We start from the raw sequence: 223,295 nt of genomic DNA, 5'->3' as shown, positions 1-223,295 counted from the left end.
CGGGTCTGCTTAGCTTATTGACGTCATTAAGGTATAGGCGAAATCTTGCAAGACTCGCTTGTTGCATCCCATTATCCGTACTGGCAACCGCGGCGGCGGGAGAGCCTCTCTCCACGGCGAAGCAGGCGTCGAGAATCATCCATATCGCTGATTACCGTGGATATCTCCAGGCGGACCACCCGGTGCGCCGTGGCATGAACAAGTTCTCCGAACTGGTGGCCACCCGAAGTGGTGGCCGCATACTCGTGCAAGCCCCCTCAGAAACCATACCGGGATCTCCATCAAGCCAGATCGCATCCTTGCAGGCGGGAGATGGCAGAACGCCAGAGTTGATGCTGCAAGCTACGATCGGGCTGGCTGACGTCGAGAAGGGCTTTGGTCTGATTGATCTTCCGTTCACGCTCGGCAATGAAAAACAGGCCAATGCGTTGCTCGATGGCCCTTTCGGCGCCACCCTGCTGGATCGTCTGGCAAGCCGTAATCTGATCGGACTCGCATGGTGGGAGAACGGTTTTCGACATATGACGACTTCTACCGGCCCCATCCTTCATGCGGACAGCTTCAATGGCTTAAGGATTCGTGTCATCCCTGCGCCAATCTTCGTTGAGAGCTTCAAGGAAATTGGGGCAGATCCCGTTCCATTGCCATTTTCTGAACTGCATGCGGCGTTGAAATCCAGGAGCGTCGCAGCGCAGGACAATTTCTATTCCCAGATAGTGACGGGCAAACTATATGAAGTCCAGACCTATCTGAGTGTCACCCACCACTCCTACGGTGCTATGACATTGATCGCGAGCAAGCGCTTCTGGGACACGCTGGCGCCGGCTGACCAAGCACTGTTGCGCGACGCCGCGGGAGCGGCCGGCCAGTACCAGCGGCGCCTGATTCGCGATGAGAATGCCAGGATGCGTGCGGACCTTGAAGCCCGAGGGATGCGTATCAATGAGCTGAATCCAGCCGAGTTCATAAAGTTGAGCGAGCGAGTGCGGCCGGTGCTGGCCCGCATTGCCAGGGACTATGACTCTTCCCTGCTTGACTTGTATCAGGCCGAACTAGATAAGATTCGTATGCTCCACTGAGCAAGAAGGTGTTCTTGGTTCTCGATAACCTGAGGGCGCATCACAGCCAGCCGCTGAAGGCCCGGGTCGCCCGCGTCTGATAGAGGATTTCCCTAATCGGGATGCCGCGCTCAGCGCGTAGAATGCTGAGCGAGCCAATGCTCACACAATTTCGGCCAGCAGGCTTCCTGCTCCGAAGTTTCAAAAAAAATTGTGACTTGAGGAGAGCGACATGACCGTACGCAAATTGCCCGCAATTGGTTTTGCATTCCTGATGGCACTTACTTCTCTGGCAGTGAATGCGCAGTCGGCACCAGCACCCCAACAGGGAGCGGCGCCAGGCGAGATCCCGAAAGCACCACCGACTACGGCACAGGCAAAAGCCTTGATTGCGGAGCGATTCAAGGCCGCCGACGCCAATCATGACGGCAAGCTGAGTCGCGACGAAGCGCAGGCAGGCATGCCGCAGGTGTACGAGAATTTTGACAAGATCGACGTCAAAAAGTCGGGAGTCGTCACGGAACGCCAGATCGGTTCTTATTGGATGAAGAAGACCAAGGACCAGATGCAGAAGGAAGCTCCGATCTGGAACTAATGCGCTGAGGCGCCCCTACCTACCCCAAAGGACGGCATCCGGTGCCCTTCGAGGCGACGCCGTCCTGGCCCGGTGTTCGAGTTCGATTTGGAACGGTGTATCGGGAAGAAATGAACGATTGCACCGCCTGCTTTGGCGTCCAGCGGGCGGCGCCGGGCAGTCGCGCCACGAGCTGGCCGATGGGTTCATACCTGCTCTACGGGCAAGTCGCGTTCGTCAGTTCGAGGCGCGGCTGCCAGCTTTTTGTGGGCAAGCAACAGCAGCGGGGTTGCGGCCATCGATAGTGCGACCACCGCCGTCACGACGGACAGTTGCTCGTCGTTCAGCAAGCGTGCGTCCTGGGCCGCCGCCATTACGACAAAAGCAAATTCTCCGCCTTGAGATAGCAAGATGGCGAAGTAGGCGCGCTGCCCCCTTGGCAATCCGAACCGGCGCGCCAGAAACCAGAGCGCTCCCCATTTGGCGCCGACCAGCGCGACCACCAGTACGGCGACCATCACCGGCTTGTGCAGCAGCACGCCGAAATCGATTGACATGCCGACGGCCATGAAGAAGAGGCCGAGCAGCACTCCCTTGAAGGGCGCCATGTCGGATTCGATTTCATGGCGGCCTTCGGAACCGGCTAGCAGCACGCCGGCGATGAAGGCGCCGAGCGACATCGACAGCTGCACACTATGCATCAGCAAGGCGATACCAATCACCCAGAACAGCGCGAACACCGTGAACATATCGCGCGCGCCGGTGCGTCGAATCGCAGGGAGGACCATTCTCAGCAGGAAGCGTCCGCCTACGACGACGGCTGCAAGCATGCCCAGCGCCTTGAGTGCCAGCGCCCAGCCGGCCGCTGACGTCGTCTCGACCACCGGCGTTGGGGCGAGCAGAGGCAGCAGGGCAATCATCGGGATTGCTGCGATATCCTGGAAAAGCAGGATGCCGAAGCTGGTGCGCCCGACTGGCGAATCGATCTGCCCGCTCTGTTCCAGGATGGAGATCACCATCGCCGTGGACGAGAGCGAAAGTGCCAGGCCGGCAGCCACGCCAACGCGCCAGTCCACGCCGAAGGCGATGAAGATTCCTGCCAGCAGCACGCCACATAGCGTGACCTGGATGCCGCCATAGCCGAAGATCGACTGGCGCATGTCCCACAGCTTCCCGACGTCCATCTCAATGCCGATGACAAACATCATCAGCATGATGCCCATTTCCGATATGTGGAAAACAGGGTCGACAGCGACCACAAGCCCCAACACCGAGGGACCGATGAGGACCCCGGCTACCAGGTAGCCGAGCACGGAGCCGAAGCCCAGGCGCACCGACAACGGCACCATGATCAGGGCTGCCGCGAGGAATACGACCGAATCAAGAAACAGGTCGATGATCATTCGTTGTCATCCTGTGGAGAAGCGGGTTCATTCTAGGGGCAAAAGCATTTTCCGGGTACGGCAAGGTTCCAGGGATGGATCCAGATAAAACCGATAATCCGTGATCCTGCCGCAATTGGAACCGGCACGACACCCGGGGTTGTGCTCGAGCTTTCTGGATGAAGCTTCCGACGCATGTCGGAGTTTCCTTGCCCGCAACCCGGATTCACCGTTGTCTTTTTTTCCGCCTTTCAATCCAAGGTGATGTCAAGGACGTCCATCCTTCCGCGTTATGAATGTTTTAGAGGCGAGACTTCCCAAATGGGCCATGAACCAAGGGTGCCCGAGCATAAATCACTGGTCTTGAGTGTCGCATGAGGCTCAATCAGGCGATTCAAGGCCCATCGATATGAAAGTTTTCGTTCACATCGGCAAGCCAAAACCGAAGCCCTTAAGATCGGCTGTGGTCTTCTATGCTCCTGCGCATCGTGGGGTAGCTGCAGATGCACGTATTTGAGTAAGTCACGAACCAAGAAATAGATTGAGGAGACCATCGATGTCGCAAACGCCTTTGTCCGGGCGCGTGCTGTCCCGGGGCATGCTTGACGTCCTGATCCGCGCCGGGCTGATCGCGGTTCTCGTTATGTTTTGTTTTCGCATATTCCGCCCGTTCCTCGACCTGATGGTTTGGGCCATGATTCTGGCGGTTACGCTTTACCCGCTGCAAACGTGGCTTACGGCGCGATTGCTTCGCAGTGACGGGAAGGCGGCCACCCTGATCGTCGTGGTGGTAATCACCATCATCATGGTGCCCACGTACCTGCTGGGCGCCGCCATTGCCGATTCTGCGGAGAACGTCCTGGCAATAGCCAGGACCGGCGAATTCAACATTCCAGCACCGGCAGATTCGGTGGCCGCGTGGCCAGTGATCGGCCAACGCGTCTACGACCTGTGGTTGCAGGCCTCGACCGATCTGACCGGGCTGCTGCAGAAAGTTGCGCCTGGATTCAAGGATGCCGGCATCGCCCTGCTTGGCACCGCGGGCCGCTTCGGCGCAGCGCTGCTGGTCTTCTTCGGCGCGCTGATTGTTGCCGGCATCTTCATGGCTTATGGCGAGCAAGGCAGCCACAGTGCGGTGCAGATCGCCTCGCGCATTTCCGGCCCGGACAGGGGGCCGCGTATCACTGCTCTGTGCACGGCAACGATTCGAGCCGTGGCGCAAGGCGTGGTCGGCATCGCGTTCATCCAGATGCTGCTGATCGGCGTGGCGTTCGTGGTCAAGGGCGTGCCAGGTGCCGGTCTGCTGGCCCTGGCCGTGCTGTTGCTGGGGATCATGCAGTTGCCGGCCACGTTGGTCACGATTCCGGTCATTGTCTACGTGTTTGCTGCCGACGGCGCCACCATCGCCAGTATCGTCTTTGCCGTGTATACGTTCGTCGCAGGACTCGCCGACAACGTGCTCAAGCCACTGATGCTCGGTCGTGGCGTAGACGTGCCGATGCCGGTGGTGCTGATCGGCGCCATTGGCGGGATGGTGTCGGGCGGCGTGATCGGCCTGTTCATCGGACCGGTGATGCTCGCCGTCGGCTACCAACTGTTCTGGCAGTGGGTCAAGGACGTGCCGCCGGAAATTGCCTCAGGTGGTCAAGCGCAGATGTGATGGCCGGGAACTGAGGCATGTCGTACTTGTCCAGCCCGCGCCGGCTGCTATCGGTCGGTGCGCTGCTTCTTGCCGGCTGCATAAGACTGGGACCTGACTTCAAGGCGCAGCAAGAGCCCTGGAGCGAAGCCTGGAGCAGCGCGTCCGTGGCGCAGGCCAGCGAGCAGCGCGAGCAACCGGGCATGCGCGAATGGTGGCAGGTCTTTGCGGATCCCATTCTTGAGCGATTGATCGAAGCGGCCGATGCCAACAATGCCGGCGTCCGAATCGCCGGCTTGCGCGTGGTCGAAGCGCGCGCCCAGCTTGGTATCGCGCTGGCGGGTCGTTATCCGCAACTGCAGCAGGCCGGCGCCGACGCCCTGTACGTGCACAGCAAGCAGACGCCTGCTCCAGGACAGGGCGGTCGTGTGTGGCAATACAGTGCGGGCTTTGATATTGGTTGGGAGCTGGATTTCTGGGGTCGTTTCAGCCGCGCCATCGAATCGGCCGATGCCGCCTATTTTGCGGCAAAGGCGAACCACGAAGACGTGCTGGTGCTGCTGCACGCGCAGATGGCACAGACCTACTTTGCCTTGCGCACGGCCGAGGCCCGCCTGCAGATCGCGCGCGAAAATGCCCGGTTACAGAAGCGCAGCTTCGAGATCACCGAACGGCTTTTCAAGGGCGGCGAAAGCGACGAGCTGGACCTGCAGCAGGCCAGGACCCAATATCTGGGCACGTTGAGCAGCATCCCGGAGCTCGAAAGTCAGATCCTGCGCACCCGCAATGCACTGGCGATCCTGGTCGGGCAGCCTCCCGGTGCGTTGCCCGAGCTTGCCAACCCGACCGGCAGGGAAGGCGTGATTCCGCTGATCGACCGCGCAGTGTTGCAGGACGTGCCCGCCAACCTGCTGCTGCGCCGCCCGGACGTGCGCGCGGCCGAACTGCAGATGGCCGCGCAGTCGGCGCTGATCGGCGTGGCCAAGGCCGACCTCTATCCGTCCGTGTCGCTGCTGGGCAGTATCGGCTGGTCAGCGACGTCACTGCCAGGAACGCCGAATGGCTGGGTGTTGGTCGGTGGCCCGAGCATGCGCTGGAACGTTCTGGACTACGGCCGCATCCGCAACAACGTTCGGGTGCAGGATGCCCGGCTGCAGCAACTGATCGTCGTGTACCAGGACAGCGTGCGGCAGGCAGCGCGCGAGGCCGACGACGCGGCCAGCGGACTGATCAAGTCGCTGGAGCGCGAAAAGATCCTGCGCGAGGCCTCACAAGCCGCGAACCGCTCGTTGACGCTCGCTAACGCCTTGTTCCGCGAAGGGTACTCGGATTTCCAACGCGTACTCGACGCGCAGCGGGCGCTGTTCGCGCAGCAGGATGCCTACCTGGTCAACCGCAGCAACGCGGTGAGCAACCTCATTGCCCTGTACAAGGCCCTCGGTGGCGGCTGGCATACCGGACAGCCGCTGGTCGATTCCGCTACCCGAGCGCAGATGCAGCAGCGCACGGACTGGAGTGACCTGCTCGACGAATCCGTCCGCCAGCACCCTGACCGCAAGCTGTCAACACCGCAAGTGAATACCAATGAGTGATACGCCGCAGCCTCCCGCACCGCCACCGGCGGACAACCCGGCGCCCGGCGCCGATTCGTCGAAGAAAGGTATCAGGTGGGTAGTTGGCCTGATCGTCCTGAGCCTCGCCTGGTACCTGCTGGCCGATCGCTTCACCCCCTACACGCAACAGGCGCGGGTCCAGGCGCTGGTTGTCGCGGTCGCCTCGGAGGTGCCGGGGCGCGTGACGCGGGTGCACGTGCGCAACAACGAGCGCGTCCAGGCGGGAGCCGTACTGTTCGAGGTCGATCCGCAGCATTACCGCATTGCGCTGGAGCGGGCACGGGCCGACCTGGAATCGATGCGCCGGCAGATCGGAGCCAGCACTGCCGGCATCGCTTCTGCGCAGGCTGGCCTGCGCGCGGCGCAGGCCAACGCGCTCAAGGCGCGCCAGGACAGCGAGCGCCTGGAACGCCTGTATAGCGAGGACCAGGGCACGGTGTCGCTGCGCCGCCTGGAAGTCGCTCGCGCGACGCACGCGCAGGCAGTCAGCCAGGTCGACGCCGCCCGAGCCGAGGTGGAGCGTGCGCGTGAGACGCAAGGCGGCAGCGAAGACAACAACGCCAAGCTGCAAAGTGCTGCCGCCGCGGTGGACAAGGCCGAGCTGGACCTGGCCAATTCGCAGGTGCGCGCTCGCACGGCCGGATTGATCACGGACTTGCGCACCGAAGTCGGCCAGTATGCGTCGGCGGGCAGTCCCGTCATGACGTTGATTGCGATTCAGGATGTCTGGATCAGCACGGACATGACGGAGAACAACCTCGGTCACGTCAAGCCCGGCGCGCCGGTCGCCATCGTGCTGGACGCATATCCGGGCAAAGTCCTGGAGGGACGCGTGCGCAGCATCGGATATGGCGTCAGCGTGGGCCAGAGTCCGCCACCGGGGACACTGCCGACGATCCAGAACAGCCGCGACTGGCTGCGCCCGGCCCAGCGGTTTCCGGTGATCGTCGAATTCGCACAAGGCGAGCTGGACCAACTGCAGGGCGTCCGGGCTGGTGGGCAAGCTGAAGTCATGGCTTTCCCCACAGAAGGCAATCCGCTCAACCCGCTCGGGCGCCTCTTTCTGCGCGTCATGAGCTGGCTGTCCTATGTCTACTGAACCGAGCCATGCCGAATGACCGCACGACCCGCTCAAGGCGTGCGCTACGCCTGGCGCTCGGCACGGCCATGTGCCTGGCAATCAGCTTCGGCCTGGGCTGGGCGATCCCGATGGTGGCCCCGGTGCTGGGCCTGTTTGTCCTGGCTTCGATGAACCGACCGGTGCCGCTGAAAGCTGGTGTCGGACTGGCACTCGTGCTGCTGCTGACCACTGGCAGCGGGCTGCTGCTGATCCCTTTCCTGCGCTATTACTGGCTTGGTGGCGTGATGCTGACAGGCTTGCTGCTATTCCTGGCGTTCCGCTACGGCTTGGGCGGAGGTAACAACCTGGTCTCAACCTTCCTGGCTGCCGGCCTGACCATGATCTCGGCGGCAGGCACGGCGGATTTCACGCTGGCGGTTACGGTAATCGGCGCACTGGTCAAGGGACTGTTGCTTGCTGTGGCGGTGCTGGCACTGGTCCACTCGGTATTCCCGGACCCGCCCGGGACCGCGCCGCCGCCCGTCGCGCCGCGGCCGCCGGCAAGCGAGGCAGCCTGGATGGCGCTGCGGGCGACGCTGGTGGTCCTGCCCGCCTACCTTCTGGCACTCAGCGACCCGGCCGGCTACATGCCGATCATCATGAAAGCCGTCGGCCTTGGCAGACAAAGCTGCACCACCGCGCGCGGCGCGGCACGGGAGTTGATCGGCTCCACGCTGCTCGGTGGGCTGTTGGCGATCCTGCTGTGGTCGGCGCTCAGCCTGTTCGTGCATTTGTGGATGTTCTTCCTGTGGACGCTGCTGTGTGTCATGCTCGCGGGGCGCCGGCTCTACGGGCTCAGGCCAACACGCCATCCGCCAAGTTTCTGGCTGAATGCCCTGGTCACCATGGTGATCCTCCTGGGGCAGTCGGTCGAAGACAGCGCGGCCGGCAAGGACGTCTACACGGCTTTCGCCGTACGGCTAGGGCTCTTCCTCGCCGTGACACTGTATGCCTGCCTGATGCTTCGCCTGCTCGACGACCGCGGCCGCGTGTCGCCGCGCGTAACCTGACCACAGAGGCCACCATGCTGCTTCCACTTCTCGCGGCTGCACCTGTCATGTTCCTGTGCCTCGCACTACAGGCGGTAGTCGTGGCCGCCTGCCTGCGCCGCTATGCCCGCTTTCGTCAGCGCTGGCTGCGCAGCGAGCCTTTGTGGGTGGACATCCTGCTGCTGTCTGCAGTGATGCTCCTGACTTTGCTCTGCAACTTCGCCCAGATGGCAATCTGGGCGGTGCTGTTCTTGCTGCTTGGAGAATTCCCGGATTTCGCCGGGGCGCTCTATCACTCCGCGGTCAATTTCGCCACGCTCGGCTACGGCGACATTGTCATGTCCGGAGACTGGCGCGTGCTCGGGCCCATCGAGGCGGCCAACGGTATCCTGATGTTCGGGGTGTCGACCGCGGTGATGACCGCGGCGGTGCTGGACGTCGTCAAGTACAACAAGGCCCACCAGGAAGCATGACTGGCAGACGATGGCACCCCGGGCAGCATCATGCGTCTTGCCGGCAGTCAGAAACTAGCGGCCAGTCCGAGGGAGGCACCTGATACGTTGTTGCCAAAGACATATCTAAGCACGGCGCGCACGCGCGTGACAAATACCTCATGCGCACTTGTGTCAAGTTCCAGGCCGGTCCCGAGGGTTGTCAGTCGATTGAAACCTAGGATGCCTGCCTGGCTGCCCAAATACTGGGAATGGGACAGTTCGAGGACATAGCGAAGAGGGCGATCCAGTGCCCGCAGTCCGGTCGGAGCACGCCAGCGTGCCCACAGACTGGCGGTCTGAGCGCTGGCCATGCCTTTTACCGCGTCGGAACTGCCGCCAAAGCTCTGCAAATGAATGTTGGTGTAGCGCAGTTCGACATCTATTTCGTAGTTGTCTCGGTAATGCTCGAGATCCAGCATCACTGAACCGCCCAGTCCATAGGCGTTCAGGGTGCCATTGTCGAGAAAGCTGATCTGCTGATCGGTAACGTGCTCGGCGATTGCCTTGCCGACCGCGAGGTCGCTGGCCACATGGCCCAACGTAAAATTGAATATCGGGCGAATCACCAGTTCGCGATTCGCCAGCAACGGAAAGTCCCAGCCAATACCGCCGGTGCCGGTGACGGTATTCCACCTGGTAGGAATATTGCGAGACTCGCTGCCGTTGGACGCGACGAAGGTTGGATCGTAGCGAGAGTAGGCGATAGCGCCTTCCAGATAGAGCGGCACCGATTTGCTGATGGTGGCACCGCCTCCAAGCTGGGTCATCGTCACGCCTGGATCTCCGGAGGTGGCGTTGTCGATGGAGAGCGAACTGGAGGCGAGATCCGGCACGGCAGAATAGGCCATCAGCGCGAGCACGGCGTTGGCACGCTTCTGAACATTGGCGCCGGGAATGAACAGACCTGAACCTGCCTGGGCATGCGCGCCAGCCGCTGCGAGACTCCACCAGACCGCTATCACCCAGGTGCCCGCCGAACCGGCGCGGCGTGGGCCACGACGCGGCCCGGGATATCGTCCGGCCGCATCGGTAACCGTCTTGTCTGAAAAACACGACATCTTTGCCCGGCTGGCGAAAAAGGTTCGGATCCCAAGCATCGACAGTGAAATCAAATCGTGACTTCCCATGACGCGGGCTGAAACGCGTCGCGATAAAAGCACCTTTTCGGGCGATCAAGCGAGATCTGTGCAGCTACCCGGTCCTAGTAGGCTGCGCGGTGCAATTTAAAAATACGAAAAATCGCCAGCCATCCACCTCTTTGTTTAAACATGATTAGAGGATCTCTTTGCGGCGACCAGCCGAAAACTGCATTTTCAGTGTATCACTGCAACCGGCTCGCTGGTAAGCATCGACACACTAAAACTTTAAGATCAAGCTACGAAACATTTCATGTGAAGTTGCCAAATTTAGTCGGATAAAGTTTGGCGCGAGTGCTCGCGACGCTTCCGCCGGAATAACGTGAGCTCATATGCGGCCGACACTGGCCGAAAATGAAAAGGGAGAAGTCATGATTAGGAAAACTCTGCTGGCGGTGGCAGTGGCCATTGCCGCCGCCGGTTCCGTGAACGCTCAACCCGAGGCGAAGGTGGAGGTCAAGCGGGCGCCGGGGCAAGCCACCGCGACAGGTACGGCAAAGGTGACGGCAAAGATCGTCAGCATCGACCCGGCCACGCGCTCCGTTTCGCTGAAGGCCAGCAACGGAAAGACCATCGCGTTGGTGATCGGTGAAGAAGCCAGGAACTTTGAGCAGCTCAAGGTCGGCGATGCCGTTACGGTGGAATACAAGGAAGCGCTGACGCTCAGCCTGAAGAAGGGCAGTGGGCCGCTTTCTATCCAGGAGCGGGAAATCTCGGATCGTTCTGCCCCAGGTGCCAAGCCCGGTGGGACGGTCGGGCGTGAAGTCAAGGCCGTCGCAGATGTCGTTGCGGTCAATACCAAGGCCAATACCGTCACCTTGAAGGGGCCTAAGGGGAATACCATGGATCTGGTCGTCGATGACCCCGCCCAGCTCAAGGGCGTCAAGAAGGGGGATCGTGTCGAAGCGACCTATACGGAGGCCATGGCGGTATCCGTGCAGCCTGCGACGGCCAAGTAAAAGCACCCAGGGCGGAGAGGGCCGCGATCATACGAGAACGGCTCTCTTCTGGATCGCTCGCGTGTTCTTCGAGCTTTCACTCGTTCGGCAATGCGGCCATCGACAAGCTGAAGCACGGATCCATGGCAGGTCGCGGAAGGTAAATAGGTCCGTGTGAGCGCCAGGCACCCGGCAAGACTCACACCTCAGCGGCGGGCCGTCGGGACCTTTGTATGACAACGTATCCGCCCAACCCGCCGATACAAGCGAATACATGGAGTGCCGGCCTTTGCTATCGCCGGGATACATCCGCATCGTTCAATGCTGCTTATGCAATGCGTATCCGCCGCGATGGCTGGATGGCTTGCAGACCATCCGAACAGAAGGACACTCCAACATGCATTTCGAAAAGTTTGCAACAGCCGCCATGGCCGTCGTCTGCCTTGCCGCGACCATTCACAGCGCTCAGGCACAAACACCGGCGGTCCATCGGGCCGACCTTGTCAGCCATGACCTCAGCGTCGCGGGCAAGGAAGGCATACAGGTGCGCGTGGATTTTGATGCGGGGGCCTTCGCGCCCAAGCACACGCACCCGGGTGAGGAAATCGCTTACGTGCTGCAAGGCAGCCTGGAGTATCAGCTTGGCGAGCAGCCGCCGGTGCGGCTGAAGGCAGGCGAGGCGCTGTTCATTCCGGCAGGCACGCCGCACTCGGCCCGGAATGTTGGTAGCGGGCAGGCGTCGGAACTGGCGACCTATATCGTCACGAAAGGCGCCAAGCTGGTCGTGCCCGCGAAATAAGGAACACGGCCGCACTCCTGCCGGACAAGCCCCGGGGGATTCACCGGTACCTTGGCCATCCCCATCCCCATCCCCATCCCCACCCCCTAACGCACAGCACCAATTCCATGCAGTGGAATTGTGGGGCTGTGCGTCGGCCCGCCGGGGCCTAAGCTGCCTGTAACAAAGAAACGCGCCCGGTGCATGCAATCTGGTGGCCGCGGCGTTCCGACTTGTTCCAGGAGACACAGCATGCATCTGTTCCGTACCGGGCGCTTCCGCTGGCTTGCCTCGGCCGCCATCCCATGCCTGATGGCAGCGCCCTTGCCCGCGCTCGCAGCCTTTCCCGACAAGCCAATTCGCATGGTGGTGCCTTTCGCTGCCGGCGGCGGCACGGATCTGGTGGCGCGTGCGATGGGCATCACCATGGGCGAGGACCTGGGCCAGCCCGTCGTCGTCGAGAACAAGCCCGGTGGGGGCACCATCATCGGCACCGATGCGGTGGCCAAGAGCGCGCCAGACGGGTACACGCTGGTGATGGCGACCATGGCTCACGCGGTCAACCCGAGCCTGCACAAGAAGCTGCCGTTCGATACGGAGAAGGCCTTCGCGCCGGTGATGCTGGTGGGCCGCTCTCCCAACGTGCTGGTGGTGAAGCCGGACAGCGCCATCAAGACCGTGCAGGACCTGATCGCCGCCGCCAGGGCGAAACCGGGCAAGCTCAACTACGCCTCGCAAGGCCCCGGGACCTCGGCGCACCTGGCCGGCGAGCTGTTCAAGAAGATGGCCAGGGTCGACATGAACCACATTCCCTACCGTGGCGCCGGCCCGGCGATCACGGACCTGCTTGGCGGGCAGGTCGATGTGATGTTCGCCACGGCGGCCGCGGTCGCGCCGCACCTGGAGAGCGGCAAGCTGCGCGCGGTGGCGGTCACGACCGCGCAGCGCTCGCAGGCGCCGGCGCTGAGCAAGGTGCCGACGATCGCCGAAAGCGGCGTGCCCAATTACGCGGCGGATAGCTGGTATGGCCTGTTCGTGCCGGCGGGCACGCCACCGGCGGTGATCACGCGGCTGAATGCCGCGGCGAAGAAGGCGGTGCACAGCGATGCCTTCCGCAAGCGCGCCGAGCAGGAAGGCCTCGCCGTCAGTGGCGGCACGCCAGACGAGTTCGGCCGCTACGTCAAGGCCGAGAGCCAGCGCTGGAGCAAGGTGATCCGGGACGCCAACATCACGGCCGACTGAGCGCCACCGCATACACGACCGATCGCACCGAACGCAAAAGAATCGAACCGGACAAGACCATGGACAACTATTCCCTGATCGAACTGAAGCTTGAAGCTGGCATTGCGCTGCTTGCCTTCAACCGCCCCGACAAGCGCAATGCCATGAGCGACGACATGCGCTCGGAATTCATCGATGCCCTGGAACGGGTGGCGGCGGACAAGGCGATCCGCGCGCTGGTGCTCACCGGCAACGGCAAGGGCTTCTGCGCCGGCGGCGACGTCGCCGGCATGCAGCGCCGCATGGATGCGCCGCAAGGCGAGGTCGGCTTCAACGGCTGGAGCCGCCAGCAGCGCGTCCATCACACCGTCAAGCTGCTGCACACCATGCCCAAGCCCACCATTGCCGCGGTCAACGGTGCCGCGGCAGGGCTGGGTGCCGATACCGCGCTGTGCTGCGATTTCGTGCTGGCGTCCGCAGCGGCGTCGTTCTCGTGGTCCTATATCAACCGGGGCCTGATCCCGGACGGTGGCGGCATGTATTTCCTGCCGCGCCGGGTGGGGCTGGCGGCGGCAAAGGAACTGGTCTTCACGGGCCGCAAGGTCGAGGCGCAGGAAGCGAAGGCGCTTGGCATCGCCGACCGCCTGAGCCAGCCCGAGGCGCTGATCGACGATGCGCTGGGCTGGGCGGCGGAACTGAGCCGGGGCTCGGCTACGGCGATCGCGCTGGGCAAGAGCATCATGAACCAGTCCTTTGAACTGCCCGCCGACCAGGTCTTCGCCCAGGGCAGCCAGGCACAGGGCATCTGCTATACCAGCAGCGAGCACCGCGAGTCCGTGCTGGCCTTCCTCAACAAGACCGCAGCCAGGGCCTGACACCATGAACGCGATCCAACGACTTGTCACGCCGCGCAGCGTTGCCGTGATCGGCGCTTCCGCCGATCCGGCCAAGACCGCAGGCCGTCCGGTTTCCTACCTGCGCAAGCATGGCTTCGGCGGGGCGATCTATCCGGTCAATCCCAGGGTCGAGTCGATCGACGGGCTGCGCTGCTATCCCGATATTGCCTCGCTGCCCGAAGTGCCGGATGTCGGCATCGTGCTGCTGGGCGCCGAGCGCGCGCACCTGGCGGTGCGCGAGCTGGCGGCGCGCGGCGCGGGCGCGGCGATCGTGCTGGCGAGCGGCTACACCGAGACCGGCGCCGAGGGCGCGCGGCGCCAGGCCGAGCTGATCGAGGCGGCCGGCGGCATGCGCCTGCTGGGGCCCAATACCATCGGCCTGGTCAACCTGACCGACAACATCCCGCTGTCGGCCAGCGGCGCGCTGGAGATGGACCAGTTTCCGGCTGGCAGCATCGGCGTGGTGTCGCAAAGCGGCGGCATCCTCGGGGCGTTGCTGTCGCGCGCCGCGGCGCGCGGCATCGGCCTGTCCAAGCTGGTGTCGACCAGCAATGAAGTCGACCTGGACCTCGCTGACTTTATCGATTACCTGGCCGATGACGAGGCCACCCGCGTGATCGCGTTGTATGTCGAGAGCGTGCGCAATCCGGAAGCGTTCCGGCGCGCGGCGCTGAAGGCGGCGCGTGCCGGCAAGCCGGTGGTGGCGTTCAAGATCGGCCGCTCCGAGAGCGGCGCGCGCGCCGCGGTGTCGCATACCGGCGCGCTGGCCGGCGCGGACCGCATGTACGACGCGCTGTTCGAGCAGGTCGGCGTGATGCGCGCGCAGACCTTCGCGGACCTGCTCGACATGCCCGCCGCGCTGGCGACCGGGCGCAAGCTGGGCGGCAAGCGCGTTGCGATCCTGACCTCGACCGGCGGCGCCGGCACGCTGGTCTCCGACAGCCTGGGCGTAGCGGGCTTCGAGACGCCGGCGCCGGACGCAGCCACCGCGGCGAAGCTGCGCGCGCTGCAGCAGGGCGACCACGCCGCGCTCGACCGCAATCCGATCGATGTGACGCTCGCCGGCTTGCAGCCAGATCTGCTGCGCGCCGCGATCCGCATCCTGCTCGACAGCCCGAGCTATGACGCGGTCGCGGTGATCGTGGGCTCGTCCAGCCTGGCCATGCCGGACCTGATGGCCAATGCCATCCGCGACTGCCTGCCGGGCAGCGACAAGCCGGTGATTGCCTACGTGAGCCCGCATGCGCCCGAAGTCGCGTCGCTGCTGAATCGTCGTGGCGTGCCGGCGTTTGCCGCGCCGGAAGCCTGCACGGTGGCGATCGACGCGATGCTGCGCGCCGGCAGGCTGGGCGAGGTCGACGAGGCGGGGACGCCCACGCTGCCGTTGCCGGATCTCGCGGCCTATGGCTCGGGCTCGCTCGACGAAGCCGCGGCCAAGCGCCTGTTCGCCGGCTTCGGCGTACCGGTCGCAAAGGAGGTGGTGGTTGCAACTGGCGACGAGGCCACGGCGGCAGCGCAGGCCTTCCGCGGCAATGTCGTGCTGAAGATCCTGTCCGCCGAGATCACCCACAAGAGCGATGTCGGTGGCGTCGCCGTCGATGTCCCGCCGGCCGAGGTGGCGCGCCGGCTGACGCGCATGGCAAGCGACGTGCAAGCTGCCACGGGCAGCGCGCCGCGGCGCTTCCTGCTGCAGGAAATGGTCAAGGGCGGCGTCGAAGTCATGGTCGGCATGCACCGCGATGCGCTCGGTACCGCGATCCTGCTCGGCATGGGTGGCGTGACCGCGGAATTGTTCGGCGATACCACGCTGCGGCTGCTGCCAGGGGCGCGCGGACTGACGCGCGAGGCCGCGCTGGAGATGATCGCGCGCCTGAAGACCGCGCCTTTGCTGCGGGGCTTCCGCGGCCGCCCGCGGGCAGATGTGGACGCGTTGGCCGATGCCATCGTCGCGTTTTCGCGCATGGTCGCCACGCTTGGCGACCGGCTCGTCGAGGCGGAGATCAATCCCTTGTTCGTGCTGCCCGAAGGGCAGGGCGTAGTGGCGGCCGACGGGGTGGCGGTGCTGGCCGGCAATGACAAGCGTTGACGGGATCCCGCCATGGGCAACGGGCGCGAGGATGTGCTGGTGACTTCGATCGATGGCTGCGACGTCGTCTGGCGCAGCCTCGGCGACGGTCCGGCAACGGTGCTGCTGCATGGCGGCCATGGCAACTGGCAGCACTGGGCCCGCAATATCGGGCCGTGGTCGCGCCACCGGCGGCTGCTGGTGCCGGACCTGCCGGGCTTTGGCGAGTCGGGTGCGGCGCCGCGCGCCGACCTGCCGGGGCTGACCGATGTCCTGGCCCGGTCCCTGGCGCAGTTGATGCCCGGCCGTATCGACGTGGTGGGATTTTCCTTCGGCGCGCTGGTGGCGGCACATCTCGCCATCCATGATGGCCCTGACGCTATCGAAGTCGGCCGCCTGGCATTGCTCGGGCCGGCGGGCCACGGCGGTCCGCGCCGGATGACGGCGGCGCTGGCCGACTGGCGCCGCTGCGCGGACCCGCTTGCGCTTGCCGAGGCCATGCGCCACAACCTGGCGGCCTTCATGATCGCCGATCCGGCCGCGATCGACAGTGAAGCGGTGGCTATCCACACTCGTGCCTGTCGCGCGACGCGCTTCCACAGCAAGTCGCTCTCGCGCGGCGGCGGACTGCAGCAGGCGCTGGCGCGGTTTGCGGGGCCGGTATGGATGATCTGGGGCGAAGCCGATGTCACCATGTCGCCCGCATCGATTGCCGCAATCGCGCGCGACTCGCGCGGCGCCTCGGCCGATGCGCCGCCAGTCCGGGTCAGCGTGGTGCCCGGCGCCGGGCACTGGGTCCAGTACGAGGCCCACGAGCCAATCAACGCACTGTTGCAGGACTGGCTGCAGCAGTCCCCCGGCACGCCGGCGCAAGCCGGCTGAGGAGACCATCTTGCATGCAACCGAGGCCTTCGGGCCCTTCTTCGGCATGATCCAGGCCGGGCCGCTGCCCGCCGAGGTGATGCATCATGCGAAGCGCGCCCTCGTCGACTGGCACGCGGCGCTGTACCCCGGCGTCGGCACCGACGCGGTCCAGCGCCTGCAGCGCGTGCTGGCGGAAGAGCTGGGCCGCGGCAACGCCATGCTGCCGATGGGACAACGTGCCACCGCGCGCGCCGCGGCGCTGCTCAATGGCGCCGCCGCCCACGCTGCCGAGATCGACGACAGCTTCCGCGACGCGATGTACCACCCTGGCGCCGCGACCATTGCGGCCGCCATGGCGGCCGCACAGGACGCGGGTGCCAGCGGCGAGATGCTGCTCAAGGCCATCGTGGTTGGCTATGAAGTGTCGACGCGCATCGGCGTGGTGCTGGGCCGGGCGCACTATCGCTTCTGGCACAGCACCGCCACCGTCGGCACCTTCGGCGCGGCGGCAGCCGCGGCGTTCGTCCATGGCGCGAGCGAGGCGCAGCTTGCCCATGCGCTGGCGACCGCGGCGACGTTTGCCGCGGGATTGCAGCAGGCGTTCCGCATGGACTCGATGTCCAAGCCGCTGCATGCGGGCCGCGCCGCGGAGGGCGGGCTGCTCGCCGCGCGCGCCGCCATGGCCGGCATCACCGGTTCGCTCGATGTGCTCGATGGCGCGACCGGCATGGGTCGCGCGATGTCGGATGGCCCCGACTGGAGCGGGCTGGCGTCGACGCTCGGGCAAGACTTCCATGTTTGCCGGCTCACCTTCAAGAACCACATCGGCTGCGGCCATACCTTCGCGGCCATCGACGGCGCGCTGGCGCTGAAAGCGCAGCTCGGCATCGAGGCCGCCCAGATCCGCCGCATCCGCGTCGCCACCTATCGTCCGGCGCTGGATATCGCCTGCTATCCCGATCCCAGGAGCGAGAACGAAGCCAAGTTCAGCCTCAGGTTCATCGTCGCCGCGGCGCTGGTGCACGGCAGCGTGCGCCTGTCGGCCTACACGCCGGAACGGCTGCGGGATGGCGAGACGCGGCGGCTGATGGACTGCATGACGGTGGCGGTCGACCCCGAACTCGATGCCTGGTTTCCCGGCAGGCGCGCAGCGAGGGTGGAGATCGAAACCATGGACGGAGCCACGGCGCACTACCTGCAGCCGAATCGCAAGGGCGATCCGGAGGAGCCGCTGACCGACGCGGACCTCGACGGCAAGCTGATCGAACTGGCGTCGCCGGTGATCGGCGCCGATGGCGCGCGCCGGCTGGCGCAGAAGATCTGGCGCGTCGAGACGGCGCCGGCGGCCGTGCTGCCTGGCTGATGCTGTCTGGCCCAGTCCCGGCGGCCCGATTCGCTGCCGAGGTATGGTACGGTGTCCCAAGGCGGCTGGCCGCGGGACCGTTGGCCGGATGCCGCCGTCCGACCCAATGGTGGCAGGCAGCGCTTACGCGTCATGGCAAACAGCATCGTCAACGCCGAACGGATCAAGCCCGGCCAGGGCAAGGCCACGCCTAACCGCTCGCTCGAACGTGGCATTGCCGTGCTGCGTGCCTTCCGTGCCGGCTCGCCCGTGCTCGGCAACAGCGAGATCGCCGAGCGTACCGGCCTGTCGCGCTCCACGGTCAGCCGCCTGACGCAATCGCTGGTCGAGACCGGCATGCTCGAGTACATCCCGAAAGCGCGGGCCTACCGCCTGGGTGTTCCGGTCCTCTGCATGGCGCATGCGATGCGCGACAGCTCGCAGGTGCTCAAGATCGCGACGCCGATGATGGTCGAGGTCGCGATGCAGCACCGCATCAATGTCGGACTGGCGGTGGCCGAGGCCGACGAGATGGTCTACCTCGAGTCGTTCCGCTACAACCGGCGCCAGTCGCTGCGCACGGTGGTGAGCGGGCAGCGCATCCCGATGGCGCTGACCTCCCTTGGCCGCGCGCACCTTGCAACGCTGTCCCCCGCTGCTTTCAGCGCGATGATGCGAGCCCTGGCCGACAAGAACCGCGGCCGGGGCTGGGAAGCGCTGCGCCGGCAAATCGAGGCCGCGGTGGCCTCGGTGCATGCGAAAGGCTACTGCGTCGCGTCATGGCAGCCTCAGGTCGTGGCCATCGCGGCACCGATGCGCTTCGAGGGCTATGCCGTCCATGTGCTGAACGTAAGCGTCGCCACGCCGCTGGATCCCGCCGCGGTCGAGGCGGCCCTCGCGGGGCCCCTGATGAAGCTTGCAGCCGCAATACAGGAGCGGGTGGCGCGGGAAGCATAGGCGTCGATCCATCGATGCAGCCGGATGCGGCTCCGCTGGCGCCGGACGGTGTTTGTATGTAATATACAAAATATCACCATATTGGTGCGGCCGCCAAGCCGCCCGCCGGAGACGCCCATGCTCGACCCGTCCTTGTTCGGCCGCATGTCCTTTGCCGCCGCGGCGCCGCACGCCGGACCGCTGCCCGCCGGGCGCCACCGGCTCGGCGTGGCCGATGAACGCGATGCCGTGCTGTTCGTACCGGACCGGCTGGCATCCCAGGCTCCCGTGCCCCTCATGGTCATGTTCCACGGCGCCGGCGGCTTCCCCGAAAAAGTCCTGCCGCATCTCGAAGCCCATGCGCAGCGGCATCGCTTCCTGGTGCTGGCGCCGCATTCGCTCTATCCCACCTGGGACATCGTCATCGGCGGCAATGGGCCGGACCTGCAGCGGCTGCAGCAGGCGCTGGCCGCGGTGACGTCGCGCTACCGCATCGATCCCCGGCGGCTGGCCTTTGCCGGATTTTCGGATGGCGCCAGCTACGCGCTGTCGCTCGGCATTACCAATGGCGATATCGCCAGCCATGTGATCGCGTTCTCCGGCGGCTTCATGTCGGTGTTCATGCAGACCGGCGTTCCCAGGGTATTTGTCGCGCATGGTCTGGCTGATGAGCAATTGCCCATTGCCAGCGGGCGCGCGCATGCGGCCAGGCTGCGCGCCGCGGGCTATGACGTGGAATACGTCGAGTTCGACGGGCCGCATCTCATCCATGGGCCGGTGGTCGAGCGCGCGATCGATTTCTTCCTGCAGTGAAACCCAGGCGCGCTGGCCGGCGCGGCCACGCCATTGAACGGGAGTGCGGTACATGGATTTCGAGATTCCGGAGGCGCTGATCCACCCCTTGCTGGCGCTGATCGAGAACGGGTCGCCGCTGGCCCGCCAACTGCAGCAGCATGGCGTGTGCCACGGCAATATGCTGGTATCGAGCAAGCTGTTCGACGCGCACGCGCTCAGTTCGCTCTATACGCTCAGCAAGACGCAGAACGAGCGCGCGCTGATGTTTCAGATGCTGGCGCTGGACAATATCTACAACGCGCCGCAGGCGCGCGTAATTCCGGCGCTGGACCAGCTGGTGGCGGGGCTGGCCGCGTACCTGTCGCGCGATGCCATCGACGGCTGGCTGTACCAGCGCAACCGCGACGGCGTGCTGCTGCCCTGGCTGGTGCGCCGCATGCGTTATGTGTTGCCCGAGCAGGGCATGCCCTACGTGGTGGTGGACCTGCTCGCCAATACGATGCAGTCGGCCAACTCGGCGCTGACCGACCACCACCTGCGCCGCTCGGGCATGACCACGTCGATGGTGATCAACCGCGACGATATTGCCAACCGCACCATCCCGGAGCTGCTGGCGGAGTTCGGCTTCTACAAGGAGTGCGCGGAGTTCCGCCAGGAATATGAGTTGCACGCGCAGCGCTTCGTGCGCTGCCAGCGCGGCTTTGGCGCGCAGTTCGTGGCGACGCGCGCGGCGTTCTCGCTCGATGCCAAGGGCGCGGCCGAGCTGATCCCGATCGCCGACGCCGCGGGCGCGCGCTGCGTGAACGACGAAGAGCGGCTGGAGCGCCGTTTCGAGATGACCTGCGACCCGTCGTTCTGGCGCGACGCGGGCATCATGGAGGGCTTCGAGCGCGTGCCGCTGCATGGCTACGTCCACCTGTTCCACCTGGACTGGCACCGCAATATCTGGGTCCATGTGCAGCACCTGGCCGAGTACCGCTACCAGCCCGCACTGCGCGACAAGCTGGTGCTGCCCGCGCACCACCGCGACCTGATCGACATCCTGACCTCGCACATGGACATGCTGGCGCCGGACTTCGTGCCGGGCAAGTCCGGCGGCACCACCATCCTGTGCCAGGGCGCGCCCGGGCTGGGCAAGACGCTCACCGCCGAGGTCTATGCCGAGGTGGTCGGCAAGCCGCTGTACCGCGTGCACTCCGGCCAGCTGGGCACCACCGCGGCGTCGGTGGGGGCCACGCTGATGGCGATCCTGCGCCGCGCCATGCGCTGGAACGCGATCCTGCTGCTGGACGAGGCCGACGTCTATATCCGCCGCCGCGACAACGACCTCGAGCACAACGCCATCGTCGCCGAGTTCCTGCGCACGCTGGAGTACTTCAGCGGCCTGCTGTTCATGACCACCAACCGCATCGGCGACGTCGACGATGCCATTTTGTCGCGCTGCATCGCCACCATCCACTACACCACGCCGTGCCGCGAGGATGCCGTGCGGCTGTGGCGGCTGCAGGCGGCGCAGTTCGGCGCGGCCCTGGACGATGCGCTGATCGACGCGCTGACCGACGCCTACCCCGCCGCGAGCGGGCGCGACATCAAGGAGCTGCTGAAGCTGGCCACGCGCTACGGCAAGGCCAAGGGGATCCCGCTGTCGATGGACGTGTTCCGCCTGTGCGGGCAGTTCCGCGGCATTGGCTGACCGCTGTGGCATACCGGCGAAGGACAGGGCGCGGGTATGATGGCGCATCCGTCCAGGCAACCGCCCGCTACCCGATGAGCCTCGACCCCGCCGAACTCCAGGCGCTACGCCCCTATCTGCTGCGCTTTGCGCGCCTGCAACTGCGCGACCAGGCGGTGGCCGAGGATGCCGTCTCGGACACGCTGCTGGCGGCGCTCGAGCACCCGGAGCGCTTTGCCGGCCAGTCCGCGCTGCGCACCTATCTGGTCGGCATCCTCAAGCACAAGATCATCGACGCGCTGCGCAGCGGCAGGCGCGAGCTCAGGCTGGCGCTGGCCAGCGACGGCGATGGCCAGCCGCAGTCCGACGACGACGCCTTCGATGCCCTGTTCACGCGCAACGGCCACTACCAGGACCCGCCGTCCGACTGGGGCGACCCGGAGCGCGCGTTCGAGCGCCGCGAGTTTTTCGAAATCCTGCAGCTATGCGTGGACCGCCTGCCGGCGCGCACCGGGCGCATCTTCATGATGCGGGAATGGCTGGAGCTGGACACCGAGGAAATCTGTCAGCATTTGCAGATCAGCGCGACCAATGCCTGGGCGATGCTCTACCGGGCCCGCATGCGTCTGCGCGAATGCCTGGAACTGCACTGGTTCGGCCAGCGTGGCCGGCCCGGCAAGGCGGGTTGAGCCCGACGCCGCGCCCACGCCACCGAACCGCCGCCGAGCCGCCACCGACCAACATGCCGGAAACGCCACCTTCCCGCCCGCCGCGCCGGCTGCTGCCGGACTGCGAAGAGGTCCATCACCTGACCATGAAGAGCCTGGACCTGCCGCTGTCCTGGGCGGAGCGGCTGCGCATGCGCTCGCATCTGGCGATCTGCGATGCCTGCACCCGCTTCAGCGCGCAGATGCGCACGCTGCGCGAAGCCATGCACAGGCTGGGGCGAGACGAATGACAAAAGGCCAGCGCTGGCGCTGGCCTTCCTGCTGGTGGTCTCGCTGGCGCCAGGCGTTGGCCGCTCAGGCGCGGGCGCCTTCGCCGTAGGGGTCGAACTTGCCGGCACGGCTGCCTTCGGTAAAGGGGTCGAAGCTGCGCGCGGGCGATGCCGACACGCCGCTGCGGTCCAGCCCTGCCAGGGTGCGGGCGCCGTCGGTGAAGGGATCCGCCTTGCCAGTGCGGGCACCGTCGGTGAAGGGATCGGCCTTGCCGGCGCGGGCGCCGTCGGTAAAGGCGTCGTGGCTGCGGAATTCATAACCATACTTGTCGCCCGGCACGGTGCTGCGGAAGTTGTAGCCGTACTTGTCGCCGGGCAGCGCTTCGCCGGCGGTGGCAGCCTGGGCGGCGCCCAGCGCGGCCAGGGTCAGGAGCAGGGCGGAAGCGAGGCGGGCGGTCTTGGTCATGGTGGTTCTCCGTTAGTTTGTTGAATTTGTCAGAAGGCTTTGCTTTGTGTGCGTGCCGTTCATGTACGGAACTATAGGAGTCAACGGCCCGGCAATGCGGGGATATTGCCGGATGATTTATTCAAAAATACTGAACAAAAGACCAAGGCAGTGGGCGCCGATGCCATGACGCAAATGTAATGACCGCATTGCCGGAATGCCCGCCGCGCCTCGGTTAAACTTGCGGCTCGCTGCCGCGCCCCTGTCGTCATCGCGGCAGCGCCGCTCTCACGATTCATGCAACGGCTCCTCCTCGTCCTCCTTGTGCTCGTCCTGCCGCTCCAGTTCGCCTGGGCGGGAGCCGCCGCGTATTGCGGGCACGAGGTCGCGCTGTCGGCCAAGGCGCATTTCGGCCACCATGAGCACCGGCACCAGGCCGGCAGCAGCAAGCAGGACCAGCCTGCCGACCCTGCGCAGGAGAAGGCCAAGCTCAATCTGGCCGATCCCGACTGCGGCGTCTGCCATATCGCCTCGCTGCCCTTCGCGCCGGCGGATGCGCAGGACGTGTCCGCCCTGCACCGCGTGGAACTGGCGCCGCCGCTGCCGCAGCCCCGCTTCTCCTCGCACAGCGCAAGGGCGCCCGACCGTCCGCAGTGGCCAAGTCTCGCTTAGCCGGCGAGACGACGCTTCCCCCGCTTTCCCGATCGAGTTCCGATCGCCTGCTGGTGCGTCATGAGCGCATGACGCCGGGCGTCTCGCCGAATTTCCCCGGTTTTCTTCTGGTGCAATTCGATGCGAAGACTTTTGCTGCCGCTCGGGCTGGCAGCCGTGCTATCCAGCCCTTTCCCCGGCGTCGCGCAGACGCCGGCCCCCGCCGTGGCGTTGCCCTCGGCTCCCGTGCCGGCCGGCCCAACGCAGCCGGCCGGGATCCTGACTCTCGATGCCGCGCTGGCGCTGGCTGAGGCCGGCAGCTTCACGCTGTCCGCCGCCGGCAAGGAACTCGACGCCACCGAAGGCGACCTGATCCAGTCGCGCGTGCTGCCCAATCCGGAGCTGGCGGTGTCGATGGAAGACACGCGCAAGGCGTCGCGCTCGACCACCGGCCAGGTCAACCTGCCGCTCGAGCTCGGCGGCAAGCGCGCCGCGCGCATCGGCCTGGCCGAGCGCGGGCGCGAACTGGCGCAGGCCGAGCTGGGCAGCACCCGGGCCGAGCTGCGCGCCGCGGTGATCGCGCGCTTCTTCGGCGTGCTGGTGGCGCAGGAGCGCGTGCGGCTGGCCGAAGGCTCGCTCGGCATCGCCGGCCAGGCCGCCGACGCCGCCGGCCGGCGCGTGGCCGCCGGCAAGGTGGCGCCGCTCGAAGCCACGCGCGCCAGGGTGGAGCAGGCTAACGCCGAGCTGGAGCTGGCCGAGGCCACCGGCGCGCTGCAGACCGCGCGGCAGTCGCTGGCGGCGCTGTGGGGCGAAAGCGTGCCGCGCTTTGCGCAGGCGCAGGGCGATCTTGATGCGCTGCCGTCGCGGCCCGCGCCGGCGGCGTTGCAGGCCGCGCTGGCGGACTCGCCGCTGCTCGAGGCCAGCCGCCTGACGGCGGAGCGCAGCCGTGCCGAAGTGGCGGTGCAGCGCAGCCGCCAGTATCCCGACGTGACCGTGAGCCTGGGCGCCAAGCGCGACAACGAGGCCAACCGCAACATGGCGGTGCTGGGCGTGGCGATTCCGCTGCCGCTGTTCGACCGCAACCAGGGCAACCTGTACGCGGCGCTGCGCCGTGCCGACCGCGCGCAGGACGCGCACGCCGCCACGCGCGTGCGCCTGCAGGGCGAACTGCAGCAGGCTTCGACGCAGCTGTCGGTGTCGCGCGCCGCGGCGCAGACGCTGCAGGCCTCGGTGCTGCCGGCGGCGGAACAGGCCTACGCCGCCGCGTCGCGCGGGTTCGAGGCCGGCAAGTTCAATTTCCTCGACGTGCTGGACGCCCAGCGCACGCTGTTCCAGGCGCGCATCCGCTACCTGGACGTGCTGGCCCGCACCTATGACGCGGCGGCCAGCATCGACCGCATCCTCGGACACTGATACGGAAGCTGCAGACATGGCAATGAGCAAGCAACAACGGGCCGCCGTGGTGGCCATCCTGGTCGCGGGGCTGCTGGGCGGCGCCGCGATCCTGCTTACCGGCAAGGGCGGCGGCGCCGGCGGCGAGGCCGCGCACGGGCATGCCGGACACGGCGACGAGCACGGGCACGAGCACGGCGAGGAAGGAGGCAAGGCGGAGACCAAGGCGGGCGCGCATGCCGACGCCAGCGCGCCGGCGGTGCGACCGCAAGCCGAAGGCAAGCCGCACGTGATCGCGCTGACGCCCGCGCAGATCGAACAGGCGGGCATTGGCATGGCCACCGCCGCCGCCGCGGCGCTGCGCAGCAGCGTCGACTTCCCCGGCGAGATCCGCTTCAACGACGACCGCACCGCGCACGTGGTGCCGCGCGTCGCGGGGGTGGCGCAGGCGGTGCCGGCCAACCTTGGCCAGCCGGTGCGCAAGGGCGAGGTGCTGGCGCTGATTGCCAGCACCTCGGTGGCGGAGCAGCGCAGCGAACTGCTGGCCGCGCAGAAGCGCGAGGCGCTGGCGCGGGCCACCTATGCGCGCGAGAAGACGCTGTGGCAGGAGAAGATCTCCGCCGAGCAGGACTACCAGCAGGCGCGCACCGCGCTGGAGGAGGCGCAGATCGCGGTGCAGAACGCGCGCCAGAAGCTCACCGCGATCGGCGCCGCCGAGCGCGGCGGCGCCGGCGGCGCGCTGAACCAGTTCGCGCTGCGCGCGCCGTTCGACGGCATCGTGGTCGAGAAGCACCTGGCGCTGGGCGAAGCGGTCAAGGAAGATGCCAGCGTCTTCACGGTCTCGGATTTGAGTTCGGTATGGGCCGAGTTCGTGGTGTCCGCGCGCGACCTGGACCGCGTGCGCGTGGGCGAAGCGGTCACGGTGCGCTCCAGCGCTTCCGCAACCCAGTCCGAAGGCAAGGTGTCCTACGTCGGCGCCTTGCTGGGCGAGCAGACCCGCACCGCCAAGGCGCGCGTGACGCTGGCCAATCCGGGCATGGCGTGGCGGCCGGGGCTGTTCGTCACGGTCAGCGTGCGCGGCGCGCCGGAGCAGGTGCCGGTGACGGTGGCGGCCGACGCGGTGCAGCAGGTCGACGGCCAGAGCGTGGTGTTTGTCGCGGTGCCGGACGGGTTTGCGGTGCAGCCGGTCCAGACCGGGCGCAGCGACGGCAAACTGGTCGAGGTGGCCCGCGGCCTGCAGGCCGGCGCGCGCTACGCCGCGGCCAACAGCTTCATCCTCAAGTCCGAGCTGGGCAAAGCCAGCGCCGGGCATGAGCACTGAGCGGGAGGCGCGCATGTTCGAACGCCTGATCCGCTTTGCCATCGCGCAACGCTGGCTGGTGCTGCTGGCGGTGCTGGGCATGGCCGCGCTGGGTCTGTACAGCTACACCCGGCTGCCGATCGACGCGGTGCCCGATATCACCAACGTGCAGGTGCAGATCAACACCGCCGCGCCCGGCTATTCGCCGCTGGAGACCGAGCAGCGCATCACCTACCCGGTCGAGACCGTGATGGCGGGCCTGCCCGGCCTGGAGCAGACCCGCTCGCTGTCGCGCTACGGGCTGTCGCAGGTGACGGTGATCTTCCGCGACGGCACCGATATCCACTTTGCGCGCCAGCTGGTCAACCAGCGCATCCAGGAGGCGCGCGACCAGCTGCCGCCCGGCATCACGCCCGCGATGGGCCCGATCTCGACCGGGCTGGGCGAGATCTACCTGTGGACGGTCGAGGCCGAGCCCGGCGCGCGCAAGCCCGATGGCGCCGCCTACACGCTGTCCGACCTGCGCGAGATCCAGGACTGGGTGATCAGGCCCCAGCTGCGCAACGTGCCGGGGGTGACCGAGGTCAACGCCATCGGCGGCCATGCGCGCGCCTACGTGGTGGCGCCGGACCTGGAACGCATGGCGTCGTACGGGCTGGCGCTGGCCGATGTGGTCGGCGCGCTGGAGAAGAACAACGACAACGTCGGCGCGGGCTATATCGAGCGTCGCGGCGAGCAATACCTGGTGCGCGTGCCGGGCCAGGTGCGCTCGCTCGAAGAGATCGGCGAGGTGATCGTCGGCAACGCGCAGGGCCAGCCGATCCGCGTGCGCGACGTGGCCACGGTGCAGACCGGCGGCGAGCTGCGCACCGGCGCGGCCACCGAGAACGGCCGCGAGGTGGTGCTGGGCACCGTGTTCATGCTGATCGGCGAGAACAGCCGCGCGGTGTCGCAGGCGGTGGACCGCAAGATGGCCGAGATCAACCGCACCCTGCCGACGGGGGTGAAGGCCGTCACCGTGTACGACCGCACCACGCTGGTCGACAAGGCCATCGCCACGGTCAAGCAGAACCTGCTGGAAGGCGCGGTGCTGGTGATCGCCATCCTGTTCCTGTTCCTGGGCAACCTGCGCGCGGCGCTGATCACCGCGCTGGTGATCCCGCTGTCGATGCTGTTCACCTTCACCGGCATGGTTCACTACCGCATCAGCGCCAACCTGATGAGCCTGGGCGCGCTGGACTTCGGCATCATCGTCGACGGCGCGGTGGTGATCGTCGAGAACTGCGTGCGCCGGCTGGCGCATGCGCAGGCCAGCCAGGGGCGCGCGCTCACGCGCGCCGAACGCCTGCAGGAAGTCTTTGCCGCCGCGCGCGAGGCGCGCCGCCCGCTGCTGTACGGCCAGCTGATCATCATGGTGGTGTACCTGCCGATCTTTGCGCTCACCGGGGTCGAGGGCAAGATGTTCCATCCGATGGCCTTTACCGTGGTGCTGGCGCTGCTGGGGGCGATGGTGCTGTCGGTGACCTTCGTGCCCGCGGCGGTGGCGCTGTTTATCGGCAACCGCGTGGCCGAGCGCGAGAACCGGCTGATGGCGTGGGCGCGCCGCCGCTACGCGGTGCTGCTGGAGCGCGCGCTGGCTGCGACGCCGGTGGTGCTGGCCGGTGCCGGAGTGGCCGTGGTGCTGTGCCTGGCGATCGCCACGCGCCTGGGCAGCGAATTCGTGCCCAGCCTCAACGAAGGCGACCTTGCGGTGCAGGCGCTGCGCATACCCGGCACCAGCCTGACGCAATCGGTGGCGATGCAGCAGCAGGTCGAAACCGCGCTGAAAGCCAGGTTCCCCGAGATCGAGCGCATCTTTGCCCGCACCGGCACCGCGGAGATTGCCTCGGACCCGATGCCGCCGAACATCTCGGACGGCTACATCATGCTCAAGCCCGAGTCGCAATGGCCCGAGCCGCGTCGCACGCGCGACGCGCTGATCGCCGCGATCCGGGCTGAAGTCGGCAAACTGCCGGGCAACAACTACGAGTTCTCGCAACCGATCCAGCTGCGCTTCAACGAGCTGATCTCGGGGGTGCGCTCGGACGTGGCGGTCAAGGTGTTCGGCGACGACAACGCCGTGCTGGAGCAGACCGCCGGGCGCATCGCCGCGGTGCTGCAGGGCATTCCCGGTGCGGCCGAGGTCAAGGTCGAGCAGACCACCGGGCTGCCGATGCTGACGGTGCAGATCGACCGCAACCAGGCCGCACGCTACGGGCTGAACCTGAGCGATATCCAGGACGCGGTGTCGATCGGCATCGGCGGCAAGGTGTCCGGCACCTTCTTCAGCGGCGACCGGCGCTTCGATATCGTGGTGCGCCTGCCCGAGGCCGTGCGCGCCGACGTGGACGCACTGCGGCGCCTGCCAGTGGCGCTGCCCAGGGAAGCCGGGGCGCGCACCAGCTATATCCCGCTGAGCGAGGTCGCCAGCGTGGAGATGGCGCCGGGCCCCAACCAGGTCTCGCGCGAGAACGGCAAGCGCCGCATCGTGGTCAGTGCCAATGTGCGCGGGCGCGATATCGGCAGCTTCGTGCCCGAGGCCGAGGCCGCCATCCGCGCGCGCGTGGCCATCCCCGCCGGCTACTGGACCAGCTGGGGCGGGACCTTCGAGCAGTTGCAGTCCGCCACCGCGCGGCTGCGCGTGGTGGTGCCGCTGGCGCTGGGACTGGTGTTCGTGCTGCTGTTCGCCATGTTCGGCAACGTCAAGGACGGGCTGCTGGTCTTCACCGGCATTCCGTTCGCGCTGACCGGCGGCATCCTGGCGCTGTGGCTGCGCGGCATCCCGCTGTCGATCTCGGCGGCGGTGGGCTTTATCGCGCTGTGCGGGGTCGCGGTGCTCAACGGGCTGGTGATGCTGTCGTTCATCCGCTCGCTGCGCGAAGCCGGCCATGGCCTGGACCACGCCATCCGCGAGGGCGCGCTGACGCGCCTGCGCCCGGTGCTGATGACGGCGCTGGTGGCCTCGCTCGGCTTCGTCCCGATGGCGCTGGCCACCGGCACCGGCGCCGAGGTGCAGCGCCCGCTGGCGACGGTGGTGATCGGCGGCATCCTGTCGTCGACGGCGCTGACGCTGCTGGTGCTGCCGGTGCTGTACCGGCTGGCGCATCGCAACGATGCGCCGGCGGCGGCGCGCGCCGATGGGCAGGTGGCGGCGATGGAGAGGTGACGAGCGCGCCCGGCGGCTATTGCGGCGTGCCGGGCAGCGCGCCGGGCGTCAGCACGCTCCATCCCGAGACTCCGCTCGAGGAGGTGCGGCGCTGGCTGGTGAGGACTCCGTTCGGGTCGAACTCGAACAGCACCGTCGAAGCGCGGATCGCGCCGCCCGCAAACAACGGCCCGATGATGGGGATGAAGCTCTCGGGGTGGGGATGCGAGGTGGCGAACGAGTAGACCAGGATGGTCGAGCCGTCGCGCAACGTTGCCTGCGACGAAGGCGGGCCGAGCTGCGAGGTGACGTCGCCAAGCGTGGAGAAGCCGGGCAGGAAGTTCGACATGTGCTCGGGCTTCACGTCGACGCCGGTGGAGACGCACGCCGTCAACATGAGGCCGGCCACAACCACTGCGTGAACACGCTTCATGTCGTCACCCGCCGTACCTGGTAGGGCGTGGCCGCGCAAGGCGCCCGGCACGCCATGCTCAAAGCATATACAACCAGGCGCCGGCCCGCAGCGTGGCTGCCTGCATTCGACCCTTCACGCCACCGTGAAGCTTCCGGCCCGGCCGCGGCGGCATGATGCCGATGTGCGCCCGAGCTTGCGGCGCAGCCCGCCAACACATGCGATTCGCGCCGCCATGCCAGAGACCATCACCGCTAACTTCACCGGGATCGACCCGCTCAGCGCCGTCACGCATCCCGACCCCTATCCCTACTACCGTGAACTGGCCGCCACCCGGCCTTTCTTCCAGGAGCCGCGCCTGGGCTTGTGGGTGGCCGCCGGGCCGCGCGAAGTGGCGGCGCTGCTGGCCCATCCCGACTGCCGCGTGCGTCCGCCCGCGCAGCCGGTGCCGCCGGCGCTGGCCGGCACCGCCGCCGGAGCCCTGTTCGGCCGGCTGATCCGGATGAACGAGGGCGCCGCGCATGCGCCGCTCAAGGCGCTGCTGATGCCGATGCTGGCGGCGGTGGATCCGGGCGTCGCGGCGCAACGGGCCGGTGCGATGGCCCGGGTGCTGGATGCAGGCGAGGCAGCGCACGCGGCCATGCCGGCCGCGTCGGTCAATCGCTGGCTGTTCGCCTTGCCGGTTGTCAGCTTGGCAGCGGTGCTCGGCCTGCCGCTCGCGCGCGACTGCGGCATGGCGCTCGAGGGCGCGCGGCAGGTGGCGGCCTTCGCCGCCGCCCAATCGCCACTGGCGGACGCGGACACCGTGCGCGCCGGCACCGGGGCGGCGCGGTGGCTGGGCACGTGGCTGGCCTCGTCGCTCGCCGGCAGCGTAGCGGCTGATGGCCCGCTGCCGGCGCTGCAACATGCGGCACAGGCCGCCGGCATCGAGGCGCGGGCGGTCGCCGCCAATATCATCGGCTTGCTGGTCCAGGCCTGCGAAGCGACTGCGGGGCTTGCGGGCAATACTCTGCTGTGGCTGGGCCGCAATCCATCGGCCGGCGGGATGCCGTTGCAAGGCGTGGTGGCGCGCGTCGCGCAGGACGACCCGCCGGTGCAGAATACGCGCCGATTTCTTGCTGCGGATAGCGAGCTTTGCGGCCACGCCGCCAAGGCCGGCGACACAGTACTGGTGCTGCTGGCCGCGGCTTCGTGCAGCGGCCTTGCCGACGATGCGCGGGCGTGGACTTTCGGCCACGGCCGCCATGCTTGCCCCGGTGACCGGCTGGCGCAGGCGCTGGCTGCGGCGACGGTGTCGGCGCTGCGCGCGCGGGGCGCCGAGCCGGCTGCGCTGGCGCGCGCCTTCCGCTATCGTCCGTCGCTGAGCGCGCGCATCCCCCATTTCCTTTGATCCCACGGAGGCAACCATGATCGCCGTCATTTTCGAAGTCGAGCCCGCGCCGGGCCGGCAGGACACCTACCTCGACATCGCCGCGCAGCTGCGCCCGCAACTCGAGGCCATCGATGGCTTTGTCTCGGTCGAGCGCTTCCAGAGCCTGACCAATCCCGGCAAGCTGCTGTCGCTGTCGTTCTTCCGCGACGAGGCCGCGGTGATCGCCTGGCGCAACACGCTGGCGCATCGCCAGGCGCAGGCCGCCGGGCGCGGCGGCGTGTTTGCCGGCTACCGGCTGCGCGTGGCGCAGGTGCTGCGCGACTACGGCCTCGATGCGCGCGCCGAAGCGCCGGCGGACAGCCGTGCGGTGCACGACCGCGACGCTGGCTGAAGGTGCGGCGATGACGATGGAATCGATCAGCGCGCAGGCCGCGTTTATCGGCCTGACCTTCCTGCTGGCGGGGTTCGTCAAGGGCGTGGTCGGGCTGGGTTTGCCCACGGTCGCGGTGGGCATGCTGGGGCTGGTGATGCCGCCCGCGCAGGCGGCGGCGCTGCTGGTAGCGCCGTCGATGGTGACCAACGTGGTGCAGCTGTTCAGCGGACCGCGCTTCGGCCTGCTGGTGCTGCGCCTGTGGCCGATGCTGGCGGCGATCTGCGCCGGCACCTGGCTGTGCGCGGCACTGGTGCCGGCCGGCCTGATGACGCACGCGACTTCGGCCCTGGGTGTCGCGCTGGTGCTGTACGCAGTGGTGGGTCTGGCCGCGGTAAAGCTGACGGTGCCGGCCGGCGCCGAACGCTGGCTTGGGCCGCTGGTCGGGCTGGTCACGGGCGGCATCACCGCGGTCACGGGCGTGTTCGTGATTCCGGCGGTGCCCTATCTGCAGGGGCTGGGGCTGGACAAGGAAAGCCTGGTGCAGGCGCTGGGCTTGTCGTTCACGGTGTCGACCGTGGCGCTGGCGGTCAGCCTGGCGCTGGGCGGGGCGCTGCTGCATATGCCGGTGCTGGGCGCGTCGGCGCTGGCGCTGGTGCCCGCGCTTGGTGGGATGTTTCTGGGGCAATGGCTGCGCCAGCGCATCAGTGCCGAACGCTTTCGCAAGTTGTTTTTCTGCGGGTTGCTGGTGTTGGGTGGGGAACTGGCGATGCGTGCAGTGTCGTGAAGAGTTGCAACAGGTGTTGGTAAGCCTCCAGTACTTCGCCATGCCGCTGGTTTTCTTCCCTCTCCCGCGAGCGGGAGAGGGAGTACCCAAGCGGCGTTGAAGACTTGCTAGCAGGCCGCGGTCTCTCAGCGGCTGACCTGCACCGTCCGGCCATTCAGCGGCTGCACCGGCCGCGCGTTCATCGGATAAAGCCGGCGGAATGCCGCCAGCTGCGCCGGCGAGACTTCCACGGGGGTCTTGAGCACCTGCCAGCGCACGTCCTCGCTGCACGGCGGCGTCGTCAGTGAACCGGTGAAGGCCCAGTAGGCCTGCTGCGCCGGCAGCAGCGCTGCCACGTCCAGCGGCGCGGCGAGTTCGCGCGACTCTCCGGCGTGGGCCGGCAGGCTGGCGAAGACCGGCTTGAGCGCGGCGTTCTCGCGGCCCGACTTGAACAGCACGGCCACCACCGCCAGCTTGCCTTCGGCATTCTGGTGCACCAGGTGCGCCACCAGCGGATAGGTCTTGCCATTGACCTTCTCTTCGCTGGGCGTGTGGAAGTGGAACTGCAACAGCTTGTACGCCACGCCGTCCAGCTCGATCTGTCCCGCCGCCGGCAGGTTGACCTGCACGGTATGGCCGTTGTTGACCACGGTGCCGGGCGCCGCGGCGTAGCCGAAGCCGATCGGCTTCAGGTCTGCGGCGCGCGCCTTGCCGGTGCGGATGTCGATCGGCGACTGGTGCTTGCCCAGCGCGCAGGTCTGGTAGGCCTGGTCCAGCTCGGCCCAGTGGCTGGTGCCGGTGGGTCCGGTGTAGCTCCAGTGCGTCTCGTTGCCGGCCCATGCGGACGAAGCCAGCAAGGCGGCGCAAACCGTGAAAAGCGGCAGCTTGGTGTTCATGTATCGATGCGTCCTCGTGTTGACAAACCCCTTGTTTTCCGACGTGGTGTTATCGATCTGTCCCAGTCTTGAGTGCCGGGTCGTACCCCGGCCGGAAATCATGCAGCAAAACTGCCGGCCGGCGAACAAGGCATTGCTGAATTCCGGTCTGCACTGCGCTTAACGCGAGTAAGGGCCGCATGCGTGGGCGCGATTGATGCGTGTCGCTCATGCTGTCACGCAAGCGACATCAAGCCGACATATCGGCCCACCACCATGGCGCATTGCCCAACTCCAGGAACCCTGCAATGCGCCTGAGCGTCTTCCCTTCGCGCCGGACCCGCGCGGCACTGGCCAGCGCCGCGGTGGCGGCATCGCTGCTGGCGGCATGCGGCGGCGATGACAGCGACAACGGCAGCGACAGCGGCACGCCCGCAGTCAGCGCGCCCACGCTGGTGGGCCGCGCCGTGCTGCCCGCCGCCACGTTTGCCAGCGGCCCGCAGTCGGGGCGCTATGTGACCGGCGACCTCAACGGGCAGGCCGCGCCGTTCGCTTCGCAGCCGGTGCAGGGTTTCTCGGCGGTGCTGCGCAATCCGGACGGCAGCTTCATGGTGATGGCCGACAACGGCTATGGGTCGCTGGAGAACTCGGCTGACTTCAACCTGCGCGTCTACACGGTGGCGCCCATGTTCAGGACCGCGGCCGGCGGCGCGGGCAGCGTGGCGGTGCGCAGCTTTATCGAGCTGAAGGACCCGAACCGGCATGTGAAGTTCGCGATCACGAACCAGTTCACCAGCGAGCGCGTGCTGACCGGGGCCGACTTCGATATCGAGAGCATGCAGCGCGCCAGCGACGGCACGCTGTGGTTCGGCGATGAGTTCGGCCCGTTCCTGCTGCATACCGATGCCAACGGCGTACTGCTGGAAGCGCCGATCCCGCTGCCGGATTTCGAGAACCCCGGCAAGGATATCCTTTCGCCGCAAAACCCGTTCAACGAAGAGGCCACGCCGGTGCGCGTCATGAACGCGGTGCGCGCGCATGCCTTCGCGCATGGCGGCACCCGCGCGCCGGTGTTCGCGCCTTATTACGTACAGCTCAAGTACGACCTCAACGGTGTCAGGTCGAGCCCCGACGCGCACTACGCGCGCGGCAGCAATCCGCAGCCGGGGCTGGCGCCGGCGGTGTCCGACACGCTCGACCTGGCCTCGGTCAAGGCCGCCGGCTACAGCGTGGTGACCTGGACCGTCAACGACAGCGCAAAGATGGCCGAGCTGCTGAAGGCCGGCGTCAACGGCATCATCTCGGACCGGCCTGACCTGCTCTACGCGGCCGTCGCCGCGTACGATGCCAACGGCGACGGCAAGCCTGGCGATTACCTGAGCGCCGACGGCCTGATCGATGCCGCCAAGTTCGACGCGCAGGGCCACCGCGGCGCGCGCGACCTGCGTCCGGAGAACACCCTGCCGGCGATGGAAGCCGCGCTGGACAACCTGATGACCACGCTGGAGACCGATGTCGGCATCACCGCCGACGGTGTCGCGGTGCTCAAGCACGATCCCTATATCGAATCGGTCAAGTGCCGCCGCGCCGACGGCGCGCCCTACGGCGCCGCCGACGAAGTGCTGATCAAGAACCTGACCGTGGCACAGATCCAGTCCACCTACATCTGCGACAAGCTGTTCCGCGGTCCGAGCCAGCGCAACGATGTGGGGCTGTCGCCGGTGTCGGCGGCGGTGGCGGCGGGCAAGGGCTACGCCAGCCCCTACGTGGTGCCGCGCGCGCAGGACGTGTTCGACCTGGTCAGCGCCTATGTCGCGTACTACAGCACCGGCGCCGGCCAGGGCCATGCGCAGGCGGCGCGACGGGTAAAGAACGCGCAGGCGGTGCGCTTCAATCTCGAGACCAAGCTCAACCCCCGCAGCGACAGGGACGGCAAGGGCAACGTCTACAAGGACCGCACCGTCGGCGCCGAGCAGATGGCCGACACGCTGGCGGGCGTGATCAGTGCCGCCGGCATGGCGCAGCGCGTTGATATCCAGAGCTTCGACTTCCGCACGCTGCTGCGCGTGCAGGAGAAGTTCCCGGGGATCCGCACGGTGTACCTGTTCGGCGACTTCCCCATCTACGGCGACCCGGTCAACAGCGACGACGGCACCAACATGCAGGACGAGGCCGGCGCCAACACGCCGTGGATGGCGGGACTGTACTGGCCGTACCGCGCCACCGCGACGTCGAACCCGCCGCGCGCGAAGCGCTCGGGCGGCTTCGAGGGCATGGCGATCAGCCCGGACGGCAAGAAGCTCTATCCGCTGCTGGAACTGCCGCTGGCCGGCCACGACGGCAAGACGCTGCTGATCTCGGAGTTCGACATCGCCACGCGCCGGTACACCGGAGTGCAATACAAGTACCGGCTCGACGAGCGGGGCACCAATATCGGCGATTTCATCCTGTTCAACGCCGGCGAGGGCCTTGTCATCGAGCGCGACGGCTCGCAGGGCGACCTGAACGGCTTCAAGAAGCTGTTCCAGGTGACGCTGGGCAAGCCGGGCGACTATGTCGCCAAGTCAGAACTGGCCAACCTGATGGCGCTGCGCGACCCGTCGGGCATCAGCGCCGGCGGCGCCCCGGGCGACGTGGCGCTGGGCGATCCATTCGGCATGCCGTTCAACACCATCGAGGACGTGCTGGTGCTGGACGCGACCACGCTGCTGGTGATCGACGACAACAACTTCCCGTTCAGCGTGGGGCGGCATGTCGGCAGCAGGATGCCGGATGACAGCGAATTCATCCAGATCCGGCTGCCCAGGGCGCTCAACCTCGGCGGCTAGGACGCCAGGCTGCGCAAGCTGCTGCGGGCTGGCATCCCCGCCAGGTTGGGGATGTCAGCCGGAGCGGGCGCCCGCGTGCTGCTGTTCCAGCTGTGCGCGCACCGCCGAGATATGATCGCCGGCCTGGTCGACAGCATTTTCCAGGTCGCTGGTGCTGCAGCCGAGCTCCTGGCACCAGTACTGCACTTCGAGCGGATCCATCAGGTTGATGCGGCCCGGATCCAGGGGCCTGAACTCGCTGGTCACATCGCTCATGCTTGCCTCCGGTTCGTGTCTGGGGGCGACACGGTCCTTGCATTGTAGCCAGACATCCCGCGCGCGTTGCATGCAAGTTGCACCGGCGGCAGCGCATATCATGTGGCGGTGATCCCTTGCACAGGAAGCCGCATGCCCCGCTCCCCCGGCGCGAAGCTCTGGTCCGCGCTGAACAAGACCGCATCCCGCCACGCACGCCAGATGCAGCGCGCCGTCAACAAGAACCTCACCAAGCCGATGACCGAGGCCATCGTGCGCAACGCGGTGAAGCAATCGGCTGCAGTCACGGCCGCCACGCAGCGCGCCTTGTCCGGCGTGGTCTCGCCGGTGGCGGCGCCGCAAAGCCGCGGCAGCGGGCGCTGGGAAGAGGGCGCGTGGGGTGCGCCGCTGGCGCCGCGCCGCTACCGCATCTTCGTGCCGGCGGGCGCCACCGCGTCGCGCCCCGCGCCGATGCTGGTGCTGCTGCACGGCTGCGGCCAGGACGCCGCCAGCTTTGCCGCGGTCACGCGCGCCGCCGCGGTAGCGCGCGAATCGGGCTGGGTGGTGCTGCTGCCCGAGCAGAGCTCGCAGGCCAATGGGCAGCGTTGCTGGAACTGGTTCCGGCCCGCCGCGCAGGGCACCCTCGAGGCCGGGCTGCTGATGACGCTGGTCGAGCAGGCCTGCCGCCGCCATCCGGTCGCGGCGGACCGCGTCAGCGTGCTGGGCCTGTCCGCCGGCGGCGCGATGGCGCTGATGCTGGGGCTGCGCTACCCGTCGCGCTTTGCCGCGGTGGGCTCGCATTCCGGCGCCGTGCCGTGGAGCGCCGGCAATGCGGCACAGGCCACGCGCGCCATGCGCGGACAGCGCGGGCCCGACGCCAAGGCCATGCAGGCACTGCGCCTCGGCCTGGCGGGACGGCGCCCGCCGCCGTTGCTGCTGCTGCATGGCGATGCCGACCACGTGGTCGACTTCAGCAACGCCACCGCCGCGGCCGGCATGTGGATGCACCTGCAGCCCGAAGGCACACCGCCGCTGGCCGGCGTGCCGGCGCGGCGCATCCAGCGCGGCCAGCGCCGTGCCATCGATGTGTTCGACTGGTACGAGGGCAGGTCGCCCTACCTGCGGCTGGTGCGGGTGGAAGGCCTGGGCCACGCGTGGAGCGGCGGGACCGGCGGGCATGCGTTTTCGGATCCGGCGGGGCCGGATGGGTTGAAGCTGGCGTTGCGGTTTTTTCTGGCGGTTGAAGTCTAGGGGAAACGGCGACTGCAGCGGGCGCATGGATAGTTGGCTTGCTGGATAACGGCTACATTGAACTGGCCATCCGCAGCGATCATCGGTAGCGATCGATTGCCTTCCCCCGGTTCACAAGGATCCGGTTGACCGGCTTCTCGTTGCCCAGGGGACCGTGGAAGGCCTGACGCTGCTGACTTCGGATCCGCTCGTTGCCCAATAGCCGGGGCCCATTCGGCTAGTCTGATCGCAGCTATCCCAGCCGGACCGGCTCAAACACCACATCACTCGCCGGACAAGCCACGCAGGGCAATATCAGCCCCTCGTCCTTCTCGTCCGGACTCAGCCCCGGCCATTCGATCCGGTAGCGGACCGTCCCCGCGTGCAGCCGGCTGGCGCAGGCGCGGCAAGTGCCGTTGCGGCATGAATTGGGCAGCGCCACGCCTTCGAGCAGCGCCGCTTCCAGCAGGCTTAGCGCTGCCGGCGCCGCGAAGCGGGCAGATCCCGGCAGCACCTGTGCGGTGAATTCGGCGCTTTCGTCCGGGGCGGCGAGGTCAGCCATGGGCGTCATCCTCGGCCTGGGGAAACTGCGCGCGCCCATGGGTGGCGTCCCGCAGCGCGTCGCGCGCGGTGTCGAGCTGCGTGGCGGGCATGCGCAGCACCAGTGTGGCCAGCGCGCCATAGCCGGTTTCGGCCAGCGTGCAGCCCGCGGGCGCCTCGTAGTCCAGCCAGCGGCGCACGCGCGGCTCGTCGGCATAGTCGACCGCGACCGCCAGCGTGCCGAAGGTGATGCGCTCGACCCTTTCGGCGCCTTTCAGGGCCGCGGCGATGGCATCGGTGTAAGCGCGCACCAACCCGCCGGCTCCCAGCTTGACACCACCGTAGTAGCGCACCACCGCCGCCAGCACGCCGTCGAGGTCGTGGTGGCGCAGCACTTCCAGAATCGGCCGCCCGGCCGTGCCGGACGGTTCGCCGTCGTCGGACATGCCGGAGGCGCCGCCGGCCAGCAGCGCCCAGCACACGTGGGTGGCGGTGGGGTGCTCGGCGCGCAGCGCCTGCAGCGCGGCCATGGCGGCGTCGCGGTCGGCAACCGGCAGCGCCAGCGCCAGGAAGCGGCTCTTGCGGATCTCGATCTCGGCGTGGACGGGAGTGGCTAGCGTGTAGGTGGGCAAGGGCGGGCAGCGCGGAACTGGTACGGGAATCCGCGCCGGCCGGGCCGCGGAAGCAAGGCCGCAGTGTACCGCAGCGGCCCGGCTCGCCCCAGGCTCGCAGCGCTTTGTGTTGCATCGTCAACCTGGTGTCACAAACGGCGCCTACGATCCGCCCCGGACGTGCGCGATGACGCCCGCCGCCGCCTGTGCAACAGGTGCCTGGTTCCACCCCCCGGGACTGGCGCAAACATGCAGTGAACCATTCCTTTCCTTTCCCCGGATCGAAAACATGCTTGAACAACCCAATGCTGGCCGTCGCAAGACCCTGAAGCTATTGGCCGGCGCGCCCATGTTGCCGCTCGGCTTCGCCTCCACCAGCCTGCTGGCAGGCTGTGGCGGCGGCGATGACGCCGCCGTCGCGCCGGCACCCGCCCCGGCACCCGCGCCGGGCCCGGCCGCCACCTTCACCACTGCCGAGTTCGTGCCGATGAGCGCTCCGACGCTGGCCACGCCCGAGGCCATGGCGACCACCACGGTCGGCTCCAGCCTCACGGTGTCCTTCAGCGACGGCAGCAGCCAGACCTACAAGCTGGCCTACCAGCCCTTCTTCGTCACCGGCGACAACCTGCCCGACGGCAAGGGTGGCACCATCCTGGCGGGCGGCTACTACGACATCAACAACCAGCCGATCATCGATACCTCGGTGCCCGGCAAGGAGCGCCAGTTCTTCTCCGACGCGCCGGACGGCAGCTCGCTGCTGACGCTGGCCAACCCGACCGTGCCGGGCGTCAAGGGCAACACGGTGTTCGCGGTGGTGCAGTTCGAATACACCACGCGCAACCAGGGCAATGCCAGCATGTACGGGCTGCTGCCGTCGCCGATCGCGGTGCTGACGCTGGACCAGGACCCGGGCAGCGGCAAGCTGACCCCGGTCAAGTACCACAACGTCGACACCTCCGGCGTCAACGGCCTGTGGATCACCTGCGGCGCCAGCCTGTCGCCGTGGAATACCCACCTGTCGAGCGAGGAGTACGAGACCGACCTGATGGATGCCAACGCGGTCACGCAGCTGCAGGGCTACAGCCGCAACCTCTACGGCGACCCGGCCCGCGCCAACGCCTACAACTACGGCCACCTGCCCGAAGTCACGGTGAATCCGGACGGCACCGGCACCATCAAGAAGCACTACTGCCTGGGCCGCATCTCGCACGAGCTGGTGCAGGTCATGCCGGACGAGCGCACCGTGCTGATGGGCGACGACGCCACCAACGGCGGCCTGTTCCTGTTTATCGCCGACCAGGCGCGCGACCTGTCCGCCGGCACGCTGTACGTGGCCAGGTGGCACCAGACCTCGGGCACGGGCCCGGGCAGCGCCACGCTGTCGTGGCTCCGCCTGGGCAGCGCCACCAGCGCCGAGATCCGCGCGCTGGTCGACGGCGGCATCCGGCTGGCCGACATCATGGACGTCAAGACCGCCGACCCGGCCGATGCCAGCTACGCCCGCATACTCTACAACGGCAAGCCGAACTGGGTGAAGCTGATGCCCGGCATGGAAAAGGCCGCGGCGTTCCTGGAAACGCACCGCTATGCCGCGCTGGTCGGCGGCAGCCTGGGCTTTACCAAGATGGAAGGCACCACCGTCAACATCAAGGACAAGAAGGCCTATTCGGCGATGTCGCGCATCGAGTCGAGCATGCTGGCGGGCAACGCCGCCAATGCCGTCGACATCCAGGTGGAAGGCCCGTACTCGGGCGCGGTCTATGAGCTCAACCTGAAGGGCGGCCAGGCCGACAAGACCGGCACGGCGATCGCGAGCGAATGGGTACCGGTCGACATGGCGGCGGTGCCGGCGCTGGTCAGCGAAGACCTCGGCGGCGGCAAGATGAAGCAGCAGGACGCGCTGGGCAACTTTGCCAACCCCGACAAGGTGGCCACGCCGGACAACCTGAAGTTCTCGGAAAAGCTGCGCACGCTGTTCGTCGGCGAGGACAGCAACACCCACGTCAACAACTTCCTGTGGGCCTACAACGTCGACACCAAGGTGCTGAGCCGCGTGCTGTCGTGCCCGGCCGGCGCCGAGTCTACCGGCCTGCATGCGGTGGACGAGATCAACGGCTGGACCTACGTGATGAGCAACTTCCAGCATGTCGGCGACTGGGAGTCGCCGCTGCACGACAAGGTGAAGGCGCAGCTCGATCCGCTGGTGCGCGCCAACTACAAGGACCGCTTCGGCGCGGCGGTTGGCTACCTGACCGGCGACCCCACCGGCGTCAGGCTGGCCAGGGCCTGACGCGCGGCTGCGTGCGGCGATGAGGACGGCGGGCTTCGGCCCGCCGTTTGCATTGGGGCGTCGCTGTCTGTAATCGCCCGCGGATCCGCTAGCACGCACGATCGGTTCAGGCGAGCCGGGGCTAACCCGCATCCGTTGCAACGGCCCCAGCGCGTCGAGGATGGCCTCCATGCGGCTTGCGCCACCGTGTCCTACAGTGGTGGGGGCGCCCGCCACGGCACTTCGCCGGCGCGCCATCCGCCCAGGACAACAAGATCCGCATCACAAAGGAGACCAGGCATGAAACGAGCTGTCGGGAAAGCCGCGATGCTGTGCCTCGCCGCCACGCTGCTGTACGGCTGCGGCGGCGATGACGACGAGCCGGCGCAGACCCCGCCGCCCCAGGCCGAAGCAAAGCGCCCGCAGGACGACCGCACCTTCACCATGGATGCGGCCACGCTGCCGTTCGCGGCGCTGGCAGGCGCGCCCGAGGCCGACCGCTGGTGGGGCGTGCAGGATGGCGCCGGCTACCGCATCGAGGTGCCGAAGAACTGGAACGGCCGGCTGGTGATGTATGCCCACGGCTATGCCGGCACCGGCGCGACACTGTCGGTGACCCTTCCCAGCATCCGGCGGCACCTGCTGGCCAATGGCTACGCCTGGGCTGCGTCCAGCTATGCCAAGAACTACTATGACGTGCGCGCCGGCCTGGAAGACACCAATGCCCTGGCGCTGGCTTTCACGCGCATTGCCGCGCAGAACGGGCGCACGCTGGCGGCGCCGGCGCGCACCTATATCGTCGGCCATTCGATGGGCGGCCATATCTCCGCCGCGGCGGTCGACGAGGAGAACATCCAGGCCGCCAACCACAAGGTGCGCTACCACGGCGCGGTGCCGATGTGCGGCGTGCTGGGCGATACCGAGCTGTTCAACTACTTCGGCGCCTACCAGACCGCCGCGCAGCAGCTGGCCGGCTATCCGGTAACGGCGTGGCCGGTCGCCAACTGGGCGCAGATCGCGCCGGCGGTGCGCGCGGCGCTGTTCACCACCTATCCCGGCCAGACCACGGCGCAGGGCGACACCCTCAAGGCGATCGTGCGCAACCTGACCGGCGGGCAACGGCCGCTGTTCGACTGGGGCTTCGGCGGCCCGGGCGCGCAGGCGCTGCAGGACGCGGTGTGGAGCACCTTCGGCCAGGACGGCTCGGTCAATGGCATCCTGACGCAGAACGTGGTCAATACCACCGGCATCAGCTTCCAGTTCGACAACGACCCGGCGCAGTCGCCGGCGGAGCAGTCGTTCAACACGGGCATCTTCCGCGTCACCGGCAGCGCCGAGGCCAACCGCGCGCGCAGCGACGGCCTGCGCTGGATTCCCGGGACCAATGCGCGCATCGGTGTGCCGGTGGTGACGCTGCATACGCTGGGCGACATGTACGTGCCGTTCAGCATGGAGCAGATCTACAAGCGCCGCGCCGATGCCAACGGCACCGCGCAATGGCTGGTGCAGCGCGCGATCCGCGGCGTCAGCCATTGCGACTTCACCGTGGCCGAACAGGCCCGGGCCTTCGACGACATGGTCAACTGGGAGCAGAATGGCGTGAAGCCGGCCGGCGACGAGGTGCTGGACGCCGCCACCGTGGCCAGCCCGGCCTACGGCTGCAAGTTTACCGACAACACGCTGGCAAGCGGCGACGAAAGCCCGACCACGGCGGCGCTGCGGCCGTCGGTGGCGCAGGCGTTCCCGTGCGCGCCGGGCTGATCTGCTGATCGGCGGAGCGGCAGCCTGACGGCGTGGCGCGCGGCGCGGTCCGCGCGCCGATTCTGCTACGCTAGGCCCGTTTCCTTGCTTGCGCCTGCACCTGCCATCATGACCGCTCCGACCCACGACCCCGACGCGCGCCGCATGGCGCCCGCCACCGAGCGCAACCGCGAGCCCATCCTCGCGGTGCTGCGCCAGGTGCTTCCCGCCAGCGGCACCGTGCTGGAAATCGCCAGCGGCACCGGCCAGCACGCGGTGCACTTTGCGGCGGCGCTGCCGGGCATCACCTGGCAGCCGAGCGATCCGGACCCCGCCGCGCGCGCGTCGATCGCGGCCTGGACCGCGCACACCGGCCTGGCCAATGTGCGCGCGCCGCTGGCGCTGGATGTCTGCCGCCAGCCGTGGGGCATCGACGCCGCCGATGCGGTGGTCTGCATCAACATGATCCATATCGCGCCGTGGGCCGCGGCCGAGGCGCTGTTCGCGGGCGCCGGCAGGCTGCTGGGGCCTGCTGGCGTGCTGTTCCTGTACGGCCCCTATCGCCGCGGCGGTGCGCATACCGCGCCCAGCAACGCCGCCTTCGACGCGCAGCTGCGCGCCACCGACCCCGACTGGGGCGTGCGCGACATGGAGGCCGTGATCGCGCTGGGCGCGACGCAGGGCCTGCGCTGCGACGAGCCGGTGCCGATGCCGGCCAACAACTTTTGCCTGGTGCTGCGCAAGTAAGACGCCGCGCGCGGATTAGCGGGGTGCCCCGGCCTTCAGCCGCGCACCAGCATCACCACCGCGGTGGCGATCAGGCACACCGCAAACAGGGCCCGCAGGCGGCGCTCTGGCATCCGGTACGCCAGCGCCACGCCCCAGGAGATGGTCAGCATGCCCCCCAGCGACAGCGGAATGCCGCTGGCCCAGTCGACCTGGCCGGCATGGGCATAGGTGGCCAGTGCCACCACCGCGCCGGGCGTTACCAGCGCCAGCGCCAGGCCCTGTGCCGCCGCCTGGCGCAGCCCGAACAGGCCGACCAGCGCCGGCGCGGCCACCACGCCGCCGCCCACGCTGAAGAAGCCCGAGAACAGGCCGCCGACCACGCCCACCAGCGGCATCCAGCGCGGCGAGACGCGCGCCTGCGACGCCGTTACCGCGCGTCCCGGCAGCAGCCGCCACAGGAAGTACAGCGCCATGCCGATCATGAACAGCGCGAAGATCCGCCGCAGCAGCTGCGCATCCATCGCGGTGGCCGCGCGCGCCGAGAGCCACGTCGCCAGCACTGCGGACAAGCCCAGCACCACCGCCGTGCGCAGCGCAATGTCGGCGCGCTTGCGGTATTGCCAGAAGCCGATCAGCACGTTGGGCGCGATCATTACCAGCGCGGTGCCCTGCGCCAGCTGCTGGTCCATGCCGAACAGCAGTCCCAGCGCCGGAATCGCGATCAGCCCGCCGCCGATGCCGAACAGCCCGCCCACCGCGCCGAGCAAACCACCAAGTCCGAAGATCAGCAGGGAGGACAGCAGCAGGTGGTCAGGCATCGGTGCAAGGGGGCAATGCGGGGGGATTACAGGCCGGATTCCGGAGCAAGCGGGGCACGGCGCGGTGGCCTCAATCATACGCGCGCGGCCCCGCCCGGCGCTTTGCACTAAAATCGGCGGGGTCATTCGACCCTGCGCTGCGCGGCCTGCCAGGCTCGCCCGGCACGCACCCGCTACGCACCCGCTACGCACCCGCTACGCACCCGCCCGCCACGGAGAACACGATGAAGGTCCAGAACATCCTGCAGACGATCGGCAACACCCCGCATATCCGCATCAACCGGCTGTTCGGCAACGGCCACGAGGTCTGGATCAAGTCCGAACGCAGCAACCCGGGGGCCTCGATCAAGGACCGCATCGCGCTGGCGATGGTGGAAGACGCCGAACGCCGCGGCGTGCTCAAGCCTGGCGGCACCATCATCGAGCCGACCTCGGGCAACACCGGCATCGGCCTGGCCATGGTGGCCGCGGTCAAGGGCTACAAGCTGGTGCTGGTGATGCCGGACAGCATGTCGGTGGAGCGCCGCCGCCTGATGCTGGCGTATGGCGCCACCTTCGACCTGACCCCGCGCGAGAAAGGCATGAAGGGCGCGATCGCGCGCGCCGAGGAACTGGTGGCCGCCACCCCGGGCGCATGGATGCCGCAGCAGTTCGAGAACCCGGCCAATGCCGACGTGCATGCGCGCACCACCGCGCAGGAAATCCTGAACGACTTCCCCGAGGGGCTCGACGCGCTCGTCACCGGCGTCGGCACCGGCGGCCACCTGACCGGTTGCGCGCGGGTGCTCAAGGAGAAATGGCCGCGGCTGAAGGTGTTCGGGGTCGAGCCGGTGGCCTCGCCGGTGATCTCCGGCGGCGCGCCGGCGCCGCACCCGATCCAGGGCATCGGCGCAGGCTTTATCCCGAAGAACCTTGATACCGCCTTGCTCGACGGCGTGATCCAGGTCGACGCCGAGCCCGCGCGCGACATGGCGCGTCGCTGCGCGCGCGAGGAGGGTATCCTGGTCGGGATCTCGTCGGGCGCCACGCTGGCGGCGATCGCGCAGAAGCTGCCGGAACTGCCGGCGAACGCGCGCGTGCTGGGCTTCAACTACGACACCGGCGAGCGCTACCTGACGGTCGAAGGCTTCCTGCCCGCCTGAGCGGCGATCGCGGGCCGGCCGCGTTCCGAGCGCGCGCTCAGAACGCTTCGTTGATCTGGAAGTAGACGCCGCGCGTGCTGCGGCCGAAGCCGGCATCGAGCCGCACGTTGACGCGCGGCTTGAACTCGAAGCGGTAGCCGATGCCGGCGTTCGGCAGCCAGTGCGCCGAGGCCAGGTCGCCGGGCTTGGGCGCGATCGCGCCGGTGCCGGCCCACAACACCATGCCCTGTCGGCCGGCGATATGCAGCCGGTATTCCACCTGCGCCATGACCACGTTGCGGTCGCGGTACTGCCCCAGGAAATAGCCGCGCATGCGCTTGTTATCGCCCAGTTGCGACAGCATGTTCCACGGCACGTCGCCCCAGCTGAAGCGGCCGTAGAGGTCGAACGCCAGCACGTCGCGCGCGCGCAGGCGATGGTAGCGGTCATAGGACCATTCCAGCGTCTCGAAATCGGTATTGCTGCCCAGCGCGCGCCGGTACACCGCGGCATTGGCGATCAGCGCCTGGCCGGCATAGGGGTTGGGCAGGAAGTCGCGCGTGTCGTACGAGAAATGCGCGGTCACGCCGGCGCTGAACACATGCGGCCCGTTGGCATCGGTGGCCAGCGCGCTGGCCGCGCCGCGCTGCAGGCTGGTGGCATCGTCGTTCTGCACCGAGAAGCCGGCGCCGACATAGATGTTGGGCCGCACCCGCATCAGCAGGCGCGGCTGCAGGAAGAACTCGCGCCGGGTATAGCCTTCCTTGTTGGCATCGTCGCTGGCGCGGTCGTAGCCGATGCCCCAATAGAAGGTCGGCATGTTGAGCACCGCGCCGGTGACCACGAAGCGGTAGCTGTCGTCGGCAAAGAAGGTGGTGTTGTCCACGCCCAGGCCGATGGCGCCGCGCGTGGTGACGAAGCCGTGCAGGGACGCGCCCAGCCGCGTCAGCAGCCGATCGTCCCGCCGCAGCCCACGTCGATGCCGAAGAAGCGCTCCAGCTCAGTCAGCGACGAGAAGCTGATGCCGATATCGCCGCTGCCGCGCACCGAGCCGAGCATGCCATAGACGTTCATGAACGGGAACAGCCAGGCGCCGACCTGCACCTGGTTCGAGGTATTGCGGATGCGCGACTGGTCGAAGCGCACGAAGTCCGCGCTGCGCAGCGGCGCGCTGCCCGCCGAAACGCTCAGCCCGGTGAGCTGGTAGCGCTGCTGGCCATCGAAATACGAATAGCCGATGTCATAGGGATTGGGCAGGTCATAGCCCTTGTCGATCACGCGCTGGGCAAAGAACGGCAAGGCCCGGTCCCATTGGCGCGGGGTCGCGGCGGCCTCGCCGGTGCCCGGCTGCGCGGGCGGACCGACATAGCCGCGGTAGGGCCCGGCCGAGGCGCTGCTGCCTGGCACGGCGCTGGTGGTCGCCGCCACCTCGCCGCCGTGGCCGGCCACCCAGGCTCATGCGGCCATTGGCATGCACGCCAGCGCCGCCAGCAGGACCGCCGTGCCCGCGGTACGCGGCCAGCGTGCGGCGCACCCGGTGCGGCGTTGCGTGGCGGCCGCGGCGGCACCTGGCGGCATGGCTCTCCCTGGCTGTTCTGCATGGTGGTCGCCAGAAGATACCGGTGCGCGCCGCGCGAGGCAATGCGCGCGGCGGCCAATCCGTGGCAATGGCCGCGTCGGCAAGAAAGAATAAGATCTCCCGCCGAAAACGTTCAGATCGCGCGGGCCCGGTTCAGCGCGACAGCAGGCCGTGCCGCCTGTGCCAGTCGGCCAGCGAGTCCTCCGGCCATGTATCGCAGTGCAAATGGCCCTTGCCGCGCGGCACGTCGACCCACGGCGCCACGGATTCCAGCGAGGCCTCCACCACCTCCGGCGGGCGCGGCAGCGGCGTATCGATGGCCGAGGCATGGGGATACAGCAGCTCGGGCCAGCGCGGGTCCCACAGCCACAGCGCGCTGCCGCACTTCACGCAGAAATGCCGCTGCGCCGGCGAGCGCCGCGCGCGCTTGCCGGGCTCGCGCAGCACCGCATGGTAGACGCCCAGGTGCTTGCGCCCGCGCACGCGCAGCGTGGCGGCGTCACCGCCGATGTTGATGGCATAGCCGCCGCCGCCCGCGGTCTTGCGGCAGATCGAGCAATGGCAATGCATGTAAGGGCAGGGCGAATCGGATTCGAGCGAGAAGTGGACCGCGCCGCAATGGCAGGAGCCGTCGAGATGCATGGGAGGAACCTTGGCAGGGTGGCGTCCGGGACAGTCCATTGACTGTAGAAAACCGCCGGCAAAGTGCCAAGGCCGGGCTGGCGCCTAGCGCGCCTTGCGGAACGTCAGGTTGATGCGCAGCGGCCCCAGCAGCGGATGATCGCCGTCGGCGAGCGGCGCCACGCCGTGGAACGCCAGGCGCGATGGCCCGCCCCATACCACCACGTCGCCGTGCGCCAGCCGTACCCGCTGCGGCTTGTCGGCACGGCGCATGCCGCCGAACAGAAACACCGCGGGCAGCCCCAGCGACACCGAAACGATGGGCGCGGTGAAATCGCGCTCGTCGCGGTCCTGGTGCAGCGACAAGCGGGTGCCGGGCACATAGCGGTTGATCAGGCAGGCATCCGGCGCAAAGCCGGCAAAGCCCGCCTGCGCCGCCGCGCTGGCGGCCAGGTGACGGAAACTCGCCGGCATTCCGGGCCACGCTTGTCCGCTCAGCGGATCGAGCGGGTCATAGCGATAGCCGCGCGCGTCGGAGACCCAGCCGAGCGCGCCGCAGTTGGTCATCGCCACCGACATCTTCAGGCCGCCGGGGGTGACCATGTTCCGCCAGGGGGCCACGGCCACGATGGCCTGCACGTCGGCGAGCAGGGCTGCGGCATTGGCCCGTGCCGCGCCGCGCAGTACCATGGCGCCGTCGGCGGCGAGAGGCTCGATGGCGGGGCTGGTGGCGCGGTCTTCGGGCAGGTCGTCGAACAGGTCGAACGTCATGGTGGGGGAATGCTGCGGTGGCCTGGCGCGCTCAGGCGACCTTCAGTTCCAGCCGCTTTCCCAGCGCCCGGAACGCGGTTTCGATCGTGTCGATCTTGGTCGCATGACCAAGGTTGACAATGCGCTGCACTTCTTGCTTGCGGGTATGCAGCCGGCGTGCCAGCTCCGCCTGCGTCACACCCTGCGCGATCATCTCGTTGAGCAGCAGCACCTTTGCCGACATGCTTGCCGGCAGCTCGACCAGATGCTGGCCGCGCGCGACCTTCGAGGGCAGCGGCACCGGGCGGCCGTCCTCGAAATAAAACTCCATGGCCGTGGCCAGCGCATCAGCGGCCATCTCCTGGGCCTGCTCGATGGTAGCGCCACCGGTCAGGGCTTCCGGGATATCGGGAAACGAGACCGCAAAGCCGTCGCCGTCGGGGACGATGTTGGCGGGAAAACGCAGCATATTGGAACTTCTCCCACGTCAACGGAGCCTTGTATGGTAATCAATAATGCTTACCACTGCCAGCAGCCATCCTCAACGCTGCACTGCGTGCCGCCGGCTGTGCGCAGCGTCGGTGTACTCCCTCTCCCGCTTGTGGGAGAGGGTTCGGGTGAGGGCCAATGCTTCGACGAAGTGACGTGCGATGGTATGCCAGCGCCCGCCCTCACCCCCCTCTCCCGCAAGCGGGAGAGGAGAGAAAACCATCGGCGTGGCAAGCGTTGCCTTTGCAAGGCGCTCTCACGCAAACGTATCAATCTCCCCCAGCCCCAGCACACGCGCTGACCGTACCGCTGCACTGGCCGTTGGCACCGGCTCTGCCGCCGCCACCGCAGCGCCACCAAAGCTGGCTTGTGTGCGCCCGTGCCCAGTCCCCTGCTGTTGCTGCCCGTTGCCGTTGCCGGCCTGGCTGGCAAAGCCATCGGCGCCGACCGAGGTGTGGCCCAGCTGGATGCCGTTTTCCGACAGCGCGGTGCGCAGGTGCGGCAGCGCGGCTTCGACCGCGGCGCGCACGGCCTGATGGGGCGAGACGAATTGCGCCTGGGCCTGGTCGTTGACCACGTTGAGCACCACCTTGAGCGGGCCGAGGTCGGGCGGGTTCAGTTGCAGTTCGGCGCTTTGCTGGCCTTGCGTGCCCAGGCGGACCATCTGCTGGCCCAGGGCCTGCGGCCACTGGCTGTCGTGCAGCGGCGGGGCGACCATGGGCCGGCTGGCGGCAGCGGCGGCAGAGGCCGGAGTGGGTTGGCCGGCCATCGTGGCGGCCATGGCAGGGGCGCTGTCGGGGCTGGTCGCGGCGGTCTCGCCTGCGCGCGCGGCGGCGAACTGGCCGGCAGCGGTGCGGAAATCCTGCGCGGCAGGATTGGCGGCGAGCGGATCGGCGCGATGCTGGCCGAGACCGCTGTCGGGCCGATGCCCCGATCCGCCCGCGGAGGCGCCGGTGTCCTGGCCCGGCATCTCCCCTTGACGCACCGCCAGTGCGTCGCCCGCAACGGCCGGCGTGGCGCCGGCTGTGGCATCGGCGCTGGCGCCCGGCTGCAGCGCCGCGCGCTGCGAGGCGATGGTGGCCAGCGTGTCGGCGACCGACGGCGGCGCCGGCCGGGACCCGGCGGCGACCGCCTGCAACGGGTCGGGCAACGCGGTGCCGTCAGCCGGGCCTGCCGGGGTGCCGGCGTCGACCCGGGTTGGCGTGGTGGTATTGGTCGCGCTGGTGCCGCTGAGCGCTGCCTGCAGCGCCGCGGCACTGCCGGCGTCGGCCATGCCGGCGACAGCGGCGCCTGCCCCGCCGGCTGGCACGGTCGTGGGGTTTGCTGGCGCTGCGGCGGGGAGCATCAGCGCCAATGCGGCCGCTGCGGCGGCGGCATCCGTCGGCGTTGCCGTCGCCACGTCTTCCTTGTCCTGCTCCTGCTCGGCGGCAGCGGCCTTCTTGCCGCTGGCTGCGGCATGCTGTGGCTTGCCGGCGTCTGCCTGCGCGACAGCAGGCCGCGCCGCGGGTTTGTCGCGCGCCACCGTTTCTTTTGTGGCGGGCGCCGGTGCGGCCGCCTTGTGGCTGTCGCGGGCCTGCGACAGCGCGTCGCGGAAGCCGCTGGCGGTGTCGGCGCTGGCGCGCCGGGCGCCTTCCACCGCGTTGGCGGCGCTGCTGACAATCTGGCTGATATCGATCATGGGGATTCGCTACGGTGTGGCCTGGCGGGTGGTTGCCGCCCGGGCGTCGTTCAGGCTTCGCTCAGGCGGCTGGCTGCGGTGCGGGCCAGGCGCGCGGCGTATTCGTCGTTGGCGCGCTGCTCGCGGCGCGCGGCCACCTGTTCCTGCTTCGCTTCCGCGCGCGCGATCAGCGTGTCGAACGAGTTCAGGCGGCGCTTCTGGTGCTGCCAGCGGTTGCGGCCGGCCAGCAGGTCGGCCTCGGCCTTGGCCAGGGCCGCGCCCTGCTGGCGGATGGCCTGGTCCAGCGAATCGAGGAAGCGCGAGAAATCCTGCCAGCGGCTGGAGGTGATGCCCTGCGCCGCCACCACCTGCATGCGCTCGCGGTATTCCTGGCGGTACTGCGTGAGCTGGTCGAGCTGCAGCTGCGCCTGCGTGCGCAGGCCCTGCAGCCGCCCGAGCTCGCGCGCGGCGGCGTCGGTGTCGGTCTGGGCCAGGTCAGCCAGCGTGTTGAGCGGTGAATGCTTGAGCATGTTCACTCCTGTCGAAGAGGCTGTGCAGCGCGGCGATGGCGTCGGCGTAGCCGGCGCGCTCGTGGATGTCCTGCTGCAGGAAGGCTTCCATGCGCGGATGCAGCTGGATTGCCAGGTCCAGTTCCGGGTCGTTGCCGGGCACGTAGGCACCCACGCTGATCAGGTCGCGGTTGCGCTGGTAGCGCGACATCAGTTGCTTGAAGCGGCGCACCGAGCAGAACTGTTCATGCGGGATCAGCGCGGTCATGGCGCGGCTGATCGAGGCCTCGACGTCGATGGCCGGATAGTGGCCGGCTTCGGCCAGGCTGCGCGACAGCACGATATGGCCGTCGAGGATGGCGCGCGCTGAATCGGCGATCGGGTCCTGCTGGTCGTCGCCCTCGGTCAGCACGGTGTAGAACGCGGTGATCGAGCCGCCGCCCTCGGGGCCGTTGCCGGTGCGCTCGACCAGCGTCGGCAGCCTGGCGAAGACCGACGGCGGATAGCCCTTGGTGGCGGGCGGCTCGCCGATCGCCAGCGCGATCTCGCGCTGGGCCATGGCGTAGCGCGTCAGCGAATCCATGATCAGCAGCACGTGCTGGCCCTGGTCGCGGAAATACTCGGCCAGCCGCGTTGCATAGGCGGCGCCCTGCATGCGCAGCAGCGGCGAGCAGTCGGCCGGCGCGGCCACCACCACGGAGCGGCGGCGGCCCTCCGGCCCCAGGATGTTCTCGATGAACTCCTTCACCTCGCGGCCGCGTTCGCCGATCAGGCCGACCACGATCACGTCGGCGCTGGTGTAGCGCGCCATCATGCCCAGCAGCACGCTCTTGCCCACGCCGGAGCCCGCGAACAGCCCCATGCGCTGGCCGCGGCCGACGGTCAGCATGCCGTTGATGGCGCGCACGCCGGTGTCGAGCACGGTTTCGATCGGCGCGCGCATCAGCGGGTTGATCTGCTCGCCCGCCAGCGGCACTTCCATCGCCGCGTCCAGCGGGCCGAGCCCGTCCAGCGGGCGGCCCGCCGCATCCAGCACGCGGCCCAAAAGGCCGGCGCCGACCGGCAGGCGCTTGGAGCCGGGCTCGCGCGGCGCGCTGGTGCCGGCCGGTTGCGGCGACGGCTCCAGCGGGTAGACGCGCGCGCCCGGCAACAGCCCGACCACGTCGGACTGCGGCATCAGGTAGAGGCGGTCGGCACCGAAGCCGACCACCTCGGCTTCGGCGGTGCGCGGGCCGTTGCTGTCGGTGGTGAACTGCCCGGCGGGCAGCTCGATCAGGCAATCGCTGCCCACCGGCAGGCGCAGGCCCACGGCTTCCAGCACCAGTCCGGCGGCGCGCGTGAGGCGGCCGCAGCTGCGCTTGCTGTCGATCCCGGCGATGCCGGCGGCGGCGCCGTTGAGCGCGCCGATCCAGCGTTGCGTGTGGGCGTGCGCGGCGTCGCGGGTGTCCTGCGCGGTATCAGCCATGCGGCGGCTCCCATGGGTCGTCGCGGCCCAGCGCCCGCACCACGCGGGTCCAGCGCGTGGGCAGCGTGGCATCGCGCTCGCCGCTGGCGGCGCTGGCGATGCAGCCGCCGCGCGCCACCGACGGATCGGCGCGCACGGTCCAGCCCGCGGCGGCGAGTTCGCCGTGCAGGTGGGTCTCCACCAGCACCACGTCGTCGGGGTGCAGCAGCAGGCTGGGCGATCCGGACAGCGCCGGTTCGCTGGTCAGCAGCTCGCGCACCGCCGGCAGCAGGGCCGCGGGGTCCTGCGCCAGCGTCGCGCGCACCAGCTGGCGCGCGACGTCGAGCGCCAGCGACACCAGCGCATGCGCGACCGCGTCGTCGACCTTGCCCAGCGCGCTGCGGAAATTGCCGGCCAGCGCGTGCAGCTGCGCGGCCTCATTGCGGGCGGCTTCCAGGCCGCGCGCATAGCCTTCGCGATGGCCGTCGCCGTAGCCCTGGGTCTGGCCCTGGGTGTAGCCCTGGGCATAGCCTTCCTTGCGCGCGCCTTCGCGCATCGCGTCGAGGGCGGCAAAGTCGATCGGCGGCGGCGCGGGTTCGGCCGGTACGGCGGCCAGCGTCTCCAGCGGCCCGGCATGCCGGGGATCGAGCGAGCCCATCTGCCAGCGCTGCCAGCCGGCCGCACCGCCACGCGCGCGGCGCGGTGGCTCGAACGGCGCGAAGCCGCCGGCAGCGGCGGCCGTGCCGTTGCCCGCCAGGGAGGAGAGCGGATCCGCGCCCAGCGCGCGGCGCGCGTTCCCGCGCTCGGGGTCTGCCTCAGACATAGGCATCGTCGCCTCCGCCGATCTGCACTTCGCCCGCATCCGCCAGGCGCCTTACCACCTGCAGGATGGCCTTCTGCTCGGCCTCGACCTGCGACACGCGCACCGGGCCCAGCGCTTCCAGGTCCTCGCGCAGCATCTCGCCGGCGCGGGTCGACATGTTGCGGATGAACTTGTCGCGCAGCTCCTGCGGCGCGCCCTTGAGCGCGACGATGAGCGATTCGGTGGCGATTTCCTTGAGCACGCGCTGGATGCCGCGGTCGTCGACCTCGAGCAGGTTCTCGAACAGGAACATCTCGTCGATGATCTTCTGCGCCAGGTCGCCGTCGTGCAGCCGCACGCCGTCGATCACCGCCTCTTCGTGCGCCGTGCTCATCAGGTTGATGATCTCGGCCGCGGTGCGCACGCCGCCCATGCGGCTGCGCTTCAGGCTCTGGCCCGCCAGCAGCTTGGTCAGCACGTCGGTCAGTTCCTGCAGCGCCCCCGGCTGCACGCCGCCGAAGGTGGCGATGCGCAGGATCACGTCGTTGCGCAGGCGGTCGGTGAACAGCCCCAGCACCTCGGACGACTTCTGGCGGTCCAGGTGGATCAGGATGGTGGCGATGATCTGCGGGTGTTCGTCGCGGATCAGCTCGGCGATGGCGGTGGCATCCATCCAGTTCAGCGAGTCGATGCCGCCGCCCGGATCGCGCGACTCCAGGATGTCCTCGATCACCGACTGCGCGCGCTCCTCGCCCAGCGCCTTGTTCAGTACGCTGCGGATAAACGCACTGGAATCGACGTTCAGCGCCAGGTACTGCTCGGTCTCCGCGCGGAACTCGCCCAGCACCTCGGCCATTTCCTCGCGCGTGACCGAGCTGAGCGTGGCCATGGCCGAGCCCAGCTCCTGCACTTCGCGCTGCGACAGGTGCTTGAACACCTCGGCCGCGGCATCTTCGCCGATCGCCATCATCAGCACCGCGCTCTTCTGCAGGCCCGATTCAGAGATGCCCTTAGCGGTTGTCATTGCTAATCCAGTTCTTGATCACGCTGGCGACCAGGCGGGGGTCGCGCTGGGCGGCGTCGCGCACCAGCGCGAGGTCGCTTTCATACTTGGCGGCAAGCCGCAGGATTTCCGGATTGGCCGGCTCTTCCGGCGGCAGCAGCACCGCCTCGGTCTCGTCCCTGGGTTCCGGCGCCGGCAGCGGCGGCGCGGTGTAGCGGCGCAGGATCGGGCGCGCCACCTTGAACCACGCGAACAGCGCCAGCAATGCCAGCAGCAGGTAGCCGGCCAGGCTCTTGCCCAGCGCAATCATGTCGGGCTGCTTCCACAGCGGCAGTTCGGGCTCGGCCTTCTCGCGCTCGGCGGTGAAGGGGCTGTTGACCACGTTGATCGAGTCGCCGCGCTCGGCCGAGAACCCCATCGCTTCCCTGGTCAGGTTCTGGATCTGCGCCAGCAGCGCCGGCGGCAGCGGTTCGGCGACGAGCTTGCCCTTGGCATCGGCCTGCTGGCGGTAGTTGACCACCACCGCCACCGACAGCCGGCGCACGCCGCCCGGGGCCTGCTGCACGTGGCGCACCGAGCGGTCCAGCTCATAGTTGACGGTGGAGTCGCGGCGGTTGCTGCTCGGGCCGCTGGATGCGGTGGCGGTGGCGCCCTGCGCGGCCTGGCCAGGCTGGCCAGGTTGCCCCGCGGCGGGTGCGCCGGCCTGGCCCGGCGCCTGGCCCGCGCGCGGTGTCTGCGGCGTGGTCACGGGCGCGGCGGCGGCGGCGGGGGGCTGGTTCGACAGCGCGCCGGGCACGCCGCCCGGCGGGGTTGCGCCCTGCTGGGTCGATTCGCTGGTCTGCTGGCTGCGGATCGCGGTACGGCTCGGGTCCTGGTTGGGCTTGTAGCTCTCGTCGGTGTGCTCGACGATGGAGAAATCGACGTCGGCGGTGACTTGCGCGCGCACGTTGTCCTTGCCGACGATCGGCGTCAGGATCGTCTCGATGCGCTTCAGGTAGTTCTGCTCCAGCGCCTGCACGTACTTGAGCTGGGTGGCGTCGAGCATGCGCTCGTTGCCGGTGTTCGACAGCAGGTTGCCGTGCTGGTCGACGATCGAGATCGACTTGGGCGTCAGCTCCGGCACGCTCGACGACACCAGGTGACTGATCGCCGCCACCTGGCCTTCATCGATGGCGCGGCCCGGGTACAGCTGCAGCACGATCGACGCGGTCGGCTTCTGGCGCTCGCGCACGAACAGCGTCGGCTTGGGCATCGCCAGGTGCACGCGCGCGGACTGCACCGCGGCGATCGATTCGATCGAGCGCGCCAGCTCGCCCTCCAGCCCGCGCTGGTAGTTGACCTGCTCGGCAAACTGGCTGATGCCGAACTTCTGGTTGTCCATCAGCTCCATGCCGGCGGTGCCGCTCTTGGGCAGGCCCTGCGAGGCCAGCCGCAGGCGCGTCTCGTGCACCTTCTCGGCCGGCACCATCACGGCGCCGCCGCCTTCGGCGAACTTGTACGGCACGTTCATCTGCTGCAGCGACTGCAGCACCGCGCCGCCGTCGCGCTCGGACAGGTTGCTGTACAGCACCTTGTAGTCCGGGCCGCGCGACCACAGCACGCCCACCGCGATCGCGGCGGCCAGGGCTGCGCCGCCCAGCATCAGCGGCAGCTTCGGGTTGGCCTTGAGGCGCTCCAGCATTTCGGCCGGACGCCCGGGCATTGCCACTGCCGCGGTCATGCGCGTGCTCCGCATCCGGCACCGCGACGCTCGCGGCGGCACGGGCGATGCTGACCGCCTTGGTCGTCGGCGCGGCACACGGCACGGCTCACATTACGCTGCAGAGAAAACACGCGTACTCCCGAATCGATGGTTGTCTGGTCAATGCCGGCGGGCGGCGCGGGTCGAAGGCCCGCGCTCCTCCGGCACGGTGGCAATGATCGGCCAGACTTGAGCGGCACAATCCGGTGAATAGACCGGGTTTTCCGGCGGATTTCGGTCCATGGGCCGGCGCCGGCGGCGGGTACTCTGCGGGGGCTGAAACTGGCTGTGGAGCGCCTGCCGCAGCCCGGCAACCGCGCCAGCGGCGCGCCACACCATCCACCGAGCCGGCCCGCCGGCGCATGATCACCCACATGACCACACTCTCTTCCATCGAGGGCATGCTGCAGCAACTGCGCGGGATGTCCCAGGTTGCCCCGGGCAACCCTGCCAGCCAGTCGGCACCGGTTGCCGGCGGCGGCTTTGCCGGCGAACTGCAGCGCTCGCTCGGCCGCATCAACGCCGCGCAGGAGCGCGCCTACGGCCAGGCCGAGGCGTTCGAGCTGGGCAAGCCCGGCGTGGCGCTCAATGACGTGATGATCGACCTGCAGAAGGCCAATGTGTCATTCCAGACCGGCGTACAGGTGCGCAACCGGCTGGTGGCGGCTTATCAGGAGATGATGAATATGCCGGTGTAAGGCGAGTGCCTTGGCTGGAATAGGAAGCCCCCGGGGCGCGTAAGCGGCCGGGGGCTTTTTTGGGGGCGGGGTACCGAGGTTGATTTGTTTGTCGTGCTTGGCGGGCGTGGCTGTTTCGCCGGCGTAGCCGGCGACCTACTTCTTGTCCGAGCTACCTGGAGGCGCCTGGCGTTCGGGGGCGGATGGACGAACCCGACTTTAGGTCGGTGGCCGCCTGCTTATCACGCTATTGGTGGGACGCCTTCGGCTGCGCTGCGTGCGCTCCCTATCTCAGGTCAACTGCTCTGGCACGGAGTGCGTCGCTGCGCTCGCACGCGTTGTCGCGGGCGATCCCAAAGGATTTTCCCTTCCGCTTGTTTTCTCCCCTCTCCCGCTTGCGGGAGAGGGGCGGGGGTGAGGGCCGGCGCATCAACCGCATCAATCCCTGCGCATCCACATCATCCCCGGCATTCGACGATGAACAATTTTTTTGGGCCGGCGCTCAGGCCAGGCCCGGCGCGTCGGGATCCAGGCCGGATTCCAGTTGATAGATCCACGCCAGCAGTTCGGCCACCGCCACATAGAGCTGCGGCGGCACGTGGCGGTCGAGGTCGACCTGCATCAGCAGGTTCACCAGCGTTGGCGAGTCGTGGACGTAGACGCCGGCCTCGCGTGCGCGGGCGATGATGGCTTCGGCAACCACGCCGTAGCCCTTGGCGACCACGCGAGGTGCTTTGTCGCTGTGCTGGTACGACAGCGCGATCGCTGCGCCGCGTTGGTGTGCTGCGTCGCTCATGGCATTGCGCCTTGCGCCAGGCTGTCCCAGGTCTGCACGCTCAGGCGCTGCACGGCAATGCCATGCGCCTCGAGCTGGCTGCGCAGCTGCGGCCGCGCCGCGATCAAGCGCGCGGCCACGTCGGTTTCGGGCGTGGCCACGCGAGCGTCAAGACCGCCAGGGCCGAGGGTCAGCACCGCTTCGACCACGCCGAGGTTGGGCAGCTGCAGGCGCAGGCGGCTCGACCACGGCCGCGCGGCTTCGCCATGCCCGGCCGTGGCGTCCGGCTCCGCGCGCAGCAGTTCCCATTCCATCGGTACCCCGGGCCAGGCTTCGCCGGCAAGGCGGAACTGCTGCGTGGCGAGCAACTCCAGCTGCTGGCGGACCACACCTTCGGTGGCGGGATGGATGGCCGGGCCGGCGGCGGCCGGAGCGGATGGCGTACCGACATCCGATGCGCGCGCCGGCTGGCTGGCCAGGCTGTCCGGCGCGGCCAGGCGCCCGCCGGCTTCGGCTGTCGATTGGTAGGCCTGCGTGGCCAGCATGGCGGCCGAGGGGCGCGGCGCGGCCGGTTCGGCGGCGTCACCGCGGCGGTAGGCGGCCGTGGTCGCGGTGCCTTGCCGCAACGCCTGCTCGGCCGCCGCATGGCTGTGGGCCACGCGCGGATTGCCGGCCGAGGCCAGCGCTTCGGCCAGCACCTGCGAGGCCGGCAGCAGCGGCGGCATGGACGGCCGCGCCGGTTCCGCCCCTGCGCCGCTGCCGGCATAGGCCAGCTGCAGCGACGGCGGCGCGGCAGCGGCGCCCTGGCTGGCACTGGCCGGGACAGCGGGGCGGCCCGGTACCGGAACCTGCGCCTGCGGCTCCTGCCGCAGGCTCGCCAGCCCGCGCGCGCCGGCCACCCACTGCGCCAGGTGCGATTCATAGAACAGGCCGCTCTGGCCGACCGCATTGGCCAGGGCCGCGGCGGTGGCCTGCGCCGACGCCGCCGTGGGCGCCGCCGGCAGCAATGAGCCCTTGCTGCGCACCAGCTGGGCTTCGGCACCGTCCATCACAGCCAGGATGGCCCGCGCCGCCGCACTCAGCGATTCCTGCGTCGACGCGCCCGGCAGCAGGGCGCCCTGGCCGGGCATGGCATTGGGGCCGCTTGCCAGCGCGCTGTGGCGGATGGCCTGGCCGGTGGTGTTCTGGACATTGGACTCGGTCGCCTCGGCCACTGGCTGCAACGCCGCGACCTGGTCGACGGCGATGGCGGTGCGCAGGGCCTGGGGGTCCGGGGCCTGACCGGGTGCCAGGCCTGGCGGCAGGTGGATGCCGGTCATACGGGTCGCATGAATCAGGGATGGCGGGCGCTGTGGTCCGCCGGAACGAGGAAGCGGCGCTCAGTCTGCCTCAGGTGGTGGCGCCGGTCGTGGTGCCCGCCGTCGCACCATAGGCGGCGCTCAGCTCGAACTGCCGGCGCGAGCTGGTCAGCATGTCGCCGAGCCGCTTGAGCTGCGGCAGCGCCAGGTCGCGGATGCGGGCGTCGTAGGTCAGGATGCGGTCCAGCAGCTGGTAGCGCCGCATGCGCTCGGCATCGGAGAAGGGGGCGTCGTGGTCGAGCCCGCGCAGGCGCTCCACCTGGGCCAGGTAGGCTTGCTGCAAGGTGGTGACCGTGTCCCAGTCGGCGCCCTGCGCCGCCTCATGCATGCGCGCGGCCAGGGCGAGAATTTCCTCGTAGCAGGCCACGATCGGCGAAAACACTGGAGGGAAGGCCATTTTAGTTGTCCTGTAAGGCGGGTTGCCGCTCGGCCCCGGCGGCCGCGTCATCGATCTGCGCCCAGGCCGAGGCCAGGTTTTCCAGCAGCGCATCGACCTCGGTCAGCAGCGCTGCGTCGCTGCGCAGGTTGGCCAGCATCAGCCGGCGCACCATGTATTCGTACAGCGCTTCGAGGTTGGCCGAGATCTCGCCGCCGGCGTCGTGGTCGAGCACGGCGCGCAGGCCGTTGTCGATGATGTCGATGGCCTTGGAGATGGCATTGCCGCGCTCGGCGACGTTGCCGCCTTCCAGGTGGAACCTGGCCCGCGCGATCGCGGCGCGCGCGCCGTCGTACAGCATGGCGATCAGCTTGTGCGGGCTGGCGCTCATGGCACCGGTCTGGACGCCGACCTGGGCGTAGGCGTTGGCGGATGCGCGGGCGAACATGGCTGGGTTCCTTGTGGCGGTGGATGCGGCGGGTTATTTCTTGATGCTGTTGTTGAGCGCGTTGAACTGCTGCGTCAGGTAGCTGCTGGTGCGGTTCATCTGCGCCACCATCAGGTCCAGCTGCGTGAACTGGGCCTTGTAGCGGTCGACGGTGGCGGTGACGCGGTCCTGGACGCGGTCATAGTCGTCTTCCAGGTCCTTCAGGGTCTTGGTGATACCGTCCTGCGCTACCTTGAGCGCGCCGTCGGTCTTGCTCAGGCCTTCGATATAGGTGGTGGCGCGCTTGCCGATGCCGCCGTCGCCGGTGGTGCTGGAGAACAGCGAGGTGACCCCGCCGAGGTTGTCGTTCAGCGCCTTGGTCAGCCTGGCATCGTCCAGCTTCATGGTGCCGTCTTTCTGGAACGTGATGCCGACGTCGATCAGCGTGATGGTGCCGCCGTTGCCATCGTCCATCGCGCCGCCCAGCATCGAGCGCAGGCTCGACTGGATCGAGCGCAGCGTGCCGTCGCCGGTCAGCGCGGCCGACGTGCCGGCCTTGGTATCGAACGCCGTCAGCGACTTGGCGGTGCTCTGGATATTGTTGTACGCAGTGACGAAGGCCTGGATCGAGGCCTTGATCGCGTCGTTGTCGCGCGTCACTACCAGCGAGGAGGTGCCGGTCCTGGACAGGTTCATGGTCACGCCCTGCGCGGCGTCCACCACCGCATTGCTCTGGCTGACCACGTCGATGCCGTTGATCTTCAGCGTCGCGTTGGCCGGCGGCACCTTCTGTTCCATCTTGTTGGCGGCGGGCGCGGCGGCCGGGTCGAAGGCGACCACATTGTTCAGCGCCGGGTCCGTCGACGACACCCGCATGGTGGCCTGGGTGCCGGTCTTGTCCGAGGTCAGCACCAGGCGATACGGGCTGGCGCTGCCGTCATTGACGATGCTGGCGGTCACGCCGATGCCAGCCTTGTTGATGGCATCGCGCATGCCTTCGAGCGACGAGCCCGCAGGGATGGTGACTTTCTTGGTGCTGGTGGGGGCGCCGCCGGTGGCCAGTGCCTCGCCGAAGTCGAACACCAGCTCGCCGCCGCCGATCGCAGCCTTCTGATCGGCGACGTTGCCGCTGACCAGCGACTGTGCGGTTGCCAGCGTGTTGACGGTGATGGTGTAGTTGCCCGGCACGGCATTGGCCGCGGTGGTCACTGACAGCACGTCCGGCGTGCCGACCGTGGCCTTGACCGCGCCAAAGGTGGCGGCGCTGGACAGCTTGCCGGCGGCGGCCTTGTAGGCGTCCAGCACGCTCTGCACCTGGCTGTAGGCGGACAGCCTGGTCTGGTAGCTCTTGGCCTGCGTGTTGATGGCCTCGAGCGGCACCTGCTCGGCCTTCTGCAGCTGGTCCAGCAAGGTGCTCAGGTCCAGGTTGGAGCCGATGCCGATGGAGGAGATCGTTGCCATTCTTATTGTCTCGTCTTCAACTGTTGATCAGGTCTCAGGCCGCCTGGCTGACGAACAGCCCCTGCAGCTTGTCGATGGCGCGGGCGATGCGCAGCACTTCTTCGGTGGGCATCTGCCGGATCAGGTCGCCGGTTTCCTTGTCGATCACCTTGGTGACGACGCGGTGCGTGGCCTCGTCGATCTCGAAGCGCAGGCCGATCGAGGTGGTCCTGAACGCTTCGACCAGCTCGCCGATCGCGGCGGAGGCGGCCCCGGCCTGTGCCGGGCCATTGAGGGCGTCTTCTTCCGGCGCGCGCAGGCCGGCGCGTGCGGGGCTTGCCGTCGTGCCGTGGGCCGGCGCGTCGGACGGCAGGCGCACTGCGGTCGGGTTCACGGTGGGAAGAAGCGCCATGCTGTGCTCCGTGGACGAGTGGCGGGTTCAGGTTGAAACGCTTGGCAGGCAGTGGTCTGCCTGCGAAACGCTCCAGCGCGTTGCTGGCGCTGGCAAAAAGGCCGGGCCTTGCGGCCCAGCCTCGTATGCCAGTCTGCGGATGCGATTAACGCAGCAGCGACAGCACGTTCTGCGTGGTCTGGTTGGCTTGCGCCAGGACCGAGGTGCCAGCCTGTTGCAGGATCTGCGCGCGGGTCATGTTCGACACTTCCGTGGCATAGTCGGCGTCCTGGATGCGCGAGCGCGACGAGGACAGGTTGGTCACGGTGGTGCCCAGGTTGGCGATGGTCGAGTCGAAGCGGTTCTGCACGGCACCCAGCGAGCTGCGCAGGTCGTCAACGATCTTCAGGGCCGCGTCGATCTTCTTCAGCGGGTTGACCGTCGAAGCGCCGGCGAACTCGGGCGTAGCGCCGACGCCGCTCAGGACGATGTTGGCCGTGGCGGCGTCGTCAACCGGGGCAGCGCCCTCGTTGGTCTTCGCGCTTGCCGCAAGAGTGAAGTTACGACCCTGGACAGTAGCGTAGGCGGTCACAGCACCAGTGCTGCTCACACCGACCTTGACCAGTTGGTCGGCAAGGTTGGTGGGAGCCGTCACGCCGTTGGTCGGGTCAGTGAAGGTGAGGTCGGCCTTGTTCAGAACGACGGCACCAGTGGTGTCATCAACGGAGGCGGAGTAATAATCGTCGCCGGACTTGACGACGAAGTCGGCGGTGGCTACGCCATTTGCATCCAGCACATTGTGCAGGCTAAGGCTGCTAGCAGCGACGCCCAGATCCGTTGCGGCTGCGGACAGATTCGCTGCCTTCGGCGTGCCACCGAGGTTGGTCTGGGTGATCGCTTCGCCAACGTTCAGGGCGTTGCTGCTCAGGCTGAAGCCCTTCAGGCCCAGCGTTGACGAATCGATCTGCTTCAGGTCGATGGTGATGGTTTCGCCGTCGTTGGCGCCAACCTGGATGGTCAGCGGCTTGGCGTTGCCCGACAGGACCTTCACGCCGTTGAAGTCGGTCTGCTGCGAGGTGCGGTCGATTTCCGACAGGCGCTGCGAGATTTCGTCCTGGATCGACTTCAGGTCCGAAGCCGAGTTCGAGCCGTTGGCGGCCTGCACGCTCAGTTCACGGATACGCTGCAGGTTGTTGTTGACTTCGGTCAGCGCGCCTTCGGTGGTCTGCGCCAGCGAGATGCCGTCGTTGGCGTTGCGCTGGGCTTGCGTCAGGCCGCGGATGTTGGCGGTGAAGCGGTTCGCAATCGCCTGGCCGGCGGCGTCGTCCTTGGCGCTGTTGATGCGCAGGCCCGACGACAGGCGCTGGATCGCCGTGTTCAGCGACGATTGCGAAGCGTTCATGTTGTTCTGAGTCATCAGAGACAACGAATTGGTGTTAATGACTTGCGCCATGGTACGACTCCTATATGCAAAGTTTTGGGCATTCCGGCTAGTGCCGTAACGTTGGCGGCCTGCTTTGCAGGGCGTAGAGTGCCTCCGTTGCTTGGGTTATCGACCGGGCAAGGCAAAGGTTTAGAGTGATCTCCGCGAGAGTTTCGCGGGGTGGCGGCAGGGCGGTAGGAGGCGCCGTACGGCGGCGTGGGCGGAGGTGGAAAGGGGGGCGACCGTGCGCCGGCCTAGCGGCGCTTGCGCGTGCGCGGAATATAAAGCGGAACAAAGTCCGGCGTGGCGGCAAGCTCCGGCGCCACCACTGCCGCCTCGGTCGCATCCGCCGACATCACCAGGCAGATGGCGCGCTTGTAGACCACCGTGGGCTGGGCGTCGTCGGGGCGCCGGCCGAGCAGCAGCACGAAATCGTCGGCGGCCAGCACCAGCCCGTGCAGCCGGGCGCCGTTGGACAGGTGCACGATCACCGGGGACTGGGTGATGCGATAGGCGGCGAATTGCTGGGACTGCAGTTGCCGTCGGCTGGTTTGCTTGGGCCGGATTTCCTTCTTCTTCACAACGACTCCGGAAGAGCCCGCAAGGGTTCTGGCGGCTGATAACGGTCCGTTGGCCGGCAGCTTCGGGTGCGGCACGGCCTGGGCGGCAGGGGAAACATCCGCTCTCGGTAACGGCGACCGGACTGGCCGCCTGGATTGCGCCGAGACCCGGCCCCGCATGCGGGCCCCGGAATATCGCGCAATGGCCGGCGGTTGGCGCTGCCAGAAGAGAAGAGGAATACTTCAGCGGTGAGGGTAACAAAGTTTTACAAGCGTTAACGGAGGGCACCCGCGCGCATGATGTAGATGCAACGCTCTACCAATGTTGTTGCTTTTTTCTATGTGTTGAGGTAGGGCGCGGCGGCCGGGTGGGCAAGCGGGGGCGCGCCTGTGGCCGGCAAGGACAGGCGGCAATGGGCTGGCAGGGGATTTGCCAGCCTCTGCAAGAAGTAACCTGAAAATGATTTCAGGGGCAGAAATGCCAGAAAAACGCAGCAGCGGTTTCGCGCTAGGGGAATCCCCTGATAGAAGCGGGATTTACACCTCATGTAAGCGCGTTTATATTCGTCACAAGAGCTGTTTGGCTCGAGCAGTCCTGGAAAGCCTACGAGCACCCCGCGCGTGGGCTTCTTTTTTTGCCCGCGTCGTTGGAATCGCGCTCTGCGGCGCCTGGCGACGGTCGCATTAGCTGACCGGCCGTTCGGAATGCCGAGCCACATTTAACGCCACTTTCTGGCCATCCGATTCCCTGAAATGCGGGGGATTCTGGCGCTAATTCTGTTTTCTCGGCCAAAAGCGTCCGCTGATCGGCCCGGGTGGGGCGCCAGGCACGGCGTCAGCGGCCGGTCCGTCCTCAATCGCTCAACCCGTCCGGGCCTCCGCGCCCCGCGCGACGCGTCGCCGGGCCCGTGCGGCCAGGCCAGCGCCCAGCGCCCAGCGCAGTGCCGGGGCGAGCACATGCATGCCGGCCAAGGCAGCGGAGCGGCGCACCGATGGCCCGTCCAGTTCGAGCTGGCGGCGCGCCCAGGGTGGCAGCAGCGCGATGCCGGCGTCGACCATGATGCTGACCGCCGGCTGCAGCAACGGATTGGCCACCGGCATCTTCCTGACCAGCCGCACCACTTCGCGGGTGCGCTCGCTGGCCAGCAGCGCGGGCCGCATGGATTCGAGATAGGCCGCCACGTCGGCGCGCGAGCGCGGCACGTCGGCCGCCCCGAGCAATTGCGCGATGCGGGCCACCTCGGCGTAATAGCGGTCCTGCTCCGCAGCGCCGAGCGGGCCGACATAGCGCAGATAGCCCGCCAGGAAGCTCGATACCTCGGCCACGTGCACCCAGGTGAGCAGTGCGGGGTCCGAAGCCGCATAGGGGCGCCCGTCCGGCGCCACGCCGGAAACGCCGGTATGGATGCGCCGCACCCGATCGATCAGCGCCATGGCGTCCGCGCGGCTGCCATAGGTGGTGCCGGCAATGAATTGCGCGGTGCGGCCGAGGCGTCCCTGCATGTCGGTGCGAAAACTGGAGTGGTCCCATACCCCCGCCAATGCCAGCGGATGCAGGGTCTGCAGCAGCAACGCGCTGACCCCGCCGGCCAGCATCGCAGGGAAATCCGCATGCACGCGCCAGCAGACCGCTTCCGGGCCGAACAGGCCGGGGTCGCCGGGCGGGTTGTCATAGTCGAGGCTCAGGCCCGAGTTGCTGCGGGTCAGCGCGCGCACGTGCGCACCGGCTTGTTCACGCAGTCTCGCGGAGAACTGCTGCAGCGGGCCGCGGCGCTGCGGCCTGGCGCTGCCCGGGGCGGGGTCGGTGACGCTGGACAAAGCGGGAACTGCCTGGAAGGCGAGAGGGTTGGAGGGATGGGGTCAGGGCCAGCATACACGGGATGGCGGCGACCTGCGCGAGCCAGCCACCGCGCCCCGGCCGCAAAAAGGGCCGGAGCCCCATTCGGGGTTCCGGCCTGCCAATCTCCGGCGTATGCCCCTGCGTCAGCACCGCATGTTGCTCACGCACATACCCGGATAGCTGCCTTGTTGTAGCGGCTGGGTGTTACTGCTGGCGTTGTCCGCCTTGTCCGCCTTGTCCACCTTGCTGGCCACCCATCTGCCCGCCCTGGCCGCTTTGCTGGCCGCTGCGCTGGCCGCTTTGCTGGCCAGGCTGCGAACTGCCGCGGTCCTGCTGCTGTTGTTGGTCCTGCATGCGGTCCTTGTCGCCCATCTGCCCGCCGCCTTGTTGTCCCGGTTGCTGCTGGCTGCCGCGTTGGCCAGTTTGCGATTGTTCATGCTGCTTCTGGCCAGATTGCGATTGGCCCGACTGCGATTGACCCGGCTGTTGCTGCTGTCCCATTGCTAGCTCCTTGACGCGGCGAACTGCCGCAGACCTAGCTTCGCAATCGCCATGCCAAGCACGACAGCGCCGCCACGCCGCCTGAGCAGGCGCGGAAGCGCGCGATGCGCCACGCGCGCGCCGCGGCGCTTTTACAACGCGTGGCCCGTTTTACACAGCATCCCGCGCGCCGCCATGGGCATGACCCGGGCCGGCGTCCGGGTATGGAGCTTGCTGAAAAATGCCTTGCCAGTGGCGCCGTTTGCCCGGCCGGCAGCGGTGTGCGCTGGACCGTCTCAAGGAGAAAGCCATGCGATTTTCCCGAACCACCGCGCGCACCCTGCGCATGGCCTGCGCCGCGTCGGCGCTGGCGGCGGCTGCCGGTAGCGCGCTGGCGCTCGACAAGAGCGGGCTGATCTTCGTTGCGGCCGACGATGCGCCGGTGGCACCGGTCAACTCGGCGCCGGGCATGCCCGGGCGCCCCGATCCGGCCACCAGCGCGGCCACCAGCGCGGCCAACAGCGCGGTGACCGGGGCCGACCAGGCCAGGCAAAGCCTCGAGGACAGCGCCATCACCACGAAGATCAAGACCCGGCTGCTCGGCACCAAGGAGCTCAAGGCCACCGGCATTCATGTGACGACGCAGCAGGGCGCGGTGGAGGTCAGCGGCACGGTGCCGACGCAGCAGCAGCATGCGCTTGCATTGAAGACGATTCGCAGCGTCGAGGGCGTGACGTCCGTGAATGACAAGCTAAAGGTGTCGACGCGCTGACCGGTGGGCGATCTTCGGCCTGTTCACTTCATTGAGGTGCCGGCCCTCTCTCCCGCCCTCTCCCGCAAGCGGGAGAGGGAGCCCCAGGCGGGAGTTTTTTGCGGCAGTGTGGCCAGCCTCGTGCGTTCAGGCTGCGCGCTTTCTGCCGGTCGTGCCGGCGCTCTTGCGCGCGGCTGGCGCATGCGATTCACCCTTGGCGGGCGCGCGCTTGCTGCCTGCGGTTTTTGTGCCGGTACTGCGCGTGCGCTTGGCCGGCGTGGCGCTGGTGCGCTTCGCGGCGGGCTGCTTGCGTGCGGCGGCGTGCCGCGCGGGGGGCTTGCGGCGCGCCGGCTCGGCTTCGGCTTCGGTCTCGGCCTCAGTCTCGTCTTCCTGCTTGCCCTTGCCGCGCTTGCCCAGGCTCTGGCGCAGCAGCGCCACCATGTCGATGACCTTGGCGCCCTGGCGCGGGGCTTCTTCCTCTTCCGCGGGCGGGGTCAGCTGGTGGGTCTTGCCGGACTCGATCTTTTCCTCGATGCGCGCCATCAGGTCGTCGCGGTAGGTGTCGCGGTACTGCTCCGGCGCCCACTCCTCGGTCATGTCGTCGACCAGCTTGGTGGCCATCTCGATCTCGCGCGCGTGCGCGCCGGTGGGCTTGCCGCTGGCGGCCTTGGGCAGGCGCAGCTCGGCGATCGGCAGCACCTCGTCGGCGAAGCGCATGGTGTTCAGCACCAGCGCATCGTCGTGCACCAGCATCGCCGCCAGGTGCTGGCGCGCGCGCAGCACCACCAGTGCCAGCGCGGCCTTGCCGGTGCGGCGCATGGTTTCGTGCAGCAGGGCATAGCCGCGCTCGCCCCGCTTGTCGGGCTCGAGGTAGTACGGGGTGTCGAAGTAGTACGGCGGAATGCTCTCGGCATCGACAAAGCTGACGATGTCCACGGTCTGCGTGGCCTCGACATTGGCCCGGCGGAAATCTTCCTCGTTGAGCAGCACGTACTCGTCCTTGGCGTACTGGTAGCCCTTGACGATATGCTCCTTGTCGACCGGCTTGCCAGTGCTCTTGTTGATGCGCTGGTAGCCTACCGGGGCCATGTCGCGCACGTCTAGCAGGTCCAAATCGAGCGACTGGCTGCGCGACGCGGGGCGCAGGACGACGGGGATGTTGACGAGACCGAAGGCGATGGCGCCTTTCCAGATGATGCGAGACACTTGATCGCTCCTTTGCCACGGGCGCCGGCGCGTTGCGGCGGCGGTGGCGGCATGTCGCCCGGGGGCGGGTCTTCCACGGGTTGGGGCGGGCCCGGCGGCGGCTCCGGCGGCGGGACTTCGGGCTCGCGGGGCGGGATGTCGGGATCGGGCGTGGTATGCACGGATAGCTCCTTAGTGAAGGCTCGGGAGAAATTTTCGGCCGGTGCGGCCCTGGCGCTAGGCGCGCTCCTGGTCCAGCTCATCGAGCAGCCGCGTCAGCGCGTCCAGGTCGGCGGGCTTGACCAAATGCTGGTCGAATCCCGCCGCCAGCGCGCGGCGGCGGTCCTCGGGCTGGCCGAAGCCGGTCAGCGCGACCAGTTTGGCGCCGCGCAGTTCGGGCAGCGCGCGCAGCCGGCGCACGGTTTCAAAGCCGTCCATGGCCGGCATGCCCAGGTCCAGCAGCACCAGGTCCGGGCGCGCGTCGCTGGCGCGCGCCAGCGCGCTGGGGCCGTCGGGCGCGGTCACCACGGTGTGCCCCATGGCCTGCAGCGCCATCGTCATGGCCTCGAGCGCGTCGACGTTGTCGTCCACCACCAGGATGCGGCGCGGCGCGCTGCGCCGCGGGCCGGCCTTGCCGGAACCGGGATGCCAGTTCTGCCACGGCTCGACCGGCAGCATTACGGTGAAGGTGCTGCCCTGGCCCGGACCGGCGCTGAAGGCGCGGATGGTGCCGCCGTGCAGCTGCACCAGCTTTTGCACCAGGGTCAGGCCGATGCCCGGCCCGTCATGCGGGAAGGCGCTGTGCGCTGCCTCGGTGGGGGCGTCGTGCTCCCCGGCCGGATCGTGCGGGGCCAGCGGATCGAACAGTTGCCGCTGCAGTGCCGCGGACAGCCCGGTGCCGTTGTCGCGCACGCGTACCGTGACCTGCCCGCCCGAGACCGCATCCGGCACGGTCTCCGGCGCGCTCTCGTCGAAGCTGGCTTCGACCGAGATCACGCCGCCGGCCGGGGTGTACGCGGCCGCGTTCTGCAGCAGGTTGCTGAAGATCTGCGTCAGGCGCACCAGGTCGCCGCGCACCGGCAGCGGCTGTTCGGGCAGCGACAGCCGCAGCGTGTGCCGGTAGGCGTCGAGCACCGGACGCATCGCTTCCACCGCGGTATTGAGCGCGGTGCGCAGTTCCACCAGGTCTTGCCGCAGGGTGATGCGGCCCTGGTTGAAGCGCGAGATATCGAGCAGCTCGTCGACCAGCCGGGTCAGGTGATGCAACTGCCGGCCGATGATGTCGCGCGCGCGGAACATGTCCTCGCGCGTGGGCGCGAGCTGCTGCAGCAGGTCGGCGGCACTGCGCAGCGGCGCCAGCGGATTGCGCAGCTCATGCGCCAGCATCGCCAGGAACTGGTCCTTGCGCCGCTCCTCGTCGCGCAGCGTGCGTCCGGCGCGATTCTGCAGCGTCACATCCTGGCAGATCCCCGCAATGCGCAACGGCGGACCGCCCGCCGCGGCTTGCGCGCCCTCGGCGTCGTCGGCGCCGCCACGGCCGCGCATGGGAAAGGCGCGCGCGCGGACTTCGCGCGCCTCGCCGCCGGGCAGGGCCAGGGTGAATTCGATATCCATGCTGCCGTCGCGCAGCATGCTGTCCACGGCGGCTTCCACGCGCGCGCGGTCGGCCGGCGCCACGCGTTCCAGGCACCGGCGCGGGTCGGCCATCAACTGCTCGGCCGAGTAGCCGCACACCGTCGTCAGCGACGAACTGGCGAACAGCAGCCGCCGCGTCGACGGATCCAGGATCCACACCACATCCGCCAGCGATTCGGCCAGCTGGCGGAACATGTCCTCATGCTCGTGCAGGGCGCGCGAGGTGCGGTGATAGGCGTCTTCGGCACCGCGCAGGCGCAGCAACGCCTGGATGCTGGACAGCAGTTCCTCGGGTTCGGCGGGCTCGACCAGGTAGCCGTCGGCGCCACAGTTCAGCGCCTCGACGCGCTGGCGCGACTGGGCCAGCCCGGGCGAGGTCAGCAGCACCAGCGTGCGCGCCGTCTGCGGCTCTTCTTTCAGCAGGCGGCACACTTCCAGGCCGCTGATATCGGGCAGCTTTGCCGACAGCAGCACCAGCGACGGCGCGTGCTGGCGCACCAGCGATAACGCCGAGTGGCCGGTGACGGCTTCGATCACCGAGAATCCACCGCGATGCAGGATGCGGCTCTTGACGTAGCGGGGTCCTTCGCGATCCTCGACGTTCAGGATCAGCGGGGCGCGGTTGGCTTGCGGCTTCATGGCTGCACACTGAGCGGCGCCGCGGGGCGCGCCCCCGATGAGCGGCAGCAGGCAGCGGCCGGGCCGTGTAAATGCGCGCCGGGCACGACGCCGCGCGTGTAAGGCTTACCACGGTGGCGCGCACTGCCTTTGAAAATCCTGCAATCCCCCATCCCCCAGATCATCGCCGTCCCCTTGTTCATCAAGATGGCCGCGGAGTTTTGCGCGGGCCGTTCCGCTTCGCCGTGGCAAGACGCGTGCCGGCCTGGCAACGTCGTGGGCCGCGGGGACAGCGCGGGGCGGCATGCCGGCATCGAGACCGGCCGGGCCGGCGGGCAGGCTGGCGGGCTAGCGCCGCGCCGCCTCGCCGCTGTGGGCCTCGGCGCTGGGCGAGGTGCCCCCATGCGGGCCGGTGGAGCGCGGCGCTTCGGCAGCCTTCTGCGGGATCTTGCCGGGCTCGGTCCAGCCCTTGTAGTCGGTGCCCTTGCCAAAGCGGGCGGCAATGCGGTCCTGCACCGCGGCCAGCGCGTCGGCTTGCTGCTTGGCGGTTTCGGCTTCCTTGGCCTTCTTGGCTTCGGCTGCCTGCTGCTGCTCGGGCGTGGGAGGGGGCAGCTTCGCCTGTACCGGTGCGGCCGCGCAGGACAGCATGGCGCAGGACACCAGCAGGCGGCGCAGGCTGCGGCGGCTGCGCGGGGCCGCGCCGGTGGTGCCCGCGGCGCGCAGGTTCGCGATTATCTTGAGTGAGGGCATGGTCTGTCTCCGTAGGGCGTTGCCGGCCCGGCGCGGTTTGCTGCGGGGATCGCGCCGGGACACGCTCGCCACCAAAGGGCAAGAAATATGCCGCCGGCCATGGCCGCGACAGCCGGCCCGCGCAGGGGCTAGCCGGCCCGGGCCAGCCGTGCCGCGGCGCGCGTGATGGCCTGCCGGGTGCCGGCGTAGTCCGCCCACGGGTCGGCCGCCTCCAGCGCGTCCAGCCGGGCTTCGACGTTGGCGACGGTCCATTGCGCGGCGCTGGTCAATGTGTCCAGTTCCTCCCACGCGACCGGAATCGAAACGCCCAGCCCGGGCCGCGCGCGCGCCGAGAACGCCGCCACCGTGGTGGCGCCCATGCCGTTGCGCAGGTAATCGATGAAAATCTTGCCGACCCGGTTGCGCGCGCCGCTCTTGGCGACGAAGCGCTGCGGCAGCGTCGCGGCCACATGCAGCACCACGTCGCGCGCGAAATCCTTCAGCTCGTCCCAGCCCGCGCGCGGCGTCACCGGCACCACCACGTGCAGGCCCTTGCCGCCGCTGGTCTTGAGGAAGCTGGCCAGACCGAGCTCGTCCAGCAGCGCCTTCATCAGCGCGGCCGCCTCCTGCACCTGTGCCCACGGCACGCCCTCGCCGGGGTCGAGGTCGAAGATGATGCGGTTGGGCCGGTCGATGCTGCGCTTGCTCGCATTCCAGGTATGGAATTCCACCACGTTGAGCTGCGCGGCCGCGACCAGCGCCTCGGCGGAGGCGATCTCCAGCAGTGCGGGATGTCCGGGCCACAGGCCGGGATCCAGCACGTTGAGGCCGTCCACGCGCAGCGTGTCGCTGTGGCGCTGGAAGAACTGCTCTCCGCCCACGCCCGATGGCGCCCGCACCATCGCAATCGGTCGTCCGCGCAGGTGCGGCAGCATCAGCGGCGCGGCGCGTTCGTAGTAGCGCACCAGTTCGCCCTTGGTCAGGCCCGACCCGGCATCGATCACGCGCTCGGCGTGGCTGATCGAGACCTTGCCGCCCACCGCGGTCTGGCGCTTTGCTGCGCCCGCCTTTGAGCCGGGCGCAGGCCTGCCTGCTGGCCTGTCCCGCGTCGTGGCTGCGGCCTTGCCCTTGCCCGCGGGCGCCGCCGCCTGCTCGACCGAAACCGCGCCGGCGGGCTTGTCGGTGCGCAGGCCGTGGAACACCGCATGGCGCACCCGGCCTTCGCGGGTCCAGCTGCCGAACGAGACTTCGGCCACCAGCCTGGGCTTGACCCAATGCCCGCGCACGCCGGCCGGCACCGTGTGGAATGGCGACGCATCGGCGCGCAGCGCATCCAGCTGCGCGCGCAGCGCGTCGAGCGTGCGGGTGTCGAAGCCGGTGCCGACATTGCCGGCATAGCGCAGGCGCCCGCCACTGTCGTGCACGCCCAGCAGCAGCGAGCCGATGCCATTGCGGCTGCCCTTGGGATCGGTAAAGCCCGCCACCACGAATTCCTGGCGCAAGGTGCATTTGAGCTTGATCCACGTATTGCTGCGCGCGCTGACGTAGCCGGAATCCACGCGCTTGCCGATCACGCCTTCCAGCTTCATGCGGCAAGCGGCGTCGAGCATGTCGCCGGCGCTGGCTTCGAAGTCTTCGCTGAACTGCAGTCGCGGCGAGGTGTTGTGCTGGAAGATCCGGCGCAGCAGCGCGCGGCGCTCCACCAGCGGCACCTTGCGCAAGTCATGGCCGGCGAAGTAGGGCAGGTCGAAGGCAAAATACTGGATGGCTTCGACGCGCGAGGTATCGAAGGCATTCTGCAAGGCCTGGAAGTCGGTCTCGCCGTGCTTGCCGAGCACTACGATCTCGCCGTCGAGCCAGCCGTCGGGCAGGCCCAGCGCGCCGACATCGCGCGCCAGCGCGCGCAGCTTGCTGGTCCAGTCATGGCCCTGGCGCGTGAACAGCCGCACATCCTTGCCGTCGACGCGCGCCAGCAGCCGGTAGCCGTCGAACTTGATCTCGTAGCGCCAGGCGGCGGCGTCGGGCGGCGGCTTGTCGACCAGGGTCGCCAGCTGCGGCGCCAGCGCCAGCGGCAGCGCCGCACGCGTCGCGTCGGGCGGCGGCTTCAGCGCGCGGATGGCGTCATGCGCTGCCGGTGTCGTCGATCGGTCCGCTGCGGCCGGCTCTGCCGCCTTGCCGGCGCCGGTGCGCCTGGCCGCGGACTTGCGCTGGGTGCCGCCCAGCACGCTGTCGGGCATGGCCTCGACCACGTCGAACTCCGACGCCGGCACCGCGGCGTCGTCGCGCTCCTTGATCAGCAGCCAGGCGTCCTGCTCTTTCTGCCGGCTGCCATGCATGCGCACCAGGGTCCATTGGCCGTGCAGCTTTTCGCCGCGCAGCTCGAACTTGAGCTTGCCGCTGCGGTAGCCGGCCTCGGGGTCGCCGACCGGGACCCATGTGCCGCGGTCCCAGACGATCACCGTGCCGGCGCCATAGTGACCGGCCGGAATCACGCCCTCGAAGCCGGCGTAGTCCATCGGATGGTCTTCCACATGGACCGCCATGCGCTTGTCGGCGGGGTCCAGGCTGGGCCCCTTGGGCACGGCCCAGCTCTTGAGCGTGCCGCCCAGCTCCAGCCGGAAATCGTAGTGCAGCCGCCGCGCCGCATGCTTCTGGATCACGAACGACAGCGCCGCGGCGCGCTGGCGCGGTGCGGCGCGGGCAGCGGCGCCGCTGGGCTCGGGCGTGGCGCCGAAGTCGCGCATGCGGCGGTATTTTTCCAGCGCCGCGGGCATGCCCGTGGTCGCTGCCTCGCCGCGTGCCGCCGGGCGGGCGCTGGCGGCGCGCCTGTTTGTGGGCCTGTTTGTGGGCCTGGTCGCGGGCTTGGTCGTGGGGCTGGTTGCTGACTTGGTTGCAGGCTTCGCCGAGGGCTTCGCCGCGGTCGTCTTGCCGGGCTTGCCGCCCGTCCTGGCGGCAGGCTTCGCCGCGCGCTTGCCAGCGGTGCGCGAGGCGTGCGAGGTGATCTTGGCCATGGCGGTCGCCGGTTGCGTCGATGCATCCAGCTTAGGCAGCACCTGGCCGCGCTGAAATCGGCGCCCGTCCTACATGCCGCATCGCGCGCGCAAGCCGGAACGGCACGGCTACGGCCATCACCGCGATGCGCCCCCGGCGCCATGTGGTTCTTACCAGGCGTTGTAAATCTGCCGTGGACGTCATGCCTGGGCGCCGCGGTCACAGCGGCTCCGCGACGGGAACGCTCCTTGCGACTTCCCACCGATACGCCCGGCGCCGGGCCGGGCCTCCCCACCGGAGGAAGCGGCAGATGAAACCCACCTTGAAGAGAATCAGCTCGCAGGTCATGGTGCTGACCGGCGCCAGCAGCGGTGTTGGGCTGGTCACCGCGCGCAAGGCGGCGCAGCAGGGCGCGCGCCTGGTGCTGGTGGCGCGCAGCGAGGGGTCGCTGCACCAGCTGGCGGAAGAACTGCGCGAGCAGGGCACCGAAGTGATCACCGTGGTCGCTGACGTCGGCCGGCACGAAGAGGTCGGCAAGGTGGCGCATGCCGCGATCGAGCGCTTCGGCGGCTTCGATACCTGGATCAACAACGCCGGCGTGACCATCTTCGGCCGCCATTGCGATGTGCCGCTGGAAGACCAGCGCAGGCTCTTCGACACCAACTACTGGGGCACAGTGCATGGCTCGCTGGCGGCCGCGGCGCACTTGCGCGAGCGCGGCGGCGCCATCATCAACATGGGCAGCGAGGCCGCCGACGGCCCGATGCCGCTGCAGAGCGCCTACTCGGCCTCGCAGCATGCGATCAAGGGCTTCACCGATTCGCTGCGGCTGGAGCTGGAGCAGGAGCAGGCCCCGGTCAGCGTGACCCTGATCAAGCCCGCCGGCCTGGAAACCCCGCTGGCCATGCACGCCAAGAACTTCCTCGACGTCGAGCCGCGCCTGCCGCCGCCGCTGTATGACCCCGCCATGGCCGCCGACGCGATCCTGTTCGCCGCGGAAAACCCGCGCCGCGAGCTGTTCGTCGGCGCCGCGGCCAAGGCCTTCTCGGCCGCCGCGTACCATGCGCCGCACACCTTCGATCGCTTCATGCGCCGCTTCATGGGGCGCGCGCAGCAGACCCGCCATCCGGCCGGCCCGCTGGAGGACAATGCGCTCTACGGCAGCGGCAGCGGCCTGCAGGAACGCACCGGCACCCGCGCCGCGCTGCATTCATGCCCGTACACCACCACCGCGCGCTACCCCATGCTGACCACCGCGCTGGTGGTCGGCGCCTCGGCCGCGGTCGCGGCGATGGTCCAGCTGCGCCGCCGCTAGCGAGCGCCCCCGCCGCGCGGTGGCGGTGACGGCCGCCGCGCGGCACGCCGCCGGTCCGCTTGCCACCGGGAACGGGCCGTGGCCTGAGTCACTATATCGGGTGGCGCATGGGCCGCCAGCGCCTATCATTGACTGGAATGCCCGCGCTCGCGGGCATTTGGCCCTGTGCGCCGGCACGGGCCGATGGCGGCCCGCGATGCGGGCCGGACCACCGTCAATACAACCCTGGCGAAGGTGCTCATGTCCGGGCTGCAAGCGTCACCCGAGGTTCGCGCAATTCCCCTGGAAGCGTCCGGCGGCTCGCCCGCGGACGATGACCCCCTGCAGCTGGTGCAACGATACCGGCGCCTGCTCGACGCGGTGCAGGATTGCGCGGTATTCGAGCTCGATGCGCACGGCGTGATCGTGGCGTGGCCCGAACCCGCGCGTGGGCTGTTCGGCTACAGCGCCGCGGAGATCGCCGGCAGCCATGTGTCGCGGCTGTACCGTACCGAGGATGTCGATGCCGGCCTGCCGCAGCAATGGCTCGACGCGGCCGCGCAGGCCGGCCAGGCGCACGACGAAGGCTGGCGCGTGCGCCGCGACGGCAGCCTGCTGCGCGCCAGCTGCGAGCTACGGCGCATCGACGCCGCCGACCTGCCCGCGACCGCGCCCGCGGCAGCAGGCGCGTTTGCCGACGGCGCAGCGGGCGCCGGCTTTATCGTGTCGTGCCGCGACACCACGGTGCAGCAGGCCGCCGCCGACCATGCGCGCCTGTCCGCCGACAAGCTTCACCTGCTGGCGGACAACCTGCCCTGCACCGCGGTGTGCGAACTCTCCCTCGACGGCACCATCCGCAGCTGGAACGCGGGCGCGCGCGCGCTCGCGGGCCACAGCGCGGAAGAAGCGGCCGGCCAGCCGCTGGCATGGCTCTATACCCGCCAGGATGCCGCCGCGGGCCGTCCGCAGGCCGCGCTGGAGGCGGCGCGGGCCTGCGGGCAATGGGCTGGCGAAGAACGCCTGGCGCGCAAGGACGGCTCGGTGGTGCGCTGCGCCACGCGCATGGTGCTGGTGCGCGACGCGGCGGGGTGCCCGGAAAGCCTGCTGTGGACCGCGCGCGACCTGAGCGACGCGCTGCGGCTGGAATTGCTCGATGCAGGCAATCGCCGGCTGCAATCTTTCCTGGCCATCCTCGGCCACGAGCTGCGCAATCCGCTGGCGCCGGTGCGAAACGCCGTGGAAGCCATTGCGCTGACGCCAGACACCGGGCCGCGCGTGCGCCGCTGCGCCGAGATCATCGACCGCCAGCTGCGCCAGGTGGAGCGACTGGTCAACGACCTGCTCGATGTCGGGCGTGTCGCCGCCGGCAAGATGAAGATGGAGCTGACGCCGACGCCGTACCACGACGTGGTGAGCACCAGCCTGGAGGCGATCCGTCCCACGCTGGAAGCGTCGGGCCAGCAACTGGTGGTGGCCCTGCCGGAGGAGTCGCCATACGTGCGGGCCGATGCTGCGCGGCTCGGCCAGGTCTTGCTGAACCTGCTCAGCAACGCGGCCAAGTACACCCCGCGCGGCGGTACCGTGTGCGTGCACGTCAGCGTCGAGCCGGCGCGCGTGATCACCGCGGTGTCGGACACCGGCCGCGGGCTGGAGCCGGCGGCGCTGGACCGGATCTTCAACCTGTTCGCGCAGGAGGGCGACGCCGGCAGCCGCAGCGGCCTGGGCATCGGCCTGGCGCTGGCCAAGGCCATCATCGAGGCGCATGGCGGCGCGATCCAGGCCGAGAGCGCGGGTGTGGGCAAGGGCAGCACCTTCACCGTGATTCTGCCGCGCGCCGCCGCGCGGGCGGCCGAGCCCGCCACGCTGGCGCGGGGCAAGGCGCCGCGCCGGCGCGTGCTGGTGGTCGATGACAATGCCGACTCCGCCGACAGCATGGCCGAGCTGCTGACCCTGCTCGGCCACGAGGCCCGGGCGGTGCACGGGGGCCAGCAGGCGCTGAGCGTGGCCGCGGCGTTCCGGCCCGACTGCGTGCTGCTGGACCTGCAGATGCCCGACATGTCGGGCTATGAAGTCCTGGAAGCGCTGCGCAAGGATTTGCGCGGCCGCGCGGTGCAGTTCCTGGCGCTGTCTGGACGCAGTACCGCCGAGGACCTGCGCCGCAGCAAGCAGGCCGGCTTCGATGCCCACCTGACCAAGCCGCTGTCGATCGAGGCCTTGTCGCGGGCCCTGGCCCGGCCGCTGCCGGCAAGGCCCGCGGGCCCGGCGCCTCACAGGGAGCGGTAGGCGTCGAGCCGGTTGTAGAGCGTCTTCAGGCTGATGCCGAGAGCCCGCGCGGCCTGGCGCTTGTCGCCGTCGAAGCGCGCCAGCGTCGCCATGATGATCTCACGCTGGGTGTCGGCCAGGGTGGTGCCGACGCGCACGTTGACCACGCCGTCGACGGTGGTGGGCCGCGGCGCCTGCGTGGCGAGGTTGGGGTTGCCGATCTCCACCACCTTGTCGGCGAGGATAAAGGCGCGGTAGACCGCGTTCTTCAGTTCGCGCACGTTGCCGGGCCAGTCGTAGCGCACCAGGCGGTCCAGCGAACCCGCCGAAAAGCTCTTGTCGGTGCGCTCCATCGCGTTGTATTCGGCCAGGAAGTGGCGTGCCAGCGGCACGATGTCGTCGGGCCGCTCGCGCAGCGGCGGGATATGCAAGGGGAACACCGCCAGCCGGTACAGCAGGTCCTCGCGCAGCTGGCCGCCGCGCACGGCTTCCACGGGGTCGCGGTTGGTGGCCGCCAGGATGCGCACGTCGGTGGCGATCAGCGTATCGCCGCCGACGCGGTGGAAGGTGCGGCCCTCCAGCACCCGCAGCAGCTTGATCTGCATCTCCAGCGGCATCTCGGTGACTTCGTCCAGGAACAGCGTGCCACCCTGGGCCTGCTCGAAGTAGCCCGCCTTCTGCTCGATGGCGCCGGTAAAGCCGCCTTTTTCGTGGCCGAACAGTTCGGATTCGATCAGCGTGGGCTGGATCGCGCCGCAGTTGACGGCAATGAAGGGGCCGTTGCGGCGGGCGCTGCGTTCATGCACCGCGCGCGCCACCACCTCCTTGCCCGAGCCGCTTTCCCCCACGGCCAGCATGGTGACATCGGTGGGCGCCACGCGCTCGATCTGCGCCAGCAGGCGCTGCATCGCGGGCGCGGTGCTTTCCCACAGCAGCGACACCTGCGACGGCACGGCGCGGCGCGGCGCGGGTTCGCTGGCCGGCGCGGTGCCGGCGGCGTGGCTGGAAGCGGCGGCGGCGCTGCTGCGCCGCGAAGTGCTGGCGGTCACTGGCACGGGTTGCGGGCCCGAAATCGGCCGATCGAGGGTTGCAGGCAGCGGGTTGCCGGGAGAAGTTCCTATGCTAGCCTTTGGCGTGAGGGCTTGCCATAGCGGCGCGCGCCTGCGCGGCAACTTCCGACAGCTGTGTCAGACGGACACCGGCAACGACCGTGCCTGCCCGGGCTTAGACTGGCATTACGCAGTGTGGACCCGCCCCCGCGGACCCGAATCCGCAGTCAGGGCCGTGCCCTCCTGTGCCTGCCCATGGCTGTCGTGCGCGCCACGCATGAGGCGCGCCGGCGGCTTTTCCGCACACCCGGTGCCAGTCGGCGTTGCGGTTGCGGAAGGCAGCGCCCGGAAGAGTTGCCTTGAGTTCCCATTAGGTCTCACTGACGGATCGTATGCCCCACATCCTGATTGTCGATGATGACGAAAACGCATGCGCCGCGCTGGCCGAGATCGTAGCCATGGAAGGCTTCACCTCCGCCACCGCCGGCACCCTGCGTGAAGCGCGGCTGCAGATCGGCTGGCGCATGCCGGAAGCCATCGTGGCCGACCTGCGCCTGCCGGACGGCAACGGCATGGAGCTGTTCGAGGAGGTCGGCGCCTCCGGGGTCGAGGTGATCCTGACTACCGGCTACGCCAGCGTGGAAAGCGCGGTGGAAGCGCTGCGCGCGGGCGCGACCGATTACCTGGTCAAGCCCATCAACGTCGCGCGCCTGCAGACCGTGCTCAAGCGCCTCGCCACCACCGGCGAACTGCGCGCCGAGATCCATTCGCTGCGCGGCGAATTGCGCCGCTACGGCCGCTTCGGCCGGCTGATGGGCAGCTCCGAGGTGATGCAGGCGGTCTACGACCAGCTGGCGCGCGTGGCGCCGACCGAGGCCACCGTGCTGCTGATCGGCGAAAGCGGCACCGGCAAGGAGCTGGCCGCGCAGACCGTGCACGAGCTGTCTGCGCGGCGGCGCCAGCCGTTCCTGGCGGTCAACTGCGGCGCGATCTCGCCCACGCTGATCGAAAGCGAGATGTTCGGCCACGAGCGCGGCAGCTTTACCGGCGCCGACCGCCAGCACAAGGGCTATTTCGAGCGCGCCGACGGCGGCACGCTGTTCCTGGACGAGATCACCGAGATGCCCGCCGAGCTGCAGGTCAAGCTGCTGCGGGTGCTCGAGACCGGCACCTTCATGCGGGTGGGCACCAACCGCGAGTGCCATGCCGACGTGCGCGTGCTGGCGGCGACCAACCGCAATCCGGAAGAAGCGGTCGCCGACGGCAAGCTGCGCGCCGACCTGTTCCACCGCCTCAACGTGTTTCCGGTGGAGCTGCCGCCGCTGCGCGCGCGCGGCGACGACGTGATCCAGATCGCCAACATGATGCTGGACCAGCTCAATGCCGAGCAGGGCGTGCAGCGGCGCTTCGCGCCCAATGTGCTCGACAGCCTGCGCCTGCATGCGTGGCCGGGCAACGTGCGCGAGCTGCGCAACTTCGTCCAGCGCGCCTTCATCATGGCCGACGATGACCTCATCACGGAGGCGCAGGTGCCGCTGCAGGTCGTGGCCACGCAGGCGCCGGGCGCGGCGGTGGTGTCGGTGCCGGTGGGGATGTCGCTGGCCGACGCCGACCGCCAGCTGATCTTCGCCACGCTGGAGCAGTGCGCGGGAGTCAAGAAGCACGCCGCCGAGATTCTCGGCATCAGCCTGAAGACTTTGTACAACCGGCTGGAAGATTATGCCGCCCGTGGCGAATTGCCAGAGTGGCTGCGGGCCTCGCGCAACGACTCGGGCCCGTCGGCAACCGGGTGACGGCGTGCGCGAGCGCTTGCGACCACGGGGGTGGCGGGCATGCGCGGCGGGCCCGGGGACCACTCTGGCGCGCGCAGCACGTTTCTTGCTTCCCAGCAGGGCAACGTCACCGGCCGATCCGGCCAGCCATGTCCACTGGCCAGTGCGGCCGCCTTGCACATGACGCAGCTATTTCCGCCGTCCGGCTCGCCGGGCACCCCTGAGCCAGATTCAGCGCAGCCGTCGGACGCGCGGGCGCCGAGCGCGCAGGCCGCGGCCGGCAACGGCAGTGCCCAGCCGGTGCGCAGCGTGCAGGAGGTCAGCACGCTGATCGAGCAATCCGCGCATGACCTGCGCTCGTCGCTGAACGCCATCCAGAGCTGGGCCTATGTGCTGGACCGCGCCTTCGATACCACGCCGGCGCCGGCGCAGCGCGCGCTCGACGGCATCCGCTCCGGCATGCAGCAGCAGCTCGCGCTGATCGAGGAAATGGAAGAGGGGGTGCGGCTGCTTGCCGACGAGACCCCGCCGCGCTGGCAGCAGCTGGACCTGCGCACGCTGGCGCTGCAGGCCATCGCCGACCGGCGCCAGGCGGCCGAGGCGCGCGGCGTGCTGCTGTCGCCGCTGAGCGCGGACGGGGCCGCGATCCGGTCGCAAGCTGCGACCGCATCCACCGCGGCATCCACTGCGCCGGATGCCGCCGCCTACCAGATCGACGGGGATGCCATGCGGCTGGCGCCGTTGCTGCGGCACCTGCTGGTGCACTGCATCTGGCGTGCGCCCGCCGGCGGCGCGGTCAGCCTGCACCTGTTCAGCGAGCCCGACTACGTCAAGCTGCGCATTACCGAGAGCCCGCCGCTGGATTCGCAGCGCAGCGCCAGCCGGCTGGCGGCGCTGACCGACTTCTTCGGCCGCCGCCCGCCGCACGGCGGCGAGCCGCCGTCCCGGCAAAGCAGCGCACTGCTGCTGACGCGGCGCATGGTGGAAATGCACGGCGCCGTGCTGAGCGCCGAGAGCGACGGCTGCGACAGCGACAAGGTCAGCGTCTGCATCGCGGTCCGGTTCCCGCGCCATATGCGCCCCGCCTGAAAGCGGCCGTGCCGCCGATTTCGATGTAGTTTTTACCAGGCCGGCGCCAACGCTACGCGTACCACTTGCCCGCGACGCCAGCGCGCCGCCAATGCGCGCCACGGCACGGCAGCGTTGCCACGCGCGCTGACAGCGCGTGCATTCGCGCAGGGTCGCCGGCAAGGTTCTGGCCCGCCCCTTGCATGGATCAAGCACCCTAAACCAAGGAGGGAACAACCATGCCCAACGCCAGCCGCAAGTCCGCCCAGGCCGAGCAGGTTGCTCAGAAGCCGTCCCGGGCCAAGTCCGCGACCGCGACGCGGTCCGCGCAGTCCACCAGGGCCACGCCATCGGCGCGCGCCGGCACCGCGCCGGCCGCCCGCAGCAGCGGCCCGTCCGCGGGCAAGGGCGCCGCCGGCAAGCCGGCCGCGGGTACCAGCCCACGCGGCAAGGAAGCCAAGACCTACCAGGCCGCGGTCGACGATTCGCTCGAGATGACCTTCCCGGCCAGCGATCCGATCTCGCCCAGCGCTGCCATGCACGCCGAGAAGAAAACGCAGACCGCGCGCGACGACGTCGACTGGAAGCTCAGGGAAGGCAGCCAGGAGCAGCCGGTAGGCGCGAAGCCGGCCGGCCAGCGCAAGGGTGCCGCCGCGGAGTCGGGGCGCTCGGCCAAGCCCGCGGCAAAGACGGGTGCGAAGGCAGGTGCGAAGGCGGGCGAGATGCCGGCCACCAAGCCGGCCACCAAGCCAGCCGCGAAGACACCGGCCCGGACCGCCGGCAAGTCCACGGCCAGGTCCGCCACGGCCAAGCCGGCCGCCAAGCCCGCTGCCAAACCCGCAGCCAAGCGCGCAGCCAGGCCTGCCGCGAAGACCGGGGCAGCGGCCGCGGGCAAGGCCGGGACCAGGACCGCGGCCAAGTCCGCCAAGCCGGGCAAGTCGGCCAAGCGCTGAGGAGCGTGCCTGCCCCCTTTAGTCCACCTTGAGTCCACGCGCCGCGGCGTGGCTGCCACCAGCCCCGCCGCGGTTCCGACCACATCGATGAACGAAAAGGAGCCACCATGTCCGCCATTATCGCTGGCCGCTTCGACAGCTTCGCCACCGCCGAAACCACCGCCAGCCGGCTGCGTGCGCAGGGGTTTGCCGACCACGACCTGAACCTGTTTTACGTGAACCCGCCCGGGCAGCATGCCGCCTATGCCATCGGCGGCGACCACGCCGCCGACGCTGGCGCGCGCCGATCGGGCGCGGGCGCCATCGGCGGGGTGCTGATCGGCGCTGCCGTGGGCGCCGCGGTCGGCGCGGCGCTGGTGGCCGCGCTGGACGCGACGCCACCGCTGTCGATCCTGGTGCTGGTATTCGCTATCGGGCTCGGCGCCTACCTGGGCTCGCTCGCGGGTGCGCTGGCGCTGGCGCGCCATGCCGGGCGCAACCCGCGCACCGGCCAGCCGCCAGTGCGCAATGCCGGGGTCGTGCTGGCGGCGCACCTGACCAGCCCCGACACCGCCACCGCGGACACGGTCGCGACCGTGTTGCGCCAGGGCGGCGCCAAGGATGTCGAGCGCGCCGACGGCGACTGGGTCGATGGCCGCTGGGCCGACTTCGATCCGCTGGTGCCGCCGGTGCCGGCCGAACCGCGCGAACGCCGCTAGCGTGCCGCATCCGCGCGCTGCATTTCGCACTTCGCCCAACCCGCTACCCGCGCAGCCAAACGGAGGTATCCATGAATCCAGTCCAACCTGAAACGCCCGGCGCCGAACAGCCGCACGGCGCCTCGATCGTGGGCGGCATCGACCGCAATTCGCCGGGACCCGGCCCCTTCGTGATGGCGGCCGACACGCTCGAGGGCAACAAGGTGGTTGACCCGGCCGGCGACGACATCGGCACCATCGACCACATCATGATCGACGTGCTCGGCGGCCGCGTCGCCTATGCCGTGCTGGCCATGGGCGGCTTCCTCGGCATCGGCGAAAAGCTGTTCGCGCTGCCGTGGTCCGCGCTGACGCTCGACACGCGGCGCAAGTGCTTCGTGCTCGGCGTGGAGAAAGACCGGCTCAAGGCCGCGCCGGGCTTCGACAAGGACCACTGGCCGACCATGGCGGACTCGCAATGGGCCACCAGCATCCACCAGTACTACGGCATCTCGCCGTACTGGGAGGCCGACCGCTATGATCCCTGGGGCTGAGCGCGGCTGGTCGGGCCATTGACGCAACGCTGACGACAAGGCGCCGGAGCAAACCTCCGGCGCCTTGACGTTCAGCGTTGGCGTTCAGACCTTGTGGTTCACCTGCCCGGCGGGCTTGTCGGCCGGATCGGCATGGCTGCCGCTGCCGGCGGGCTGGCCCTGCGGTTCGGGCGCAGGCGGCTGCCGCGTCGACAGCGCGTTATGCACGCCCAACACCCCGGGGCTTACCGCCGCGGCTTTTTCCACGCGCTGCGCGGTCGCGACGTCGTCCACGCAGCCGCGCACGGTCACGCGCCGGTCGGCCACCTCGAGCGTCACGCCGTCGGGAAAGCGGCCGTCGAAGGCCGCGGCAATTTCGGCGTGCACGGCTACGCGCAGGGCATCATCGGCGGAAGGGTTTGCGCTCATCGCGGCTCCTGGTCGATGCGGCTTCAGCGCGCGGGCGCCGAAGGGGTGGAGATCGACGCCAGCGTCTCGCCGGACTCGCGCGTGTCGGCACCCTTGCTGGCGAGGTCGCCCAGCGACAGGATGCCCACCAGGGTGTGGTCGTGGTCGAGCACCGGCAGGCGCCGCACCTGCGCGGCTTCCATCTTGTGCTGCGCGTCTTCGAGCGATTCGTCTTCGAGGCACCATTGCACTTGCGGCGACATCGCAGCGGCCACGCGCGTGGCCTGCGGCGGCTGGCCGCTGGCGATGGCGCGCACGGTGATGTCGCGGTCGGTCAGCATGCCGACCAGGCGCCGGCCGTCGCAAACCGGCAGCGAGCCGACGTGCAGGTCCGCCATCAGCTGCGCGGCATGCTGGATGGTCTCGTCGGGAGTGATATACGCCGGCTGGCGCGTCATGATGTCGGCGACCCGGCGCGGCGCGCGGGGTTGCGTGGCAGGGGACTGGAACATGGGTGGCTCCGTTCGCTGGCGGGACCGATGCCGGGTGCGGATCGGGCCCTGGTCAACAGGGAGGCGACTGGCCCCCGGCGCCGGGAGTCGCCGCTTCGTCGTGGCATGCGGCGCAAGAAGCGTTCCCGTCGCCCGCGTGCGCCCGCGCGCATCAACGCGGCCACGCCGCAGGCAAGATTTATCACCCGATGTAGAAACGAAAGATGCAGCGCGCGGCAAGTGCTGCGCCCGTTGTAGGACTGCGCCCGCTGCACATCGGCCATGCGCTCCATACAATGAAATCAGCATGCCGCCCAAGCAGGCGCCAGTCTCGGCGGCCCAATCCGGCGACTTCTCCGTGGGAGTGCAACGATGCGCAAATCCAGCCCCATCCTGCCCGGCGTTGGCCATCGGCCCGGTGCCGGCAAACGTGCCACCGTGCTGCACCTGTTCGACCGCTTTGCCGGCAGCGCCACGCGCCATGCCGGGTCGCCGACCGCCTTCGTGCTGGCTGTCGGCGTAGTGGCGGCGTGGGCCCTCACCGGCCCGATGTTCGGGTACTCCGAAACCTGGCAGCTGGTCATCAATACCGGCACCACCATCGTTACTTTCCTGATGGTGTTCCTGATCCAGCAGAGCCAGAACAAGGATGCCGTCGCGGTCCACCTGAAGCTCAACGAGCTGCTCGCCTCGCACCGCGAAGCCAGCAACATGCTGGTGTCGATCGAAGACCTGGACGAGGACGAGCTGCGCCAGCTGGTCAGCTTCTACCGCCAGCTGGCCGAGCTGGCCGACCAGGAAGACGGCATCAAGACCAGCCATTCGCTCGACGAGGCGCGCGAAAACCACGCCGCCAAGCGTCACGCGCGGGCCTCGCGCCGGCACCCGCCCGCGGCGCCTGCCGGCGGCGCAGCCGCCACTCCCGCCTCGGCAGCCTCGTAGCTTGCCGGCCAGCGGCCCCCTTCCGCAGGATCCATGCGACAACCCGAAACTGGAGCAGGCCGTGACCGCATCAAGCAACGCAAGCAAGCGAAAACCGGTGCTGCCGGCTGCAGGTGCGGCAGCCGTGCAGCAGGGCTGCCGCCCGGTGATGGCCTACGGCTGCGAGAGCCTGGACCAGGCCGACAGCCACCATGGCATGACCCTTGCCAATATTGCCCGCAAGGTGGCAGAGCTTGCCGGCCTGCCGTTCGCTGGCGGCTACGCGGTGCCTGCAGCGGGACACCCGGCGCCGTACCTGGTGCCGGCGCAGACCCTGGTCGGCGGTGAACTGGCGGCGAGCCTGGGTGTGCAGGGCGAGCACGATCTCTTCGGCGGCGTGGTGCCGTACGCGTTCGTCGCCACCAAGGCGATCACGCACGGCCTGGTCGAGCCGGGTGCCGCGGCACCGCGAGGCTGGTCCGAGGCGTTCGTGCGGCGCGTGGTGGGCGCCACGCTGCCGGGCTTTACCGCATTCAGCATCGGCGATGCGCGCACCGCGGCGCTGCGGCTGCTGACGCTGGGGCCGGTGCGGCTGAAGGATACCGGCGGAGTCGGCGGGCTGGGCCAGCGCGTGGTCGACGGCGAAGCCCAGCTGGAAGCCGCGCTGGCCGTGCTGGCCCCGGAGGACGTGGAGCGCGACGGCCTGGTGGTGGAGCGCGACCTGCGCGCGCCGCAGACCTACAGCGTCGGCAAGGTCGTGCTGGCGGGACTGGAGGCGAGCTATTGCGGCACGCAGGGGCTGACCGAGAACAACCGCGGCCAGAAGGTCTACGGCGGCTCGACCCTGACCGTGGTGCGCGGCGGCTTCGACGCGCTGCTGCAGCACCCGTTCGACGCCCGCATCCTGGCCGCGGTGCGCGCGGCGATGGTGTACCACGAGGCCGCGCTGGCCTGCTATGGCGAGGGCGGCGGCATGGTGCTGTCGCGCTGCAATTACGACGTCGCCTTCGGCGCGCCGGCAGGCAGCGCCAATGACGGGCAGATGCTCGGCGGTGTGCTGGAGCAGTCCTGGCGCGTTGGCGGTGCTACCGGTGCCGAACTGGTGGCGCTGGCGGCGCTGCGCGACGACCCCGTGCGCACGCGCGTGGTGGCGTCGACGCGCGAAGTCTACGGCAACGATGTGCGCGTGCCGGATGACGCCGAAATCTACTACCAGGGCGAAGACCGCCATGTCGGCCCCCTGACCAAGTACGCACGACTGGAGCCAGAATCCGATGGCAACGCATGAAGAAATGCTGCAGATTGAAAGCGAGGGCGGCACCATTGCCGGTACCCTGATCAGCCCGGAAACCAAGCTGCCGGGCGTGTTGTTCGTGCATGGCTGGGGCGGCTGCCAGCAGCAATACCTGGCACGGGCGCGCAAGGTGACGGGGCTGGGCTGCGTCTGCCTGACCTTCGACCTGACCGGCCATGCCGGCACGCGCGCGCAGTACGAGACCGTCAGCCGCACGCGCAATCTCGCCGACGTGGTGGCGGCCTACGACGTGCTGGTGCGCCAGCCCGAGGTCGACCGCAACGCGATCGCGGTGGTCGGCAGCAGCTATGGCGGCTACCTGGCCGCGCTGCTCAGCGGCCTGCGCCAGGTGCGCTGGCTGGCGTTCCGGGCTCCGGCGCTGTACATGGACTCGGGCTGGGACCTGCCCAAGCGCCAGCTGCACCGCGAGCAGGACCTGGTGACCTACCGGCGCAGCATGGTGCCCCCCGCGAGCAATCGCGCGCTGCGTGCGTGCACGGCGTTTACCGGTGACGTGCTGGTGATCGAATCCGAGCACGACCAGATCGTGCCCCATGCCGCGGTGATGAGCTACGTCGATTCCTGCATTCATGCCAATTCGCTCACCTACCGCGTGATCAAGGGCGCCGACCATGGCCTGAGCGACGAGGAATTCCAGCGCACCTACAGCAGCATGCTGGTCAACTGGCTGCGCGAAATGGTCACGGTGGCCCGCGCCGGCCCGGTCACCGCAGAGCGCGCGGCGGCGCCCGTGGCGAAGCCCGCGCCCAGGCCCGCCCCGCCCGCGCCCGACGCCGGGCTCGAGACCCCGCAGCCCGAGTCTGCCAGCGCGCCGGGCGCCGGCTGAGCGCGCGCGCCCATGGACGGCACGCTGCCCGGCACCGAAGCCCCCGCCGCGCTCGACACGGTGCTGCGCGACGCCGGGCTGCGCTATGTCGACGACGGCACCCCGGGCATCACGCGCCGGCGCCATGGCAGCGGCTTCAGCTATACCGGCCCGGACGGCAAGCGCGTGACCGATGCCGCCACGCTGGCGCGCATCGCGACCCTGGCGATCCCGCCGGCCTACGAGTCGGTATGGATCTGCCCCGATCCGCGCGGCCACCTGCAGGCCACCGGGCGCGATGCGCGTGGGCGCAAGCAGTACGTCTACCACCCGCAATGGGCGACGCTGCGCGATACCGACAAGTACGCGCGGCTGGCCGCCTTTGGCGCCGCGCTGCCGCGCCTGCGCGCGCGCGTCGCGCGCGACCTGCGCCGCAACGGCATGCCGCGCGAGAAGGTGGTGGGCGCGGTGGTGCTGCTGCTCGACGCCACGCTGGTGCGCGTCGGCTCGCCGCGCTACGCGCGCCAGAACCGCACCTACGGCCTGACCACGCTGCGGCGGCGCCACGTAACCGTGCGCGGCAGCCGGCTGCGCTTCCAGTTCACCGGCAAGAGCGGCATCACGCACGACGTCTCGGTCAACGATCCGCGCCTCGCCCGCATCGTGCGCAACTGCGCCGACCTGCCCGGCCAGTGCCTGTTCAAGTACCGCGACAGCGACGGCGAGATCCGCGAGATCGGCTCTGCCGACGTCAACGCCTACCTGCAGGAAGTGAGCGGCGGCGACTTTACCGCCAAGGATTTCCGCACCTGGGCCGGCAGCGTGCATGCGCTGGCGATCCTGCGCAAACTGCCGCAAGCTGCCAGCGAGAGCGCGCGCCGCAAGGCCGTGACCGATGCCATCCGCGAGGTCGCGGGCCAGCTGCGCAACACCGTCGCGGTGTGCCGAAAATGCTATGTGCACCCCGACGTCATCGATGCCTACCTAACCGGCGTGCTGCAGGCAGGCGGCCGCGCGCCCACCATGACACGGCTGCGCGCGGACGAGGCGCGGTTGCTGCAGTTGCTGGCGTCGGGCCGGCAAAAGCCTGCGAACGGCCAGCAGGGCAATAACGGGTGACCGTCCGCGGCGCGGGGCTCAGCACCCCAGCGCGCCGATATAGCCGGGCAGGGCCCTGGCTTCGCGCGAGTGCGCCAGGCGGAAGGCATTCGCCACCGCAAAGGCGAAGTGATGCGGTGTGTCGAACGGGCCGGGCACGTGGCGCCGGAAGAAGTCGGCCCAGCGGAAATCCGGGTAGGCGGTCTTGACCTTGCGATAGCCGCCCGCCAGCTGCACGAAGGCCTCCAGGCTGCGGTACGGATCATCGCGCATGTCGTGGATGGCCTCGGGAAGCTCGCTCAGAGGTTGGCGGCGGCCGTGCTCGTCGTAGGGGTGGACCAGGTGATTGGCGACCATGTGGCGCCAGAACGCGGGCACGTCCATGTCGCTCAGGTCGGCGCGCACGATGCCGGGCACATGGGTCAGTCCCAGGTCATGCCAGGCGCGCACCCAGTGGTGGTGATCGACCACATAGAGCAACTGCTCCGGCGCGATCACCAGGTGCACGCGGTGCCGGTCCAGGAACGCCGCGCGCGCCTCGGGCGCAACCCGCCGGGTAACGTGGATCTTCTGCGCCACGTGATAGCCGCCCACCGTGATCTGGGTGGGACGCAGCGCGTCCAGCGGCACCATCAGCTTGCTGTCCGGCGCCAGCTTGCGCGGCGCCCGCCGCTGGGCGGGCGCCGTGTGCGCGGGGGGCTGGGCGGAGGGCAAGGCTCAGCTCTTGTTGAGCGTGCGGTCCGGCGACGTGCCGCCGGCCGACGCAGTGCCGGTACTGCCGGCCGAGGTGTCGGTGTCGCCGCCGACCTCGGAGCCCGCGGCCCACGAACTGCCTTGCTGCCGCTGCACGCGCAGGCGGTTGTCGACCTCGGTGACGCCGAACACCGCATCGGCGATTTCCTCGACCACGTATTTCTCGCGGCGCTCGCCGACGGTGCCGTCCAGCCTCACGACGCCATTTTCCACTTCCACGGTGACCTCGCCGACGTCGATATACGGATTCATCGCCAGGCGCTCGCACACGTCCTCGCGCACGCGCTCGTCAGAACGCCGGTAACCCTTGGGACCGGTGGCGCGGCGGCCGGCATGCTGCCCGCCCTGCGTGCCGGAAGCGCCGGCCTGGCCGGCGAACGGGGTGCGGCGCCGGTAGCCCGCATCGTCCGGGTAGACACGCTGTCCGCCGCTGAACGATTGCCCGCCACGGCCCGCATCGCCGAAGTAGCCGCCACCGTAGCTGGGCTGTCCGCCCCGCTGGGCCCGGTCGCGTTCGCTGCCTTCCTGCCAATGCATGGCGCGCCCGCCTTCGCTGCGGTCGCGCTCGGCGCCCCAGACGCCCTGGCCGCGCTGATTGCGTTCGCCGCGTTCGCCGCGTTCGCTGCGTTCGTCGCGCTCATAGCGTTCGCCGCGCATGCGCGCTTCGCTGCCGCGCCCGCGCGGACCGAAGCGGTCCTCGTCGCGGTAGCCATAGCCCGATTCGCGTTCCTGGCTGCGGTAGCCGCTGTCCTGCTGCGACGGCCGGTAGCCGCCATAGGCGCTGCTGTACGGATGGCCACTGCCGCCGACATCGGCGGCGCCATAGCCGCTCTCGCCCCAGCTGCCGCGGCGCTGGCCGGCGGGCGTGTCCTGCTGATACCACGGGCCGCCGTGACGCGACGCTTCGCGCTCGCTGCCCATGCCGCGGCTTTGGCTGCGCGGTTCGCTGCGTTGTTCGCTGCGTTGTTCGTCGCGATCCTCGCGGCCTCCTTCTTCCCAGCGCTGGCGGCTTTCATAGCCATAGCCGCCATACTCGCCACGGCGCTGGCTGCTCTCGCCGCGCCAGTCCTCGCCCCATTCCTGCCCCCAGTCCTCCGAGCCGCGGCCCTCGCTCTCATCGCGCATCCTTTGCTCGGGGCCGCGATCGCGGCGTTGCGCTTCGGGCCGGCCGCGGCTGCCGCGGTCATTGCGGAAGTTGAACATATCTGCCTCCTGGCGGTGAGGCCCCGCGCGCCGGCATTGCCGCAGGCATGTGCGGCCGGCGCTGGAAGCCGTTGACGTTTCGGATATGGAGAGGGCCGCAAAATCCGTGCCCCGGCGCGTAGACGAAGCGGCGCAGCGCCGCCTGCGCGCGCGCTGTAAGGATTGCCGTGCGATGTAAGGGTTACGGGCAGCGGCGCCGGGCCCGCATGCCGCCGCGCGTGGGGGCATGCGGGCCCGGGCCTTGCGCATTGCGGCATGGAACTTGCGCGCCACCCTGGCATCTTGCATGGCCGCGGCGCGCCGTCACGTCGGCGTCGCTTTGCGCGGCCACCCCCGACAGGAGACTGCCATGTCCACACCCAAGAGCGTCCCGCCCCAGCACCAGTCGCGCCAGCCCGGCCTGGAAGCCCCGATGCGTCCGCAGCCTGACAGCGGCGCGGACGATTACGTCGGCAGCGGCCGGCTCGAAGGCCGCGTTGCGCTGGTCACCGGCGGCGACAGCGGCATCGGCCGCGCCATCGCGGTGGCGTTTGCGCGTGAAGGCGCCGATGTCGCCATCGCCTACCTGGACGAACATGCCGACGCGCGCGAGACCGTCAACCTGGTCGAGCAGGCCGGGCGCAAATGCCTGGCCATCGCCGGCGACCTGGCCGACTGCGACCACGCCGAGGCGGTCGCGCGGCAGACGCTGCAGCAGTACGGCAAGCTCGACATCCTGGTCAACAATGCGGCCGAGCAGCATCCCCAGGAATCGCTGGAGGAAGTCGAGGCCAGCCAGGTGGAGGCCACCTTCCGCACCAACGTGTTTGCGATGTTCCACCTGACGCGCGCGGTGCTGCCGCACCTGAAGTCGGGCGCGTCGATCCTGAACACCACCTCGGTCACCGCGTATCGCGGCAGCAAGCACCTGCTGGACTATTCCGCGACCAAGGGCGCGATCGTGTCATTCACGCGCTCGCTCGCGCTGCAGGTGGTGGAGCGCGGCATCCGCGTCAACGGCGTCGCCCCGGGCCCGATCTGGACGCCGCTGATTCCGTCCACGTTCAGTGCCGAGGAAGTCGCGGAGTTCGGCAAGAAGACGCCCATGGGCCGCCCGGGGCAACCGTTCGAAGTCGCCGGGGGCTACGTGTTCCTCGCCTCCGATGCGGCCAGCTATATCACCGGGCAGATCCTGCACATCAATGGCGGCGAGGTCGTGAACGGCTGAGTCACGGGCGCGCGCCACGCCGGCGCATGTAGTTCCGGGGGCCGCGTTTGAAAATATTGCATGCAGTGGCGCCGCCGCCTGCCATGCCGTGCAGATCCTGCGCGGGCGTGGCTCTTGCAATACGGGTGAGACCAGCCGAGCGCCATCGCCAATCTCTGGGAGGCATCATGTCATCGATCATCGCGGGACGTTTCGCTTCGCTCGCCAGCGCCGAGGATGCCGCGCGCACACTGTTCGCGCGCGGGTTCTCGGTGTGGGATGTTTCCATCGTGTCAGTGCGGGACCCTGCCAGGGACCAGCAGGACGACGCCGCGCCGCAGCCGGCGGACAACGTCATGCTGGCCGCGTGCGTCAACAACGGGCTCGGGTCGGTGGTGATCGACGTGCTGCGCGAAACCGGCGCCAGCCAGCTCGAGCGCGCGCAGGGTACCTGGGAATGCGGGCAGTGGACCGATTTCGATCCGGCCCGGCACGGCGAGCCGGTGCGCGAGGGCGAGGGCGAATACTGGCCACGGCCGCTGGCCAGCGACGCCACCGCCGAGGAGAGTACCGGCAACGAAGACCCCGGCAGCGAGCTCGAGCATTTCGTCAACCAGAAACGTGCCGAACACGACTGAACGCCCGGCCAGATCGGGCGAACCCATCGTCCCGGCGGTCACGCCGCGCTGCCCGCGCGGCAAGGCCATCGCCGAACTGGCGCGGCTGCGGCCGACGCAGCTGACGCTTGGCTACATCCACGTCCATCACAAGATGGAAGTCACGCAGCGCCACGCCGATCCGGAAGACCGCGAGGTGCTGCAGCGCTTCATGCGCCGGCACCGCATCAAGACCGTGGCGGGGCCGGGCGGGGAGCTCTATATCGTCGATCACCACCACTGGGCGCGCGCGTGGCTGGACCTCGGCTACCAGCTCGCACCGGTGCAGGTGCTGGAAGACTTCAGCGGCCTGGGCGCGGCCGCGTTCTGGAAGCGCATGCGCGAGCGGGGCCATGTCCATCCCTACGATGAACACGGCAAGCGGCAGGGGGTCAGGGCCTTGCCCCCGACCGTGCGCAGCATGCGCGACGATCCCTATCGCAGCCTGGCTGCCTTTGCCCGCGAAGCGGGCGCGTACCGCAAGCCGGACGGCGCCTACGGCGACTTCTGCTGGGCCGGGTTCCTGCGCGAGCGGGTGGAGCAGGACCTGCACAGTATCGCGGGCTTCGGGCTGGCGCTGGCGGAATCGATCAAGCTGGCGCGCAGCCCCGGCGCCCGGCGCCTGCCGGGCTATTGCGGCGCACCGCTGGAGGGCAAGACCGGCAAGCCGGCGAAGCCGATGAAGACCGGCAAGGGCAGGAGCGGCAGGGCCGGATAGCAACAGGGCAGGCGTGCGCCTGCCCTGTGCTGGTATGCCGCCGCGCTGCTGGCGCGGGTGCCGGCCTCTGGTGGAGGCCGGCGTGTACTGGTCAGCGTTCCGACTTGTGCTTCGGCATGCCCTTGGTCTTGGTCGAAGCCATCTTGTCGAGTTCCTTCTCGCTCATCGACTTGTACATCGAGCGCGAAGGTCCCTTGAGCGAACCGGCCTTCTTTTCGCCGCGCTTTGCGGAGAGCGCCGCTCCGGCGGCCTGCTGTTGCGCCTTGGATTTTGCTGGCATCTGAGTCTCCTTGCGAAAGGTGAAAAGGTTGAAAGGACCGCGCGCACGCTGACGCGCGTGCCCGCGCTTCGTTATAGGTGCCAGGCGCGGCCGCGACAAGCGCGGCCCGCGCGCGGCACTGCCGGCGCGCTCGGTGCCGCGGTTCGCTGCCGCCGGACGCTAGATCCGGCCCAGCACCACCAGCAGCACCACGATCAAAACGATCAGCCCGAGGCCGCCGCTGGGCCAGTAGCCCCAGCCGGAACTGTATGGCCAGGCCGGCAGGGCGCCGATCAGCAGCAGGACGAGAATGATCAGAAGGATGGTGCCGATTCCCATGGCGTGCTCCTTGTTCGTGGATCGGGGAAGCCGGGCGGCTTCCGGTCCGAGGCGGCTGCGCAGAGCCATCCGCTTACCGTTCAGCGTAGAACAAGGGGTGCGGGCATCCCTCCGGGCAGGGACTGATATCGGTGTAGGAATCGGACGACGCCCAAGTGCGGGCAAGGCGACCCGTGCACGTCGCCCGGCCGCGCTCAGGCGGTGTTCAGGCCGTGCTCCACCGCATAGACCGCCACCTGCACGCGACTGGCCAGGTTCAGCTTCTTCAGGATGTTCTGCACGTGGATCTTCACCGTGCTTTCGGCCACGCCCAGGTCGCGCGCGATCTCCTTGTTGCTTTCGCCGCGGGCCAGGCCCTGCACGATCTCGCGCTCGCGCGCAGTCAGCCGCGGCGCTTCCTCCTGACGCGGCGCGGCGGCCGGTGCGGGCGCGCGGAACTGGGCCACCAGCTTGGCGGTCATGCTGTCGGAGATCACCGGCTCGCCGGCGGCGGCGCGGCGGATGCCGGCGATCAGCGCCTCGGTCTCGATGTTCTTGATCAGGTAGCCGCGCGCGCCGCCGCGCAGCGCGGCGGCCAGCTCCTCGGCTTCCTCGGACACCGTCAGCACGATCACCGCGGTCTGCGGCAGGTCTTCGACCAGCAGCTGCAGCGCCTCGAGCCCGGACAGGCCCGGCATGTTCAGGTCGAGCAGGATCACGTCGGGGCGGTGCTGCTTGGCGCGCTTGATGCCTTCCACGCCGTCGGCGGCTTCGTCGACGATCTCGAAGTCGGCCTGGCGCTGCAACAGCGCGCGGATGCCCGAGCGGAACAGGGTGTGGTCGTCGATCAGCAGGATGCGGATGGTCATGGCTGGGTCTCGCTCGGGAGGGTCAGGCCGCTAAGGCTGGTAATGGGATTGGCGCTGCGCTCGTGCCGCGCGGCGCCCTGGCTGCCGGCGGGCAACACCAGCTCGATGCGCACGCCGCTGCCGGGGCTGGCCTGCACCTGCAGCCGCGCCCCCAGCCGAGCGGCGCGCTCGCGCATGATGCTCAGGCCGATATGGGCGTCGGCGCGGGTGGCCAGTTCGTCAGGGTCGAAGCCCTCGCCGTCGTCCTGCACCACCAGGCGGAAGTCGCGGCCATGGCTGAGCGCCACCGCCACGTGCGCCGCCATGGCGTGCTTGCGCACGTTGGAAAGCGCCTCCTGCAGGATGAACAGCACCTGCAACTGCTGCTCGGGCGACAGTGGCCAGGCGCCGCCGCGTTCGTCGATGGCCAGCGTGGCCTCGGTGCGGCATTGCCGGCGAAAGCGCTCGACGGTCTCTTCCACTGCCGGGCGCAACTCGCCGGTGCCCAGGCGCGAGCGGAAGTTGTTGAGCAGCTCGCGCACATCCTGGTAGCTCTCTTCCACGCCATGGCGCAGCATCGGCACCAGTTCGCGGGTCTCGGACAGGTCGTCGCGCGCGACTGCGTCATCCAGCAGCTGCACCTGCAGGTTCAGGTAGTTCAGGCCCTGGGCAATGCTGTCGTGCAGCCCCTGCGCCACCAGGTTGCGCTCTTCCACCACCGCCAGCTGGCGCGCGGTGGCGGACAGGCGCAGGTGTTCCAGCGCGGTGCCCAGGTGCTGCGCCAGCGTCTGCAGCAGTTGCCGGTCCGACGGCGGCAGCCGGCGCGGCGCGCGGAAGTGCAGCGCGAACATGCCGGTGGCGCCGCGCTGGCTCTCGATGCGGAAGGCCGCCAGCGACTGGAAGCCGTCGCGGCCGCACGGCGTCTCGTCGGCCGCGCCCGCGCGCGCCGTCCCGCGCAGGTCGACGATGGCGATCACGGCCTCGCGCGTGGCATCGCCGCAATGACAGCCGTTGGCCGAGGCGCAGGAATCGGCCTCCGCCAGCGCCGCCGGCAGGCCCGCTGCGGCCAGCAGGTGCATGCGGCCGTGGCGGCTGTCGAGCACGCGCACGCTGCCGCCGTCGGCATCGAACTGGCGCATCACCCGCGCCAGGAAGCCCTGCGCCATGGCTTCGGCGTCGGCGGCCTGGTTGAGGAAGGCGGCCATCTCGTACAGCGTTTCCAGATCGCGGTTGTGGCGCTCCAGCTCGGCGGTCTTCTGCGCCACGCGCGCTTCGAGGTCCTGGTACAGGCCCTGCAGCTCGCCCGCCATGCGGTTGAAGCCCTCGCTGAGCGTGCCGAACTCGTCGCGGCTTTCCACCGGCAGGCGCAGCGAGAATTCGCGCGCGGCCATGCGCCGCAAACCGTCCTGCAGGCGCAGCACCGGCAGGATGATCCACAGGTAGAGCAGGTAGATCACCGCGACCGTGCCGATGCAGGCCATCAGCGCCAGCGCGGTTTGCGACAGGCGCAGCAGGTCGGTCTTGCGCGCGCTGTCGTGTTCGATCATGCCGACCAGGCGATCGGCCTGGGCGACGAAACCCGGCAGCGCGGCGATGTATGCGGCGGGCGCTGCGTCGGCGCCGGCCAGAGGCCGCAGCCGCTGCTGCCAGTCATGGGTGACGTGCGCCAGTTGCGCATGGATGGCGGGCTCGTCCGGCAGGAACAGCGGCCGCGCCGCGTCGCCCTTCTTCAGCAGCGCCAGCGTGGTGTCCAGCGCCAGCGCCTGCGCGGCCAGGTCATTGGCGCGGCCTGCGTGCGCCAGTGCGAGTTCGATCGCCACGCGGTTGGCGCGCATGCGCAGGCTGCCGGCATCGTTGATGGCGGCGCCGGCGCCTTCCAGCTTCCAGGACAGCCACAGCGTGCCGGAGATCATGCCCAGCACCACCAGCAGCACGGCCAGCGACAGCGAGATGATGCGCGTGGAAAGGCGATGGCGCAGCGCCGGCAACGCGGATGCCGCCGTGGCTGGGGCGGCGGTAGGGTCGGTATCTGACATGACGGTATCGGGGGCTACCAGGGGGAGCCTGTCGTGCGCTTGTCGAGGGAGCCGGCGGCGATGGCGACAGAGTCACGCAGGAATTGGCAGCGATTTTCGCCGCTCGGCAAGCTGGGCTACCTGCGCCAGATCAAGGAAACCCGGCTTCGGCCCGCGTATGTGCGGGCAGCGGCGCATCGCGGTCATTGCGGGTGGCGCCAGGGCAGGTTCCATCACACAGTGATACTTCTTCCCCGGCCGGACTTGGCCCCGGTCAAATCCCTGCGCGGCGCGACCGCCTAGCATCGGGCCTTTTGTCGGAGCTGGTGAAAAGGAGCGATGGCCATGTCCACCTCAAGGGCGCAGCAATGCGTCACCGCCGTCACGCCAGAGGGACGGGCATGAAGGGCGCGGATCTCGACTACGCGCGCGCGCCGCGGCCTGCGCTGGTGTTCGGTTGCCTGATGCCGGCGCCGTGGCTGGGCGCGGCCGCGGGGCTGCTGCTGGCAGCGGGGCCGGCGCAGGGCTTGCCCGACCGCTTCGCGCCGCTGGCGCTGGCAGCGGTGCACGCGCTGGCGCTGGGCATGCTGCTGCCGGTGATGGTCGGGGCGCTGTTCCAGATGATGCCGGTGGTGGCGCGCGTGGATGTCCCCGCCGCCGGCCGTCTGGCCCCGTTCATGGCCGCTACCGGCGCCGCGCTGGCGGCCGCGCTCGGCTTTGGCTTTTTGCGCGGCGAGCCGGTGGCGATGCGGATTGCCGCCGCGCTTGGCGCGTTGCTGCTGCTGGTGGGCGCGGTGCTGCTTGCCGCGGGCCGGCGCGTGGCCGCGGTGGACGCCACCACGCGCACGCTGGCCGGCATTGGTGCACCGCTGATGGTGGCGGTGCTGGCCGGCATCGCGCTGGCGGGCACGTTCGGCGGGCTGTGGCGCGTGCCGGTGGCGCAGGCGCTTGGCCTGCATATGGCGTGGGCGCTGGGCGGCTGGCTGGCGGCGCTGGTCAGCGGGGTTGCGGCCACGGTGCTGCCGATGTTCTGGCAGACGCCGCGCGCGCCCGCGGCGCTGGCGCGCTGGCTGCCGCTGGGGCACTGGGGTCCGCTGGCGGTATTCAGCGCCGCGCTGGTGCTGTGGCCAGCGGAACCGGTGCTGGCACGGGCTGCGCTGGTGGTGTGGCTGTCGTTCGTGGCTGTGCTGGGAGCCAGCGGGCTCGCCGGCACGCTGCGCGCGCGGCGGCGCCACGATCCGCTGTGGCGGCTGTGGCCGGTCGCATGCGCGAGCATGGTCGGCGCGGCGGCGCTGGGTGCGGCGGCGGTGGTGCTGCCCGGGACGGCGCTGCCGCTGGCATGGTGGGCCGGCACCATGGCGCTGGTCGGCGTGGGCGTGCTGCCGGTGACGGCGATGCTGGGCAAGATCGTGCCGTTCCTGGTCTGGCTGCACCTGCGCCGGCTGCTGCCCCCCAGGGCGCGCGTGCCGGCGATGCAGGCGATCATCGCGCCAGGCCGGCAGCGCGGGCAGGCGTGGTTGCTGCTGGCGGCCTACGCGGCGCTGCTGGCGCTGCCGCTGGCGCCGGCGCCGCTGGCCCGCGTCGGCGGGCTGCTGCTGGCGGGCGCCAGCGCGTGGCTGGGGTGGCAATTGCTGGCGGCGCTGCGCTGCATGCGGCAGATGAGGAAGGGTGGCGGGTTGCCGCCGCGTGTTGCTGCGCGGATTGGCGTGCCGCTGGTTGGCTCCCCTCTCCCGCCGGCTGTATGGACCGGGGACATAGGTAACAGGTGTGCCAGGACATGGGTAACACTTTTCCCGCTTAGTCAGCGGGAGGAAAACGTTGCCCTGGAGCCAAACCACCGTGAAGCAGCAAAGAGAAGAGTTCGTCCGCCTGGCACGCCAGGCGGACGCCAATATTGCGGAGCTTTGCCGCCGCTTCTGCATCAGCCGCAAGACCGGCTACAAGTGGTTGAACCGAGAGGATCTGGACGACCGAACTCGGCGGCCACATAGCTCTCCCGGCCGAACTCCAGCTGCCATCGAAGAGAGCGTGCTAGCGATACGAGCCGAACATTCGGCCTGGGGCGCCCGCAAGATCGCACGCGTGCTGGAGCGCGACCACCGCATCCAAATCGCCCCGAGCACAGTCAATTGGGTGCTGCGCCGCCATGGCTTGATCGATCCGGCCGCCAGCGCGGCCGCTACAGCATGGCAGCGCTTCGAGCACGACCGGCCCAATGCACTATGGCAAATTGACTTCAAAGGCCACTTCGCTACCGACACGCAGAGGTGCCACCCGCTCACGGTCTTGGACGATCACTCCCGGTTCAATGTGCTGCTCAAGGCCTTGGGCAACGAACAGTTTGAATCCGTACAGGAAGCGTTAGAGATGGCTTTTGCGCGCTATGGGCTGCCCGAACGGATCAATGCAGACAACGGCCCGCCCTGGGGTTCCCCAGTGCCCCGAGCATTAACCACGCTGGGCGCGTGGCTGATTCGCCTGGGCGTGCGGCTCAGTCATAGCCGACCTGGCCATCCTCAGACCAACGGTAAGGACGAGCGCTTCCATCGAACCATGCAGGCTGAGCTGTTGGCCAACCAGCGTTTCCGGGATCTGGACGATGCCCAGCAGCACTTCAGCCATTGGCGCCACGTGTACAACTTCAAGCGCCCCCACCACGCGCTGGATATGGAGACCCCCGCAAGCCGCTATGCGCCTAGCCCACGGGCGATGCCGCGCGAACTCCCGCCCATCGAGTACGGCAGCAATGACATCGTGCGAAAGGTAGGCGACGGCGGGCGCATCTGCTTCCGAGGAAAGACGTTCCGGGTCGGACGAGCCTTGGTCGGAACGCCCGTAGCGCTGCGCCCTCGCGTGGATCTGGACGGCACCTTTGACGTCTACTTCTGCCATCAAAAGGTCGCCACAATAGACCTACAGCAGGCCGATTAAACTGGAGACTGGACTGTTACCCATGTCCTGGCACATGTGTTACCCATGTCCCCGGTCCATACAGCCGGCGGGAGAGGGGCAGGGGCAGAGGGCAGGCGCTGGCATACCGACGCGGCCGGCTTCGTAGACGCTCTCGCCCTCTCCCCCAACCCCGCTCCCGCAAGCGGGCGAGGGGAGCCTGGTTCGGGCGTTGTTGGCGACGGCGCGCATGGCTGGCATGCGCGCAGGGCTCAGACAACTGCGGCGCTTGCCGCCTCGTCCGGCGTCTGCGCCGGCGCCAGACCCGCCGGCTTCTCCCCCGTCAGCAGATAGTGCATCAGCTCGGCCACCGGCCGAATGGCCTCGCGGAACGGCAGCGCGCCGCGGCCGCGGAAGAACAGGCCGCGTTCGACATCGCCGCGCACCGCCTGCGCCAGCTTCAGGTCGATGCAGAACTGGCCGATGCGCGCGATGCCGTCGCGCAGCCCGCATGCCTGCAGGCAATCGAAGCCTTCCAGGCACTCGCGCACGCGGGCGCGGCGCTGCAGGCGCGCTTCGCTCGACAGGTAGCGCTGCAGCCATGGCGTCAGCACCGCGCGCGCGGGCAGGCCGGCCACGCTGGTGAACTCGCGCAGGGTTTCGGGCCGCGCCGTGGCCAGCACTTGCTTGAAGGCCGGATGCGCATCGCATTCCTCGGTCACGGCGAAGGCCGTGCCCAGCTGCACCGCGGCGGCGCCTTCGCCCAGCCAGTGGCGCACCTTGGCGTGGCTGTCGATGCCGCCCGCCACGATCAGCGGGATGCTGTCCCAGGCCAGGCCCAGCTGCGCAAACAGTTCGCGGCATTCGCCCAGCACGCGCGAGAACGAGAAGCGCGGCTCGGACAGGTCCTGGATGGTTGCGGCACCGAGGTGGCCGCCGGCGTGCGCCGGGTGTTCGACCACGATGGCGTCGGGCAGCCGGCCCTTCTTCATCCAGCGGCGCAGCACCAGGCCGATGCCGCGCGCCTCGGACAGGATCGGGATCAACGCCACCTTGGGATGGCCGGCGGTCAGTTCCGGCAGGTCCAGCGGCAGGCCGGCGCCCATGACGATGGCATCGGCGCCGCTTTCACAGGCTTGCCGCACCAGGGCCGCGTGCGAGCCGACCGCCTTCATCACGTTGACGGCAATCAGGCCGCGGCCCTCGGAGGCGGTGCGCGCGGCGCGGATCTCGCGGTCCAGCGCCTCGAGGTTGGCGGCCTCGATGGCGGGCTTGTCGCGGCTGCCGCGGGTGCGCGCCATCAGGTCGGGGTGGTGGTGGCGCAGGTCGATGCTGGCGATGGTGCCGACGCCGTTTTCGCGCGCGACGGCGCCGGCCAGCCGGTGGGCCGAGATGCCGATGCCCATGCCGCCCTGCACGATCGGCAGCAGGCGGCGGCCGGCCAGCTTGAGCCAGGGGTGATTCATAAACGGGTCTCCGGAAGAGGATGGGGGCCGGGCCGCATGGCGCCGGCGCAGGGATGACGCGCAAGCGTGGCACAGCGCCGCGGGCCCGCGTTTGCCGCAGGTCAAGCCTGGCGGGGTGGCCTGCCATCGGCCTACGCCGACCGGCATAGCCCGTCGCGGCGGGGGTGCTGTTGGCGTGGGTTTGCGCACGGTCAAGCCCCGGGCGCGGGCGCTTGGCTAGCATCGGCCGCTGTCTTCCTTCCCCCGCGCCGCCGCCGGCGCCATCAACCGATGACCAGTTCCACCCCCGCCCGACCCGACTCCCCGTCGGCCGCCGCGTGCGCGCCGCGCCGCCCGCAGCTGGTTGCGCCCGCCGGCTCGCTGGCGGCGCTGCGCATGGCCTTGCAGCACGGCGCCGACGCGGTCTACCTGGGCCTGCGCGATGCCACCAACGCGCGCAACTTCGGCGGCCTGAATTTCACCGAGGCCGACATCCGCACCGGCGTGGCCGAAGCCCATGCGCGCGGTGCCGAGGTGCTGTTCGCCATCAACACCTTTGCGCAGATGGGCGCGGTGGCGCAATGGCACCGCGCCGTCGATGCGGCCGCGGACCTTGGCGCCGATGCCGTGATCATGGCCGACGCGGGCCTGATGGGCTATGCCTGCGCGCGCCATCCCGGCCTGCGCCTGCACCTGTCGGTGCAAGGCTCGGCCACGCATGCCGACGCCATCGAGCTGATGCGCGAGCGCTTCAACATCCGCCGCGTGGTGCTGCCGCGCGTGCTGTCGCTGGCGCAGATCGGCAAGCTGGCGCGCCAGACCAGCGTCGAGCTGGAGGTGTTCGGCTTCGGCAGCCTGTGCGTGATGGCCGAGGGCCGTTGCCTGCTGTCGTCCTATGCCACCGGCGATTCGCCCAACAACAAGGGGGTGTGCTCGCCCGCGCATGCGGTGCGCTGGACCGAGCACGACGGCACCATGCAGGCGCGGCTGTCGGGCATCCTGATCGACAGCTATGCGCCCGGCGAGCCGGCCGGCTATCCGACGCTGTGCAAGGGCCGTTTCGAGGTCGAGGGCGAGCGCGGCTACGTGCTGGAGGAGCCCACCAGCCTGAATGCGCTGTCGCTGCTGCCGGCGCTGATCGACATGGGCATTGCCGCGATCAAGATCGAAGGGCGCCAGCGCAGCCCGCGCTATGTCGGCGACGTGGTCGGCGTGCTGCGCGCGGCGATCGACGCCGCCTGCGCCGATCCGGCCCGCTTCGTGCCGCGCCAGGAATGGCAGGGCACGCTGGGCCGTCACGCCGAAGGTGACCAGGTTACGCAGGGCGCCTATGACCGCCCCTGGCGCTGACGCCATGACAGCCACGATGGACCTGACGGAGCTTCCCATGCCACACACCGCCGCGGCCGCCATGCCGCACGCCGCAGCGATGCCCGGCTTCGGCATCGCGCTGGGCCCGCTGCTGTACTACTGGCCGCGCGAGGCCGTGATGCAGTTCTACGCGTTGGTCGCCGATGCGCCGGTCGAGCGCGTCTACCTGGGCGAAACGGTCTGCACCCGCCGCCATGAAATCCGCCATGCACAATGGCTGGAGATTGCGCAGATGCTGCGCGATGCCGGCAAGGAGGTGGTGCTGTCCACGCCGGTGCTGGTCGAGTCCGATACCGATATTGCCTGGATGCGGCGCGTCTGCGCCCAGGACGACTACCTGGTCGAGGCCAACGATCCCGGCGCGGTGCGTTGCATGGGCGGGCGGCCCTTCGTCGGTGGCCCGCATCTCAACGCCTACCATGCCGATACGCTGGCCTGGCTCGCCGGCCTGGGCGCGGTGGGCTGTGTCGCGCCGGTGGAGATGGATGGCGTCACGCTCGCCGCGCTGGCGGCGGCGCGGCCCGCCGGCATGCAGCTGGAAGCCTTTGTGTGGGGCCGCCTGCCGCTGGCGTTCTCGGCGCGCTGCTTTACCGCGCGCCACCATCGCCTGCGCAAGGACAGCTGCGAATTCCGCTGCATGGACTACCCCGATGGCCTGGTCGCCGCGACCGGCGAGGGGCAGGCGTTTTTCACGCTGAACGGGGTGCAGACGCAGAGCGCCACCTGCCTGGACCTGTGCGCCGAGGCGCTGGAAATGGTTCAGATGGGCGTGGGGATGCTGCGCGTCAGCCCCCATTCGACCGGCACGCTCGCGGTGGTGCAGCAACTCGCGGCGATCCGTGCGGGGCAGCGTGCGCCCGCGCCCAGCGGCATCACGCTGGCCGGCGCCGAGCCGTGCAACGGCTACTGGCACGGCCGCGCCGGCATCGCCTGGGAGGCCCCGGCATGAGCGCGCTGCACAAGCTGATGGCCGGCGTGCACCGGCGCCTGCCGGCGCGCGCGCGGGCGCTGCCGCTGGTGGCCGCGCTGGAGCTGGCGCGCCGCGCGGGCTGGCTGGAGCCGCCCGCGGCACTGGACGGGCATGCCTTCCTGCTGACGGTGCAGGACCTGGAACTGGCCGTGCCGTTCCGCTGCGAAGGCGGGCGCTTCCGCGCCGGCATTACCGACGCCGAGCCCGCGCTGACGCTGCGTGCCTGCGCGGTGGACTACCTGCGCCTGCTGGGCGGCGAGGCCGACACCGACACGCTGTTCTTCCAGCGCCGCCTGGTCATCAGCGGCGATACCGCGCTGGGACTGGAGGTCAAGTACTGGCTCGATGCCGCGCCGCGGCCGCCGTGGGTCAGCCAGGCCGCATCGCGGCTGGTGGCGCTGCACGGCGCCACCGCGGGCCGAGCCGGGGCCGCCTCCTGAGCGCGGCTCAGGCGTCGCCGTCCAGCATGAAGCGGTTGCGGCCGGCGCGCTTGGCGCGGTACATCGCGCTGTCGGCACGGTGCAGCAGCGGCTCCAGCCGCGGCGCTTCGGGCACCGCCCAGACCGCGCCCACGCTGATGGTCACTACCGGCTGCACCGGCGTGCCCAGGTGCGCAATGCCCAGCTCGCGCACCGCGGCCACCATGCGGCGCCCCAGCTCGCGGGTCTCGTCACGGCTCGCGCCGGGCAGCACCGCGGCGAATTCCTCGCCGCCCAGCCGCGCGCAGAACTGCTCGCCATGCAGCACGCCGCTGAGGGCGCCGGCGATCTGCCGCAGGCAATCGTCGCCGGCCATGTGGCCATGCAGGTCGTTGTATTGCTTGAACTGGTCCACGTCCAGGATCAGCAGTCCCAGCGGCTGGCCGCGCTCGCACGCGCGCGTCACGGCTGCGATCGATTCGCGCTGGAAGTAGCGGCGGTTGCGGATGCCGGTCAGGGCGTCGATGTCCAGGTCCGCCTGCACCTGCCACAGCTGCTCTTCGGTCTGCCCTAGCCGCGCGCTCAGCGCCAGCTCGCGCGACTGGAAGCGGCTGATGTCGCGCAGGAACAGCAGGCTGCCCATCTGCCTGCCGTCCAGGCGCGCGACGCGTTCACCGCTCAGTTCGAACGGCGCGCCCGGCGGCACGAAAGGCACGGCCGCGCCGTCGGCCGCGCGCTCGCCAGGCGCACGCCGCAGCGCCGTGTCCCAGCCGGAGGGCAGCGGATCGCCCCGGCGCAGCGCCGGCCACAGCTGCGACGCGGCGGGATTGAATTCGACGATGGTGCCATGGCCGTCGACGATGACGCAGCCTTCGCCGAGCGCATCGAACACGCGCAGCCGCGCGTAGTGGCCGATATCATCGAGATGCGTGCGCAGCCCGCAGAACCAAACCAGCGCCGCCATCAGCGAAAACGTCGCCGGGGTCAGGTCACCGCCCAGCGGCCCGGTCCAGCGGTTCAGGTAGGCGACATTGGCCACCAGCGGCAGGGCCAGGCCCGCGCCCAGGATGGCGCGCCCGCGGCGCGACAAGGCGCCGTTGGGCACTTCGGCCGTGACCAGGAAATACAGGCTCAGCGCCAGCAGCAGGTATGACCACGCCGCCACCACGGCATAGCCGATGCCATGGTCGAACACCGCGCCGGGCGAGACCCCGGGCGGCATCAGCGTGATGCGCGGCCACACCAGCCCGTGGCGCTCGTTGGTAAAGACCATCACCACCGTCACCACCGCCGCCAGCACCGGCAGCCACAGCCTTGACCACGGCACCACGTAGCGCGGGCGGCTCAGGTGCACCATCGCCACCAGCCAGCCGATCGGCACCGCGACGATGCCGAGGTACTGGATCTTGGCCCACAGGATGCGCCCCTCCAGGTCGGTCGAGCTGATCTCCAGCAGGCGGCCGCCGCTCCAGGTGGCCGCGCCGGCGGCCAGCACCAGGAAGGCCTGCACGGTCGGATCGTCGCGCCGCGGCCAGGTGGCGATGGCCATGCCGATGCAGGCAACCACGGCGACGGTAAGCAGGAGAACCAGTGAATATGAGGGCATTGAAGGCGGCGCGCGTGTTCGAGACCCGGGCATTGGTGCCGCCGCCCGGCCAGGCGCACGCCGGTTGCATGCGCTCCGCGATCTCGTCAGCCAGCATGATACCGTTCGGCATCGCCGGCTTGGCAGCGGGTGCGCCGATGCAACAGCGGCCGCGCGGCCGCCGCCGTACCGGTCGCGCCGCACCCGTATCCGGACCCGGTCAGGCCTGTCTCGGGGTTTCCCGCACCAGCCAGAAGGGAATATCGACGACGTCCTGCTGCAGGCCCGGCCAGTCGAAGCCCATGCCGCGCGTCAGCAGATGGCCCCAGCCGTCGATCCATTTCTGCTGGGCGCGCGCATACAGCTCCAGCATGGTCGAAGCGTATTGCAGCGGGGCGCCGAGCAGCGGTAGCTCGCTGGCGATCTCGCGCGCGTAGCGGGCTTCGGGGTCCGGCTCCATCATCGTGCCCATGGCGTCGAACTGGATGTTCTCGAACAGGGTGCGGGCGAAGTCCAGGTTGAGTTCGGCCATGCGGCGCCAGGCGCCGGCCAGGTCGGCCTGCATGGCCTCCAGCTGCGGCACGCCGGCGTAGACGGCGGGAAATGGCCAGAACACCGGCGGCCAGAAGATTTGCGTTGCAGTCATCATCACGGGATTCTCCAGTGGCGGGCCGTGCGCGCAGGGGGCGGCAGTTGCTGCACACGGCGATGGCGCCCTGCGTGGGCATCCGCATCAGCTTATGCGGTAATGGCGCGACTTGCCATGCCGCGGCACCGGAACCGGACTCGGATCACTTGCAACCCAGCCGCCTGGCCAGCTTGTGCAGGTTGCTGGCGTCGATGCCGAGCTGGCGCGCCGCCTGCGCCCAGTTGCCGCCTTGCTCGCGCAGGGCGTGCGCGATGCAGGCCCGCTGGGTGTGCTCGACGGCGTCGCGCAGCGTTGCCGCCGCGGGCAGCGCCGGCGTGGCGGGCGGGCTGGCCGCGCCGCTGCCGGGGCGGGTGGCCGGCGGCAATTCCAGGCCGTCGAGGTCGAGCAGTTCCGGCTCCAGCGTCACGATGTCATTGCGACCCGCGCCGCGGCTGACCGCGCGCAGCGCGGCGCGGCTGATCACGTGCTCCAGCTCGCGCACGTTGCCGGGCCAGCGGTAGTGGCGCAGCGCGTCCTGCGCGCCGCCCGAGAGCCGCAGGCTGCGCAGCCCCAGGCGGGCGCGGTTCAGCTCGAGGAAGCGCCCGGCGAGCAGCAGCACGTCGTTGCCGCGCTCGCGCAGCGGCGGGATCGGGATCGGGTAGACCGACAGGCGGTGGTACAGGTCGGCGCGGAACGAGCCATCGCGCACATGCTCGCGCAGGTTGCGGTTGGTGGCGGCGATCACGCGCACGTTGACGCGGCGCGGGCGGTCCGAGCCCAGCCGCTGGATCTCGCCGTTCTGCAGCGTGCGCAGCAGCTTGGCCTGGATCGCCAGCGGCAGCTCGCCCACCTCGTCGAGAAACAGGGTGCCGCCGTCGGCGGCCTCGAAGCGCCCCGGGCGCTCGCCGGTGGCGCCGGAAAAGGCGCCGCGCGCGTGGCCGAACAACTCGCTCTCGGCCAGCGATTCCGGCAGCGCGGCGCAGTTGACGTGCACCAGTGGCTGCGCGCGCCGGCGCGACTGGCGATGCAGGCGGTGCGCGAACAACTCCTTGCCCACGCCGGTCTCGCCCAGCAGCAGCACCGGCAGGTCGGTGTCGGCCACCACTTCCAGCTCATGCAGCAGGTTGGCGATGGCCTCGCTCTGGCCGATGATCTCGGCGCCGATGTCGTGCGGGGCCGCGCCTTCCTCGGACTCGGGGGTGCCGCGCGCAAGCTGCAGCGCGCGGATCTCGCCCTCGAGCCGGGTGGTGCGGATGGCGGCTTCGACGATCACCGTCAGGCGCTGCAGTTCGGCCTGGGCGGCGCCGTCGAAGGTGCCGACCGCGAGCGCGTCCAGCGTCAGCACGCCCCACGGCTGGCCGTCCACTTCCAGCCGGGTGCCCATGCAGTCATGCACCGGCAGCGGCTCGCCCACATGCTCGTCGATCAGGCCGTCGTAGGGGTCGGGCAGCATGCTGTCGTGATGGAAGCAGGTCACGCCGCGGCGCGCCAGGATCGCGGCCAGGCGCGGGTGCAGGCCCACCGCGAAGCGCCGGCCCAGCGCATCGCGCACCAGGCCGTCGACCGCCACCGGGCGCAGGTGGTCTTCCTCCAGCCGCAGCAGCGCCACCGCGCCGCAGCGGAAATGCGTGCGCAACGCGCTGACCAGCCGCTGCAGGCGCACCGCATGCGGCAAATCGATGACCAGGTCGGCCAGCAGGTCGGGATGCATGGTGGCTGAAATCATGGTGGAAAACACCTTACAGGGTCATTAGTACCGCGACAAGTATAGGGTAATTTGTACCCCGACATTTCCAATTCCTTGATTCAACTAGTTTTTTTTCTGGCACGCTGCTCGCGTATGTCTGACGGTCATCACTTCCACACGGAGAAACCGCCATGACGTTGCAAGACCATTCGCTGGGCCAGCTGGCCCGCCAGATTCCCGGTGCCACCCGCATCTTCCACGACCACGGGCTGGACTTCTGCTGCGGCGGCAAGCAGACCCTGCGCGACGCCGCGCAGCAGAAGGGGCTCGATGCCGCCGCCGTGGCCGCCATCGCCGCGCAGCTGCGCGCGCTGCAGGCCGAGGCCGATCCGTCGGCGCAGGACTGGAACACGGCCACCCCCGCGGCGCTGATCGAGCATATCCTGGTGCGCTTCCATGCCCGCCATCGCGAACAGTTGCCCGAGCTGATCCGCCTGGCGCGGCGGGTCGAGCAGGTCCACGGCGACCGGCCGGAGTGCCCGCTGGGGCTGGCCGACCACCTGAGCGAGATGCTGGGCGAGCTGGAATCGCATATGCAGAAGGAAGAGCAGGTGTTGTTCCCGATGCTGCTGCGCGGCCTGCATGCCGCCGCGAGCCGCCCGATCACGGTGATGCGCGCCGAGCATGACGACCACGGCGTGGCCCTGCAGCGGCTGGCCGAACTGACCCACGACATCACGCTGCCGCGCGCCGCCTGCAATACCTGGCGCGCGCTCTACCTGGGCCTGCGCACGCTGCGCGAAGACCTGATGGAACACATCCACCTGGAAAACAACGTGCTGTTCGAAGGCGCGGCGGCCACCGCTTCCGCCACCGCGCAGGCCAGCGGCTGCGGCTGCTCGGCACACGCCTGAGCCCGCCCGATACCATCCTCAACGACTTCGCATCATGGGTCCCTACCGCAAACTCTGGTTCCTGCTGATCGCCGTGCTGGCGGTCACGTTCTCCCTGCTCGGCTACTACGGCGTCGAGGTGTACCGGCAGGCCCCGCCCATTCCGGCCAAGGTGGTCACGGCCGAAGGCCGCACGCTGTTCAGCGGCGACGACATCCTCGACGGCCAGACCGCATGGCAGTCGGTCGGCGGCATGCAACTCGGCTCGATCTGGGGCCATGGCGCCTACCAGGCGCCGGACTGGACCGCCGACTGGCTGCACCGCGAACTGACCGCGTGGCTGGAGTTGGCCGCGCGTGACGGCTACGGCCGCGCCTTTGCGCAGCTCGACGCGCCGGCGCAGGCCGCCTTGCGCGAGCAGTTGCGCACCGAGTACCGCGGCAATGCCGCCGATGCGGCCAGCAACGTGCTGACCGTGTCGAAGCGCCGCGCGCAGGCCATCGCCGTGACCGCCGCCTACTACGACCAGCTCTTTTCCGACGCGCCGGCGCTGCACACCACGCGCGAGCATTTCGCGATGAAGGAGAACACGCTGCCGAGCGCCGAGCGCCGCCAGCAGCTGACGCATTTCTTCTTCTGGACCGCGTGGGCCGCGTCGACCGCGCGCCCGGGCCATGAGGCCACCTACACCAACAACTGGCCGCACGAGCCGCTGATCGGCAACCAGCCCACCAGCGAAAACGTGGTGTGGTCGGTGATCAGCGTGGTGGTGCTGCTGGCCGGCGTCGGCTTCCTGGTGTGGGCGTGGGCCTTCCTGCGCGGCAAGGAAGAAGCGCCGCCGCAGGCGCCGGCACGCGACCCGCTGCTGTCGGTGGCGCTGACGCCGTCGCAGCGCGCGCTCGGCAAGTACCTGTTCCTGGTGGTGGCGCTGTTCGTGTTCCAGGTGTTCCTGGGCGGCTTCACCGCGCACTACACCGTCGAAGGCCAGAAGTTCTACGGCGTCGACGTGTCGCAGTGGTTCCCGTACGCGCTGGTGCGCACCTGGCATATCCAGAGCGCGCTGTTCTGGATCGCCACCGGCTTCCTCGCCGCGGGCCTGTTCCTGGCGCCGCTGATCAACGGCGGCAAGGATCCGAAGTTCCAGCGGCTGGGCGTCGATGTCCTGTTCTGGGCGCTGGTGGTGGTGGTGGTGGGCTCGTTCGCCGGCAACTACCTGGCGATCGCGCAGAAGCTGCCGCCGCACCTGAACTTCTGGCTGGGCCACCAGGGCTATGAATACGTCGACCTGGGCCGGCTGTGGCAGATCGGCAAGTTCGCCGGCATCCTGATCTGGCTGGTGCTGATGATGCGCGGCATCCTGCCGGCGCTGCGCGCGCGCGGCACCGACCGCAACCTGCTGGCGCTGCTGACCTCGTCGGTGGTGGCGATCGGCCTGTTCTATGGCGCCGGCCTGGCCTACGGCGAACGCACCAGCCTGACAGTGATGGAGTACTGGCGCTGGTGGGTGGTGCACCTGTGGGTGGAGGGCTTCTTCGAGGTCTTCGCCACCACGGCGCTGGCCTTCATCTTCTCCACCCTCGGCCTGGTGTCGCGCCCGATGGCCACCGCCGCCAGCCTGGCCTCGGCCTCGCTGTTCATGCTGGGCGGGATTCCCGGCACCTTCCACCACCTGTACTTTGCCGGCACCACCACGCCGGTGATGGCGGTGGGCGCCGCCTTCAGCGCGCTGGAAGTGGTGCCGCTGATCGTGCTGGGCCACGAGGCCTGGGAGAACTGGAGCCTGAAGCGGCGCGCGCCGTGGATGGCCGACCTGAAGTGGCCGCTGATGTGCTTTGTCGCGGTGGCGTTCTGGAACATGCTGGGCGCGGGGGTGTTCGGCTTCATGATCAATCCGCCGATCGCGCTGTACTACATCCAGGGCCAGAACACCACGCCGGTCCATGCCCATGCCGCGCTGTTCGGCGTCTACGGCTTCCTGGCGCTGGGCTTCACGCTGCTGGTGCTGCGCTACGTGCGGCCGGCCTACCGGCTCAGCCCGGCGCTGATGAAGACCGCATTCTGGGGCCTGAACATCGGCCTGGTGCTGATGATCGGCACCAGCCTGCTGCCGATCGGCATCATCCAGTTCCTGGCCAGCGTCGAGCACGGCACGTGGTATTCGCGCAGCGAGGCCTTCATGCAGCAGCCGATCCTGCAGACGTTGCGCTGGGTGCGCACCTTCGGCGATGTGGTGTTTATCGTCGGCGCGGTGTCGTTCGCGTGGCAGGTGGTGCTGGGCCTGGCGAATCGCACGCCGCTGGCGGCTGATGCCGTGGCGACGGGGATGAAGCCGGCGGCACGCTGAATAACAGGGAGCGAGAAGCAGGTTTGGCCCGCCCGGGGTTCCGGTCGGGCCTTTCTTATCGTGGCGATGCGTGGCCGCTCAACGATTGCCCGCCTGCTGCGCCTCGGCAACGATTTCGCGGATGGCCTGCTCGAACGCCTCCACCGGCTGCCCGCCGGTCACCAGGTAGCGGTTGTTGAAGATGATGGACGGCACCGAGTTGATGCCCATGCGCTGGTATTCCTGGACTTCCGCGCGCACCACATCGGCATAGTCATCGCCCGCCAGCACCTTGCGCGCCGTTGCGGCATCCAGGCCGACGGCCTGTGCGGCTTCGGCCAGCACGTCATGGTTGCTCGGGTCCTTGCCGTCGGCATGGTAGGCGCGCAGCAGCGCCTGCTTCAGCGGCAGCTGCTTGCCTTCCAGCCCGGCCCAGTGCAGCAGGCGGTGGGCGTCGAAGGTGTTGTAGACACGGGTGCGCTGACCAAAGGCAAAGCCCACGGCGGCGCCGCGCTCGCGGATCATTGCCTGGGTCTCGGCAATCTGCGCCGGCGTGCGCCCATACTTCCGGCCGATGTAGTCGACGATGGCTTCGCCTTCGGGTCGCATGCCGGGGTTCAGCTCGAACGGATGCACGACGATCTCCGCGCCGACGGCATCGCCCACGCGCTGCAGCGCCAGCTGCAGCGAGGCAAGGCCGATCGCGCACCAGGGACAGGCGATATCGGAGACGAAGTCGATTTTGAGGGGCTGTGGCATGGCTGCTCCTGGGCATGGGCGGGCGAGGCCATGGCCCCGGCCCGGATTGGAAGTTGCCGACAGGGTAGCGTGACTGGCGAATCCTTGCAGGGGGACGCTTCAGCCGGTGGCCGCGCGTCCGCCCGCGATGCGGCAGGGTTCAGTCCCAGCGGCGCCCGTGGTCGCGGTCATCGTGGTCGCCATGGCGGTGCGCCCACTCGCGTCCGCGCCATTCGCGGCGGTGGTCGTGGTAGCCGTCGCGGTAGCCATCGCCGTAGTTGCCGCGATAATAGGCGCGGCGATAGCCGCGGTCATGGTCGTAGCGCACCGGCACCGGCGCCACCACCACGGGCCGCGGTGCCACCACGACCGGGCGCGGCGCGTAGGCTACGGGTGCGGGCGCATACACCGGCGCCGGCGCATAGACCGGGGCCGGATGGTAGACCGGCGCCGGCTGCGCCACCACCACGCCAGGCATGCCGATGCCGATATCGATATTCACACCGGCGTAAGCACCAGCGCTGGCCACCAGCATTGCACCGCCTGCTACCGCCATTGCGATGATTCGTTTCATGGCTGCCTCCCAAGGGGCGTTGGACATGGGCTCACTGTAGGGGGGCGGGCTGTAATATGGGGCGCGCGAAGTGTTGCAAGTGTGACGCGGTGTAACCCGCGCATCCGGCCGCGGCGTGCCGGCGCTGCCTGTATCATGCAAACCCTGCCCCGGCATTTCCGATCCAAGCTGCACATGCGCCGTATCGCCGCCACCCTGCTGGCACTGACCGTTTTCACCGCCATTCCCGCCACTGCCACCGCCGCCGCCGCCGCCGCTGATCTCCAGGCCGGCAAGGCCTTGTTTGCGACGCGTTGCGCCTCGTGCCACCACGTCGGGCGCAATGCGCGCGCGGGCTTTGGTCCGCAACTGAACGGTATCTTCGGCCGCGCGGCTGGCAGCACGCCGGATTTCCAGTATTCGGAGGCGATGCGCGCGTCGAAGGTGGTGTGGTCGCATGACACGCTGCGCGCCTTCGTCCGGTCGCCCGGCAAGGTAGTGCCGGGCACGAAGATGAGGTTCTGGGGGCTGGGCGACGATCAGCAGATCACCGACCTGCTGGCGTACCTCGAGACCTTCAAGTAAGCCGGCACGGCTGGGGCCGTGTGGCCTCACTCCGCGAAATGCGGCCCCGGCCCTTCCCCGGCCAGCGCGTCATGCGGATTGCGTAACGGACACGCCTTGAGCGACAGGCAGCCGCAGCCGATGCACCCGTCCAGCTGGTCGCGCAATTGCGTCAGCGTGCGGATCCGTTCGTCGAGGTCGTCGCGCCAGCTGGCGGAGAGCCTGCGCCAGTCCGCCACGGTCGGCGCGCGGCCATCGGGCAGCTTGCGCATGGCGTCGGCGATCACCGCCAGCGGCAGCCCCATGCGCTGCGCCACGCGAATCACCGCCAGCCGCCGCAGCACGGCGCGCGCATAGCGGCGCTGGTTGCCGCCGCTGCGGGTGCTGGCGATCAGGCCGCGGGCTTCATAGAAATGCAGGGCGGACACCGCAATCCCGGTGCGTGCCGCGACTTCACCGACGGAGAGCAGTTCTTGCGCAGGCGCGGGGCGGCGTCGGCGCGGGGTGGCGGGCGGTTGCTTGGAAGCCATGGCGAAGGGCAGGCGGTGCTGGAACGCAGTCACGCAGGAATGCCCATGCTACCACCATGGCCGCGCTTGACCTTAACCTAGCTTGAGGTTTGATACTGGCGGCTCCTCTGTTCGCGATGCCGTCCACAAGCCGATGACAACGTTTCCTTTCTCGCCCTTCGCGCCTTCGTCGCTGCGCTCGCCCGCGCTGCCTGCTTTTCCTGCAGCGCCCCTTGCGCCCGCGGTGCCCTTCGCCCGTCTTAATGACTCGCTGAGCCTGCTCAACCCCGAGGGCCTGTATGACCCGCGGCCCAACGGCTATTCGCACGTGGCCCTGGTCGAAGGCCCGGTCCGCATCGTCTATGTCTCGGGGCAGGGCGGCGAGGACGCGGCAGGCTGCCTGCCGCTCGATTTTCCGCGCCAGGTGGCGCGCGCCATGCACAACCTGCGCATTGCGCTGCAGGCGGCCGGCGCCGACGTCGGCGACGTGGCCAAGCTCACGGTGCTGGTGGTGGACCATTCGCACGACCGCCTGCGCACCTTCGGCGCGGCGCTGCGCGAGATGTGGGGCGACCGGCCGACGCCGGCGTGCACGCTGATCCCGGTGCCGCGGCTGGCCCTGGACAACATGCTGTTCGAGATCGAGGCGACAGCGGTGTTGCCGGCCTGAACCGCGGCCGCGAGGGCTCTGGAGCCCCGGCTCAGCGCGCCGCGGCGCTGAAGGTCTTGTTGACGATCTTCCAGACGCCGTCGATCTCGAGCAGCGTCATGTAGTCGGTGAAGGTCACGCCCGGGTATTCCAGCACCACCTTGGCCACCCCGGCATTGCCGACCACGTCGAACTGCGTGATGAAGCGCTTGCGCTGCGCTTCATCCGCGGCCGGATGGCCGGGGCAGCGCGCGGTGGCGAATTCCTCGACCGTCAGCGCATGCAGCTTGCCGTCGCGGAACGAGACGATGCGCGCGTCGGCGGCGAAGGCCTGGTACATGAATTCGGCCTTGCCGGTGATATGGCCCTGCAGGTAATCCTCGATCGGCGCGAGCGCGGCCACGTGGCGGGACGTCAGGCCCGTTTCCGGATACGTCATGGTCTCCTCCAAAACTGGGCGGCAGGGACGGCGCCCTGCCGCAACGTTGAAAGCGCTGATTGTATTCCAGTTTTGTATGCAAACAGGGATCCGGCCGGACTTACACCGATGTGGCGATGTGCTCACGCAGCCAGCGGTGCGCCGGATCCCGGTGCACGCGCTCGGGCCACAGCATCGACATCTCGTAGCCAGGCACTTCGACCGGCGCTGCCACCGCGCGCAATGCCGGAGCGCCGCGCACCAGCCGTTCGGGCAGCATCGCCACCAGGTCGGTGCTGGCGAGCGCGGCCGTGACAAACAGGAAATGCGGCACCGACAGCACCACGCGCCGCTGCATCCCGGCCCGGGCCAGCGCTTCGTCGGTGACACCGTGGAAGCCGCCGCCGTCCGGCGACACGATCACGTGCTCGAGCGCGCAGAATTGCGCCAGCGTGGGCCGCCGCTTCAGCCGCGGATTGCCGGCGCGGCCCACCAGCACATAGCGCTCGGTGAACAGCGCGCGCCGGTGCAGCGCCGGCGGCGAGCCGTCGGTGGTGTGGAAGGCCAGGTCCAGCTCGGCGCGCTCGGCCTGCCGGGCGATGCGCGTCGGCACCATCTCCACCACCGCCAGCCGCGCGCCCGGCGCCGCCTTGCGCAGCCCTTGCAACGCCGGCAGCACGATGGTCGATTCGCCATAGTCGGTTGCGGCCACGCGCCAGGTATGGGTCGACGTGGCGGGGTCGAACGGTGTGTCGGCGGAAACCGCCTGCGCCAGTGCGCCGAGTGCTTCGCGCAGCGGTTGGCGCAGCGCGTCGGCCCTGGCGGTGGGCCGCATGCCGCGCGGCCCCGGCAGCAACAGCGGATCGCCGAAGTGGTCGCGCAGCCGGGCCAGGTGGACGCTGACCGAGGGCTGGGACAGATGCAGCCGCTCGGCCGCGCGGGTTACGTTGTGCTCGGACAGCAGCACGTCGAGCGTCACCAGCAGGTTCAGGTCGAGCCGCCTCAGGCTGGACGCGGAATCAGTCATGACAATACCTGGAATATTGGATATTCATTTCCAATATACCTGACCGCGGCCTATGCTGGCTTCACTGAAATCCTTGAAGCCACCGACATGAAAGTACTGCTGGTCTATGCCCACCCCGAACCGCGCTCGCTCAACGGTGCCATCCGGGATTTTGCCGTGCAGCGTTTGCGCGACGCCGGCCACGAAGTCCAGCTTTCGGACCTGTATGCGATGCAATGGAAGCCGCTGCTCGACGCCTCCGATTCGAAGGTTCCCAAGGCCGACGAGCCATTCCACCCGTCGCTGGATTCGAAGCATGCCTTCGACCACGGGCTGCAGAGCGATGACATTGCAGGCGAGCAGGACAAGCTGCGCTGGGCCGACGCCGTGATCCTGCAGTTCCCGCTGTGGTGGTTCTCGATGCCGGCCATCCTGAAGGGCTGGGTCGAGCGCGTCTATGCCTATGGCTTTGCCTACGGCGTCGGCGAACACTCGGACCAGCGCTGGGGCGACCGCTATGGCGAAGGCACGCTCGCCGGCAAGCGCGCGATGCTGATCGTCACCGCCGGCGGCTGGGCGTCGCACTACAGCGCGCGCGGCATCAATGGCCCGATCGACGACATCCTGTTCCCGATCCACCACGGCATCCTGCACTATCCGGGGTTCGACGTGCTGCCGCCGTACCTGGTGTACCGGACCGGCAAGGTCGATGCGGCGCGCTTTGCGCAGATTCGCGAGGAACTGGGCGAGCGACTGGATGCGCTAGGGACCACCGCACCGATTCCGTTCCGGCGGCAGAACGGCGGCGACTACCTGATCCCGCAGCTTACGCTGCGCGAGGACGTGGCGCCCCAGGCCGCGGGCTTCGCCGCGCATGTGGACCGCGCGCGGCGCTGAGTGCGCGCCGCCGTGGTCATTCCGCGCGGATATCCGCCCGCGCCGCCACCGCCCGCATCTCCGGCAGTTCCTTTTCCACCCGCGCCTTCACCGCCGCCCCATTGCCATACGCCGGCGTCAACGCCAGCTCGACCATGCGCGCCTTCGTGGCCGGCGCGTTGGCGACGTCGGCCAGTGCCTTCTCCAGCTTCTGCTGCACCGGCGCGGGCAGGCCGGCGGGCGCCATCAGCGCGAACCAGGTGCCCATCTGGAAGCCGGGGTAGCCGCTTTCGGCGACGGTCGGCACTTGCGGCAGTGCCGGCAGGCGCTGCGGCGACAGCACCGCCACCGGCCGGATCTTGCCGCCCTTGATCAGCGGCAGGGTGGCCACCACGGTATCGACTGCCACCTGCACCTGCCCGCCCGCGAGCGCGGTCAGGCTGGGGGCGCTGCCGTTGAACGGCACGTGCACCATGCGGATGCCGGTGGCGGCCTTGAGCATCTCCGCGCCGAAATGCACCGACGAGCCGGCGCCGAACGAGCCGTAGGAGAACTTGTCCGGGTTGGCCTTGGCCTGCGTTACCAGGTCCTTCAGCGAGGCGATCTTCGTGTCGGGGTTGGCCACCAGCACCAGGCTCATGTCGGCGACCAGGCCCAGCGGGGTGAAACTCTTGATGGGGTCGTAGCCCAGGTGCTGGCGGATCGCCGGATTCAGCGTCAGCGTGGTGCTGGCCGCCAGCAGCAGGGTGTAGCCGTCGGGCGGGGCCTTGGCCACCTGGGTGGCGCCGATCACGGTGCTGGCGCCGGGCTTGTTCTCGACCACCACCGACTGGCCGAGCTTTTCGCCCAGGCCGACCGCCAGCAGGCGGCCGAGCACGTCGGTGGCGCCGCCCGCGGCGAACGGCACCACCAGCCGCAGCGGGCGCTCCGGCCACGTTTGCGCCTGCGCCGCGGGCGCGGGGGTCAGCGCCGCCAGGGCTGTGGCGCAGGCGAGAAACAGCTTCGGGGTCATTGCAGTCATGGTGGCACTCCTGCCGGCAGTTGTAGGAATGGAAGGCAATCGGAAAGCGATGCGAAATCCGGCGCGCGCCGCGCGGCGGGGTTCAGCCGAGCCAGGGGCTGCGCACGCGCGAAAAACCGCCGGCCTGGTCGTAGGCATGGCCCAGCTGCAGCACCGCGGCGTCGGCCTGCGCCGGGCCGATGATCTGGATGCCGGCGGGCAGGCCCTGCGGGCCGAAGCCGGCGGGCGCTGCCAGCGCCGGCAGCCCGGCCATGGTGGCCGGCACCACCGCCTGCATCCAGCGGTGGTAGGTGTCCATGTCGCGGCCGTCGATCGCATGCGGCCAGTCCCAGCCGGCATCGAACGGGAATACCTGCGCGGCCGGCAGCACCAGGTAGTCGAAGCGCTCGAACAGCACGCGCAGCGCCTGGTACCACGCGCTGCGTTCGGCCATGGCCTCGTACACGCGCGTGCCCGGCAGCGCCAGGCCGCGTTCGATCTCCCAGACCGCCTCGGGCTTGAGCAGCGCGCGCCTGGCCGGGTCGTGGTACAGCGCCGCGTTGGCGCCCGCCACCGAGAAGCTGCGCAGGTCGATCCACGCACGCCACAGGCGTTCCAGGTCGAAGTCGGGCAGCGCCGCGTCGATGGTGCAGCCAAGCGTACGCAGGTGCGCCAGGGCCTGCACGCAGGTATCGAGCAGGCCCGCTTCGGTTGGCAGGTGCCCGCCCAGGTCGCCGAGCCAGCCGATGCGCACGCCGGCCCAGTCGCGTTCGGGCGGCAGCGCAAAGGTGCCAGGCGCCTCGCCGCGGCGCGTCAGCGGCAGGCGCGCATCGAAGCCGGCCTGCACCGACAGCAGCAGGGCCAGGTCCGGCACGTTGCGCGCCATCGGGCCGGCCACGCTGAACTGCTGGAAAAACACTTCGTCGCCCGGGCCGTGCGGCACGCAGCCGACCGAGGTGCGCAGTCCGTACACATGGTTGAACGCCGCGGGGGTGCGCAGCGATCCCATCATGTCCGAGCCGTCGGCCACCGGCAGCATGCGCAGCGCCACTGCCACCGCGGCGCCGCCGCTGCTGCCGCCGGCGGAGCGGCCGGGATCGAAGGCGTTGCGGGTGGTGCCGTAGACCGGGTTGTAGGTATGGCCGCCGAGGCCGAATTCGGGCGAGTTGGTGCGTCCGACGAAGAGCGCGCCGCCGGCGCGCATGCGCTCGAAGATCACGGCATCGGCGTCGCTGACCTGGCCGGCGAAGATAGGCGAGCCCTTGGTGGTGACCATGCCAGCGGCCGGGCTGATGTCCTTGGGGGCCTGCGGGAAGCCGTGCAGCGGGCCGCGGCTGGCGCCGCGCGCCAGTTCGTCGTCGAGCGTGCGCGCCTGCCGGCGCAGCGTGTCGCGGTCGACCGCGGCGACGATGGCGTTGACGCGGGGGTTGTGGCGGTCGATCTGGCCAAGGAAGGCATCGAGCACTTCGGCGCAAGAGACCTCTCGGGCATGGATGGCGCGCGAGAGCGCCACGGCATCGAGGTCAGCGATCGGGTCGGTCAAGGTAGCAGGGGTCTGGGCAGTCGCCATGGCGCGGGGTCTCCGGTGATGTCGTGAAACAGCATACGGGGGACGCGTGCTTTCCCGCAATCGACGATTTTTTCAAATATCCTTGCGTAAAACGCAAACCGGCCAGGGAGCCCGCCCCCATGTTGTCGCATCGCCTGCAGGACACCTCGCTGCGCTATTTCCTGGAAGTGGTCCGCAGCGGCTCGCTGACCGAGGCCGCGCAGCGGCTCAACGTGACCGTGTCGGCGGTGAGCCGGCAGGTCGCCGCGCTCGAGGCCCTGCTAGGCGTGCCGTTGTTCGACCGCCGCCCGCGCGGCATGGTGGCCAGCGCCGCCGGCGAGCTGCTGGCGGCCTACGCGCTGCGCGGCGCGCTGGAAGCCGACCGCGTGGTGTCCGAGATCGCCGCGCTGCAGGGCCTGCGCCGCGGCCGGGTGCGGGTGGCCAGTTCGGCCGGGTTTGCGATCGAATTCCTGCCGCGCATCATCGCCGAGTTCCGCCAGCGCTATCCGGGCCTGCATTTCCACGTGCGGGTGGCGCCGCCGGCGGATGTGACCGGCATCGTGCTGCACGGCGACGCGGATATCGGCATCACCTACAGCCGCGCCGCCGAGCAGGGTATCCGCATCGCCCACCGGCAGGCCGCGCCGGTGATCGCCATCATGCGGCCGGACCATCCGCTGGCGCGCTTTCGCAGCGTCACGCTGGCGCAGATGCAGCCGTACCCGCTGGCGCTGCCCGAGGGCGACAACACCGTGCGCCAGCTGTTCGACCTGGCCTGCGGCGAGCGCGGCATGGTGTTCGAGCCGGTGCTGGTGACCAACCACTTCGAGACCCTGACCAGCTTCGTGCTGCACGGCGGCGGCCTGTCGATCTCGGGCAGCGTGACCGTGGGCGACCGCTTGCGCCGCGGCGAGCTGCATGCCGCGACCATCCGCGAACGCGGCATGCGTAGCCGGGCGATCGAACTGCAGACCCTGGCGGGCCGGACGTTGCCCGAGGGCGTGCGCGCCTTCCTGGGTTTTATCCGCGACAAGCTGGTGGCGGAGGCCGCGGCGGCCTAGCCCGCGCGCTTGCGCCGCGCCGCGGGGCCCAGCACCACCCACGCGGGCGCATGGTCGCTGGGATGCTCTTCGCCGCGCACCCAGCGGTCGACACCGGCGTCGCGCAGCCGCGGCGCCAGTTCGGCGCTCAGCAGCAGGTGGTCGATGCGCAGGCCGGAATTGGTCTCCCAGTGCCGGCGGAAGTAATCCCAGAAGGTGTAGATGGGCGCATCGGGATGGTGCTGGCGCAGCGCATCGGTCCAGCCCTGCGCCAGCAGGCGCGCGTAGGCGTCGCGGCTTTCCGGCTGCAGCAAGGCGTCCTTGCGCCACGAGCGCGGGTTGTAGATGTCCTGGTCGGTCGGCACCACGTTGTAGTCACCGGCCAGCACTACCGGGTGGCCGCTGTCGAACAATTCCTGCGCGTGCGTGATCAGCCGTTCGAACCACGCCAGCTTGTAGTCGAACTTTGGTCCCGGCTGCGGGTTGCCGTTGGGCAGGTAAAGGCAGCCGATCAGCATGCCCGCCACCGCCGCCTCCAGGTAGCGGCTGTGGCTGTCGTCGGGGTCGCCGGGCAGGCCGCGGCGCACTTCGACGGGCTCCGCGCCGCGCGCCAGGATGGCCACGCCATTCCAGGACTTCTGGCCATGCCAGATCGCGCCATAGCCGGCGTCGCGGATCTCGCGCGCCGGGAAGCTCTCGTCGGCGGTCTTCAGTTCCTGCAGGCAGACGATGTCCGGCGCTTCGCGCGCGAGCCAGTGGCACAGCGCACCCACCCGGCTGCGGATGCCGTTGATGTTGAAGGTGGCGATCTTCAGCGTGGACGCGGGCATGCGGTGCGGCCGGCGTGGGCGGCGTTGGCGGTCTGGGCGCGGACCGGATCGACAAAAAAAGCCGGCGGAAGCTTCCGCCGGCTACTGGCCTTATGCGCGCCAGGTGCTGCCCGTGACGGCGCTGGTGGTGCTGGTGGTGCTGGCCGCGCTGGTGGCGCCGCCGCCGGTGGCGCTGCCGCCGGTGGTGGCGGTCGTGCTACCCGGGCTGCCCGCGCCGCGGGTAGCGCCGGAAGACTCGCCGGTGCGCTCGCCGTCGCGGCGCACCCGGATGTCGTTGTTGACCTCCTTGACGCCGTAGGTGCCGTCAGCCATGTCCTCGATGTAGTACTTCTGGCCGCGGTCGCGCACGGTGCCGGTCAACGACACCACGCCGTCGGCGACGTCGACGCTGACATCACTGACGTCAACCCCGCGCGCGTAGCTCAGCCGCTCGCAGATCTGGTCGCGGATGCGGTCGTCGCTGCGCTGGTAGCCGCGCGGACCGGCGCGCCGTTCGCGCTCGTCCGGCGTGCCGAACAAGTCGCCGACCACCTCGCCGATGCGGCGTCCGAGGTTATAGAGCACGCCGTGCTCGCGCTCGTCGTCGCGCTCGTCATCGCGCGCGTGATCGGTCTCCCAGCCGCGCCGCTCCGCATACTGGCGGTATCCGGGACTGTGCTGCGCCGCGTAGCGGCGCGCTTCGTCCTCGTCGTCGTCCGCTTCGGTCCAGTAGCGGGTGTCGCTGCGCAGGTCGCTGAAATAGCGCTCGCGCCCTTCATAGCGCTCGCGCGGTTCGCGCGCGCGCTCGATACTCTGGCGCCACTGCCGTTCCGCGTATTCGTCGTCGCGTTCCCAGGCCTGGGGATCGCGCCATTCGCTGGCGCGCTCCCAGCCGTAGCCGCCATTCAAGCCATAGCGCAGGTCGCTGCCGTAGCGTCCTTCGCTGCCATAGCGCCCCTCGCGCGGATAGTCGGGGTAGCGTCCGGCGCCATACTGCTCGTTGAATTCCCGGGCCGGGCGGGCAGGGCCGCCGTAGCTGGTCTGGCCAGGGGTCATTTGCTGGCGTCTGCGTTGTGCCTGCCAGCGGTCGCGTTCCGATTCCGGCTGCCAGTCGTCATCGTCCCATGCCTGGCGGCGTTCACGTTGCGCGCGCGCTTCACGGTCATCGTAGTAATAGCCCATGCTGATTTCCTGACAAGGTAACGCCATGTGCGGAAACCGGCGCAACACTGCGCCGACACCGCGGGCGGGTATACGGCAAAGGGCAAGATTCGTACCGTGCGGCCGGGGGCCTGCACGGCCCCGGCAGACGGGAACCGGGCGGACCGGGGGTCCTTGCAATGGTTTCAGAGCGTGTAAGGGATGCAGGCCGGGTGGGTTGCTTGTGGCGTGGCCGGCACGCGGCGCCGCGGGCAAAGGGGGATGGAGCCGCTGGCGGATCCAGGCGGGCCGCCGGCGCCCGTTGCGCGGGAGAGCTTACTTCTTGCTGGTCTTGGTCGATTTCGACTTGGTGCTGGTGGCGGCTTTCGAGGGGGCTGCCGTGCTTGCCGGAGCCGCTTCGATCTTCGACTTGGCAAAGGCGAAATAGCATTCCTTGTTGCTGCTGTTGTACGTCTCGGAATCGCTGGTCGCCAGCACGCCGGTCACGTTGATCTTGTCCCCGGTCTGCAGGTTGCTGATCTTCTTCTGGTTAACCATCATCGCATCGCGCATCAGCGCCTTGCCGGTGCACTGCGGGGTGACCGAGTCCCTGAAGTAGACCGCGATGGTGTCGTCCGAGCGGCTCAGGCCATCGACCTTGGTGATGCGCGAGACCGTGCCCGACACCAGGATGGCCTGCGCGTCCCACTTTTTCTTCGCCGTGATTTCGTTCTTTTTCCAGTCGGCCCAGATGTCGCCGAGCGAAGCCGGCTTGGGGTCGGCCAGCATGCGGAAGTCGCCGCTGAGCACGTCGCCGGTGCCGTCGAGCACGCCGTTGATGGAGGACATGGCGCCATCCATCGATTCACAACCGGCCAGCAACCCGGCCAGGACCAGCCCTGCCATCAGTTTTCCCGTCTGCATTTTGCTTCTTCTCCAGGTCCGCCAGCTCTATCGGCCGGCGCCGGGGCATTGTATGCGTACATCTTGCAAAATCCAACAGAACTGACAAAAGCGCTGCAACGGTCGAGAACATCAGGCACCCATCCCCCGAACGGGTCTGGCGGGCGGGCTATGGACCGAACGGCAGCGCCAGCAATTCGTTGCGCAGCGCCGCGTTGGCGCGTTCGCGCCCGGATTCGACCGGTTCGGCCGGCCACGGCGAGGGGTTGGCCACGCCGCCGTGCTCGCCATCGAAGGCGGAATGCTCGCGGCCCCACGCCAGCGAGCAGTCGCCCTGGCGGCCTTGCAACAGCGCCGGGCGCGGCTTGCCGCCCGCGGCCGGGCTGAATTGCACCGCGGGCTGGGACAGCGGGGCGGCCAGCGCCTCGATGTAGATGGTCTTGGGCAAGGACGCCCAGTAGCGGGTATCGGCCTCGGCATTGGCGGCGCTGGACAGCGCCCCGGCGGCGAGGCTGAGCAGCGAGCCGGCCGCCCCGGCGGCGCCGAGGCCCTGGGCCAGGCCGGCGTTGCCGCCGCTTGCGCCCGACCACGCCGCCTGCGCCAGTCCCGCTGACAGCGCCCCGGCGGTGTCCGCCAGGGTGGCGGTGTTCTCCTTGAACACGGCCTTGCCGTCCAGGATGCCCTGGATCGGCCGCCCGCCACGGGTCAGCGCGACCCGGTCCAGGCTGGCGGCGGTTCCCGCGGCCAGCGGCTTCACCTGCGCGCCATAGCCGATCCGTGGCGCGCCCGGGGCCGTGCCTTGCGGCAGGAAGCCGAGCAGGCTCCTGGTCTCGCCGAGCGTCACCTTCTCCGGCCCGAGGCCGGCTTCGAACAGGCTCAGGTGCCGCGGCAGCGCGCCACGGGCTTGCGCGTAGAAGGGCTCGGCGGCGCCGGCCGCACGGCCTGCCAGCTCGGTCGCGCGGGCGGGGTCGTCGGCGCACTGCGAAGCCCATGCCGCCAGCCATGCCATCAGCGCAAAACTGCCCTGGCCGTCGGCGGCGCGCTCGTATTGCCCGAAGGCGTTCTGGATATCGGCCTGCAGAAACGCGGCGCGGGCGTTCTGGTAGTCGCCGGCGTGCGCGTAGAGCAGGCCGCGGTAGTAGAAGGTCATGGCGCGCTCGTACGGCTCGCCCTTCCAGTCCTTGACGCTCTCGGCGGACCACAGCGAGCGCGCCTGACGGGCGTTGGGGTCGTCGGCATAGACGCGCAGGACGCGTGCCGCGGCCATGTCGAAGGCGCGCTCGGCCAGCCGCGGCCGGCCGGCCTCGATCGCGGCCAGGCCGAGCAGGTCGAGGTTGAGCACGGCGTTCCACTCGCCCTCCATGTACAGCGTATGCAGGATGCGCTGCAGCTCGGCAGGCTTGTCGGCGACAAAGCGGTCCGCCTCGGCCGCGAGGCGCTTCTCGTCGCCGTCGAACCAGGCCGCCTTGCCTGGCAGCGGCGTGGCCAGCGCCAGGGCGAGCAGCGCCGCGCCGGTGCGCCGCCATATCCCGGCAGCGTGGAGCATCCGCATCGGCGCCCCTTACTGCTGCCGGGCCAGCGGCGCGGCGGTTTCGCGAAGGTCGGCCAGTTCTGCTTCGCCCGGCAGCTGGTAGCGCACGTGCATGGTGAAGCCGACGGCCTGGCCGGGTTCCAGCACCAGTCGCTGGAAGGTGAACTTCTGCACCTGGTCCAGGCGTTCATGCCGCATCGGCACCGCTTCGTCGGAGCGCGAATAGTTGTCCATGGCCAGCGTCACCAGCGACAGGAACGGCAGCCCGCTCAGCACGCCCTTGACCATGGTCTGGTCGGTGTACTTGTTGGCGCTGCCCAGCTTCACCAGGTCCAGCTCGGCGGGCAGCAGGTCATAGACCGTCAGGTCGCCGCGAAAGGCCTTGTCGCCGCGGTTGAAGGCGAGGAAGTGGATGGTGCGGTTGAACTCGTCCGGATCCTTGCTGTGCAGGTCCAGCAGGATCTCGCGGCGGATGAAGTCGCCGCGGTGCAGCTCGCCCTTGATGAATTCGATGCGCGGCGCGTCCTTGCGGTTGACCGTGAGCTGCTGCCGCTTGACCTCGGCCTGCGTCACCATGCCGTCTTCATACAGGGTGTAGACCAGCGGGGTCGAGGCCACCACGACCTTGTTGTTGCCGGGCGAAACGGCGACGGTATCGCCGACATTCAGGCCCGCCAGGTCAGCCTTGCCGGCCACGTCGGCGCGCACCACGGGCGCGCTGTCGCCGCCGGTGCGGGTGGATTTCAGCGCCATCGGCGGGGCGGCGCAGCCGGCGGCAAGGAAAGCGGCCAGCAGGGTGGCGAGCGAAGCAAGGCGTGGCATGAAGTGGGCAACGGTCATGGGTGGGGCGTGGAAAGGCGTCAGGGGAGGTCGGTGCTGCGGTGCGGGCCGGCCGTCACGGCCGCGCCGGGCCGGGCAGCACGGGATAGTGCTGTCCCGGCCGGTAGGGCTGCTGCGCGCGCTGGGCGTCAAGGATCTCCAGCGCGGCCGGCACGGAGCCGGCCATGACGGCATGCTCGGCGTAGTCGACCTGCGTGCGGGGCGGCAGCACCAGCGTGCGCCAGGCGCTGGGCGGCTCGCTCGCGACACCCGGCTGCGCCGCGCCAAAGCGCGTGCGTACCAGCAGCGCGACGTCGGATTCGGTGCAGTTGTGCAGGCCGGCGCGGACCGCGCCCTGCCCGCCGGCGTTAGGCGCGGAGGCGGTGTCGGCCTGAGGTATAGCCACCATGGCGGCCAGCTCCGGCGACAGGAACGAGACCGGCAGGGACGGCCGCGCGCGCTGCTGCTGCCACGGCGTGCAGCCGGTATGGGCGGGCGGCGTGGCGGCGCAGCCGGCCAGCAGCGCTGCCGCCAGCCAGGCCACCGGGTGCGCGCCGCGGCGGCTAGCGATAGGCCACATCGTCCGCCGCGGCGCGCTGGAATGCATAGATGTTGCTCCAGACCAGTTCGCCGGTTTCCACCTCGACCAGCTCGAACGAGATCTGCATGTAGCGCTGCACCATGCCGGTGGCGGCGCTGCGGCTGTCGAGCGAACCGATCCGGCCGGACAGGCTGTAGTCGGCGCCCAGCCGCGCGCGGGCCAGTCCCAGTGTGCCGGCGTCGGTGGCGCCGCTGCGCTTGGCCTGGCGTTCGCGCTCGACCAGCGCAGTCTGGCTGCTGACAAACTGGATGCGCGACTGCGCGGCGCGGTTCAGGCTAACGCGCAGCCGGTCGACGATCAGCTGGCGGTCCAGCGGCTGGGCACTGTCGTTGATGAAGTTGGCGCCGTCCAGGGCAATGCGCGGGCGCTTGCCATCGCGGCCGGGCGCGAAGCGCGGCTGCGCCAGGATGTCGCGCATCATCTGGTCGGCCATGGCGACGATGTCGTGGCCCTCCAGGCCCACGCCGGACACCGCGCCCTTGCGGCCGGGGTCCAGCTCCATGGCGGCCACGCCGGCGGCGTTCGGCGCGGTGGCGAGGCAACCGGCCAGCAGCATCGCCAGACCGCCTGCCGCCATCCCGCCGGCCAGCCGCAGCGCGGCCGCTGGCGGGATGGTGCGCGCGGCTTTTCCCCCTGCTTCCCCGATTTCCCGTGCGGCCGGTGTGCCGGCTGTCTTGTCTGTCACGGTCTTGCTCCCCGTATTCCCGTCATGGCTTTGTCGCCCGCGCTCGGAGCCGGGATCCGGACCGGCGGGGCTGTTTTGCCGCGATCATAGGAGCAGGCCCGGGCCGACGCCTCCCCAGAATATGGGATGGGCAACGGCGTGCGGGCGTGCGATCGGTACGGGCGGCGGCGTTTACCCTGAAGGGGCCCGCCGGGGCCGTCCGCGCGCGGGCGGGATATGTCAGAATCCGCCGTCGTGCCGGCGCAACGTGCGCACAGCGCGGCAATACAGGGGCGCACCGCGGCGTGGCTCGGGAATACAGGCATGGCAAGCACAACAAGAGTCCTCATCGTCGAAGACGATCCCCTGGCGCTGCGCCGGCTGGTGCAGGCGGTCGACCTGCATGCGGCGGATGCCGTGGTGCAGGGCTGTGCCGCGACCGTGGCGGAGGCGCTGGCATGGCTGGCGCAGCACCAGCCCGACGTGCTGCTGTGCGACCTCGGCCTGCCCGACGGCAGCGGCATCGACGTGATCCGCAACGCGCGCCTGCGCTATCCCGGCTGCGACTGCATGGTCGTGACCGTGTTCGGCGATGACCAGCACGTGCTGGCCAGCATCGAGGCCGGCGCCATCGGCTACCTGCTCAAGGATGAAACCACCGACCGCATCGCGGCCTCGATCGGCGAACTGCGCGCGGGCGGCTCGCCGATGAGCCCGCTGATCGCGCGGCAGGTGGTGAACCGGCTGCGCGGCGGGCCGCCGGAGGCGGCGCGCGATGCGGCCACCGGCGCGGCCACCGCTGTGGGTGAGGGCGCGGTGGTGCTGTCGGTGCGCGAGAACGAGATCCTGGACCTGATCTCGCGCGGCTATACCTACGCCGAAACGGCCCGCTACCTGGGGCTGAGCGTGCATACCGTGCAGTCGCACATCAAGAACATCTACGGCAAGCTGGCGGTGCGCTCGCGCGGCGAGGCCGTGTTCGAGGCGGCCAAGCTCGGCCTGCTCAAGTCCCTGTAAGCGCGCCATGCCGTCCTGGCCGCCCTCGCTGCGCACCGTGCTGGCCCTGCTGCTAGCGTGGGCCGGCCTGCTGCTGCCCCGCATGGCGGCGGCGGACACCATGGCGCTGGCCGAGGCCACGCGCGCGGCCACGCTCGCGGACGGCACCGTGCTGCCGGCGCGCGCGCTGACGCTGCCCGACTACTGGGACCGGGTGATGCCGGGCAAGTCAGGCACCGTGGTCTACGAACTGCGCTTCGACCGCAACTGGCCCGCGGCGGCGCCGGGCGGGCTGTTCGTGCCGTGGGCCGGCGGCAGCTACGAGATGCGCCTCAACGGCGTGCTGATCGCGGCCGGCGGGCGCCTGGACGCACCGGCGTCGGCGCTGGCCAAGCGCCCGTATTACGTCGCGGTGCCGCCCGAGCTGGCCAACACGCACGGCAACCTGCTGCGCATCACCGTAGCCGCGCGCGCCTATGCGCGCTCGGGCCTGCTGCCGGTGACGGTGGGCCCGGCCGCCGAGGTGCGCGCGCAGTATGAGCGGGCCTTCCTGCTGCGCGTGGTCGGCCCGTTGATCGCGGCGGTGCTCAGCGTCGTGCTGGGCGGCCTGGCGCTGCTGATCTGGTGGCGCCAGCGCGATCCGCTGTTCGGCCTGTACGGGCTGGCCGAGGTTGCCTGGAGCGTGCGCCTGCTCGACTACTTCGTCGATGACCTCGCCATTCCCGCGGAACTGCGCGGATATATCGTGGCCGCCGCGCGCGAAGTGTTCCTGGGTGCCATCGCCAGGTTCTGCCTGCTGGTGATCCGGGTGCCCTGGCGCTGGCTGCATCGCACCCTCAACGCCTACCTGTTGCTGGCGCTGCCGGTGCTGGCGCCGCTGGCCGCGATTTCCAGCCATCCGCTGGTGTTTCCGCTGAGCTGGCTGGTCAAGGTCGGCATCATCCTGACCGTGGCCGGCGCGATGGTGTGGGGCGCGTTGCGCCGGCCCAGCCGCGAGGCGACGCTGCTGGCCGTCACCGTGGGCGTGTCGGCGGTGCTGTTCCTGGCGGACTGGATCAAGGTCTGGCTGACCGGCGACTATTACTGGGTCCATTCGATGACCCGCTATGTCTCGGTGCCGTTCAGCGTGGTGATGGCGTGGATGCTGGTGGAACGCTACACCAGCGCGGTGCAGAGCCTGCAGAACGCCAACCAGGTGCTGACCGAGCGCGTCGCGCAGCGCGAGGCGCAGTTACGCGCGGCCTTTGCGCGCACGCAGAAGATTGCCGCCGAGGAGACCGCGCTGCGCGAACGCGGGCGCATCCTGCGCGACATGCACGACGGGCTGGGCAGCCAGCTGGTCACGACCTTGTCGATGCTGGAGTCGGGCAAGGCCAGCGGCCCGGAGGTGGCCACGCAGGTGCGGCATGCGCTGGATTCGCTCAAGCTTTCCATCGATGCGATGCAGGACACCGGCGGCGACCTGGCCGCGGTGCTGGGCAACCTGCGCTACCGGCTGGGGCCGCGCATCGCCGATGCCGGTCTGGAAATCCGCTGGGAGGTCGAACGCCTGCCCGCGCTGCCGCATTTCTCCGCGCGCAAGGTGCAGGAGCTGCAATACCTGCTGCTGGAAGGCATCACCAACGTGCTGCAGCATGCGGCCGCGCGCACGCTGACGGTGACCGCCCAGGCGGACCCGGCCGCGCAGGCGATCCGCATCACGCTGGCCGACGATGGCCGCGGCTTCGATACCCAGGCCACGCGCGGCGGGCGCGGGCTGCGCAATATGCAGGTGCGTGCCGCGGCGATCGGCGGCCGGCTGCAGATCCGCTCGGCGCCCGGCGGCACCGCGCTGACAGTAGAGGTGCCGCTGGCACCGGCGCAGGGCGATGAGGCGGGCACGCCCGGGGCAGGGGCCGCGCCCGCGGCATAGGCCTGGTTCCGGTTCACTGCGCCGCGCGCTTCGGCAGCAGCCGCACCGCCAGCGCGGACAGCGCCGCGGCGGTGGCCAGCGCCGCCACGCCGGTCCAGCCGAAGCGCGCCAGCGCCAGGCTACCGAGCGCCGCGCCGGCGGCCATGCCAGTGAACATGCAGACGAACAGCACGGCATTGAGGCGGCTGCGCGCGCCCGGGTCGATGCCATAGACGATGGTCTGGTGCGCGACCAGCGTCACCTGCACCCCCAGGTCGAAGCCGATGGCGCTGGCGCCGATCAGCCACAGCTGCGCCTGCGGCGGCACCAGCGGGCTCAGCAGCATGGCGGCAAACGACAGCGCCGCCAGCGCCGCGCCGGCGCGGGTCACCCGTTCCGGACCGCCGCGGTCGGCCAGGCGGCCGGCCAGCGGCGCGCCGAGCGCGCCGGCGGCTCCGGCCAGGCCGAAGGCGCCGGCGGCCTCGCTACCCAGGTGGAAGGGCGCGCCATGCAGCATCACAGCCAGCGTCGACCAGAACGCGCTGAACCCTACCGAAAGCAGCCCCTGCGCCAGCGCCGCGCGGCGCAGCGCGCCATGCTCGCGCCACAGCGTCACCAGCGAGGCCAGCAGCGCGCGATACGGCAGCGTCGTGGCCGGGGCGAAGCGCGGCAGCTGGCGCCGCGCCAGCAGCGCGACCGCGGCGATGCTGGCCGCCGCCAGCACGAACATCGCGCGCCAGCCGAAGTGCGCGGCGACGAAGCCGCTGACCACCCGCGACAGCAGTATGCCCAGCAGCAGCCCGGTCATCACGGTGCCGACCACCTTGCCGCGCTGCGCGGCCGGCGCCAGTGCAGCCGCGGCCGGCACGATGTCCTGCGCCAGCGTGGCGGACAGGCCCACCACCAGGCTCGACACCAGCAGCATGCCGATGCCCGGCGCCAGGCCCGCCAGCAGCAGCGCGCCGACCAGCGCCACCGCCTTGGCCACGATGATATGGCGGCGGTCGTAGCGGTCGCCCAGCGGCGCCAGCAGCAGGATGCCGATCGCATAGCCGAGCTGCGTCAGGGTGGGGATGGCGCCGGCGGTGGCATCGGTGGCGTGCAAATCGGGTGCCATCACGCCGAGCATGGGTTGGCTGTAGTACAGCGAGGCCACCGCCAGGCCGGCGCTGGTGGCAAGCAGCAGGACCAGGCGCCCTGGCACGGCCGGGCTGGCCGGCGTGGCGGCGGGCGAGGTTGCGGGCGAGGTTGCGGGAACAGGGGACATGGCGGGTTTGCGCGCTTCGCAAAGAGGTTGGGATGGCCCGAAGTGTTGTCCACGCGCGCCGATTCTGGTAGACGTGCGGGGTGAACAATGGCTATACGAGACGCGTATGAAAGGCCAGCCAGCCCCTAACCCCGCTGCCGCCCCGGCCGCCGCCCGCGCCGCGCCCGGCACGGACCGGATCGACCTGATGCAGACCTTCGTGCGCATCGTCGAGGCCGGCAGCCTGTCGCTGGCCGCCGCGCAGCTGCAGACCACCCAGCCCACCATCAGCCGGCGCCTGCAGGCCCTGGAGCGGCTGCTGGGCGTGCGCCTGCTGCAGCGTTCCACGCATGCGATGAAGCTGACCGCCGACGGCGCGCGCTGCTACGAGCGCGCGCGCGAACTGGTGGCCGACTGGGCCAGGTTCGAGGCCGAGGTGCGCGGCGTGGGCCACGCCCCCAGCGGCACGCTGCGCGTGGTGGTGCCGCACGCGTTCGGGCAGGAGGTGCTGGTAGGTCCGCTGGCGGACTACCTGCGGCAATATCCGCAGGTCGCGGTGGAATGGCTGCTGCACGACCGGACCCCGGACTTCATCGCCGAGGCCATCGATTGCGCGATCCATGTGGGCGAGGTGCATGAACCCGGCCTGGTGGCCGTGCGCCTGGCGGAAGTGCCGCGCGCGGTCATCGCCGCGCCGGCGCTGTTCGACGGCAAGCCGCTGCCGCGCCGCCCGCAGGACCTGGAAAGCCTGCCCTGGCTGGCGCTGCGCACGTTCTACCGCAACGAGATCGTGCTGCAGAACCCGCAGACCCAGGCGCGCCACGGCCTGTCCTTCGCGCCGCGCATGAGCACCGACAGCCTGTACGCGCTGCATGCCGCGGCCCGGCTGGGGCTGGGCGTTGCCGTCGGCTCGTCGTGGATCTTTGCCGACGACATCGCCAGCGGCAGGCTGTTGCACCTGTTGCCGCAATGGCAGGCCGATCCGCTGCCGATCTACCTGGTCTATCCGCATGCGCGCTTCTATCCGGCCAGGCTGCGCCTGTTCGCGGACGCCATGCGGCAGGCGATCCCGGCCGCCGGCATGGTCGAACGGACGCGCGTGCCGCGCGCAATGCCCCAGGCGCGCCGATAACGCCTATCCTGAATCGGCCACTACCTCCTCCGCCGCGGGCCGCCCCGCGCCCCAACCTCATGGTGCCTGCGTGAACCGCCGCGTTTTTTCCAGGTTTCGGACAAGGGGCCGCATGTTCGCGTTTGCCGCCGCCGTCGTGTTGCTTGCCCTGGCGGGCATCGTTGCCTACAACCTGATCGGGGGCGAGAAGCGCATCGAGCGCCGCCTTGACCGCCTTTACAGCCTGGAAGATCCGCAGTTCGCCCGTGAACTGGGGGTGTTGCTGGGGCCGCCGGTGGTCGACGGCAACCGCTACCGCGTGCTCCGGAACGGCGACGAGATCTTTCCGGCAATGCTGGGCGCGATCCGCGCCGCGCGCAAGACCATCAATTTCGAGTCGTATATCTACTGGTCGGGCGATATCGGCCATGAATTCGCGCAGGCACTGGCCGAGCGCGCCAGGGCAGGCGTCAGCGTCAAGGTGTTGCTGGATGCGGTCGGCAGTTCCAAGATCGACAAGGGCGCGCTCGCACTGATGACGAGCGCCGGCGTGGATGTGCGCCGCTACCACCCGGTGCGCTGGTACACCGTCGGCAAGCTGAACAACCGCACCCACCGCAAGGTGCTGGTGGTCGACGGCCGGATCGGCTTTACCGGCGGCGTCGGCATCGCGCCGGAGTGGACCGGCCATGCGCAGGACCCCGAGCACTGGCGCGATACGCATTTCGAGGTGGAAGGGCCGGTGGTCGGCCAGATGCAGTCGGTGTTCCTCGACAACTGGATCAAGGTCAGCGGCGCGGTGCCGCATGGCCCCGACTACTTCCCCGAACTGCCGCCGGTCGGCAGCGGCCGGGCGCAGATGTTCAGCAGTTCGCCGACCGGCGGCAGCGAGAGCATGGCGCTGATGTACCACCTGGCGATCACCGCGGCGGCGCGCACCATCGACCTGTCGGCAGCGTATTTTGTGCCGGACGCGCTGACCGAGAAGGCGCTGCTGGCGGCGCTGGCCAGAGGCGTCAGGGTGCGGGTGATCGTGCCGGGCGAGCATATCGACTCCGAAACCGTGCGCTCCGCCTCGCGCGGGCGCTGGGGCGAGCTGCTGAAGGCCGGCGCGCTGATCGCCGAGTACGCACCTACCATGTACCACTGCAAGGTGCTGATCGTCGACGACCTGCTAGTCTCGGTGGGATCGACCAACTTCGATAACCGCTCGTTCCGCCTCAATGACGAGGCCACGCTCAATATCCTCGACGCGGCGTTTGCCGCGCAGCAGACCCGGATCTTCGAGGAAGACCTGCAGCTGTCGCGCCGCATCACCTACGAGGCCTGGCTCAAGCGGCCGTGGCGGGAACGGCTGCGCGACCGCCTGGCCTCGCTGATCGGCGCGCAGTTGTGAGCGGGCCGGCAATGGCGGCAATGGCGGCAACACGGCTCGCCCACAGGGCAGCATGCCCCTGATCGGCGCGCCGTTTGCCCCACTTCAGCGCTTTTGCCGCACCGCATTTGCGCATCGTCAAAAAACCCTGACATCTGCGCTTCAGCCTCGCCAAAGCGGGCCGATAGCAGGGAAAACCAAGCCCCGCCGAGATGATCGATGCCCGCCGTGTTCCTTCCCGCCGAGCGCCTGATGGCGCGCCTGAATATCCACCGCAAGCTGGCCCTGATAGCCGTGCTGTTCCTGGTGCCGCTGGTCGGCGCGCTGTCGGTGGCGCTGCGCGACGCGGCGCAGGCGCGCAGCACCACCAGCCAGGAGATACGCGGGCTGGCGGTGGTGGGGCACGCGCTCGACTTCATGCGCGAGACCCAGGTACGGCGTGGCGCCGCGCATGCGGTGCTGTCGGGCAACGCCGCCTTTCGCGCCACCTTCGACCAGGCCGATGACAAGGCGGCGGCCAGCCTGGCCGCCCTGGCGCGCAGCATTGCGCAGAATCCCGGCTTTGACCTGGAAGCCGGGATGCGACAGCTGGAGCAGGACTGGCAGCAATTGCGCGGACCCGGCCTGGGCATCGCGGCCGCGCCGCTGTTCGAGCGCCACAGTGTGCTGGTGCGGCAAACGCAGGCGTTTGTCGCCGACGTTGCCGAGCGCTCGCAACTGGCGCTGGACAGCGACACGGGCTCGTACTACCTGGTCAGCCTGCTGGCGGGCCCGATGCCGCAGCTGGCCGAGCTGAGCGCGCTCGCGCGTGGACGCGGCGCCGGCATCATCGCGCGCGGCGGCTATACGGACGCCGCGCAGCAGGCGGGCCTGGGCGCGCTGGCCGAGCAGATCCACGCGGGGCTCGATACGATACGGCGCGACATCGCGCGCGTCGGCAAGGCAGCGCCCGCTAACCGCGAGCGCATCGATGCCGCGCTGGCACGGCTGGGCGCGATCGACCGTTTCCATCGCACCCTGCAGGTGCGCATGCTGGGGGCGACCGGCATCGACATCGAAGCCAGGGCCTATTTCGACGAAGCCACCGCCGCCATCGAAGGCGTGGCGGAAGCCAGCCGCGAGTTTGCCGCGATCGCCGCCGGGATGCTGGCGCAGCGTGCCGCGGCGCAGGCGCGGCAATTTGCGTGGCTGGCCGGGATCGCGCTGGTGACGGTGGGTGCCGCGTTCTACCTGTTTGTCGGCTTCAGCCGCGGCATGCGCGCCGACGTGCGCGAGGTCGCCGCGATGGTTGCGCGCATCAATGCCGGCGACCTGAGCGTCGGGCTTGCGGTGCGCGGCCGCGACGAGCTGAGCGAGATCAAGCGGCACCTGCTGGCGCTGGCCGCGGGCTGGCGCGCGCTGATCGGCGACACCAAGGCCGGCGCGCACAACGTGCTGGCGGCGGCGGACGAGATCGCGCAGGGCAATATCGACCTGTCGCAGCGCACCGAGCAGCAGGCGTCGTCGCTCGAGCAGACCGCGGCCAGCATGGAGCAGCTGACCGCCACCGTGCAGCAGAACGCCGGCAACGCCGGGCAGGCCAGCGCGCTGGCGCGCGAAGCCACGGTCGCGGCGCGCGCCGGCGGCGACGCGGTCGGCCGCATGCAGCAGACCATGCATGCCATCGACGCCGACTCGAGGCGCATCGCCGACATCATCGCGGTGATCGACGGCATTGCCTTCCAGACCAATATCCTGGCGCTGAATGCGGCGGTGGAAGCCGCGCGCGCCGGCGAAGCCGGCCGCGGCTTTGCGGTGGTGGCGAGCGAAGTGCGCGGGCTGGCGCAGCGCACCGGCGCCTCGGCCAAGGAGATCCGCATGCTGATCTCGCAATCCGGCGAGCGCGTGGCCGCGGGCAATACCTTGGCGCTGGACGTTGCCGCGACCATGGCCGGCACCGTCGCCGCCATCGGCCGGGTCACGGCGATGATGGATGAGATCAGCCAGGCCTCGCGCGAACAGAGCAGCGGCATCGGCCAGGTCAACCAGGCGGTGGCGCAGATGGACCAGGTCACGCAGCAGAACGCCGCGCTGGTGGAGCAGGCCGCTGCCGCGGCGCAGTCCTTGCGGGAGCAGGCTCTGCAGATGCAACGGGCGGTGGCGGTGTTCCGCACCGAGGCGCAGGCGGCCTGAAGACGCTGGCGCGCGACTAGCGCAGGATTAGCGCCGCAACAGCCAGATCACGACCGAAACCACCACCGACACCAGGATGCAGGTCGTGATCGGCAGGTAGAAGCTGAAGCCGTCGCGGACGATATGGAGGTCGCCGGGCAAGCGGCCAAGGCGGCCGAACGGCAGCCTGGACAGCCAGGGCCAGGCGGCGCCGGCGGCGAGCAGCACGGCGCCCAGGATGAGGAGCAGACGTTGCATTGGATGGGGGCGCGAGGCCGTCTTTGAGGCGTTGGACCGGCGCATGGATGATTGATTCCGGCGCGCTGCGGGGCGGCTCAGTCGTTCAGCTTGCCGAAATGTTTCAGAGGTTCTGGAATGTAAATTGAAGGATGGCGCTTTTTGCATGAAATTTTCTTATCTATATGGGCGTGCCATATGGAACATTTCATGGATAAGCGGCTTACTGGAATAAGATGGCTGCATTAGGCGTTGAGGCTTGTCTTTAAAGCGGAATATTCGCCAACCCTTGGCGAATTCCGTCTCACGAGCCCACGCAGTTTCCCCGGGGTTAACGCCAATTCTTGGCCCCGAACCTCGTTGCCTAAGATTCGTTCATTCAGAGAACGTGAGTTCGCTATTAGAACAATCGCGCAGTGCGCGATTCCCAAGGCAGACGGAGACAACAGTGCCCCAATCCCTCCAAACCAAGGCTGGCGTCGCGGACGTCCAGGCCCTGATCGACGGACAGCGATTCACTGGCTATCAGTGGCTCATCCTTGTGCTTTGCTTCCTGGTGGTTGCCGTCGACGGCTTCGATACCGCCGCCATCGGGTATATCGCGCCGGCGCTGGTGCAGGACTGGAGGATCGAGAAATCGGCACTCGGGCCCGTCATGAGCGCGGCCCTGTTCGGCCTGGCCTTCGGCGCGATCGTTGCCGGTCCGATGGCCGACCGCATCGGGCGCAAGAAGGTGCTGGTGCTGTCGGTCTTGTTCTTTGGCGCCTGCAGCCTGGCCACGGCCTTTGCGCCCACGCTGGGCTGGCTGACGGTGCTGCGCTTCCTGACCGGCCTGGGCCTGGGTGCCGCCATGCCCAATGCCGTGACGCTGACCGCCGAGTTCGCGCCGCAACGTCGCCGATCCGTGCTGGTGAACACCATGTTCTGCGGCTTTCCGCTCGGCGCCGCCGCCGGAGGCTTTGTCGCTGCCGCGATGATCCCGCACTTCGGCTGGCACAGCGTGCTGCTGCTTGGCGGCATCGTGCCGCTTGCGCTCGCGCTGCTGCTGCTGGTGCTGCTGCCCGAGTCGGTACGCTACATGGTGTTGCGCAACTATCCGGCCGACCAGATCCGCCAGCTGCTGCGGCGCGTGACCGGGGCGGACGTGGGCGGGGCGAACGCCTTCATCATCGGCGAACAGGCGCCCGCCACCCGCTCCGCCATCGGCACCGTGCTGGCTCCCGGCTATCGCCTGGGTTCGGCGATGCTGTGGTGCACCTACTTCATGGGGCTGGTGATCTTCTACCTGCTCACGAGCTGGATGCCCACGCTGATGAAGGACGCCGGTTTCTCGATCCAGCACGCGTCATTCCTGACGGCGCTGTTCCCGCTCGGTGGCGGCATCGGCACCATCGCGGCCGGCTGGTTCATGGACCGCTTCAATCCGAACAAGGTGATTGCCATCACCTATGCAGCCACTGGCATGCTGATCTACGCCGTGGGGCACGGGACCGGCAGCCAGGTGCTGCTTGGCGTGCTGATCTTCCTCGCCGGCACCGCCATGAACGGCGCGCAGTCGTCGATGCCATCGCTGGCCGCGGCGTTCTACCCGACGCAAGGCCGTGCCACCGGCGTGGCGTGGATGCTTGGCATCGGCCGCTTCGGCGGCATAGCCGGGGCCTTGCTCGGCGCCGAACTGCTGCGCCAGCATCTGGGCTTCGACACCATCTTTACGCTGCTAGCCGTGCCGGCATTCGTGGCCGCCGGTGCGCTGGTGGTCAAGCATTTCAGCGGCAGTCGCGCGCCGGGTGCCAACGCCGCCGGCAGCACTGGCGTGGCGGCTCATTGAGCCTCCACTGAGCAATCAATGAGCGGCAAGCGGCCGGGCGGCGGCGCGGATGCAGTCAGCCAGCGCTTCGGCCATCGGGCTGAGGGTGCGGTCGCCGTGCCGCAGCAGGCCGATCGGTTCCTCCGTACCCTGCGTATCGAGCGCCAGCAGGATCAGCTCATCCTCTGCCACCGCACGCCGCGCGGCGGACAGTGGCGCCGCCCACACGCAGTCGCTGTTGCGGGCCAGCAGTCGTCCGAGGTAGGCATCCGACGTTTCCACGCATCCGCCCGGCAGGGGCAGGCCGTGTCGGGCGAGCAGGCTTTCGGTGTTGTGGCGGGGGATCGAGCCCGCGGCGGGAATCACCAGCGGCCATGCCAGCACGTCCAGCAAGGTCGGCCGCGAGAAGGCGGCAAGAGGATGCCCGGGGCGTACCGCCAGGGCCAGCGAGTCCGGGCCGAGCGATTCGAACCACAGGCTTTCCATGGCAACCGGGTCGTCCATCCGGCCAATGACCAGATCCAGCACGTCGGCCTTGAGCTGGTCGATCAGGCTGCGGTTCATGCCGGTGTGGACGGCAAGCCCGACCTCGGGGTGCGCGGCGCGGAAGCGCAGCAAGGCATCGGTCAGCACCGCCGGGACGACGCTGGGCAGTGCGCCCAGCCGGATGCGCTCCTGCGGCTGCGCCTGCTCGCCAGCCATGCTGTCGGCCGCCGCGTCGATATCCGCGAGGATGCGCAGGGCGTGGCGCAGGAAGCGCGTGCCGGCGGTGGTCAGTTCCGTGCCCGCGCGCTGGCGCACCAGCAGGCGTGTGCCGGTGAGCTCCTCCAGCTCGCTCAGGGTCTTGGACACGGCCGGCTGCGTCAGCCCCAGGCGGTCAGCGGCGCGGCCCACGTGCTGGGTCTGCGACACCGCGACGAAGCAATAGAGGTGCCGCAGCCGCACGCGGTTGCGGAAGATTTCGAGCGCGGGCTGGGCGGGGGATTTCATGTAGAAAAGTTATCGTAAATCTTAAAAATCTCAATTTACATGACTTTATGCGGTGCTTAAAGTCAGTGCCATGCCAACCACAAGGAGACTGCCCAATGAACCGCCTTGCCCAGTATCGCCGTCCCTACTGGGACACCCAGCCCGAATACCGCTTCGACCCCTACGCTTCCACGCAGAAGCGCTCGCCTTGCCAGCCGCTGATCGCGCTGCCGCAGTCGCTGTCCGAAGTGACCGGTCCCACTTTCGGCGCCGAGTTCGTCCGCGAAGGCGATAACGACCTGACCGTCGGCCACGGCGGCGAGCCCATCGGCGAGCGCATCCTCGTGACCGGCCGCGTGCTCGACGAGAACGGCCGGCCGGTGCCGAACGCGCTGATCGAGGTGTGGCAGGCCAACGCCGCCGGCCGCTACGTGCACAAGCGCGACCAGCATGACGCCCCGCTGGATCCGCATTTCTGCGGCGAGGGCCGCACCGTCACCGACGCCAACGGGCACTACCGGTTCAAGACCATCAAGCCCGGCGCCTATCCCTGGCGCAACCACCACAATGCCTGGCGGCCGCAGCATATCCATTTCTCGCTGTTCGGCAACGCCTACGCCACGCGGCTGGTGACGCAGATGTACTTCCCCGGCGATCCGCTGCTGCCGTTCGACCCGATCTTCAACTGCGTGCCGGACCAGAAGGCGCGCGACCGGCTCATCGCCAGCCTCGACTGGGAGACCACCCAGCCCGAATACGCGCTCGGCTACCGTTTCGATATCGTGCTGCGTGGCCGCGATGCCACGCCGATGGAGTAAGACCATGCTTTATGCCACCGCATCCCAGACCGTCGGTCCTTACCTCCATATCGGCCTGAGCGGGCTGAACTGCGCCGACCTGACCGCCAGCGCACCGGCACTGGCCGGCCAGCGCATCGTGATCGAAGGCCGCGTCACCGACGGCAATGGCGAGCCCGTGCCGGACGGCATGGTCGAGATCTGGCAGGCCAATCCCGCCGGCCGCTACCGCCACGCCGAAGACACGCGCGAGCTGCCGCTGGTGCCCGGCTTTACCGGCTTCGGCCGCGTCCCGACCGAGGCTGACGGCGCGTTCCGCTTCGTCACCGTCAAGCCGGGCGCCGTGCCCGGTGCCGACGGCCGGCCGCAGGCGCCGCACATCATGGTGTCGGTGTTCATGCGCGGGCTGGTCAAGCACGTCGCCACGCGCATGTACTTCCCGGACGAGGCCGCGGCCAATGGCGCCGACCCGGTGCTGGCGCTGGTGCCGGCCGAGCGGCGCGGCACGCTGGTCGGCAACGATGCCGGCAACGGCACGCTGCGCTGGGACATCGTGCTGCAAGGCCCGGACGAGACGGTGTTCTTCGATATCTGAAATGCTGTGCCGGCAGCCGGGGAGGCTCCCGCGCCGCCGGCGGCAGACGCATAATCAGGCGGTCGTCATCGCCACGACCCCTACCGATCGCCCCCATGCCAACCGTCACGCGTCTTACCGATCCCATGTTCGGCAGCCCCGCGGTGCTGGAGATCTTCTCCGACGCCGGCACCGTGCAACGCATGCTCGCCGTCGAGGCCGCGCTCGCGCGCGCCGAAGCGCAATGTGGCGTGGTCCCGGCCGGTGCCGCGACCGCCATCACCGAAGTCTGTGGCGACGTCGGCGCCATCGACCGCGATGCGCTGGCGCACGCCGCGATCGCCGCCGGCAATCTCGCCATTCCCTTCGTCAAGCAACTGACCGCCGCGGTGGCGGCGCGCGATGCCGATGCGGCGCGCTTCGTGCACTGGGGCGCCACCAGCCAGGACATCATCGACACCGCGCTGGTGCTCCAGCTCGGCGACGCGCTGCGCGTGCTCGCTACCGACCTGGTACGCCTGGGCGAAGCCTGCGCCGCGCTGGCCAGCGCGCATCGCGGCACGCCGATGGTGGCGCGCACCTGGCTGCAGCATGCACTGCCGACCACCTTTGGCTGCAAGGCCGCCGGCTGGCTCGACGCGCTGCGCCGCGACCTCGCCCGCCTTGACGCGGCGCGCGCGCAGGCCCACGCGCTGCAGTTCGGCGGCGCCGCGGGCACGCTTGCCAGCCTCGGCGACGCCGCGCCCAATGTAGTCGCCGCACTAGCCCGCGAGCTGGGACTGGCCGCACCCGTGCTGCCGTGGCATGCGCATCGTGACCGCATGGTCGAGGTTGCCACCACGCTCGGCATGCTGACCGGCACGCTCGGCAAGATGGCACGCGACATCTCGCTGCTGATGCAGACCGAGGTGGCGGAAGTGGCCGAGCCCGCCGGACCCGGCCGCGGCGGTTCCAGCACCATGCCGCACAAGCGCAATCCGGTCGGCTGCGCGGCGGTGCTGACGGCATCGGTGCGCATGCCGCCGCTGGTGGCCACCATGCTGTCCGGCATGGTGCAGGAACACGAGCGCGCGCTTGGGGGCTGGCAAGCAGAATGGGACACGCTGCCGCAGATCGTCACGCTGGCCGCGGGCGCACTGCGCCAGATGGGCGAAGTCGTGGCGGGGCTGCAGGTCGATGCGGCGCGCATGCGTGACAATCTCGATCTCACGCACGGGCTGATCCTCGGCGAGGCCGCGATGCTGGCGCTGGGTGCCTGCATTGGCCGCTTGCCGGCGCACAAGCTGGTGGAGAACGCCTCGCGGCGCGCGGTGGAGCAGGGCACGAGCCTGCGCGACGCGTTGGCGGCGATGCTGCGCGAAGATCCCGCGCATGCCGGATTGCTGGATGCGGCCACACTGGACCGGCTGGCCGACCCGGCCAATTATGCGGGGCAGTCGGTGCAGTTCGCGGATGCCGCGGTGGCGGCGTGGCGGGAAGCGGTGGCGAAGCATTAGTGTGCAATCCGCACGACCGTCCCCTGTGTCTGCTTCACTTGGGGCTGACTGCGGGGTTGCCGGGTTGCCGCGTATTGGCAAGGCGGTACGTCGTGGTGGCGCCGGCCCTCTCCCCCCGGCCCCTCTCCCGCGCGCGGGAGAGGGGAGCAAACCGGCCGGTTTGCTGAGGTCATCGAACTGGCCCTCACCTGTCGTGAACGCTCCCCTCTCCCGCTTGCGGGAGAGGGGTGGGGGAGAGGGCAGGCGTCTGCCATTCCGACGCGCGCGAAATTCACTAATCACCAACATCCAGGGAGACCCCCTTGCCTTATCTAGACCACGCCGGCGCCCGCCTCTTCTACACCGTCGACGGCCCCGAAGCCGCACCAGCCATCGTCTTCTCCAACTCGCTCGGGACCGACCACACCATGTGGGAGCCGCAGGCCGCCGCGCTGGCCGGGCGCTTTCGCGTGGTGCGCTACGACACGCGCGGGCACGGCCTTTCGACCGCAGCCGGCGATGCCTTCACGGTTGAGCAGCTCGGTCAGGATGTGATCGCAATCCTGGACGCATTGGCCATCGGCCAGGCCGTGTTCTGTGGCCTGTCGATGGGCGGCCTGACGGGGATGTGGCTGGGCATCCATGCGCCCGAGCGCTTTTCGCGCATCGTGCTGGCCAATACCGCCGCAAAGATCGGCAACGCGGAGGGATGGAACGCGCGCATCGACACCGTCCTGCGCGATGGCATGGGCGTGATGGTCGCGCCCTCGGTCGAGCGTTGGTTTACCCCCGGGTTTGCCGCCACGGCAGACCGCGCGCTGGAAGGCCTGCGCAGCGTGCTGGCAGGGCTCGATCCTCGCGGCTATGCGGCCAGTTGCGCGGCGGTGCGCGACGCCGACTTCCGCGAGTCGGTGTCGTCGATCACGGTGCCGGTGCTGGTCATCGCCGGCAGCCACGACCCATCGACCACCGCGCAGGAGGGCCGCGCGCTGGCCGATGCGATTCCCGGTGCGCGTTTTATCGAATTGCCTGCCGCGCATATCTCCAGCTTCGAGCAGCCGGGTCGCTTCAACGCGGCACTGATCGATTTCGTGCGCGGACGCCTGCCCGTGAGCGACGACCACGCTCGCTACGACGCCGGCCTGTCCGTGCGGCGCGAGGTGCTCGGCAGCGCCCACGTCGATCGTTCGCTGGCGCACCTGACCCCGCTCAACGAGGAATTCCAGAACCTGATCACGCGCTATGCCTGGGGCGAGATCTGGACGCGCGAGGGTCTGCCGCGCCATACGCGCAGCCTGCTGACCATCGCCATGATGGTGGCGCTGAACCGCTCGGAAGAACTGAAGCTGCATCTGCGCGCAGCCGCCAACAACGGCGTGACGCGCGACGAGATCAAGGAAGTGCTGTTGCAGACGGCGATCTATTGCGGCGTGCCGGCGGCGAATTCGGCCTTCCACATGGCTGAGGAAGTCTTCGACGCGATGGACCGGATGGCCAAGCCATCCTGATCCATCAGCCCACCGCAAACGCCGGCAGTCGCGCCCGCCCCGATTGCCGGAACTCCGTGGGCGCCTGACCTACCCGCCGCGCGAAAAAGCGCGAGAAGTACGCCGCATCGGAGAAGCCGAGCGACAGCGCGATGTGCTTGATTTCCAGGTCGCCGAAGAGCAGGTCGCGCTGCGCTTCGGCGAGCACGCGCGCGTGGATCATCTGCAGGGCGGACCGGCCCGAGGCCTGGCGGCACACGCGGTTGAGCTGCGTGGGCGTGATGCCGATTGCGCCGGCGTAGTAGCCGATCTCCTTTTGCTCGCGGTAGTCCGATTCCAGCAGTTGCTGGAAGTGCTGGAAATGCCGCGCCGGGCGGCTGCTGCTGCGCGCGGCCGCCGGTTGCGCGGCATTGGCCAGCCGCGCAATGCCGATCAGCACCAGCGTCAGCAGTGCCGACAGCGACGCCCCGCGCCAGGCGGACACGGCTTCCATCTCTCCACGAAACAGCGCCAGCGCGTCCGCCAGCGCATGACCGCGCCGCACGCGGTCGTGACGCGGGTGAGCGAACAGCGACAGTGCATCCGGCACACCCGCCAGCAGCGTGCGCAGGTGGCTGTCGGTCATGGTGACAACCATGCCGTCAGTGTCCGGCGTAAACACGAAGCCGTGGATGTGCCGCGGCGGCATGGTCACCAGCGAGCCGCCGCGCAACGGCTCGCGGCGCTCTTCGAGCAGGGCTTCGCCGCCACCCGCATGGATGTACAGAATTTGCAGGAAGCGCTCATGCCGGTGGGGCTTGATCTCCCACCCGTGCAGCCGGCTGCGCGCGGCGATGGACTCGAAATGCAGCTGATCGGACAGCGGCTCGGACGAATTCACGCCGTACAGGGAGTAGGTCGGGACAGGTTTCACAGGGGGCGTCGGTGTTTACCAGCAATGTTCCGATTGTCCTGTCATCGGTTCGGTCTGTCCATTCCGTAGCGGAGCTCCGGCGACTATCGTTAGCGCCGGTAGATCGCTATCCACAAGGAGACAAGACATGCGCACCCAGGTTGCCATCATCGGCGCCGGCCCCGCCGGCCTGTTGCTCGGGCAGTTGCTCGCCAAGGCGGGCATCGACAACGTCATCGTCGAGCAACGCAGTCCGGAATACGTACTGGGGCGCATCCGCGCCGGCATCCTGGAGAGTGTGACCGTCGATGCGCTGGACCGCGCGGGCGTGGCGTCGCGGCTGCATAAGGAAGGACTGGTGCACGACGGCATCGAGCTGTCGTTCGATGGCCAGCGGCATCGCATCGACCTGCATGCGCTGGTCGGGCGCAGCGTGACCGTCTACGGCCAGACCGAGGTCACACGCGACCTGATGGCGGCACGGCACGAAGCGGGCATCGCCACGGTCTACGAGGCGCAGGATGTCAGCGTGCATGACTTCGACGGTACGAGTCCGGTGGTCCGCTATCGCAAGGACGGCGTTGCGCACGAGATCCGCTGTGACTACATCGCCGGCTGCGACGGCTTCCATGGCGTCAGCCGCCAGAGCGTGCCGCCTACCGCCACGCAGGTGTTCGAGCGCGTCTATCCGTTCGGCTGGCTTGGCATGCTCTCGGACACACCGCCGGTGGCGGACGAACTGATCTACGCCAGCCACGAACGCGGCTTTGCGCTGTGCAGCATGCGCTCGCGCACGCGTAGCCGCTACTACGTACAGGTGCCGTCGAGCGAGCGTGTGGAGGACTGGTCTGATGACCGCTTCTGGGACGAATTGCGCAGCCGCCTTGATCCGCAATCCGCGCAGTCGCTGGTGACCGGTCCGAGCATCGAGAAGAGCATCGCGCCATTGCGCAGCTTTGTGTGCGAGCCGATGCGCTTCGGCAGCCTGTTCCTGGCCGGCGATGCCGCGCATATCGTGCCGCCTACCGGCGCCAAGGGGCTGAACCTGGCGGCCAGCGACGTGCTGACCCTGGCCGACGGGCTGATCGCCGCCTACCGGCATGACGACAAGCGCGAGCTGTGTGCCTATTCGGCGCGCTGCCTGCGCCGCATCTGGAAGGCCGAGCGCTTTTCATGGTGGCTGACTTCGCTGATGCATCGCTTCCCGGATGCGGATCCGTTCTCGTTGCGGATGCAGCGGGCCGAGCTGGACTATCTGGTGGGGTCGGAGCCGGCGTCGCGGATGCTGGCGGAGAACTATGCAGGCTTGCCTTATTGAAAAAAGAGATTGAAAAATGGAGGTGCGGCCAGCACGGGGGACGGGTCGCTGACGGCGGCAGCCGCATCTGGCGCGCGAGCCTGGGAGGCGGCGCTAAGCGGCCAGCGTGACCGCGCCCGGAGCCATCGCCTCGACTGCCGGCAGCGCGTCCGCTACGACCCCGCCGACCAGCACCACCGCCGGGCTTGCCATCCCGGCTGCGAGCGCTTCGGCGAGCGTGCCCAGGGAACCGGTCCAGCTGCGCGCGTGCTCGGTGCCGGCGTGCATCACCACCGCCGCCGGCGTGCCGGACGCCATGCCGGCGGCAAGCAGCCCGTCGCGGATCGCGGCGATGCGGCTCATGCCCATGTAGATCACCAGCGTGGTGCCGCCGCGCGCCAGCGCGTGCCAGTCGGGCGAGCCGTCGGCACTGGTATGGCCGGTGACGAAGGTCACGCCGTGGCAGTGCGCGCGATGGGTCAGCGCAATGCCCAGCGCCTGCGCGGCGGCCATACCGCTGCTGATGCCGTTGACGATCTCGACCTGCAGCCCGTGGCTGCGCAGGAACGCGGCTTCTTCGCCGCCGCGCCCGAACAGCAGCGGATCGCCGCCCTTGACGCGCGCCACCGCGCGGCCGGCCAGCGCGTGCTGCAGCGTCAGCTGCTGGATGCGCTGCTGGCTCACCGAGCAGCGCCCGCCGCGCTTGCCGACCCACTCCACATGGGTGCCCGGGCTGGCATAGCCGGCCATCTCCGGCGAGACCAGGTCATCGACCAGCCAGACCTCTGCCGCGGCCAGCGCGCGCATGGCGCGTACCGTGACCAGGTCCGGGCTGCCAGGGCCGACGCCGACCAGCCAGACCTTGCCGGGCTTCAGCGGTGCTTGCATGTTTGACTCCTGCAATGGGATCTCGCCACGCGCTCAGTGGCTGGTGCCGGCCGAGCGCGTGGTCTTGTTGAATACGTTGTACTTGCCGATGGGCTTGTCCATCGGCAGGCGCCTGACCTCCTGCAAGGTGGCGGCGTCATACACCACGATGGCGCCGTCGCGCTCCATCAGGCTGACCAGCGCGTAGCGCCCGTCGCGCGTGAATTCGACATGCGCGGCGGTGCGACCGGGACTGGGCGTGACGCTACCGACCACGCGCAGGCTTTGCTTGTCGATGACCTGCAGGGTGTCGCGCCGGGCGCTCATCATGGCGTCGGCCCAGGCGTACGGCGTGCGCTCGTGGCTGCGCAGGAAGAAGCCCGGGCCGTTGGTCGGCACCGTGGCGACGGTGTGCCAGTCCTGCATGTCGATCACCGTGATGCGCCCCTGGCCGAGATCGGGCGAGGCCATCACTTCACGGCCATCGCGCTGCCAGGTGATGCCGCTGCCGAGGTGCGGCATGCCGCCCAGCGCCAGCGATGCCACCTTGCGCCCGCGCTCCAGGTCTATCACCTGCCCGCCACCCTGGCGCGAGGCGCCCAGGATATGGCGGTACGGCTGGTCGAAGAAGAAATCGTCGAGCACCTCGTCCAGCGCGATCGCGCGCGGCCGCAGCAGGGCGGAAGACGGCAGCGGCGCGCCCACCGCGTCGGCGTAAGGAAGCTCCCAGACCTCGGGGATATCCTTCAGCGCGGCGATAAAGCTGTGGCGCGGCGCGGCATCGTAGACCGCGGATACGCGCGAATGCCCGCCGTTGCGCCCGGCGACCTCGATCACCCGCGCCAGCGACAAGTCATCGGCATGCAGCAGCACCAGCGTGCGCGGCAGCGTGTTGCCGGCCAGCACCCAGCGTCCGTCATCGCTGACCGCCACGTTGCGCGTGTTGACGCCGACCCGGATCTCGGCGACATAAACCAGGTTCCACAGGTCGTACTTGCTGACCCAGCCGTCGCGGCTGGCCATGTAGACATAGCGGCCGTCGCGGCTGAACTTGGGCCCGCCATGCAGCGCGAAGCGCGTGGCAAGGCGATGGATTGGCACCAGCCGGTCGCCGTCGAGCACGGTCATGTGATGGCTCCCCGCCTCCACCACGACGAACAGGTTCTGCGGGTCGGCGCTGAACACCGGCCGCGCCGGCAGGCTGGCGGGCGCGTGGTGCACGATATGGCTGGCGCGGATGGCCCGCTCGTCCCACTGCGGCGCGGCGGCGGGCGCGGCACGCAGCCAGCGTGCCAGTGCCTGCAGTTCGGCCGCATCCAGCGTGCCCGCGAACGCCGGCATCTGCGTGGCGGCACGGCCGTCGCGCAGCACCGCGTCGAGCTCGCCGGCGCGCAGGCGCTCCAGGCTTTCCGGCAGCAGCGCCGGGCCCATCGCGCCGAGGCGGTCGGCGCCATGGCAGGCGGCGCAGTGCTGGCCGTAGAGCGCGGCCGGGTCGGCGGCGGATTGGGCTGCGGATGCGCCGGCGGGTGCGGCTCGCGCGAGCCAGACCAGCGCCAGCACGCCCAGCCATCGGATCAGGGCCGTCATGCCGCGATCTCCACGTCCGGCGCGTGCGCGATCTCGGCGTCGCTCAGGTAGCAGCCGGGATCCTCGGCCCACGGATTGCCGGTCAGCGCAAAGGCGCGCACGCGCGTATTGCCGTTGCAGATGGCGCGGTGCGCGCAGCCCGCGCAGCGTCCCTGCAGCGGACGGGGAGTGCTGGCCAGGCCCGCCATCAGCGGCTCGGCGCGGTCGGCCCAGATCTCGCCGAACGGCCGCTGGCGCACATTGCCCAGCGTCACGTGCCACCACATCGTATCGGGATGGACGTTGCCGAGATTGTCGATATTGGCCACGCCGACGCCGGTGGCGTTGCCGCCCCAGCGCTCCAGCCGCCGGCGCATGTCGGCGACGCGGTGCGGAAAGCGGCTGGCGATCCAGTACAGCAGGTACACGCCATCGGCGTCGTTGTTGCCGGTGACGAAGTCGCCCGCGTGCCCCTGGCGCGCGCGCTCCCAGACGTGGTCGAACAGCCAGTCGAGCGCGGCGCGGGTGCGCGCGTGGCGCGCGTCGTCGGCGCGATGGCTGCGCGCGCGCCCGGCATAGTTGAAGTGCGACAGGTAGAACTTGTCGATGCCTTCGCGCCCGGCCAGCGCCACCAGCTCGGGCAGCTGCGCCGCGTTGGCTTCGGTCAGCGTCATGCGCACGCCCACGCGCAGCCCGGCCGCGCGCGCCGTGCGCAGTCCCGCCAGCGCCTGCGCGAAGGCGCCGTCGTGGCGGCGGAAGCGGTCATGCGTGGCGGGCAGGCCGTCGAGGCTGACACCGACGTAGTCGAAACCCGCCGCCGCCAGCCGTGCCGCGTGGCCGGCATCGAGCAGCGTGCCGTTGGACGACAGCGACAGGTGGAAGCCGAGCGCGCGCGCGTGCCCGGCAAGCTCGTACAGGTCGGGTCGCAGCAGCGGCTCGCCGCCGGACAGGATCAGCGCCGGCACGCGCGCCTCGCGCAGCTGGCCCAGCACGTCCAGCGCTTCGGCGGTATCGAGCTCGCCCTTGAAGTCGGTGTCGGCGGAGGTGGCGTAGCAGTGTCGGCAGTTCAGGTTGCAGCGGCGGATCAGATTCCAGATCACCACCGGGCCGGCGGCCTGGCGCGGCGGCGGCAGCGGGCCGTCATCGCGCAGGGCTTCCATGAAGCGGGACAGGCGGAACATGGGTGGGGCTTCCTGTTGGTTTCTATTGGTCGGGGTTGGGGTTCGCGCCGGGTGGCGGCAGCCGCAGCCCGGTTTTCTTCAGCACGCGGGTGGACCACAGCACGTCGTGCGCGCGGCAGGCGTCGCCCAGCAGTGCCGCGATCGCGGCGACCTGCGGCGCGGCCTCTGCGCGCGAGCGGGCATGGACCATCGCGAACAGGTTGTAGGGCCAGTGCGGCAAGCGGCGCGGACGCCGGTAGCAATGGCTGACAAAGGGCAGGGCGCCGACGCGCGCGCCGAGCGCATCGATGCTGGCGTCGTCGACATCCCATACGGTCATGCCGTTGGCGCGCCAGCCGAGGCGGTAGTGGTTGGGCACGGCGGCGATGCGGCGCAGCACGCCGCGCGCCTGCATCGCCGCCAGCCGCGCTATCACTTCCGCCTCGGTCAGGCCGAGTCCGGCGGCGACCGCGGCGTAGGGGGCCGATACCAGCGGCAGGCCGGCCTGGGTGGCGCGGATCAGCGCCAGGTCAGTGGGGTCGGTAGCGGCGACAGCGTCGGGCATCAGGCGGGCAGATAGAGGTTGACGAAGAACTCGCGTTCCTTGGGAAACGGCAACACCTCGACGCCGGCCGCCGCGGCGATGCGCGCAAGCACCGGCGCGACCTGCTCAGGCAGCGCCACCGCCAGCACGAACCACAGGTTCAGGTGGTGGGTGCGCGCATAGTGGTGCGCGACCTCGGGGTGGGCGTTGATGGCGGCGATGATGGCTTCCATCCGTGCCGCCGGCGCATGGCAGGCGCACAACACGAAGCTGCCACCCGCCCGCTCGACCTGGTACAGCGGGCCGAAGCGCGTCAGCACGCCGCCGGCCAGCAGCGCGCGCAGCCGCTCCAGCAGCACGGCCTCGGTGATGCCGAGCGCCGCGGCGGCTTCGGCGTACGGACGCGGCACCAGTGGCAGGCCGCGCTGCAGGGCGTTGATGATGCGGCGGTCGAGCGCATCGAGTCGATCGACCGCATCGGGGGAAACGGATGGATCGATGGCGTCGCAGGAGGTGCCGGTGGTTGTCATGCCGGCACCTGGGTGGCGTAGCGCGTGCCGCGCTGCTTGTAGCAATGCGTGCCGACCAGCACCGTGCCCGGCACCTGCTCCAGGCCGGCGGCGGCGCGGACCTGCGCCAGTGCGGGCTGCAGGTCCTGCGCGCTGCGGGCGTGGATCATCGCGAACAGGTTGTAGGGCCAGTCCGGCAGCCGGCGCTCGCGCCGGTAGCACAGGGTCACGCGCGGCTGCCGCGCCAGCCGCGCGCCGATGGCATCGACGCGGGCGTCCGGCACGTCCCAGACACACATGGCGTTGTGGCGGTAGCCGAAGCGCCCGTGGCGCAGCACCACCCCCAGGCGCCGGATCACACCCTGCGCCGACCATTGCGCCAGCCGCTCGAGCACCTGCGGCACGCCCAGGCGCGCCTGCCTGGCCAGCGCATGGAACGGGCGCGGCGTCAGCGGCAGGCCGGCTTCCAGCGCGGCGACCAGGCGCCAGGCATCGTCGTCCAGCGCCAGCGCGGTGGCCGGCGCCGCCAGCCCGGCGGACCGGCGCGGGCGGGTGCCGTGCTGGCGCGCCAGCGGAAAGCCCAGGTCGATGTGGTACTCGCGTGCCATCGGCAGGTCCAGCGGCGCCAGGCCGGTGAGGTCGCCGATCGACGCCAGCGTGGCATCGAGCATGCCGCGCTCGCGCGCGCCCGCGACAAACCACAGGTTGTACCGGTGGCCGCTGCGCGCGTAGTTGTGGCTGACCGCCGCGCAGGCGCTGACGCGCGCCGCCACGCGGTCCAGCTGCGCCGCCGGCACCGACAGGGCGCCCAGCGTGCTGACGCCGATCACATTCGGCGCGAACACCGCGCCGACGCGGCTGATGCGTCCGGTGCCGAGATCGCGCGCCAGCAGGGTCAGCAACGCGTGCTCGCACAGCCCGGCTTTCGCGGCCAGCGCCTGGTAGGGCCGCGGCTGCAGCGGGAAACCGCGCTGCAGCTGGTCATAGAGGCTTTGCTCGTTGAACATGACAGGCCCTACATGCCGAAGCGCTGCGCGCGCGCGGTGAAGAAGATGCCGCTGGGGTTGTCGGCCGGCAGCGTGGCCAGGCGTTCGAGGGTGCCGGTGTCGTAGACCTCGACGCGGTTGTCGTCGCGGCAGGACAGCCACAGCGCCTCGCCCTTGGGCGTGAATTCCATGTGCAGCACGCCGCGGCAGGGGCGCAGGGTGCGAACCACCTGGCGCGTGGCGGTGTCGATCACCTGCACGGTGTCGTTGTGCGGAAAGGCGAAATTGACCCACACCTGGCGCCCGTCCGGCCGCGCCATGGCGAATACCGGCTGGCCCGCCAGCGCCACGCGCGCCGCCTCGCGCCAGCCGTGGGCGGGGTCGGCCACCAGCACTTCATGGCGCCCGATCGCCGGCAGCCACGCCATGCCCTGCGCCATGGCCCAGCCGCGCAGGTGCGGCATCTTATAGACCGGCAGTGGCGCATTGCCGCGGCCGTAGCCGGACAGGATGCGGCGCGCCTGCGGCGGCGCCTGCCACAGGTCGACCAGCGCCAGGCCGTCTTCGCCGAACAGGCCCGCCAGGTACCAGCGGCCGTCGGGCGTGACCAGCCCGTCGTAAGGCTCGCGGCCGGCGGGCAGGCGGGCCACTTGCGGATGACGCGGATCGCCGGCGTCGATGATCCAGATTTCGCCGGATTCGAACAGGCTGGCGGCAAAGCGCCGGCCGGGCAGGTCGGCCAGCCCGACCACCTTGGCGCGGCGCCCGTCGCTGCCGATCGCCGGCAGGTCTGCCAGCGGCGCCAGCGTCTGGGCGTCGAACAGCCGGATGCCGCCCGGCGCATAGTTCTGCGCGGCGACCACGCGGCCATCCTGCGAGATCGCGCCGCCGATGCTGTTGCCGGCCTGCAGCACGCGGTGGGTGACACGGGCGTTGAGCAGGTCGACCCGCGTCAGGCCGCCATCGCGGCCGAACACATAGGCGTAGCGGGCATCGCGCGAGAACACCACGCTGGCGTGGGACAGGTCGCCCAGCCCTGCGACCGTGGCCAGTCGGGTCATGCCGGTGGTCTCGATGATCTGCAGCCGGCCTGCGGCGCGCTCCACCACCACGCCGAGGTCGCCGGTGCCGCGCACGGTGCCGGCGCACCCGGCGGCGAGCACGGCTAAGAGGACACTGCATGCCGCCGCGGCCAGCCCGCGCATCAGTTGCCTTGCGGCATGACGGCCGGCGGCTGGCCGGCCTGCAGTCGATCGATCAGCCATCGGGCTTCATCCTGCGTCATGAAAGGTTGCCAGGGCGGCATCGCCGTGCCGGGCCGGCCGTACAGCACCGTGGCCGCGAGGCCATCGGGCGGCTTGCCTGCAAGGCTTGCGGGTGTCAGCGGCGGGCCCAGCCCGCCGCGCAAGGTCATGCCGTGGCAGGCGCCGCAGTCGTCGCGCAGCCAGTGCGCCAGTTGCGCCTGCCGTGCCGGCGCGGGCGGCTGCGCCGCGGCGAGTGCGCCGGCGCAGGCTGTGGCGACCAGCGCCGCGGCCGCGGCACGGTGCCATCCCATGCGGCTCAGAGGGAAAGGATCCATTTGGCCAGCGTGTTGGCGTCGGCCTCGCTGACCGCGTTGGCTGGCATCGGCACCGGGCCCCAGCGGCCGCTGCTGCCCTTCAGGATGGACTGGACCATCTGTGCCTGCGCGTCCTTCCTGCCGGTGTACTTGCCCTTGATGTCCTGGAAGGCGGGGCCGACCAGCTTCTTGTCGGTGGCATGGCACGCCAGGCAGGCCTTGCTCGATGCCAGGGCCTGGCTGGCATGTGCCGGCATTGCCGTGCCGAACGTCAGCAGGCAGCCGGACGCTGCCAGCAGCGCACGCAGCGCGGGTTGTGTTCGCATGATGCATTTCTCCATGGAGGGAACGCGGGGGACGCCGGCGGCCCTCGCCGCGCCGGGGCGCAGCGAGGGCGCGGGCTCAGTAGACGTCGTGCTGCGTGTTGTAGGCGTTGAACTTGCCGGTGGGCGTGACCAGGCGCTTGTCCTTGATCACGGTCTTGAGCGTGCGGGTCTTGTCGTCGACCACCACCAGCGCGGATTCACCATCCTTGGTGCCCCACACCGAGAACCAGACCTCGTCGCCCGCCTTGTTGTATTCGGCCTGCACCACGCGCCTGGCGCCGCTGCCCTTCAGGTCAGCCCACTCTGCGATCGGCAGCACCTTGAAGCCGGCATCGAGGTTGCGCGTGTCGAACACCGCGACCGACTGGTTGAGCTTGGCATCCGGATTCAGCGGGGTATCGACCCACAGGTTGGACGACTTGGGATGGGTCTTGATGAAGAGCGAGCCGCCGCCCTGGCCCTTGACCGTCTGCACCACCTTCCACGCCTGCGCCGGGTGGCCGGCGGGGTCGGTGCCGATCAGGCTGATGGTCTCGTCACCCAGGTGGCTGGTGGCCCAGACCGGGCCGAACTGAGGATGCGTGAAGTTGGCGCCGCGACCCGGATGCGGGGTCTTGCCGACGTTGACCAGCGCGGCCAGCTTGTCTTCCTTGGTGTCGACCACGGCGATCTTGTCGGAGGCGTTGGCGGCGACCAGGAAGTAGCGCCCGGTGGAGTCGAAGCCGCCGTCATGGAGGAACTTGGCCGAGTCGATGGTGGTGGTCTTCAGGTTGGCCAGGTCCGAGTAGTTGACCATCAGGATCTTGCCGGTCTCCTTGGCGTTGATCACGAACTCCGGATGGAAATGGCTGGCCACGATCGAGGCCACGCGCGGCTCGGGGTGGTATTCGTTGTCAACGGTCATGCCGCGCGTGGACACCACCTTGAGCGGCTTGAGCGTGTCGCCCTCCATGATCACGTACTGCGGCGGCCAGTACGAGCCCGCTACCGCGTATTTGTCTTCGTAGCCCTTGTACTTGGAGGTCTCGACCGAGCGCGCCTCCATGCCGATCTTCACTTCGGCGACGATGTCCGGCTTGGGCAGCCACAGGTCGATCAGGTCCAGCCGCGCGTCGCGGCCGATCACGTACAGGTAGCGTCCCGACGCCGACATGCGCGAGATATGCACCGCATAGCCAGTCTTGACGATATTGATGATCTGCTTGCTGTCGCCGTCGATCAGCGCGACCTCGCCGGCGTCGCGCAGCGTGACCGAGAACAGGTTGTCCAGGTTGTACTGGTTCATCTTCTGCGTCGGGCGCCTGGCCACCGGCACGATGTCCTTGCGGCTCTTCTCGATATCGGCCAGCGCGAACTCGGGCGGCGTCGGCGGATCGAGCTGGATGTAGCGGGCCATCAGGTCGACTTCCTTGTCGGTGAGGTCGCCCGAGGTGCCCCAGTTGGGCATGCCGGCGGGGCTGCCGTACTTGATGAAGGTCTTGAGGTACTCGGTGCCGCGCGCGCGGGTGATGTCCGGGGTCAGCGCCTTGCCGGTGGCGCCCTTGCGCAGCACGCCATGGCAGCCGGCGCAGCGTTCGAAGTAGATCTGCCGCGCGTGGTCGAATTCAGCGGTGGTCAGGGTGGGGATGGCGGCTTTCTGTTCTGCCTTCTGCGCGGTCTTGGATTCGGCCTTGGTCGCTGCATGAGGCAGGCCTAGCCAGAGTGACAGCGGCAATGCCGCGATTGCCGGATACAGCCAGTTTTTTGCTTTCATGGGGTGCCGTGGATCAGCGGTGGGAAAGCGATTGCGCGGTGCGCAGGCGGGTGTGGCCTGGACCTGTCGTCATGTGGCGATCATGCGCACACACTGCCGACATGGGATTGACTGGCATCAAACGAAGCAGGGAGGTTGGGAACGAAATGCGGGATGGGGTTCCCTGTCGTTCCCGGCGGGCAGGCGTGTCGCCGTGGCGGCGACACGCTGGAGGCGGTGTGCTCAGGTGCGGCCGAGTCGTGCGCGCGTGCGCGCGGCCAAGTTTTGCGTCCACGGAAACGCGGACCAGTACTGCGCCGTGAACTGCTCGATCTCGCCGCGCTGGCGCAGCGACAGGCCGATCATGTCGAGCCCTTCGATAAACATGCGGCGATGGCGTGCCGACAGTGCAAACGCGTGCTCGCCGGCAGGCGTGCGCACGCGCATGGCATCAAGGTCGATGCTGACGGTGTTGCGGCTGTCCGCGTCCACGGCGTCCATCAAGCGCTCGATGACCTCGCGCGGCAGCATCACCAGCAGCAGCCGGTTGTTCATCGCGTTGGAGTAGAAGATCTCGCCGAAGCTCGGCGCGATCACGGCGCGGATGCCGAATTGCTGCAGGCCCCACACGGCATGCTCGCGGCTGGAGCCGCAGCCGAAGTTGGCGCCGCCCACCAGGATGCTGGTGCCGGCGTATTCGGGGCGGTTCAGCACGAAGTCCGGGCGCGGCGCGCCGCTGGCGTCGAAGCGGTGGTCGTACAGGATGCCCTGCGCCAGGCCGGACTTGTCGATCCCGCGCAGGAACTGCTTGGGAATGATCTGGTCGGTGTCGAGGTTCTCGAAGCGGATCGCGGCGGCTTTGCCGTGGATGCAGGTGGGTTCAGGCATGAATGGTCTCCAGCTTGCGGACGTCGGTGATGACGCCGGTGACCGCGGCGGCGGCGGCCATGGCGGGACTCATCAGGTGGGTGATGGCGCCGCGCCCTTGCCGGCCCTCGAAGTTGCGGTTGGTGGTGGAGGCGCAGCGCACGCCGTCGGCGAGCACGTCGTCGTTCATTGCCAGGCACATCGAGCAGCCCGGTTGCCGCCATTCGAAGCCGGCGTCGATCAGGATGCCGGCCAGCCCCTCGCGTTCGGCCTGCGCCTTGACCGCGCCCGAGCCCGGCACCACCATGGCCCGCACCCCCTGGGCCACCTTGCGCCCGCGCACCACATTGGCCACCGCGCGCAGGTCTTCGATGCGGCCGTTGGTGCAAGAGCCGATGAAGACATGCTGGATCGCAGTGCCAGCCAGCGCCGCGCCGGGCTGCAATTGCGTGTACGCGAGCGCGCGCTCGACCGAGCGCTGCTCGGCCTCGTCGATCTGCGCTTCGGCAAACGGGATCGTGCCGGAGACCGGCAGCACCTGGTCCGGGCTGGTGCCCCAGGTCACGTACGGTTCGATCTCGCCGGCATCGAACGAGAATTCCATGTCGAACACGGCATCGGCGTCGCTGTGCAGCGTGCCCCAGTAGGCAAGGGCGGCGTCTCTCTGCAGGCCGGCGATGTCCGGCGCGCGGCGCAGCACGTAGTCGGTGGCCGCCGCGTCGGGTGCGATCAGCGCGCCGCGCGCGGCCGCCTCGACGGTCATGTTGCACAGCGTGAAGCGCGCCTCGACGCTCAGCGCGCGAATCGCCGTGCCGCAGTACTCCACCACATAGCCGCGCGCGCCTTGCGCGCCGATCGCGCCGATGATCTTCAGGATCAGATCCTTGGCGGTGGTGCCGGTGGGCAGCGTGCCGTCGACGCGGATGCGCATGGTGCGGGCCATGCGGTAGACCAGCGTCTGCGTGGCCAGCACGTGTTCGACCTCGGAGGTGCCGATGCCGAAGCCGAGCGCGCCAAGCGCGCCATAGGTGGTGGTATGGCTGTCGCCGCAGATCACCACCATGCCGGGGCGGATCATGCCGTGCTCGGGGGCGACCACGTGCTCGATGCCCTGCAGCGCATCGTTGGTGTCGAACAGCGGGATGCCATGGCGCGCGCAGTTGGCGTGCAGGTTGGTGGCCTGCAGCGCCGAGGCCGGGTCGGCGAACACGCGGATTGCGCCGGGATGGGTCGGGATGATATGGCTGACCACCGCAACGTTCTGGCCGGGCACCATCACGCCGCGCTGCTGTTCGTGCAGCCCGGCGAAGGCCTGCGGGCTGGTGTACTCGTTCATCAGGTGCAGGTCGCAGTACAGCAGCACGTTGTCGTCGTCGATCCTGGCGACGGTGTGCGCGTCGACCAGCTTCTGGTATAGCGTCTTGGGGGGGGGCATGGGGCCTGCCTTGTCAGGGGTTATTCCGCGGTGATGCCGCGCTGCTTGATCAGTCGCGCCCACACCGGCATTTCCTTTTCCAGGCGCTGGCGTGCCGCTTCGGGCGTGGTCGGCGTCGGCTCGAAGCCTTCCCTGACCATGCGCTCGCGCGTCGACGGCGATGCCAGTGCGGTGTTCAGCGCGGCGTTGAGCTTGTCGATCACGGGCCGCGGCGTGCCGGCCGGGGCGAACACCATGAACCAGGTCTCGAAGGCATAGCCGGGCAGGCCCGCCTCGGCCGCGGTCGGCACGTTCGGCAACTGCGCCGAGCGCCGCGTGCCGGTGACCGCGAGCGCCTTGAGCTTGCCGCCCTGCACATGCTGCTGGGCCGCGGAGATGACCGGGAAGCTCATGTCGACCTGGCCCGCGATGGTGTCGACCAGCGCGGGGCCCCCGCCGCGGTACGGCACGTGGACGATGGCGACGTTCGCCACCGACTTGAACAGTTCGGCCGACATATGGAAGGTGCTGCCGTTGCCCGCCGAGCCATAGGTCAGCTTGCCGGGCGCGGCCCTGGCCGCAGCGATCAGTTGCTGCAGGTTGGTGGCAGGCACGTTGTTGTTGACCACCAGCACATGCTGGGAACTGGCCACCATGCCGATCGGCACGAGGTCCTTGAGGGTGTCGTACGGCATGCGCGGGAACAGGCCCGGGTTGATCGCCAGCGATACGGTCTGCAGGCCGACGGTGTAGCCGTCGGCGGCGGCCTTGGCCACCGCATCGACACCAATATTGCCGCTGGCACCCGCGCGGTTCTCGACCACGATGGTGCCGCCCAGGCTTTTGGCCCATGCCTCCGAGACCAGCCGCGCGGCGATGTCGGCGCTGCCGCCCGGCGCGTAGGGCACGACCAGGCGCACCGGGCGCTGGGGATAGTTCTGCGCCGCGGCGGTGCCGATCGACGCGGCGCACATCAGCAAGGCGGTGAGGCGGGCAACTTTCATGGGTGTCTCCGGTCGCGATGACTTGTTATGGAAGCCATCGTATCATTCACCTGGAGGCACATAATTCAAACTCGGTTACTTCTTTATTTTCTGTAATTCACCAATGGACCAGCTCTCCGACGTCGCGTTCTTTGCCTGTATCAACCAGCATGGCAGCCTGGCCGGCGCGGCGCAGCAGCTGGGCGTGACGCCGCCCGCGGTCAGCAAGCGGCTGGCGGCGCTGGAGGCACGGCTGCGGGTGCGCTTGCTGCACCGGACCACGCGCCGCATCAGCCTGACGCCGGAAGGCGAGAGCTACCTGGTGGAAGGCGCCCGCATCCTGGCCGAGATGGAGGCGCTGGAACGCGCCATCGCGGGCACCGGCAGTACCCCGCACGGGTTGCTGAAGATCGGCGCCACGCTGGGATTCGGGCGCCGGCATATCGCGCCGGCGCTGGCCCGGTTTGCACGCCTCTACCCGAATATCGAGGTCCAGCTATACCTGAGCGACCGGCCGCTGAACCTGGTCGAACAGGGGCTGGACGCCATGATCCACTTCGGCGAGATGCCGGACGTGCGGCTGAGCGCGCGCCTGCTGGCCAACAATCGCCGGCTGCTGTGCGCTTCGCCGTCGTACCTGGCGGCGCATGGCGAGCCGTCAAGCCCGCGTGAACTGGCGCGTCACAACTGCATCTTCATCCGCGAAGCCGACGAGACCTTCGGCACCTGGCACCTGCGCCACGGCGCGCAGCAGGAGACCGTCAAGGTGCGCGGCACCATGAGCACCAATGACGGGGAGTCGGCGCTGGCGTGGGCGCTCGACGGCCACGGCCTGATCGTGCGCTCGGAGTGGGACGCGGCGGAGCACCTGCGCAGCGGCGCGCTGCGCCGGGTGTTGCCGCAGTGGCAGTTCGCGCCGGCGGACATCCACCTGGTGTTCCCGGCGCGCAATCACCGTCCGGACAAGGTGCGGGCGCTGGTGGATTTCATGCTGGAGCACTTTGCCGGCCACCGCGCCGCCGGTGGCAGCAACGGCGCCGGTGCCTGGTAAGCCGCGGCCGGCGTCAGACAGCTACAGCGCCAGTTCCGAGGCCCGCGCGGCGCCCGCGCCCACGCCTGGCAGGGCCGCGGCCTGGTCGCGCAGGGCCAGGATAAAGCCGCCGATCTGCGCGATATCGTCCAGCGCCATGCAGGGCAGCACGGTGTCCATGCGCGTGTCGGTGGCCAGCGCGATGATCGAGGGATCGCCGGGATAGTAGGGCGCGCGCCCGTGCGCGGGCCGGTAGACCTCGATGCGCGGGATCGCCTCGCGGCGGAAGCCTTCGACCAGCGTGATGTCGGCCGGGCGCAGCCGCGCCACCTGCTCGGCCAGCGTCGGCTCGGCCTCGTCGGCCAGTTCGCGCACGATGGCGTAGCGATAGGGCGAGGCCACCATCACCTCGGCCGCGCCGGCGGCGCGAAAGCGCGCGCTGTCCTTGCCCGGGGGCTCGAGCTCGAGCGGGTGGTGGCTGTGCTTGACCACGTTGACGGTCAGGCCCTGGGCGCGGAACCAGGGCAGCAGCGCCGTGATCAGGGTGGTCTTGCCGCTGCCGGAGGTGCCGGTGATGCCGAAGATAAAGGGATTCATGTCGTGACGGATTCGGTTTGTGCGGCGGTCATAGGCAACGGGCATACCAGCGGCAGGAAGGCATCGGCGCGTTGCGAGTAGGCCAGCAGCGCGCCGGCCTGCAGGTCGAAGTACCAGCCGTGCAGCGTCAGCGTTCCTGCTTCCAGCGCGCGCCGCACGAACGGGAAGGTCTGCAGGTTGCGCAGCGAGACCAGGACCGCCGCCTGTTCGCAGGCGCGCTGGCGCTGCGCCGGGCTGGCGCCGGCAAGCGTTTGCTCCACCTGCCGGCGCGCCGGTGCGGCGATGCGCACCCAGGCGCCTAGGTAGTCGGCTTCGTCGCCTTCGTCGGGCGGATGGTCGCCGGCGTCGGCGGGCTGCGCCAGCAGCGCGCGGATGCCGCCGCAGCCGCCATGGCCCATCACGATGATGCGCTCGACGCGCAGCTGCTCGACGGCAAACTGGATCGCGGCGGACACGCCGTGCAGGCTGCCCTCATGACGCCCGGTGCAGGGCGGCACCAGGTTGCCGATATTGCGCACGGTGAAGAGATCGCCCGGGTCGCAGCCCAGCAACAGGGCCGGGTCCACGCGCGAGTCGCAGCAGCCGATCAGCAGGGTGGGCGGCTGCTGCCCGCTGCGCAGCGCGTCGAACAGGCTCGGCGCATCGTCGAAATAGCGTTGCTGGAACCGCTCGAAGCCCTTCAGTAGATGTTCGATCTGATGCATGGCGGTTTCCGTTGGTCAGGATGGCGGCGCTACTGCACCAGCGGGCTGTCGGCGCCTTCCAGTTCGATGCCTTCGATGCGGGCGCGCCCGATCAGCAGGCTGGCGTATTGCTTCCAGGCGCGGTCCCGCGCCGCCGTGGCCAGCGCACAGGCGATGTCGCCGCGCACGGCCTCGAACGGCAGGCGGGTGCCGGGGCAGCGCTCCAGGATGCGCACGATATGCAGTCCGAAGCGGGTCTCGACCAGTTGCGGCAAGACGCCGTCATGCTGCGCGGCAAAGAGCGCGCGCTCGAACTCCGGCGCGGTCTCGCCTCGGAACACGCGGCCCAGGCGCCCGCCGTTGCTGCCGCTCGGGCAGTTCGACAGCGCGCGGGCATGCTGCGCGAAGCTCGACGGGTCGCCGCGCACCAGCGCCAGCGTCTGCGCCGCGATTTCGCGCAGCGCGTCCAGCGGCACGCGCGGCGTCACCTGGAACAGGATGTGGTCGGCCTCGACCCATTCCCCGTCGCGAAAGCGCTCCGGACGGCTGTCGTAGTGGCGGCGGCAACTGGATTCGTCCGGCTCGGGAATGCCGGCCTCGCGTTCCAGCAGCGCCATGGCAAGCGCGTCGTCGTCCTGGCCCGGCACGCTCAGGCCGATACGTCCGGCCTCTTCGCGCACCAGCAGGCGCAGGATGGCGGAGATCGTCGCCATCTTCGCGGCATTGGCGGTGTCGTGATGGTGGTCCAGTTCGCGCTCGATATCGGCGTCGCGCAGTTCCACGCCGTTGACGGTGACAGGCATCGTGTTCTCCTTGTCGGGTTGTGGCGCTCAGCGGCTGCGCACCAGCTGCCAGGCGCGACCCAGATAGCCAAGCGAGGCAAAGCCGCTCCACACGTGCACCAGCCGCGTGAAGGGGAAGATCACGAACAGGGTCATGCCCATGAACAGGTGCGCCTTGAACAGCAGCGGCGCGTCGGCGATAAAGCCGGCGGCGTCGCCGCGCAGCGTGACGATGTGCTGCGCCCAGTTCATCAGCTGCACCATCATGTGGCCGTCCATGTGGCCGGCCGATTCGAAGATGGTGGACAGGCCCAGCAGCAGCGTCACCAGCAGCCACAGCAGCAGAACCTTGTCGCCGGTGCGGGTCACCGCGGACACGCGCGCGCTGGTCAGGCGGCGATGCAGCAGGATCAGCAGGCCGGCCAGGCACATGGTGCCCATCACGCCGCCGGCGGCCATCGCCACGCCCTGCTTGAAGCCGTGCGAGACGCCCAGCGCGTCCCATACCGCGACCGGGGTCAGCAGGCCCACCAGGTGGCCGAAGAACAGGCCGAGGATGCCGACATGGAACAGGATGTTGCCGGTGCGCAGGTTGCCGCGGTACAGCACTTGCGAGCTGTCGCTCTTCCAGGTGTATTGCTCGCGCTCGAAGCGGGCCAGGCTGCCGAACAGGAAGATCGCCAGCGCGATGTACGGGTAGATGCCGAAGAGGAATTGGTGGAGGGTTGCCATGGTGTTAGCTCTTTAAGAGGATTGGGCTGCAGGTTGCCCCGGTGTCCGTCTATGCCAGCTGTTTTCCCTCTCCCTCAGGGGATAGGGCAGGGTGAGGGGTGGTTCAGGCACCGGCGCTTCGTCGAAGCTCCCGCCCTCACCCCCGCCCCTCTCCCGCAAGCGGGAGAGGGGAGCGAACAGTCGGCTTGCGTCGGCATTTCAGCAAGGCAATGGCACCGGTGCCGTGCCGCGCGGGTAGAACTTCACCGCCTGCGGGCCGGCCTGCGGCGCCAGCAGCGGCTCGACGCCGTCGGCGCCCGGGCCGAAGGTTTCCAGCGCCTCGTCCATGTCCCGCACCGGCGGCTCCTGCTGCGGTTGCGGCTGCACGTCGGTGAGCGTGCGCAGCACGGCGAACACGCCGGCGTAGGGGCTCTGGTTGCGCGCGAGCCGGTCGCCGATCGCGGCCAGCACGTGGATGGCCTCGCCCAGCAGCTGTTCGGCGCGTGCCTCGTTGCCGTCCGCCGCGAGTGCGCCGAGAAACTCCAGGAACAGCGGCACGTAGTCGGGCAGCTCGGACGCCGCGGGCTCGAAGCCCTCGCGCCGGTACTCGTCGATCAGGTCGGCCATGGCCTGGCCGCGGTCGCGGCTTTCGCCGTGCACATGCTCGAACAGGTGCAGCGAGTGAGCCGGATTGCGGTCGAAGGTGGCGACATAGTTTTCCTGCAGCGTGATCAGCGCCTCGCTGCGCAGCATCGCGGTCACCGGCGCCAGCAGGTCGCGCGCCTGGGGCCACTCGGCCAGCGCGTCATCGATCTCCGGCAGCGCGTCGAGCAGATCCTGCTCGGGATAGCCGAGCAGCGCACTGAGGATGGGATAGAGGGGCATGTTGTTCTCCGGTTGGTTGGCGAGCACGTTGGCGCGCGCTCAGCTCATCACGGCCTTCTTGCGCGACCTGGGCATGTCGACGAAATGCACGCTGCCCTGCGGCTTCTTGCCGAACAGCGCGCCATCCGAGGTGCCACCCGAGCAGCCGTTGCCGAAGGTGAAGCCGCAGCTGGCCTTGTCGTTGAAGCTGTCCTCGACCATTTCCTTGTGCGAGGACGGGATCACGAAACGGTCCTCGTAGTTGGCGATGGCCATGGTCTTGTACATGTCCTCGACCTGCGCGGGCGTCAGGCCCACCTGCTTCAGCACGTCGAGGTCCTGCACGCCGTCGACCACCTGCGAGCGCTTGTAGGCGCGCATCGCCAGCATGCGGTCCAGTGCCGACAGCACCGGCATCACGTCGCCCGCGGTCAGCAGGTTGGCCAGGTACTTGACCGGGATGCGCAGGCTCTTGACATCGGGGATCACCCCGTTCATGCCCATGTGGCCGGCTTCGGCCGCCGACTGGATCGGCGACAGCGGCGGGACGTACCAGACCATCGGCAGCGTGCGGTATTCCGGATGCAGCGGGAAGGCGATCTTCCACTCGCACGCCATCTTGTAGACCGGCGACTTGCGCGCGGCGTCCAGCCAGGCCTGGGGAATGCCCTGGCGCAGCGCCTCGGCCCGCACTGCCGGATCGTGCGGATCGAGGAACACGTCGAGCTGCGACTGGTACAGGTCGCGCTCATCGGCCACCGACGCGGCCTGCTCGATACGGTCGGCGTCGTACAGCATCACGCCGAGGTAACGGATGCGGCCGACGCAGGTCTCGGAGCAGACCGTGGGCTGGCCGGCCTCGATGCGCGGATAGCAGAACAGGCATTTCTCGGCCTTGCCGCTCTGCCAGTTGAAGTAGATCTTCTTGTACGGGCAGCCCGAGATGCACATGCGCCAGCCGCGGCACTTGTCCTGGTCGACCAGCACGATGCCGTCGTCCTCGCGCTTGTAGATCGAGCCCGACGGGCACGATGCCACGCAGGCCGGGTTCAGGCAGTGCTCGCACAGGCGCGGCAGGTACATCATGAAGGTGTTCTCGAAGGTCGAGTACATCTCCTTCTGCACGTCGTCGAAGAGCTTGTCGCGGCCGCGCGAGCTGAACTCGCCGCCGAGGTCATCTTCCCAGTTCGGGCCCCACTCGATCTTTTCCATCTTGCGCCCGGTCAGCACCGAGACCGGGCGCGCGGTGGGCGGCGTTTGCGACAGCGGCGCCTTCTGCAGGTGCTCGTAGTCGTAGGTGAAGGGCTCGTAGTACTCGTCGATCGCCGGCAGGTTGGGATTGGCGAACAGGTTCGCCAGGATCTTCAGCTTGCCGCCCTGGCGCGGCTCCAGCGTCCCGTCGGCATTGCGCTTCCAGCCGCCCTGCCACTTGTCCTGGTTCTCCCATTCCTTGGGATAGCCGATGCCGGGCTTGGTCTCGACGTTGTTGAACCACGCGTACTCGACGCCGTCGCGGCTGGTCCAGACGTTCTTGCAGGTCACGGAGCAGGTATGGCAGCCGATGCACTTGTCGAGGTTCAGCACCATGGCCACCTGGGCGCGGATCTTCATTGCGTTGCTCCTTCCTTGTTGGTTTCCACCAGCGGTCCTTCGAGCCAGTCGACCTTCTTCATCTTGCGCAGGATCACGAACTCGTCGCGGTTGCTGCCGACGGTGCCGTAGTAGTTGAAGCCGTAGGCCAGTTGCGCGTAGCCGCCGATCATGTGGGTGGGCTTGGTCACCGCGCGCGTGACCGAGTTATGGATGCCGCCGCGCATGCCGCTGGTCTCGGCGCCGGGCACGTTCACGATCTTTTCCTGCGCGTGGTACATCAGGCACATGCCCTTGGGCACGCGCTGCGACACCACCACGCGCGCGGTCAGCGTGCCGTTGACGTTGAACACCTCGACCCAGTCGTTGTCGCGGATGCCGTTGGCCTTGGCCTCGGCTTCCGAGATCCACACGTGCGGGCCGCCGCGCGACAGCGTCAGCATGCGCAGGTTGTCGGAGTAGGTGGAGTGGATGCCCCACTTCTGGTGCGGCGTGATCCAGTTCAGCACCAGCTCGGGGTTGCCGTTGGGCTTCTTGCCCAGCATCGGCGCCACGGTCTTGGTATCGATGGCCGGCTTGTACACGCACGCGCCTTCGCCGAAGTCCAGCATCCAGCGGTGGTCCTGGTAGAACTGCTGGCGGCCGGTCAGCGTGCGCCAGGGGATCAGCTCGTGCACGTTGGTGTAGCCGGCGTTGTAGCTGACCTCTTCCGACTCCAGCCCCGACCACGTCGGAGCGGAGATGATCTTGCGCGGCTGCGCCTGCACGTCGCGGAAGCGGATCTTGTCGTGCTCGCGCCCTTCGGCCAGGTGGGTGTGGTCGCGCCCGGTGATCTTCGACAGCGCTTCCCACGCCTTGACGGCGACGTGGCCGTTGGTTTCGGGCGCGAAGGTCAGGATCATCTCGGCGGCATCGATCGCCGTTTCGAGCTTCGGGCGGCCCTGGCTCACGCCGGGTTCCGTCACCGTGTGGCTCAGGTCGCCGATTTCCTTCACCTCATGCCGGGTGTTCCAGTTGATGCCCTTGCCGCCATTGCCGAGCTTGTCGAGCAGCGGGCCGATCGAGGTGAATTTCTTGTAGATGTCCGCGTAGTTGCGTTCCACCACCGTCATCGACGGCGCGGTCTTGCCCGGGATCAGGTCGCACTCGCCGGCTTTCCAGTCCTTGGGCTCGAACGGCTGGCCCAGTTCGCCCGGGGTGTCGTGCAGCAGCGGCGTGCAGACCAGGTCCTTGCGCGTGCCCAGGTACGGCCCGGCAATCTCGCTGAACTTCTTCGCGATGGCCTTGTAGATTTCCCAGTCGGTCTTGCTTTCCCACAGCGGCTGCACGGCTTCGGACAGCGGGTGGATAAAGGGGTGCATGTCGGACGTGTTGAGGTCGTCCTTCTCGTACCAGGTTGCCGTCGGCAGCACGATGTCGCCATACAGGCAGGTGGTGCTCATGCGGAAGTCCAGCACGGTCAGCAGGTCGAGCTTGCCTTCGGCGGCCGGGCGCACGTTGACTTCGCTCGGCGTGATCGCATCGTTTTCGTCGCCGAACACGGCGTTCTGCGTGCCGAGCAGGTACTTCAGGAAATATTCATGTCCCTTGCCAGAGCTGCCCAGGATGTTGGAGCGCCACACGAACATGTTGCGCGGGAAGTTGGCGGGATTGTCCGGATCATCGCAGGCAAACTGCAAGGCACCCGACTTCAGCTGCTCGACGGTGTAGGCCACCGGGTCCTTGCCGGCCTGCTCGGCCGCGTCGGCCACGTCGAGCGGATTGCTGCCGAGCTGCGGCGCCGACGGCAGCCAGCCCATGCGCTCCGACTTGGCGTTCAGGTCCAGCAGCGACATGCCGTCATAGCGCTTGCGGTCGGCGGTCGGCGACAGGATCTCGTCGACGCCCAGCTTCTCGTGGCGCCACTGGCTGGTGTGGTTGTAGAAGAACGAGGTGCCGTTCATCTGGCGCGGCGGGCGCGACCAGTCCAGGCCGAATGCCAGCGGAGCCCAGCCGAACTGCGGGCGCAGCTTTTCCTGGCCGACGTAGTGGGCCCAGCCGCCGCCGCTCTTGCCGATGCAGCCGCACATCATCAGCAGGTTGATGATGCCGCGGTAGATCATGTCGTTGTGGTACCAGTGGTTCAGCGCGGCACCGACGATCACCATGCTCTTGCCTTGCGTGCGGTCGGCGTTGTCGGCGAACTCGCGCGCCACCTGGACCACCAGGCGGGCCGGCACGGAGGTGTGCTTTTCCTGCCAGGCCGGGGTGTAGGGCACGTCGTCTTCATACGACGTCGCCACATTGGCGCCGCCCAGGCCCTGGTCGACGCCGTAGTTGGCCATCTGCAGGTCATAGACGGTTGCCACCAGCGCGCTGCTGCCGTCGGCCAGGGTGATGCGGCGTGCCGGCACGCGGCGGCGCAGCAGTTCGTCGTGTTCGCCGCCGAAGTAGGGGAAGCCGACCTCCACCACTTCGTCGCCGTTGCCGACCAGCGACAGGCGCGGCTCGACCGTGCGGCCGCTGCCGCCGTCCTTCATCTCCAGGTTCCAGCGGCCTACCTTTTCGCCGCCGTTGTGCGCGGCCTCGCCCCAGCGGAAGCCGATCGAGCCGTTGGGTGCGACGATCTCGCCGGTGGCGTCGTCGATCTGCAGCGTCTTCCACTCGGGATGGTTGGCTTCGCCGAGGTTGTCGGCCAGGTGCGAGGCGCGCAGGAAGTGGTCGGGGACCAGCGTATCGCCGTTGTCCTGGTTCTGGCGCAGCAGCACCAGCATAGGCATGTCGGTGTACTGCCTGATGTAGTCGCGGAAGTAGGCGGACTTGCCGCTGGCGTGGAATTCCTTCAGCACCACGTGGCCCATGGCCATCGCCAGCGCGGCATCGGTGCCTTGCTTCGGCGCCAGCCAGATATCGCCGAACTTGACCATCTCGCCGAAGTCGGACGAGACCGCGACGGTCTTGGTGCCCTTGTAGCGGACTTCGGTGTAGAAGTGCGCGTCAGGCGTGCGCGTCTGCGGCACGTTGGAGCCCCACACCATCAGGTAGGTGGAGTTGTACCAGTCGGCCGATTCGGGCACGTCGGTTTGTTCGCCCCAGATCTGCGGGCTGGCCGGCGGCAGGTCGCAGTACCAATCGTAGAACGACAGGCAGGCGCCGCCGAGCAGGCTCAGGTAGCGCGCGCCGGCGGCATACGAGACCATCGACATCGCCGGGATCGGCGAGAAGCCGATCACGCGGTCCGGGCCGAACTTCTTCACGGTGAAGGCGTTGGCCGCGGCGATCATTTCGGTGGCGGTGTTCCAGTCGGCGCGCACAAAGCCGCCCTGGCCGCGCACGCTCTTGTAACGCGCCGCCTTCTTCGGATCCTGGCTGATCGATGCCCAGGCGGCGACCGGGTCCATAGTCTTGCGGGCCTCGCGCCACATCTCCATCAGGCGGCCGCGGATCATCGGGTACTTGACTCGCTGGGCGGAGTAGACGTACCAGCTGTACGAGGCGCCGCGCGGACAGCCGCGCGGCTCGTGGTTGGGCAGGTCCGGGCGCGTGCGCGGGTAGTCGGTCTGCTGCGTTTCCCAGGTAATCAGGCCGTTCTTGACGTAGACCTTCCAGGAGCAGGAACCCGTGCAGTTCACGCCGTGGGTGGAGCGCACGATCTTGTCGTGCTGCCAGCGGCTGCGGTAGCCGTCTTCCCACTTGCGGTCTTCGTTCACCACCGCGCCGTGGCCGTCCGCATAGGTGGACTTGACGCGCGACATGAACTTCAGTCGATCCAGGAAATGACTCATTTGCTTGTTCTCCGCGAGGCTTTGCTGCGGCGCTCCGGGGATTGCGGGAGCGTTTGCAGGGACACCTTGAGCTTATGGGGGAGCGGGGCGGCGGCCAATTCGCTGGTGGAACAGCCGCCGCGTGGCGATCGGGGGAGGCGCGCGGCGCGGACCTAGTTCCGAAGAACTAGTCCGGCCGGCACGGGGTTTCAGCAGGGCATGGGGGCGTTGCGGCGCGCGTAGTACCACCACGTCACCAGCACGCAGCTGACATAGAAGGCGATAAAGCAATACAGCGCGGCGTCGGGCGCACCGGTCAGCTCCAGCGAGGTGCCGAAGCTCTTGGGGATGAAGAAGCCGCCGTACGCACCGATCGCGCCGGAAAAGCCCAGGACCGCGGCGGACTCCTTGCCGGCTTCCTGCAGCGCCTGGCGTTGCGCGGCGTCGCCCTTGCCCTGCGCGGCGCGCTGGCGCTCGGTCAGGAAGATCACCGGGATCATGCGGAAGGTCGAGCCGTTGCCGATGCCGGTCAGCGCGAACAGTGCGATGAAGGCCGCGAGGAAGTACGTGAAGTCGCCGCCGGCGCCGTCGTGCGGCAGCGCCGCCAGCACCGCGAACACCGCCGCGATCATGCCGATAAAGGTCCACAGCGTGACGCGCGCGCCGCCGAGCTTGTCGGAGATCCAGCCACCCACGGGACGCGTCAGCGCGCCGACCAGCGGCCCCAGGAAGGCATAGGCGGTGGGGTTCACGCCCGGGAACTGCGACTTGGTCAGCAGCGCCAGCCCGGCCGAGAAGCCGATGAACGAGCCGAAGGTGCCCACGTACAGCCAGCACATCAGCCAGTTGTGCTTGCGCTTGAAGATCACGGCCTGTTCCGCGAACGAGGCCTTGGCGTCGGCGATGTCATGCATGCCGAACCACGCCGCCAGCGCCGATACCACGATGAACGGCACCCAGATAAAGCCGGCGTTCTGCAGCCACAGGTCCTGCGTGGCGCCGTTGGCCTGGTATTGCTGCGGCTCGCCGCCGAGCGCGCCGAACACCGCCAGCGATACCACCAGCGGCGTGACGAACTGCACCACCGACACGCCGAGGTTGCCGATGCCGGCATTCAGCCCGGTGGCCAGTCCCTTCTTCGCCTTGGGAAAGAAGAAGCTGATATTGGCCATCGACGAACTGAAGTTGGCGCCGCCCAGGCCGCACAGCAGCGCCAGCACCAGCAGCGTGGGATAGCCCGTGGACGGGTCGCGCAGCGCGAAGCCCATCCCCAGCGCGGGGATCAGCAGCAGCGCGGTGGAGATGGCGGTGAAGCGGCGCCCGCCGAACACCGGCACCAGGAAGGAATAGAAGATGCGCAGCGTGGCGCCCGACAGCGCCGGCAGCGCGGTCAGCCAGAACAACTGGTTCTTGGTGAACTGGAAGCCGGCGCGGTCGAGGTTGACCGCGACCACGCTCCACAGCATCCAGACCACGAACGCCAGCATCAGCGCCGGGATCGAGATCCACAGGTTGCGGTAGGCGATGCGCTCGCCCTCGCTTTGCCAGAATGCCACGTTCTCGGGCTCCCAGCGGGTGAGTACGGATGAGGTCATGATCGGTGTGCCTTGATGAAGAATGCGCGGAGGCGCGCGTGGGTCGGTGCCGCGTCAGGCCGCCTGGGGCAGGCCGACGGCCTGGGCCTTGCGCTGGCGTTCGGCGCGGTGGCTGTAGTGCATCCACACCAGGCTCACGCACACGGTGCCGTACATCAGCATGAAGCAGCTGCTGCGGATGCCGGTCAGGTCGGCCAGCATGCCGAACAGGATCGGCAGCACGAAGCCGCCCAGCCCGCCGGCCAGGCCCACCACACCGGAGACCGCGCCGATGTTGTGGGTGAAGTCGTTGGAGATGAACTTGAACACCGAGGCCTTGCCGATGGCGAAGGCGATGCCGACCACGAACAGCAGGAAGGTGAATACCGTGGGCGTCAGCGCGATGCGGAATCCTTGCGGGCCACTGGTGGTCTGGACGATGAAGTCGGTCTGCGGATAGCTCAGCAGGAAAAAGCCGACCCAGCTCACCCACATCACCCACCAGGTGGTGCGGTGTGCGCCGTAGCGGTCGGAGATCCAGCCGCCGATCGCGCGCAGCACGCCGCCCGGCAGCGAGAAGCAGGCGGCCAGGAAGGCGGCGGTCTTGATGTCGAAGCCGTACTCGCCGATGTAGTACTTGGTCATCCACAGCGACAGGCCGACATAGCCGCCGAACACCACCGAGTAGTACTGCGAGTAGCGCCACACGCGCGGGTCGCGCATCACCGCCAGCTGCTCGCGCCAGCCGACGCTGGACTTGACCATGTGCGCCGGGTTGCTGCGCGAGAACACCCAGAACAGCAGCGCGGTCGCCAGCATCGCCACCGAATACACGCGCGGCACGATGGTCCAGGTGCCGGCCGCCAGGATCAGCGCCGGCGCGACGAACTTGGTCAGCGCTGCCCCCGAGTTGCCGGCGCCGAAGATGCCCATCGCCAGTCCCTGGCGCGAGCGCGGGAACCAGCGCGCCACGTAGGGCGTGCCCACCGAGAACGAGCCGCCCGCCAGGCCGACGAACAGCCCCAGCACCAGCAGCTGCCACAGCGTGGTCGCGTACGAGATCAGCCAGATCGGCACCACGGTGGCCAGCATCAGCACGAAGAACACGATGCGGCCGCCGAAGCGGTCGGTCCACAACCCCAGCGGCACGCGGATCAGCGAGCCGCTCAGCACCGGGGTGGCGGCGAGCAGGCCGAATTCGGTGTCGTTGAGGCCGAGTTGTTGCTTGAGGGGAATGCCGAGGACCGCGAACAGCATCCATACGGCAAAACAGATGGTGAAGGCAAAAGTACTGGACGCCAGTGTCATTGCGGCGCCGGGCGGGATCGGGTCCGGCGCGCGGGGTTGGGTGGCCATGGCCATGCTCCTGTGTCAACTTTGGCGGGGGTGATGCCAGAGTAGGGGCGGGCGCTGGTGCTGCCTATTCGCCGGGAGCACAGCGCGGGCGCGCGCGCCGACTGCCTTTGGAAGTAGTTCTACCGGGGGAGGTCGCCGGCGCGGCGGCGGTGCTATCGTGGGGACCACATGCGGCGCATCGCTTGGCGCCGCCGCGGCGAACCCCGCGCCACGCCCTCATTGTTCTCGCCATGGACACCATTCCCATCCTTCCCGCGCGGCGCACGCCGCCTTCCGGCAACGCCCCGCCAGGGCCGCCGCCACGTGGCTTTGCCCTGTTTGCACTGGGGTTCCGGCCGTTCTACCTGGGCGGCGCGGTGTTTGCCGCGCTGGCAATCGCGGCGTGGTCGGCCATGCTGGCGGGCATGCAGGCGGCCGGCCCGGCACCGGCGCTGGCGGCGATGTTCTGGCACGCGCACGAAATGGTGTTCGGCTTTGCCGCGGCGATCGTGGTGGGATTCCTGTTCACGGCGGGACGTGCCTGGACCGGGCAGCCGACGCCGACCGGCGCGGCGCTGGCCGTGCTGTTCGGGCTGTGGCTGGCCGGACGCGTGGGCCTGTGGGTGGCGCCTGGCACCGTTGCCTTTCCCATCGAAGCCGCCTTCCTGCCGCTGGCGGCGCTGGCCTTTACGCGCACGCTGGTGCGCGGCGGCAACCGCCGCAACTATCCGCTGGCGCTCGCGCTATGGCTGCTGGCGCTGGCCGATATCGCCAGCCTGTGGCTGCAGGCGCGCGGCCACGACGCCGGCGCGATGCTGGCCTGCCGCGCCGGCGTAGCCCTGGTGACGCTGTTCGTGGTGGTGATCGGCGGGCGCGTGATCCCGATGTTCACCACCAACGCGATTCCCGGCTTCCGGCTGCGCCAGAACCGGCAGGTGGACCGCCTGGTGATTCCCGCGGCCGTGCTGGGGCTGGCGGCCGGTCTGCTGCCGCTGCCCGGATGGCTGGCGGCGGCGCTGTCGCTGCTGGCCGCGCTGGTGCTGGGCGCGCGCGTGGCGGGGTGGCGCGGCCATGCGGTCGGCAACCGGCCGATCCTGTGGGTGCTGCACCTGGCCTACGCGTGGCTGCCGCTGGCACTGCTGCTGCAGGCGCTCGGCGCGCTCGGGCTGGTCATGGCCGGGCTGGCGACGCACGCATTCACGGTGGGGGTGCTCGGCGTGGCGATCATCGCCATGATCACCCGCACGGCGCTGGGCCACACCGGCCGCATGCTGGTGGCCGGCCGCGCCGAGACCGCGGCGTACTGGCTGGTGGCCGCGGCGGCGGTGTTGCGGGTGTTCGGGCCGATCGCCTGGCCCGCCGGCTACCTGCATTGGGTATGGGGCGCGGGGGCGTGCTGGGTAGCCGGCTTCGGGCTCTATGCGCTGACGTATGCGCCGCGGCTGATGCGTCCGCGCGTGGACGGCAAGCCGGGCTGACGAGTTCGCGCGGGCGCTCAGGGGCAGGCCTGCGCCATTGGCGCGCGGGCGCGCGCGCCGTGTTCCAGCTTCACGCTCAGCCATGCCACCGCCAGTGCCGCCATCGGCGCCAGTGCCGCGACCCAGGGCAGTGCCGTCAGTCCCGGGCCGTGATCGACCACCACCCCGCCCAGCCACGCGCCCAGGCCGTTGCCCAGGTTGAACGCGGCGATATTGAAGCTCGATGCCAGGTTCTCGCCGGCGCCGCGGGCGTGGCGCAGCACGCGCAGCTGCAGCGGCGACACCGTGGCAAAGGCCGCGACGCCGAGGATGCCGACGAAGGCCGCCACCAGCACCTGGCTGTGGATCGCCAGCGTCATCGCCGCCAGCACCAGTGTCAGCGCCGCCAGCGTACCCAGCACCGCGCGCGTCGGGGCGCGGTCGGCAAGGCGGCCGCCGAGCACGTTGCCGACGATCATGCCGGCGCCGAACAGCAGCAGGATCGGCGATACCGCCGCCTCGCCAAAGCCGGACACGCGCGTCAGCAGCGGCTGCACGTAGGTGATCACGGCGAAGATCCCCATCGACTGCAGCACCGTCATCAACAGCCCCAGCAGCACCTGCGGGCGGCCGATGGTGGCCAGTTCGTCGCGCAGCGCCACGCGCGCGCCGTGGTCCTGGCTCTTCTGCACCAGCAGCGCGATCACCGCGAGCGACAGCAGGCCGACCAGCGTCATGGCCCAGAAGGTCGAGCGCCAGCCCAGGTGCAGGCCCAGCCAGGCGCCGGCGGGCATGCCCAGCAGCGTGGCCAGGGTCAGGCCGGAGAACATCACGGAAATCGCCGAGGCACGGCGGTCCTCCGGCACCAGCCCGGTCGCGACCACGGCGCCGACGCCGAAGAAGGTGCCATGGGTGAGCGAGGTCAGCACGCGCGCGATCATCAGCGTGGTGTAGTCGGGCGCCAGCGCGCAGGCGGCGTTGCCGACGGTATAGATCACCATCAGCGCCAGCAGCACGGCCTTGCGTGGCATGCGGCGCGTCAGCAGCGTCAGCACCGGCGCGCCGGCGAACACGCCCAGGGCGTAGCCGGAGACGAGCATGCCGGCCGCGGCGATGGTCACCTGCAGGTCGGCGGCGACCTGCAGCAGCAGGCCCATGATCACGAATTCGGCGCAGCCGATGCCGAACGAACCGGCGGTCAGCGCGTACAACGCCATCGGCAGCCGGGCCGGTGCGGGAGCGGCGAGGGTGGAGCGAGGGGAAGCCATGGTCGGAAAAGGGCGCAAGGGAGGACGAAGCCCGCAGTCTGGACCTTTTCGGCTTCAGCAAAAACCGGCATGATCTATAATCAGTTTCAATGAAAAATTGATAATCATGGACCGGATCGGCGATATTGGCCTGTTTCTGCGGGTGCTCGACCTGGGCTCGATCAGTGCCGCGGCGCGCAGCCTGGACCTGTCGGTGGCGGTGGCGAGCCAGCGGCTGCAGCGGCTGGAACGCGAACTTGGGGTGCGCCTGTTGCATCGCACCACGCGGCGCCTGCACGCCACCCCGGAGGGCGCGGTGCTGGCCGAGCAGGGACGCGCGCTGGTGGACGACCTCGAGGCGCTGGGGGCGTCGTTGCGGCAGGCCGGCACCGGCATCACCGGCACCTTGCGGGTGACCACGTCGTCGTCGTTCGGGCGGCTTTACGTCTCGCCGCTGCTGCCGGAATTCCTGGGGCAACATCCCGGGGTATCGCTCAGCGTCAACCTGAGCGACCACGTGCTGGACCTGGTCAGCGCGGGCTTCGACCTGGCGATCCGCATCGGCGCGCTCGACGACTCGGCGCTGGTCGCACGCCGGTTGGCCAACAACCGGCGGCTGCTGTGCGCGTCGCCCGACTACCTGCGCCGGCGCGGCACGCCGCGCACGCCGCAGGACCTGGCGCGGCACGATTGCCTGCTGCTGGTGGGCAGCCAGGGACGGCAGGATGTATGGCGGCTGGGCGATGGCGCCGGCGGCGAGATTGCCGTGCGCGTGCGCGGCCGGATCGAGGCCAATACCGGCGAGCTGCTGTCCGACGCGGCGCTGGCCGGCTTCGGCATCGCGCTGCATTCGGCCTGGCATGTCTGCGCCGACCTGCAGGCCGGCCGGCTGGTGCAGGTGCTGCCCGACTACCCGCTGGCGGACACCGGCATCTACGCGGTGATGCCGCAGCGGCGGCTGGTGCCGCCGCGCGTGCGTGCCTTCGTCGATTTCCTGGCCGAGCGCTTCGGCGACAACCCGCCGTGGGAGCAACTCCGCGGCGGGTGAGCCGGCCCTGGCTACGCCGGCGGCTGCGGCGCGGGCACGGCGTGGCGCCGGTAGTCGCCCGGCGTCATGCCGGTCCAGCGGCGGAACGCGCGGAAGAACGAGTTGGCATCGTCGAAGCCGAGCCGGAACGCGATCTCGCCGAGCGACAGCGCGCCCTCGCTCAGGTATTGGCCGGCCAGCTCGCGCCGCGCGTCTTCGCACAGCGTGCGGAAGCTGGTGCCGGCGGCCATCAGCCGGCGCTGCAGCGTGCGCTCGCTGATGTCGAGGTGGCGCGCCACCGCGGCCAGGCTCAGCGCGCGGTCGCCGGCCAGTTGCTGCAGGGCGCTGCGCACATCGCCGAGCGAGGCCGCGGCCGGCCGCAGGTCGCGGCTGGCGGGGGGCGCCGCCGGGCTGGAGCGGTCGCGCGCCATCAGCCGCAGCGCCAGGTCGCGGCGGCCGAACACGATCGCGTCTTCCGGCTCGCCGAAGCGCACCGGGCAGTCGAATGCCTCGGTATAGCGCAGGTGCCAGGCGGGCCGGCCGATGCGCAGCGACACCCGCAGCGGATGCAGCGGCTTGCGCGTAAAGCGCCGGCCGAAGGCCAGCAGCGAGCACAGCTCCATGTCGATGCGCGGGCGGCTGTCGGGCGCCTCGGGATCGTTCGGGCGGATGCAGACCCAGGCTTCGTCGCCCTGGCGGCGCAGTTCGACGCGGTCGCCGGCGAGCAGCTTCTGGTAGCGCGCGATGCGCCGCAAGGCCGTGCCCAGCGACGGGCCGGCCATCGCGGGCAGGCCGGCCAGGCCGAGCAGGTCGGGCGGCATCCGGCTGCCCAGCCACAGCCCGATGGCGGGGTCGCCGGTGGCGTGATAAACGGCCAGCAGCAGGTGGATGGCCTGTTGCGGGTCGGCCGCATGCGCGGCGGGTTGGTGGTCGCAGGGGTCGGAGTCGGCGTCGGATTCCGGGGCAGGCGCGAGTGCCGATACGTCGTAACCGCCTTCACGCAGCGCGTGCAGCAGGTCACGAGGCAACGGCCCGGCCTGGATAGGCTCTTGTTGTGGCATCGTCGTTTTTGGCTGGCAAGGTGGCGCAAATGCGCCCGTGCAGCCCCCGGTACAAAAGAGATTACGCGGTGACGATGCCCCCTTCAAGGGTGCGGGACGGCGGGAAGTGTGTGCCAGGCAGCTTAACGGGCGCTCAGGGACGCCCGCTGGATCCCAGGCGACCGGGGAAGGCCGCGCCGCTGCTGGCTTGGCGGGGTCCTGCAACCCGTTGCTTAAATTTTGGGCAGTCCGGTGCGGTGGCGCACAGAGCGGGGTTTTCGGACATGGCACGGCAGGATATCCACAGATTCTGTGGATATCACGTCGCAGTTTTCAACATGGGTTTGTGCGGCTGCCTGCGGATGTGGGAAGCGGGTATGCTGGGCGGCTCAGGCGGCATGGCGGTTCACCCGCACCTCGGAGGTCAGTGCACGGACCGTTGGCCGCGGTGCGATCGGATCGCATCGATGGCCATCTTGTCCCATCGTGCCGCCAACCCAGGCACTCCTGCCCGGCATCCCGCCATCGCGACTCAACCTGCCCCGCCATGCGCCATGACTGGTCGTTCGCCTTCCCGCCCCGCCTTGCCGTATTGCCGATGCTTGCCGCCGCGGTAGCGGTGTCGGCCTGCGTGGCGCAATACCGTGTGCCCGCCGGCGCGCCGTCCGCCAGCGTGCGGCTGGTGACCAGCACCGATGAAAACACCTCGTTCACCATCGTCGATCCGGCCCGCTGCCCGGATCCGGCCCGGCCGCTGGTGCTGGCGGGAACCGGCAAGCAGTTGTCGGCAATGGGGAGGGAGCGCAGCCTGGACATGGCCGGGCGTTCGCCGGAGCCGCCCGCGCGCACGCGCGAACGGCTGGTCGAGGCGGGCCGGCGCATCTATGTGGCGGTGACTTCGGCGGCCGCGCCGCCGCTGCCCGAGATGCGCTGCGCCGCGGGCGTGTCGTTCGTGCCGGTGGCGGGCGCGCAGTACGAGATCCGCTACCAGCGGGACGAGACCGCCAGCCAGTGTTCGGCGCGGATCTTGCGCCTGCAGCCGCTGGCCGACGGCGGCGTGCGCCTGACGGCCGAGCCGACCCAGCAGGGTTTCAGGGCACTACGGAAGGATTATGTCTGCCAGGCGTTGTGAAACCCGTCCGGCCCCCCGGCTGCGTAACGGATTTGCGGGACAGCAGGCAACCGGATCAGCCCGCTGAAGCTCCGGCGCAGGACTGGCTTACTGCTCGATCAGGAAGCGCTCGGGACGCTTGCCCAGCCAGGCCGGCGCACGGCCGCGGCCGGACCAGGTCTTGCCGGTCTTGGGATCCATGTACTTCGGGGGCAGGGCGGCTGCGGTCTTGCGCGGGCTGCTGCCGGCAGGACGGCCGCGCTTGCGCCGGGGCAGGATGTCTTCCGCGGTCAGGCCATATTCGGTCATCAGTTCGCGGATTTTATCGATCACGCCGGCCACTTCGGTCGCGCGCACTTCATTCAGCTTGGCTTCCAGCGCTTCCTTCTCAGCCAGGAGTTGCTTGTATGTCGCCATTTATATCCCCTTTCTGCAATTAGGCCGCTGCATGGTACTAGAAATTCATGTGACCGAGCACCTGAAAAAATTTTACAAAAAATAACGCAGATTGCACGGACTGATTGTCGGGGAGCTTGTCGGCGTCATTGCCATGCCGAATGCGGAAAGCATTGCCGCCACCATGGCCGCTGCATGGCCCCAGTCATTGATGGTTTTGCGGTGCCTGGTTTCGATTTTGTTTGTCCTCATTCAGGGGCAATCGAAATACCCGCGGCGCCCGCTTTCAGCGCCTAGACTGTTTCTCTGCGCCCCGCGCAGTGCCACCTCACGACTACCGGAGCCCCTATGAGCCAGCAGATCTTTGTCAATTTACCCGTGCGCGACCTGCAAAAGTCGATTGCCTTCTTTACCCAGCTGGGCTTTTCCTTCAATCCGCAATTTACCGACGCTACCGGCACCTGCATGATCGTCGGCGAGAACATTTTCGTGATGCTGCTTACCGAAGCCAAGTTTCGCACCTTCTCGCCCAATGACATCTGCGATGCGCGCAAAGCCACCGAAGTGCTGGTGTGCCTGTCGATGGAAACCCGTGCCCGCGTCGATGAAATGATCAATGCCGCGGTGATGGCGGGCGGCAATACCTACAAGCCGCCAATCGACCTGGGCTTCATGTATGGGCATGGCTTCCAGGACCTGGATGGCCATGTCTGGGAACTGGCCTATATGGATATGGCGGCGTTGCAGGCGCCGCAGTGAAGGTGCCGTCGCCGCAGGCAGAATGCCACGTGCCTGCCGCGGCAGCGCCCAAAAAAAACAGCCCGGGAAAGCAGGAAGCCCGGGCTTGAAATCCACCTGGATCGCAGTGGAGGAGACATCTGGTTGTCAGCGTCCCGGCATCATCCGGGACGCGCTCATGCAGGGTGGCGTCAGATCGCCCAGCCGCCGGCGTAGAACGCCGCCAGCACCACCGCGATCGCCACGGTGCCGAGATTGAGCTTGCGCCATTCGCCGGCCACGATGCGACCCACCACCAGGGTGCAGAAGCCGAGCATGATGCCGGTGACGATATTGCAGGTCAGCACGATGAACACGGCGCAGACCAGGCCGGCCAGCGCATCGACCAGGTCATCCATGTGCAGGCGGCTGACGCTCGACAGCATCAGCAGGCCCACATACATCAGCGCGGGCGCGGTGGCGTAGGACGGGACCAGCGCGGCCAGCGGCGAGAAGAACATCACCGCCACGAACAGCAGGCCCACCACCACCGCGGTCAGGCCGGTCTTGGCGCCGGCGGCGACGCCAACGGTCGACTCGATATAGGCCGCGGCCGGGGCGCCGCCGAACAGGCCCGAGAAGATCGAGCTGACCGAGTCCGCGGTCAGCGCGCGCCCGCCGTTGTGGATATGGCCGGCGGCATTGAGCTGCCCGGCCTGCCCGGCGACGGCGCGGATGGTGCCGGTGGCGTCGAACACCGCGGTCATCACCAGTGCCAGCACGCTCGGCAGCACGGCGGCGCTCAGCGCGCCGCGCACGTCCATGGCGCCGATCAGCGACTCATGGCCCGGTGCGCTCAGCGACGGCAGCGCGAACACGCCGGTGAACTTCACCGCCGGATCGAAGGCAAGACCCAGCGCCGAGATGGCGATGATCACCAGCAGGATGCCGCCCGGCACCTTGCGGCGTTCGAGCCCGAAGATCGCGGCCAGGCCCAGCACCGACATCACCACCGGGAACGAGGTGATCTTGCCCAGCGCTACCGGCAGGCCGGCATGCGCGTTCTTGACCACCAGTCCGACTTCATTCGAGGCGATCAGCAGCAGGAACAAACCGATGCCGATGCCGGTGCCATGGGCAACGCCGGCAGGCAGGTTGCGCAGGATCCAGGAACGCACGCCAGTGACCGAGATCGCGGTAAAGATCAGGCCCATCAGGAACACCGCGCCGAGCGCGACCGCCGGCGACAGGCCCTGACCCAGCACCAGGCCAAAAGCCATGAACGCGGTCAGCGAGATGGCGCAGCCGATGGCGATCGGCAGCCTGGCCCACAGGCCCATCAGCAGCGAGCCGAAGGCCGTGGTCAGGCACACCGCGACAAAGACCGCGCTGGTGTCGAAGCCGGCCTTGCCCAGCATGCCCGGCACGACGAAGACGGCGTAGACCATCGCCATGAAGGTGGTGACCCCGGCCACCACTTCCTGGCGCTGGGTGCTGCCGCGCGCGGTGATCTCGAAGAATGCGTCGAGCCGGCCTTTGACTTCCGGGACATGGGGGGCGTGGGGGCGTGCGGGATCGGCCTCCGCCGCGGGCGACGGATAGGGTTGTTCGATCATGATGAGCTGTCTCCTTGCGGGCGCTGCAACGTCCGTCGTGGCGGAACGTCGTCAGGCGGTCTCACGTGTTTCTGTTCTGGGCTGGAGGCGGAAATCCTGGCCAACCCCGCTGTTATCGGTGTGCCGCTTGTCGGTGCCTTCTGTGGGCGTGATCCGGGCAAGGCTGAAGGCTAGGTGAGGCGGCGCCAGCCATCATCACCGGCACTCAATGCGCGGCATGTGCGACGGAGAATATCGGATGTGATGCCTGGGTATCTCATGGGGCTAACGCCGCTCCAGGTGGCGTTTGCGGCGTCTGTCGTTATCAGGCGATGCATATACGGCCTATAGGGAATGACCCGGATACCTGGCGATCGACTTCTCTATACTAGGGATAACCCTGAATCGTCTCGAGATCCCGGCCGAACCCGGGCCGGAAGTGCTTCACGAGACACCAAACCTGTTCTCCCACCGCAAAGGAACAATCGCCATGCAAGCACTCGCCGACACCCTTTATCGCCAGCCCGCCCAGTCCAAGGCTGCCAGGCCGGCCGCAGCCGAGCCGGCGCGCGATGTCGCCGATTACGCCCGCATCGGCGGCGGCCAGTCGCTGGCCGCGCGCGTGCGTGCCTACTTTGCGCAGGGCTGGTCGTTGTACGTCGCCAATGCCCGCGAGGCCGCGCCGATCCGCTGGCTGTAAGCGCTACGCGCTGCGTCAGTACATGCCGGTGCGGGCCATGAACGCATCCAGCGTCCAGCCGCGCCCGAGCAGCAGCATCCGCGTATGCAAGCCCTCGCGCGTAGCGGCATCGACCGCATCGCCGAGCCACGTCAGCGTCTTGCCGCGCAAATCCACAAAGCCCATGGCGTAGTCGGGGGCCAGGGCCTGCCATAGCGCGTGGGCGCCGGCCGACTGTCGCGCGCCGCTCAGCAGGCATAGCCCGCCGTCCAGCGCCCAGCGATAGAGCGCCCGCGCCAGGCCGCGGCGCTGGTAAGCGGGTGCAAACTTGCTATGCGGCGCCCGCACCCAGGAATCGGCCCGGCGGCCGACCTCGATCAGCCGGTTGAACACGGTATAGCCGGCCAGCCGGCGCTGCATCACGTCTTCCACATATACGTAGTACTCGCCGTCGGCCTCGCGGTAGCGCAGGCGCAGGCCTGGCGCGCCCGCCGGCAGGGCGGGCATGGCATGAAGACGGTCGCCCGGCCGGGCCATGCGGCCGTGCAGGGCGTCGAGTTCGCGCTCGATCTCGGCGGGCGCCAGTTCAACGTCGATGCGCAGTTCGAGCGCGCGCGGCAGCGCCGGCGCCGGCAGGCGCAGGGCATGGAAATTCGCCATGGCAGTTTCCCACCCACTCAGGAATTGAGGATCAGGTAGAGGGCGGCGAGCGCCACCATGGCGCAAAAGGTGTGGCGGTAGAGCGGTGACATGTCTGGCTTTCTCCTGGCTGCATGATCGAGCGGTGCCGGATGGCATCCGCGACATGGGCCGTGCGGGAAAGCTCAGGGCTGGAGGGTGGCGCCCCGAACTGCCCGCACGGCCAGGAAAAGCACGGCGCGGCGGACCTGGCTGCAGGCGGGGAAGTGCCTGGCCAGGTCAAGGGCAAGGCCCGGCTGCGCGGCGCGCACGCGCACGCCTGCCGCCGGCCGGGCCGGGCGGTTCAGGGTGGCGAGACGGGCGGAGCAAGGCATGGAGGGGCGGGCGCAAACGCTTGAAGAACATTGCTTATGCCACACTTCATCGGCAATGTCCAGCCAAAGTGCCGGCTTCCGCGATGAACTCCGTTCTACTCCGTGCGCTCCGGGGGAGCCGCACAGAGGCTGGTCGGGGCCGTCGTCATCGTTCATTGTGAACACTGTCTACATGTACTAGACTCGGAAACACCGTTCACCCGGCCTTCTTGCAGGAGCCAAGATGACGACTTCCCCCATGCCTGAAACGGATACCGGCCCGGTCCGCCTGCTGGTGGCCACCACCAAGGGCGCCTGGTTCCTGACCAGCGACGCCGCGCGCCGCAGCTGGCGGATCGACGGCCCGACCTTCCTCGGCCATACCGTCCACCATATCGTGCAGGACCCGCGCGAGCCGTCGCGGCTGCTGATGGCGGCCCGCACCGGCCACCTGGGCCCGACCGTGTTCCGCTCCACCGACGGCGGCCGCGAGTGGACCGAGGCGGCGCGCCCGCCCGCCTTCGACAAGGTGCCGGAGGGCGAGACCGGCCGCGTCGTCGACCACGTGTTCTGGCTCACTCCCGGCCATGCCAGCGAGCCCGGCACGTGGTACGCCGGCACCTCGCCGCAGGGCCTGTTCCGCAGTGCCGACCATGGCGCCACCTGGGAGCCGGTGCGCGGCTTCAACGACCATCCGATGTGGCGCGCCTGGACCGGCGGCGAGCAGGACGGCACCCCCGACGGGCCCAAGCTGCATTCCGTGCTGGTCGATCCGCGCGATGCGCGCCACCTGTATATCGGCATGTCCAGCGGCGGCGTGTTCGAGAGCACCGACGCCGGCGCCGACTGGAAGCCGCTGAACCGCGGCAGCATCGCCAACTTCCTGCCCGATCCCAACCCGGAATACGGCCAGGACCCGCACTGCGTGCTGCAGCATCCCGCCGACCCCGACATCCTGTACCAGCAGAACCATTGCGGCATCTACCGGATGGACCGCCGCGAAGGCGTGTGGAAACGGATCGGCGAGGCCATGCCGGCCGAAGTCGGCGACATCGGCTTCCCGATCGTGGCGCACCGCCGCGACCCGCGCACGGTATGGGTGTTTCCGATGGACGGCAGCGATGTGTGGCCGCGCGTCAGCCCGGGCGGCCGGCCCGCGGCCTATGTCACGCGCGATGGCGGCGAGACCTGGCAGCGCCAGGACCGCGGCCTGCCGGCCGAACAGGGCTGGTTCACGGTCAAGCGGCAGGCCATGGCCACCGACGGCCATGCGCCGGTGGGCGTGTACTTCGGCACTACCGGCGGCGAACTGTGGGCCAGCGCGGACGAAGGCGAAGCCTGGCAATGCATCGCCCGCAACCTGCCGCAGATCTACGCGGTCAGCGTGGCGCGTCCGGCCTGAGCGCCGCCTTCGCCGGAGGACTTTCCATGCAGGTCCGTATCGCGACGCCGCTGTTCTCCTATACCGGACAGCGCGAATATGTCGAGGCCCGTGGCGCCAGCATTGCGGAGCTGCTCGACGACCTCGAGCGCCAGTTTCCCGGCATGCGTTTTCGCATCGTCGACGAACAGGGCAAGCTGCGGCCGTATATCCGCGTCTTCGTCAACCGCAGCCAGCTGATGCGGCTCGATGCGCCGCTGCAGGAGACCGACGAGGTCCATATCCTGCAGGCTCTGGCCGGGGGCTAGCCCCCGGCCGCGGTGCCGCTCAACTCCCCCTGCCCCCGGCCGATATCCAGTCATGAACCCTGCCGTGCGCCATCCGCCGCGGCCGCGGGCAGATGACAACGATGGCGGCAACACACCACACGCACGGCACGGGAGCGACGCATGAGCAGTTCCATGAGGGACATCGACGAACGGACTAACCTCACCAACAACAACCAGTTCGAGCTGCTGCTGTTCCGGCTCGGCGAGGCCGAACATTCCGGCCAGTCGGAGTTGTTCGGCATCAACGTCTTCAAGGTGCGCGAAATCCTGGTGATGCCGCCGGTGACGACCGTGGTCGGTGCCGACCCGTCGATCCTCGGTATGGCGGACATCCGCGGCCAGGTGATCCCGGTGATCGACCTGCCGCGGCTGGTCGGCTGCAAGCCGCGCGGCGGCCTGGGCATCCTGCTGGTGACCGAATACGCCCGCTCGACCCAGGGCTTCGCGGTCGAAGCGGTCGAGGAGATCGTACGGCTGGAATGGAACCAGGTGCATTCGGCCGAGGCCAGCGTGCGCACCGGCCATGTGACCAGCATCGCCAAGCTGGAAGGCGGCGCGGATGGGGCCGGCGGCGGCGCGGAAGCGGCACGCCTGGTGCAGGTACTGGATGTCGAGCAGATCCTGCGCGACGTTCTGCCCACGCGCCAGCCTGACGTGGATCCGGGCGAGGTCGGGCCGCAGCTGCAACTGCGCCCGGGCGCCAGGGTGATCGCCGCCGACGACTCCGCGCTGGCGCGCGGGCTGATCGAGCAGGGCCTGAAGGCGCTGGGCGCGCCGGTGGTGATGACCAAGTCGGGCAAGGAGGCCTGGGAACTGCTGGACCGCATCGCCGCCGAGACCGCCAGCCAGGGCCGCCCGGTCCAGGACGAGGTGGCGCTGGTACTGACCGACCTGGAAATGCCCGAGATGGACGGCTTTACGCTGACCCGCAAGATCAGGGCCGACAGCCGGCTGAAGTCGCTGCCGGTGGTGATTCACTCGTCACTGTCGGGCGAGGCCAGCGAAGAGCATGTGCGCAAGGTTGGCGCCGACGCCTACGTGGCCAAGTTTGTCGCCAAGGAACTGGCCGACACCATCCGCGCGGTGCTGACCCGTTGAGCACGTCGCCACCAGGGGCGGAACGGCAGGCACAAAATGCAAGCATCCGCAACCATTCCCGTACGCCGGTCGGTTGCCTATAAAACGGGCACTCCAGCGGGTTCCAGCGCGGGCGCGCCCTTCACGGTTGTCAAGAGGGGGGATATCCACTGTTCCTGTGGATATTTTTTGTGGACAAGCCGGGGCCGCCGGTGCACTCCCGGCCGGCATCGCGCGATGCCGGCCGGGAAGCCCCGGCCGCGGCCAGGCGCGGGCTCCGCGCCGCCGCGCTCCCTGGTGCCGCCGCTCCTCGCTCTCCCTGTTCTCGCCTCTGCCGCGCGGTCGCGCTACTTGGGCTGTGCCACCGTGCGCAGGTAGGGCTTGTGCGTTTTGAAGCCCTGCGGGTATTTCTTGCTGGCTTCCTCGTCCGAGACCGAGGTCGGGATGATGACGTCCTCGCCCGGCTTCCAGTTCACCGGCGTGGCCACGGTGTGCTTCGCGTTGAGCTGCAGCGAATCCAGCAGCCGCAGCACCTCGTCGAAATTGCGTCCCGCGCTCATCGGGTACACCAGCATCGCCTTCACCTTCTTGTCCGGGCCGATGATGAACACCGAGCGGATGGTGGCGTTGTCCACCGCGGTGCGCGGGCCGCCGCCGCTGGCCTCGGGGTGGATCATGTCGTAGAGCTTGGCAACCTTCAGGTCGGCATCGCCGATCATCGGGTAGTTGACGGTACAGCCCTGCGTTTCCTCGATGTCCTTGACCCAGCGCTGGTGGTCGCCCACCGGATCGATGCTCAGTCCGATGATCTTGGTATTGCGCTTGTCGAACTCGGGCTTGAGCCGGGCCATGTAGCCCAGCTCGGTGGTGCACACCGGCGTGAAGTCCTTGGGATGCGAGAACAGGATGGCCCAGCCGTCGCCGATCCACTCATGGAAGCTGATCTGGCCTTCCGTGGTGTCGGCGGTGAAATCAGGGGCTTGCTCGCCCAGTCGAATCGCCATGGTTGCGCTCCTTGCAGTTGGCTTGGTTTGGAATCGCGCGTCGCCGCGCACGCTTGCCCGCTATCCCGCCATCGCTGCGCCGCTAGCGGAAGACCAGCACCGGGATCGTGCTGTGGGTCAGCACCTTGTGTGTCTCGCTGCCGATCAGCAGGGCCTGCAGCCCGCGCTTGCCATGCGACGACATCACGATCAGGTCGCACTCGCGCTGCTGCGCGCACGCGATGATGGCCTGCCAGGGATGGTCGTCGGTGGCGGTGAGGGTGTCGCACGGCACGCCGGCCTGCGCCGCGCTGTGGCTGAGCGCGGCCAGGAAGTCGTCGGCGTGGCGCGCGGCTTCGGCCGTGAAGCTGCTCTTGGTGTCTTGCAGGCTGGTGAGCCGGTAGGTCAGCACGTGGTACTCGGGAATCACATGCAGCCCGGTCACGCGGGCGCCGATGCGGCTGGCGAAGGCCATGGCGCGGCCCACCATGGCATCGGCGCGCGCGGAGCCGTCGGTCGGTACTAGGAGGTGCCTGTACATGATGAGCCTCCGCTTGCAGAGAGATACCGCGCCAGCCTGGCGCGTCCGCGCACTGGCGGACGAGCCACTCCAGTATAGGAATTGCGCGGCATAAGGAACAGGCCACCAGGGCGCGGCCAGGCATTAACATCCTGTTATCATCCAATGCACCTGCACCCCGCACCGATGGAAGGGACCGAAGCATGATTGCGCTGCGCGAAGCTTGGCTGGCCGGATTGTTCCGCCGCGGCAACTGGCTGCCGAACCTGGTGTCGGGCGTGATCGTGGGGGTGGTGGCGCTGCCGCTGGCGATGGCGTTCGCGATTGCCTCGGGCGCCAAGCCGGAGCAGGGCTTGTACACGGCCATCGTGGCCGGGCTGGCGGTGTCGCTGCTCGGCGGCAGCCGGCTGCAGATCGCCGGGCCCACCGGCGCGTTTATCGTGGTGCTGGCCGCGGTGACGGCGCGCCACGGCATCGATGGCCTGCAGATCGCCACGCTGATGGCGGGCCTGATCCTGCTGGCGATGGGGCTGACACGGCTGGGCAGCGTGATCCGCTATATTCCCGCGCCGGTGATCGTCGGCTTCACCGCCGGCATCGGCGTGATCATCTTTGTCGGCCAGTGGCGCGATTTCTTCGGGCTGCCGCCGGTGGCCGGCGCGCATTTCCATGAAAAGCTCTGGCACCTGCTGCAGGCGCTGCCGCAATGGCACCCGGCCACCACCGCGCTGGCGCTGGGCAGCCTGGCGCTGGTGGTGGGCGCGCCCCGCGTGCGCTGGCTGCGGCGCGTGCCGGGGCCGCTGGTGGCGCTGGTGGTGGCGACCGCGGCGCAGGCGCTGTTCCGCTTCGACGGCGTCGCCACCATCGGCACCGCCTTCGGCGGCCTGCCGCGCGGCCTGCCGGTGCCGGCATTGCCGGACATCACGCTGGCGCGCGTGCTGGAGCTGGCCGGGCCCGCCTTCACCATCGCCATGCTCGGCGCGATCGAATCCCTGCTGTCCGCGGTGGTGGCCGACGGCATGGCCGGCACCCGGCATGATTCCAACCAGGAGCTGGTGGGCCAGGGCATCGCCAACGTGCTGGCACCGCTGTTCGGCGGGTTTGCCGCCACCGGCGCAATCGCGCGCACCGCCACCAATATCCGCAACGGCGGCAACAGCCCGCTGGCCGGCGTGGTGCACGCGCTCACGCTGGTGCTGGTGCTGCTGTTCCTGGCGCCGCTCGCGGCCAGCGTGCCGCTGGCCGCGCTGGCCGCAATCCTGTTCGTGGTCGCCTACAACATGAGCGAGATGCGCCAGTTTGCGCGCATGGTGCGGCGCGCCCCGCGCGCCGATGTCGCGATCCTGCTGATCACCTTTACGCTGACCGTGCTGACCGACCTGGTGGTGGCGGTCAATATCGGCGTGATCCTGGCCATGCTGCAGTTCCTGCGGCGCATGTCGGCATCGGTGGAGGTCGCACCCCAGGCCGCCGAGGCGGTGGCGCGCGAACTGGGCGATGCGGGCACCGACGCGGCCCCGATGCCGCCGGGCGTGCTGGTCTATGTCATCGACGGTCCGTTCTTCTTCGGTGCGGTCGAGGCGTGCGAGCGCGCGCTGGTGCAGACCCATACCGAGCCGCGCGTGCTGCTGGTCCGCCTGGGCCGCGTGCCCTTCATGGACATGACCGGCCTGCAGACGCTCGAAGCGGTGATCGTCACGCTGCAGAAGCGCGGCGTCGCGGTGGTGCTGTCCGAAGCCAACGCAAAGGTGCGGGAAAAGCTGGCGCGCGCCGGCGTGCTGGCGGCGCTGGGCGAGGGCAACTACGCGGATTCGCTGGCGCAGGCGGCGCAACGCTGCGCCGCGCTGGCCGCGCACGAGCCAGGCGCGGGCAACGCCCCGCGCTGAGTCACTTCTTCTGGCGCGTGCTGCCCGCCGGCCTGGGCTTGGTGGCGTAATCCACGCCATGCTGCGCCAGGTAATCTCGGATCAGCTGGCGCACCACCTGCGACGGCGTCAGGTCCTGCGCGGCGCACAGCGTTTCGAAGGCCTTTTTCTTGACCGGGTCGATCAGGATGGTCAGGCGGGCGGTCTTGGATTCCATGAGGGTGTGCGGCGGTCCCGGGCCGTGATGGCGGCGGCGATTGGATGGGCATTATATACATGGGGAAACTGGGCCGAAGCCAGTGGGTTGCTCCCCGCTCCCGCTTGCGGGAGCGGGGCGGGGTGCGGGCGGGCGTGTGGCAAGCAGCAGACGTTGGTACTTCGTCGGCGCTACCGCCCTCACCCCAACCCTCTTCCGCACGCGGGAGAGGGAGCCCACAGCTGGTGTTGGAAACGCTCGTCGTACTTCGTCGTGCGCGCCCGCTGTCGGCGAGCCTTATTCCGCCATCTCCAGATCCGCGATCACCGCCGCCAGGAAGCGCGCGGCTTCCCCGCCCGTGACCACGCGATGGTCGAAGGTCAGGCTCAGCGGCATGACCCGGTGCACCGCGGGCGCGCCGCCGGCCGCGACCACTTCGTCGCGCACGCGTCCGGCGCCCAGGATCGCCACGGTGGGCGGCACCACGATGGGCGCGGCATAGCGCCCCGCGATCATGCCGAAGTTGGACAGCGTGATGGTGTTGCCGCGCATTTCCTCGGGGGCGATGGTGCGCGCGCGGATGTCGGCGCGCATGCGGTCGAGGCCGTGGCGCAGGTCGGCCGCGTCGCGGTTGCCGACATCGCGCAGCACCGGCACGAACAGTCCCTCGGGCAGGTCCGCGGCAATGCCGACGTCGATCTTCTTCAGCACGTGGCGGCGCCCGGTCTGCCCTTCATACCAGGCATTGAGCCCGGGCTCGGCGCGGCAGCCGGCCACCAGCGCGCGCACCAGCCGGATGGTGACGTCGGCGCCGGCGTGCCAGGCGTGGATGTCGGCGTCGTCCATGACGGTGGCGGCGGCCACTTCGGCCTGCGCGCGCGCCATGTTCTGCGCCATCGCCCGGCGCACGCCTCGCAGTTCCTCGGGCGCGCCCAGCTCGGCCAGCGTGCTGGCGACGCGTTCCACGTCGGCGGCGGTGACCACCCCTTCCGGCCCGGAGGCGGTGGCCATCGCCAGGTCGACGCCAAGTCGGCGCGCCAGCGCGCGTACCGCGGGCGTGGCCTTGACGCGCGAGGCCATGCCCGCCGCGGGTGCCGCGGCGCCGGGCGGCGCCGCTTCGCTGGCGACATGGGTGCCGACCTGCACCGAACCGACCACGGTGCCGGCGTCGGCATCGTCACCGGCGCCCTCGAAGGCGACCAGCGGCGCGCCCAGGTGCACGATGTCGCCCGGCTGCGCAAACAGCTTGCCGATGGTGCCGGCATAAGGCGACGGGATCTCGACGATCGCCTTGGCGGTCTCCACCGAGAGCAGCGGCTGGTCCGCGGCGACGGCGTCGCCCGTCCTGACGTGCCAGGTCACGATCTCGGCCTCCTGCAGGCCTTCGCCCAGGTCGGGCAGCTTGAAGACTCTCATCGGTCCTCCTTGGCAGGCTTGAACGGTGTGCGCACCGGCTGGCGCCTACGCCGCCAGCGCCCGGCGCGCGGCATCGACGATGCGCGCGACGCCGGGCAGGTAGGTGTATTCCAGCCGCGCCAGCGGCACCACGGTATCGAAGCCGGTCACGCGCTGCACCGGCGCGGCCAGCGAGTACAGCCCGGCATCGGCCAGCTGCGCGGCGATCTCGGCGCCGAAGCCGGCGGTGCGCGGAGCCTCGTGCACGATCACGCAGCGGCCGGTGCGCGTGACCGCATCGAGGATGGTCTGCATGTCGAGCGGCTTGAGCGTGGCCACGTCGATGACGGTCGCGGTGACACCTTCCGCGGCCAGCGCGTCGGCGGCGGCCAGCGTCTCCTGCACCATCGCGCCCCAGCTGACCAGCGTGAGGTCGCTGCCTTCGCGCAGCGTGAAGCAGGTATCGAGCGGCAGCGCGGCACCGTCATCGGCCACCTCCTGACGGAACAGCCGGTACAGCCGCGTGGGCTCGAGGAAGATCACCGGGTCCGGGTCGGCGATCGCCGCCAGCAGCAGCCCGTACGCGCGCGCGGGCGATGACGGCACCACCACGCGGATGCCCGGCATATGCGCGAACATCGCCTCCGGGCTTTCGGAGTGGTGCTCGGGCGCGTGGATGCCCGCGCCGCACGGCGAGCGCACCACCAGCGGACAGGCCAGGCGCCCGCGCGTGCGGTGCCGCATGCGTCCGGCGTGGTTGATGATGTGGTCGACCGCCGGGTAGATAAAGCCGGTGAACTGGATCTCGGCCACGGGTTTCAGCCCCATCGCCGCCATGCCGATCGCCGCGCCGACGATGCCGCCTTCGGCCAGCGGCGTGTCCATGACACGCGCCGCGCCGAAGCGCGCCTGCAGGCCCACGGTGGCGCGGAACACGCCGCCGTTGACGCCGATGTCCTCGCCCAGCAGCAGCACATCGGGATCGTGCTCGAGCGCATGGGCCAGCGCCAGGTTGACTGCTTCGACCAGATTGATTTCCGCCATGGTTCGCTCGCTGTGGGCCGGTTCGATGGAGGAGAGTGGGCGAGTGCGCGGACAGCGCTGCCAGCGCGGCTAGCCGTGTTGCGCCGGGAAGCGCCGCGCGATCTCCAGCTGCGCCTGCAGTTCGGCCGGCATGGCCGCGTACAGGCAGTCGAACATCGCGGCCGGGTCCGGGGGCGGCATCGCCAGGTAGGTCTCGACCGCCTGCGCCACCTGCTGCGAACACGCCCTGACCAGCGCCTCCTCGCGCGCCGCATCCCAGGCATGCAGGGCCAGCAGATGGGTGCGCAGCCGCAATAGCGGCTCGTGCTGCCAGTGCGCCTTGACGCTGGCCTCGTCGCGGTAGCGCGAGGCATCGTCGGCGGTGGTGTGGTCGCCCAGCCGGTAGGTGATGGCCTCGATCAGCGCGGGGCCGCCGCCGTCGCGCGCGCGCGCGATCGCTTCGCCGACGCGATGGCGCACCGCGACCACGTCGTTGCCGTCGATCTGCTCGCCCGGAATGCCCGCGGCGATGGCCTTCTGCGCCAGCGTCTGCGCCGCGGTCTGGCCGCTGCGCGGCATCGAGATCGCCCACTGGTTGTTGTTGATCACGATCACCAGCGGCGCGCGCCAGGCGCCGGCCATGTTCATGCCTTCATAGAAATCGCCCTTGGAGGTGCCGCCGTCGCCCAGCAGGCAGACCGCCACGCGCCGCTCGCCGCGCAGCTGGAACGCGTAGGCGGCGCCGGCCGCGTGGCACACCTGGGTGCCGATCGGCACGCAGTTGGCAAAGTCATGCGGCGCCGCCCCAAAGCCGCTGCCGCGCTCGTCGCCGCCCCAGTAGAGCAGGCTCTCGGTCATGGTAACGCCGCGCACAAACTGCGCCGCGTGGTCGCGGTACGAGGGCACCAGCACGTCTTCGGGCCGCATGGCGCAGGCCACGCCCACGCCGATGGCCTCCTGGCCCAGCGCCGACGCGAACGTGCCGATCTTGCCGGTGCGCTGCAGCGCGATCGCCTTCAGGTCGAACTGGCGCGTCAGCACCATCGCCTGGTACAGCGGCACCAGCGCATCAGGGTCGCTGGCGAACGGTGGAGGGGAAGCAGTGGGAGGAGTGGTGTCGCCCGGCGGGGCAAGGTAGCGGGTATAGCCGATCTCAAAGCGCGCAACCGTGGACATGGCAGGTCTCTCGATGCGGTTGTCTCGACAGGATCCGCGCGGACCGGGGCGAGGATCTTCGCAGCCCTCCGCGGCAATGATCGCGTTGTGATCCCTGCCATGCTTTTTGGGCGCGGGGGACTTGAGCTTGAGTGTAGGGCATTTGCGCGGCCGGCGCCGCGCGAAATTGTCTTGCTGCGCACAATGCGGCCAAGCGGGCGCGGGCCGCCGCTCAGCCTGCCAGGTGCGGCTGCATCAGCGCGCAACCACTCCAGGAACACCGAGCCGTTGCGAGCGCTGGCGCCGGTGCGGATGGAGCAAGCAGCGACACCGGCATGCTCGCCGCGCGCCAGCCGGGCATGACTTCCGGCAACTGTCCGGTGTCGAGCCGGTGCTGCACGTTCAAGCGCGGAACCTGCATCAGGCCGATTCCGGGCGAGGCAGCAGGCGATATAGCAATGCGCGCGGCATCGGGGCCTGGCACAGGCTCAGCGCTGGTACCGCGGCGGCACGAAGCCGGCGAAGCGCTGTTGCGTCACCGCCTTGAACTCGGCCGACTGGTAGGCCTCGCGGATGTCCCTGACGAAGGGCTTGTTCAGGTCGGCGGTCTTCACCGCGACCAGGTTCATGTAGTAGTCCGGGATCTTCTCCAGCGCCAGCGCCGAGGTCAGCTTCAGGCCCGAGGCCAGCGCATAGTTGCCGTTGACGAAGGCATAGTCGACATCGTCGAGCGAGCGCGGCAACTGCGCGGCCTCGAGCTGGACCAGCCTGAGCTGGTGCGGGTTGGCGTCGATATCGCGTTCGCTGGCGCGGATCGGGTCGGTGCCGGGCTTGAGCGTGACCCAGCCGATCTGCTGCAGGATGGCGATGGCGCGCGCGAGATTGGTCGGGTCGTTCGGCAGCGACACGGTGTTGCCCGCCTTCACCTCGGCCAGTGCCTTGTGCTTGCGGCTGTAGATGCCGATTGGCGCGGTCGGCACCTGGATCACGTCGCTCAGCGCCAGCTTGCGGTCGGCCGAAAACTTTTTCAGGTAGGCCACGTGCTGGAAGGCGTTGGCGTCGATGGCGCCGTCGGCCAGCGCCAGGTTGGGCTGCACGTAGTCGCTGAACTCGACGATGGTGACCTTGTAGCCGCGCTGTTCCAGCACTGGCTTGACGCCATAGCGGATCTGGTCGGCATACGGGCCGGCGGTGGCGCCGAAGCGGATTTCCTTCTTGTCCGGATCGGCCGCGCCGGCGCCTTGCACCACGCCCAGCGCCAGCACGGCTGCCGCCAGCCGCGCGGCCAGGCCGAATTTCCCGTATTGCATCGGATGCTCCCTCTTGATGTGGTTGTCTGCCGGCGCGTCGCACCGTGGCAGTCGGGCCATTGTATGGAAAGGCAGCCGATGGACGAACGAGCGAATACGCATGGTGATATGTCGGCATGGAATAAGGACCTACGCTGTAGGAACGCGTCACCCGTTTGCACAGCCATGGGAGGTGGCCATGCCCGAACAACTGACCAAGCATCCCGACGTCACGATCCAGGTGCTGCGTAGCGCCGGCGCCCGCTGCGGCGAGGGCGAGACCCAGGCCATCCTGCGCAGTTGTCCGCCGGCGCGTTTCTGCAAGCTGCCCGGCGGCGAGGTGTGCGTGTATGGCCTCGATGGCGCGCCGGCGATGACGCAGTTCACCGCCGCCGACTGGCAGTCGCTCGCGCCCCTGGCGCGGGGCCGCGCCGACGACGCTGGCGCGGGCGCGTGGAGTGGCATGGCGGGGGCGATCTTCGTTGCCGGGCTCGCGGCCGGTGCGCTGGCCGCGGCAGTGCTGGCGCGCTGGCGGCGCGGCCGGCGCCGCGGTTAGCAGCGGCGGGCGTGGGGTTTTTGCTGGCATGGTGTTTGCGGCGATTTGCCGGCCATGACACTACTGCCATCCGCTTCCGACCACTTCCGCCTGCTGGAGAACGGCGAGGAGTATTTTCCGTGCGTGTTCGACGCCATTGCGCGCGCGCGCGAAAGCGTACTGCTGGAAACTTTTATCCTCTTTGAAGACGAGGTAGGCCACAAATTGCACGCGGCACTGCTGGCGGCCGCGCGCCGCGGCGTGCGCGTGGCGCTGACGGTGGATGGCTTCGGCTCGCATGACCTGTCGCCGGACTTTATCGCCGGGCTGGTCGACGCGGGCGTGCAGTTCTGCACATTCTCGCCGCGGCCGCGGCTGTTCGGCGTGCGCACGCATATCTTCCGGCGCATGCACCGCAAGCTGATCGCGGTCGATGCCGAGGTGGCGTTCGTCGGCGGCCTCAACTTCTCGGCGCAGCACCTGTACCAGTTCGGGCCGCTGGCCAAGCAGGACTATGCGGTGGAAATCCGCGGACCCTTCGCGCGCCAGGTGCACGACTTCCTGGTGCGGGCGATGCCCGGGGCATGTCCGCCGCTCCCCCTCCCCGAGCCCCCGGCCGCGCGCGCGGGGACGGATGCGCGCACGCTTGCCGCGCGCGCGTGCCTGGTCACGCGCGACAATCACCGCCACCGCAACGACATCGAGTTTGCCTACCTCGACGCGATCCGCGCGGCGCGGCGCGAGGTCATCATCGCCAACGCGTACTTCCTGCCGGGCTACCGGCTGCTGCATGCGCTGTGCGAAGCCGCCGCGCGCGGCGTGCGGGTGCGTCTGCTGCTGCAGGGCAAGCCCGACATGCCGTGGGTGGCGCGCGCCGGCGGCCTGCTCTACGCCCGGCTGCAGGATGCCGGCGTGCAGATCCTGGAGTACGTCGAGCGGCCCTTCCACGGCAAGGTCGCGGTGGTGGACGACAACTGGGCCACGGTCGGCTCCAGCAACCTCGATCCGCTGAGCCTGTCGCTGAACCTCGAGGCCAATCTCGTGATCCGCGACGAAGCCTTCGCATGCCACCTGCGCGGCCGGCTCGAAGCGCTGATCGGCGCGCGCTGCCGTGCGGTGCCGCCGGGGCAGGAGTCGCCGCGCAACCGGCTTGATGCGCTGGGCGCGACGCTGATGTTCCACTTCCTGCGCCGCTTCCCGGCGTGGGCGGGCTGGCTGCCGGCGCATGCGCCGCGGCTGGTGCAGCCCATGCCGGGCGGGCGGCGCAATGCGCGGCGCGTGGTGGTGCTGCGCGGGGGCGCGGAATGACGGGCGCCGAGGCCCTGTCCGCGATCCGCCAGCACGCGCACTGGCCGGCCTGGCGCCGTGCCATCGGCATCCTCTTCATTGCCGCCGTGCTGGCGCTGATCGCGCGCAAGCTGGGCACCATCGACTGGGACGCGGTGCTGGCCGCGCTGCGCGGCTTCAATGCGCGCACGCTGCTGCCGGCGGCCGGCTTCGTGGCGCTGAGCGGGCTGCTGTACAGCCAGTTCGACGTGCTCGGCTGCCGCTATGCCGGGCACCCCCTGCCGCTGCGCCGGGTGATGGCGATCTCCTATGTCAGCTACACCCTCAGCCTCAACCTTGGCGCCACCCTCGGCGGGGCGGGCGTGCGCTACCGGCTGTATTCGCGGGCGGGGCTGAGCGCACCGCAGATCTGGAGCCTGTTCGTGGTGGTGGTCAGCAGCAACTGGCTTGGTTATGCCGTGCTGGCGGGCGCGATCCTCGCCGGCGAGCTGGTGGTGCTGCCGCCGGAGTGGGGCATTCCGGCGGCACTGACGCGGATGCTGGGCGTGCTGATGCTGGCGCTCCCGGCCGCTTACCTGGCCGCGTGCGCGCTCTGGCACGGCCGTCACCGCACCGTGCGCGACCACGACGTCTATATGCCCACGGTGCCCTTCGCAGCGTTGCAATGCGCGCTGTCGGCGGCCCACTGGATGTCGATGGGCGCGATCCTGTACGCGCTGCTGCATACGCATGCGACGTACTTCACCGTGCTGGGCGTGCTGCTGGCGTCGGGGCTGGCGGGCGTGGTGGTGCGCATTCCCGGCGGGCTGGGCGTGATCGAGACCGTGTTCCTGACGATGCTGGGCGACCAGGTGCCGCACGGGCTGCTGCTTGCGGCGCTGATCGCGTACCGCGCGCTGTATTACCTGATTCCGCTGATGATCGGTTCGGTGGGCTACTTCGTGCTGGAGGCGCGCGGCAAGCATGGTGGAGGGTAGGGGTTCGGGTCGGTGTGAACGTGCGCGGCAATAGTCCGCGCCTGCCCTCTCCCCCGGCCGCTCTCCCGCGAGCGGGAGAGGGGAGCAAACCAGCGGTATCGGGTTGGGCCGGGGGTCAGGCCGCTGCCAGCGCGCGGTCCAGGTCCTCGATCAGGTCGTCGATATGCTCGATGCCGATCGACAGCCGCACCATGTCTTCGCTGACGCCGGCGGCCTGCAGTTCTTCGGCATTGAGCTGGCGGTGCGTGGTCGACGCCGGGTGCGTGGCCAGCGACTTGGCATCGCCGATATTGACCAGCCGCGTAAACAGCTGCAGCGCATCGAGGAAGCGCGCGCCGCCTTCGCGGCCGCCCTGCCTGAGGCCGAACGACAGGATGCCGGGGCCCCGGCCACCCAGGTATTGCTGCACCAGCGCGTGGTCGGCGTGGTCGGGCAGGCCGGCAAAATTGACCCACGCCACCTTGGCGTGCTGCCGCAGGTGGCGCGCGATCGCCAGCGCATTGTCGGTGATGCGGTCCAGCCGCAGCGCCAGGGTCTCGATGCCCTGCAGGATCAGGAACGCGTTGAACGGCGACAGCGCCGCGCCGGTATTGCGCAGCGGCACCACCCGCGCGCGGCCGATATAGGCGGCCGGCCCCAGTGCTTCGGTATAGACCACGCCGTGGTACGACACGTCCGGTTCGTTCAGGCGGCGGAAGCGCTCCTTGTGCTGCGCCCACGGGAACTTGCCGCTGTCGACGATGGCGCCGCCGACGCTGTTGCCGTGGCCGCCCAGGTATTTGGTCAGCGAATGCACGACGATATCCGCGCCATGCTCGAACGGCCGGCACAGGTAGGGCGACGGCACCGTGTTATCGACGATCAGTGGCACGCCGTGGCTGTGCGCCACGCGCGCGATCGCGGCGATATCGACCACGTTGCCGAGCGGGTTGCCCACCGACTCGACAAACACGGCCTTGGTGCGCGCGTCGATCAGGTCGCCGAAGCTGGACGGATTGCGGCCATCGGCAAAGCGGGTCTCGATGCCCGACTGCGGCAGTGTGTGCGCCAGCAGGTTGTAGGTGCCGCCGTAGAGCTGGCTGGCCGAGACGATGTTGTCGCCGGCCTCGGCAATGGTCTGGATCGCATAGGTGATCGCTGCCATGCCGGACGCCAGCGCCAGCGCGCCCACGCCGCCTTCGAGCACGGCCAGGCGCTGCTCGAGCACGTCGTTGGTCGGGTTCATGATGCGGCTGTAGATGTTGCCGGCCACCTTCAGGTCGAACAGGTCCGCGCCATGCTGTGCGTTGTCGAAGGCGTAGGCCACGGTCTGGTAGATCGGCACGGCCACCGCGCGGGTGGTGGGATCGGGCGAATAGCCGCCGTGGACGGCCAGGGTTTCGAGTCTCATCGTGTTCTCTCTGTTGTGTGCCGGACCGGCGCGTCGGGGAGGCCCCGGTTGCGGCGCCGGGCATGCCGGGCGGTGCGCCCGCACGGGCGTACCAGGCTGTGCGATGGTACCAGCGCCGTAGCGGGCATCGCCGCCATCGTCGCCCACTGCCGGTGCGCGCGGCAAGGAAGGTTATTGCATGTGGTTATGCGCGGCATGACGCGAAGGTCGAGTCCGGTCGTGCGAAGCGCGATATGCGATAAGCGGATAAGCGTCGGCGCTTTGATTCGTTGACCGTGCCAGCGCCGGCTGCCTACAGTGCGAGCTTACACGCGGCATCCCCGGCAACGAGCAAGGGACCGCGTCGGCTTTCTTCCTATGCCCGAGCCTGCCATGACGACCGCAACCGCCCCCGCCAGTGTTTCGCGCCAGCACGGCGCGCCGCATCCTGCCATCCACGCTTGCGGCGCCGGCCGCTTCGAGATCCGCCCGCTCGATGCGCCGCTCGGCGCCGAAGTGATCGGGTTTGACCTGTCACAACCGCTGACGCAAGCGGATTTCGCCCGCATCCATCGCGCCCACCTTGACCACCACGTGCTGGTGTTCCGCGACCAGCGCATCACGCCCTCGCAGCAGATTGCCTTCAGTCGCCGCTTCGGCCCGCTGCAGGTACACGTGCTGCACCAGTTCCAGTTGCCCGGCCATCCGGAGGTGCTGGTGGTCTCCAACGTGGTCGAAAACGGCAAACCGATCGGGCTGGGCGATGCCGGCCACTTCTGGCATTCGGACCTGTCGTACAAGGAACGGCCCAGCCTGGGCTCGCTGCTGCATGCGCGCGAGCTGCCCGCCGAGGGCGGCGATACGCTGTTCGCCAACATGCACCTGGCGTGGGATACGCTGCCGGCCGCGCTGCAGCATGCCGTCGATGGCCGGCAAGCCGAACACACCTACCTGGCGCGCTACGCCGAACTGCAGCAGCGCAGCCCGTGGCGGCCCGACCTGACGCCCGAGCAGGTGGAGCAGGTCCGGCCGGTGCTGCAGCCGGTGGTGCGGACCCATCCGGAAACCGGGCGCAAGGCGCTGTTCGTCAGCGAACACTTCACCACCCGCGTCGTCGGCCTGCCCGAGGACGAAAGCCGCGCGCTGCTGGACCAGCTGTTTGCGCACAGCGTCAGGCCCGCGCATCTCTATCGCCACCGCTGGCAGCCGCACGACCTGGTGTTCTGGGACAACCGCTCGCTGCTGCACCTCGCGGCCGGCTGTCCGCCGCATCTGCGGCGCGTGATGTACCGCACCACCATTGAAGGCGACGTGCCGCGCTGAGCGCGGCAGCGTGATCGCCAGCCATCCCGTGCGCTCGCTTGCGCGAGTGCCAGTCCACCGCATCCTCCGGAGTCCGGAACATGTTTTCTCGTCTTTCCCGCAGGCTCGGCCTGCTGGCGCTCAGCGCCGGCCTGGCCATCACCGGCACCGCGCACGCCGAAGGCCGGCTGCGCATTGCCGAACAATTCGGCGTGGTCTACCTGCTGCTCAACGTGGCGCGCGACCAGCAACTGATTGAAAAGCACGGCCGCCGGCAGGGCGTCGATATCAAGGTCGAATGGACCCAGCTGTCCGGCGGCGCCGCGGTCAATGACGCGCTGCTGTCGGGCGCCATCGATATTGCCGGCGCCGGCGTGGGTCCGCTGCTGACGCTGTGGGACCGCACCCATGGCAAGCAGAACGTGCGCGGTGTCGCCTCGCTGGGCAACTTCCCCTACTACCTGGTCAGCAACAATCCCAAGGTCCGGACCATTGCCGATTTCACCGACAAGGACCGCATCGCGTTGCCGGCGGTCGGCGTCTCGGTGCAGTCTCGCGTGCTGCAGCTGGCCGCAGCCAAACAGTGGGGCGACAAGGAGTACAACCGCCTCGACAAGTGGACCGTTGCGGTGCCGCATCCGGATGCGGCGGCGGCCATCATTGCCGGCGGCACCGAGATCACCGGCCACTTCGGCAACCCGCCGTTCCAGGAGCAGGAGCTGGCCGGCAACCCGAACGCGCGCATCGTGCTGAACTCGTACGACGTGCTGGGCGGACCGAGTTCGTCCACGGTGCTGTACGCCACCGAGAAGTTCCGCAATGACAACCCGAAGACCTATCGCGCCTTCATCGATGCGCTGGCCGAGGCCGCCACCTTTGCCACCGCCAATCCCGAGGCCGCCGCCGACATCTACCTGCGCCAGAGCAAGGCCCGCACCGACCGTGCGCTGCTGCTGCGCGTGTTGAAGAACCCGCAGGTGCAGTTCCGCGTCGCGCCGCAGAACACCTTTGCGCTGGCGGCGTTCATGCATCGCGTCGGCGCGATCCGCAACCAGCCGAAGTCCTGGCAGGACTATTTCTTCCCGGACCCTGTCACCGCGCAAGGGAGCTGAGCATGGCCAGCCACAACCTGCGCGTGGTCTCGGACCGCACCGCGCCGCTGCTGCAGGTGGACGGCGTGTCGCTGGAGTACCGCACCCCCGAACGCTTGGTGCGCGCCACGCACCGCGTCAGCTTCGACGTGCACGCGGGCGACCGCTTCGTGCTGCTGGGCCCTTCGGGCTGCGGCAAGTCCACGCTGCTGAAGGCGGTGGCGGGCTTCGTCGCGCCCAGCGAGGGCGAGATCCGGCTCGAAGGCCGGCGCGTGCAGCAGCCGGGCCCCGACCGCATCGTGGTGTTCCAGGAGTTCGACCAGTTGCCGCCGTGGAAGACGGTGCTGCAGAACGTGATATTCCCGCTGCGGCACGCGCGTGGCCTGCCGCGCGCCGCCGCGCGCGAACTGGCGCTCGATAGCCTGCGCAAGGTAGGCCTGGCCGATTTTGCCGGCGCCTATCCGCATACTTTGTCTGGCGGCATGAAGCAGCGCGTGGCGATCGCGCGCGCGCTGGCGATGCGGCCCAAGGTGCTGCTGATGGACGAACCCTTTGCCGCGCTGGACGCACTGACGCGCCGGCGCATGCAGGAGGAACTGCTGGCGCTGTGCGATGACGCCGCGCTGACGCTGCTGTTCGTCACCCATTCGATCGAAGAGGCGCTGGTGGTAGGCAGCCGCATCCTGCTGCTGTCGCCGCATCCGGGACGCGTGCGCGCGGAGCTCGACAGCCACCAGTTCAACCTGGCGAGCCAGGGCAGCGCCGAATTCCAGGCCGCGGCGCGGCGCATCCATGGCCTGCTGTTCGACGCGCCAGGCACCACGGATCTGCCGCAGGCGCGCAGCGCGGCGGCACGCTGAAACGGACCTTGCATCATGACCCAACCCTCTCTCAACCTGGCCGACCCGCTGCGGCCCGAATACGAGCGCGAGCCCGAGCCCTTCACCGAGGCCCCGCTGGCGCGCGCACTGCCGTGGCACCAGCGCGCGTGGCAGCAGGACTGGCTGCGCAAGGCCATGATCCTGCTGGCGCTGGGACTGATCTGGGAAGCGGTGGCGCGCATCCAGGACAACGACCTGCTGCTGCCGTCCTGCCTGGCCACGCTGCGCGCCTTTGGCGCGGCGGTGGCCAGCGGCGAGCTGCCGGGCAAGGCGGCGATGTCGCTGTCGGTGCTGCTGCGCGGCTACGCCGCCGGCATCGTGCTGGCGTTCGTGCTGACCTCGCTGGCGGTATCGACGCGCCTCGGACGCGACCTGCTGGACACGGTCACCGCCATGTTCAACCCGCTGCCGGCGATTGCGCTGTTGCCGCTGGCGCTGCTGTGGTTCGGGCTTGGCACCGGCAGCCTGGTGTTCGTGCTGATCCATTCGGTGTTGTGGCCGCTGGCGCTGAACATGTATGCCGGCTTCCGCGCGGTGCCGCCGACGCTGCGCATGGCCGGGCGCAACTACGGGCTGCGCGGGCTGCGCTATGTCGCGCTGGTACTGGTGCCGGCGGCGCTGCCCGCGATCCTGTCGGGCCTGAAGATCGGCTGGGCCTTCGCCTGGCGCACGCTGATCGCCGCCGAACTGGTGTTCGGCGCCTCGTTGGGGCAGGGCGGGCTGGGCTGGTTCATCTTCCAGAACCGCAATGAGCTCTATACCGACCGCGTATTCGCGGGGCTGGCCGCGGTGATCCTGATCGGCCTGCTGGTCGAGGGGCTGGTGTTCACCACCCTGGAGCGGTTGACGGTGCGCCGCTGGGGCATGCAGCACTAGCCTTGTCCGATGGCGCGCGCGCGCGTAGGCTACGGCTGCGGTAGCCTACCGGAGCCTGCCCATGACCATCATCCATCAAGCCGCCGCCCAGGGATTCGCCAGCCAGGCCGATACCTACGCACGCGGTCGACCCGAATACCCCGCCGAAATCGACACGTGGCTGCGCGGCGCGCTTGGCTTGCATGCGGGCCGCGTGGCGCTCGATCTCGGGGCCGGCACCGGCAAGTTCACGCGCCGGCTGGTGCAGACCGGCGCCACGGTGATCGCGGTGGAGCCGGTGGCGCAGATGCGGGCGCAACTGGCGGCCGCGGTGGGGCCGGTGCAAGTCCTGGAGGGCAGCGCCGAGGCGGTCCCGCTGGCAGAGGCCAGCGTCGACGTCGTGGTCTGCGCACAGGCGTTCCACTGGTTTGCCAACGCGCGGGCACTGGCGGAGATGCGCCGCGTGCTGCGCCCCGGCGGCCGGCTCGGACTGGTATGGAACGTCAGGGATGAAAGCGTGGACTGGGTGGCGCAGCTGACCGCCATCATGGCGCCCTATGAAGGCGACGCGCCGCGTTTCCACAAGGGCGACTGGAAGCGGGTCTTTCCCGCCGAAGGCTTCGGGCCGCTAACGCTGCAAAGCCTGCCGTACGCGCATGTGGGGCCGCCGCAGCGTGTGATCGTGGATCGCGTCATGTCGGTCAGCTTCATTGCGTCGCTGCCCGAGCCGGAACAGGCGCGCGTGCGCGCGCGCCTGCACGCGCTCATCGCGCAGCATCCGGCACTGTCGGCACGCGCCGAGGTCGCCTTCCCGTACCGCACCGAGGCCTACCACTGCGAACGGCTCGCCTGAGCCTACATGGTCGCCTGCCGCACCCAGAAGGCCGCGCCGACGCGCACCGCGCAGCGCTCGCGCTGGCGGTCTGCTTCCGCACGGCGCCGCGCGCGGGTGCTGGCCTGGATCTGTTCCCAGATGTCGAGCATGGCGCGGACCTTGGGCAAGGCATTGCACCCGGCCGCGCTCGGCAGCCAGCGCGTGCCGCTGGGCTGGAACAGCGCCACGCCGAGCGCGGCCTCGAGCTGGCGCAGCTGGTAGTGGAGCCGTTGCGGCTGGATGCCGAGCGCCTGGGCGGCGCGGCCGGCGTCGCGATGCTGCATCAGCGCGACAAAGACACGCAAGGAAAGAAAGGAGACGCGCCGGTTGATGAGTCGGTATGCCATGCCCATGTCATGGCCGGGGGGCGTTTCGCGTTCGCGCGCTGCTTCGGGTCCCCGGCGGATCGAAGTGAATCGATCGTAGCGGGGCGACGTGGTGCCGGTGGGCAGCCGGATTCAGAAATGCAGCGCGGAATCTTCCAGCGAAGCGTGCGGCAGCTACGCGGTCAGTGCATCGGCAACTGGCCGATCGCGGTCAGTGCCAGCACCACGTCCGGCGACAGTCGGCGTTCGCTGCATGGCACGCCCGCGGTTTCGAGCGTGGTCCACAAGTCGGCGTCGCCGGTGACGATGCGCTGCCGCAGCTGGGCCAGGTATGCATATTCCGCGGATGTCAGCGGCCGCGGGGCGCTGCGCAGGTCGTCCAGGATGGCACCAAGCGAGAGTGCGGGAACGGTCATACCAAGGTCGGGAATAGCACGGCGATGAGACATTGCGGCGGAAACAGCAGGACGTTGCGGAGTTGAGCAACGCATGATTCTATCCATCCGCCGCAGCGGCCGCTAAAGCAAAAGCCGGGGGGATTTACCCCGCTGATTCCGCTTGCAAAGCCAGGAGTGGCGAATAGGCTAAGCGCGGTGCACGCGATGTGGCGCATGCGCGGTCCAGAGGTCGCAAAATGCGCTTGCGGGGCGCTTGCGGGAGCCCCCGGCCGTGCCAGGCAGCGGGTATGGGTGTTGCAGAAAAACGCCACCAAGCAAGCGTGCCCGCGTCGACGCCAGCGCACATGTGGGCCGCGGTGCGCGCCGATTGACAACGCCGGGAGCGTTCTATACGGTGGCGCATCGTTTCGTTCCGCCGTCCAGGCTCATCGCCCGCCGCCCGCCATGCCACGCAAAGCCGCACAGGTTTCCGAAGCCGACAAGCACGCCGCCGCCGGCGGCGCCATCGCCGTGGACCGGGCCCTGTTCGTGCTGTCGGTGTTCCGCCTCGGCGATGGCGCGCTGGCGCTGGCCGAACTGGCGCAGCGCAGCGGCCTCTACAAGAGCACGCTGCTGCGCCTCTTGGCCTCGCTCGAGCACGCCGGGCTGGTGCTGCGCCACGCCGACGGCCGCTATGGCCTGGGGCCGGAGGTGGCGCGGCTGCACGCGGTCTACGCGGCGTCGTTCTCGCTCGAGGCGGTGGTAATGCCGGCGCTGCGCGAGCTCGTCAACGTGACGCGCGAGAGCGCGGCCTTTCACGTCGAGCAGGGCGAGCACCGGCTGTGCCTGTACCGCGTCGATTCGCCGCAGCCGGTGCGCGACCACGTGCGCGCGGGCGAACTGCTGCCGCGCGACCGCGGCGCTGGCGCGCGCGTGCTGCGCGCCTTCGCCGGCGAGCCCGGCCAGCTCTATGACCGCATCCGGCAGGACGGTGTGGCGGCGCTGGTCGGCGACCGCAGCCCCGATCTTGCCGGCGTGTCGGCGCCGGTATTCGGCCCGGGCGGTGTGCTGGCCGGCGCGCTGACGCTGACCTGCCCGGCGGCCCGCTACCGCGACGATTTCCGCGCCGATGTGCTGCAGGCTGCGCGCGCGCTGACGCGCGCGCTCGGCGGTACGGCGCCTTACGGTACCCCGGAACCGGCCGTGCCGGACTGAGCGCAAGCCTCCGGCGGGGTGCCGCGCAGCCGACCCGGCTTGCAGGGGGTGCCAGGCTGGCGCCGGCACCGGCTATCATGCAGCTGGCATGAAAAACAGCGCACGTCACGTCGGATGAAATCAGCGCCCGCATGCCTCGCGTCGCGCCCCCGTGGCCCGATGCCCGCCGATCGATATTGACGGCAGGCGGACGGCATCCCTTGAGGAAAATCCCTTGCACCTGGACCAGCAGACCATTGCGGTGGTGATGATGGTGTTTTTCTGCGGCACGCTGATCATTGCAGCGGGGCTGGTGTTCGCGCTGCGCGCGAGCACGGCGGGGCGGCTGTGGGCCTTCGGCCACGTGCTGGTGTCGGCCGCGGGCCTGGCGCTGGCGGTCAGCGCCGCCAGCGGCACCGGCCAGCTCGGCACGCTGGGCGCATTCGCTTTCGTCGCCGGCTGGCTGCTGATCTACCGCGGCGTGCGAGTCTACTACGGCGTGCCGGCGCATCCGGGCGCGCTGGCCGGTGCGGGCGCGATCGTGCTGGGGCTGATGGCGGCCTTCAGCGGCCTCCCCGAAGGCCCGCAGCTGGTGCTGCGCATCGTCTATGGCGTGCTGGCGTTGGTGGCGCTGGCCACCTTCGCCACGCTGGCGCGCGCCGGGCGCGGGCGCCGCAGCATCGGGGCGCCGCTGGTGCTGGTGGCCAGCCTGGTGCAACTGGCGACGCAACTGGCGGGCTTCAGCCATGCCATGAGCCTGCCGCCGGGCGCCACGGCGGCGGCGCCGCTGACCCTGTTCTTCGCCGCCCCGGCCGATTCGGCCTGGGTGCTGGCGCCGCTGATCGCCACGCTGCTCGGGCTGTTCGGCTTCACCGTGATGGCGATGGAGCAGATCGTCGCGCACAACGAAAGCGGCGCGCGCATCGACGCCCTGACCGGGCTGCTCAACCGCGGCGCGCTGGAGATGTCGGCGCTGTCCCTGGTGGCGCGCTGGCAGCGCGACGGCCAGCCGCTGTCGTGCCTAGTGATCGATATCGACTACTTCAAGCAGGTCAACGACAGCTGCGGCCACCACGCCGGCGATGCGGTGCTGCGTGAAGTGGCGCAGGCGCTGGACAGTTCGCGCCGCGCCTCGGACGTGGCTGGCCGCTACGGCGGCGAAGAGTTCTGCGTGCTGTGCCCGCATACCGACGAGCAGCAGGCTTCGGCACTGGCCAACCGCGTGCTGCGCAAGGTGCATGGGATCGCCTTGCCCGCCGGGCGCGGCCATGCCAGCGTCAGCATCGGCGTGGCGCAGCTGCGCGGCGGCCCGGGCAGCAGGGAGGCACTGTGGCGGACCCTGTTCGCCGATGCCGACCGCGCGCTCTACCACGCCAAGGCGCACGGGCGCGACCGCTATGTGCTGGCGTCGTCGATGGCGGAGCCGGCTGCGGGCGCGGCGGCCGCGCCGCTGCTGCAGCCGGCACCCGACCTGGCCGGCTGAGCGCGCGCTCCGGGTCTGCCGCTGGGTCGTGCCGCCTATGCGGGCGAGCCCGGCTCCGGCACGTCGCGTGGCGGCGCGCCGTCATAGCGCCACAGGAACTGGCGCGGCAGCGGGCCCTTGTTGCGTCCGCCCTCGCACTGCTGCTCCCACGCGTGCGCGAGGATGCCGACCGAGCGCGACAGGCAGAACAGCCCGCGCGCCAGCGGCGCGGCAAAGCCCAGTTCGGCGTAGATCACCGCGGTGGCGCCATCGATGTTCATCGGGATCGGCGTGCCGCGCCCGGCGCCGAGCGCCGCCTCCACCGCGCGCGCGATGGCCGCGTAGCGACCGCTTACCACGCCGTCGTGCGCCGCCTGCGTGACCAGCGCCAGCAGCCGCGGCGCGCGCGGATCGACCGGATGAAAGCGGTGGCCGAAGCCGGCAACGTACTTGCCGTGCAGGTCGCGGTAGTGCCGCAGCGCATCTTCGACGGCAAGCGCCATCGCGCTGCCGGCGTCGAGCCGCTGTGCCACGTCCTGGTACAGCGCCACCGCCTGCTCGCCCGCGCCGCCATGCACGTCGCCCAGCACGTTGACGGCCGACGCCATGGCATTGTTCAGCCCCACGCCGCAGGTGGCCGCCATGCGCGCGATGGCGATGCTGGGCGCCTGCGGCCCGTGGTCGACGGCGGCCATCAGCGCCGCGTCCAGCAGTTCGCCCTGGCCCGGGCCGGGCAGCTCCCCACGCAGCATCAGCCAGATCATCTGCGCGAACGACACCCGGCCGATCAGCTGCTCGATCGGGTAGCCGCGGTAGCGGATTTCACCCGGGCGCATGTCGATGATGCCGGTGTGCCACCAGTCCTGCGACAGGCGCTGGCCGATGTCCATGCCATCCTCCTGGGTCTGGCTGCCGCTCATATCGCCCCCTCCCGGCTCAGTTCATCGAGGTCCGCATCGCTGTAGCCCAGGTGGCCCAGCACCTCCCGCGTATGCTGGCCCAGTTGCGGCGGCGGCGTGTCGACCGCCGGCGCTTCGCGATTGAGCTTGAAGCCGGTGCGCACCACGCGGATGTCACGGCCCACGCCGGGGGCGTCGGCAAACTCGCCGATCATGCCGCGCTCGCTGACCTGCGGATGGGCCAGCGTCTGCGGCACGTCCCAAACCGGCCCCGCCGGCACCCCGGCCGCGGTCAGCAGCGGCCACCACTCGGCGGCCGGCCTGGTTGCCAGCTCGGCTTCCAGCGCCTGCGTCAGCGCGGCCCGGTTGGCCAGCCGCGCCTGCCGCTGGGCGAAGCGCGCGTCGTCAGCCAGCGCCGGGCGGCCCACCACGCGGCACAGCGCTTCGAACTGTTCCTGCTTGTTGGCCGCGATATTGAGCAGGCCGTCGGCGGTGCGAAACGTGCCGGACGGGCTCGCGGTCATGTTCTCGTTGCCCATCGGCGTGGGCGCCCGGCCTGCGATCAGGTGATTGGACACCGCCCAGCCCATCGTGGCCAGCGTCGCCTCCAGCATCGAGACGTCGATGAAACAGCCCTCGGTGCGCCCGGTATCGGCCAGCGCCGCCGACACCGCCAGTGCCGCGGTCAGCCCGCCGATGGTGTCGGACACCGGATAGCCCACCCGCAGCGGCGCACTGTGCGCGTCGCCGGTGATCTGCATCACGCCGGCCATGCCCTGGATGATCTGGTCATAGGCGGGCAGGCCGGCGAGCGGCCCGTCCTGGCCGAAGCCCGAGATCGCGCAGTAGATCAGCCGCCGGTGGTCCTGCTTCAGGGTTTCATAGCCCAGTCCCAGGCGCTCCATCACGCCCGGCCGGAAGTTCTCGACCACCACGTCGGCGCTTTGCACCAGCTTGCGGAACACGGCCTTGCCCCTGGCGTGCTTCAGGTTCAGGGTGACTGACTGCTTGCCGGGGTTCTGCGCCAGGAACGACACGCCCATCAGGCGCTGGTTCAGCTCCGGGTCGGCGCCCAGCTGGCGCGCCAGGTCGCCGCTGCCGGGGGTTTCGACCTTGATCACTTCGGCGCCGAGGTGGGCCAGCTGGTGGCAGCAGAACGGCCCGGCCAGCACATTGGTGAGGTCGAGCACGCGGACATTCCGTAACGGTTTTTGCATGGCGGGGGAGATGTCTCCGTTGCAGAGAATATTCTGTACAACAGAACATTGATCCTTTGTAAAGAACACTCGCAGCATAGGAGCCGCCTGCATCCATGTCAAGGTTGGGCTCGGCCGCGCCGCCGTGATGTCCGGCGCAGTTCGGCAGGCACGGACCCGGTCCCTGCCCTACAATAGCGCCCCCGCCCGCGAGGGGCTTGCGCCGCGCGGGCCACTTTGCTGGCAGGAAAATGGAATCGAAGATGTCAAACGCATGCGGCCTGGATTTCGGCACGTCCAACTCGACGGTGGGCTGGAGCCGGCCGGGCAGCGCGGCCGCGCTGCTGCCGCTGGAGGATGGCAAGGCGACGCTGCCGTCGGTGATCTTTTTCCATGCCGAGGATCCGCTGGTCAGCTACGGACGCGCCGCGCTGGGCGATTACCTGGCGGGCTACGAGGGCCGGCTGATGCGCTCGCTCAAGAGCCTGCTGGGCACCTCGATGATGGACGACAGCACCGAGGTGATGGGCCAGGCCATGCCGTTCCGCAAGCTGCTGGCGCATTTCATCGGTGAGCTGAAGACGCGCGCCGAGCAGGCCGCCGGCACGCGCTTTTCGCGCGCGGTGCTGGGGCGTCCGGTGTTCTTTATCGACGAGGACCCGGTGGCTGACCGGCTGGCCGAAGACACCCTGGCCGGCATCGCGCGCGACGCGGGCTTCAGCGAGATCGCGTTCCAGTATGAGCCGATCGCGGCCGCCTTCGACTACGAGGCCGGCATCACGCGCGAGGAACTGGTGCTGGTCGCCGATATCGGCGGCGGCACCTCGGACTTCTCGCTGGTGCGGCTGTCGCCCGAGCGCGCCGCGCGCAGCGACCGGCGCGACGACATCCTGGCCAACGGCGGCGTGCACATCGGCGGCACCGATTTCGACCGCGCACTCAGCCTGGCGCGGGCGATGCCGCTGCTGGGCCTGGGCAGCGCGCTGCGTAACGGCAAGGCGATGCCGTCGAGCCAGTATTTCGACCTGGCCAGCTGGCACACCATCAACCTGCTCTATACGCGCAAGGCGTGGTCGCTGGTGATGGACAACTATCGCGACGCCGCCGACACGGTCAAGCTCGACCGCCTGGTGCGGCTGATCCGCGAGCGCGCCGGGCACTGGCTGGCGATCCAGGTCGAAGCGGCCAAGATCGCGCTGTCGGACACGGGCAGCACCGAGGTGGACCTGCACCGGCTGGAACCGGGCCTGGCGCTGACCATCACGCGCGACGAGTTCGATGACGCGATCGACAAGCTGGTGACGAAGATCGAGCAGACCGTGCACAAGCTGCTGGCCGACGCCGGCGTTCGCGGCACCGCGGTCGATACCATCTTCTTCACCGGCGGCTCCAGCAGCGTGCCCTTGCTGCGCCAGCGACTGGCGGCGCTGCTGCCCGAGGCGCGCTGCGTCGAAGGGGACCGCTTCGGCAGCATCGGCAGCGGGCTGGCGCTGGATGCGGTAAGGAAGTTTGGGTGAGGGGAGGAAACAAAGCGGGAGCTGCAAGCGGCGAAGCATTGATGTCGCCGCGGGTTCGCTCGCCTCTCGCGCCTGCGGGATAGGGAGTACCCATCAGCGGTTCAGAAGTCCGCCTGCCGCGAACGCATGTCGCGCAAGCAAAACGCGTCCCCCAGCGCCAGCCTCGCCGCGCGCAGCGCCCCGCGCGCGGCCGCGGCGTCGCGGGCCAGGCGCAGCAGCGCCGGCAAGTCTCCCGGCGCGCGCAGCAGTCCGCGCAGCACCGCGGGCACATCGGTCTTGCCTTGTTCGCCCATGCCGGCTGCAGCCGCGGCCGGCACCGCGCGCGAAGCCGGATCGATCACCACCCGGCAAGCCGCGAAGGGCAGCCGGCACGCCGCCGCCATGCGCGCCGCCAGGTGCGATTCCATGTCGACGCACAACGCCCCCGTGGCCCGGTGCAGCGATGCCTTGGCGGCCACCGTCAGGACCGGCTGGTCGGCCCCGGCCGCCATGCCGATGCGCGCATGCGGCAGCGCTGCGTGCATGGCGCGCAGCCAGGTGGAATCGGTGTCGTAGCGCTCGCCGGGCGCGCACAGCGCATCCGCCAGCACCACCTCGCCCGGCGCCAGCGTTGGCTCCAGCCCGCCCGCCACGCCAAAGCTGAGGATGCCCATGCACTGCCGGCTGGCCATGGCCGACACCTCTTGCTCCAGCGCCAGCCCGCGCACGCCGTGCACCACGCGGCAATGCGGCCCGGCCGCGATGCGCGCCTCGAATGCCATGCCGGTGACGACCAGCACGAACGGCGCGGTCACAGCCCCCATGACACCTGGCCGCCCTGGCCGCGCTGCAGGTTGCGGTAGCGCGCCAGCGCCCACAGCGGAAAGTAGCGCGCATAGCCGTGATAGCGCAGGTAGAACACGCGCGGGAAGCCCACCGCGGTAAAGCGCGGCTCATGCCACAGCCCGCCGGCTTGCTGCGTGCGCAGCAGGTAGTCGATGCCGCGCGCCACCGCCGGATGCTGCGCGGCGCCCGCAGCCATCAGCGCCAGCAGCGCCCACGCGGTTTGCGAAGCGACGCTGGGGGCCGGCTCGTAGCCGCGGTAGTCGAGCCGGTAGCTGCTGCCGTCCTCGCCCCAGCCGCCGTCGGCGTTCTGGATCCGCGCCAGCCACGCCACTGCGCGCTGCAGTTCGGGCGCTTCCGGCCCCAGGCCGGCGGCGTTCAGCGCGCACAGCGCGCTCCAGGTGCCGTAGATGTAGTTGGTGCCCCAGCGGCCGAACCAGCTGCCGTCGGGCATCTGCTCGGCCAGCAGGTAGCGCAGCGCGCGCGCGGCGGGCTCGCTCTTGCCCGGGGTGGCGCCGGTCTGGCACAGCATCGACAGGCAGCGCGCCGACACGTCCGCGGTGGGCGGATCCAGCAGCGCGCCGTGGTCGGCGAAGGGGATGTTGTTCAGGTACAGGTGCGTGTTCTCGGGCTCGAAGGCGCCCCAGCCGCCGTTGCCGCTCTGCATGCCGACGATCCACTCGGTGGCGCGCGCCACCGCTTCGCCATAGCGTCCCGGCGCATGGTGCGCGCGCATGAAACGGTCCATGGCGGCGGCCACCACCGCGGTGTCGTCGACGTCGGGGTAGTAGGCGTTGGCGTACTGGAAGGCCCAGCCGCCGGGGCGCACCAGCGGGCGGCGCACCGCCCAGTCGCCGCGCAGGTCCAGCACCTGCAGTGGCTTGAGCCAGTCCAGCGCGCGCCCGGCGGCCTGCGCCGCGCGTGCTTCGCCGGTTTCCAGCAGCGCATGCGTGGCCAGCGCGGTATCCCACACCGGCGACAGGCAGGGCTGGCAATAGGCCTCGTCGCCGTGCTCGACCAGCAGGCGCTCGAGCGAACGCCGCGCCAGCGCGCGCGCCGGATCGTCGGGCGGCACGCCCAGCACCTCGAACATCATCACGCTGTTGGCCATGGCGGGAAAGATCGCGCCCAGGCCGTCCTCGCCATTGAGGCGCTCGCGCACGAAGCGCTGCGCCGTGGCGATGGCGCGCCGGCGCAGCGCGCGCGGAAACAGCGGCTCGGCCACGCGCAGCAGCGCATCGAGCCCGCGGAACACCGTGTACCAGCCGGCATGCTGGTGGGCCGCGCGCGATGGCAGGCCCACCGTGTGGCAGTTGCCGACAAAGAGTTCGTTGATGCCGACGCCGCGCGGGTTGCGCGCCTGCGGCCGCAGGCTGTTGAGCACCAGCAGCGGCACGATCACCGTGCGCGCCCAGTACGAGACCTTGGACAGGTGGAACGGAAACCAGCGCGGCAGCAGCATGATCTCGACCGGCATCATCGGCACCGCCTTCCATGGCAGCACGCCGTACAGCGCCAGCAGCGTGCGCGTGAACACATTGCTGGCCTCGGCGCCGCCCATGGCATGGATCGCCCGGCGCGCGCGCTGCATTGGCGCGGACTGCGGATCGTCGCCCGCCATCTTCAGCGCGAAGTACGCCTTGACGCTGGCACTGACGTCGGAGCGGCCCTGATGGAACAGCGGCCAGCCGCCGTCCGGGTTCTGGATGCGGCGCAGGTAGCGGGCCATGCGCGCTTCCAGGTCGAGGTCGGGGTCTTCGCCGAGGTAGTGCACCATCAGCACGTATTCGGCGGGGATGGTGGCGTCGGCTTCGAGTTCGTAGACCCAGTGGCCGTCGGGGCGCTGCTGGTGCAGCAGCGCGTCGAGCGCCCGGCCGATGCCGTGGTCGAGCGCGGGCGCAGGCAAGCGCGTCGCCGGCGCTTTCGCCGGGCCAGCCGGCTCACGCTGCGCGGCATCGACCTGCGGCGCGGCATTGGCAAGGGCGGTCTCGTTGATCGACATGCAACCTCCTTGTGCCGGCGCCCGGCGTGGCCGGCCCCGGCGTGCATCGGCGTGCCGCGCTCAGCCGATGGCGTGGCGCAGCACGATCCAGAGCAATTGCGCGCGCGGCAGGCGCACGCGCTGGCGCGGCGCGCGCCAGCCTTGCGCGCACAGCCGCGCCAGGATGCGGTGGTAGACCTCGGCCATGATGCGCGGCGAGCGCACCTGGCGTGCCGGGCAGCGCGCCATGATGGCCCAGGCCTGGTCGTAGTGGGCCTGGGCCTCGCGCGCCACGGCCGCGCATGCCTGGCCCAGCGCCGGATGCGCGGCCACCGCCGCGGGCGTGGCGGGCGCAATGCCGGCCGCCGCCAGCGCCTCGGCCGGCAGGTAGAGCCGGCCGATGGCGGCATCCTCGTCGATATCGCGCAGGATATTTGTGAGCTGCAGCGCGCGGCCCAGGTGGTGCGCCAGCGCCATCCCGCAATCCGTCTCCAGCCCGAACACGCGCACCGCCAGCCGGCCCACCGCGCTGGCCACGCGGTCGCAATACAGGTCGAGGGTGGCGGCATCGGGCGCGCGGATATCCTGCACCACGTCCATGGTCATGCCGTCGATCACGGCGAGAAAGTCGGCCTGCTGAAGGTCGAAGGCGCGGATCTGCGCGCACAGCGGCTGCAGTGGCGCGGGCGGGGTGCCTGCGTAGCAGGCGTCGAGGTCGCGGCGCCAGGCATCGAGCGCGGCCAGGCGCTCGGCATGCGGCGCATCGCCGTCGGCGATATCGTCGACGGCGCGGCAGAACGCGTAGATCTCGAACATGGCCTGGCGCTGTGCCGCCGGCAGGATGCGCAACGCGGCATGGAAGGAGCTGCCCGACGAGGCGGCGGGACCAGCCTGGGCGCCGATGGCGACACGGCTGTCTGAAGCTGCGATCTGAGTACCGGCCACGTAACTCCTCGACACGCTGCTTACCATCCCGCGCCGGCCGCGCGGCTTCGTGCGCGCAACCCGCCGGGAGGTGGTTGTGGGTCGGGCGATTATAGCAATTTCACCTGCAACGACACGGGCAGAGCCGTGCTGCAGCACAACGCGCCAGCAACAAAAAAGCCCCGCGACACTGCGGGGCTTTCTTGGCGGCCGGCCCGTCGGGCCAGCGGGACCTCACCGGTATCAGAGGGCCTGGATCTTGGTGGCTTGTTCGCCCTTCTGGCCCATGGCCTTGACGTAGCGCACCTTCTGGCCTTCCTTCAACGACTTGAAGCCCGAGCCTTCGATGGCGGAGAAATGCGCGAACAGATCATTGCCGCCTTCGTCCGGCGTGATGAAGCCGAAGCCCTTGGCGTCGTTGAACCACTTAACGGTACCGGTTTCCATATCTATCTCAACCTTGAATTTCAAAATGAGCGAAAACGCTCGTTATACACCGTGTGCAACGCAACCGGCGGATCTGTTTTATCTTCCCCGCCAGCGCATTCCATATGACTTCGATATGTCGCTGTCGTGACAACCGAAACCGTCACGGAACGACAACACCAACTGACACACCGAATGGGCGCTGCACAAGTGGGAATCATTCTGCCGAATTTTCCCGATGTGTCAATCAGGCTAAGCGCCTAATCATGATGAGAGGTTCCGACACGAGATATGCGTTTTCTACTTCAGTACCGGTTCAGTGAATTCCCTGATTTTTTATTGGCGCGTTTGCCTGTGCGTGCACCGTAGCCGGGCCGCGTGCCATGTTGTCGTGCATAATGGGCTGCCGCCCGCTGCAAGCTGGTGCCATCTTTTTTACAAATTTTTACGGCACCGCTCCTACCGCGTTCGGGTGAGATCAGCCCGAAGCGGATATAACATTATGCGGATAAACCACAATACCCGAGGCAGCGGGCAGGTTATCCATGTCCATACATGAGTCAATGGCATGCATGCGCGTCCATACATAAGAGAATGAACGCAAGGATTTCATGTTGTGGTAAAGCCAAGCGTCCGGAAACCCGGTAAGCGGACAGCGGCGCCGCGAAGCATGGCGACGATGCAATCCTCACTACAGCGGCTGCCAGCGGCGGAGGGCCAAACATCGGCCCACGACAGCGCTGCTAACGGGCAAGCCGGCTCAATGTCTCCTTTCTGGGACAATTGTTGACAATACGGCGCCGCTGCCTGCTCTAGCATGCGGATGCCGGATACCATCGGACTTTTCCGAATTGACGGTCAGAACCAGGCGCCGCGCGGTGACGAACCGCCTTTAGAATGTCGGGCACCGTGCACTTCGGGTGCGCAAAAATAAAGGGAAACACGCTTTGAATCGACTGGGGGAAGCGCAATGCAGCCACCGCGGCCGCGGTGGCCGCACGCCATGCTGGCCAGCCTGGATGGCCCGGCTGGGGCATCTGGCGCAACGCGCCGTGCTGGCGCTTGCCCTCGGCGCGGCCGGTGCCGCCGCGGCACAGCCGGCGTCGGGCGCGGCCGCAGCCGCTCCGGCAATGCCGTCGATCGCACTGCACTACGGCGCCAAGCCGCCGGTCGACGCGCTGCAGGCCTTCGATATCGCCGTGGTCGAACCCGACAGCGGCTTCGACCCGCGCCAGGTCGTCACCCCCGCCACCGCCTGGTTTGCCTATGTCAGCGTGGGCGAGGTGCTGGAAGGCCGCCCGTACTTCAAGGACATTCCCAGGAGCTGGTTCGTCGGCCGCAATGACGCCTGGAACGCGCCGGTGATCGACCAGGCGGCCGACGGCTGGCCCGCCTTCTATGTCGACAAGGTCATCGCGCCGCTGTGGGCGCGGGGCTTCCGCGGCTTCTTCCTCGATACCCTGGACTCGTACCAGCTCGCCGCCAGGACCGACGCCGAGCGCGCGCGGCAGGAGGCCGGCCTGGTGCGCGTGGTGCGCGCGATCAAGGCGCGCTACCCCGACGCCCGGCTGATCTTCAACCGCGGCTTCGAGATCCTCCCGCAGGTGCATGGCCTGGCGTATGCCGTCGCCTTCGAGTCGCTGTTCCGCGGCTGGAACCAGGCCCAGGGCCGCTATGTCGAGGTGCCGCAGGCCGACCGCGACTGGCTGCTGGCGCAGGCGCGCACCATCCGCGAGCAATACCGGCTGCCGGTCTTGTCGATCGACTACTGCCCGCCGGCGGACCGCCGCTGCGCGCGCGACACCGCGCGGCGCATCCGCGCGCTGGGCATCACGCCCTATGTGGCCGATCCCGGCCTGCAGAGCATCGGCATCGGCAAGGTCGAAGTGCTGCCGCGGCGTGTGCTGGTGGTGCAGGAGCGCGCCCCCGGCGAGTCGATCGATAATTCGTCGGGCGTGCGCTTTGTCTCGATGCCGCTCAACTACCTGGGCTACCGCGTCGAATTTGCCGAGACCAGCGAGGCGCTGCCCGAGATCGGGCCCGACCGTTATGCCGGCGTGGTGGTGTACCTGTCAGGCCCGGTCACGGCGCAGCCGGGCCGCTTCCACGCCTGGGTGCAGGCACGCATGGCGCAGGGCATGCCGGTGGTGTTCCTGAACGACTTCGGCACCAGCGTCAGCGGCGCGGTGGCGCGCAGCTTTGGCCTGAAGCCGGTCCGGGGCCGCGTGGCGGGTCCCGTCGAGGTGCTGGCCAAGGATCCCATGATGGGCTTCGAGATGCCGGTGGCGCCCGACCGCACCCAGGCCGTGGCTGTGCAGGTGCCAGACGGCGACGGCTTCCGCTCGCTGCTGCGCCTGCGCTCCGGCACGCTGACCTATGACGCCGCGGCCATCACGCCGTGGGGCGGCTATGTGCTGGGGCCGTATGCGGTGCACGAGCGCGGCATCAACAACACCCAGAGCCGCTGGGTGGTGCAGCCGCTGGACTTCCTGCGCGAGGCGCTGCGGCTGCCCGCGATGCCGGTGCCCGACGTTACCACCGAGAATGGCCGGCGCCTGTTGACCATCCATATCGATGGCGACGGCTTTGCCTCGCGTGCCGAGATGCCGGGCGGCGGCTTCTCCGGCGAGGTGCTGTTGCGCGAGATCTTCGACCGCTACCGGCTGCCGATGACCATGTCGGTGATCCAGGGTGAGATCAGCCGCGACGGTATGTACCCGAAGCTCGCCGCCGAGCTCGAGCCGATCGCGCGCAAGATCTTTGCCCAGCCTTATGTCGAGGTCGCCAGCCACACCTTTTCGCATCCGTTCGAATGGGCGCGGACGGTGCCGGGCCAGCCGGCGCCGGCCGGAAGTGCCGCGGTGGTGGAGGGCGACGAGGCCTTCCACCTGAACATCCCCGGCTACACCATGGACCTGAACCGCGAGATCGGCGGCTCCATCGACTACATCAACCGCAGCCTGGCGCCCGCTGGCAAGCCGGTCAGCCTGCTGCTGTGGTCGGGCGACTGCCAGCCGCCGGCCGAGGCGCTGCGGCTGACCGGCCAGGCGCGCGTGCTCAACATGAACGGCGGCGACACGCTGATCACGCGCAGCAATCCCAGCTGGACCGCGATTGCGCCGCTGGGCATCAACAAGCCGGGCGGCACCTTCCAGGTGTTCGCGCCCAACCAGAACGAGAATGTCTACACCAACCTGTGGCACGGGCCGTTCTACGGCTTCGAGCGCGTGATCGAGACCTTCGAGCTGACCGACCGGCCGTATCGGTTCAAGCCCGTGAACATCTACTACCACAGCTATTCGGGCACCAAGGCGGCGTCGCTGAAGGCGCTGCGCAAGGTCTATGACTACGTGCTGGCGCAGCCGCTGCTGCCGCTGCATTCGACCGATTACGTGCGCAAGGTGCTCGACTGGCAGGAGATGGCGGTGGCGCGCGAAGTGGGCGACGGCAGTGCCGGCGGCAGCGGCACGCAATGGATCGTGCGCGGCGACGGCAACCTGCGCAACCTGCGCTGGAGTGGCGCAGGCCTGCCCGACGTTGCCGCCGCGCAGGGCCTGACCGGGACCTCGCCGGCGCCCGGCGGCGGCGTATACCTGCACCTGGACGGCGGCGACGCGCGCTTCGCCGTGCGCGACGCCGCCGCGCTCACGGCGGCCGCCACGCCGCAGCTGGCCGAAGCCAGCGGCATCGTGCGCGACTGGTCGCAGCGCGACGGCGTCACCCGTTTTGCCTTCAGTGGCTACCACAAGCCGTTCTTCCGCCTGGCCAATGCCGGCCACTGCCGCGTCAGCGTCGATGGCAAGGCCGTGGCAGCCGTGCGCGAACGTAACACGCTGCGCGTCGATACCGCACCCGTGACCGACCCCAATCATGTCAGGCAACAAGTCGAAGTCCGCTGCGCCGGCTGAGCGCGAGCGGCTGCTGCCGCCGACGCTGGTGCTGACCTTTACCGCGATCGTGGGCATCGGCCTGGCGCTGATGTTCCCGCGCGAAACCCTGCGCGAACGGCTGCTGGGGCAGGGCCGCACCATCGACGGGCTGACCATGGCCTACCTGGAAGCCTGGTGGAAGGTCACGCCCGACGACCCCGCCTTCATGGGCGTGCTGGCCGAGCAGTACGCGCGCACCGGCCGCCTGGAAGAGGCGCAGGCGATGCTGGAGCGGATGCAGGCAGTGCAAGGCATCGACCTGTCGGGCCAGGTGCTGCGCACGCGTATCGAGATCGCGCAGCAGCACGCCTGGGCCGCGCTGCCGGAAACGGCCGAACGCGAACAGAACCTGGTGCAGCTGCGCCGCCTGCTGGACCAGGCCGCCGGCCGCCACTGGAGCGTGGCGGAGCTGCAGGTCCTGGCCACGCAGGCGCGCCAGGCCGGCGCGGACCAGGCGATGCGCCGGTTCTATGCCGCGCTGGCAAGCCAGGACCGCAACAACGCGGCATTCTGGAACCGCCAGCTGGCGCAGATGGCGATTGCCGGCGGCGACTACCGCGACGCCGCCAACGCCTTGTTCGCGCAGCAGGCGGCCGCGACCACGCTGGCCGAGCGGCGCGCACTGTTCCTGAAGGCGGTGCAGACGCTGCAGTCGGGCAACCTGCTGGACGAGGCGCTGGCGCAGGCCGAGCGCCACGGCGGCACGCTGCTCGACGATCCCGAGGTGCTGCGCTACCTGACCCGGCTGGCGCTGGCGGCCAACAAGCCGGAGCAGGCCAGCCGCTATGTCGAGCGGCTGCTGAAGGTTTCGGCGCGGCGGCGCGATGCCGGCCATGCGGACCGGGCCGCGCTGGCTGCACTGGCCGCGCGCGAGGCCGAGGTGCGGCGCATCGCCGCCAGCCAGCCGTGGCGCGAGCGCGGCGTGGTGTTTCTCGACGGGCCGCGCGGCCTGGCCCTGCGCGAGGCGTTGGCCGCGTCCGGCCAGCTCGGCGTGCGCAGGATCGCGGCCGGGCAGGCCGCGCCCGCGCAGCCGGAGGATACGAAATTTAATGCCGACGACTACGAGCTGGCCTACCGCGTCTTCCTCGCGGCAGGCAAGCTCGACCAGGCGCAGCGCGTGGCCGAGAACGCGGTGCGCCGGCTGCCGGGCGAGCCGGTCTGGCGCGAGCGGCTGGCGCAGGTGGCGGAATGGAACCGCCAGCCCGCGGTGGCGCTGAAGAGCTGGCTCGACTATGCCCGCGCCACCAACGACGAGCGCGCATGGGACGCGGTGATGCGGCTGGCGCCCGGGCTGACCGACGATCGCGCCTACCTGGCCGCGCTGCGCCACCGCGCGGGCGGCTCGGACCTGAAGACGGTGGACGAGGTGGTGGCCGCCTACGAACGCCTGGGCGAGCCGGAAGAGGCCATGCGCTTCCTGGAGGGCCTGAGTCGTGGCCCGACGGCGCGCGACATCATCGAGCGCCACGCCGCGCTGGCCGAACGCGCCGGCAACGACGAGCGCGCGTTCCAGCTCTATACCCAGTTGCAGCAGCGCTTCGGCCCGCGCCCGGCCTACGCGCTCAAGCTGGCCAGCCTGCTCTATGTGCGCGGCCGGCTGCCCCAGGCGCTGGACGCGATGCTGCCGGCGCGCACCGCCGCGGGCCCGCGCGACCTGCTGTTCTGGCGCACCTTCACCGAGCTGGCGCGGCTCAACCAGCGCGACGACCTGCTGCAGGACGGCTATCGCCAGCTGATGGTAGCGGCGGCGCAGACCCAGGACGAGCACTGCCAGAAACTGCCGGAGGGCCCGGCGCGCAACGCCTGCATGGCCGAGGTCCGTGACACGCAGGGAGCGGACTTCTCCAACCTGATCGCCTATTACGACAAGACCCCGATCGACGCCGGCCGCATCGCCGAGGCCGACTGGCGCCGCAGCGCCAGCCCGGCCTCGCTGGAGCTGGCGCTGTACTACTACACGCGCGCCCACGCCTACCGCCGCATCGAGCGCCTGCTGCAGGACATGAGCCCCGGGCAGCGCCGCGCCGCCTGGCGGTCAAGCCGCTTCCTGATGCGGCGCGCCGAGTATTACCGCGTGACCGGCCAGCGCGAGCAGGCCCTGGCCGACCTGCGCCACGCCGCGGGCCTGCCGGACGCCGACAGCGAAACGCTGGCGGCGCTGCTGTGGACGCTGGTCGACCAGGGCAGCGATACCGAGGTGCGCGCGGTGATGCGCCGCGTGCAGGACCAGGCCGAGGACATTCCCGACCTGTGGGGCGCCTTCGCCGCCGGCCATATGCGCTTCCACGACGGGCGCGCGGCGCTGCATTACCTGCGCAAGCTCAACGACGGCAAGAGCGCCGATCCGCTCTGGCTCAGCCTGCTGGCCGATGCCTATGAAGCCGTCGGCCAGACCGACATGGCCTGGCGCGTGCGCCGCCAGGCGTGGATCGACCTGCAGCGCGGCTGGGCCCGGCGCGGCGCGGGCGCTGCGCGCATGCGCCCGGACCACACCGACGTTGACGAGGAGCACGAGAACGCATCGGGCGCGCCGTCGCGCGCGGACCTGCGCCGCCAGACCGTGGCGCTGGGACAGATCTTCGCTTCCGGCGATGTCTCGCGCGCGCTGGTGATCCAGATGCTGCGCGCCGACCGCGCTGCCACGGCGGCGCGCGAACTGAGCCCGCCGGCCGCGGGGGCGCGTTCGCAGCTGGGCGAGATCGAAGGCCTGCCGCCGCTGCGCGAGCCCGTCCCCGCCGAGGTCGTGCGCGACGCGGCGCGGCGCGAGGCCGCGCTGTCGGCCGCCGGACGCGATGCCGCGCTGGCGTGGGCGATGTCGGCGGAATCGAACGAACTGGCGCGCGGCTGGCTGGCACGCCAGTACGCGAGCCGGCTGCAGCGCCCGGCGTATGCCGAGGTGGCGATCGCGCTGGACCGGCAGGACCTGGACAGCCTGGACCGCATCCTGGAGCGCCAGGCCGGCCGCGTGCCGGTGGCGAGCCAGATCGACGCCAACCAGCGGCTGGACCGCCTCGGCGCGGCGCAGACGCTGGCCTTCGCGACCCAGGAACGGGCCCGCTCCGATGACGCGCTGCAGGAAACCTTGCGCGAAACGCTGCTCTTCAACGCGCAGGCAATCGAGCCGCGCGTGCGCTTCATGCATCAGAAACCGCTGGAATTCACCGAAGGCAGCCTGGCCGGCGGCGTGCGCCTGTGGGATGGCTATGACCTGAACCTGCTCGGCACCTGGCGCGACCAGCGCAGCACCGACCCGCAGCAACTGGTGAACGTGCCGTCGTCGGACCGGCGCGCCGAGCTGTCGCTGGGCTACCGCGACAGCAACCGGCGCTGGCGTGCCGGCGCGGGCTATCGCGAGGGCCTCGATACCATGGCCACGGCGCGCTTCTTCGGCGAGTGGAACCAGCAGGGGCGGCTGCAGTTCAGCACGCTGGCCGGGCTCAACCAGCCGGCCGACGAATCCGCGCCACTGCGCGTGGGCGGCGCCAAGGACGTGCTGGGGCTGGGCGCGACGTGGCGCTTCAGCCTGCGCGAGTACGTCGGCGCGCGCATCGAGTACAGCCGCTTCCGCGGCCAGGACCGCAGCACGCTGGGCCACGGCATGGTCTATGACGTCGAGGCCGGCTACAAGATCCGCACCGCGTATCCGGACTACACCGTGCGCGTGGTCGCCACGCACGCCAGCTACAGCACGCAGGGCGGCAGCCTGACGCCGCGCATGGCCGCGCTGGTGCCGGCCGGAGACGCCGCGACGCCGGCATTCTACATGCCGCAGGGCTTCACGCAGGCCGGCGTGCTGTTCGGCTTCGGCACCGAGCTGCTGGACGAATACACCCGCAAGTGGCGGCCGTTCGGCGAAATCGGCCTGTTGCACGACACCCGCGCGCGGCAGAACTTCCGCGTGCAGGGCGGCGTGGCGGGCTCGGTGTTCGGCAACGACCACCTCGCGCTCTATGTCTCGCACGAGACCGCGGCGCGCAATGGCGGGCGGCCGCTGACGGAATTGGGATTGCGCTACCGCTGGCTGTACTGAGCGCGGCAGGGCAGGCATCAACAGGACATGGCGATACCGAAAAAGGGGAACGAGATGAACAAGCAAACGGGCATGACGGGCAGGACGGTGGCAATGCGGCTGGCGGCATGGTGCGGCGCGCTGGGCGCGGCGCTGTGGCTGGCCGGCTGCGCGGTGACGGACGTCGGCCGCGCGCCGGCGCTGGCGCGCGGCGAGACCATCGCGGTGCTGCCGATCGTCAATTACACCGAGACGCCGCAGGCCGGCCTGCGCGCCGAAGCGATTGCCGAGAGCCTGCTGAAGACCGGCGGCGTGGCCAGCCTGAAGCGCTATCCTGCCGCGCTGAACCCGGAAACGCTGTTCGAGCCGGCCGAGCGCGAGGCGGTGGGCAAGGCGCTGGAATGGGCGCGCGCCGAAAAGGCCCGCTATGCGCTGACCGGCGCGGTGCAGGAATGGCGCTACAAGGTGGGCGTGGACGGCGAGCCGGCGGTCGGCATCTCGCTGCAGCTGCTCGACGTGAACAGCGGCGAAGTGGTGTGGTCCGCCACCGGCAGCGACAGCGGCTGGAGCCGCGCCTCGCTGTCGGGTACCGCGCAGAAGCTGCTGCGTCGCCTGCTGGCGCCGCTGATGCAGGGCTGAGGTCGGGGTGGCGTTTATCGGCACGGCGCCGCGCCAGCGCGGCGATGGATGGTTGAAGCAAGGGGATGAGCGTGGCCAAGTCGGCTGACAACACCTATCGCGCGCGGCAGGGACAGGGCATCGGCCTGGGCGGGCGCTATGCGCGCCTGCTCGCGCCCGCGGTCACCGGACCGGCCGCCGTGGTGGAACTGGTAGTGGCGATGCTGGCCGCGCTGGGGCTGGCCTGGCTGGTACTGCCGCAGAACCCGTTGCTGCTGGGCATGGGCTTTCCGTGGGCCTGGCTGCTGCCGGTGATCCTGGCGCTGCGCTACGGCACGCTGATCGGCGTGGGCAGCGTGCTGATGCTGCTGGGCGCCTGGTACCTGTACCACCAGACCGGCGTGATGCCCGGGCCGTTTCCGCGCCTGTTCTTCCTGGGCGGCCTGCTGCTGGTGCTGGTAGCGGGGCAGTTCGGCGATATCTGGGGCACGCGCCTGGCGCGCGCCCGCGCCGTCAACCGCTACCTGGACGAGCGCCTGGCGGCGCTGACCAAGAACCACTACCTGCTGCGCATCTCCCACTCGCGGCTGGAAAACGACCTGCTGGCGCGGCCCACCACGCTGCGCGATACCCTGTCGCAGCTGCGCGGCGTGGCGCTGGACGAGGCCGCCCGCGGCGGCCACGTGCTGGCCGGCGCGCAGCCGGTGCTGCAGGTGGTGGCGCAGGCCTGCCAGGTCGAGGCGGCCGCGCTCTACGCCTGCGACGGCGAGCGCGTCGACGCCGGGCCCGCGGCCAGCATCGGCCCGGCCTTCACCCTCGACACCACCGACCCGCTGGTGCGCCACTGCCTGGACACGCGCCAGCTCGCCCACCTGCGCGCCGATGGCCTGCAGCACGATGCCCGCACCCGCTACGTGGCGGTTGCGCCGGTGCTGGCGGGCTCCGACCACCTGATCGGCCTGCTGGTGGTGGAACGCATGCCGTTCCTGTCGCTGAACTATGAAAACCTGCAGATGCTGATGGTGCTGCTGGGCTACTACGCCGACGGCGTCGAGCATGCCGGCGCCACCCGCAGCATCCGGGCGGCGCTGCCGGCGTGCCCCTATCCGTTTGCGCTGGACTATGCGCGCCTGTCGCGGCTGCAGCGCGAGACCGGCATCGACAGTTCGGTGGTGGCGCTGGTGTTCGACACCGATCCGGAGCGCGACGCGCCGTTCGAGCAGGTGGTGCGCAGCCGGCGCGCGCTGGACGTGGCCTGGCCGCTGGTCAACGCCCACCACCGCGCCATGCTGACGCTGATGCCGCTGTCCGATGCGCAGGCGGTGGCGGCCTACCTGGTGCGCATCGAAGACATGCTGCGCGCGCAGTTCGGCACCGATTTCACCCGCGCCGGCATCGGCGTCTACTCGCTCGCGGTGCCCGCCACCGGCGCGGAAGAGGCGCTGGTCAAGCTGCTGCGGCGGGCCCAGGTGGACGGCACGGCGGCGCCGTCGACGCTGGCGGCCGGGGAAGCGCCCCATGTTTAAGCTCGGCGCCGGCGGCCTGGCCGCCCAGATCGCCGCGCTGGCGCTGCTGGCGCGCGCCGGCAACAGCACCGCGCTGCTGCTGGCGTTCTTCGGCATGCAGGCGGTGGCCGCCGCGCTGACCGCGTTGCTGCTGTGGCGCCTGCTGCCGCGGCGCTTGCGCGTGCCGTTCGGGTGGAGCTATGGCTTCCTGGCGCTGTTCTGCTTCTTCGTGCCGCTCGGGGGCGCACTGGTGTGCGTGGGCAGCTACCTGCTGTCGAAGCTGTTCCCGCGCCGCATCGATACCAGCGGCATCGGCAGCGTGGGCCTGCCGGAGTTCGTCACGCACCTGATGTCGCGCGTCACGCACGGCGGCGGCGCGCGGCTGCGGGCGCAGCTGGGCAATGCGCGCGCGCCGCTGCCGGAACGCATGACCGCGCTGGTGGCGATGCAGTCGATGCCGGCGCGCACCGTCAGCCCGGTGCTGCGCGAGCTGCTGGCCGACAGCGCCGACGATATCCGGCTGCTGGCCTACGGCATGCTGGACGGCGCCGAGAAGCAACTGACCCAGCAGATCCTGGCCGAGCTGCCGCGCCTGGAGACCGCCTACAGCCCGAGCGAGCGCGCCGAGATCAGCAAGCGCCTGGCCGACCTGTACTGGGAGCTGATCTACCAGAACCTGGTGCAGGGCGACGTCTACCGCTACACCGCCAGCCAGGTCGAGCGCTACGCCAGCGCGGCGCTGTCGCACGACGACGGCAATGCCTCGCTGTGGTACATGCGCGGCCGCCTGGCGCTGGCGCGCAATGCCCCGCGCGAGGCGCGCGCCTGGCTGCAACGCGCCGAGGCGCTTGGCTTCGCGCGCGAGCGCGTGCTGCCGCACCTGGCCGAAGCCGCCTACCTGGAACGCGACTACGCCGCGGTGCGCCAGCTGATGGCATCGTTTGACAGCCCCTCGCCGCTCCCGCTGGTGCGGCCCCTGCTGCGCTACTGGCAATCATGAGCGAGATCCTGTTGAAAGCGGCGTCGGCCGACGTCATGCTGTTGCTCGAAGGCACCTTCCCGTATGTGAGCGGCGGCGTGTCGAGCTGGGTCAACCAGATGATCCGGGCGTTTCCGGAGCTGCGCTTCGGCATCGTCTTCATCGGCAGCCGGCGCGAGGACTACGGCGACATGGCCTACCGGCTGCCGGCCAACGTGGTGCACCTGGAAACGCACTACCTCTATGACTTTCCCCCGCCGCCGCTGGCGCAGGGCCGCGGCGGCGACGCCAGCGCGTTCGACGCCGCCGGCCGCCTGCACGACCTGCTGCGCGAGCCGGGACGCGAAGCCGAGGCCGGCGCGATGATCCGCGAGCTGATGCCGATGCTGCGCGAGGGCGGCGCGCTGGGCGAGGATGCCTTCCTGTACAGCCGCCGTGCGTGGCAGACCATCACCGACCAATACCGGCGCTTTTGCACCGACCCCTCGTTCACCGATTACTTCTGGACCGTGCGCATCATGCACAAGCCGCTGTGGCAGCTGGTGCGGATTGCCGACGGTCTGATCCCGGCGCGCGTCTACCACACGGTCTCCACCGGCTATGCGGGCTTTCTCGGCGCGCTGCTGCGCCACCGCAACCAGCGCCCGCTGCTGGTGTCGGAGCATGGCATCTATACCAAGGAACGCAAGATCGACCTGTTCCAGAGCCAGTGGATCCGCGACAACCGCAACGTGTTCGAGCGCGACATCTCCCAGATCAGCTATTTCCGCGAGCTCTGGGTGCGCTTTTTCGAAACCCTGGGCCGGGTCTGCTATGACGCCGGCGACGACATCGTCGCGCTGTACGAGGGCAACCGCCGCCGCCAGGTGCAGGACGGCGCGCCCGAGGCGCGCACGCGCACCATCCCCAACGGCATCGACCTGCCGCGCCTGGCGTCGCTGCGCGCGCGGCGCCAGCCCGGCGTGCCGCCGGTGCTGTGCCTGATCGGCCGG

The 223,295-nt window shown here is 69.4% G+C and carries 205 protein-coding genes and 2 pseudogenes (2 of these 207 only partly in view); 100 read left to right on the top strand and 107 right to left on the bottom strand.

Annotated features, from left to right (window positions below):
- Together CBM2586_RS28455 and CBM2586_RS28450 are read left to right on the top strand one after the other, a co-directional pair.
- Nucleotides 1–1,079, top strand: the 3' portion of a protein-coding gene (locus CBM2586_RS28455) for a TRAP transporter substrate-binding protein (protein WP_115691190.1). It extends 88 nt beyond the left edge of the window; 1,079 of the gene's 1,167 nt are visible here — the last part of the coding sequence; the start codon falls outside the window, past its left edge; its stop codon occupies nt 1,077–1,079.
- 211 nt (nt 1,080–1,290) lie between these two features.
- Nucleotides 1,291–1,653, top strand: a complete 363-nt coding sequence (locus CBM2586_RS28450; RefSeq protein ID WP_115691188.1) for an EF-hand domain-containing protein — start codon at nt 1,291–1,293, stop codon at nt 1,651–1,653.
- A 185-nt stretch (nt 1,654–1,838) separates the two neighbouring features.
- On the opposite strand, the gene CBM2586_RS28445 is transcribed toward CBM2586_RS28450, so the two are convergent.
- The gene (locus CBM2586_RS28445; RefSeq protein WP_172583385.1) at nt 1,839–3,035 is read right to left on the bottom strand and encodes a monovalent cation:proton antiporter-2 (CPA2) family protein; all 1,197 of its coding nucleotides are present in this window, start codon (nt 3,033–3,035) and stop codon (nt 1,839–1,841) included.
- A 535-nt stretch (nt 3,036–3,570) separates the two neighbouring features.
- Here CBM2586_RS28445 and CBM2586_RS28440 point away from each other — a divergent pair.
- From CBM2586_RS28440 to CBM2586_RS28420, 5 genes are read left to right on the top strand one after another with little or no spacing between them, the layout of a single operon-like run.
- Nucleotides 3,571–4,674 (top strand): AI-2E family transporter, encoded by a 1,104-nt coding sequence (locus CBM2586_RS28440; protein ID WP_115666004.1) that lies wholly within the window; start codon nt 3,571–3,573, stop codon nt 4,672–4,674.
- A 17-nt stretch (nt 4,675–4,691) separates the two neighbouring features.
- Nucleotides 4,692–6,245, top strand: a complete 1,554-nt coding sequence (locus CBM2586_RS28435) for a TolC family protein (RefSeq protein WP_115691186.1) — start codon at nt 4,692–4,694, stop codon at nt 6,243–6,245.
- A complete protein-coding gene (locus CBM2586_RS28430; RefSeq protein ID WP_115691184.1) occupies nt 6,238–7,365 on the top strand; it encodes an HlyD family secretion protein in 1,128 nt (375 codons plus the stop codon). Before CBM2586_RS28435 ends, CBM2586_RS28430 begins: the two co-directional genes overlap by 8 nt.
- Before the next feature lie 8 nt (nt 7,366–7,373).
- Nucleotides 7,374–8,396 (top strand): DUF2955 domain-containing protein, encoded by a 1,023-nt coding sequence (locus CBM2586_RS28425; RefSeq protein ID WP_115666007.1) that lies wholly within the window; start codon nt 7,374–7,376, stop codon nt 8,394–8,396.
- A 14-nt stretch (nt 8,397–8,410) separates the two neighbouring features.
- The gene (locus tag CBM2586_RS28420) at nt 8,411–8,848 is read left to right on the top strand and encodes a potassium channel family protein (protein WP_115666008.1); all 438 of its coding nucleotides are present in this window, start codon (nt 8,411–8,413) and stop codon (nt 8,846–8,848) included.
- Between the two features lie 47 nt (nt 8,849–8,895).
- On the opposite strand, the gene CBM2586_RS28415 is transcribed toward CBM2586_RS28420, so the two are convergent.
- Complete coding sequence (locus CBM2586_RS28415; protein WP_115666009.1) at nt 8,896–9,927, bottom strand: autotransporter domain-containing protein; 1,032 nt, start codon at nt 9,925–9,927, stop codon at nt 8,896–8,898.
- Nucleotides 9,928–10,376: 449 nt separating this feature from the next.
- Between CBM2586_RS28415 and CBM2586_RS28410 the strand changes: the two genes are divergently transcribed.
- The 12 genes from CBM2586_RS28410 to CBM2586_RS28355 all read left to right on the top strand — a co-directional run bounded on the left by CBM2586_RS28410 (nt 10,377) and on the right by CBM2586_RS28355 (nt 22,470).
- Nucleotides 10,377–10,964, top strand: coding sequence for a copper-binding protein (locus tag CBM2586_RS28410; RefSeq protein ID WP_115691182.1), 588 nt, complete (start codon nt 10,377–10,379; stop codon nt 10,962–10,964).
- A 376-nt stretch (nt 10,965–11,340) separates the two neighbouring features.
- Nucleotides 11,341–11,742, top strand: coding sequence for a cupin domain-containing protein (locus CBM2586_RS28405; RefSeq protein ID WP_115666011.1), 402 nt, complete (start codon nt 11,341–11,343; stop codon nt 11,740–11,742).
- A gap of 231 nt (nt 11,743–11,973) precedes the next feature.
- Entirely contained in the window at nt 11,974–12,963 is a 990-nt protein-coding gene (locus CBM2586_RS28400) for a tripartite tricarboxylate transporter substrate binding protein (RefSeq protein ID WP_115666013.1), read from the top strand.
- Between the two features lie 59 nt (nt 12,964–13,022).
- Nucleotides 13,023–13,817, top strand: a complete 795-nt coding sequence (locus CBM2586_RS28395; protein WP_115666014.1) for an enoyl-CoA hydratase/isomerase family protein — start codon at nt 13,023–13,025, stop codon at nt 13,815–13,817.
- A 4-nt stretch (nt 13,818–13,821) separates the two neighbouring features.
- Nucleotides 13,822–15,924 (top strand): acetate--CoA ligase family protein, encoded by a 2,103-nt coding sequence (locus tag CBM2586_RS28390; RefSeq protein WP_115691180.1) that lies wholly within the window; start codon nt 13,822–13,824, stop codon nt 15,922–15,924.
- Between the two features lie 12 nt (nt 15,925–15,936).
- Nucleotides 15,937–16,785, top strand: coding sequence for an alpha/beta fold hydrolase (locus CBM2586_RS28385; RefSeq protein ID WP_115691178.1), 849 nt, complete (start codon nt 15,937–15,939; stop codon nt 16,783–16,785).
- Between the two features lie 10 nt (nt 16,786–16,795).
- Nucleotides 16,796–18,130, top strand: a complete 1,335-nt coding sequence (locus tag CBM2586_RS28380; RefSeq protein WP_115691176.1) for an MmgE/PrpD family protein — start codon at nt 16,796–16,798, stop codon at nt 18,128–18,130.
- Nucleotides 18,131–18,262: 132 nt separating this feature from the next.
- Nucleotides 18,263–19,066: an IclR family transcriptional regulator gene (locus tag CBM2586_RS28375; RefSeq protein ID WP_115666018.1), complete on the top strand. Its 804-nt coding sequence runs from the start codon at nt 18,263–18,265 to the stop codon at nt 19,064–19,066.
- A 117-nt stretch (nt 19,067–19,183) separates the two neighbouring features.
- Complete coding sequence (locus tag CBM2586_RS28370) at nt 19,184–19,858, top strand: alpha/beta hydrolase (protein ID WP_115666019.1); 675 nt, start codon at nt 19,184–19,186, stop codon at nt 19,856–19,858.
- A gap of 52 nt (nt 19,859–19,910) precedes the next feature.
- Entirely contained in the window at nt 19,911–21,533 is a 1,623-nt protein-coding gene (locus CBM2586_RS28365) for an ATP-binding protein (RefSeq protein WP_115666020.1), read from the top strand.
- Between the two features lie 74 nt (nt 21,534–21,607).
- Entirely contained in the window at nt 21,608–22,201 is a 594-nt protein-coding gene (locus tag CBM2586_RS28360; protein ID WP_115691174.1) for a sigma-70 family RNA polymerase sigma factor, read from the top strand.
- Nucleotides 22,202–22,254: 53 nt separating this feature from the next.
- Nucleotides 22,255–22,470 (top strand): zf-HC2 domain-containing protein, encoded by a 216-nt coding sequence (locus CBM2586_RS28355; protein ID WP_018005594.1) that lies wholly within the window; start codon nt 22,255–22,257, stop codon nt 22,468–22,470.
- A 64-nt stretch (nt 22,471–22,534) separates the two neighbouring features.
- Here CBM2586_RS28355 and CBM2586_RS28350 read toward each other — a convergent pair whose 3' ends face one another.
- On the bottom strand, nt 22,535–22,915 hold the full coding sequence (locus CBM2586_RS28350; protein WP_115666022.1) for a hypothetical protein: 381 nt from the start codon (nt 22,913–22,915) through the stop codon (nt 22,535–22,537).
- Nucleotides 22,916–23,191: 276 nt separating this feature from the next.
- On the opposite strand from CBM2586_RS28350, the gene czcI reads away from it, so the two are divergent.
- The 4 genes from czcI (at nt 23,192) to CBM2586_RS28330 (ending at nt 29,442) form a co-directional block, all read left to right on the top strand.
- Entirely contained in the window at nt 23,192–23,566 is a 375-nt protein-coding gene (gene czcI, locus CBM2586_RS28345) for a cation efflux protein, CzcI family (RefSeq protein WP_115691172.1), read from the top strand.
- A gap of 120 nt (nt 23,567–23,686) precedes the next feature.
- A complete protein-coding gene (locus CBM2586_RS28340; RefSeq protein ID WP_115666024.1) occupies nt 23,687–24,958 on the top strand; it encodes a TolC family protein in 1,272 nt (423 codons plus the stop codon).
- Nucleotides 24,959–24,974: 16 nt separating this feature from the next.
- Nucleotides 24,975–26,258, top strand: a complete 1,284-nt coding sequence (locus tag CBM2586_RS28335; RefSeq protein ID WP_115691170.1) for an efflux RND transporter periplasmic adaptor subunit — start codon at nt 24,975–24,977, stop codon at nt 26,256–26,258.
- 13 nt (nt 26,259–26,271) lie between these two features.
- Nucleotides 26,272–29,442: a CusA/CzcA family heavy metal efflux RND transporter gene (locus tag CBM2586_RS28330; protein ID WP_115691168.1), complete on the top strand. Its 3,171-nt coding sequence runs from the start codon at nt 26,272–26,274 to the stop codon at nt 29,440–29,442.
- A gap of 16 nt (nt 29,443–29,458) precedes the next feature.
- On the opposite strand, the gene CBM2586_RS28325 is transcribed toward CBM2586_RS28330, so the two are convergent.
- Nucleotides 29,459–29,854, bottom strand: a complete 396-nt coding sequence (locus tag CBM2586_RS28325; RefSeq protein WP_115666027.1) for a hypothetical protein — start codon at nt 29,852–29,854, stop codon at nt 29,459–29,461.
- Between the two features lie 214 nt (nt 29,855–30,068).
- Between CBM2586_RS28325 and CBM2586_RS28320 the strand changes: the two genes are divergently transcribed.
- From CBM2586_RS28320 to CBM2586_RS28310, 3 genes are read left to right on the top strand one after another with little or no spacing between them, the layout of a single operon-like run.
- Nucleotides 30,069–31,223 (top strand): cytochrome P450, encoded by a 1,155-nt coding sequence (locus CBM2586_RS28320; RefSeq protein ID WP_115691166.1) that lies wholly within the window; start codon nt 30,069–30,071, stop codon nt 31,221–31,223.
- Nucleotides 31,224–31,239: 16 nt separating this feature from the next.
- A complete protein-coding gene (locus CBM2586_RS28315) occupies nt 31,240–31,596 on the top strand; it encodes an antibiotic biosynthesis monooxygenase family protein (protein ID WP_115691164.1) in 357 nt (118 codons plus the stop codon).
- Between the two features lie 10 nt (nt 31,597–31,606).
- The gene (locus CBM2586_RS28310) at nt 31,607–32,362 is read left to right on the top strand and encodes a sulfite exporter TauE/SafE family protein (protein WP_115666030.1); all 756 of its coding nucleotides are present in this window, start codon (nt 31,607–31,609) and stop codon (nt 32,360–32,362) included.
- Between the two features lie 125 nt (nt 32,363–32,487).
- Here the strand turns inward: CBM2586_RS28310 and CBM2586_RS28305 are convergent, their stop codons facing one another.
- Nucleotides 32,488–33,237: a carbonic anhydrase gene (locus tag CBM2586_RS28305; protein ID WP_115691162.1), complete on the bottom strand. Its 750-nt coding sequence runs from the start codon at nt 33,235–33,237 to the stop codon at nt 32,488–32,490.
- 287 nt (nt 33,238–33,524) lie between these two features.
- On the opposite strand from CBM2586_RS28305, the gene CBM2586_RS28300 reads away from it, so the two are divergent.
- Nucleotides 33,525–36,044 (top strand): esterase-like activity of phytase family protein, encoded by a 2,520-nt coding sequence (locus CBM2586_RS28300; protein WP_115691160.1) that lies wholly within the window; start codon nt 33,525–33,527, stop codon nt 36,042–36,044.
- A 54-nt stretch (nt 36,045–36,098) separates the two neighbouring features.
- On the opposite strand, the gene CBM2586_RS28295 is transcribed toward CBM2586_RS28300, so the two are convergent.
- On the bottom strand, nt 36,099–36,299 hold the full coding sequence (locus tag CBM2586_RS28295) for a DUF3606 domain-containing protein (protein ID WP_115666033.1): 201 nt from the start codon (nt 36,297–36,299) through the stop codon (nt 36,099–36,101).
- 132 nt (nt 36,300–36,431) lie between these two features.
- On the opposite strand from CBM2586_RS28295, the gene CBM2586_RS28290 reads away from it, so the two are divergent.
- Nucleotides 36,432–37,529 carry an extracellular catalytic domain type 1 short-chain-length polyhydroxyalkanoate depolymerase gene (locus tag CBM2586_RS28290; protein ID WP_115666034.1) on the top strand — a complete coding sequence of 366 codons (1,098 nt, stop codon included), beginning with the start codon at nt 36,432–36,434 and terminating at the stop codon, nt 37,527–37,529.
- Between the two features lie 35 nt (nt 37,530–37,564).
- A pseudogene (locus CBM2586_RS32705) lies at nt 37,565–37,731 on the top strand (type II toxin-antitoxin system VapC family toxin); the annotation flags it as partial.
- Between the two features lie 30 nt (nt 37,732–37,761).
- On the opposite strand, the gene CBM2586_RS28285 reads toward CBM2586_RS32705, so the two are convergent.
- Complete coding sequence (locus CBM2586_RS28285) at nt 37,762–38,070, bottom strand: 2Fe-2S iron-sulfur cluster-binding protein (RefSeq protein ID WP_115666035.1); 309 nt, start codon at nt 38,068–38,070, stop codon at nt 37,762–37,764.
- On the bottom strand, nt 38,063–38,680 hold the full coding sequence (locus tag CBM2586_RS28280) for an IMPACT family protein (RefSeq protein WP_115666036.1): 618 nt from the start codon (nt 38,678–38,680) through the stop codon (nt 38,063–38,065). Before CBM2586_RS28280 ends, CBM2586_RS28285 begins: the two co-directional genes overlap by 8 nt.
- A gap of 268 nt (nt 38,681–38,948) precedes the next feature.
- On the opposite strand from CBM2586_RS28280, the gene CBM2586_RS28275 reads away from it, so the two are divergent.
- From CBM2586_RS28275 to CBM2586_RS28265, 3 genes are all read left to right on the top strand, one after another.
- On the top strand, nt 38,949–40,949 hold the full coding sequence (locus tag CBM2586_RS28275; protein ID WP_115691158.1) for a PhoX family protein: 2,001 nt from the start codon (nt 38,949–38,951) through the stop codon (nt 40,947–40,949).
- 279 nt (nt 40,950–41,228) lie between these two features.
- On the top strand, nt 41,229–42,689 hold the full coding sequence (locus CBM2586_RS28270; RefSeq protein ID WP_115691156.1) for an alpha/beta hydrolase family protein: 1,461 nt from the start codon (nt 41,229–41,231) through the stop codon (nt 42,687–42,689).
- A gap of 108 nt (nt 42,690–42,797) precedes the next feature.
- Nucleotides 42,798–43,415: a DUF938 domain-containing protein gene (locus CBM2586_RS28265; protein WP_115666039.1), complete on the top strand. Its 618-nt coding sequence runs from the start codon at nt 42,798–42,800 to the stop codon at nt 43,413–43,415.
- Nucleotides 43,416–43,450: 35 nt separating this feature from the next.
- Here the strand turns inward: CBM2586_RS28265 and CBM2586_RS28260 are convergent, their stop codons facing one another.
- Nucleotides 43,451–44,215: a sulfite exporter TauE/SafE family protein gene (locus CBM2586_RS28260; protein ID WP_115691154.1), complete on the bottom strand. Its 765-nt coding sequence runs from the start codon at nt 44,213–44,215 to the stop codon at nt 43,451–43,453.
- Between the two features lie 224 nt (nt 44,216–44,439).
- On the opposite strand from CBM2586_RS28260, the gene cysK reads away from it, so the two are divergent.
- Nucleotides 44,440–45,357, top strand: a complete 918-nt coding sequence (gene cysK, locus CBM2586_RS28255; RefSeq protein WP_115666041.1) for a cysteine synthase A — start codon at nt 44,440–44,442, stop codon at nt 45,355–45,357.
- Between the two features lie 37 nt (nt 45,358–45,394).
- Here the strand turns inward: cysK and CBM2586_RS28250 are convergent, their stop codons facing one another.
- The 11 genes from CBM2586_RS28250 to fliF all read right to left on the bottom strand — a co-directional run bounded on the left by CBM2586_RS28250 (nt 45,395) and on the right by fliF (nt 55,910).
- Nucleotides 45,395–46,222, bottom strand: a complete 828-nt coding sequence (locus CBM2586_RS28250; protein WP_240987942.1) for a BamA/TamA family outer membrane protein — start codon at nt 46,220–46,222, stop codon at nt 45,395–45,397.
- Nucleotides 46,223–46,281: 59 nt separating this feature from the next.
- Nucleotides 46,282–46,785 carry a hypothetical protein gene (locus CBM2586_RS28245; RefSeq protein ID WP_115691149.1) on the bottom strand — a complete coding sequence of 168 codons (504 nt, stop codon included), beginning with the start codon at nt 46,783–46,785 and terminating at the stop codon, nt 46,282–46,284.
- Nucleotides 46,786–47,068: 283 nt separating this feature from the next.
- Nucleotides 47,069–47,557 (bottom strand): GFA family protein, encoded by a 489-nt coding sequence (locus tag CBM2586_RS28240; protein ID WP_115691147.1) that lies wholly within the window; start codon nt 47,555–47,557, stop codon nt 47,069–47,071.
- Between the two features lie 84 nt (nt 47,558–47,641).
- The gene (gene alkB / locus CBM2586_RS28235) at nt 47,642–48,307 is read right to left on the bottom strand and encodes a DNA oxidative demethylase AlkB (RefSeq protein WP_115691145.1); all 666 of its coding nucleotides are present in this window, start codon (nt 48,305–48,307) and stop codon (nt 47,642–47,644) included.
- A 31-nt stretch (nt 48,308–48,338) separates the two neighbouring features.
- Nucleotides 48,339–48,755 (bottom strand): type II toxin-antitoxin system HicB family antitoxin, encoded by a 417-nt coding sequence (locus tag CBM2586_RS28230; RefSeq protein WP_115691143.1) that lies wholly within the window; start codon nt 48,753–48,755, stop codon nt 48,339–48,341.
- A 276-nt stretch (nt 48,756–49,031) separates the two neighbouring features.
- The gene (locus tag CBM2586_RS28225) at nt 49,032–50,453 is read right to left on the bottom strand and encodes a flagellar hook-length control protein FliK (RefSeq protein ID WP_115691141.1); all 1,422 of its coding nucleotides are present in this window, start codon (nt 50,451–50,453) and stop codon (nt 49,032–49,034) included.
- Nucleotides 50,454–50,503: 50 nt separating this feature from the next.
- Nucleotides 50,504–50,962 (bottom strand): flagellar export protein FliJ, encoded by a 459-nt coding sequence (gene fliJ / locus CBM2586_RS28220; RefSeq protein ID WP_115691139.1) that lies wholly within the window; start codon nt 50,960–50,962, stop codon nt 50,504–50,506.
- Entirely contained in the window at nt 50,928–52,406 is a 1,479-nt protein-coding gene (gene fliI / locus CBM2586_RS28215) for a flagellar protein export ATPase FliI (protein WP_115691137.1), read from the bottom strand. The genes fliJ and fliI overlap by 35 nt, the downstream gene beginning before the upstream one ends.
- Nucleotides 52,399–53,214 (bottom strand): flagellar assembly protein FliH, encoded by an 816-nt coding sequence (gene fliH / locus CBM2586_RS28210; protein WP_115691135.1) that lies wholly within the window; start codon nt 53,212–53,214, stop codon nt 52,399–52,401. The genes fliI and fliH overlap by 8 nt, the downstream gene beginning before the upstream one ends.
- Nucleotides 53,201–54,211, bottom strand: a complete 1,011-nt coding sequence (gene fliG, locus CBM2586_RS28205) for a flagellar motor switch protein FliG (protein ID WP_018005565.1) — start codon at nt 54,209–54,211, stop codon at nt 53,201–53,203. Before fliG ends, fliH begins: the two co-directional genes overlap by 14 nt.
- On the bottom strand, nt 54,198–55,910 hold the full coding sequence (fliF, locus tag CBM2586_RS28200) for a flagellar basal-body MS-ring/collar protein FliF (protein WP_115691133.1): 1,713 nt from the start codon (nt 55,908–55,910) through the stop codon (nt 54,198–54,200). Before fliF ends, fliG begins: the two co-directional genes overlap by 14 nt.
- 395 nt (nt 55,911–56,305) lie before the next feature.
- Here fliF and fliE point away from each other — a divergent pair, with 395 nt between their 5' ends.
- Nucleotides 56,306–56,629, top strand: coding sequence for a flagellar hook-basal body complex protein FliE (fliE, locus tag CBM2586_RS28195; protein WP_115691540.1), 324 nt, complete (start codon nt 56,306–56,308; stop codon nt 56,627–56,629).
- A gap of 481 nt (nt 56,630–57,110) precedes the next feature.
- Here the strand turns inward: fliE and CBM2586_RS28190 are convergent, their stop codons facing one another.
- The 9 genes from CBM2586_RS28190 to CBM2586_RS28150 all read right to left on the bottom strand — a co-directional run bounded on the left by CBM2586_RS28190 (nt 57,111) and on the right by CBM2586_RS28150 (nt 65,176).
- Entirely contained in the window at nt 57,111–57,404 is a 294-nt protein-coding gene (locus CBM2586_RS28190) for an EscU/YscU/HrcU family type III secretion system export apparatus switch protein (RefSeq protein ID WP_115666052.1), read from the bottom strand.
- The gene (locus CBM2586_RS28185) at nt 57,401–58,702 is read right to left on the bottom strand and encodes a flagellar hook-length control protein FliK (protein ID WP_115691131.1); all 1,302 of its coding nucleotides are present in this window, start codon (nt 58,700–58,702) and stop codon (nt 57,401–57,403) included. Before CBM2586_RS28185 ends, CBM2586_RS28190 begins: the two co-directional genes overlap by 4 nt.
- A gap of 70 nt (nt 58,703–58,772) precedes the next feature.
- Complete coding sequence (locus tag CBM2586_RS28180; protein ID WP_115691129.1) at nt 58,773–59,138, bottom strand: flagellar protein FliT; 366 nt, start codon at nt 59,136–59,138, stop codon at nt 58,773–58,775.
- A 1-nt stretch (nt 59,139) separates the two neighbouring features.
- On the bottom strand, nt 59,140–59,565 hold the full coding sequence (gene fliS / locus CBM2586_RS28175; RefSeq protein ID WP_115691127.1) for a flagellar export chaperone FliS: 426 nt from the start codon (nt 59,563–59,565) through the stop codon (nt 59,140–59,142).
- Nucleotides 59,566–59,598: 33 nt separating this feature from the next.
- Nucleotides 59,599–61,005 carry a flagellar filament capping protein FliD gene (fliD, locus tag CBM2586_RS28170; protein ID WP_115666056.1) on the bottom strand — a complete coding sequence of 469 codons (1,407 nt, stop codon included), beginning with the start codon at nt 61,003–61,005 and terminating at the stop codon, nt 59,599–59,601.
- 34 nt (nt 61,006–61,039) lie between these two features.
- On the bottom strand, nt 61,040–61,396 hold the full coding sequence (locus CBM2586_RS28165) for a flagellar protein FlaG (RefSeq protein ID WP_115691125.1): 357 nt from the start codon (nt 61,394–61,396) through the stop codon (nt 61,040–61,042).
- 145 nt (nt 61,397–61,541) lie between these two features.
- Entirely contained in the window at nt 61,542–62,828 is a 1,287-nt protein-coding gene (locus CBM2586_RS28160; protein WP_115691123.1) for a FliC/FljB family flagellin, read from the bottom strand.
- A 224-nt stretch (nt 62,829–63,052) separates the two neighbouring features.
- On the bottom strand, nt 63,053–63,379 hold the full coding sequence (locus CBM2586_RS28155) for an RNA chaperone Hfq (protein WP_115666059.1): 327 nt from the start codon (nt 63,377–63,379) through the stop codon (nt 63,053–63,055).
- A gap of 840 nt (nt 63,380–64,219) precedes the next feature.
- A complete protein-coding gene (locus CBM2586_RS28150; protein ID WP_115691121.1) occupies nt 64,220–65,176 on the bottom strand; it encodes an oxygenase MpaB family protein in 957 nt (318 codons plus the stop codon).
- A gap of 247 nt (nt 65,177–65,423) precedes the next feature.
- On the opposite strand from CBM2586_RS28150, the gene CBM2586_RS28145 reads away from it, so the two are divergent.
- Nucleotides 65,424–65,705: a hypothetical protein gene (locus CBM2586_RS28145; RefSeq protein ID WP_181924349.1), complete on the top strand. Its 282-nt coding sequence runs from the start codon at nt 65,424–65,426 to the stop codon at nt 65,703–65,705.
- 283 nt (nt 65,706–65,988) lie between these two features.
- Nucleotides 65,989–66,450: a BON domain-containing protein gene (locus tag CBM2586_RS28140; protein ID WP_115666061.1), complete on the top strand. Its 462-nt coding sequence runs from the start codon at nt 65,989–65,991 to the stop codon at nt 66,448–66,450.
- 126 nt (nt 66,451–66,576) lie between these two features.
- On the opposite strand, the gene CBM2586_RS28135 is transcribed toward CBM2586_RS28140, so the two are convergent.
- The 4 genes from CBM2586_RS28135 to ligD all read right to left on the bottom strand — a co-directional run bounded on the left by CBM2586_RS28135 (nt 66,577) and on the right by ligD (nt 73,370).
- Nucleotides 66,577–67,635 (bottom strand): Ku protein, encoded by a 1,059-nt coding sequence (locus CBM2586_RS28135; protein WP_115666062.1) that lies wholly within the window; start codon nt 67,633–67,635, stop codon nt 66,577–66,579.
- A 216-nt stretch (nt 67,636–67,851) separates the two neighbouring features.
- The gene (locus CBM2586_RS28130; protein ID WP_115691119.1) at nt 67,852–69,888 is read right to left on the bottom strand and encodes a hybrid sensor histidine kinase/response regulator; all 2,037 of its coding nucleotides are present in this window, start codon (nt 69,886–69,888) and stop codon (nt 67,852–67,854) included.
- Nucleotides 69,889–70,215: 327 nt separating this feature from the next.
- Nucleotides 70,216–70,617 (bottom strand): hypothetical protein, encoded by a 402-nt coding sequence (locus tag CBM2586_RS28125; RefSeq protein WP_115691118.1) that lies wholly within the window; start codon nt 70,615–70,617, stop codon nt 70,216–70,218.
- A gap of 128 nt (nt 70,618–70,745) precedes the next feature.
- Complete coding sequence (gene ligD, locus CBM2586_RS28120; RefSeq protein WP_240987941.1) at nt 70,746–73,370, bottom strand: DNA ligase D; 2,625 nt, start codon at nt 73,368–73,370, stop codon at nt 70,746–70,748.
- Between ligD and CBM2586_RS32240 the strand changes: the two genes are divergently transcribed.
- From CBM2586_RS32240 to CBM2586_RS28110, 3 genes are all read left to right on the top strand, one after another.
- Nucleotides 73,339–73,662, top strand: a complete 324-nt coding sequence (locus CBM2586_RS32240; protein ID WP_240991482.1) for a hypothetical protein — start codon at nt 73,339–73,341, stop codon at nt 73,660–73,662. The two genes, ligD and CBM2586_RS32240, sit on opposite strands and share 32 nt — an antisense overlap.
- A gap of 235 nt (nt 73,663–73,897) precedes the next feature.
- On the top strand, nt 73,898–74,902 hold the full coding sequence (locus CBM2586_RS28115) for an SDR family oxidoreductase (protein WP_115666066.1): 1,005 nt from the start codon (nt 73,898–73,900) through the stop codon (nt 74,900–74,902).
- 240 nt (nt 74,903–75,142) lie between these two features.
- Nucleotides 75,143–77,164, top strand: coding sequence for a hybrid sensor histidine kinase/response regulator (locus CBM2586_RS28110; protein WP_115666542.1), 2,022 nt, complete (start codon nt 75,143–75,145; stop codon nt 77,162–77,164).
- Here CBM2586_RS28110 and CBM2586_RS28105 read toward each other — a convergent pair.
- Complete coding sequence (locus CBM2586_RS28105; protein WP_115666067.1) at nt 77,149–78,198, bottom strand: sigma-54 interaction domain-containing protein; 1,050 nt, start codon at nt 78,196–78,198, stop codon at nt 77,149–77,151. The genes CBM2586_RS28110 and CBM2586_RS28105 overlap by 16 nt on opposite strands.
- Before the next feature lie 386 nt (nt 78,199–78,584).
- Between CBM2586_RS28105 and CBM2586_RS28100 the strand changes: the two genes are divergently transcribed.
- From CBM2586_RS28100 to CBM2586_RS28080, 5 genes are all read left to right on the top strand, one after another.
- The gene (locus CBM2586_RS28100) at nt 78,585–79,985 is read left to right on the top strand and encodes a sigma-54-dependent transcriptional regulator (protein WP_115691114.1); all 1,401 of its coding nucleotides are present in this window, start codon (nt 78,585–78,587) and stop codon (nt 79,983–79,985) included.
- 159 nt (nt 79,986–80,144) lie between these two features.
- Complete coding sequence (locus tag CBM2586_RS28095) at nt 80,145–81,053, top strand: sensor histidine kinase (protein WP_231942672.1); 909 nt, start codon at nt 80,145–80,147, stop codon at nt 81,051–81,053.
- 218 nt (nt 81,054–81,271) lie between these two features.
- Nucleotides 81,272–81,985: a hypothetical protein gene (locus tag CBM2586_RS32470; RefSeq protein ID WP_115691112.1), complete on the top strand. Its 714-nt coding sequence runs from the start codon at nt 81,272–81,274 to the stop codon at nt 81,983–81,985.
- A 107-nt stretch (nt 81,986–82,092) separates the two neighbouring features.
- The gene (locus tag CBM2586_RS28085; protein WP_115691110.1) at nt 82,093–82,683 is read left to right on the top strand and encodes a hypothetical protein; all 591 of its coding nucleotides are present in this window, start codon (nt 82,093–82,095) and stop codon (nt 82,681–82,683) included.
- Nucleotides 82,684–82,754: 71 nt separating this feature from the next.
- On the top strand, nt 82,755–83,216 hold the full coding sequence (locus CBM2586_RS28080) for a PRC-barrel domain-containing protein (protein ID WP_115691108.1): 462 nt from the start codon (nt 82,755–82,757) through the stop codon (nt 83,214–83,216).
- Nucleotides 83,217–83,300: 84 nt separating this feature from the next.
- Here CBM2586_RS28080 and CBM2586_RS28075 read toward each other — a convergent pair whose 3' ends face one another.
- Nucleotides 83,301–83,624, bottom strand: coding sequence for a BON domain-containing protein (locus CBM2586_RS28075; protein ID WP_115691106.1), 324 nt, complete (start codon nt 83,622–83,624; stop codon nt 83,301–83,303).
- A gap of 23 nt (nt 83,625–83,647) precedes the next feature.
- The gene (locus CBM2586_RS28070) at nt 83,648–84,115 is read right to left on the bottom strand and encodes a CBS domain-containing protein (protein WP_115666072.1); all 468 of its coding nucleotides are present in this window, start codon (nt 84,113–84,115) and stop codon (nt 83,648–83,650) included.
- Nucleotides 84,116–84,466: 351 nt separating this feature from the next.
- Between CBM2586_RS28070 and CBM2586_RS28065 the strand changes: the two genes are divergently transcribed.
- The 4 genes from CBM2586_RS28065 (at nt 84,467) to CBM2586_RS28050 (ending at nt 88,254) form a co-directional block, all read left to right on the top strand.
- Complete coding sequence (locus CBM2586_RS28065) at nt 84,467–85,036, top strand: low affinity iron permease family protein (RefSeq protein ID WP_115691104.1); 570 nt, start codon at nt 84,467–84,469, stop codon at nt 85,034–85,036.
- Between the two features lie 148 nt (nt 85,037–85,184).
- A complete protein-coding gene (locus tag CBM2586_RS28060; RefSeq protein ID WP_172583413.1) occupies nt 85,185–86,303 on the top strand; it encodes a DUF3182 family protein in 1,119 nt (372 codons plus the stop codon).
- Nucleotides 86,290–87,156 carry an alpha/beta hydrolase family protein gene (locus CBM2586_RS28055; RefSeq protein WP_115666074.1) on the top strand — a complete coding sequence of 289 codons (867 nt, stop codon included), beginning with the start codon at nt 86,290–86,292 and terminating at the stop codon, nt 87,154–87,156. Before CBM2586_RS28060 ends, CBM2586_RS28055 begins: the two co-directional genes overlap by 14 nt.
- Before the next feature lie 12 nt (nt 87,157–87,168).
- Entirely contained in the window at nt 87,169–88,254 is a 1,086-nt protein-coding gene (locus CBM2586_RS28050) for a DNA topoisomerase IB (RefSeq protein ID WP_115666075.1), read from the top strand.
- An 18-nt stretch (nt 88,255–88,272) separates the two neighbouring features.
- Here CBM2586_RS28050 and CBM2586_RS28045 read toward each other — a convergent pair whose 3' ends face one another.
- Both CBM2586_RS28045 and CBM2586_RS28040 read right to left on the bottom strand, forming a co-directional pair.
- Entirely contained in the window at nt 88,273–88,866 is a 594-nt protein-coding gene (locus CBM2586_RS28045; protein ID WP_115691536.1) for a ParB-like protein, read from the bottom strand.
- A gap of 84 nt (nt 88,867–88,950) precedes the next feature.
- Nucleotides 88,951–90,189 carry a BON domain-containing protein gene (locus tag CBM2586_RS28040; protein ID WP_115691102.1) on the bottom strand — a complete coding sequence of 413 codons (1,239 nt, stop codon included), beginning with the start codon at nt 90,187–90,189 and terminating at the stop codon, nt 88,951–88,953.
- A gap of 349 nt (nt 90,190–90,538) precedes the next feature.
- On the opposite strand from CBM2586_RS28040, the gene CBM2586_RS28035 reads away from it, so the two are divergent.
- The 3 genes from CBM2586_RS28035 to CBM2586_RS28025 all read left to right on the top strand — a co-directional run bounded on the left by CBM2586_RS28035 (nt 90,539) and on the right by CBM2586_RS28025 (nt 92,749).
- A complete protein-coding gene (locus tag CBM2586_RS28035; protein ID WP_115666077.1) occupies nt 90,539–91,396 on the top strand; it encodes an SDR family oxidoreductase in 858 nt (285 codons plus the stop codon).
- A gap of 167 nt (nt 91,397–91,563) precedes the next feature.
- Nucleotides 91,564–92,013: a hypothetical protein gene (locus CBM2586_RS28030; protein ID WP_115666078.1), complete on the top strand. Its 450-nt coding sequence runs from the start codon at nt 91,564–91,566 to the stop codon at nt 92,011–92,013.
- Entirely contained in the window at nt 91,997–92,749 is a 753-nt protein-coding gene (locus tag CBM2586_RS28025; RefSeq protein ID WP_231942673.1) for a ParB-like protein, read from the top strand. The genes CBM2586_RS28030 and CBM2586_RS28025 overlap by 17 nt, the downstream gene beginning before the upstream one ends.
- A gap of 91 nt (nt 92,750–92,840) precedes the next feature.
- Here CBM2586_RS28025 and CBM2586_RS28020 read toward each other — a convergent pair whose 3' ends face one another.
- From CBM2586_RS28020 to CBM2586_RS28005, 4 genes are all read right to left on the bottom strand, one after another.
- Complete coding sequence (locus CBM2586_RS28020; RefSeq protein WP_012356890.1) at nt 92,841–93,029, bottom strand: DUF3008 family protein; 189 nt, start codon at nt 93,027–93,029, stop codon at nt 92,841–92,843.
- A gap of 159 nt (nt 93,030–93,188) precedes the next feature.
- Nucleotides 93,189–93,347 (bottom strand): DUF3309 family protein, encoded by a 159-nt coding sequence (locus tag CBM2586_RS28015; protein ID WP_012356889.1) that lies wholly within the window; start codon nt 93,345–93,347, stop codon nt 93,189–93,191.
- A gap of 194 nt (nt 93,348–93,541) precedes the next feature.
- On the bottom strand, nt 93,542–94,195 hold the full coding sequence (locus CBM2586_RS28010) for a response regulator (RefSeq protein WP_115666080.1): 654 nt from the start codon (nt 94,193–94,195) through the stop codon (nt 93,542–93,544).
- A complete protein-coding gene (locus CBM2586_RS28005; protein ID WP_115666081.1) occupies nt 94,192–96,210 on the bottom strand; it encodes a type IV pili methyl-accepting chemotaxis transducer N-terminal domain-containing protein in 2,019 nt (672 codons plus the stop codon). The genes CBM2586_RS28010 and CBM2586_RS28005 overlap by 4 nt, the downstream gene beginning before the upstream one ends.
- Before the next feature lie 380 nt (nt 96,211–96,590).
- Between CBM2586_RS28005 and CBM2586_RS28000 the strand changes: the two are divergent.
- Nucleotides 96,591–97,901 (top strand): annotated as a pseudogene (locus tag CBM2586_RS28000) (hypothetical protein); the annotation flags it as partial.
- A gap of 106 nt (nt 97,902–98,007) precedes the next feature.
- Nucleotides 98,008–99,120 (top strand): IS481 family transposase, encoded by a 1,113-nt coding sequence (locus tag CBM2586_RS27995; protein WP_115687561.1) that lies wholly within the window; start codon nt 98,008–98,010, stop codon nt 99,118–99,120.
- A gap of 230 nt (nt 99,121–99,350) precedes the next feature.
- On the opposite strand, the gene CBM2586_RS27990 is transcribed toward CBM2586_RS27995, so the two are convergent.
- On the bottom strand, nt 99,351–100,544 hold the full coding sequence (locus tag CBM2586_RS27990; RefSeq protein ID WP_115691100.1) for an NAD(P)H-dependent flavin oxidoreductase: 1,194 nt from the start codon (nt 100,542–100,544) through the stop codon (nt 99,351–99,353).
- 270 nt (nt 100,545–100,814) lie between these two features.
- Here CBM2586_RS27990 and ubiU point away from each other — a divergent pair, with 270 nt between their 5' ends.
- Genes ubiU through ubiT form a run of 3 tightly spaced genes read left to right on the top strand, consistent with a single transcriptional unit; the run spans nt 100,815 to nt 103,304 of the window.
- Nucleotides 100,815–101,873, top strand: coding sequence for a ubiquinone anaerobic biosynthesis protein UbiU (gene ubiU / locus CBM2586_RS27985; protein ID WP_240988044.1), 1,059 nt, complete (start codon nt 100,815–100,817; stop codon nt 101,871–101,873).
- Between the two features lie 37 nt (nt 101,874–101,910).
- Complete coding sequence (locus CBM2586_RS27980; protein ID WP_115691532.1) at nt 101,911–102,843, top strand: U32 family peptidase; 933 nt, start codon at nt 101,911–101,913, stop codon at nt 102,841–102,843.
- Entirely contained in the window at nt 102,840–103,304 is a 465-nt protein-coding gene (gene ubiT, locus CBM2586_RS27975) for a ubiquinone anaerobic biosynthesis accessory factor UbiT (RefSeq protein ID WP_115666085.1), read from the top strand. The genes CBM2586_RS27980 and ubiT overlap by 4 nt, the downstream gene beginning before the upstream one ends.
- Nucleotides 103,305–103,311: 7 nt before the next feature.
- Here ubiT and CBM2586_RS27970 read toward each other — a convergent pair whose 3' ends face one another.
- From CBM2586_RS27970 to norR, 3 genes are all read right to left on the bottom strand, one after another.
- Nucleotides 103,312–104,889: a histidine kinase N-terminal 7TM domain-containing protein gene (locus CBM2586_RS27970; RefSeq protein ID WP_115666086.1), complete on the bottom strand. Its 1,578-nt coding sequence runs from the start codon at nt 104,887–104,889 to the stop codon at nt 103,312–103,314.
- Between the two features lie 199 nt (nt 104,890–105,088).
- Nucleotides 105,089–105,517 (bottom strand): polyhydroxyalkanoate granule-associated phasin, encoded by a 429-nt coding sequence (locus tag CBM2586_RS27965; protein WP_115666087.1) that lies wholly within the window; start codon nt 105,515–105,517, stop codon nt 105,089–105,091.
- Nucleotides 105,518–105,659: 142 nt separating this feature from the next.
- Nucleotides 105,660–107,207, bottom strand: a complete 1,548-nt coding sequence (gene norR / locus CBM2586_RS27960; RefSeq protein ID WP_373424295.1) for a nitric oxide reductase transcriptional regulator NorR — start codon at nt 107,205–107,207, stop codon at nt 105,660–105,662.
- Between the two features lie 167 nt (nt 107,208–107,374).
- Between norR and ytfE the strand changes: the two genes are divergently transcribed.
- Both ytfE and CBM2586_RS27950 read left to right on the top strand, forming a co-directional pair.
- Nucleotides 107,375–108,097, top strand: coding sequence for an iron-sulfur cluster repair protein YtfE (ytfE, locus tag CBM2586_RS27955; protein WP_115666088.1), 723 nt, complete (start codon nt 107,375–107,377; stop codon nt 108,095–108,097).
- Nucleotides 108,098–108,131: 34 nt separating this feature from the next.
- Nucleotides 108,132–110,420 (top strand): nitric-oxide reductase large subunit, encoded by a 2,289-nt coding sequence (locus CBM2586_RS27950; protein ID WP_115691098.1) that lies wholly within the window; start codon nt 108,132–108,134, stop codon nt 110,418–110,420.
- Between the two features lie 78 nt (nt 110,421–110,498).
- On the opposite strand, the gene CBM2586_RS27945 is transcribed toward CBM2586_RS27950, so the two are convergent.
- Together CBM2586_RS27945 and CBM2586_RS27940 are read right to left on the bottom strand one after the other, a co-directional pair.
- Entirely contained in the window at nt 110,499–111,158 is a 660-nt protein-coding gene (locus CBM2586_RS27945; RefSeq protein ID WP_115691096.1) for a DsbA family oxidoreductase, read from the bottom strand.
- A gap of 139 nt (nt 111,159–111,297) precedes the next feature.
- Complete coding sequence (locus CBM2586_RS27940; protein ID WP_115666091.1) at nt 111,298–111,672, bottom strand: hypothetical protein; 375 nt, start codon at nt 111,670–111,672, stop codon at nt 111,298–111,300.
- Between the two features lie 213 nt (nt 111,673–111,885).
- Between CBM2586_RS27940 and CBM2586_RS27935 the strand changes: the two genes are divergently transcribed.
- Nucleotides 111,886–112,275 carry a c-type cytochrome gene (locus CBM2586_RS27935; protein ID WP_115666092.1) on the top strand — a complete coding sequence of 130 codons (390 nt, stop codon included), beginning with the start codon at nt 111,886–111,888 and terminating at the stop codon, nt 112,273–112,275.
- 26 nt (nt 112,276–112,301) lie between these two features.
- Here the strand turns inward: CBM2586_RS27935 and soxR are convergent, their stop codons facing one another.
- On the bottom strand, nt 112,302–112,784 hold the full coding sequence (gene soxR, locus CBM2586_RS27930) for a redox-sensitive transcriptional activator SoxR (protein WP_115666548.1): 483 nt from the start codon (nt 112,782–112,784) through the stop codon (nt 112,302–112,304).
- Between the two features lie 133 nt (nt 112,785–112,917).
- Between soxR and CBM2586_RS27925 the strand changes: the two genes are divergently transcribed.
- On the top strand, nt 112,918–113,433 hold the full coding sequence (locus CBM2586_RS27925; protein WP_231942676.1) for a RidA family protein: 516 nt from the start codon (nt 112,918–112,920) through the stop codon (nt 113,431–113,433).
- Between the two features lie 31 nt (nt 113,434–113,464).
- On the opposite strand, the gene CBM2586_RS27920 is transcribed toward CBM2586_RS27925, so the two are convergent.
- Both CBM2586_RS27920 and CBM2586_RS27915 read right to left on the bottom strand, forming a co-directional pair.
- The gene (locus CBM2586_RS27920; RefSeq protein ID WP_115691094.1) at nt 113,465–113,851 is read right to left on the bottom strand and encodes a nuclear transport factor 2 family protein; all 387 of its coding nucleotides are present in this window, start codon (nt 113,849–113,851) and stop codon (nt 113,465–113,467) included.
- Nucleotides 113,852–113,951: 100 nt separating this feature from the next.
- A complete protein-coding gene (locus CBM2586_RS27915; RefSeq protein ID WP_115691092.1) occupies nt 113,952–114,857 on the bottom strand; it encodes a LysR family transcriptional regulator in 906 nt (301 codons plus the stop codon).
- Between the two features lie 87 nt (nt 114,858–114,944).
- Here CBM2586_RS27915 and CBM2586_RS27910 point away from each other — a divergent pair, with 87 nt between their 5' ends.
- The gene (locus CBM2586_RS27910; protein WP_115691090.1) at nt 114,945–115,733 is read left to right on the top strand and encodes an NAD(P)H-dependent oxidoreductase; all 789 of its coding nucleotides are present in this window, start codon (nt 114,945–114,947) and stop codon (nt 115,731–115,733) included.
- A 16-nt stretch (nt 115,734–115,749) separates the two neighbouring features.
- On the opposite strand, the gene CBM2586_RS27905 is transcribed toward CBM2586_RS27910, so the two are convergent.
- The gene (locus tag CBM2586_RS27905) at nt 115,750–116,733 is read right to left on the bottom strand and encodes a Bug family tripartite tricarboxylate transporter substrate binding protein (RefSeq protein ID WP_115666096.1); all 984 of its coding nucleotides are present in this window, start codon (nt 116,731–116,733) and stop codon (nt 115,750–115,752) included.
- Nucleotides 116,734–116,815: 82 nt separating this feature from the next.
- Nucleotides 116,816–118,282: an amidase gene (locus tag CBM2586_RS27900; protein WP_115691088.1), complete on the bottom strand. Its 1,467-nt coding sequence runs from the start codon at nt 118,280–118,282 to the stop codon at nt 116,816–116,818.
- A gap of 119 nt (nt 118,283–118,401) precedes the next feature.
- Between CBM2586_RS27900 and CBM2586_RS27895 the strand changes: the two genes are divergently transcribed.
- A complete protein-coding gene (locus CBM2586_RS27895; protein WP_115691086.1) occupies nt 118,402–119,322 on the top strand; it encodes a LysR substrate-binding domain-containing protein in 921 nt (306 codons plus the stop codon).
- On the opposite strand, the gene xth is transcribed toward CBM2586_RS27895, so the two are convergent.
- The 7 genes from xth to CBM2586_RS27860 form a co-directional block, all read right to left on the bottom strand.
- Nucleotides 119,319–120,131 carry an exodeoxyribonuclease III gene (xth, locus tag CBM2586_RS27890; protein WP_115691084.1) on the bottom strand — a complete coding sequence of 271 codons (813 nt, stop codon included), beginning with the start codon at nt 120,129–120,131 and terminating at the stop codon, nt 119,319–119,321. The genes CBM2586_RS27895 and xth overlap by 4 nt on opposite strands.
- 90 nt (nt 120,132–120,221) lie before the next feature.
- Nucleotides 120,222–121,292: a BON domain-containing protein gene (locus CBM2586_RS27885; protein ID WP_115691082.1), complete on the bottom strand. Its 1,071-nt coding sequence runs from the start codon at nt 121,290–121,292 to the stop codon at nt 120,222–120,224.
- A gap of 294 nt (nt 121,293–121,586) precedes the next feature.
- Nucleotides 121,587–122,174: an OB-fold protein gene (locus CBM2586_RS27880; RefSeq protein WP_115666101.1), complete on the bottom strand. Its 588-nt coding sequence runs from the start codon at nt 122,172–122,174 to the stop codon at nt 121,587–121,589.
- A 148-nt stretch (nt 122,175–122,322) separates the two neighbouring features.
- Nucleotides 122,323–123,705: a hypothetical protein gene (locus tag CBM2586_RS27875; protein ID WP_115666102.1), complete on the bottom strand. Its 1,383-nt coding sequence runs from the start codon at nt 123,703–123,705 to the stop codon at nt 122,323–122,325.
- A 9-nt stretch (nt 123,706–123,714) separates the two neighbouring features.
- Complete coding sequence (locus CBM2586_RS27870; protein ID WP_240988043.1) at nt 123,715–124,524, bottom strand: hypothetical protein; 810 nt, start codon at nt 124,522–124,524, stop codon at nt 123,715–123,717.
- 55 nt (nt 124,525–124,579) lie between these two features.
- Nucleotides 124,580–125,083, bottom strand: a complete 504-nt coding sequence (locus tag CBM2586_RS27865) for a hypothetical protein (RefSeq protein WP_115691080.1) — start codon at nt 125,081–125,083, stop codon at nt 124,580–124,582.
- Complete coding sequence (locus CBM2586_RS27860) at nt 125,067–125,789, bottom strand: penicillin-binding protein activator LpoB (protein WP_240988042.1); 723 nt, start codon at nt 125,787–125,789, stop codon at nt 125,067–125,069. Before CBM2586_RS27860 ends, CBM2586_RS27865 begins: the two co-directional genes overlap by 17 nt.
- Nucleotides 125,790–126,092: 303 nt before the next feature.
- Here CBM2586_RS27860 and CBM2586_RS27855 point away from each other — a divergent pair, with 303 nt between their 5' ends.
- Nucleotides 126,093–126,785 (top strand): response regulator transcription factor, encoded by a 693-nt coding sequence (locus CBM2586_RS27855; protein ID WP_115691076.1) that lies wholly within the window; start codon nt 126,093–126,095, stop codon nt 126,783–126,785.
- A gap of 7 nt (nt 126,786–126,792) precedes the next feature.
- On the top strand, nt 126,793–128,676 hold the full coding sequence (locus CBM2586_RS27850) for a sensor histidine kinase (protein ID WP_115691074.1): 1,884 nt from the start codon (nt 126,793–126,795) through the stop codon (nt 128,674–128,676).
- A 13-nt stretch (nt 128,677–128,689) separates the two neighbouring features.
- On the opposite strand, the gene CBM2586_RS27845 is transcribed toward CBM2586_RS27850, so the two are convergent.
- Entirely contained in the window at nt 128,690–129,922 is a 1,233-nt protein-coding gene (locus tag CBM2586_RS27845; protein ID WP_115691072.1) for an MFS transporter, read from the bottom strand.
- A gap of 106 nt (nt 129,923–130,028) precedes the next feature.
- Here CBM2586_RS27845 and CBM2586_RS27840 point away from each other — a divergent pair, with 106 nt between their 5' ends.
- From CBM2586_RS27840 to CBM2586_RS27830, 3 genes are all read left to right on the top strand, one after another.
- Nucleotides 130,029–131,033 (top strand): LysR family transcriptional regulator, encoded by a 1,005-nt coding sequence (locus CBM2586_RS27840; RefSeq protein WP_115691070.1) that lies wholly within the window; start codon nt 130,029–130,031, stop codon nt 131,031–131,033.
- A gap of 112 nt (nt 131,034–131,145) precedes the next feature.
- A complete protein-coding gene (locus CBM2586_RS27835; RefSeq protein WP_115666109.1) occupies nt 131,146–132,408 on the top strand; it encodes a phospholipase D-like domain-containing protein in 1,263 nt (420 codons plus the stop codon).
- A gap of 198 nt (nt 132,409–132,606) precedes the next feature.
- Nucleotides 132,607–134,559, top strand: a complete 1,953-nt coding sequence (locus CBM2586_RS27830) for a methyl-accepting chemotaxis protein (protein ID WP_115691068.1) — start codon at nt 132,607–132,609, stop codon at nt 134,557–134,559.
- Between the two features lie 27 nt (nt 134,560–134,586).
- Here the strand turns inward: CBM2586_RS27830 and CBM2586_RS27825 are convergent, their stop codons facing one another.
- Nucleotides 134,587–134,796, bottom strand: coding sequence for a DUF2905 domain-containing protein (locus tag CBM2586_RS27825; RefSeq protein ID WP_115691066.1), 210 nt, complete (start codon nt 134,794–134,796; stop codon nt 134,587–134,589).
- 427 nt (nt 134,797–135,223) lie between these two features.
- On the opposite strand from CBM2586_RS27825, the gene CBM2586_RS27820 reads away from it, so the two are divergent.
- Nucleotides 135,224–136,603, top strand: a complete 1,380-nt coding sequence (locus CBM2586_RS27820) for an MFS transporter (RefSeq protein WP_115691064.1) — start codon at nt 135,224–135,226, stop codon at nt 136,601–136,603.
- 15 nt (nt 136,604–136,618) lie between these two features.
- Here CBM2586_RS27820 and CBM2586_RS27815 read toward each other — a convergent pair whose 3' ends face one another.
- Nucleotides 136,619–137,572 (bottom strand): LysR substrate-binding domain-containing protein, encoded by a 954-nt coding sequence (locus CBM2586_RS27815; protein ID WP_115691062.1) that lies wholly within the window; start codon nt 137,570–137,572, stop codon nt 136,619–136,621.
- Between the two features lie 95 nt (nt 137,573–137,667).
- Between CBM2586_RS27815 and pcaH the strand changes: the two genes are divergently transcribed.
- The 4 genes from pcaH (at nt 137,668) to pcaD (ending at nt 141,905) form a co-directional block, all read left to right on the top strand.
- Complete coding sequence (pcaH, locus tag CBM2586_RS27810) at nt 137,668–138,369, top strand: protocatechuate 3,4-dioxygenase subunit beta (protein ID WP_115691060.1); 702 nt, start codon at nt 137,668–137,670, stop codon at nt 138,367–138,369.
- Between the two features lie 4 nt (nt 138,370–138,373).
- Nucleotides 138,374–138,943, top strand: a complete 570-nt coding sequence (pcaG, locus tag CBM2586_RS27805) for a protocatechuate 3,4-dioxygenase subunit alpha (RefSeq protein WP_115666115.1) — start codon at nt 138,374–138,376, stop codon at nt 138,941–138,943.
- A gap of 95 nt (nt 138,944–139,038) precedes the next feature.
- A complete protein-coding gene (locus CBM2586_RS27800) occupies nt 139,039–140,418 on the top strand; it encodes a 3-carboxy-cis,cis-muconate cycloisomerase (RefSeq protein WP_115691058.1) in 1,380 nt (459 codons plus the stop codon).
- Between the two features lie 302 nt (nt 140,419–140,720).
- Nucleotides 140,721–141,905: a 3-oxoadipate enol-lactonase gene (gene pcaD, locus CBM2586_RS27795; protein WP_115691056.1), complete on the top strand. Its 1,185-nt coding sequence runs from the start codon at nt 140,721–140,723 to the stop codon at nt 141,903–141,905.
- Nucleotides 141,906–141,909: 4 nt separating this feature from the next.
- On the opposite strand, the gene CBM2586_RS27790 is transcribed toward pcaD, so the two are convergent.
- On the bottom strand, nt 141,910–142,797 hold the full coding sequence (locus tag CBM2586_RS27790; RefSeq protein WP_115691054.1) for a helix-turn-helix domain-containing protein: 888 nt from the start codon (nt 142,795–142,797) through the stop codon (nt 141,910–141,912).
- Nucleotides 142,798–142,924: 127 nt separating this feature from the next.
- On the opposite strand from CBM2586_RS27790, the gene pobA reads away from it, so the two are divergent.
- Entirely contained in the window at nt 142,925–144,094 is a 1,170-nt protein-coding gene (gene pobA, locus CBM2586_RS27785; protein ID WP_115691052.1) for a 4-hydroxybenzoate 3-monooxygenase, read from the top strand.
- A 93-nt stretch (nt 144,095–144,187) separates the two neighbouring features.
- Here the strand turns inward: pobA and cobA are convergent, their stop codons facing one another.
- From cobA to CBM2586_RS27720, 13 genes are all read right to left on the bottom strand, one after another.
- On the bottom strand, nt 144,188–144,961 hold the full coding sequence (cobA, locus tag CBM2586_RS27780) for a uroporphyrinogen-III C-methyltransferase (protein WP_115691050.1): 774 nt from the start codon (nt 144,959–144,961) through the stop codon (nt 144,188–144,190).
- Nucleotides 144,962–144,994: 33 nt separating this feature from the next.
- Nucleotides 144,995–146,527: a nitrite reductase gene (locus CBM2586_RS27775; RefSeq protein WP_115691048.1), complete on the bottom strand. Its 1,533-nt coding sequence runs from the start codon at nt 146,525–146,527 to the stop codon at nt 144,995–144,997.
- Nucleotides 146,524–147,687: a heme d1 biosynthesis radical SAM protein NirJ gene (gene nirJ, locus CBM2586_RS27770; protein WP_115691046.1), complete on the bottom strand. Its 1,164-nt coding sequence runs from the start codon at nt 147,685–147,687 to the stop codon at nt 146,524–146,526. Before nirJ ends, CBM2586_RS27775 begins: the two co-directional genes overlap by 4 nt.
- Nucleotides 147,688–147,709: 22 nt before the next feature.
- The gene (locus tag CBM2586_RS27765; protein WP_115666123.1) at nt 147,710–148,231 is read right to left on the bottom strand and encodes a siroheme decarboxylase subunit beta; all 522 of its coding nucleotides are present in this window, start codon (nt 148,229–148,231) and stop codon (nt 147,710–147,712) included.
- The gene (locus CBM2586_RS27760; protein WP_231942679.1) at nt 148,231–148,740 is read right to left on the bottom strand and encodes an Lrp/AsnC family transcriptional regulator; all 510 of its coding nucleotides are present in this window, start codon (nt 148,738–148,740) and stop codon (nt 148,231–148,233) included. The genes CBM2586_RS27765 and CBM2586_RS27760 overlap by 1 nt, the downstream gene beginning before the upstream one ends.
- Complete coding sequence (locus CBM2586_RS27755) at nt 148,737–149,726, bottom strand: siroheme decarboxylase subunit beta (protein WP_115691044.1); 990 nt, start codon at nt 149,724–149,726, stop codon at nt 148,737–148,739. The genes CBM2586_RS27760 and CBM2586_RS27755 overlap by 4 nt, the downstream gene beginning before the upstream one ends.
- A gap of 8 nt (nt 149,727–149,734) precedes the next feature.
- Complete coding sequence (locus CBM2586_RS27750; RefSeq protein ID WP_115691042.1) at nt 149,735–150,910, bottom strand: cytochrome D1 domain-containing protein; 1,176 nt, start codon at nt 150,908–150,910, stop codon at nt 149,735–149,737.
- Nucleotides 150,910–151,284, bottom strand: coding sequence for a c-type cytochrome (locus CBM2586_RS27745; RefSeq protein ID WP_231942680.1), 375 nt, complete (start codon nt 151,282–151,284; stop codon nt 150,910–150,912). The genes CBM2586_RS27750 and CBM2586_RS27745 overlap by 1 nt, the downstream gene beginning before the upstream one ends.
- Nucleotides 151,266–151,589, bottom strand: a complete 324-nt coding sequence (locus CBM2586_RS27740) for a c-type cytochrome (RefSeq protein WP_373424281.1) — start codon at nt 151,587–151,589, stop codon at nt 151,266–151,268. The genes CBM2586_RS27745 and CBM2586_RS27740 overlap by 19 nt, the downstream gene beginning before the upstream one ends.
- 76 nt (nt 151,590–151,665) lie before the next feature.
- Complete coding sequence (locus tag CBM2586_RS27735) at nt 151,666–153,342, bottom strand: nitrite reductase (protein WP_115666127.1); 1,677 nt, start codon at nt 153,340–153,342, stop codon at nt 151,666–151,668.
- A gap of 222 nt (nt 153,343–153,564) precedes the next feature.
- Nucleotides 153,565–154,209, bottom strand: a complete 645-nt coding sequence (gene leuD, locus CBM2586_RS27730; RefSeq protein WP_115666128.1) for a 3-isopropylmalate dehydratase small subunit — start codon at nt 154,207–154,209, stop codon at nt 153,565–153,567.
- Nucleotides 154,202–155,623, bottom strand: coding sequence for a 3-isopropylmalate dehydratase large subunit (leuC, locus tag CBM2586_RS27725; RefSeq protein WP_115691040.1), 1,422 nt, complete (start codon nt 155,621–155,623; stop codon nt 154,202–154,204). Before leuC ends, leuD begins: the two co-directional genes overlap by 8 nt.
- Nucleotides 155,624–155,643: 20 nt before the next feature.
- Nucleotides 155,644–156,606: a tripartite tricarboxylate transporter substrate binding protein gene (locus tag CBM2586_RS27720; protein WP_115691038.1), complete on the bottom strand. Its 963-nt coding sequence runs from the start codon at nt 156,604–156,606 to the stop codon at nt 155,644–155,646.
- A 103-nt stretch (nt 156,607–156,709) separates the two neighbouring features.
- Between CBM2586_RS27720 and CBM2586_RS27715 the strand changes: the two genes are divergently transcribed.
- Entirely contained in the window at nt 156,710–157,636 is a 927-nt protein-coding gene (locus tag CBM2586_RS27715; RefSeq protein WP_115666131.1) for a LysR family transcriptional regulator, read from the top strand.
- Between the two features lie 21 nt (nt 157,637–157,657).
- Here CBM2586_RS27715 and mobB read toward each other — a convergent pair whose 3' ends face one another.
- From mobB to CBM2586_RS27670, 9 genes are all read right to left on the bottom strand, one after another.
- Nucleotides 157,658–158,212: a molybdopterin-guanine dinucleotide biosynthesis protein B gene (mobB, locus tag CBM2586_RS27710; protein ID WP_115691036.1), complete on the bottom strand. Its 555-nt coding sequence runs from the start codon at nt 158,210–158,212 to the stop codon at nt 157,658–157,660.
- Complete coding sequence (locus tag CBM2586_RS27705; RefSeq protein WP_115666133.1) at nt 158,209–158,916, bottom strand: carbonic anhydrase; 708 nt, start codon at nt 158,914–158,916, stop codon at nt 158,209–158,211. Before CBM2586_RS27705 ends, mobB begins: the two co-directional genes overlap by 4 nt.
- Nucleotides 158,917–158,945: 29 nt before the next feature.
- Entirely contained in the window at nt 158,946–159,698 is a 753-nt protein-coding gene (locus CBM2586_RS27700; protein WP_115666134.1) for a peptidylprolyl isomerase, read from the bottom strand.
- A gap of 27 nt (nt 159,699–159,725) precedes the next feature.
- A complete protein-coding gene (narI, locus tag CBM2586_RS27695; RefSeq protein WP_115666135.1) occupies nt 159,726–160,409 on the bottom strand; it encodes a respiratory nitrate reductase subunit gamma in 684 nt (227 codons plus the stop codon).
- A gap of 198 nt (nt 160,410–160,607) precedes the next feature.
- Nucleotides 160,608–161,273, bottom strand: coding sequence for a nitrate reductase molybdenum cofactor assembly chaperone (narJ, locus tag CBM2586_RS27690; protein WP_115691034.1), 666 nt, complete (start codon nt 161,271–161,273; stop codon nt 160,608–160,610).
- Nucleotides 161,274–161,312: 39 nt separating this feature from the next.
- Nucleotides 161,313–162,863 (bottom strand): nitrate reductase subunit beta, encoded by a 1,551-nt coding sequence (gene narH, locus CBM2586_RS27685; protein ID WP_115691032.1) that lies wholly within the window; start codon nt 162,861–162,863, stop codon nt 161,313–161,315.
- Nucleotides 162,860–166,606: a nitrate reductase subunit alpha gene (locus CBM2586_RS27680; protein WP_115691030.1), complete on the bottom strand. Its 3,747-nt coding sequence runs from the start codon at nt 166,604–166,606 to the stop codon at nt 162,860–162,862. The genes narH and CBM2586_RS27680 overlap by 4 nt, the downstream gene beginning before the upstream one ends.
- Before the next feature lie 188 nt (nt 166,607–166,794).
- The gene (locus CBM2586_RS27675; RefSeq protein WP_115691028.1) at nt 166,795–168,180 is read right to left on the bottom strand and encodes a NarK family nitrate/nitrite MFS transporter; all 1,386 of its coding nucleotides are present in this window, start codon (nt 168,178–168,180) and stop codon (nt 166,795–166,797) included.
- A gap of 54 nt (nt 168,181–168,234) precedes the next feature.
- Nucleotides 168,235–169,515, bottom strand: a complete 1,281-nt coding sequence (locus tag CBM2586_RS27670) for an MFS transporter (RefSeq protein WP_115666140.1) — start codon at nt 169,513–169,515, stop codon at nt 168,235–168,237.
- Between the two features lie 230 nt (nt 169,516–169,745).
- On the opposite strand from CBM2586_RS27670, the gene CBM2586_RS27665 reads away from it, so the two are divergent.
- On the top strand, nt 169,746–170,972 hold the full coding sequence (locus tag CBM2586_RS27665) for an NnrS family protein (protein ID WP_115691026.1): 1,227 nt from the start codon (nt 169,746–169,748) through the stop codon (nt 170,970–170,972).
- Nucleotides 170,973–170,989: 17 nt separating this feature from the next.
- On the opposite strand, the gene CBM2586_RS27660 is transcribed toward CBM2586_RS27665, so the two are convergent.
- Nucleotides 170,990–172,219 carry an MFS transporter gene (locus CBM2586_RS27660; RefSeq protein WP_115691024.1) on the bottom strand — a complete coding sequence of 410 codons (1,230 nt, stop codon included), beginning with the start codon at nt 172,217–172,219 and terminating at the stop codon, nt 170,990–170,992.
- 106 nt (nt 172,220–172,325) lie between these two features.
- On the opposite strand from CBM2586_RS27660, the gene CBM2586_RS27655 reads away from it, so the two are divergent.
- On the top strand, nt 172,326–173,246 hold the full coding sequence (locus tag CBM2586_RS27655; RefSeq protein ID WP_115666143.1) for a LysR family transcriptional regulator: 921 nt from the start codon (nt 172,326–172,328) through the stop codon (nt 173,244–173,246).
- 11 nt (nt 173,247–173,257) lie between these two features.
- Here the strand turns inward: CBM2586_RS27655 and CBM2586_RS27650 are convergent, their stop codons facing one another.
- On the bottom strand, nt 173,258–174,286 hold the full coding sequence (locus CBM2586_RS27650) for an AraC family transcriptional regulator (protein ID WP_231942681.1): 1,029 nt from the start codon (nt 174,284–174,286) through the stop codon (nt 173,258–173,260).
- A 526-nt stretch (nt 174,287–174,812) separates the two neighbouring features.
- Here CBM2586_RS27650 and CBM2586_RS27645 point away from each other — a divergent pair.
- Nucleotides 174,813–175,397: a hypothetical protein gene (locus tag CBM2586_RS27645; protein WP_240988041.1), complete on the top strand. Its 585-nt coding sequence runs from the start codon at nt 174,813–174,815 to the stop codon at nt 175,395–175,397.
- A gap of 87 nt (nt 175,398–175,484) precedes the next feature.
- Here the strand turns inward: CBM2586_RS27645 and CBM2586_RS27640 are convergent, their stop codons facing one another.
- Entirely contained in the window at nt 175,485–175,793 is a 309-nt protein-coding gene (locus CBM2586_RS27640; protein WP_018006439.1) for an H-NS histone family protein, read from the bottom strand.
- A 327-nt stretch (nt 175,794–176,120) separates the two neighbouring features.
- On the opposite strand from CBM2586_RS27640, the gene CBM2586_RS27635 reads away from it, so the two are divergent.
- Complete coding sequence (locus CBM2586_RS27635; protein ID WP_115691022.1) at nt 176,121–176,531, top strand: VOC family protein; 411 nt, start codon at nt 176,121–176,123, stop codon at nt 176,529–176,531.
- A 170-nt stretch (nt 176,532–176,701) separates the two neighbouring features.
- Here CBM2586_RS27635 and CBM2586_RS27630 read toward each other — a convergent pair whose 3' ends face one another.
- Nucleotides 176,702–178,105, bottom strand: coding sequence for an NCS2 family permease (locus tag CBM2586_RS27630; protein WP_115691020.1), 1,404 nt, complete (start codon nt 178,103–178,105; stop codon nt 176,702–176,704).
- Between the two features lie 469 nt (nt 178,106–178,574).
- Here CBM2586_RS27630 and CBM2586_RS27625 point away from each other — a divergent pair, with 469 nt between their 5' ends.
- Nucleotides 178,575–178,784, top strand: coding sequence for a hypothetical protein (locus CBM2586_RS27625; protein ID WP_115666148.1), 210 nt, complete (start codon nt 178,575–178,577; stop codon nt 178,782–178,784).
- 15 nt (nt 178,785–178,799) lie between these two features.
- Here the strand turns inward: CBM2586_RS27625 and CBM2586_RS27620 are convergent, their stop codons facing one another.
- Complete coding sequence (locus CBM2586_RS27620) at nt 178,800–179,423, bottom strand: N-acetyltransferase (RefSeq protein WP_115691018.1); 624 nt, start codon at nt 179,421–179,423, stop codon at nt 178,800–178,802.
- Nucleotides 179,424–179,999: 576 nt separating this feature from the next.
- Here CBM2586_RS27620 and CBM2586_RS27615 point away from each other — a divergent pair.
- The 3 genes from CBM2586_RS27615 to CBM2586_RS27605 all read left to right on the top strand — a co-directional run bounded on the left by CBM2586_RS27615 (nt 180,000) and on the right by CBM2586_RS27605 (nt 182,563).
- Entirely contained in the window at nt 180,000–181,157 is a 1,158-nt protein-coding gene (locus tag CBM2586_RS27615) for a WD40/YVTN/BNR-like repeat-containing protein (RefSeq protein WP_115666151.1), read from the top strand.
- A gap of 26 nt (nt 181,158–181,183) precedes the next feature.
- Entirely contained in the window at nt 181,184–181,444 is a 261-nt protein-coding gene (locus CBM2586_RS27610; protein ID WP_115666152.1) for a MoaD/ThiS family protein, read from the top strand.
- Between the two features lie 141 nt (nt 181,445–181,585).
- Entirely contained in the window at nt 181,586–182,563 is a 978-nt protein-coding gene (locus CBM2586_RS27605; RefSeq protein WP_115666153.1) for a chemotaxis protein, read from the top strand.
- A 326-nt stretch (nt 182,564–182,889) separates the two neighbouring features.
- Here CBM2586_RS27605 and CBM2586_RS27600 read toward each other — a convergent pair whose 3' ends face one another.
- Together CBM2586_RS27600 and CBM2586_RS27595 are read right to left on the bottom strand one after the other, a co-directional pair.
- Complete coding sequence (locus CBM2586_RS27600) at nt 182,890–183,546, bottom strand: peroxiredoxin (protein ID WP_115666154.1); 657 nt, start codon at nt 183,544–183,546, stop codon at nt 182,890–182,892.
- 82 nt (nt 183,547–183,628) lie between these two features.
- On the bottom strand, nt 183,629–184,066 hold the full coding sequence (locus tag CBM2586_RS27595) for a universal stress protein (RefSeq protein ID WP_115666155.1): 438 nt from the start codon (nt 184,064–184,066) through the stop codon (nt 183,629–183,631).
- A gap of 182 nt (nt 184,067–184,248) precedes the next feature.
- Between CBM2586_RS27595 and CBM2586_RS27590 the strand changes: the two genes are divergently transcribed.
- Nucleotides 184,249–185,931 (top strand): SulP family inorganic anion transporter, encoded by a 1,683-nt coding sequence (locus tag CBM2586_RS27590; RefSeq protein WP_115691014.1) that lies wholly within the window; start codon nt 184,249–184,251, stop codon nt 185,929–185,931.
- Nucleotide 185,932: 1 nt separating this feature from the next.
- Here CBM2586_RS27590 and CBM2586_RS27585 read toward each other — a convergent pair whose 3' ends face one another.
- The 5 genes from CBM2586_RS27585 to CBM2586_RS27565 form a co-directional block, all read right to left on the bottom strand.
- On the bottom strand, nt 185,933–186,127 hold the full coding sequence (locus CBM2586_RS27585) for a CopG family transcriptional regulator (RefSeq protein WP_092314319.1): 195 nt from the start codon (nt 186,125–186,127) through the stop codon (nt 185,933–185,935).
- Between the two features lie 276 nt (nt 186,128–186,403).
- Nucleotides 186,404–187,522, bottom strand: coding sequence for a dihydrolipoamide acetyltransferase family protein (locus tag CBM2586_RS27580; protein WP_115691012.1), 1,119 nt, complete (start codon nt 187,520–187,522; stop codon nt 186,404–186,406).
- A 45-nt stretch (nt 187,523–187,567) separates the two neighbouring features.
- Nucleotides 187,568–188,545 (bottom strand): alpha-ketoacid dehydrogenase subunit beta, encoded by a 978-nt coding sequence (locus CBM2586_RS27575; protein WP_115666158.1) that lies wholly within the window; start codon nt 188,543–188,545, stop codon nt 187,568–187,570.
- Between the two features lie 69 nt (nt 188,546–188,614).
- A complete protein-coding gene (gene pdhA / locus CBM2586_RS27570) occupies nt 188,615–189,700 on the bottom strand; it encodes a pyruvate dehydrogenase (acetyl-transferring) E1 component subunit alpha (RefSeq protein ID WP_115666159.1) in 1,086 nt (361 codons plus the stop codon).
- A gap of 467 nt (nt 189,701–190,167) precedes the next feature.
- Nucleotides 190,168–190,989 (bottom strand): MetQ/NlpA family ABC transporter substrate-binding protein, encoded by an 822-nt coding sequence (locus tag CBM2586_RS27565; RefSeq protein ID WP_115666160.1) that lies wholly within the window; start codon nt 190,987–190,989, stop codon nt 190,168–190,170.
- A gap of 178 nt (nt 190,990–191,167) precedes the next feature.
- On the opposite strand from CBM2586_RS27565, the gene CBM2586_RS27560 reads away from it, so the two are divergent.
- From CBM2586_RS27560 to CBM2586_RS27550, 3 genes are read left to right on the top strand one after another with little or no spacing between them, the layout of a single operon-like run.
- Nucleotides 191,168–191,524: a hypothetical protein gene (locus CBM2586_RS27560; protein ID WP_115666554.1), complete on the top strand. Its 357-nt coding sequence runs from the start codon at nt 191,168–191,170 to the stop codon at nt 191,522–191,524.
- A 54-nt stretch (nt 191,525–191,578) separates the two neighbouring features.
- On the top strand, nt 191,579–192,811 hold the full coding sequence (gene clsB, locus CBM2586_RS27555) for a cardiolipin synthase ClsB (RefSeq protein WP_115666161.1): 1,233 nt from the start codon (nt 191,579–191,581) through the stop codon (nt 192,809–192,811).
- Nucleotides 192,808–193,767 (top strand): lysylphosphatidylglycerol synthase domain-containing protein, encoded by a 960-nt coding sequence (locus CBM2586_RS27550; RefSeq protein WP_115666162.1) that lies wholly within the window; start codon nt 192,808–192,810, stop codon nt 193,765–193,767. Before clsB ends, CBM2586_RS27550 begins: the two co-directional genes overlap by 4 nt.
- Before the next feature lie 115 nt (nt 193,768–193,882).
- On the opposite strand, the gene CBM2586_RS27545 is transcribed toward CBM2586_RS27550, so the two are convergent.
- The gene (locus tag CBM2586_RS27545) at nt 193,883–195,157 is read right to left on the bottom strand and encodes an O-acetylhomoserine aminocarboxypropyltransferase/cysteine synthase family protein (protein ID WP_115691010.1); all 1,275 of its coding nucleotides are present in this window, start codon (nt 195,155–195,157) and stop codon (nt 193,883–193,885) included.
- Between the two features lie 372 nt (nt 195,158–195,529).
- Between CBM2586_RS27545 and CBM2586_RS27540 the strand changes: the two genes are divergently transcribed.
- From CBM2586_RS27540 to CBM2586_RS27520, 5 genes are all read left to right on the top strand, one after another.
- Entirely contained in the window at nt 195,530–196,459 is a 930-nt protein-coding gene (locus CBM2586_RS27540; protein ID WP_172587127.1) for a TauD/TfdA dioxygenase family protein, read from the top strand.
- An 80-nt stretch (nt 196,460–196,539) separates the two neighbouring features.
- Nucleotides 196,540–197,550 (top strand): ABC transporter substrate-binding protein, encoded by a 1,011-nt coding sequence (locus CBM2586_RS27535; protein WP_115691006.1) that lies wholly within the window; start codon nt 196,540–196,542, stop codon nt 197,548–197,550.
- Between the two features lie 2 nt (nt 197,551–197,552).
- Nucleotides 197,553–198,389 carry an ABC transporter ATP-binding protein gene (locus CBM2586_RS27530; RefSeq protein ID WP_115666166.1) on the top strand — a complete coding sequence of 279 codons (837 nt, stop codon included), beginning with the start codon at nt 197,553–197,555 and terminating at the stop codon, nt 198,387–198,389.
- Between the two features lie 15 nt (nt 198,390–198,404).
- A complete protein-coding gene (locus tag CBM2586_RS27525) occupies nt 198,405–199,286 on the top strand; it encodes an ABC transporter permease (protein ID WP_115691004.1) in 882 nt (293 codons plus the stop codon).
- A gap of 61 nt (nt 199,287–199,347) precedes the next feature.
- Nucleotides 199,348–200,118 carry a class I SAM-dependent methyltransferase gene (locus CBM2586_RS27520; RefSeq protein ID WP_115691002.1) on the top strand — a complete coding sequence of 257 codons (771 nt, stop codon included), beginning with the start codon at nt 199,348–199,350 and terminating at the stop codon, nt 200,116–200,118.
- A 2-nt stretch (nt 200,119–200,120) separates the two neighbouring features.
- On the opposite strand, the gene CBM2586_RS27515 is transcribed toward CBM2586_RS27520, so the two are convergent.
- Together CBM2586_RS27515 and CBM2586_RS27510 are read right to left on the bottom strand one after the other, a co-directional pair.
- Nucleotides 200,121–200,486: a helix-turn-helix domain-containing protein gene (locus CBM2586_RS27515; RefSeq protein ID WP_115691524.1), complete on the bottom strand. Its 366-nt coding sequence runs from the start codon at nt 200,484–200,486 to the stop codon at nt 200,121–200,123.
- A gap of 161 nt (nt 200,487–200,647) precedes the next feature.
- Nucleotides 200,648–200,881 carry an IclR family transcriptional regulator gene (locus CBM2586_RS27510; protein WP_231942684.1) on the bottom strand — a complete coding sequence of 78 codons (234 nt, stop codon included), beginning with the start codon at nt 200,879–200,881 and terminating at the stop codon, nt 200,648–200,650.
- Nucleotides 200,882–201,307: 426 nt separating this feature from the next.
- Here CBM2586_RS27510 and CBM2586_RS27505 point away from each other — a divergent pair, with 426 nt between their 5' ends.
- Together CBM2586_RS27505 and CBM2586_RS27500 are read left to right on the top strand one after the other, a co-directional pair.
- The gene (locus tag CBM2586_RS27505; RefSeq protein ID WP_115666169.1) at nt 201,308–202,057 is read left to right on the top strand and encodes an IclR family transcriptional regulator; all 750 of its coding nucleotides are present in this window, start codon (nt 201,308–201,310) and stop codon (nt 202,055–202,057) included.
- A gap of 214 nt (nt 202,058–202,271) precedes the next feature.
- Nucleotides 202,272–203,519 carry a GGDEF domain-containing protein gene (locus CBM2586_RS27500; protein ID WP_115691000.1) on the top strand — a complete coding sequence of 416 codons (1,248 nt, stop codon included), beginning with the start codon at nt 202,272–202,274 and terminating at the stop codon, nt 203,517–203,519.
- A 35-nt stretch (nt 203,520–203,554) separates the two neighbouring features.
- Here the strand turns inward: CBM2586_RS27500 and CBM2586_RS27495 are convergent, their stop codons facing one another.
- Both CBM2586_RS27495 and CBM2586_RS27490 read right to left on the bottom strand, forming a co-directional pair.
- A complete protein-coding gene (locus CBM2586_RS27495) occupies nt 203,555–204,418 on the bottom strand; it encodes a citryl-CoA lyase (RefSeq protein WP_115666171.1) in 864 nt (287 codons plus the stop codon).
- The gene (locus tag CBM2586_RS27490; RefSeq protein ID WP_115666172.1) at nt 204,415–205,614 is read right to left on the bottom strand and encodes a CaiB/BaiF CoA transferase family protein; all 1,200 of its coding nucleotides are present in this window, start codon (nt 205,612–205,614) and stop codon (nt 204,415–204,417) included. Before CBM2586_RS27490 ends, CBM2586_RS27495 begins: the two co-directional genes overlap by 4 nt.
- A 230-nt stretch (nt 205,615–205,844) precedes the next feature.
- Between CBM2586_RS27490 and CBM2586_RS27485 the strand changes: the two genes are divergently transcribed.
- Nucleotides 205,845–207,110: an Hsp70 family protein gene (locus tag CBM2586_RS27485; protein ID WP_115690998.1), complete on the top strand. Its 1,266-nt coding sequence runs from the start codon at nt 205,845–205,847 to the stop codon at nt 207,108–207,110.
- A gap of 101 nt (nt 207,111–207,211) precedes the next feature.
- On the opposite strand, the gene CBM2586_RS27480 is transcribed toward CBM2586_RS27485, so the two are convergent.
- From CBM2586_RS27480 to CBM2586_RS27465, 4 genes are all read right to left on the bottom strand, one after another.
- On the bottom strand, nt 207,212–207,904 hold the full coding sequence (locus tag CBM2586_RS27480) for a phosphorylase (RefSeq protein WP_115690996.1): 693 nt from the start codon (nt 207,902–207,904) through the stop codon (nt 207,212–207,214).
- Nucleotides 207,901–209,934 (bottom strand): squalene--hopene cyclase, encoded by a 2,034-nt coding sequence (gene shc / locus CBM2586_RS27475; RefSeq protein ID WP_115666174.1) that lies wholly within the window; start codon nt 209,932–209,934, stop codon nt 207,901–207,903. Before shc ends, CBM2586_RS27480 begins: the two co-directional genes overlap by 4 nt.
- A gap of 60 nt (nt 209,935–209,994) precedes the next feature.
- The gene (gene hpnD / locus CBM2586_RS27470; RefSeq protein ID WP_115666175.1) at nt 209,995–210,858 is read right to left on the bottom strand and encodes a presqualene diphosphate synthase HpnD; all 864 of its coding nucleotides are present in this window, start codon (nt 210,856–210,858) and stop codon (nt 209,995–209,997) included.
- A 222-nt stretch (nt 210,859–211,080) separates the two neighbouring features.
- A complete protein-coding gene (locus tag CBM2586_RS27465; protein ID WP_012356773.1) occupies nt 211,081–211,284 on the bottom strand; it encodes a cold-shock protein in 204 nt (67 codons plus the stop codon).
- A gap of 998 nt (nt 211,285–212,282) precedes the next feature.
- Between CBM2586_RS27465 and CBM2586_RS27460 the strand changes: the two genes are divergently transcribed.
- The 6 genes from CBM2586_RS27460 to pelF form a co-directional block, all read left to right on the top strand.
- Nucleotides 212,283–215,171 carry a bifunctional glycoside hydrolase 114/ polysaccharide deacetylase family protein gene (locus tag CBM2586_RS27460; RefSeq protein WP_115690994.1) on the top strand — a complete coding sequence of 963 codons (2,889 nt, stop codon included), beginning with the start codon at nt 212,283–212,285 and terminating at the stop codon, nt 215,169–215,171.
- The gene (locus CBM2586_RS27455) at nt 215,134–219,222 is read left to right on the top strand and encodes a tetratricopeptide repeat protein (protein ID WP_115690992.1); all 4,089 of its coding nucleotides are present in this window, start codon (nt 215,134–215,136) and stop codon (nt 219,220–219,222) included. The genes CBM2586_RS27460 and CBM2586_RS27455 overlap by 38 nt, the downstream gene beginning before the upstream one ends.
- Before the next feature lie 72 nt (nt 219,223–219,294).
- Complete coding sequence (locus tag CBM2586_RS27450; protein WP_373424294.1) at nt 219,295–219,840, top strand: penicillin-binding protein activator LpoB; 546 nt, start codon at nt 219,295–219,297, stop codon at nt 219,838–219,840.
- A gap of 65 nt (nt 219,841–219,905) precedes the next feature.
- Nucleotides 219,906–221,345 carry a PelD GGDEF domain-containing protein gene (locus CBM2586_RS27445; RefSeq protein WP_115690990.1) on the top strand — a complete coding sequence of 480 codons (1,440 nt, stop codon included), beginning with the start codon at nt 219,906–219,908 and terminating at the stop codon, nt 221,343–221,345.
- On the top strand, nt 221,338–222,324 hold the full coding sequence (locus CBM2586_RS27440) for a tetratricopeptide repeat protein (RefSeq protein WP_115666180.1): 987 nt from the start codon (nt 221,338–221,340) through the stop codon (nt 222,322–222,324). The genes CBM2586_RS27445 and CBM2586_RS27440 overlap by 8 nt, the downstream gene beginning before the upstream one ends.
- Nucleotides 222,321–223,295, top strand: the 5' portion of a protein-coding gene (pelF, locus tag CBM2586_RS27435; RefSeq protein ID WP_115690988.1) for a GT4 family glycosyltransferase PelF. It continues 618 nt past the right edge of the window; 975 of the gene's 1,593 nt are visible here — the first part of the coding sequence; the start codon lies at nt 222,321–222,323; the stop codon falls past the right edge of the window. Before CBM2586_RS27440 ends, pelF begins: the two co-directional genes overlap by 4 nt.

The sequence above is a fragment of the Cupriavidus taiwanensis genome (genome assembly GCF_900250115.1).
Lineage (GTDB): Bacteria > Pseudomonadota > Gammaproteobacteria > Burkholderiales > Burkholderiaceae > Cupriavidus > Cupriavidus taiwanensis_B.
This window is presented reverse-complemented; position numbering and strand designations above follow the sequence as displayed.

Bases quoted from the DNA above. Each gene is read 5' to 3' on its own strand.
- CBM2586_RS28285 (WP_115666035.1), bottom strand. From the start codon at position 38,070: ATGGCTGACCTCGCCGCCCCGGACGAAAGCGCCGAATTCACCGCACAG.
- CBM2586_RS27900 (WP_115691088.1), bottom strand. From the start codon at position 118,282: ATGGCGACTGCCCAGACCCCTGCTACCTTGACCGACCCGATCGCTGAC.
- CBM2586_RS28305 (WP_115691162.1), bottom strand. From the start codon at position 33,237: ATGAACACCAAGCTGCCGCTTTTCACGGTTTGCGCCGCCTTGCTGGCT.
- pcaG (WP_115666115.1), top strand. From the start codon at position 138,374: ATGCTTTATGCCACCGCATCCCAGACCGTCGGTCCTTACCTCCATATC.
- CBM2586_RS28385 (WP_115691178.1), top strand. From the start codon at position 15,937: ATGGGCAACGGGCGCGAGGATGTGCTGGTGACTTCGATCGATGGCTGC.
- CBM2586_RS27505 (WP_115666169.1), top strand. From the start codon at position 201,308: ATGCCACGCAAAGCCGCACAGGTTTCCGAAGCCGACAAGCACGCCGCC.
- CBM2586_RS28440 (WP_115666004.1), top strand. From the start codon at position 3,571: ATGTCGCAAACGCCTTTGTCCGGGCGCGTGCTGTCCCGGGGCATGCTT.
- CBM2586_RS27775 (WP_115691048.1), bottom strand. From the start codon at position 146,527: ATGACGGCCCTGATCCGATGGCTGGGCGTGCTGGCGCTGGTCTGGCTC.
- CBM2586_RS28010 (WP_115666080.1), bottom strand. From the start codon at position 94,195: ATGACCATCCGCATCCTGCTGATCGACGACCACACCCTGTTCCGCTCG.
- CBM2586_RS27830 (WP_115691068.1), top strand. From the start codon at position 132,607: ATGCCCGCCGTGTTCCTTCCCGCCGAGCGCCTGATGGCGCGCCTGAAT.
- CBM2586_RS27665 (WP_115691026.1), top strand. From the start codon at position 169,746: ATGGACACCATTCCCATCCTTCCCGCGCGGCGCACGCCGCCTTCCGGC.
- CBM2586_RS28295 (WP_115666033.1), bottom strand. From the start codon at position 36,299: ATGAGCGATGTGACCAGCGAGTTCAGGCCCCTGGATCCGGGCCGCATC.
- CBM2586_RS27920 (WP_115691094.1), bottom strand. From the start codon at position 113,851: ATGACGTATCCGGAAACGGGCCTGACGTCCCGCCACGTGGCCGCGCTC.
- CBM2586_RS28320 (WP_115691166.1), top strand. From the start codon at position 30,069: ATGCCAGAGACCATCACCGCTAACTTCACCGGGATCGACCCGCTCAGC.
- CBM2586_RS28330 (WP_115691168.1), top strand. From the start codon at position 26,272: ATGTTCGAACGCCTGATCCGCTTTGCCATCGCGCAACGCTGGCTGGTG.
- CBM2586_RS27800 (WP_115691058.1), top strand. From the start codon at position 139,039: ATGCCAACCGTCACGCGTCTTACCGATCCCATGTTCGGCAGCCCCGCG.
- CBM2586_RS28240 (WP_115691147.1), bottom strand. From the start codon at position 47,557: ATGCATCTCGACGGCTCCTGCCATTGCGGCGCGGTCCACTTCTCGCTC.
- CBM2586_RS28310 (WP_115666030.1), top strand. From the start codon at position 31,607: ATGACGATGGAATCGATCAGCGCGCAGGCCGCGTTTATCGGCCTGACC.
- CBM2586_RS27605 (WP_115666153.1), top strand. From the start codon at position 181,586: ATGAGCAGTTCCATGAGGGACATCGACGAACGGACTAACCTCACCAAC.
- CBM2586_RS27915 (WP_115691092.1), bottom strand. From the start codon at position 114,857: ATGACTGATTCCGCGTCCAGCCTGAGGCGGCTCGACCTGAACCTGCTG.
- pobA (WP_115691052.1), top strand. From the start codon at position 142,925: ATGCGCACCCAGGTTGCCATCATCGGCGCCGGCCCCGCCGGCCTGTTG.
- CBM2586_RS27640 (WP_018006439.1), bottom strand. From the start codon at position 175,793: ATGGCGACATACAAGCAACTCCTGGCTGAGAAGGAAGCGCTGGAAGCC.
- CBM2586_RS28190 (WP_115666052.1), bottom strand. From the start codon at position 57,404: ATGAGCGACGCAGCACACCAACGCGGCGCAGCGATCGCGCTGTCGTAC.
- CBM2586_RS27925 (WP_231942676.1), top strand. From the start codon at position 112,918: ATGACAACGTTTCCTTTCTCGCCCTTCGCGCCTTCGTCGCTGCGCTCG.
- CBM2586_RS27835 (WP_115666109.1), top strand. From the start codon at position 131,146: ATGTTCGCGTTTGCCGCCGCCGTCGTGTTGCTTGCCCTGGCGGGCATC.
- CBM2586_RS27515 (WP_115691524.1), bottom strand. From the start codon at position 200,486: ATGGCATACCGACTCATCAACCGGCGCGTCTCCTTTCTTTCCTTGCGT.
- CBM2586_RS27745 (WP_231942680.1), bottom strand. From the start codon at position 151,284: ATGGATCCTTTCCCTCTGAGCCGCATGGGATGGCACCGTGCCGCGGCC.
- CBM2586_RS28445 (WP_172583385.1), bottom strand. From the start codon at position 3,035: ATGATCATCGACCTGTTTCTTGATTCGGTCGTATTCCTCGCGGCAGCC.
- CBM2586_RS27740 (WP_373424281.1), bottom strand. From the start codon at position 151,589: ATGCGAACACAACCCGCGCTGCGTGCGCTGCTGGCAGCGTCCGGCTGC.
- CBM2586_RS28035 (WP_115666077.1), top strand. From the start codon at position 90,539: ATGTCCACACCCAAGAGCGTCCCGCCCCAGCACCAGTCGCGCCAGCCC.
- cobA (WP_115691050.1), bottom strand. From the start codon at position 144,961: ATGCAAGCACCGCTGAAGCCCGGCAAGGTCTGGCTGGTCGGCGTCGGC.
- CBM2586_RS27750 (WP_115691042.1), bottom strand. From the start codon at position 150,910: ATGCGCGGGCTGGCCGCGGCGGCATGCAGTGTCCTCTTAGCCGTGCTC.
- CBM2586_RS27630 (WP_115691020.1), bottom strand. From the start codon at position 178,105: ATGATCGAACAACCCTATCCGTCGCCCGCGGCGGAGGCCGATCCCGCA.
- CBM2586_RS27865 (WP_115691080.1), bottom strand. From the start codon at position 125,083: ATGTGGCCTATCGCTAGCCGCCGCGGCGCGCACCCGGTGGCCTGGCTG.
- CBM2586_RS27635 (WP_115691022.1), top strand. From the start codon at position 176,121: ATGAGCCAGCAGATCTTTGTCAATTTACCCGTGCGCGACCTGCAAAAG.
- CBM2586_RS28230 (WP_115691143.1), bottom strand. From the start codon at position 48,755: ATGCTGCGTTTTCCCGCCAACATCGTCCCCGACGGCGACGGCTTTGCG.
- CBM2586_RS27965 (WP_115666087.1), bottom strand. From the start codon at position 105,517: ATGATGACTGCAACGCAAATCTTCTGGCCGCCGGTGTTCTGGCCATTT.
- CBM2586_RS28400 (WP_115666013.1), top strand. From the start codon at position 11,974: ATGCATCTGTTCCGTACCGGGCGCTTCCGCTGGCTTGCCTCGGCCGCC.
- CBM2586_RS27495 (WP_115666171.1), bottom strand. From the start codon at position 204,418: ATGAGCGGCAGCCAGACCCAGGAGGATGGCATGGACATCGGCCAGCGC.
- CBM2586_RS27895 (WP_115691086.1), top strand. From the start codon at position 118,402: ATGTTGTCGCATCGCCTGCAGGACACCTCGCTGCGCTATTTCCTGGAA.
- CBM2586_RS28075 (WP_115691106.1), bottom strand. From the start codon at position 83,624: ATGAGCGCAAACCCTTCCGCCGATGATGCCCTGCGCGTAGCCGTGCAC.
- leuD (WP_115666128.1), bottom strand. From the start codon at position 154,209: ATGCCTGAACCCACCTGCATCCACGGCAAAGCCGCCGCGATCCGCTTC.
- ubiU (WP_240988044.1), top strand. From the start codon at position 100,815: ATGACCAGTTCCACCCCCGCCCGACCCGACTCCCCGTCGGCCGCCGCG.
- cysK (WP_115666041.1), top strand. From the start codon at position 44,440: ATGAAGGTCCAGAACATCCTGCAGACGATCGGCAACACCCCGCATATC.
- CBM2586_RS28125 (WP_115691118.1), bottom strand. From the start codon at position 70,617: ATGCCCTCACTCAAGATAATCGCGAACCTGCGCGCCGCGGGCACCACC.
- CBM2586_RS27720 (WP_115691038.1), bottom strand. From the start codon at position 156,606: ATGAAAGTTGCCCGCCTCACCGCCTTGCTGATGTGCGCCGCGTCGATC.
- CBM2586_RS28165 (WP_115691125.1), bottom strand. From the start codon at position 61,396: ATGGCGCTTCTTCCCACCGTGAACCCGACCGCAGTGCGCCTGCCGTCC.
- CBM2586_RS27610 (WP_115666152.1), top strand. From the start codon at position 181,184: ATGCAGGTCCGTATCGCGACGCCGCTGTTCTCCTATACCGGACAGCGC.
- CBM2586_RS27905 (WP_115666096.1), bottom strand. From the start codon at position 116,733: ATGACTGCAATGACCCCGAAGCTGTTTCTCGCCTGCGCCACAGCCCTG.
- narI (WP_115666135.1), bottom strand. From the start codon at position 160,409: ATGGCAACCCTCCACCAATTCCTCTTCGGCATCTACCCGTACATCGCG.
- CBM2586_RS27520 (WP_115691002.1), top strand. From the start codon at position 199,348: ATGACCATCATCCATCAAGCCGCCGCCCAGGGATTCGCCAGCCAGGCC.
- CBM2586_RS28300 (WP_115691160.1), top strand. From the start codon at position 33,525: ATGCGCCTGAGCGTCTTCCCTTCGCGCCGGACCCGCGCGGCACTGGCC.
- CBM2586_RS28015 (WP_012356889.1), bottom strand. From the start codon at position 93,347: ATGGGAATCGGCACCATCCTTCTGATCATTCTCGTCCTGCTGCTGATC.
- CBM2586_RS28030 (WP_115666078.1), top strand. From the start codon at position 91,564: ATGTCATCGATCATCGCGGGACGTTTCGCTTCGCTCGCCAGCGCCGAG.
- CBM2586_RS28260 (WP_115691154.1), bottom strand. From the start codon at position 44,215: ATGCCTGACCACCTGCTGCTGTCCTCCCTGCTGATCTTCGGACTTGGT.
- CBM2586_RS28360 (WP_115691174.1), top strand. From the start codon at position 21,608: ATGAGCCTCGACCCCGCCGAACTCCAGGCGCTACGCCCCTATCTGCTG.
- CBM2586_RS28375 (WP_115666018.1), top strand. From the start codon at position 18,263: ATGGCAAACAGCATCGTCAACGCCGAACGGATCAAGCCCGGCCAGGGC.
- CBM2586_RS27625 (WP_115666148.1), top strand. From the start codon at position 178,575: ATGCAAGCACTCGCCGACACCCTTTATCGCCAGCCCGCCCAGTCCAAG.
- CBM2586_RS28270 (WP_115691156.1), top strand. From the start codon at position 41,229: ATGAAACGAGCTGTCGGGAAAGCCGCGATGCTGTGCCTCGCCGCCACG.
- CBM2586_RS27855 (WP_115691076.1), top strand. From the start codon at position 126,093: ATGGCAAGCACAACAAGAGTCCTCATCGTCGAAGACGATCCCCTGGCG.
- xth (WP_115691084.1), bottom strand. From the start codon at position 120,131: ATGCCCGCGTCCACGCTGAAGATCGCCACCTTCAACATCAACGGCATC.
- CBM2586_RS28420 (WP_115666008.1), top strand. From the start codon at position 8,411: ATGCTGCTTCCACTTCTCGCGGCTGCACCTGTCATGTTCCTGTGCCTC.
- CBM2586_RS27715 (WP_115666131.1), top strand. From the start codon at position 156,710: ATGGACCAGCTCTCCGACGTCGCGTTCTTTGCCTGTATCAACCAGCAT.
- CBM2586_RS27590 (WP_115691014.1), top strand. From the start codon at position 184,249: ATGATTGCGCTGCGCGAAGCTTGGCTGGCCGGATTGTTCCGCCGCGGC.
- CBM2586_RS27935 (WP_115666092.1), top strand. From the start codon at position 111,886: ATGCGCCGTATCGCCGCCACCCTGCTGGCACTGACCGTTTTCACCGCC.
- CBM2586_RS28140 (WP_115666061.1), top strand. From the start codon at position 65,989: ATGCGATTTTCCCGAACCACCGCGCGCACCCTGCGCATGGCCTGCGCC.
- CBM2586_RS28130 (WP_115691119.1), bottom strand. From the start codon at position 69,888: ATGAAGCCGCAAGCCAACCGCGCCCCGCTGATCCTGAACGTCGAGGAT.
- soxR (WP_115666548.1), bottom strand. From the start codon at position 112,784: ATGGCTTCCAAGCAACCGCCCGCCACCCCGCGCCGACGCCGCCCCGCG.
- ligD (WP_240987941.1), bottom strand. From the start codon at position 73,370: ATGCCCGCGGCGCTGGAAAAATACCGCCGCATGCGCGACTTCGGCGCC.
- fliS (WP_115691127.1), bottom strand. From the start codon at position 59,565: ATGTTCGCCCGCGCATCCGCCAACGCCTACGCCCAGGTCGGCGTCCAG.
- CBM2586_RS28430 (WP_115691184.1), top strand. From the start codon at position 6,238: ATGAGTGATACGCCGCAGCCTCCCGCACCGCCACCGGCGGACAACCCG.
- CBM2586_RS27700 (WP_115666134.1), bottom strand. From the start codon at position 159,698: ATGCCTGTCACCGTCAACGGCGTGGAACTGCGCGACGCCGATATCGAG.
- ubiT (WP_115666085.1), top strand. From the start codon at position 102,840: ATGAGCGCGCTGCACAAGCTGATGGCCGGCGTGCACCGGCGCCTGCCG.
- CBM2586_RS28435 (WP_115691186.1), top strand. From the start codon at position 4,692: ATGTCGTACTTGTCCAGCCCGCGCCGGCTGCTATCGGTCGGTGCGCTG.
- CBM2586_RS27655 (WP_115666143.1), top strand. From the start codon at position 172,326: ATGGACCGGATCGGCGATATTGGCCTGTTTCTGCGGGTGCTCGACCTG.
- CBM2586_RS28325 (WP_115666027.1), bottom strand. From the start codon at position 29,854: ATGAAGCGTGTTCACGCAGTGGTTGTGGCCGGCCTCATGTTGACGGCG.
- CBM2586_RS28115 (WP_115666066.1), top strand. From the start codon at position 73,898: ATGAAACCCACCTTGAAGAGAATCAGCTCGCAGGTCATGGTGCTGACC.
- CBM2586_RS28005 (WP_115666081.1), bottom strand. From the start codon at position 96,210: ATGTCAGATACCGACCCTACCGCCGCCCCAGCCACGGCGGCATCCGCG.
- CBM2586_RS27560 (WP_115666554.1), top strand. From the start codon at position 191,168: ATGCCCGAACAACTGACCAAGCATCCCGACGTCACGATCCAGGTGCTG.
- CBM2586_RS27525 (WP_115691004.1), top strand. From the start codon at position 198,405: ATGACCCAACCCTCTCTCAACCTGGCCGACCCGCTGCGGCCCGAATAC.
- CBM2586_RS28225 (WP_115691141.1), bottom strand. From the start codon at position 50,453: ATGATCGATATCAGCCAGATTGTCAGCAGCGCCGCCAACGCGGTGGAA.
- CBM2586_RS28070 (WP_115666072.1), bottom strand. From the start codon at position 84,115: ATGTTCCAGTCCCCTGCCACGCAACCCCGCGCGCCGCGCCGGGTCGCC.
- CBM2586_RS28355 (WP_018005594.1), top strand. From the start codon at position 22,255: ATGCCGGAAACGCCACCTTCCCGCCCGCCGCGCCGGCTGCTGCCGGAC.
- CBM2586_RS27940 (WP_115666091.1), bottom strand. From the start codon at position 111,672: ATGCTGGTGGCCAGCGCTGGTGCTTACGCCGGTGTGAATATCGATATC.
- CBM2586_RS27850 (WP_115691074.1), top strand. From the start codon at position 126,793: ATGCCGTCCTGGCCGCCCTCGCTGCGCACCGTGCTGGCCCTGCTGCTA.
- CBM2586_RS28040 (WP_115691102.1), bottom strand. From the start codon at position 90,189: ATGTTCAACTTCCGCAATGACCGCGGCAGCCGCGGCCGGCCCGAAGCG.
- CBM2586_RS27540 (WP_172587127.1), top strand. From the start codon at position 195,530: ATGACGACCGCAACCGCCCCCGCCAGTGTTTCGCGCCAGCACGGCGCG.
- CBM2586_RS27535 (WP_115691006.1), top strand. From the start codon at position 196,540: ATGTTTTCTCGTCTTTCCCGCAGGCTCGGCCTGCTGGCGCTCAGCGCC.
- CBM2586_RS27530 (WP_115666166.1), top strand. From the start codon at position 197,553: ATGGCCAGCCACAACCTGCGCGTGGTCTCGGACCGCACCGCGCCGCTG.
- CBM2586_RS27660 (WP_115691024.1), bottom strand. From the start codon at position 172,219: ATGGCTTCCCCTCGCTCCACCCTCGCCGCTCCCGCACCGGCCCGGCTG.
- CBM2586_RS28060 (WP_172583413.1), top strand. From the start codon at position 85,185: ATGGCCTACGGCTGCGAGAGCCTGGACCAGGCCGACAGCCACCATGGC.
- nirJ (WP_115691046.1), bottom strand. From the start codon at position 147,687: ATGTTCCGCCTGTCCCGCTTCATGGAAGCCCTGCGCGATGACGGCCCG.
- CBM2586_RS27445 (WP_115690990.1), top strand. From the start codon at position 219,906: ATGAGCGTGGCCAAGTCGGCTGACAACACCTATCGCGCGCGGCAGGGA.
- CBM2586_RS28315 (WP_115691164.1), top strand. From the start codon at position 31,240: ATGATCGCCGTCATTTTCGAAGTCGAGCCCGCGCCGGGCCGGCAGGAC.
- CBM2586_RS28055 (WP_115666074.1), top strand. From the start codon at position 86,290: ATGGCAACGCATGAAGAAATGCTGCAGATTGAAAGCGAGGGCGGCACC.
- CBM2586_RS27580 (WP_115691012.1), bottom strand. From the start codon at position 187,522: ATGAGAGTCTTCAAGCTGCCCGACCTGGGCGAAGGCCTGCAGGAGGCC.
- CBM2586_RS27910 (WP_115691090.1), top strand. From the start codon at position 114,945: ATGAAAGTACTGCTGGTCTATGCCCACCCCGAACCGCGCTCGCTCAAC.
- CBM2586_RS27825 (WP_115691066.1), bottom strand. From the start codon at position 134,796: ATGCAACGTCTGCTCCTCATCCTGGGCGCCGTGCTGCTCGCCGCCGGC.
- CBM2586_RS27980 (WP_115691532.1), top strand. From the start codon at position 101,911: ATGCCACACACCGCCGCGGCCGCCATGCCGCACGCCGCAGCGATGCCC.
- CBM2586_RS28340 (WP_115666024.1), top strand. From the start codon at position 23,687: ATGCGAAGACTTTTGCTGCCGCTCGGGCTGGCAGCCGTGCTATCCAGC.
- CBM2586_RS27455 (WP_115690992.1), top strand. From the start codon at position 215,134: ATGTCAGGCAACAAGTCGAAGTCCGCTGCGCCGGCTGAGCGCGAGCGG.
- CBM2586_RS32240 (WP_240991482.1), top strand. From the start codon at position 73,339: ATGCGGCGGTATTTTTCCAGCGCCGCGGGCATGCCCGTGGTCGCTGCC.
- CBM2586_RS27705 (WP_115666133.1), bottom strand. From the start codon at position 158,916: ATGCATCAGATCGAACATCTACTGAAGGGCTTCGAGCGGTTCCAGCAA.
- CBM2586_RS27450 (WP_373424294.1), top strand. From the start codon at position 219,295: ATGACGGGCAGGACGGTGGCAATGCGGCTGGCGGCATGGTGCGGCGCG.
- CBM2586_RS27945 (WP_115691096.1), bottom strand. From the start codon at position 111,158: ATGCCACAGCCCCTCAAAATCGACTTCGTCTCCGATATCGCCTGTCCC.
- CBM2586_RS28050 (WP_115666075.1), top strand. From the start codon at position 87,169: ATGGACGGCACGCTGCCCGGCACCGAAGCCCCCGCCGCGCTCGACACG.
- CBM2586_RS27550 (WP_115666162.1), top strand. From the start codon at position 192,808: ATGACGGGCGCCGAGGCCCTGTCCGCGATCCGCCAGCACGCGCACTGG.
- CBM2586_RS27615 (WP_115666151.1), top strand. From the start codon at position 180,000: ATGACGACTTCCCCCATGCCTGAAACGGATACCGGCCCGGTCCGCCTG.
- CBM2586_RS27650 (WP_231942681.1), bottom strand. From the start codon at position 174,286: ATGCCACAACAAGAGCCTATCCAGGCCGGGCCGTTGCCTCGTGACCTG.
- CBM2586_RS27735 (WP_115666127.1), bottom strand. From the start codon at position 153,342: ATGAAAGCAAAAAACTGGCTGTATCCGGCAATCGCGGCATTGCCGCTG.
- CBM2586_RS28410 (WP_115691182.1), top strand. From the start codon at position 10,377: ATGATTAGGAAAACTCTGCTGGCGGTGGCAGTGGCCATTGCCGCCGCC.
- fliF (WP_115691133.1), bottom strand. From the start codon at position 55,910: ATGACCGCGGCAGTGGCAATGCCCGGGCGTCCGGCCGAAATGCTGGAG.
- CBM2586_RS27950 (WP_115691098.1), top strand. From the start codon at position 108,132: ATGGGTCCCTACCGCAAACTCTGGTTCCTGCTGATCGCCGTGCTGGCG.
- pcaH (WP_115691060.1), top strand. From the start codon at position 137,668: ATGAACCGCCTTGCCCAGTATCGCCGTCCCTACTGGGACACCCAGCCC.
- CBM2586_RS28275 (WP_115691158.1), top strand. From the start codon at position 38,949: ATGCTTGAACAACCCAATGCTGGCCGTCGCAAGACCCTGAAGCTATTG.
- CBM2586_RS28405 (WP_115666011.1), top strand. From the start codon at position 11,341: ATGCATTTCGAAAAGTTTGCAACAGCCGCCATGGCCGTCGTCTGCCTT.
- CBM2586_RS27490 (WP_115666172.1), bottom strand. From the start codon at position 205,614: ATGCAAAAACCGTTACGGAATGTCCGCGTGCTCGACCTCACCAATGTG.
- ytfE (WP_115666088.1), top strand. From the start codon at position 107,375: ATGACGTTGCAAGACCATTCGCTGGGCCAGCTGGCCCGCCAGATTCCC.
- fliJ (WP_115691139.1), bottom strand. From the start codon at position 50,962: ATGCTCAAGCATTCACCGCTCAACACGCTGGCTGACCTGGCCCAGACC.
- CBM2586_RS28265 (WP_115666039.1), top strand. From the start codon at position 42,798: ATGACCGCTCCGACCCACGACCCCGACGCGCGCCGCATGGCGCCCGCC.
- CBM2586_RS32470 (WP_115691112.1), top strand. From the start codon at position 81,272: ATGCCCAACGCCAGCCGCAAGTCCGCCCAGGCCGAGCAGGTTGCTCAG.
- CBM2586_RS27460 (WP_115690994.1), top strand. From the start codon at position 212,283: ATGGCCCGGCTGGGGCATCTGGCGCAACGCGCCGTGCTGGCGCTTGCC.
- leuC (WP_115691040.1), bottom strand. From the start codon at position 155,623: ATGCCCCCCCCCAAGACGCTATACCAGAAGCTGGTCGACGCGCACACC.
- CBM2586_RS28110 (WP_115666542.1), top strand. From the start codon at position 75,143: ATGTCCGGGCTGCAAGCGTCACCCGAGGTTCGCGCAATTCCCCTGGAA.
- CBM2586_RS27675 (WP_115691028.1), bottom strand. From the start codon at position 168,180: ATGACCTCATCCGTACTCACCCGCTGGGAGCCCGAGAACGTGGCATTC.
- CBM2586_RS28100 (WP_115691114.1), top strand. From the start codon at position 78,585: ATGCCCCACATCCTGATTGTCGATGATGACGAAAACGCATGCGCCGCG.
- narH (WP_115691032.1), bottom strand. From the start codon at position 162,863: ATGAAGATCCGCGCCCAGGTGGCCATGGTGCTGAACCTCGACAAGTGC.
- CBM2586_RS27645 (WP_240988041.1), top strand. From the start codon at position 174,813: ATGCGCCATGACTGGTCGTTCGCCTTCCCGCCCCGCCTTGCCGTATTG.
- CBM2586_RS27815 (WP_115691062.1), bottom strand. From the start codon at position 137,572: ATGAAATCCCCCGCCCAGCCCGCGCTCGAAATCTTCCGCAACCGCGTG.
- CBM2586_RS27680 (WP_115691030.1), bottom strand. From the start codon at position 166,606: ATGAGTCATTTCCTGGATCGACTGAAGTTCATGTCGCGCGTCAAGTCC.
- CBM2586_RS28370 (WP_115666019.1), top strand. From the start codon at position 19,184: ATGCTCGACCCGTCCTTGTTCGGCCGCATGTCCTTTGCCGCCGCGGCG.
- CBM2586_RS27840 (WP_115691070.1), top strand. From the start codon at position 130,029: ATGAAAGGCCAGCCAGCCCCTAACCCCGCTGCCGCCCCGGCCGCCGCC.
- CBM2586_RS28350 (WP_115666022.1), bottom strand. From the start codon at position 22,915: ATGACCAAGACCGCCCGCCTCGCTTCCGCCCTGCTCCTGACCCTGGCC.
- CBM2586_RS27990 (WP_115691100.1), bottom strand. From the start codon at position 100,544: ATGAATCACCCCTGGCTCAAGCTGGCCGGCCGCCGCCTGCTGCCGATC.
- narJ (WP_115691034.1), bottom strand. From the start codon at position 161,273: ATGCCCCTCTATCCCATCCTCAGTGCGCTGCTCGGCTATCCCGAGCAG.
- CBM2586_RS28180 (WP_115691129.1), bottom strand. From the start codon at position 59,138: ATGGCCTTCCCTCCAGTGTTTTCGCCGATCGTGGCCTGCTACGAGGAA.
- CBM2586_RS28095 (WP_231942672.1), top strand. From the start codon at position 80,145: ATGACGCAGCTATTTCCGCCGTCCGGCTCGCCGGGCACCCCTGAGCCA.
- CBM2586_RS27585 (WP_092314319.1), bottom strand. From the start codon at position 186,127: ATGGAATCCAAGACCGCCCGCCTGACCATCCTGATCGACCCGGTCAAG.
- CBM2586_RS27440 (WP_115666180.1), top strand. From the start codon at position 221,338: ATGTTTAAGCTCGGCGCCGGCGGCCTGGCCGCCCAGATCGCCGCGCTG.
- CBM2586_RS28415 (WP_115666009.1), bottom strand. From the start codon at position 9,927: ATGTCGTGTTTTTCAGACAAGACGGTTACCGATGCGGCCGGACGATAT.
- CBM2586_RS27760 (WP_231942679.1), bottom strand. From the start codon at position 148,740: ATGACAACCACCGGCACCTCCTGCGACGCCATCGATCCATCCGTTTCC.
- CBM2586_RS28425 (WP_115666007.1), top strand. From the start codon at position 7,374: ATGCCGAATGACCGCACGACCCGCTCAAGGCGTGCGCTACGCCTGGCG.
- CBM2586_RS27595 (WP_115666155.1), bottom strand. From the start codon at position 184,066: ATGTACAGGCACCTCCTAGTACCGACCGACGGCTCCGCGCGCGCCGAT.
- CBM2586_RS27465 (WP_012356773.1), bottom strand. From the start codon at position 211,284: ATGGAAACCGGTACCGTTAAGTGGTTCAACGACGCCAAGGGCTTCGGC.
- CBM2586_RS27845 (WP_115691072.1), bottom strand. From the start codon at position 129,922: ATGTCCCCTGTTCCCGCAACCTCGCCCGCAACCTCGCCCGCCGCCACG.
- CBM2586_RS28450 (WP_115691188.1), top strand. From the start codon at position 1,291: ATGACCGTACGCAAATTGCCCGCAATTGGTTTTGCATTCCTGATGGCA.
- CBM2586_RS28335 (WP_115691170.1), top strand. From the start codon at position 24,975: ATGGCAATGAGCAAGCAACAACGGGCCGCCGTGGTGGCCATCCTGGTC.
- CBM2586_RS28020 (WP_012356890.1), bottom strand. From the start codon at position 93,029: ATGCCAGCAAAATCCAAGGCGCAACAGCAGGCCGCCGGAGCGGCGCTC.
- CBM2586_RS28045 (WP_115691536.1), bottom strand. From the start codon at position 88,866: ATGGTGCCGCTGGACGCGCTGCGTCCCACCCAGATCACGGTGGGCGGC.
- shc (WP_115666174.1), bottom strand. From the start codon at position 209,934: ATGTCGATCAACGAGACCGCCCTTGCCAATGCCGCGCCGCAGGTCGAT.
- CBM2586_RS28185 (WP_115691131.1), bottom strand. From the start codon at position 58,702: ATGACCGGCATCCACCTGCCGCCAGGCCTGGCACCCGGTCAGGCCCCG.
- fliE (WP_115691540.1), top strand. From the start codon at position 56,306: ATGACCACACTCTCTTCCATCGAGGGCATGCTGCAGCAACTGCGCGGG.
- fliD (WP_115666056.1), bottom strand. From the start codon at position 61,005: ATGGCAACGATCTCCTCCATCGGCATCGGCTCCAACCTGGACCTGAGC.
- CBM2586_RS27880 (WP_115666101.1), bottom strand. From the start codon at position 122,174: ATGCAGACGGGAAAACTGATGGCAGGGCTGGTCCTGGCCGGGTTGCTG.
- pdhA (WP_115666159.1), bottom strand. From the start codon at position 189,700: ATGTCCACGGTTGCGCGCTTTGAGATCGGCTATACCCGCTACCTTGCC.
- CBM2586_RS27545 (WP_115691010.1), bottom strand. From the start codon at position 195,157: ATGAGACTCGAAACCCTGGCCGTCCACGGCGGCTATTCGCCCGATCCC.
- CBM2586_RS27510 (WP_231942684.1), bottom strand. From the start codon at position 200,881: ATGACCGTTCCCGCACTCTCGCTTGGTGCCATCCTGGACGACCTGCGC.
- clsB (WP_115666161.1), top strand. From the start codon at position 191,579: ATGACACTACTGCCATCCGCTTCCGACCACTTCCGCCTGCTGGAGAAC.
- CBM2586_RS27765 (WP_115666123.1), bottom strand. From the start codon at position 148,231: ATGCCCGACGCTGTCGCCGCTACCGACCCCACTGACCTGGCGCTGATC.
- CBM2586_RS27670 (WP_115666140.1), bottom strand. From the start codon at position 169,515: ATGGCCACCCAACCCCGCGCGCCGGACCCGATCCCGCCCGGCGCCGCA.
- CBM2586_RS28365 (WP_115666020.1), top strand. From the start codon at position 19,911: ATGGATTTCGAGATTCCGGAGGCGCTGATCCACCCCTTGCTGGCGCTG.
- fliI (WP_115691137.1), bottom strand. From the start codon at position 52,406: ATGGCTGATACCGCGCAGGACACCCGCGACGCCGCGCACGCCCACACG.
- norR (WP_373424295.1), bottom strand. From the start codon at position 107,207: ATGCATCCCGACCTGCTGGCCGACCTGGTCATCGATTTGCCGCATGCG.
- CBM2586_RS28290 (WP_115666034.1), top strand. From the start codon at position 36,432: ATGCCCCGCTCCCCCGGCGCGAAGCTCTGGTCCGCGCTGAACAAGACC.
- CBM2586_RS27870 (WP_240988043.1), bottom strand. From the start codon at position 124,524: ATGACCGTTGCCCACTTCATGCCACGCCTTGCTTCGCTCGCCACCCTG.
- CBM2586_RS27600 (WP_115666154.1), bottom strand. From the start codon at position 183,546: ATGGCGATTCGACTGGGCGAGCAAGCCCCTGATTTCACCGCCGACACC.
- CBM2586_RS28065 (WP_115691104.1), top strand. From the start codon at position 84,467: ATGCGCAAATCCAGCCCCATCCTGCCCGGCGTTGGCCATCGGCCCGGT.
- czcI (WP_115691172.1), top strand. From the start codon at position 23,192: ATGCAACGGCTCCTCCTCGTCCTCCTTGTGCTCGTCCTGCCGCTCCAG.
- CBM2586_RS28395 (WP_115666014.1), top strand. From the start codon at position 13,023: ATGGACAACTATTCCCTGATCGAACTGAAGCTTGAAGCTGGCATTGCG.
- CBM2586_RS27970 (WP_115666086.1), bottom strand. From the start codon at position 104,889: ATGCCCTCATATTCACTGGTTCTCCTGCTTACCGTCGCCGTGGTTGCC.
- alkB (WP_115691145.1), bottom strand. From the start codon at position 48,307: ATGACGTTCGACCTGTTCGACGACCTGCCCGAAGACCGCGCCACCAGC.
- CBM2586_RS28390 (WP_115691180.1), top strand. From the start codon at position 13,822: ATGAACGCGATCCAACGACTTGTCACGCCGCGCAGCGTTGCCGTGATC.
- CBM2586_RS27885 (WP_115691082.1), bottom strand. From the start codon at position 121,292: ATGGGCTATTACTACGATGACCGTGAAGCGCGCGCGCAACGTGAACGC.
- CBM2586_RS27620 (WP_115691018.1), bottom strand. From the start codon at position 179,423: ATGGCGAATTTCCATGCCCTGCGCCTGCCGGCGCCGGCGCTGCCGCGC.
- CBM2586_RS28160 (WP_115691123.1), bottom strand. From the start codon at position 62,828: ATGGCGCAAGTCATTAACACCAATTCGTTGTCTCTGATGACTCAGAAC.
- fliH (WP_115691135.1), bottom strand. From the start codon at position 53,214: ATGCCTATGTCTGAGGCAGACCCCGAGCGCGGGAACGCGCGCCGCGCG.
- mobB (WP_115691036.1), bottom strand. From the start codon at position 158,212: ATGAATCCCTTTATCTTCGGCATCACCGGCACCTCCGGCAGCGGCAAG.
- CBM2586_RS27485 (WP_115690998.1), top strand. From the start codon at position 205,845: ATGGAATCGAAGATGTCAAACGCATGCGGCCTGGATTTCGGCACGTCC.
- CBM2586_RS27875 (WP_115666102.1), bottom strand. From the start codon at position 123,705: ATGCGGATGCTCCACGCTGCCGGGATATGGCGGCGCACCGGCGCGGCG.
- CBM2586_RS27755 (WP_115691044.1), bottom strand. From the start codon at position 149,726: ATGTTCAACGAGCAAAGCCTCTATGACCAGCTGCAGCGCGGTTTCCCG.
- CBM2586_RS28080 (WP_115691108.1), top strand. From the start codon at position 82,755: ATGAATCCAGTCCAACCTGAAACGCCCGGCGCCGAACAGCCGCACGGC.
- CBM2586_RS27565 (WP_115666160.1), bottom strand. From the start codon at position 190,989: ATGCAATACGGGAAATTCGGCCTGGCCGCGCGGCTGGCGGCAGCCGTG.
- fliG (WP_018005565.1), bottom strand. From the start codon at position 54,211: ATGACAACCGCTAAGGGCATCTCTGAATCGGGCCTGCAGAAGAGCGCG.
- CBM2586_RS28085 (WP_115691110.1), top strand. From the start codon at position 82,093: ATGTCCGCCATTATCGCTGGCCGCTTCGACAGCTTCGCCACCGCCGAA.
- CBM2586_RS27575 (WP_115666158.1), bottom strand. From the start codon at position 188,545: ATGGCGGAAATCAATCTGGTCGAAGCAGTCAACCTGGCGCTGGCCCAT.